At 60.2% G+C, this 223,695-nt stretch carries 226 protein-coding genes, 5 tRNA genes, 1 pseudogene and 1 riboswitch (1 of these 233 only partly in view); of the genes and pseudogenes, 97 read left to right on the plus strand and 135 right to left on the minus strand.

What is annotated here, in order from left to right; genetic code table 11:
- On the minus strand, positions 1-708 hold a 708-nt coding region (locus AC1DUP_RS06930; protein ID WP_477832282.1), incomplete at its 3' end, for a flagellin N-terminal helical domain-containing protein.
- Between the two features lie 402 nt (positions 709-1,110).
- On the opposite strand from AC1DUP_RS06930, the gene AC1DUP_RS06935 reads away from it, so the two are divergent.
- Positions 1,111-3,033: an O-linked N-acetylglucosamine transferase, SPINDLY family protein gene (locus AC1DUP_RS06935; RefSeq protein WP_477832283.1), complete on the plus strand. Its 1,923-nt coding sequence runs from the start codon at positions 1,111-1,113 to the stop codon at positions 3,031-3,033.
- A gap of 107 nt (positions 3,034-3,140) precedes the next feature.
- On the opposite strand, the gene fliP is transcribed toward AC1DUP_RS06935, so the two are convergent.
- The 13 genes from fliP to flgF form a co-directional block, all read right to left on the minus strand.
- Complete coding sequence (gene fliP, locus AC1DUP_RS06940; RefSeq protein WP_477832284.1) at positions 3,141-3,878, minus strand: flagellar type III secretion system pore protein FliP; 738 nt, start codon at positions 3,876-3,878, stop codon at positions 3,141-3,143.
- Positions 3,875-4,381 (minus strand): flagellar basal body-associated FliL family protein, encoded by a 507-nt coding sequence (locus AC1DUP_RS06945; RefSeq protein ID WP_113298570.1) that lies wholly within the window; start codon positions 4,379-4,381, stop codon positions 3,875-3,877. Before AC1DUP_RS06945 ends, fliP begins: the two co-directional genes overlap by 4 nt.
- Before the next feature lie 12 nt (positions 4,382-4,393).
- Entirely contained in the window at positions 4,394-5,107 is a 714-nt protein-coding gene (flgH, locus tag AC1DUP_RS06950; protein WP_113298569.1) for a flagellar basal body L-ring protein FlgH, read from the minus strand.
- Positions 5,104-5,643, minus strand: coding sequence for a MotE family protein (locus AC1DUP_RS06955; protein ID WP_113306930.1), 540 nt, complete (start codon positions 5,641-5,643; stop codon positions 5,104-5,106). The genes flgH and AC1DUP_RS06955 overlap by 4 nt, the downstream gene beginning before the upstream one ends.
- Positions 5,640-6,761 (minus strand): flagellar basal body P-ring protein FlgI, encoded by a 1,122-nt coding sequence (locus AC1DUP_RS06960; RefSeq protein WP_477832285.1) that lies wholly within the window; start codon positions 6,759-6,761, stop codon positions 5,640-5,642. Before AC1DUP_RS06960 ends, AC1DUP_RS06955 begins: the two co-directional genes overlap by 4 nt.
- Positions 6,758-7,240: a flagellar basal body P-ring formation chaperone FlgA gene (gene flgA, locus AC1DUP_RS06965; protein WP_113298566.1), complete on the minus strand. Its 483-nt coding sequence runs from the start codon at positions 7,238-7,240 to the stop codon at positions 6,758-6,760. The genes AC1DUP_RS06960 and flgA overlap by 4 nt, the downstream gene beginning before the upstream one ends.
- 16 nt (positions 7,241-7,256) lie before the next feature.
- A complete protein-coding gene (gene flgG / locus AC1DUP_RS06970) occupies positions 7,257-8,045 on the minus strand; it encodes a flagellar basal-body rod protein FlgG (protein ID WP_113298565.1) in 789 nt (262 codons plus the stop codon).
- A gap of 19 nt (positions 8,046-8,064) precedes the next feature.
- On the minus strand, positions 8,065-8,406 hold the full coding sequence (gene fliE, locus AC1DUP_RS06975; protein ID WP_113298564.1) for a flagellar hook-basal body complex protein FliE: 342 nt from the start codon (positions 8,404-8,406) through the stop codon (positions 8,065-8,067).
- Positions 8,406-8,825, minus strand: coding sequence for a flagellar basal body rod protein FlgC (flgC, locus tag AC1DUP_RS06980; protein ID WP_113012948.1), 420 nt, complete (start codon positions 8,823-8,825; stop codon positions 8,406-8,408). The genes fliE and flgC overlap by 1 nt, the downstream gene beginning before the upstream one ends.
- Before the next feature lie 4 nt (positions 8,826-8,829).
- Positions 8,830-9,222 carry a flagellar basal body rod protein FlgB gene (gene flgB, locus AC1DUP_RS06985; protein WP_113298563.1) on the minus strand — a complete coding sequence of 131 codons (393 nt, stop codon included), beginning with the start codon at positions 9,220-9,222 and terminating at the stop codon, positions 8,830-8,832.
- A gap of 270 nt (positions 9,223-9,492) precedes the next feature.
- A complete protein-coding gene (locus AC1DUP_RS06990; RefSeq protein WP_113509197.1) occupies positions 9,493-10,035 on the minus strand; it encodes a flagellar protein in 543 nt (180 codons plus the stop codon).
- A 2-nt stretch (positions 10,036-10,037) separates the two neighbouring features.
- Positions 10,038-11,438 (minus strand): flagellar protein export ATPase FliI, encoded by a 1,401-nt coding sequence (gene fliI / locus AC1DUP_RS06995; protein WP_113298561.1) that lies wholly within the window; start codon positions 11,436-11,438, stop codon positions 10,038-10,040.
- 15 nt (positions 11,439-11,453) lie between these two features.
- A complete protein-coding gene (gene flgF, locus AC1DUP_RS07000; protein ID WP_113298560.1) occupies positions 11,454-12,188 on the minus strand; it encodes a flagellar basal-body rod protein FlgF in 735 nt (244 codons plus the stop codon).
- Between the two features lie 249 nt (positions 12,189-12,437).
- Between flgF and motA the strand changes: the two genes are divergently transcribed.
- From motA to AC1DUP_RS07030, 6 genes are all read left to right on the plus strand, one after another.
- The gene (gene motA / locus AC1DUP_RS07005) at positions 12,438-13,310 is read left to right on the plus strand and encodes a flagellar motor stator protein MotA (protein WP_113298621.1); all 873 of its coding nucleotides are present in this window, start codon (positions 12,438-12,440) and stop codon (positions 13,308-13,310) included.
- Positions 13,311-14,258, plus strand: a complete 948-nt coding sequence (locus AC1DUP_RS07010; protein WP_113298559.1) for a flagellar motor switch protein FliM — start codon at positions 13,311-13,313, stop codon at positions 14,256-14,258.
- Positions 14,259-14,324: 66 nt separating this feature from the next.
- Entirely contained in the window at positions 14,325-14,951 is a 627-nt protein-coding gene (fliN, locus tag AC1DUP_RS07015) for a flagellar motor switch protein FliN (protein WP_113298558.1), read from the plus strand.
- Positions 14,952-14,979: 28 nt separating this feature from the next.
- The gene (fliG, locus tag AC1DUP_RS07020) at positions 14,980-16,017 is read left to right on the plus strand and encodes a flagellar motor switch protein FliG (protein WP_113298557.1); all 1,038 of its coding nucleotides are present in this window, start codon (positions 14,980-14,982) and stop codon (positions 16,015-16,017) included.
- A gap of 131 nt (positions 16,018-16,148) precedes the next feature.
- Positions 16,149-17,228, plus strand: a complete 1,080-nt coding sequence (gene flhB / locus AC1DUP_RS07025) for a flagellar biosynthesis protein FlhB (protein WP_113298556.1) — start codon at positions 16,149-16,151, stop codon at positions 17,226-17,228.
- Between the two features lie 5 nt (positions 17,229-17,233).
- Positions 17,234-17,674: a hypothetical protein gene (locus tag AC1DUP_RS07030; protein ID WP_113298555.1), complete on the plus strand. Its 441-nt coding sequence runs from the start codon at positions 17,234-17,236 to the stop codon at positions 17,672-17,674.
- Between the two features lie 160 nt (positions 17,675-17,834).
- Here AC1DUP_RS07030 and visR read toward each other — a convergent pair whose 3' ends face one another.
- From visR to AC1DUP_RS07095, 13 genes are all read right to left on the minus strand, one after another.
- A complete protein-coding gene (visR, locus tag AC1DUP_RS07035) occupies positions 17,835-18,581 on the minus strand; it encodes a transcriptional regulator VisR (RefSeq protein ID WP_477832286.1) in 747 nt (248 codons plus the stop codon).
- An 8-nt stretch (positions 18,582-18,589) separates the two neighbouring features.
- Positions 18,590-19,336, minus strand: a complete 747-nt coding sequence (gene visN / locus AC1DUP_RS07040; protein WP_113298553.1) for a transcriptional regulator VisN — start codon at positions 19,334-19,336, stop codon at positions 18,590-18,592.
- 602 nt (positions 19,337-19,938) lie between these two features.
- Positions 19,939-21,636 (minus strand): flagellar basal-body MS-ring/collar protein FliF, encoded by a 1,698-nt coding sequence (gene fliF / locus AC1DUP_RS07045; RefSeq protein ID WP_115035699.1) that lies wholly within the window; start codon positions 21,634-21,636, stop codon positions 19,939-19,941.
- Positions 21,637-21,750: 114 nt separating this feature from the next.
- Positions 21,751-22,140 carry a chemotaxis protein CheT gene (gene cheT / locus AC1DUP_RS07050; protein ID WP_113298551.1) on the minus strand — a complete coding sequence of 130 codons (390 nt, stop codon included), beginning with the start codon at positions 22,138-22,140 and terminating at the stop codon, positions 21,751-21,753.
- A gap of 16 nt (positions 22,141-22,156) precedes the next feature.
- Positions 22,157-22,711: a chemoreceptor glutamine deamidase CheD gene (gene cheD, locus AC1DUP_RS07055; protein WP_113298550.1), complete on the minus strand. Its 555-nt coding sequence runs from the start codon at positions 22,709-22,711 to the stop codon at positions 22,157-22,159.
- Positions 22,708-23,097 carry a response regulator gene (locus AC1DUP_RS07060; RefSeq protein WP_113298549.1) on the minus strand — a complete coding sequence of 130 codons (390 nt, stop codon included), beginning with the start codon at positions 23,095-23,097 and terminating at the stop codon, positions 22,708-22,710. Before AC1DUP_RS07060 ends, cheD begins: the two co-directional genes overlap by 4 nt.
- Positions 23,097-24,146 carry a protein-glutamate O-methylesterase CheB gene (cheB, locus tag AC1DUP_RS07065; RefSeq protein ID WP_113298548.1) on the minus strand — a complete coding sequence of 350 codons (1,050 nt, stop codon included), beginning with the start codon at positions 24,144-24,146 and terminating at the stop codon, positions 23,097-23,099. Before cheB ends, AC1DUP_RS07060 begins: the two co-directional genes overlap by 1 nt.
- Positions 24,143-25,051 (minus strand): protein-glutamate O-methyltransferase CheR, encoded by a 909-nt coding sequence (cheR, locus tag AC1DUP_RS07070; protein ID WP_113298547.1) that lies wholly within the window; start codon positions 25,049-25,051, stop codon positions 24,143-24,145. Before cheR ends, cheB begins: the two co-directional genes overlap by 4 nt.
- Positions 25,048-25,515 (minus strand): chemotaxis protein CheW, encoded by a 468-nt coding sequence (locus AC1DUP_RS07075; RefSeq protein ID WP_113298546.1) that lies wholly within the window; start codon positions 25,513-25,515, stop codon positions 25,048-25,050. The genes cheR and AC1DUP_RS07075 overlap by 4 nt, the downstream gene beginning before the upstream one ends.
- Positions 25,516-25,521: 6 nt before the next feature.
- Complete coding sequence (locus AC1DUP_RS07080; RefSeq protein WP_113298545.1) at positions 25,522-27,822, minus strand: chemotaxis protein CheA; 2,301 nt, start codon at positions 27,820-27,822, stop codon at positions 25,522-25,524.
- An 18-nt stretch (positions 27,823-27,840) separates the two neighbouring features.
- The gene (gene cheY1, locus AC1DUP_RS07085) at positions 27,841-28,206 is read right to left on the minus strand and encodes a chemotaxis response regulator CheY1 (RefSeq protein WP_003570362.1); all 366 of its coding nucleotides are present in this window, start codon (positions 28,204-28,206) and stop codon (positions 27,841-27,843) included.
- Positions 28,203-28,499, minus strand: a complete 297-nt coding sequence (locus AC1DUP_RS07090) for an STAS domain-containing protein (RefSeq protein WP_113298544.1) — start codon at positions 28,497-28,499, stop codon at positions 28,203-28,205. Before AC1DUP_RS07090 ends, cheY1 begins: the two co-directional genes overlap by 4 nt.
- Positions 28,500-28,562: 63 nt before the next feature.
- Positions 28,563-30,191: a globin-coupled sensor protein gene (locus AC1DUP_RS07095; protein ID WP_113306939.1), complete on the minus strand. Its 1,629-nt coding sequence runs from the start codon at positions 30,189-30,191 to the stop codon at positions 28,563-28,565.
- Positions 30,192-30,844: 653 nt separating this feature from the next.
- Here AC1DUP_RS07095 and AC1DUP_RS07100 point away from each other — a divergent pair.
- Positions 30,845-32,269, plus strand: a complete 1,425-nt coding sequence (locus AC1DUP_RS07100) for an ArnT family glycosyltransferase (protein WP_477832287.1) — start codon at positions 30,845-30,847, stop codon at positions 32,267-32,269.
- Between the two features lie 6 nt (positions 32,270-32,275).
- Here the strand turns inward: AC1DUP_RS07100 and AC1DUP_RS07105 are convergent, their stop codons facing one another.
- The gene (locus tag AC1DUP_RS07105) at positions 32,276-32,581 is read right to left on the minus strand and encodes a helix-turn-helix domain-containing protein (protein ID WP_113298541.1); all 306 of its coding nucleotides are present in this window, start codon (positions 32,579-32,581) and stop codon (positions 32,276-32,278) included.
- A gap of 34 nt (positions 32,582-32,615) precedes the next feature.
- Between AC1DUP_RS07105 and ybaL the strand changes: the two genes are divergently transcribed.
- The 4 genes from ybaL to AC1DUP_RS07125 all read left to right on the plus strand — a co-directional run bounded on the left by ybaL (position 32,616) and on the right by AC1DUP_RS07125 (position 38,321).
- A complete protein-coding gene (ybaL, locus tag AC1DUP_RS07110; RefSeq protein WP_477832288.1) occupies positions 32,616-34,436 on the plus strand; it encodes a YbaL family putative K(+) efflux transporter in 1,821 nt (606 codons plus the stop codon).
- Positions 34,437-34,490: 54 nt separating this feature from the next.
- On the plus strand, positions 34,491-34,871 hold the full coding sequence (locus AC1DUP_RS07115) for a hypothetical protein (protein WP_115035704.1): 381 nt from the start codon (positions 34,491-34,493) through the stop codon (positions 34,869-34,871).
- 84 nt (positions 34,872-34,955) lie between these two features.
- The gene (gene secD, locus AC1DUP_RS07120; RefSeq protein WP_113298538.1) at positions 34,956-37,508 is read left to right on the plus strand and encodes a protein translocase subunit SecD; all 2,553 of its coding nucleotides are present in this window, start codon (positions 34,956-34,958) and stop codon (positions 37,506-37,508) included.
- 96 nt (positions 37,509-37,604) lie between these two features.
- Positions 37,605-38,321 carry a sensor histidine kinase gene (locus AC1DUP_RS07125; RefSeq protein WP_477832289.1) on the plus strand — a complete coding sequence of 239 codons (717 nt, stop codon included), beginning with the start codon at positions 37,605-37,607 and terminating at the stop codon, positions 38,319-38,321.
- Between the two features lie 3 nt (positions 38,322-38,324).
- On the opposite strand, the gene AC1DUP_RS07130 is transcribed toward AC1DUP_RS07125, so the two are convergent.
- The 3 genes from AC1DUP_RS07130 to AC1DUP_RS07140 all read right to left on the minus strand — a co-directional run bounded on the left by AC1DUP_RS07130 (position 38,325) and on the right by AC1DUP_RS07140 (position 40,324).
- The gene (locus AC1DUP_RS07130; protein ID WP_113298536.1) at positions 38,325-38,762 is read right to left on the minus strand and encodes a response regulator; all 438 of its coding nucleotides are present in this window, start codon (positions 38,760-38,762) and stop codon (positions 38,325-38,327) included.
- Between the two features lie 30 nt (positions 38,763-38,792).
- Positions 38,793-39,497, minus strand: a complete 705-nt coding sequence (locus tag AC1DUP_RS07135; RefSeq protein ID WP_113298535.1) for a helix-turn-helix transcriptional regulator — start codon at positions 39,495-39,497, stop codon at positions 38,793-38,795.
- A 455-nt stretch (positions 39,498-39,952) separates the two neighbouring features.
- On the minus strand, positions 39,953-40,324 hold the full coding sequence (locus AC1DUP_RS07140; RefSeq protein ID WP_477832290.1) for a response regulator: 372 nt from the start codon (positions 40,322-40,324) through the stop codon (positions 39,953-39,955).
- A gap of 204 nt (positions 40,325-40,528) precedes the next feature.
- Between AC1DUP_RS07140 and AC1DUP_RS07145 the strand changes: the two genes are divergently transcribed.
- Genes AC1DUP_RS07145 through AC1DUP_RS07160 form a run of 4 tightly spaced genes read left to right on the plus strand, consistent with a single transcriptional unit; the run spans position 40,529 to position 46,344 of the window.
- Positions 40,529-42,670 carry a sensor histidine kinase gene (locus AC1DUP_RS07145; RefSeq protein WP_477832291.1) on the plus strand — a complete coding sequence of 714 codons (2,142 nt, stop codon included), beginning with the start codon at positions 40,529-40,531 and terminating at the stop codon, positions 42,668-42,670.
- Positions 42,657-43,082 carry a response regulator gene (locus AC1DUP_RS07150; RefSeq protein ID WP_113298533.1) on the plus strand — a complete coding sequence of 142 codons (426 nt, stop codon included), beginning with the start codon at positions 42,657-42,659 and terminating at the stop codon, positions 43,080-43,082. Before AC1DUP_RS07145 ends, AC1DUP_RS07150 begins: the two co-directional genes overlap by 14 nt.
- A 3-nt stretch (positions 43,083-43,085) precedes the next feature.
- The gene (locus AC1DUP_RS07155; RefSeq protein ID WP_477832292.1) at positions 43,086-44,681 is read left to right on the plus strand and encodes a response regulator; all 1,596 of its coding nucleotides are present in this window, start codon (positions 43,086-43,088) and stop codon (positions 44,679-44,681) included.
- A 25-nt stretch (positions 44,682-44,706) separates the two neighbouring features.
- Positions 44,707-46,344 carry a VOC family protein gene (locus tag AC1DUP_RS07160; protein WP_477832293.1) on the plus strand — a complete coding sequence of 546 codons (1,638 nt, stop codon included), beginning with the start codon at positions 44,707-44,709 and terminating at the stop codon, positions 46,342-46,344.
- Position 46,345: 1 nt separating this feature from the next.
- Here the strand turns inward: AC1DUP_RS07160 and AC1DUP_RS07165 are convergent, their stop codons facing one another.
- The 4 genes from AC1DUP_RS07165 to AC1DUP_RS07180 all read right to left on the minus strand — a co-directional run bounded on the left by AC1DUP_RS07165 (position 46,346) and on the right by AC1DUP_RS07180 (position 51,099).
- Positions 46,346-48,043 (minus strand): hypothetical protein, encoded by a 1,698-nt coding sequence (locus tag AC1DUP_RS07165; protein WP_477832294.1) that lies wholly within the window; start codon positions 48,041-48,043, stop codon positions 46,346-46,348.
- Between the two features lie 65 nt (positions 48,044-48,108).
- Positions 48,109-49,002, minus strand: coding sequence for a DMT family transporter (locus AC1DUP_RS07170; RefSeq protein WP_477832295.1), 894 nt, complete (start codon positions 49,000-49,002; stop codon positions 48,109-48,111).
- A 120-nt stretch (positions 49,003-49,122) separates the two neighbouring features.
- Complete coding sequence (locus AC1DUP_RS07175) at positions 49,123-50,574, minus strand: FAD/NAD(P)-binding protein (RefSeq protein ID WP_477832296.1); 1,452 nt, start codon at positions 50,572-50,574, stop codon at positions 49,123-49,125.
- A 96-nt stretch (positions 50,575-50,670) separates the two neighbouring features.
- Positions 50,671-51,099: an OsmC family protein gene (locus tag AC1DUP_RS07180; RefSeq protein ID WP_113306951.1), complete on the minus strand. Its 429-nt coding sequence runs from the start codon at positions 51,097-51,099 to the stop codon at positions 50,671-50,673.
- A gap of 156 nt (positions 51,100-51,255) precedes the next feature.
- Here AC1DUP_RS07180 and AC1DUP_RS07185 point away from each other — a divergent pair, with 156 nt between their 5' ends.
- The 4 genes from AC1DUP_RS07185 to ligD are packed head-to-tail and all read left to right on the plus strand — an operon-like array spanning position 51,256 to position 55,151.
- Positions 51,256-51,522, plus strand: coding sequence for a hypothetical protein (locus tag AC1DUP_RS07185; protein WP_477832297.1), 267 nt, complete (start codon positions 51,256-51,258; stop codon positions 51,520-51,522).
- A gap of 15 nt (positions 51,523-51,537) precedes the next feature.
- Positions 51,538-51,771: a DUF2188 domain-containing protein gene (locus AC1DUP_RS07190; RefSeq protein ID WP_113298526.1), complete on the plus strand. Its 234-nt coding sequence runs from the start codon at positions 51,538-51,540 to the stop codon at positions 51,769-51,771.
- Positions 51,772-51,783: 12 nt separating this feature from the next.
- On the plus strand, positions 51,784-52,626 hold the full coding sequence (ku, locus tag AC1DUP_RS07195; RefSeq protein WP_477832298.1) for a non-homologous end joining protein Ku: 843 nt from the start codon (positions 51,784-51,786) through the stop codon (positions 52,624-52,626).
- Positions 52,627-52,628: 2 nt separating this feature from the next.
- Positions 52,629-55,151: a DNA ligase D gene (ligD, locus tag AC1DUP_RS07200; RefSeq protein ID WP_477832299.1), complete on the plus strand. Its 2,523-nt coding sequence runs from the start codon at positions 52,629-52,631 to the stop codon at positions 55,149-55,151.
- Between the two features lie 168 nt (positions 55,152-55,319).
- On the opposite strand, the gene ku (AC1DUP_RS07205) is transcribed toward ligD, so the two are convergent.
- The gene (gene ku / locus AC1DUP_RS07205; protein ID WP_477832300.1) at positions 55,320-56,126 is read right to left on the minus strand and encodes a non-homologous end joining protein Ku; all 807 of its coding nucleotides are present in this window, start codon (positions 56,124-56,126) and stop codon (positions 55,320-55,322) included.
- A 599-nt stretch (positions 56,127-56,725) separates the two neighbouring features.
- Between ku (AC1DUP_RS07205) and AC1DUP_RS07210 the strand changes: the two genes are divergently transcribed.
- Together AC1DUP_RS07210 and AC1DUP_RS07215 are read left to right on the plus strand one after the other, a co-directional pair.
- Positions 56,726-56,881: a class I SAM-dependent methyltransferase gene (locus tag AC1DUP_RS07210; RefSeq protein WP_477832563.1), complete on the plus strand. Its 156-nt coding sequence runs from the start codon at positions 56,726-56,728 to the stop codon at positions 56,879-56,881.
- A complete protein-coding gene (locus tag AC1DUP_RS07215) occupies positions 56,857-57,204 on the plus strand; it encodes a hypothetical protein (protein ID WP_477832301.1) in 348 nt (115 codons plus the stop codon). The genes AC1DUP_RS07210 and AC1DUP_RS07215 overlap by 25 nt, the downstream gene beginning before the upstream one ends.
- Positions 57,205-57,624: 420 nt before the next feature.
- Here the strand turns inward: AC1DUP_RS07215 and AC1DUP_RS07220 are convergent.
- The 10 genes from AC1DUP_RS07220 to AC1DUP_RS07265 all read right to left on the minus strand — a co-directional run bounded on the left by AC1DUP_RS07220 (position 57,625) and on the right by AC1DUP_RS07265 (position 63,792).
- Positions 57,625-57,700: transfer RNA gene (locus tag AC1DUP_RS07220), tRNA-Phe, on the minus strand.
- Between the two features lie 277 nt (positions 57,701-57,977).
- Positions 57,978-58,190, minus strand: a complete 213-nt coding sequence (yacG, locus tag AC1DUP_RS07225; RefSeq protein ID WP_477832302.1) for a DNA gyrase inhibitor YacG — start codon at positions 58,188-58,190, stop codon at positions 57,978-57,980.
- A gap of 121 nt (positions 58,191-58,311) precedes the next feature.
- Complete coding sequence (locus tag AC1DUP_RS07230) at positions 58,312-58,932, minus strand: Maf-like protein (RefSeq protein ID WP_007821131.1); 621 nt, start codon at positions 58,930-58,932, stop codon at positions 58,312-58,314.
- A gap of 57 nt (positions 58,933-58,989) precedes the next feature.
- On the minus strand, positions 58,990-59,208 hold the full coding sequence (infA, locus tag AC1DUP_RS07235) for a translation initiation factor IF-1 (RefSeq protein WP_003545338.1): 219 nt from the start codon (positions 59,206-59,208) through the stop codon (positions 58,990-58,992).
- A 119-nt stretch (positions 59,209-59,327) separates the two neighbouring features.
- Positions 59,328-59,813 carry an arsenate-mycothiol transferase ArsC gene (locus tag AC1DUP_RS07240; RefSeq protein ID WP_477832303.1) on the minus strand — a complete coding sequence of 162 codons (486 nt, stop codon included), beginning with the start codon at positions 59,811-59,813 and terminating at the stop codon, positions 59,328-59,330.
- Complete coding sequence (locus tag AC1DUP_RS07245; RefSeq protein WP_477832304.1) at positions 59,810-60,283, minus strand: UPF0262 family protein; 474 nt, start codon at positions 60,281-60,283, stop codon at positions 59,810-59,812. Before AC1DUP_RS07245 ends, AC1DUP_RS07240 begins: the two co-directional genes overlap by 4 nt.
- Positions 60,284-60,287: 4 nt before the next feature.
- Positions 60,288-61,586, minus strand: coding sequence for a histidinol dehydrogenase (gene hisD / locus AC1DUP_RS07250; RefSeq protein WP_477832305.1), 1,299 nt, complete (start codon positions 61,584-61,586; stop codon positions 60,288-60,290).
- 35 nt (positions 61,587-61,621) lie between these two features.
- Entirely contained in the window at positions 61,622-62,059 is a 438-nt protein-coding gene (locus AC1DUP_RS07255; RefSeq protein WP_113298512.1) for a DUF2948 family protein, read from the minus strand.
- 114 nt (positions 62,060-62,173) lie between these two features.
- Entirely contained in the window at positions 62,174-63,466 is a 1,293-nt protein-coding gene (gene murA / locus AC1DUP_RS07260; protein ID WP_113298511.1) for a UDP-N-acetylglucosamine 1-carboxyvinyltransferase, read from the minus strand.
- 116 nt (positions 63,467-63,582) lie between these two features.
- Positions 63,583-63,792, minus strand: a complete 210-nt coding sequence (locus AC1DUP_RS07265; protein WP_113298510.1) for a hypothetical protein — start codon at positions 63,790-63,792, stop codon at positions 63,583-63,585.
- Between the two features lie 154 nt (positions 63,793-63,946).
- Between AC1DUP_RS07265 and AC1DUP_RS07270 the strand changes: the two genes are divergently transcribed.
- Both AC1DUP_RS07270 and AC1DUP_RS07275 read left to right on the plus strand, forming a co-directional pair.
- Positions 63,947-64,021: transfer RNA gene (locus tag AC1DUP_RS07270), tRNA-Thr, on the plus strand.
- Between the two features lie 152 nt (positions 64,022-64,173).
- Positions 64,174-64,416 carry a DUF982 domain-containing protein gene (locus AC1DUP_RS07275; protein WP_113306960.1) on the plus strand — a complete coding sequence of 81 codons (243 nt, stop codon included), beginning with the start codon at positions 64,174-64,176 and terminating at the stop codon, positions 64,414-64,416.
- Positions 64,417-64,651: 235 nt separating this feature from the next.
- Here AC1DUP_RS07275 and AC1DUP_RS07280 read toward each other — a convergent pair whose 3' ends face one another.
- Positions 64,652-64,915 (minus strand): hypothetical protein, encoded by a 264-nt coding sequence (locus AC1DUP_RS07280; protein ID WP_477832306.1) that lies wholly within the window; start codon positions 64,913-64,915, stop codon positions 64,652-64,654.
- Between the two features lie 84 nt (positions 64,916-64,999).
- Entirely contained in the window at positions 65,000-65,263 is a 264-nt protein-coding gene (locus tag AC1DUP_RS07285; RefSeq protein ID WP_113298507.1) for a BON domain-containing protein, read from the minus strand.
- A gap of 155 nt (positions 65,264-65,418) precedes the next feature.
- Between AC1DUP_RS07285 and AC1DUP_RS07290 the strand changes: the two genes are divergently transcribed.
- On the plus strand, positions 65,419-65,682 hold the full coding sequence (locus tag AC1DUP_RS07290; protein ID WP_113298618.1) for a hypothetical protein: 264 nt from the start codon (positions 65,419-65,421) through the stop codon (positions 65,680-65,682).
- Between the two features lie 210 nt (positions 65,683-65,892).
- Complete coding sequence (locus tag AC1DUP_RS07295; RefSeq protein WP_477832307.1) at positions 65,893-67,953, plus strand: ATP-dependent helicase; 2,061 nt, start codon at positions 65,893-65,895, stop codon at positions 67,951-67,953.
- 22 nt (positions 67,954-67,975) lie between these two features.
- Here the strand turns inward: AC1DUP_RS07295 and AC1DUP_RS07300 are convergent, their stop codons facing one another.
- The 3 genes from AC1DUP_RS07300 to galE form a co-directional block, all read right to left on the minus strand.
- A complete protein-coding gene (locus AC1DUP_RS07300) occupies positions 67,976-69,037 on the minus strand; it encodes an enoyl-CoA hydratase/isomerase family protein (RefSeq protein WP_477832308.1) in 1,062 nt (353 codons plus the stop codon).
- Positions 69,038-69,104: 67 nt separating this feature from the next.
- Complete coding sequence (locus tag AC1DUP_RS07305) at positions 69,105-71,060, minus strand: putative bifunctional diguanylate cyclase/phosphodiesterase (protein ID WP_477832309.1); 1,956 nt, start codon at positions 71,058-71,060, stop codon at positions 69,105-69,107.
- A 108-nt stretch (positions 71,061-71,168) separates the two neighbouring features.
- Positions 71,169-72,203 (minus strand): UDP-glucose 4-epimerase GalE, encoded by a 1,035-nt coding sequence (galE, locus tag AC1DUP_RS07310; protein WP_113307076.1) that lies wholly within the window; start codon positions 72,201-72,203, stop codon positions 71,169-71,171.
- A 474-nt stretch (positions 72,204-72,677) separates the two neighbouring features.
- Between galE and AC1DUP_RS07315 the strand changes: the two genes are divergently transcribed.
- A complete protein-coding gene (locus tag AC1DUP_RS07315; RefSeq protein ID WP_113306967.1) occupies positions 72,678-73,358 on the plus strand; it encodes a Type 1 glutamine amidotransferase-like domain-containing protein in 681 nt (226 codons plus the stop codon).
- On the opposite strand, the gene AC1DUP_RS07320 is transcribed toward AC1DUP_RS07315, so the two are convergent.
- Together AC1DUP_RS07320 and mscL are read right to left on the minus strand one after the other, a co-directional pair.
- Positions 73,355-74,521 carry a pyridoxal phosphate-dependent aminotransferase gene (locus AC1DUP_RS07320; protein ID WP_113306968.1) on the minus strand — a complete coding sequence of 389 codons (1,167 nt, stop codon included), beginning with the start codon at positions 74,519-74,521 and terminating at the stop codon, positions 73,355-73,357. The genes AC1DUP_RS07315 and AC1DUP_RS07320 overlap by 4 nt on opposite strands.
- 121 nt (positions 74,522-74,642) lie before the next feature.
- Positions 74,643-75,080, minus strand: coding sequence for a large conductance mechanosensitive channel protein MscL (gene mscL / locus AC1DUP_RS07325; protein WP_113306969.1), 438 nt, complete (start codon positions 75,078-75,080; stop codon positions 74,643-74,645).
- A gap of 219 nt (positions 75,081-75,299) precedes the next feature.
- On the opposite strand from mscL, the gene AC1DUP_RS07330 reads away from it, so the two are divergent.
- Positions 75,300-78,800 (plus strand): PAS domain-containing hybrid sensor histidine kinase/response regulator, encoded by a 3,501-nt coding sequence (locus AC1DUP_RS07330; RefSeq protein ID WP_113306970.1) that lies wholly within the window; start codon positions 75,300-75,302, stop codon positions 78,798-78,800.
- Between the two features lie 3 nt (positions 78,801-78,803).
- Here the strand turns inward: AC1DUP_RS07330 and AC1DUP_RS07335 are convergent, their stop codons facing one another.
- Positions 78,804-79,367, minus strand: coding sequence for a TetR/AcrR family transcriptional regulator (locus AC1DUP_RS07335; RefSeq protein ID WP_113298499.1), 564 nt, complete (start codon positions 79,365-79,367; stop codon positions 78,804-78,806).
- Between the two features lie 238 nt (positions 79,368-79,605).
- Here AC1DUP_RS07335 and AC1DUP_RS07340 point away from each other — a divergent pair, with 238 nt between their 5' ends.
- A complete protein-coding gene (locus tag AC1DUP_RS07340) occupies positions 79,606-80,793 on the plus strand; it encodes an MFS transporter (protein WP_113306971.1) in 1,188 nt (395 codons plus the stop codon).
- A gap of 18 nt (positions 80,794-80,811) precedes the next feature.
- Here the strand turns inward: AC1DUP_RS07340 and AC1DUP_RS07345 are convergent, their stop codons facing one another.
- Positions 80,812-81,834 carry an LLM class flavin-dependent oxidoreductase gene (locus AC1DUP_RS07345; RefSeq protein ID WP_113298615.1) on the minus strand — a complete coding sequence of 341 codons (1,023 nt, stop codon included), beginning with the start codon at positions 81,832-81,834 and terminating at the stop codon, positions 80,812-80,814.
- 258 nt (positions 81,835-82,092) lie between these two features.
- Between AC1DUP_RS07345 and AC1DUP_RS07350 the strand changes: the two genes are divergently transcribed.
- Positions 82,093-82,404, plus strand: coding sequence for a metalloregulator ArsR/SmtB family transcription factor (locus AC1DUP_RS07350; RefSeq protein ID WP_113306972.1), 312 nt, complete (start codon positions 82,093-82,095; stop codon positions 82,402-82,404).
- A gap of 215 nt (positions 82,405-82,619) precedes the next feature.
- Here the strand turns inward: AC1DUP_RS07350 and AC1DUP_RS07355 are convergent, their stop codons facing one another.
- From AC1DUP_RS07355 to AC1DUP_RS07375, 5 genes are all read right to left on the minus strand, one after another.
- Positions 82,620-83,090: an SRPBCC family protein gene (locus AC1DUP_RS07355; protein ID WP_113307077.1), complete on the minus strand. Its 471-nt coding sequence runs from the start codon at positions 83,088-83,090 to the stop codon at positions 82,620-82,622.
- Between the two features lie 8 nt (positions 83,091-83,098).
- A complete protein-coding gene (locus tag AC1DUP_RS07360; protein WP_113298496.1) occupies positions 83,099-83,446 on the minus strand; it encodes a metalloregulator ArsR/SmtB family transcription factor in 348 nt (115 codons plus the stop codon).
- A gap of 154 nt (positions 83,447-83,600) precedes the next feature.
- Positions 83,601-85,814, minus strand: a complete 2,214-nt coding sequence (locus AC1DUP_RS07365; protein ID WP_113306974.1) for a 3-hydroxyacyl-CoA dehydrogenase NAD-binding domain-containing protein — start codon at positions 85,812-85,814, stop codon at positions 83,601-83,603.
- 12 nt (positions 85,815-85,826) lie between these two features.
- Positions 85,827-87,035: an acetyl-CoA C-acetyltransferase gene (locus AC1DUP_RS07370; protein ID WP_113306975.1), complete on the minus strand. Its 1,209-nt coding sequence runs from the start codon at positions 87,033-87,035 to the stop codon at positions 85,827-85,829.
- Between the two features lie 138 nt (positions 87,036-87,173).
- On the minus strand, positions 87,174-88,967 hold the full coding sequence (locus tag AC1DUP_RS07375; protein ID WP_113306976.1) for an acyl-CoA dehydrogenase C-terminal domain-containing protein: 1,794 nt from the start codon (positions 88,965-88,967) through the stop codon (positions 87,174-87,176).
- A gap of 221 nt (positions 88,968-89,188) precedes the next feature.
- Between AC1DUP_RS07375 and AC1DUP_RS07380 the strand changes: the two genes are divergently transcribed.
- The 8 genes from AC1DUP_RS07380 (at position 89,189) to AC1DUP_RS07415 (ending at position 98,332) form a co-directional block, all read left to right on the plus strand.
- Positions 89,189-89,578 carry a hypothetical protein gene (locus AC1DUP_RS07380; RefSeq protein WP_113298492.1) on the plus strand — a complete coding sequence of 130 codons (390 nt, stop codon included), beginning with the start codon at positions 89,189-89,191 and terminating at the stop codon, positions 89,576-89,578.
- 78 nt (positions 89,579-89,656) lie between these two features.
- Entirely contained in the window at positions 89,657-90,340 is a 684-nt protein-coding gene (locus AC1DUP_RS07385; protein ID WP_115035726.1) for a DNA-3-methyladenine glycosylase I, read from the plus strand.
- A gap of 76 nt (positions 90,341-90,416) precedes the next feature.
- Complete coding sequence (locus AC1DUP_RS07390) at positions 90,417-91,118, plus strand: SDR family NAD(P)-dependent oxidoreductase (RefSeq protein ID WP_113306978.1); 702 nt, start codon at positions 90,417-90,419, stop codon at positions 91,116-91,118.
- A gap of 87 nt (positions 91,119-91,205) precedes the next feature.
- Positions 91,206-91,571, plus strand: a complete 366-nt coding sequence (locus AC1DUP_RS07395; RefSeq protein WP_113298489.1) for a VOC family protein — start codon at positions 91,206-91,208, stop codon at positions 91,569-91,571.
- A gap of 285 nt (positions 91,572-91,856) precedes the next feature.
- Positions 91,857-95,609, plus strand: a complete 3,753-nt coding sequence (locus tag AC1DUP_RS07400; RefSeq protein WP_477832310.1) for a peptidoglycan-binding protein — start codon at positions 91,857-91,859, stop codon at positions 95,607-95,609.
- 212 nt (positions 95,610-95,821) lie between these two features.
- The gene (locus tag AC1DUP_RS07405) at positions 95,822-96,745 is read left to right on the plus strand and encodes a sulfite exporter TauE/SafE family protein (RefSeq protein ID WP_113298487.1); all 924 of its coding nucleotides are present in this window, start codon (positions 95,822-95,824) and stop codon (positions 96,743-96,745) included.
- Positions 96,745-97,545: a TIGR02186 family protein gene (locus AC1DUP_RS07410; RefSeq protein WP_113298486.1), complete on the plus strand. Its 801-nt coding sequence runs from the start codon at positions 96,745-96,747 to the stop codon at positions 97,543-97,545. The genes AC1DUP_RS07405 and AC1DUP_RS07410 overlap by 1 nt, the downstream gene beginning before the upstream one ends.
- Positions 97,546-97,771: 226 nt before the next feature.
- The gene (locus AC1DUP_RS07415; protein ID WP_477832311.1) at positions 97,772-98,332 is read left to right on the plus strand and encodes a dihydrofolate reductase family protein; all 561 of its coding nucleotides are present in this window, start codon (positions 97,772-97,774) and stop codon (positions 98,330-98,332) included.
- On the opposite strand, the gene AC1DUP_RS07420 is transcribed toward AC1DUP_RS07415, so the two are convergent.
- Entirely contained in the window at positions 98,333-98,914 is a 582-nt protein-coding gene (locus AC1DUP_RS07420; RefSeq protein WP_477832312.1) for a TetR/AcrR family transcriptional regulator, read from the minus strand. It lies immediately after the preceding gene.
- An 86-nt stretch (positions 98,915-99,000) separates the two neighbouring features.
- Here AC1DUP_RS07420 and AC1DUP_RS07425 point away from each other — a divergent pair, with 86 nt between their 5' ends.
- Both AC1DUP_RS07425 and AC1DUP_RS07430 read left to right on the plus strand, forming a co-directional pair.
- Positions 99,001-99,945 carry an alpha/beta hydrolase family protein gene (locus AC1DUP_RS07425; RefSeq protein ID WP_477832313.1) on the plus strand — a complete coding sequence of 315 codons (945 nt, stop codon included), beginning with the start codon at positions 99,001-99,003 and terminating at the stop codon, positions 99,943-99,945.
- Positions 99,946-100,002: 57 nt separating this feature from the next.
- A complete protein-coding gene (locus AC1DUP_RS07430) occupies positions 100,003-100,584 on the plus strand; it encodes a transglycosylase SLT domain-containing protein (RefSeq protein ID WP_115035732.1) in 582 nt (193 codons plus the stop codon).
- A gap of 35 nt (positions 100,585-100,619) precedes the next feature.
- Here AC1DUP_RS07430 and pdeM read toward each other — a convergent pair whose 3' ends face one another.
- Positions 100,620-101,357: a ligase-associated DNA damage response endonuclease PdeM gene (pdeM, locus tag AC1DUP_RS07435; protein WP_477832314.1), complete on the minus strand. Its 738-nt coding sequence runs from the start codon at positions 101,355-101,357 to the stop codon at positions 100,620-100,622.
- Between the two features lie 8 nt (positions 101,358-101,365).
- Positions 101,366-103,876, minus strand: a complete 2,511-nt coding sequence (locus AC1DUP_RS07440) for a ligase-associated DNA damage response DEXH box helicase (protein ID WP_477832315.1) — start codon at positions 103,874-103,876, stop codon at positions 101,366-101,368.
- A 96-nt stretch (positions 103,877-103,972) separates the two neighbouring features.
- On the opposite strand from AC1DUP_RS07440, the gene AC1DUP_RS07445 reads away from it, so the two are divergent.
- On the plus strand, positions 103,973-104,473 hold the full coding sequence (locus AC1DUP_RS07445; RefSeq protein ID WP_113298479.1) for an RrF2 family transcriptional regulator: 501 nt from the start codon (positions 103,973-103,975) through the stop codon (positions 104,471-104,473).
- 34 nt (positions 104,474-104,507) lie between these two features.
- Positions 104,508-104,969 (plus strand): carboxymuconolactone decarboxylase family protein, encoded by a 462-nt coding sequence (locus AC1DUP_RS07450; RefSeq protein WP_113298478.1) that lies wholly within the window; start codon positions 104,508-104,510, stop codon positions 104,967-104,969.
- A 66-nt stretch (positions 104,970-105,035) separates the two neighbouring features.
- Here the strand turns inward: AC1DUP_RS07450 and AC1DUP_RS07455 are convergent, their stop codons facing one another.
- From AC1DUP_RS07455 to AC1DUP_RS07465, 3 genes are all read right to left on the minus strand, one after another.
- A complete protein-coding gene (locus AC1DUP_RS07455; protein WP_162747144.1) occupies positions 105,036-105,206 on the minus strand; it encodes a hypothetical protein in 171 nt (56 codons plus the stop codon).
- Positions 105,207-105,333: 127 nt separating this feature from the next.
- On the minus strand, positions 105,334-105,969 hold the full coding sequence (locus AC1DUP_RS07460; protein ID WP_477832316.1) for a YitT family protein: 636 nt from the start codon (positions 105,967-105,969) through the stop codon (positions 105,334-105,336).
- Between the two features lie 197 nt (positions 105,970-106,166).
- A complete protein-coding gene (locus AC1DUP_RS07465) occupies positions 106,167-107,099 on the minus strand; it encodes a class I SAM-dependent DNA methyltransferase (protein ID WP_477832564.1) in 933 nt (310 codons plus the stop codon).
- Between the two features lie 140 nt (positions 107,100-107,239).
- Between AC1DUP_RS07465 and AC1DUP_RS07470 the strand changes: the two genes are divergently transcribed.
- The 3 genes from AC1DUP_RS07470 to AC1DUP_RS07480 are packed head-to-tail and all read left to right on the plus strand — an operon-like array spanning position 107,240 to position 109,384.
- On the plus strand, positions 107,240-107,506 hold the full coding sequence (locus AC1DUP_RS07470; protein WP_113298476.1) for a DUF6460 domain-containing protein: 267 nt from the start codon (positions 107,240-107,242) through the stop codon (positions 107,504-107,506).
- Between the two features lies 1 nt (position 107,507).
- A complete protein-coding gene (locus AC1DUP_RS07475; protein WP_477832317.1) occupies positions 107,508-108,005 on the plus strand; it encodes a CAP domain-containing protein in 498 nt (165 codons plus the stop codon).
- 32 nt (positions 108,006-108,037) lie between these two features.
- Positions 108,038-109,384, plus strand: coding sequence for an MATE family efflux transporter (locus tag AC1DUP_RS07480; protein ID WP_477832318.1), 1,347 nt, complete (start codon positions 108,038-108,040; stop codon positions 109,382-109,384).
- Here AC1DUP_RS07480 and AC1DUP_RS07485 read toward each other — a convergent pair.
- Complete coding sequence (locus AC1DUP_RS07485) at positions 109,360-110,448, minus strand: quinone-dependent dihydroorotate dehydrogenase (protein WP_113506964.1); 1,089 nt, start codon at positions 110,446-110,448, stop codon at positions 109,360-109,362. The genes AC1DUP_RS07480 and AC1DUP_RS07485 overlap by 25 nt on opposite strands.
- Complete coding sequence (locus AC1DUP_RS07490) at positions 110,445-110,798, minus strand: DUF952 domain-containing protein (protein ID WP_113298472.1); 354 nt, start codon at positions 110,796-110,798, stop codon at positions 110,445-110,447. Before AC1DUP_RS07490 ends, AC1DUP_RS07485 begins: the two co-directional genes overlap by 4 nt.
- Before the next feature lie 113 nt (positions 110,799-110,911).
- On the opposite strand from AC1DUP_RS07490, the gene AC1DUP_RS07495 reads away from it, so the two are divergent.
- The 5 genes from AC1DUP_RS07495 (at position 110,912) to AC1DUP_RS07515 (ending at position 114,125) form a co-directional block, all read left to right on the plus strand.
- Positions 110,912-111,310, plus strand: a complete 399-nt coding sequence (locus tag AC1DUP_RS07495) for a hypothetical protein (protein ID WP_113298471.1) — start codon at positions 110,912-110,914, stop codon at positions 111,308-111,310.
- Between the two features lie 89 nt (positions 111,311-111,399).
- Positions 111,400-112,047 (plus strand): response regulator transcription factor, encoded by a 648-nt coding sequence (locus tag AC1DUP_RS07500; protein ID WP_113306987.1) that lies wholly within the window; start codon positions 111,400-111,402, stop codon positions 112,045-112,047.
- Between the two features lie 171 nt (positions 112,048-112,218).
- A complete protein-coding gene (locus tag AC1DUP_RS07505) occupies positions 112,219-112,887 on the plus strand; it encodes a S24 family peptidase (protein ID WP_113298469.1) in 669 nt (222 codons plus the stop codon).
- Positions 112,888-112,898: 11 nt separating this feature from the next.
- The gene (locus AC1DUP_RS07510; RefSeq protein ID WP_477832319.1) at positions 112,899-113,663 is read left to right on the plus strand and encodes a thermonuclease family protein; all 765 of its coding nucleotides are present in this window, start codon (positions 112,899-112,901) and stop codon (positions 113,661-113,663) included.
- Between the two features lie 48 nt (positions 113,664-113,711).
- Complete coding sequence (locus AC1DUP_RS07515; protein ID WP_113298467.1) at positions 113,712-114,125, plus strand: tellurite resistance TerB family protein; 414 nt, start codon at positions 113,712-113,714, stop codon at positions 114,123-114,125.
- 118 nt (positions 114,126-114,243) lie between these two features.
- Here AC1DUP_RS07515 and AC1DUP_RS07520 read toward each other — a convergent pair whose 3' ends face one another.
- The gene (locus tag AC1DUP_RS07520; RefSeq protein ID WP_113306989.1) at positions 114,244-115,119 is read right to left on the minus strand and encodes a transporter substrate-binding domain-containing protein; all 876 of its coding nucleotides are present in this window, start codon (positions 115,117-115,119) and stop codon (positions 114,244-114,246) included.
- A 450-nt stretch (positions 115,120-115,569) separates the two neighbouring features.
- On the opposite strand from AC1DUP_RS07520, the gene AC1DUP_RS07525 reads away from it, so the two are divergent.
- Positions 115,570-117,561, plus strand: coding sequence for a methyl-accepting chemotaxis protein (locus tag AC1DUP_RS07525; RefSeq protein ID WP_477832320.1), 1,992 nt, complete (start codon positions 115,570-115,572; stop codon positions 117,559-117,561).
- Positions 117,562-117,623: 62 nt separating this feature from the next.
- Here the strand turns inward: AC1DUP_RS07525 and AC1DUP_RS07530 are convergent, their stop codons facing one another.
- The gene (locus AC1DUP_RS07530; protein WP_477832321.1) at positions 117,624-118,007 is read right to left on the minus strand and encodes a VOC family protein; all 384 of its coding nucleotides are present in this window, start codon (positions 118,005-118,007) and stop codon (positions 117,624-117,626) included.
- Between AC1DUP_RS07530 and AC1DUP_RS07535 the strand changes: the two genes are divergently transcribed.
- Both AC1DUP_RS07535 and AC1DUP_RS07540 read left to right on the plus strand, forming a co-directional pair.
- Positions 118,006-118,323, plus strand: a complete 318-nt coding sequence (locus tag AC1DUP_RS07535; RefSeq protein WP_477832322.1) for a hypothetical protein — start codon at positions 118,006-118,008, stop codon at positions 118,321-118,323. The two genes, AC1DUP_RS07530 and AC1DUP_RS07535, sit on opposite strands and share 2 nt — an antisense overlap.
- Positions 118,324-118,379: 56 nt before the next feature.
- Positions 118,380-118,661 carry a hypothetical protein gene (locus AC1DUP_RS07540; RefSeq protein ID WP_113306993.1) on the plus strand — a complete coding sequence of 94 codons (282 nt, stop codon included), beginning with the start codon at positions 118,380-118,382 and terminating at the stop codon, positions 118,659-118,661.
- Between the two features lie 10 nt (positions 118,662-118,671).
- Here the strand turns inward: AC1DUP_RS07540 and AC1DUP_RS07545 are convergent.
- Positions 118,672-118,745, minus strand: a tRNA-Gly gene (locus AC1DUP_RS07545).
- A gap of 60 nt (positions 118,746-118,805) precedes the next feature.
- Positions 118,806-119,900 (minus strand): 2'-deoxycytidine 5'-triphosphate deaminase, encoded by a 1,095-nt coding sequence (locus AC1DUP_RS07550; protein ID WP_477832323.1) that lies wholly within the window; start codon positions 119,898-119,900, stop codon positions 118,806-118,808.
- A gap of 73 nt (positions 119,901-119,973) precedes the next feature.
- Positions 119,974-120,052: riboswitch (SAM riboswitch) on the plus strand.
- A gap of 46 nt (positions 120,053-120,098) precedes the next feature.
- Here AC1DUP_RS07550 and AC1DUP_RS07555 point away from each other — a divergent pair.
- Together AC1DUP_RS07555 and apaG are read left to right on the plus strand one after the other, a co-directional pair.
- Positions 120,099-121,283: an O-succinylhomoserine sulfhydrylase gene (locus tag AC1DUP_RS07555; protein WP_477832324.1), complete on the plus strand. Its 1,185-nt coding sequence runs from the start codon at positions 120,099-120,101 to the stop codon at positions 121,281-121,283.
- 242 nt (positions 121,284-121,525) lie between these two features.
- Positions 121,526-121,918: a Co2+/Mg2+ efflux protein ApaG gene (gene apaG / locus AC1DUP_RS07560; protein ID WP_113298460.1), complete on the plus strand. Its 393-nt coding sequence runs from the start codon at positions 121,526-121,528 to the stop codon at positions 121,916-121,918.
- Positions 121,919-121,985: 67 nt separating this feature from the next.
- Here the strand turns inward: apaG and AC1DUP_RS07565 are convergent, their stop codons facing one another.
- The 4 genes from AC1DUP_RS07565 to AC1DUP_RS07580 form a co-directional block, all read right to left on the minus strand.
- Positions 121,986-122,576, minus strand: coding sequence for a hypothetical protein (locus AC1DUP_RS07565; RefSeq protein ID WP_477832565.1), 591 nt, complete (start codon positions 122,574-122,576; stop codon positions 121,986-121,988).
- A 130-nt stretch (positions 122,577-122,706) separates the two neighbouring features.
- On the minus strand, positions 122,707-123,702 hold the full coding sequence (locus AC1DUP_RS07570; protein ID WP_113298459.1) for an Hsp33 family molecular chaperone: 996 nt from the start codon (positions 123,700-123,702) through the stop codon (positions 122,707-122,709).
- A gap of 91 nt (positions 123,703-123,793) precedes the next feature.
- Positions 123,794-124,711, minus strand: a complete 918-nt coding sequence (gene argF / locus AC1DUP_RS07575; protein WP_113298458.1) for an ornithine carbamoyltransferase — start codon at positions 124,709-124,711, stop codon at positions 123,794-123,796.
- A gap of 45 nt (positions 124,712-124,756) precedes the next feature.
- Positions 124,757-125,956, minus strand: coding sequence for an acetylornithine transaminase (locus tag AC1DUP_RS07580; RefSeq protein ID WP_477832325.1), 1,200 nt, complete (start codon positions 125,954-125,956; stop codon positions 124,757-124,759).
- A 426-nt stretch (positions 125,957-126,382) separates the two neighbouring features.
- Here AC1DUP_RS07580 and AC1DUP_RS07585 point away from each other — a divergent pair, with 426 nt between their 5' ends.
- Entirely contained in the window at positions 126,383-126,919 is a 537-nt protein-coding gene (locus AC1DUP_RS07585; RefSeq protein ID WP_113298456.1) for a GcrA family cell cycle regulator, read from the plus strand.
- A gap of 25 nt (positions 126,920-126,944) precedes the next feature.
- Positions 126,945-127,175 carry a hypothetical protein gene (locus tag AC1DUP_RS07590; RefSeq protein WP_477832569.1) on the plus strand — a complete coding sequence of 77 codons (231 nt, stop codon included), beginning with the start codon at positions 126,945-126,947 and terminating at the stop codon, positions 127,173-127,175.
- Positions 127,176-127,265: 90 nt separating this feature from the next.
- Here the strand turns inward: AC1DUP_RS07590 and AC1DUP_RS07595 are convergent, their stop codons facing one another.
- Both AC1DUP_RS07595 and AC1DUP_RS07600 read right to left on the minus strand, forming a co-directional pair.
- Positions 127,266-127,448 (minus strand): hypothetical protein, encoded by a 183-nt coding sequence (locus AC1DUP_RS07595; RefSeq protein WP_477832326.1) that lies wholly within the window; start codon positions 127,446-127,448, stop codon positions 127,266-127,268.
- Positions 127,449-127,677: 229 nt separating this feature from the next.
- Positions 127,678-128,496: an alpha/beta fold hydrolase gene (locus tag AC1DUP_RS07600; RefSeq protein WP_477832327.1), complete on the minus strand. Its 819-nt coding sequence runs from the start codon at positions 128,494-128,496 to the stop codon at positions 127,678-127,680.
- Positions 128,497-128,875: 379 nt separating this feature from the next.
- Here AC1DUP_RS07600 and AC1DUP_RS07605 point away from each other — a divergent pair, with 379 nt between their 5' ends.
- Complete coding sequence (locus AC1DUP_RS07605) at positions 128,876-129,799, plus strand: LysR family transcriptional regulator (RefSeq protein ID WP_477832328.1); 924 nt, start codon at positions 128,876-128,878, stop codon at positions 129,797-129,799.
- Between the two features lie 280 nt (positions 129,800-130,079).
- Here the strand turns inward: AC1DUP_RS07605 and phoB are convergent, their stop codons facing one another.
- The 7 genes from phoB to phoR all read right to left on the minus strand — a co-directional run bounded on the left by phoB (position 130,080) and on the right by phoR (position 137,903).
- Complete coding sequence (gene phoB / locus AC1DUP_RS07610) at positions 130,080-130,763, minus strand: phosphate regulon transcriptional regulator PhoB (protein WP_003570612.1); 684 nt, start codon at positions 130,761-130,763, stop codon at positions 130,080-130,082.
- Between the two features lie 131 nt (positions 130,764-130,894).
- Positions 130,895-131,608 carry a phosphate signaling complex protein PhoU gene (gene phoU, locus AC1DUP_RS07615; protein WP_113298453.1) on the minus strand — a complete coding sequence of 238 codons (714 nt, stop codon included), beginning with the start codon at positions 131,606-131,608 and terminating at the stop codon, positions 130,895-130,897.
- Between the two features lie 43 nt (positions 131,609-131,651).
- Positions 131,652-132,467 carry a phosphate ABC transporter ATP-binding protein PstB gene (gene pstB / locus AC1DUP_RS07620; RefSeq protein WP_037101137.1) on the minus strand — a complete coding sequence of 272 codons (816 nt, stop codon included), beginning with the start codon at positions 132,465-132,467 and terminating at the stop codon, positions 131,652-131,654.
- A 14-nt stretch (positions 132,468-132,481) separates the two neighbouring features.
- Positions 132,482-133,804, minus strand: a complete 1,323-nt coding sequence (gene pstA / locus AC1DUP_RS07625) for a phosphate ABC transporter permease PstA (protein ID WP_113298452.1) — start codon at positions 133,802-133,804, stop codon at positions 132,482-132,484.
- Positions 133,801-135,282 carry a phosphate ABC transporter permease subunit PstC gene (gene pstC / locus AC1DUP_RS07630; RefSeq protein WP_113298451.1) on the minus strand — a complete coding sequence of 494 codons (1,482 nt, stop codon included), beginning with the start codon at positions 135,280-135,282 and terminating at the stop codon, positions 133,801-133,803. Before pstC ends, pstA begins: the two co-directional genes overlap by 4 nt.
- A 164-nt stretch (positions 135,283-135,446) precedes the next feature.
- On the minus strand, positions 135,447-136,481 hold the full coding sequence (locus tag AC1DUP_RS07635) for a substrate-binding domain-containing protein (RefSeq protein ID WP_477832329.1): 1,035 nt from the start codon (positions 136,479-136,481) through the stop codon (positions 135,447-135,449).
- 198 nt (positions 136,482-136,679) lie between these two features.
- The gene (phoR, locus tag AC1DUP_RS07640) at positions 136,680-137,903 is read right to left on the minus strand and encodes a phosphate regulon sensor histidine kinase PhoR (RefSeq protein ID WP_477832566.1); all 1,224 of its coding nucleotides are present in this window, start codon (positions 137,901-137,903) and stop codon (positions 136,680-136,682) included.
- Between the two features lie 245 nt (positions 137,904-138,148).
- Here phoR and ppk2 point away from each other — a divergent pair, with 245 nt between their 5' ends.
- On the plus strand, positions 138,149-139,030 hold the full coding sequence (gene ppk2, locus AC1DUP_RS07645) for a polyphosphate kinase 2 (protein ID WP_477832330.1): 882 nt from the start codon (positions 138,149-138,151) through the stop codon (positions 139,028-139,030).
- 130 nt (positions 139,031-139,160) lie between these two features.
- On the opposite strand, the gene AC1DUP_RS07650 is transcribed toward ppk2, so the two are convergent.
- Positions 139,161-140,399 (minus strand): regulator, encoded by a 1,239-nt coding sequence (locus AC1DUP_RS07650; protein ID WP_113335075.1) that lies wholly within the window; start codon positions 140,397-140,399, stop codon positions 139,161-139,163.
- Between the two features lie 329 nt (positions 140,400-140,728).
- Here AC1DUP_RS07650 and AC1DUP_RS07655 point away from each other — a divergent pair, with 329 nt between their 5' ends.
- Positions 140,729-141,688 (plus strand): NAD(P)H-dependent flavin oxidoreductase, encoded by a 960-nt coding sequence (locus tag AC1DUP_RS07655; RefSeq protein WP_477832331.1) that lies wholly within the window; start codon positions 140,729-140,731, stop codon positions 141,686-141,688.
- Positions 141,689-141,812: 124 nt separating this feature from the next.
- A tRNA-Thr gene (locus AC1DUP_RS07660) sits at positions 141,813-141,888 on the plus strand.
- A gap of 183 nt (positions 141,889-142,071) precedes the next feature.
- On the opposite strand, the gene AC1DUP_RS07665 is transcribed toward AC1DUP_RS07660, so the two are convergent.
- The 3 genes from AC1DUP_RS07665 to AC1DUP_RS07675 all read right to left on the minus strand — a co-directional run bounded on the left by AC1DUP_RS07665 (position 142,072) and on the right by AC1DUP_RS07675 (position 144,372).
- Complete coding sequence (locus AC1DUP_RS07665) at positions 142,072-142,245, minus strand: hypothetical protein (protein ID WP_477832332.1); 174 nt, start codon at positions 142,243-142,245, stop codon at positions 142,072-142,074.
- Positions 142,246-143,165: 920 nt separating this feature from the next.
- Positions 143,166-143,492, minus strand: a complete 327-nt coding sequence (locus AC1DUP_RS07670) for a hypothetical protein (RefSeq protein ID WP_477832333.1) — start codon at positions 143,490-143,492, stop codon at positions 143,166-143,168.
- 79 nt (positions 143,493-143,571) lie between these two features.
- A complete protein-coding gene (locus AC1DUP_RS07675; RefSeq protein WP_477832334.1) occupies positions 143,572-144,372 on the minus strand; it encodes a VapE domain-containing protein in 801 nt (266 codons plus the stop codon).
- Between the two features lie 476 nt (positions 144,373-144,848).
- Here AC1DUP_RS07675 and AC1DUP_RS07680 point away from each other — a divergent pair, with 476 nt between their 5' ends.
- On the plus strand, positions 144,849-145,592 hold the full coding sequence (locus tag AC1DUP_RS07680; protein ID WP_477832335.1) for a hypothetical protein: 744 nt from the start codon (positions 144,849-144,851) through the stop codon (positions 145,590-145,592).
- Between the two features lie 431 nt (positions 145,593-146,023).
- On the opposite strand, the gene AC1DUP_RS07685 is transcribed toward AC1DUP_RS07680, so the two are convergent.
- Complete coding sequence (locus AC1DUP_RS07685; protein ID WP_477832336.1) at positions 146,024-146,821, minus strand: VapE domain-containing protein; 798 nt, start codon at positions 146,819-146,821, stop codon at positions 146,024-146,026.
- A 24-nt stretch (positions 146,822-146,845) separates the two neighbouring features.
- On the minus strand, positions 146,846-147,349 hold the full coding sequence (locus tag AC1DUP_RS07690) for a hypothetical protein (protein WP_477832337.1): 504 nt from the start codon (positions 147,347-147,349) through the stop codon (positions 146,846-146,848).
- Between the two features lie 77 nt (positions 147,350-147,426).
- Here AC1DUP_RS07690 and AC1DUP_RS07695 point away from each other — a divergent pair, with 77 nt between their 5' ends.
- On the plus strand, positions 147,427-147,585 hold the full coding sequence (locus AC1DUP_RS07695) for a hypothetical protein (protein ID WP_477832338.1): 159 nt from the start codon (positions 147,427-147,429) through the stop codon (positions 147,583-147,585).
- 75 nt (positions 147,586-147,660) lie between these two features.
- Here the strand turns inward: AC1DUP_RS07695 and AC1DUP_RS07700 are convergent, their stop codons facing one another.
- Together AC1DUP_RS07700 and AC1DUP_RS07705 are read right to left on the minus strand one after the other, a co-directional pair.
- Complete coding sequence (locus AC1DUP_RS07700) at positions 147,661-148,374, minus strand: hypothetical protein (RefSeq protein WP_477832339.1); 714 nt, start codon at positions 148,372-148,374, stop codon at positions 147,661-147,663.
- A gap of 166 nt (positions 148,375-148,540) precedes the next feature.
- The gene (locus AC1DUP_RS07705; protein WP_477832340.1) at positions 148,541-149,383 is read right to left on the minus strand and encodes a glycosyl transferase; all 843 of its coding nucleotides are present in this window, start codon (positions 149,381-149,383) and stop codon (positions 148,541-148,543) included.
- A gap of 381 nt (positions 149,384-149,764) precedes the next feature.
- On the opposite strand from AC1DUP_RS07705, the gene AC1DUP_RS07710 reads away from it, so the two are divergent.
- Positions 149,765-151,258: an MDR family MFS transporter gene (locus tag AC1DUP_RS07710; protein WP_113307010.1), complete on the plus strand. Its 1,494-nt coding sequence runs from the start codon at positions 149,765-149,767 to the stop codon at positions 151,256-151,258.
- A gap of 32 nt (positions 151,259-151,290) precedes the next feature.
- Here the strand turns inward: AC1DUP_RS07710 and AC1DUP_RS07715 are convergent.
- Positions 151,291-151,413: pseudogene (locus AC1DUP_RS07715) on the minus strand (endonuclease domain-containing protein); the annotation flags it as partial.
- A 49-nt stretch (positions 151,414-151,462) separates the two neighbouring features.
- Entirely contained in the window at positions 151,463-152,362 is a 900-nt protein-coding gene (locus AC1DUP_RS07720) for a GntR family transcriptional regulator (RefSeq protein ID WP_477832341.1), read from the minus strand.
- 251 nt (positions 152,363-152,613) lie between these two features.
- Here AC1DUP_RS07720 and AC1DUP_RS07725 point away from each other — a divergent pair, with 251 nt between their 5' ends.
- The 7 genes from AC1DUP_RS07725 to AC1DUP_RS07755 all read left to right on the plus strand — a co-directional run bounded on the left by AC1DUP_RS07725 (position 152,614) and on the right by AC1DUP_RS07755 (position 160,578).
- Positions 152,614-154,116: a UxaA family hydrolase gene (locus tag AC1DUP_RS07725; protein ID WP_477832342.1), complete on the plus strand. Its 1,503-nt coding sequence runs from the start codon at positions 152,614-152,616 to the stop codon at positions 154,114-154,116.
- Positions 154,117-154,157: 41 nt separating this feature from the next.
- The gene (locus tag AC1DUP_RS07730; RefSeq protein ID WP_477832343.1) at positions 154,158-155,177 is read left to right on the plus strand and encodes an aldo/keto reductase; all 1,020 of its coding nucleotides are present in this window, start codon (positions 154,158-154,160) and stop codon (positions 155,175-155,177) included.
- 9 nt (positions 155,178-155,186) lie between these two features.
- On the plus strand, positions 155,187-155,633 hold the full coding sequence (locus AC1DUP_RS07735; RefSeq protein WP_113298437.1) for an RbsD/FucU domain-containing protein: 447 nt from the start codon (positions 155,187-155,189) through the stop codon (positions 155,631-155,633).
- A 211-nt stretch (positions 155,634-155,844) separates the two neighbouring features.
- Positions 155,845-156,834: a substrate-binding domain-containing protein gene (locus AC1DUP_RS07740; protein WP_477832344.1), complete on the plus strand. Its 990-nt coding sequence runs from the start codon at positions 155,845-155,847 to the stop codon at positions 156,832-156,834.
- Between the two features lie 103 nt (positions 156,835-156,937).
- The gene (locus tag AC1DUP_RS07745) at positions 156,938-158,491 is read left to right on the plus strand and encodes a sugar ABC transporter ATP-binding protein (RefSeq protein ID WP_477832345.1); all 1,554 of its coding nucleotides are present in this window, start codon (positions 156,938-156,940) and stop codon (positions 158,489-158,491) included.
- Between the two features lie 27 nt (positions 158,492-158,518).
- Positions 158,519-159,493 (plus strand): ABC transporter permease, encoded by a 975-nt coding sequence (locus tag AC1DUP_RS07750; RefSeq protein ID WP_113298434.1) that lies wholly within the window; start codon positions 158,519-158,521, stop codon positions 159,491-159,493.
- A gap of 65 nt (positions 159,494-159,558) precedes the next feature.
- Positions 159,559-160,578, plus strand: a complete 1,020-nt coding sequence (locus AC1DUP_RS07755; RefSeq protein ID WP_477832346.1) for a zinc-binding alcohol dehydrogenase family protein — start codon at positions 159,559-159,561, stop codon at positions 160,576-160,578.
- Here AC1DUP_RS07755 and AC1DUP_RS07760 read toward each other — a convergent pair.
- Together AC1DUP_RS07760 and AC1DUP_RS07765 are read right to left on the minus strand one after the other, a co-directional pair.
- Positions 160,575-161,297: a copper homeostasis protein CutC gene (locus tag AC1DUP_RS07760; protein WP_477832347.1), complete on the minus strand. Its 723-nt coding sequence runs from the start codon at positions 161,295-161,297 to the stop codon at positions 160,575-160,577. The genes AC1DUP_RS07755 and AC1DUP_RS07760 overlap by 4 nt on opposite strands.
- A 381-nt stretch (positions 161,298-161,678) precedes the next feature.
- Positions 161,679-162,626, minus strand: coding sequence for a LysR family transcriptional regulator (locus AC1DUP_RS07765; RefSeq protein ID WP_477832348.1), 948 nt, complete (start codon positions 162,624-162,626; stop codon positions 161,679-161,681).
- Positions 162,627-162,745: 119 nt separating this feature from the next.
- Between AC1DUP_RS07765 and AC1DUP_RS07770 the strand changes: the two genes are divergently transcribed.
- Both AC1DUP_RS07770 and AC1DUP_RS07775 read left to right on the plus strand, forming a co-directional pair.
- Positions 162,746-163,168 carry a DoxX family protein gene (locus tag AC1DUP_RS07770; RefSeq protein WP_477832349.1) on the plus strand — a complete coding sequence of 141 codons (423 nt, stop codon included), beginning with the start codon at positions 162,746-162,748 and terminating at the stop codon, positions 163,166-163,168.
- A gap of 44 nt (positions 163,169-163,212) precedes the next feature.
- Positions 163,213-164,085 carry an NmrA family NAD(P)-binding protein gene (locus AC1DUP_RS07775; protein ID WP_477832350.1) on the plus strand — a complete coding sequence of 291 codons (873 nt, stop codon included), beginning with the start codon at positions 163,213-163,215 and terminating at the stop codon, positions 164,083-164,085.
- Between the two features lie 77 nt (positions 164,086-164,162).
- Here the strand turns inward: AC1DUP_RS07775 and AC1DUP_RS07780 are convergent, their stop codons facing one another.
- Complete coding sequence (locus AC1DUP_RS07780) at positions 164,163-165,377, minus strand: LysR family transcriptional regulator (RefSeq protein ID WP_477832351.1); 1,215 nt, start codon at positions 165,375-165,377, stop codon at positions 164,163-164,165.
- A 430-nt stretch (positions 165,378-165,807) separates the two neighbouring features.
- Here AC1DUP_RS07780 and osmF point away from each other — a divergent pair, with 430 nt between their 5' ends.
- The 6 genes from osmF to AC1DUP_RS07810 are packed head-to-tail and all read left to right on the plus strand — an operon-like array spanning position 165,808 to position 172,536.
- Positions 165,808-166,716, plus strand: coding sequence for a glycine betaine ABC transporter substrate-binding protein OsmF (gene osmF, locus AC1DUP_RS07785; protein ID WP_115035769.1), 909 nt, complete (start codon positions 165,808-165,810; stop codon positions 166,714-166,716).
- Between the two features lie 57 nt (positions 166,717-166,773).
- Positions 166,774-167,940 carry an ABC transporter permease gene (locus AC1DUP_RS07790; protein ID WP_477832352.1) on the plus strand — a complete coding sequence of 389 codons (1,167 nt, stop codon included), beginning with the start codon at positions 166,774-166,776 and terminating at the stop codon, positions 167,938-167,940.
- The gene (locus tag AC1DUP_RS07795) at positions 167,937-168,881 is read left to right on the plus strand and encodes an ABC transporter ATP-binding protein (RefSeq protein WP_477832353.1); all 945 of its coding nucleotides are present in this window, start codon (positions 167,937-167,939) and stop codon (positions 168,879-168,881) included. The genes AC1DUP_RS07790 and AC1DUP_RS07795 overlap by 4 nt, the downstream gene beginning before the upstream one ends.
- A complete protein-coding gene (locus AC1DUP_RS07800; protein WP_477832354.1) occupies positions 168,878-169,627 on the plus strand; it encodes an ABC transporter permease in 750 nt (249 codons plus the stop codon). The genes AC1DUP_RS07795 and AC1DUP_RS07800 overlap by 4 nt, the downstream gene beginning before the upstream one ends.
- A 47-nt stretch (positions 169,628-169,674) precedes the next feature.
- On the plus strand, positions 169,675-170,070 hold the full coding sequence (locus tag AC1DUP_RS07805; protein ID WP_477832355.1) for a VOC family protein: 396 nt from the start codon (positions 169,675-169,677) through the stop codon (positions 170,068-170,070).
- Positions 170,071-170,085: 15 nt separating this feature from the next.
- The gene (locus AC1DUP_RS07810; protein WP_477832356.1) at positions 170,086-172,536 is read left to right on the plus strand and encodes a glycoside hydrolase family 2 protein; all 2,451 of its coding nucleotides are present in this window, start codon (positions 170,086-170,088) and stop codon (positions 172,534-172,536) included.
- Between the two features lie 50 nt (positions 172,537-172,586).
- On the opposite strand, the gene AC1DUP_RS07815 is transcribed toward AC1DUP_RS07810, so the two are convergent.
- The gene (locus AC1DUP_RS07815; protein WP_113298421.1) at positions 172,587-172,979 is read right to left on the minus strand and encodes a PRC-barrel domain-containing protein; all 393 of its coding nucleotides are present in this window, start codon (positions 172,977-172,979) and stop codon (positions 172,587-172,589) included.
- A gap of 250 nt (positions 172,980-173,229) precedes the next feature.
- Between AC1DUP_RS07815 and AC1DUP_RS07820 the strand changes: the two genes are divergently transcribed.
- The 3 genes from AC1DUP_RS07820 (at position 173,230) to AC1DUP_RS07830 (ending at position 177,619) form a co-directional block, all read left to right on the plus strand.
- Positions 173,230-174,930, plus strand: coding sequence for a long-chain fatty acid--CoA ligase (locus AC1DUP_RS07820; RefSeq protein WP_113307024.1), 1,701 nt, complete (start codon positions 173,230-173,232; stop codon positions 174,928-174,930).
- Positions 174,931-175,070: 140 nt separating this feature from the next.
- On the plus strand, positions 175,071-176,696 hold the full coding sequence (gene pgi / locus AC1DUP_RS07825; protein WP_113307025.1) for a glucose-6-phosphate isomerase: 1,626 nt from the start codon (positions 175,071-175,073) through the stop codon (positions 176,694-176,696).
- A 119-nt stretch (positions 176,697-176,815) separates the two neighbouring features.
- Positions 176,816-177,619, plus strand: coding sequence for an alpha/beta fold hydrolase (locus AC1DUP_RS07830; RefSeq protein WP_113307026.1), 804 nt, complete (start codon positions 176,816-176,818; stop codon positions 177,617-177,619).
- A gap of 3 nt (positions 177,620-177,622) precedes the next feature.
- Here AC1DUP_RS07830 and AC1DUP_RS07835 read toward each other — a convergent pair whose 3' ends face one another.
- The 3 genes from AC1DUP_RS07835 to AC1DUP_RS07845 form a co-directional block, all read right to left on the minus strand.
- Positions 177,623-178,549, minus strand: a complete 927-nt coding sequence (locus tag AC1DUP_RS07835) for a carbohydrate kinase family protein (RefSeq protein WP_113307027.1) — start codon at positions 178,547-178,549, stop codon at positions 177,623-177,625.
- 62 nt (positions 178,550-178,611) lie between these two features.
- Positions 178,612-179,307, minus strand: a complete 696-nt coding sequence (locus tag AC1DUP_RS07840; protein WP_113307028.1) for an orotate phosphoribosyltransferase — start codon at positions 179,305-179,307, stop codon at positions 178,612-178,614.
- A 75-nt stretch (positions 179,308-179,382) separates the two neighbouring features.
- Entirely contained in the window at positions 179,383-180,036 is a 654-nt protein-coding gene (locus AC1DUP_RS07845; protein WP_113307029.1) for a TetR/AcrR family transcriptional regulator, read from the minus strand.
- Positions 180,037-180,135: 99 nt separating this feature from the next.
- On the opposite strand from AC1DUP_RS07845, the gene AC1DUP_RS07850 reads away from it, so the two are divergent.
- The gene (locus tag AC1DUP_RS07850) at positions 180,136-180,960 is read left to right on the plus strand and encodes an NmrA family NAD(P)-binding protein (protein ID WP_113307030.1); all 825 of its coding nucleotides are present in this window, start codon (positions 180,136-180,138) and stop codon (positions 180,958-180,960) included.
- Between the two features lie 2 nt (positions 180,961-180,962).
- Positions 180,963-181,445, plus strand: a complete 483-nt coding sequence (locus tag AC1DUP_RS07855; protein WP_113307081.1) for an anthrone oxygenase family protein — start codon at positions 180,963-180,965, stop codon at positions 181,443-181,445.
- A 60-nt stretch (positions 181,446-181,505) separates the two neighbouring features.
- Here AC1DUP_RS07855 and AC1DUP_RS07860 read toward each other — a convergent pair whose 3' ends face one another.
- The 7 genes from AC1DUP_RS07860 to AC1DUP_RS07890 all read right to left on the minus strand — a co-directional run bounded on the left by AC1DUP_RS07860 (position 181,506) and on the right by AC1DUP_RS07890 (position 188,345).
- Complete coding sequence (locus tag AC1DUP_RS07860; RefSeq protein WP_113307031.1) at positions 181,506-182,042, minus strand: bleomycin resistance protein; 537 nt, start codon at positions 182,040-182,042, stop codon at positions 181,506-181,508.
- A 186-nt stretch (positions 182,043-182,228) separates the two neighbouring features.
- Entirely contained in the window at positions 182,229-183,407 is a 1,179-nt protein-coding gene (locus AC1DUP_RS07865; RefSeq protein ID WP_477832357.1) for a GGDEF domain-containing protein, read from the minus strand.
- Between the two features lie 178 nt (positions 183,408-183,585).
- Positions 183,586-184,626: a dihydroorotase gene (gene pyrC / locus AC1DUP_RS07870; protein WP_113307032.1), complete on the minus strand. Its 1,041-nt coding sequence runs from the start codon at positions 184,624-184,626 to the stop codon at positions 183,586-183,588.
- A gap of 64 nt (positions 184,627-184,690) precedes the next feature.
- The gene (locus AC1DUP_RS07875) at positions 184,691-185,323 is read right to left on the minus strand and encodes a nucleoside triphosphate hydrolase (protein WP_113298408.1); all 633 of its coding nucleotides are present in this window, start codon (positions 185,321-185,323) and stop codon (positions 184,691-184,693) included.
- Positions 185,320-186,102, minus strand: a complete 783-nt coding sequence (locus AC1DUP_RS07880; protein WP_113298407.1) for a sugar ABC transporter ATP-binding protein — start codon at positions 186,100-186,102, stop codon at positions 185,320-185,322. The genes AC1DUP_RS07875 and AC1DUP_RS07880 overlap by 4 nt, the downstream gene beginning before the upstream one ends.
- Before the next feature lie 2 nt (positions 186,103-186,104).
- Entirely contained in the window at positions 186,105-187,169 is a 1,065-nt protein-coding gene (locus AC1DUP_RS07885; RefSeq protein ID WP_113307033.1) for an ABC transporter permease, read from the minus strand.
- A 156-nt stretch (positions 187,170-187,325) separates the two neighbouring features.
- Positions 187,326-188,345 carry a sugar ABC transporter substrate-binding protein gene (locus AC1DUP_RS07890; RefSeq protein ID WP_113298405.1) on the minus strand — a complete coding sequence of 340 codons (1,020 nt, stop codon included), beginning with the start codon at positions 188,343-188,345 and terminating at the stop codon, positions 187,326-187,328.
- A gap of 235 nt (positions 188,346-188,580) precedes the next feature.
- Between AC1DUP_RS07890 and AC1DUP_RS07895 the strand changes: the two genes are divergently transcribed.
- Together AC1DUP_RS07895 and AC1DUP_RS07900 are read left to right on the plus strand one after the other, a co-directional pair.
- Positions 188,581-189,828 (plus strand): ROK family transcriptional regulator, encoded by a 1,248-nt coding sequence (locus AC1DUP_RS07895; RefSeq protein WP_113298404.1) that lies wholly within the window; start codon positions 188,581-188,583, stop codon positions 189,826-189,828.
- Entirely contained in the window at positions 189,812-190,288 is a 477-nt protein-coding gene (locus tag AC1DUP_RS07900; protein WP_477832358.1) for an RbsD/FucU family protein, read from the plus strand. Before AC1DUP_RS07895 ends, AC1DUP_RS07900 begins: the two co-directional genes overlap by 17 nt.
- A gap of 9 nt (positions 190,289-190,297) precedes the next feature.
- On the opposite strand, the gene AC1DUP_RS07905 is transcribed toward AC1DUP_RS07900, so the two are convergent.
- The 14 genes from AC1DUP_RS07905 to AC1DUP_RS07970 form a co-directional block, all read right to left on the minus strand.
- Entirely contained in the window at positions 190,298-191,335 is a 1,038-nt protein-coding gene (locus AC1DUP_RS07905) for a 4-hydroxyproline epimerase (RefSeq protein WP_113307034.1), read from the minus strand.
- An 87-nt stretch (positions 191,336-191,422) separates the two neighbouring features.
- Positions 191,423-192,673 carry an NAD(P)/FAD-dependent oxidoreductase gene (locus AC1DUP_RS07910; protein WP_477832359.1) on the minus strand — a complete coding sequence of 417 codons (1,251 nt, stop codon included), beginning with the start codon at positions 192,671-192,673 and terminating at the stop codon, positions 191,423-191,425.
- Between the two features lie 77 nt (positions 192,674-192,750).
- On the minus strand, positions 192,751-194,028 hold the full coding sequence (locus AC1DUP_RS07915) for an alpha/beta hydrolase (protein WP_477832360.1): 1,278 nt from the start codon (positions 194,026-194,028) through the stop codon (positions 192,751-192,753).
- Between the two features lie 623 nt (positions 194,029-194,651).
- Positions 194,652-195,533: an aldo/keto reductase gene (locus AC1DUP_RS07920; RefSeq protein WP_113298398.1), complete on the minus strand. Its 882-nt coding sequence runs from the start codon at positions 195,531-195,533 to the stop codon at positions 194,652-194,654.
- Between the two features lie 26 nt (positions 195,534-195,559).
- Complete coding sequence (locus tag AC1DUP_RS07925) at positions 195,560-196,192, minus strand: SDR family NAD(P)-dependent oxidoreductase (RefSeq protein WP_477832361.1); 633 nt, start codon at positions 196,190-196,192, stop codon at positions 195,560-195,562.
- A gap of 32 nt (positions 196,193-196,224) precedes the next feature.
- On the minus strand, positions 196,225-196,875 hold the full coding sequence (locus tag AC1DUP_RS07930; protein ID WP_477832362.1) for a TetR family transcriptional regulator: 651 nt from the start codon (positions 196,873-196,875) through the stop codon (positions 196,225-196,227).
- A 16-nt stretch (positions 196,876-196,891) separates the two neighbouring features.
- The gene (locus AC1DUP_RS07935) at positions 196,892-197,551 is read right to left on the minus strand and encodes a class I SAM-dependent methyltransferase (RefSeq protein ID WP_477832363.1); all 660 of its coding nucleotides are present in this window, start codon (positions 197,549-197,551) and stop codon (positions 196,892-196,894) included.
- Between the two features lie 2 nt (positions 197,552-197,553).
- Positions 197,554-197,925 (minus strand): hypothetical protein, encoded by a 372-nt coding sequence (locus tag AC1DUP_RS07940; RefSeq protein WP_477832364.1) that lies wholly within the window; start codon positions 197,923-197,925, stop codon positions 197,554-197,556.
- 68 nt (positions 197,926-197,993) lie between these two features.
- A complete protein-coding gene (locus AC1DUP_RS07945; RefSeq protein WP_113307041.1) occupies positions 197,994-198,269 on the minus strand; it encodes a hypothetical protein in 276 nt (91 codons plus the stop codon).
- Positions 198,270-198,423: 154 nt separating this feature from the next.
- Positions 198,424-198,795: a cell surface protein gene (locus AC1DUP_RS07950; RefSeq protein WP_113298394.1), complete on the minus strand. Its 372-nt coding sequence runs from the start codon at positions 198,793-198,795 to the stop codon at positions 198,424-198,426.
- A gap of 198 nt (positions 198,796-198,993) precedes the next feature.
- Entirely contained in the window at positions 198,994-199,308 is a 315-nt protein-coding gene (locus AC1DUP_RS07955) for a hypothetical protein (RefSeq protein ID WP_113298393.1), read from the minus strand.
- A gap of 426 nt (positions 199,309-199,734) precedes the next feature.
- A tRNA-Arg gene (locus AC1DUP_RS07960) sits at positions 199,735-199,811 on the minus strand.
- A gap of 123 nt (positions 199,812-199,934) precedes the next feature.
- Positions 199,935-201,455: an ATP-binding protein gene (locus AC1DUP_RS07965; RefSeq protein ID WP_477832365.1), complete on the minus strand. Its 1,521-nt coding sequence runs from the start codon at positions 201,453-201,455 to the stop codon at positions 199,935-199,937.
- Positions 201,456-201,608: 153 nt separating this feature from the next.
- Positions 201,609-203,600: a methyl-accepting chemotaxis protein gene (locus AC1DUP_RS07970; RefSeq protein ID WP_477832366.1), complete on the minus strand. Its 1,992-nt coding sequence runs from the start codon at positions 203,598-203,600 to the stop codon at positions 201,609-201,611.
- 453 nt (positions 203,601-204,053) lie between these two features.
- Between AC1DUP_RS07970 and rpmH the strand changes: the two genes are divergently transcribed.
- From rpmH to yihA, 4 genes are all read left to right on the plus strand, one after another.
- Positions 204,054-204,188, plus strand: coding sequence for a 50S ribosomal protein L34 (gene rpmH / locus AC1DUP_RS07975; protein ID WP_016552555.1), 135 nt, complete (start codon positions 204,054-204,056; stop codon positions 204,186-204,188).
- A 22-nt stretch (positions 204,189-204,210) separates the two neighbouring features.
- Entirely contained in the window at positions 204,211-204,609 is a 399-nt protein-coding gene (gene rnpA / locus AC1DUP_RS07980) for a ribonuclease P protein component (protein ID WP_113298390.1), read from the plus strand.
- Entirely contained in the window at positions 204,609-206,402 is a 1,794-nt protein-coding gene (gene yidC / locus AC1DUP_RS07985; protein WP_113307055.1) for a membrane protein insertase YidC, read from the plus strand. The genes rnpA and yidC overlap by 1 nt, the downstream gene beginning before the upstream one ends.
- Before the next feature lie 129 nt (positions 206,403-206,531).
- On the plus strand, positions 206,532-207,185 hold the full coding sequence (gene yihA, locus AC1DUP_RS07990) for a ribosome biogenesis GTP-binding protein YihA/YsxC (protein WP_113507459.1): 654 nt from the start codon (positions 206,532-206,534) through the stop codon (positions 207,183-207,185).
- Positions 207,186-207,334: 149 nt separating this feature from the next.
- Here yihA and AC1DUP_RS07995 read toward each other — a convergent pair whose 3' ends face one another.
- The 3 genes from AC1DUP_RS07995 to AC1DUP_RS08005 all read right to left on the minus strand — a co-directional run bounded on the left by AC1DUP_RS07995 (position 207,335) and on the right by AC1DUP_RS08005 (position 209,256).
- On the minus strand, positions 207,335-207,892 hold the full coding sequence (locus tag AC1DUP_RS07995) for a fasciclin domain-containing protein (protein WP_113307057.1): 558 nt from the start codon (positions 207,890-207,892) through the stop codon (positions 207,335-207,337).
- A gap of 111 nt (positions 207,893-208,003) precedes the next feature.
- A complete protein-coding gene (locus AC1DUP_RS08000; RefSeq protein WP_477832367.1) occupies positions 208,004-208,723 on the minus strand; it encodes an anti-sigma factor in 720 nt (239 codons plus the stop codon).
- Positions 208,720-209,256 carry a sigma-70 family RNA polymerase sigma factor gene (locus AC1DUP_RS08005; protein ID WP_477832368.1) on the minus strand — a complete coding sequence of 179 codons (537 nt, stop codon included), beginning with the start codon at positions 209,254-209,256 and terminating at the stop codon, positions 208,720-208,722. The genes AC1DUP_RS08000 and AC1DUP_RS08005 overlap by 4 nt, the downstream gene beginning before the upstream one ends.
- A gap of 156 nt (positions 209,257-209,412) precedes the next feature.
- Between AC1DUP_RS08005 and argB the strand changes: the two genes are divergently transcribed.
- Complete coding sequence (gene argB / locus AC1DUP_RS08010; protein ID WP_113307059.1) at positions 209,413-210,300, plus strand: acetylglutamate kinase; 888 nt, start codon at positions 209,413-209,415, stop codon at positions 210,298-210,300.
- Positions 210,301-210,333: 33 nt separating this feature from the next.
- Here the strand turns inward: argB and AC1DUP_RS08015 are convergent, their stop codons facing one another.
- Positions 210,334-211,179 (minus strand): oxidoreductase, encoded by an 846-nt coding sequence (locus AC1DUP_RS08015; RefSeq protein ID WP_477832369.1) that lies wholly within the window; start codon positions 211,177-211,179, stop codon positions 210,334-210,336.
- 120 nt (positions 211,180-211,299) lie between these two features.
- Here AC1DUP_RS08015 and AC1DUP_RS08020 point away from each other — a divergent pair, with 120 nt between their 5' ends.
- Positions 211,300-212,217, plus strand: a complete 918-nt coding sequence (locus AC1DUP_RS08020) for a LysR family transcriptional regulator (protein ID WP_477832370.1) — start codon at positions 211,300-211,302, stop codon at positions 212,215-212,217.
- Here the strand turns inward: AC1DUP_RS08020 and AC1DUP_RS08025 are convergent.
- The 3 genes from AC1DUP_RS08025 to bchE are packed head-to-tail and all read right to left on the minus strand — an operon-like array spanning position 212,202 to position 215,630.
- On the minus strand, positions 212,202-212,972 hold the full coding sequence (locus tag AC1DUP_RS08025; protein ID WP_477832371.1) for an isocitrate lyase/PEP mutase family protein: 771 nt from the start codon (positions 212,970-212,972) through the stop codon (positions 212,202-212,204). The two genes, AC1DUP_RS08020 and AC1DUP_RS08025, sit on opposite strands and share 16 nt — an antisense overlap.
- A complete protein-coding gene (locus AC1DUP_RS08030; protein ID WP_477832372.1) occupies positions 212,969-214,045 on the minus strand; it encodes a bifunctional transcriptional activator/DNA repair enzyme AdaA in 1,077 nt (358 codons plus the stop codon). Before AC1DUP_RS08030 ends, AC1DUP_RS08025 begins: the two co-directional genes overlap by 4 nt.
- 55 nt (positions 214,046-214,100) lie before the next feature.
- The gene (gene bchE, locus AC1DUP_RS08035) at positions 214,101-215,630 is read right to left on the minus strand and encodes a magnesium-protoporphyrin IX monomethyl ester anaerobic oxidative cyclase (RefSeq protein WP_477832373.1); all 1,530 of its coding nucleotides are present in this window, start codon (positions 215,628-215,630) and stop codon (positions 214,101-214,103) included.
- A gap of 186 nt (positions 215,631-215,816) precedes the next feature.
- On the opposite strand from bchE, the gene AC1DUP_RS08040 reads away from it, so the two are divergent.
- On the plus strand, positions 215,817-216,524 hold the full coding sequence (locus AC1DUP_RS08040) for a pyrimidine 5'-nucleotidase (protein ID WP_477832374.1): 708 nt from the start codon (positions 215,817-215,819) through the stop codon (positions 216,522-216,524).
- A 102-nt stretch (positions 216,525-216,626) separates the two neighbouring features.
- Positions 216,627-217,250, plus strand: a complete 624-nt coding sequence (locus tag AC1DUP_RS08045; RefSeq protein WP_477832375.1) for an EF-hand domain-containing protein — start codon at positions 216,627-216,629, stop codon at positions 217,248-217,250.
- Positions 217,251-217,349: 99 nt separating this feature from the next.
- On the opposite strand, the gene AC1DUP_RS08050 is transcribed toward AC1DUP_RS08045, so the two are convergent.
- Positions 217,350-218,225: an LOG family protein gene (locus tag AC1DUP_RS08050; protein ID WP_113298377.1), complete on the minus strand. Its 876-nt coding sequence runs from the start codon at positions 218,223-218,225 to the stop codon at positions 217,350-217,352.
- A 195-nt stretch (positions 218,226-218,420) separates the two neighbouring features.
- On the opposite strand from AC1DUP_RS08050, the gene dapD reads away from it, so the two are divergent.
- From dapD to AC1DUP_RS08065, 3 genes are all read left to right on the plus strand, one after another.
- Positions 218,421-219,278, plus strand: coding sequence for a 2,3,4,5-tetrahydropyridine-2,6-dicarboxylate N-succinyltransferase (gene dapD / locus AC1DUP_RS08055; protein ID WP_477832376.1), 858 nt, complete (start codon positions 218,421-218,423; stop codon positions 219,276-219,278).
- Positions 219,279-219,381: 103 nt separating this feature from the next.
- Positions 219,382-220,575, plus strand: coding sequence for a succinyl-diaminopimelate desuccinylase (dapE, locus tag AC1DUP_RS08060; protein ID WP_477832377.1), 1,194 nt, complete (start codon positions 219,382-219,384; stop codon positions 220,573-220,575).
- Positions 220,562-221,158 carry a hypothetical protein gene (locus AC1DUP_RS08065; protein ID WP_113298374.1) on the plus strand — a complete coding sequence of 199 codons (597 nt, stop codon included), beginning with the start codon at positions 220,562-220,564 and terminating at the stop codon, positions 221,156-221,158. The genes dapE and AC1DUP_RS08065 overlap by 14 nt, the downstream gene beginning before the upstream one ends.
- Here the strand turns inward: AC1DUP_RS08065 and arsC are convergent, their stop codons facing one another.
- From arsC to def, 4 genes are all read right to left on the minus strand, one after another.
- The gene (arsC, locus tag AC1DUP_RS08070; protein WP_477832378.1) at positions 221,159-221,563 is read right to left on the minus strand and encodes an arsenate reductase (glutaredoxin); all 405 of its coding nucleotides are present in this window, start codon (positions 221,561-221,563) and stop codon (positions 221,159-221,161) included.
- Positions 221,541-222,347 carry a tRNA pseudouridine(38-40) synthase TruA gene (gene truA / locus AC1DUP_RS08075; protein ID WP_115035802.1) on the minus strand — a complete coding sequence of 269 codons (807 nt, stop codon included), beginning with the start codon at positions 222,345-222,347 and terminating at the stop codon, positions 221,541-221,543. The genes arsC and truA overlap by 23 nt, the downstream gene beginning before the upstream one ends.
- Entirely contained in the window at positions 222,347-223,282 is a 936-nt protein-coding gene (gene fmt, locus AC1DUP_RS08080) for a methionyl-tRNA formyltransferase (protein ID WP_477832379.1), read from the minus strand. The genes truA and fmt overlap by 1 nt, the downstream gene beginning before the upstream one ends.
- A 94-nt stretch (positions 223,283-223,376) precedes the next feature.
- A protein-coding gene (gene def / locus AC1DUP_RS08085; RefSeq protein ID WP_113298605.1) for a peptide deformylase crosses the window boundary here: on the minus strand, positions 223,377-223,695 show its 3' portion. Its footprint extends 197 nt past the window's final position; 319 of the gene's 516 nt are visible here — the last part of the coding sequence; the start codon falls outside the window, past its right edge; it ends in the stop codon at positions 223,377-223,379.

A 223,695-nucleotide genomic window follows, 5' to 3' on the forward strand; every position in this document is an offset into this window, starting at 1 on the left:
GATCGAACCGAGCTTTGCACCGGCAGAGGTCATCGCCTTCAGAGCGTTTTCGACGTTGGTCAGAGCGAGACCGAGTTCGGCCTGACCGAAGGACGTGATGTCGAGCGAGTAGACCGAGCCGATCGTACCGCTGGTCGTGCCGAGGATGCCCGAGGTGGTTTCGATCGCACCGGTCGTGGTCATGCCGAACAGAACGTTGCCGTTCGATGCGGTGGACAGGGCRTAGTCGGTCATCTTGACGGAAACGCCGTTCGAACCRTCGCGAACGAAGGAGGAAACGACGCTCTTGGTGCTGGTGGCACCGGCAACCCAGTTTTCACCGGAGAAGGAAGCCGACTGAGCGATGCTCACCAGCTGGTCCTGCAGCTGGTCGATTTCTTCCTGGACCTTCTTCTTGTCGACGCCGTTTTCAGTTGCGGCAACAAGCTTGGCCTTGATTTCGCCGACGACGTCGATGGCGCTGTCCATGGCGGTGTAGGCAGTGTCAACCTTTGCAGCACCGAGGCCGAGAGCGTCGGAAACGGCACCGAGAGCCTTGTTGTCCGAACGCATGGTCGTTGCGATCGACCAGTAGGCAGCGTTGTCGGAAGCCTTGCCGACGCGGTAGCCCGTGGAAACGTGGTTCTGCGTGCTGTTGAGGCCCTGGTTGACGTTACGCAGCGTCTGGAGAGCTGCCTGGGCGGAATTGTTCGTGTTAATGCTCGTCATAAGTGTGTCCCCTAGAAAACTAGATACAAAAAAGGAGGACATACCGGACTATAAATACCGGCGATGACGGACCAGCTTCATGCCACTCGGTGCCTTTGTTTCTTGGCCCAAACCCGTCATGTCCAGGGCAATCTCGCAGCCAATACTTGCCAACTTCTTAAAAGCGGAGCTCCCGGCCAAGCCGCTTCAATTGCATGGTTAATGTTGGTTGAATCAATCTTCGAAATCGCAGCTTTCGCGGAAAGCGGGCATTCGTCCGCACCGGTTTCAAGCAAGCTTCGAATGCCAATGTGGCAGAAGCCGGGATAGTATCGTCGGGCAACCTGCATTCTGCGGGAGGGCCTGATTGCGCGTCCCGTCGGTCACATTTCATGCCGGAACATTTCCTTACGGAGTTAGGTTTTGAACAGCAAAGTTTCGTTCTCGGCGGCATCCCGAGATTATCAGGCAGGCCGCTACACACAGTCCCTGGCGACGCTCAACCAGCTCATCGATACACAGAAGGACGCCAAAACCTACGCTCTCCTGGCCAAGAACCTGCTGCAACTGGGCTTCAAGACCGATGCTGCCAGATCCTACTGCCTGGCGGCCGATTGCGCCGGACAGGGTTCGCTCGAATATCTGAAGACTGCCGCGAAGATCCACCTTGAGGCCGGCAACGAGGACGAAGCGCTTCTGATCGCCATGCGCAACCTTTCCAAGGCGCAGGAAGATCCGGAACTCGCCTTCACCATCGCCTCGGTTTATCTTGGCAGGCAGCAGCGGGATCTGCTGCGCCCCTTCAAGAAGGTGCTGTCCGAGAGCCAGAATCCGGAGCATTCGCGCCTTGCCGCGCAGTTGCTCAACGACGACCTCATGGACGAGACGAACCAGACGCTCGCCCGCAATCTCTTCCGTCGCTATCCGAACAATCTTGCTTTCCGGTTCCTTTATCTCGTCTGCCTGCGCGAATTCAACGAGTTCAGCGAAATCAGCAAGCATCAGGCTTTCATCGACGCCGCCCTGGTCAAGAACGACATCGATGTGCTCAAGAAGGACAACCCGTTCTATCATCTGCACTGGTGCGGCAACGAAGATTATAACCGCCATGCCGCTATCGGCACGAAACCACTCGATCCCGCCCGCGTGGCTTACCGGCGCGGCCTGCCCCATACATGGTCGGACAAGATCCGCATCGGCTACATGTCCTCGGACTTCTGGGACAAGCACGCGACGATGAAGCTGCTGCAGCGCGTCCTTGAGCTTCACGATCGCAACCGCTTCGAAATCACGCTCTTCGACCACACGCTGGCGGAGCACAAGCTGAACAACAACACGACCGACCGCAGCCGTTGGGGCAAGGTCATAGACATCTACGGCCTATCGGACGAGGCGATCTTCAAAACCGTCCGTATGGAAAATATCGACATCATGGTCGATCTGAAGGGTCATACTTCCGGCAGCCGTGCCGTTTCCTTCAACCTGCCGCTGGCGCCGATCCAAGTCGCCTGGCTGGGCTTTCCCGGCAGCACGCTCAATGTCGACCTCGACTACGTCATCGGCGATCACTCGGTGCTGCCTGACGTCGCCAAGCCCTTCTACCACGAGAAATTCCTGCGCATGCCGGAGAGCTACCAGCCGAACGATCCGGCGAACCGGCCGCAACCGCAGCCGGTCACGCGCGAGCAGCTGGGCCTGCCGGAAGATGCCTTCATCTTCGCATCCTTCAACGGTAACCGTAAGATCACCGCTGAAGTCGTCGACAGCTGGTGCAGGATTCTCAAGCGCGCGCCGAACAGCGTGCTCTGGCTGATGGCGAATACCGCGCGCAACCAGGCAAATCTGCTGGACCGCTTCCAGGCCGGCGGCATCTCGCCCAAGCGGATCATCTTCTGCCCGCGCGCGCACTACGAACAGCATATCAGCCGTCAGCAGGCGGCCGACCTCGGCATCGATACCTTCCCTGTCAACGGACACACCACCACTTCGGAACAGCTCTGGGGCGGTCTTCCCGTTCTAACCGTGAAGGGCACCAACTTCGCATCACGCGTCAGCGAAAGCCTGCTGAGAGCGATCGATCTGCCGGAACTCGTTGCCGAGGACATCAAGGCCTATGAGGACCTCGCCGTCGAGCTTGCGCTCAACCCCGAGCGCGTCACCGCATACAAGGAGCATCTGCGGGAGAAGCGCTATATCGCGCCCCTCTTCGATGCCGAACGCTTCTGCCACCATCTCGAACATGCCTATGAGCTGATGACCGAGCGGGCCAAGCAGGGCCTCGGCCCCGACCATATCGACGTTCCGGCACTGCCGCCGCGCACCGAGCCCTTTGGTTCGAACAGCTGAGGCCGGCTTGGGCGCATCCAGCAACACAAAACCCGCCGGATCGCTCCGGCGGGTTTTGTGTTTGTGAGAGGACAGAAAATGCGAGACGGCGGGCTCGCCTTTGCCCGTCAGCTGAAAGAGCGCACGAGACTGCCGACCAGAAGGTTCCAGCCGTCGATCAACACGAAGAAAAGGATCTTGAACGGCAGAGAGATCGATGTCGGCGGCAGCATCATCATGCCCATGGCCATGGTGATCGTCGCAACGATCAGGTCGATGACGAGGAAGGGCAGGACGATGAGGAAGCCGATTTCGAAACCGCGCCGGATCTCCGAGATCATGAAGGCGGGAAGAAGGATGCGGTAGTCGATCGGCTCGGTCGTCCGGATATTCTGGCCGCGCTCGCGGGCAAGATCGGCAAAGAGCGCCAGATCCTTGTCGCGGGTATTGGCAGACATGAAGGTGCGGAACGGCTCGGCAATGCGCTGAACTGCCGTCGCCTCGTCGACCTGGTTGGCGAGCAGTGGCTGAACGCCGTCCTGCCAAGCCTTATCGAAGGTCGGCGACATGACGTAGAAGGTCATGAACAGCGAAAGCGAGAGAAGGATCATGTTCGATGGGGTCGAAGAGAGGCCCATGCCCGAACGCAGGATCGAAAAGGCGATGATGAAGCGCGGGAAGCTCGTCACCATGATGAGGATGCCCGGCGCGACCGAAAGCACGGTCAGGAGGCCGAATGTCCTGATGATCCAGGCGGCGGCGGAGCCGTCGACCGGAATGTTCAATAGATCAGTCGGCAGCTGCTGGGCCACTGCCAGTTCCGGCACCGCCATCATGGCGGCAAGGAAAACTACGAGTCGAATCATTCGATGACAAAGGTCCTGAACATGACCTTCGATACGCGCCCTTGAGAGCGAAGGTCAACACGTTCCTGGATGTCATCCTTGAGATATTGAAAGCCGCGCGGCCCTTCGATCTGCTGAAGGGAAATGGTCCTGACGTAAGCGAGGATATCCTGGTGAATATCCTCGGCGACCTTGACATCCGGCGGTCCGTTGAACATCAGCGCCACCTCGAGTCGGATCCAGTTTTCCGAGGGATAAGCGAGGTTCGACGTGACCGGGTCGAGCAGCACGATGTTATTGGCTTCGTTAGCGATTTTCGGAAGACCGCCCTCGGCCTTCTTCTTGGCCTCGGCCTCCTTGGCCTGCTCGGCCTCCGCGGCGCTGCGGATGTTCGGGGCCACCATGTTGCCGACCGCCCAGCCGCCGCCGGCGCCGACGAGCGTCAGCACGGCAAGGCCGATGATCGTCATCACCATGCCGCCCGACTTCTTTTTCTTGCCTTCGCCTGTTTCGTTGTCTGCCATCTTGGTTCAGCCTCAGAGTGGCGAGAAAAGATCGACAGCCTGCTGGCCGCGCGGCGGCTGCTGCACTTCCATCAGGCGGCCGCGGCCACCGTAGGAGATGCGGGCTTCGGCGATCTTGTCGTAGGAGATCTGGTTGTCGGCATTGACGTCCTGCGGACGCACGATACCGGCGACGTTGAGGATGCGCAGCTCCTGGTTCAGGCGAACTTCCTGCGAACCGCTGATGACCAGGTTGCCGTTTTCGAGAATGCCGGTGACAACAGCGGCAACCAGAAGGTTGAGCTTGTCGGTGCGCTCGATCTTACCCTTGCCGTCGGTGCTCGTGTCGGAGCCGTAAGTCAGGTCCGTCTTGGACTGTGGCGTCCAGCCGAAGACCTGGGCGTTGACATCCCAGTTCATGCCGCTCGAATTCTTGCGGCTGCGGTTGGTCTCATTGTCGAAGGATCCCTTGTCGTTGATCTGGATATCAACCGTCAGAATGTCGCCGACGTTCAGGGCGCGCGCATCCTTGAAGAGCGCAGCCTGTGAATCGCTCCACAGCGAATAGCCCTGGGCGACAGCGCGCGGCTGCTTCGGATAGAGCGCCATCTGCGGCGTTTGGCCGTAGGCGAGACCGCTGCCGATCGGGCTCATGGCAGGCGCGCGGCCGATCTCGTTGACTGCCGTGGACTGGCAGCCCGCAAGGAGGGCAACGGCGGCGACCACAGCCGGTAAACGCTTATTCATGAAGGATCCTTCGAGGTATTGGGATCAGACGCACTTGCGATGATGCCGGCGATACTGGCAGCCTTGGTGGAGTCCATTTCGTTCAGGATCAGGCTGGACTGGCGCGGTCCGAGCCGCATGATGACGGCGGCCGCCAGTTCGGGCCTGACGTCCTGCAACTGCAGGGCTGCCGCATCCGGCTTCATCTTCTTGTAGATATCCGTCAAGCCGGCCTCAGCCTGCTTGAGGAAATCATCACGCCGCTTCAGCCAATCCTGATATTCGGCCTTGCGCTTGTCCATCTCGGCAATGCGACCGTCGATATCGGCGCGCAACTTCTCGAGCTCCTGCTTCTGCAGGAGATAGCGCTGATCGCGCGCGGGATCGGCAATATTCGTGCAGAACTGCTTGACCTCGTCCGTCGAGGTGATGTCGCCGAGCGGCGCCACTTCCTGGGCGAAGGCGCCGGGAATGGTAAGCAGCACCAAGCCTGCGGCCGGCAAAGCCAGCCGGCGCAACAATTCGACGATCGGGTTCTCGTTCTTGATCTTGATCATTGCAGCACAAGCTCCGCTTGCAGGGCGCCTGCAGATTTGATGCCCTGGAGAATGGCGATGATGCCATCCGGTTTGACGCCGATGTTGTTGAGACCGGCAACGAGGGTGCGAAGGTCAGGACCGTCGATGATCGCGACCCGCCCGCCCGTTTTCTGTGCCTGGATATCCGTCTGCGGCTGGACAGCCGTCTCACCGCGCGAGAAGGGCTCCGGCTGGATGATCTGTGGCGTTTCGGTGACCTGCACGGTCAATGTGCCGTAGCTGACGGCAACCGGCGAGACGCGAACATCCGAGCCGATGACGATCGTGCCGGTACGTTCGTTGATGACGACCTTGGCCGGCGTGTCGGTTTCGACCACGAGGTTTTCGATATCGGCCATAAGGCGTGTCAGATCGGCCTCGCGCGGCTTCTCGATGACGACTTCCTGCGAATCCTTGGCTTCCGCGACCGGACCGCCGAAGCGGGCCTTGGCGTAGCCGTTGACGATATCAGCAATGCGGATTGCGGTGGAGAAGTCCGGGTTGCGGAGCTGCAGGACGAGGTTGACCGAATCCTTGAAGCGGGACGGCAGCTCGCGCTCGATGATGGCGCCACCCGGCACACGGCCGGCCGTCGTCACACCCTCGGTCACGGTCGCGGCCTGTCCCTGAGCCTGAAAGCCGGTGACGATGGCGGCGCCCTGGGCGACGGCATAGATCTGGCCGTCGGCGCCTGACAGCGAGGTCATGACAAGCGTGCCGCCGCGCAGCGACGTCGCATCGCCGAGCGAGCTGACCGTCACGTCGATGCGGCTGCCGGGACTGGCGAAGGGCGGCAGGTTGGCGGTGACCATGACGGCGGCCGTATTCTTGGCGTTCGACTGGCCGCCCTGCGTGGAGATGCCGAGGTTCTGCAGCATCGCGCGCATGGACTGCTCGGTGAAGGGCGAAGCACGGAAACCATCGCCGGTTCCCTGCAGGCCGACAATAAGGCCATAGCCGATGAGCTGGTTGTCGCGGCCGGCCTGAAGCGAGGCAATGTCCTTGATGCGGGATGTCAGCGCCCATGCAGGCGTGACATCGGTCAGGCTCATCGCCAGAACCGCAACCAGGCTCAGAATGCGAAAGAAGAACTTCATTTTGCCCTCACATGGACCGTACCGTCGGCGAGCACGGTGCCGCTGACGATGATGCCGGAATCCATATTGCGTGCACGGATCATCTGGCCGGTCGCACCATCTTCGAGAGGCGAGCCGGCAGCGGAAATGGTCATCTGGCCAAGCTGGAATACCAGGCGGATATTGGAACCGCGCGTGACCGTATAAGGCTCGCGCAGGGCGGAGACCGAAATCGTCCGGCCCGGCAGGAGCGTGCGCTTGGAAACAAGCCCTTCGACCTGGGAGACCGATTTTGCATAGTCTCCACTGAGGTTAGGATTGGTGACCTCGACCTCCTGAAGCTGGCCGCTCGAAATCGTGTCGCCGGGGTAGATGATCGTCGTCGGGACGACGGCATAACCCATGCCGGCATCCGCTGCTGCCGGCATGAACATGCCGGCGATTGCGATTGTGGCCGCAGCCACCCATCCCTGGACGTGTCCTGCCCGGCGAAACGTCATGTTCGGCCCTTCCCTCTTACTTCAGGTTCTTGCTGACGATGGATGCCATTTCATCAGCGGTCGTGATCACCTTGGAATTCATTTCATAAGCGCGCTGGGCCGATATCAGCTCGGTGATTTCCTTGACCGGATCGACGTTCGAGGATTCCAGGTAACCCTGCTTGAGATAGCCCATATTGTCTTCGTCGGGATTGCTGATGACAGCTTCGCCGGAGGCCGGCGTTTCCTGGAAGAGGTTGTCGCCGATCGGCTGCAAGCCGGCTTCGTTGACGAAGTCGGCGAGCGTAAGCTGGCCGAGAGTGGTCGGAGTCGTCTGACCGGGCAGCTTGGCGGTGATTTCGCCGGAGCGGCTGATCGTCAGCTCGGTGGAGCCCTGCGGAATAGTGACGCCGGGGATGACTTCATAGCCGTCGATGTTGACGAGCTGGCCCTGGTCGTTCTTGTTGAGCGCACCGGCGCGGCTATAAAGCGTCGTGCCATCCGTCGACTGGATTTGGAAGAAGCCCTTGCCGACGATTGCGACGTCGAGGTCGTTGCCGGTCTGGGTCAATTCGCCCTGCAGATGCAGGTTGCGCACCGCCGAGGTCTGGACGCCGAGACCGATATTGGCGCCTTCGGGAACGACAGCCTGGTTGGCGCGGTTGGCGACACCCTTGGCACGTTCAGTCTGGTAGAGAAGATCGGTGAACTCGGCGCGGGCGCGCTTGAAACCGGTCGTATTGATGTTCGCGATGTTGTTCGCGATGACTTCCAGGTTGGTCTGTTGGGCATCCATGCCCGTTGCTGCGATGGCGAGCGCTCTCATGTGTTCGTCCTCAAATCAGTTACATCTGCATCTTGGTGACTTCGAGGAAGGCCGAGACGACCTTGTCGCGAATGGCAATTGCAGTCTGGAGGGTCTGCTCCGCCTGCAGCATGGAATCGACGACTTCGCGCGTGGAAGCCGTGCCTTTGATGCCGGCAAAGGACATGTTTTCCGCGCCCTTCAGGCTGCTGACGGCTTCGGTCGCCATGTTGCCCATGACGGAGGCGAAGCTCACGCCGCCGGATGCACCGGCCGCAGCAGATGAGGTTGCGGTCGAAGAGGAGGCGGAGTTTTCGGTATCGACGGCGCCCAGGGCGCGGGTCATCGAAAGATTGCTTACATTCTGTACGCTGCTGATCATTACTGTCCGCTCTTCAGGAGATCGATCGTCGATGAAATGAGGTCGCGAGTCTGCTTGATCGTCTGCAGATTGGCGTCATACGAGCGGTTGGCTTCGCGCATGTCGGCCATCTCGATCAGGATGTTGACGTTTGGCATCTTGACGATGCCCTTCTCGTCCGCAGCCGGATTGCTCGGGTCGTATTCCTTGGTGAAATCGCCTTCGTCGGTACCGATCTTCTTGACGTTGACGGTCTCGACGCCGCTGGTGCGGTCAAGCTGCTGGCCGAAGGTGATCGTCTTGCGGCGATAGGGGTCGGCGCCTGGCGTATCGCCGGTCGAACGGGCGTTGGCGATGTTTTCCGAGACGATACGCAGACGTGTCGACTGCGATTCGAGCCCGGAGCCTGCGATTTTCATTGCTGCTGAGAGCGGATCCATGAGCCTATTTCCTTAGCGTCATCAACATCATTCGATGAAAGGAACTGACCAGCGAGGTGTTCAGGTCGTACTGACGCTTGATCTCGCCGGACTTGGAGAGTTCTTCGGCCACACCGACGGTGTTGCCGGATTCCTGAACGCCGATTTCCTGGTCGAGCGCGGCATCCTTCACGTCGATGTCGCTGCCGGTGCTGAAATTGTTGCCGCTCAGATGCATCGGATTGGTACGTGCCATGGTCACGTCCGACTGATCGAGCACCGCCTGAAAAGGCGTTACGTCCTTCGCACGGAACTTCGGCGTGTTTGCATTCGCGATGTTGCCGGCAACAACCTCCTGACGAATCGTCAGCCATTCCGCCTGCTTTGAAGCCAAGTCGAAAAGTTGAATCGGTTGCATGAGAACTCTCCGTTTTTACTACGCCGAACCTAGGGCGGTAATCTTGCGTGGGACTTACGGTAAATGCAGGCTTTACAAGCCATTCTTCGAGATTACTTGCAGACACCGGCCAACCGCCGCCCGGCCGTTCTCCGACAGGACCTCGCAGCGATTCGTCTTTTTGCCTGAACTGAAGCGCGTCGCGATCCCCAGGATCGTCTGCCGCGCCTCAGGCTTTGTTTTCGCATGCTGGTATCGCAAAAACCGCCGCACACTTTTGCGCGGCATGCTTCAGTTGTTCTGGTAGATTTCACCCTTGGAGGTGACGATCACCCATTTGCCATCGCGCTGTTCCAATGTGGCAAGGCGGCTTTCGTCAGGCAGGATCGAGCCGACGCGCACGACATACATTCCCGAGGGATCTTCAATGAGCGCTCGGCCGTTGGCCACGTGCAGCAAACGGAAAGAGCCTTTGCCGGGGAAAGGCTGATCTTCCATCGAGGCGTCGCCGTCGCGCTCCTTGCCGAGTTCGGAAACGGTTGCCGTCGTCATATTGTCGATCGGTGGGACTTTCTTACCTTCATCCTTCTTGTTGACCATGGCGAGCGGTGAAACGCTGAAGACGTTGCGTGCCGGCCAGTCCGGCAATTCACGCGAGGCATTGCTATCGGCGACGCTGATGCCAAACTTGTCCTCGTTGAAGAAGACGTACCAGGGGAAGAAGGCGGAAGCGCCGGCAAGTGCCAGACCCAAGAAGGTCAGCGCGCGATCGAGCAGCACTGCCTTGTTACGCTCTTTCAGCGCCGCGATCCGTTCGTCTTCGAAATCGGCCATGATCAGGCCCTCCTTTGAATAGGCGCACTCGGAGTCGGTACGCCGGCGGCGGCCTTGAGAGCACCGGCAAGATCGGCGAAGGCATCAAGCGATTCGCGGTCTCCCGGAGACTGTTTCAGGACGTCATAGATGATCGGCACCTGCTTGACCGCCATGTCGAGATCGGGATCGGCGCCCGGACGGTAGCCGCCGATAAGGCGCAGGTCGCGCGTTTCCTCGAAGCGGTGGATCAGAACCTTGAGGCGGGAAACCAGCTTCTCCTGATCCGGAGTCCAGGCCTTGCGGGCAAGACGCGAGATGGATGCGAGCGGATCGATCGGTGGATAGCGCCCCTCCTCCGCCAGGCTTCGCTGGAGAACGATATGACCGTCCAGAATACCGCGCGTGGAGTCGGCGATCGGGTCGTTATGATTGTCGCCATCGACGAGGATGGAGATGATTGCGGTGATGGTGCCGGCGCCTTCCTGACCGGGACCGGCGCGTTCCAGAAGACGCGGCAGCTCCGTGAAGACGGAAGCCGGATAGCCGCGGGCGATCGGCGGCTCGCCGGAAGCGGTCGCCACTTCGCGGATCGCGTGGGCAAAACGCGTAACACTATCGATGATGAAGAGAACGTTTTCGCCCTTGTCGCGAAAGTGCTCGGCGATCGTCACGGCTGTCAGCGGCGCCATCTTGCGCAGCATCGGGCTCTCATCGCTGGTGGCAACGACGGCGATCGCCTTCTTCATATCGCTGCCGAGCGTATCCTCGATGAATTCACGGACTTCGCGACCGCGTTCGCCGACCAGCGCGATTACCACCTTGTCGAAGGCGTCGGCGCGGGCCAGCATCGACAGCAGCGTCGACTTGCCGACGCCCGAGCCGGCGAAAATGCCGAGACGCTGACCGAGGCAGAGCGGCGAGAAGATATCGATCGCGCGCACGCCGGTCTTGAAGCCGTTTTCGACGCGCTGACGCGTCATCGAAGGCGGCGCGGTGTTCGAGATCGAACGGCGGTCCAGGCTTTCGGTGATCGGGCCGAGACCGTCGATCGGCTCGCAGAGGGAATTGATGGTGCGGCCGCACCAGCTATCTGACGGAGAGATGCGGAAAGCACCCTTGCGAATGACGACGTCGTGGATGCCGATCGGCTCGCCCGGTTCGATAGGGCAGACATAGATCAGATCCGGCTCCACCTTGACCACTTCGCCGAGATGGATGCCCGTCGCGGATTTATGCGCCACGAACTCGCCGAGGCGTACATGCCGGGAAAGGCCGCGGACGGTATAATGGCCGGCGGCGATCGTGTGCACCCGACCGCCATGTGTCACCGAGAATTCCGGCGAGGCGTAGCGTTTTGCAAGCTCGCCGAGATGTGTGAGCTTCGGCGAGAGCGCGTCCTCAGTCAACAGGGTGGTGTTCATGCTTCACACCCTGCCTTAACGGCTGCCGCCCAGCGTCTGGACCGCTTCCTTGAAGGAGTCTTCGCTATCGCGCATCAGCGACGAGACGCTGTCGAACGCCCTGTTGACCTCGATGAGCTGCGTCATCTCGTGCATCGCATTGACGTTGGAATTTTCAAGATAGCCCTGCTCCACACCGACGTTGAAGCGGTCGACGACAGCGCGCGGCTGCTCGGTCGTCATGATGCCGCTGTTTTCGTAGCGCAGGTAACCCTTGTCGATATCTGCTTCGAAGAGGCCGAGTGAACCGACCTGCCGGTCATTCTGATAAATGATGCCATCCGTGCCGACTTTCGGTTCGCCGCCGCCAGTGTTGAGTACGATCGGCGCACCGCCTGCATCGAGAACCGGATAGCCGCGGGTGGAAACCAGCTCGCCGGTGTCACGGATCGTGAAGCGGCCGTCCCTCGTCAGAACGCGGCCGGCCGGCGTGTCGAGAGAGAACCAGGCATTGCCCTTGATGGCGAAGTCGAGCATGTTGCCGGTGTGCTGCATTTCGCCATGACTGGTGTCCAAGTAGTCGTTGCCCTGAGAGACGAAGGCGACCTTGGTGTTCGTCTTGTTCTCGTTGTTCGCCAACATTTCATCGAACTTTACCTCGGTGCCGCGAAAACCAGTCGTGTTCACGTTGGCCATGTTGTCGGCGATCGTCGTCAGGCGTTTTTCGAGGGCCATCTGCGACGACAGGGAAACGTAAAGACCGGATTGCATGTCGGTAAGCTCCACATTGGCGATAAACGGGACGAAACACCGGGCTCCTTTTAGTTCGGCCACGGGTTCCGCTGAGCGGCATCTCAGACATGGGCGCGCATAGGCCCACTCGTCACGTTCAATATGAAGGTAAATCCTTGTGCGAAGCTGGTAGCGCAAATGAATGCGCAAAAGCCGCGTTCATCAGCCTCACGCAAGGCACAAACCCTATCCGTCGCAAAGAAAAGCAACGTTCAGATTGGGCTGACGATGAATATTATTATCGGATTTGTAGTTGTCTGCGGCTGTATCATCGGTAGCTTCATGGCGATGGGCGGCGAAATCGATGCTCTTTTTCAGCCCTTCGAATTCGTGATCATCGGCGGCGCCGGTCTCGGCAGCTTCATCATGGCCAACCCCATGAAGGTGGTGAAGGACTCCGGCAAGGCGCTCGGCGAGGCCTTCAAGCATTCCGTTCCCAAGGAACGCAACTACCTCGACACGCTTGGTGTCCTTTATTCGCTGATGCGCGACCTGCGTACGAAGTCGCGCAACGAAATCGAAGCGCATATCGACAACCCGGCCGAATCGACGATCTTCCAGCAGGCACCGACGGTTCTGAAGAACAAGGAACTGACGGCCTTCATCTGCGACTACGTGCGCCTGATCATCATCGGCAACGCCCGCTCTCACGAGATCGAGGCGCTGATGGACGAAGAAATCAACACCATCCTTCATGACAAGCTGAAGCCTTACCACGCAATCCAGACAATGGGCGACGCGTTCCCGGCCATCGGCATCGTCGCGGCGGTTCTCGGCGTCATCAAGGCCATGGCGCATATCAACGACTCGCCGGAAGTGCTCGGCCACCTCATCGGTTCGGCACTCGTCGGCACATTCCTCGGAATTCTGCTTTCCTACTGCGTCTGCTCCCCGATCGTTTCCCAGATCAAGATCGTCCGCTCAAAGCAGCACCGCCTCTACGTCGTCGTCAAGCAGACCCTGCTTGCCTACATGAACGGCTCGGTGCCGCAGGTCGCCCTCGAATACGGCCGCAAGACGATCTCAGCGTATGAACGCCCGTCGATCGACGCAGTGGAGCAGGAAATGATGAACCCAGGTGGCGAAAACAAGGCAGCTTAAATGACTATGAGCAATGCTTCGCATGACAACCAGACAATGGATCCTGTCCTTCTTGCCAAATTGACCGGCGGTCTTGGCGACAAGGGCAGGGTTGCCAAGCTCTGCAGTTCCTTCGGCGATATCTACAGCGAATTCCTTCCCGACATCCTGAAGAGCGAAACCGGCCTCGATGTGACAGTCGGCTATCTCGGCTGCGAGATAGGCTACAAGAATCATCTGATCGACGATCTCAGCACCAATATGACGCTCGTCGATGCGACGCTGCGCAACTGGTCCCAGAACATCACGATCGGCTGCGGCAACGGTTTCGTCATTACCCTGATGGAACATCTGCTTGGCGCTACCGCCGAAACGATCGAGGAGCCGGCCGACCGGCTTCTCTCCATTATCGAGCTCGATCTCGCCGTCATGGTGTTCGACAAGATTTCCAAGGTGCTGCGTTCGGCCGTCAACGCGCCGGGCGGCTTCGAGCCCAGCCTGTCGGCTCCCTTCGCTCTTGACGCACGCATCCGTCCGCCGGAAGACCGTCCGGATGAATTCGCGGCTGCGATCAACATGTCGATCACGCTTGCCGGCATCACGTCCGAATTCAGCCTGATCGTCCCCCAAGCGGCGCTGCTCAAGACCAAGGTTTCGGCCCCGAAGGCTAAGAAGCAGCCGAGCAAGTCGCCGGAGTGGACGGAGCAGATCGGCGACCAGGTTCGCCGGTCGCAGGTGACGCTCGAAGCGAAGATCCGCCTGCAGGATCTGACGCTGCGGACGATTTCCAAACTGATGGCCGGCGACGTCATTCCCTTCCGCGACAGCGGCGACGTGCGCGTCGAAGTCAGCGCCAACAGCCGAGAATTGTATGTGTGCGAGTTCGGGCGTTCAGGCGACAACTACATGGTGCGAGTGAAAGACACCATGAATTCGGATGATGAGTTGATCCGGCACTTAATGAATTAATCGGTTCTCTCGCTTTCAGCGCCGCAAAGGCAGTTTGAGGCAAGTTTCAACTGGAATAGTGATTTCATGGCTACGAAGAAGACACAGCAGAATAGTGACCTCTCCCTGGACATGCCGGGCAGTGAAGCCGATCTGGATCAGGCTATCGACGATCTGCGCGGCGTGCTGAAGAAAGATGCGGATAGCGACCTTCCGCAGTTCGGCGACGACCTGCAGAACGATGCTTTCGCAGCAGGTACGGACCTCTCGCCTTTCGGCGGCGATGCCGGCGAAACCTCGTTCGGCGGCGCCGATTTCGCAGGCAGCGATTTCGGGGGCGGCGACTTCGGCGGCAATGCCGCAGACATGGGTGCAGCAGGCTCTCCCAGCCTTGGCGCCGCACCGAGCTTCGGCGGCAACTCCTTCCAGTCCGCTCCGGCACCGCTCGGCAGCGCACTGAATTCGAACTTCGACCTGATCATGGATATTCCTATCGATGTCCAGATCGTGCTCGGGACGAGCCGTATGCAGGTTTCCGGCCTGATGAACCTCACCGAGGGTGCTACTATCGCGCTCGACAAGAAGATCGGCGAGCCGGTCGAAATAATGGTGAACGGCCGCAGGATTGCGCGCGGTGAGATTACGGTCCTTGATAATGACGACACCCGATTCGGTGTAAAACTGATAGAAGTTTTGAGCACGAAAAAAGCCTGATCCCTGTGCGGGACGGAGAGGTTAGACCATGATGGACTTTGACGATTTCGGCGGCGCACTTGCCGGGAAACCGTTGACCCAGGCTGAAAAGGCGGCGGCAGTTCTTCTCGCTATGGGGAAGGGGGTCGCCGGCCGACTGCTGAAATATTTCACGCAGGCCGAGTTGCAGACCATCATCGGATCTGCCCAGGCTCTTCGCGCCATCCCGCCGGACGAGCTTCTTCAGCTCGTCGGCGAATTCGAGGATCTCTTCACCGAAGGCGCCGGTCTGATGGACAACGCCAAGGCGATCGAGGCCATCCTCGAGGAGGGGCTGACGCCTGACGAAGTCGACAGCCTGCTCGGCCGCCGTACCGCCTTCCAGGCCTACGAAACCTCAATCTGGGATCGCCTCGCTGAGGCGGAGCCTACTTTCGTCGCTCAGTTCCTGCTGCGCGAACATCCGCAGACCGTCGCTTATATCCTGTCCATGATGCCTTCGTCCTTTGGCGCAAAGGTGCTGCTGCAGCTTCCCGACAACCGCCGCGCCGACATCATGAACCGCACGGTCAATATGAAGGGCGTCAGCCCGAAGGCTGCGCAGATCATCGAAAACCAGGTGATGACGCTGCTCGCCGAGGTCGACGCGGAACGCAACGCATCCGGCTCGACGAAGGTCGCCGACCTGATGAACGAAATGGACAAGCCGCAGGTCGACACGCTGCTTACCTCGCTCGAATCGATCAGCCGCGAAGCGGTCAACAAGGTTCGTCCGAAGATCTTCCTCTTCGAAGACCTCATGTTCATGCCGCAGCGCAGCCGCGTCATGCTACTCAACGATATTTCGGCCGACGTTCTCACCGTTGCACTGCGCGGCGCATCGGCCGAAATCCGCGAATCGGTGCTTTCCGCCATCAGTCCGCGCCAGCGCCGCATGATCGAATCGGATCTGCAGAGCGGCATGGCCGGCGTCAATCCGCGCGAGATCGCGATCGCCCGGCGCGCTGTCGCACAGGAAGCGATTCGCCTGGCCAATGCCGGCCAGATCGAGCTCAAGGACAAAGAGGGCGGCCCAGCAGCGGCCTAAACGATCGCAGCTGTTGACAAAACCGCTCGCTAGCAAGGCGGCGGTTGATCGCCGGCACGCACAAGACTACCGTTCATGGAAACAGGCCGCACATCAGCAGCGGCCTTTTTCTTTGACGGAGGGCCGCGCACTTGGCCGATGAAGACAAGGACAGCAAAACAGAAGACCCGACCGCGAAAAAGCGGTCTGATGCTGCCGAAAAAGGTAATACCCCCCACTCGCGTGAAATCTCGATCTTTGCGACGATTCTGGCGACCTTCATCTATCTCGTCTTCTTCCTTCCCGACGCAACGTCACACATGGCCGAGACCCTGCGTGACATCTTCGAGCAGCCAGATCAGTGGAAGATCGAGACAGGGCCTGACGTCCTCTCGCTCTTTGCGAAGCTCGGTTGGGCCGTGGCTGCGCTTCTGGCCCCTGCCTTCATCATGTTCATGGCGTTCGGTATCGCCTCATCCGTCTTTCAGAACCTGCCGACGCCGGTTCTCGAACGCATTCGTCCGCAGGCCTCGCGTATTTCACCGATCAAGGGATGGTCGCGGCTCTTCAGCCTTCCGGGCCTCGTCGAATTCGGTAAATCACTGTTCAAGGTGGTCGTCGTCGGGGTGATTCTCTTCTTCGTTCTCAGAAGCGAATATTTCGGCTCGATCGATGCAATGTTCTCCGATCCGCAGACGATCATGGTTCGCATGATGACAGCGATGCGCAAGATCATCATCGTCATGCTCATCGCCACCGCCGCTGTCGCCATCGCTGACATCTTCTGGACGCGATATCATTGGTTCACCGAACTGAAGATGACGAAGCACGAGGTGAAGGAAGAAAACAAACAGTCGCAGGGCGATCCCTTCGTCAAGAGCAGGCAACGCTCTGTCATGCGTGACCGCGCCCGCCGGCGCATGATCGCCGGTGTCCAGCGCGCCACCCTCGTCATCGCCAACCCGACGCACTATGCCGTCGCGTTGCGTTATGTACGCGAGGAAAACGACGCGCCGATCGTCCTTGCCAAGGGGCAGGACCTTATTGCGTTGAAAATCAGAGAGATCGCCGAGGAGAACAACATCCCCGTCTTCGAGGATCCGCCTCTCGCACGCTCCATGTTTGCGCAAGTCTCGGTGGATAGTGTCATACCGTCAGTCTTCTATAAGGCCGTCGCGGAACTCATTCACCGGGTTTACGCCGCGGAGGCCAAGAACAAACGGGTAAGATAAGTCGAATGAAAAAATGCCCCTACTCTGCCCAGCGTGAAAAAATCCTTGCAGAAGCGATCAGCCCGGTCGCAACCGAGCTCAGGCTTCTGGACGCATCCGATCTCATTTCTCTGCTGCGTTTCGAGTATTACGGCAATCTCGCCGACCTCGTCGCTTCCGCGGCGGAACTGTTTTTCCATCCCGGCACTGTCAACTTCGGCCTGGGTGGAAATTATACGCTGGAATGGGGCGGCAAGCCCGAAGTTGTGCTCGATCTCGAAATCAAGCCGCGCGGCGTGACCGTCTACGCGCAACTGACGATGGCCGAAGACCATGCCGGCATCGAGATCAATCATATTTCCTTCCAGAACGCTTCGGTCGATCCGGATGAGAACACGGCTTTTCTGCAAAGGAGCCTGTACGAAGCGCGCTATATCGTCGCGAAGCCGCAGGCGCTGGCCGGCTAGGGCATTTTCCACTTCAGAATATCAGGCCCGGCCCGAAAGGTGCCGGGCTTTGCCTTTCTTAGAGCATTTCCGCATTTCTTCCAATCGCGGAAATTTTCTAACTCCTTGTTTTCACGCAATTCCGGAGCCAAGATCGCTGCAGCTGTTTGCTGGAACGGCCCTAGCTGATATAGCCCAAGCGTATCGCCTTGGCGATCGCCTGGATGCGGTTGACCGAATCAAGCTTGATCGTTGCCGAGCCGAGATAGGCGTTCACCGTGTGGACGGACAGGCCGAGCTTGTCGGCGATTTCTTCGCTGATGCGGCCGTCGCCGGCAAGCTGAAGACAGGCGATCTCGCGTTCGCTCAGTGCTTCTGTCGCCGCCGCACGCCGCTCATCGAGGGACAGCAGGTCCATCATGACATTGCAGCAGCGGCCGTGCAGCTCGATGATTGTGTCGCTCGACGGATCGATATCATCGCCGGTGAAGAGCACGAAGCCGTTGCCTATAGCGCCGAGACGCACCGGAAAGGCAAGACCGGAGAAAGGCACCATGCCGTCTTTCAGTCTCACCATGAAGGGAGAGAAGTCGGTAGGGCCCGGGGCTGCGTGATCGTGGCTACCGGCCCAGAACACAGGCAGCAGCGAGCGATCGATATGGTCGAGCAAAGCTTCGCCATGGGCATCGACGAAACCTTTGCCGAGGCCGGGATTCGAGGGACCCCAGTTCTCCAGCTCGCAGATCAGCCGCTGCTTTGCCGGCACGCCGGAGCCGCTGACGCGAAAAACGGCGAAAGCCTGCGCATCCGCGAGCTTCTGCATGGCGATCAGGCGCGGGAAAAGGTCAGACCGGCTGGAAATCCTGTTCACACGGACCATGCGCATCTGGTCCGTATTGCTTATCGCCCTGCCTGGTTGATGCCCCATAATTCCCCTCAAACGAGATTGTTGCGAACGGCGAAGGCTATCGCCTCGGAACGCGTCTTCGTTGCAGTCTTACGCATCACGCTGGTGATATAGTTATTGATGGTATTCCGGGAGATGCCGAGGATCATGGCGATCTCGTCGCTTGTCTTGCCCTCCGCAATCCAGAAGAGGCATTCCAGCTCGCGGTCCGTCAGCTCAAAATCGCGATCGACCTTCGTGCCCCCGCACCGAAGGAAGCTTGCGATATAACCTGCAAGGAGGCCTACGTCCCGGAGACGTTCCGGCGAAAGAACGACGCCTTCCCTGAACAGGAACATCAGCACCAAGCGAGAGCGGCCGACATTGAAGGTCAGGGAGCAATATTGCCGGCTCGCGCCAGGCGGCACTTCCGCACCCTCAGGCAGAAGCGCAAAGCCTGGCTGCAGTACCTGCATGCACTTGTCGAATTCCGTCGAGCGCGCATAACCGGCAACCAGGTCATTGGCGACCTCCTTCACCAGATCGAAGGGCCAGTCGGACGAAACGATAAAGTCGAGACCGCTTTCCTGGATGAGGTCACAGCGCGCCATAAGATAGTGCATGGCGCCGACATACTCGGTCAGCGCCCGCAAACCGGCCTGCAACTTACCGGTTTCGGCAATGACGCGAAGGCGATCGATCAGTTCGTCGCGTGGCTGAAGATCCGGCACATTGGCGCCAATGAAGTTCGCCATATGCTTCTCGCCTTTATTCGCCTGAAATATATCCATATCCATTGGCAATGACCCGCGGCTGAGAAACTGTCGATTCTCGCAATGAAGTTCTGTTTTTGTGAAAGGGATTCAAACACATGCCCCACGCGAATCCCACTTCGAATCACTTGAGGGTAAGCCAACCAACGCAAATCACCATCTCCGACTTCTGGGGATTTACTTTTGCGACCTTCCATGCGGTGATTCGATCACCACTCCGCTCTCGCGAAGATGTATGAAACTAGGATGATTCTGGTATTGGCCGCAACGTTCCTCGCCTTATACGCGAGTGAAGCCGAGCGGAATTATCAGTCTGAATGGCGTAATTATCACAGTTCCGGCCAGAGACGCGCGGCACAGAATGCCTTGGCGGAAGCAAATTTCAAACGCACAAAAGCAACGAACTATTGTTCCAGTGGAGAAATACTTACACCGCCCGTCTTATGCAGGGCTTGAGCCTCATGCGAACGGCGCCATCCCGTTGTCCTGCGATCTCTACGTTCGAATTCTCTGCAGCAGAGTAGTCGACCGTTTAAAAACCGGTTACGAGTGGCGGTAACGGTCTTGTTACCGCGCAATGGATCCTCGGATGAAAAAGAAAAAAGGCCGGTTCCCCGGCCTTTTCATTATGCTGCTTCGTCGATGGCCCATTTCCTGAGGATCTTCGCAGCGCGTTCCTCGTTGATCTCCACCATGCGAGCGAGCTTGCGTTCCGGACCTTCCTTGACGCGGCGGTTGAAGTTGCCGTCGTCGTCGCCGAGACTGAGCAGATCCTCGGTGCTGTCGAAGCCGAAGTCGGAGCCGAAGCCATCCATGAGCGCCCCGCCCGAGGACGCGCCTGCCGGTGCGAAGTCCGGCAGTTCCAGGCCAGCCGATTCCGGAGTGGCGTCGCCGAGCATTGCGGAGGAGGACGAGCCCGAGCCGTTGACGGTGCGGATGAGGGGACGCACGCCCAGCCAGACGACCACGAAGGCGACAGCGACGAAGGCAAGAGAGTTGATGATGCCGGCGAGGTTGCGGCTCAGCACATCCATGACATGAACGCCGCCGTTCGCGTCGTCGAGAAGCTGGTTCTCGAGGAAGTCCATTGCGGTCACGGTGACCACGTCGCCGCGGTTCGTATCGAGGCCGGCAGCCGAGGCGACGATATTCTTCATCTCTGCGAGATAGGCGTCGATCTTGGCCTGGTCTGCCGGTTCGCCCACCATCTTGCCGATGCGGCCCTTGTTGACGACGACGGCGACCGAGAGTTTTTCGACCCGGTAGCTGTTGCGCGTCGTGGCTGTCGTCTTGCTGTTGATTTCGTAATTGGTCTGCTCTTCGCGCTTGTCGGACTTGTCCTCCGACTGCGGACCACTGGCGCCGCCTGCGTCGGGTGCAGCCTGCGGAATGTTCTGCTCGACCGTCGTCGCGTTGTCGGACTGATGCTGCTGGGACTGCTGGTTTTCCTTCGTCGAGCGAACAGAGCGCTCGACCTTGGATTCCGGATCGTAGGTGGTTTCCTGGATCTGCTGGGCGTCAGTGTTGAGATTGGCCGTTACGCTGGAGCGGAAGTTGTCCATGCCGAGGAAGGGGGCGAGCGCCTTGTCGATGTTCGATTCGACTTCCTGCTGAACGTTCTGGACGATGTTAAGCGAGCGGTTCAGCGTGCCGTTGCCGGCTTCATCGCCGGAAGCAAGAAGCTGGCCGGCAGAATCGAGGATCGTCACGTCATTGACATCGAGCCCCGGCACGGCCGAGGCGACGAGGTGACGGATTGACGTGGCAGCGTTTCGCCCTGTCGTAGCGCTGGCGCGAATCATGACGGAAGCCGTCGGCTTCTGTTCGGCCTTACGGAAGTTGCCGACCTCGGGCATGACGATGTGAACGCGTGCGGCGGTGATGCCTGAGATCGACTGAATGGTTCGGCCGATTTCACCTTCGAGAGCGCGTACACGGGTCACTTCCTGCATGAAGGAGGTGAGGCCGAGCGATCCGACATTGTCGAAGAGTTCGTAACCGGCGTTGGCGCTGTTCGGCAGGCCGCGCTCGGCAAGCAACAGGCGGGCTTTGCCCGTCATGCCGGCCGGTACGGTGATGCTGGAGCCGTCCGTTCCGACCTGAAAATCGATGTTGCTTTCGGCAAGCGCCATGCTGATCTGGTTGAGATCTGGCTTCTCCAGGCCGACATAAAGCGTTTCCTGGGCCGGTTTGTTGACGAAAATTGCCGCGGCCAGGATGATTGCGATGGAAGCGGCGCCGACCCCACCAAGGATCATCAAACGCGTCCGCCCAAGGGAACCAAAGTTCTTAAAAATCTGAACTAATTGATTTAACAGATTCATTCTGTTCTCGCACGATCCGTCAAAGACAAAGCAGGCTTATTGCCTCATTTGACGAATAGACGCCGAAACTTGTGCGAGCGTTTCGTTCAGCGCATGCCGGAATGAATTACAATCTCAGAAGAAATCGAAATCGCCGGCTGCTTTGCTGAGTGGCTGGGAGTGACCGTGACGGGTACCGCCGCCGAGGGCTTTCTGCATTTCGGCAAGCTTGACGAGGCTCAGCGCAGTGGCGACGTCGATCGACCAGTTCTGCGGAATTTCACCGGTGATGGTATCGATGAATTCGGCCAGACCGCGCGATTTCTGCACGGCAAGATCGATGCCCTGCATCACTTTCATGCTGTCGGGAGAGCTCAGGATTTCCGTGCCGCCCAATTCGATCAGCTGGGGCTCGATCCGCTCGATCAGGTAGGCAACGTCGTGAAGCTCGGAGACAATCCGCATCAATACGTCGCTCAGCGCCTCGACCGGCGATGGCGGCTCGATGATCGGTGTAAAACTCATATAAAAATCCTCGCCATCAAAAAAATTCGATACTGGTCTCGGCGGGCTTCTGCGGAGCAGCTGGGCGCTGCTCGAGAGCGACGGTTTTCTGCGTTTCGGCGCCGGTCAGGGGGTATTGCCGGGCCCGGCCGGAGACCGGCCAATATTCGATCTTGCGTCCGTGCTCACCGCCGGTGCTGGAGCTGACCACCGGAATGCCTTCATCACGAAGGAACTGCATGGCGAAGGCGGCGTTCTGTTCGCCGACATTGGAAAATGTCGAGATCGTCTTCGCGCCTCCGAATATCTTGGCCTCCAGCCGGTCGCGCCGGGCGCCCTTTTTCAGGAGGCCGTTGATCAGCAGTTCCATGAGATGCACGCCGTAGCGCGTGGCATCGCCGCCAGTCATCGGGGTGTTGCCTGTCCCCGGCAGCAGGAAGTGGTTCATGCCGCCGACACCAGCGACCGGATCTCTCAGGCAGGCTGCCACGCACGAGCCCAGGATAGTCGAAAGCACCGCATCCGGGTCGCTCAGGACTTTATATTCACCCTGAATGATGTGCACGCGGCGAACCGCACCCTCGGTGATCATTTCAGGGCTCCAAACACGGCTTCGATAGCCGCTTTCATCTTTTCGATGGTGAAGGGCTTTGCCAGAACGTTGTTTGCACCGAGCTGGGCAGCTTTCGTCACCAGCGCACGGTCGCCCTGTGCGGTGAGGATGATGAAGGCAGCCTTCTTGGTGTTCGGGTTGGCCCGAACGGCCTGGAGGAAGCCGATGCCATCCATCTTCGGCATGTTGAAGTCCGAGATCACGAGATGGTGGGGCTGTTCCGCCATGATCTTCATGCCCTGCTCGCCATCGCCGGCAGAGGTGATCTGCTTGAAGCCGAGCTGGGTCAGCGCGTCGCTGAGCAGCAGGCGGCTGGTAACCTGATCATCAACGATCAGAACTTTGATTTTCTCCGCGATCGACATTATTCGGTCCCTTCCTTTCGGGCGGCTGTCATTTTCAATATTTCTTCGCCGATAGCAGCAAGCGGGAGCTGCTGTTCAACTGCGCCAAGTTCGTAGGCAACCCTTGGCATTCCGTAAACAACACAGGTTTTTTCGTTCTGGCCGAGCGTTCTGGCCCCTGCATGTCGCATTTTTAACAACCCGGCGGCCCCATCGCGGCCCATGCCGGTAAGGATCACGCCGACGGCATTGCGTCCGGCGAGCTCGGCAACCGAATCGAAGAGCACATCGACCGACGGGCGATGGCCGTTGACCGGCCCCCGCTCGACCAGCCGGCAGCAGGGCGCCGAGACGTTGGAGACCTGCAGATGACGCTCGCCGCCAGGCGCAAGATAGACCTTGCCGATCTCGAGACGGGCGCCGTCAGTTGCTTCTTCCACGACAGGCGCGCAGAGGCGATTCAACCGCTCGGCAAAGCTCTTGGTGAAAGTCGGCGGCATATGCTGGGTAATGACGGTCGGCGGGCAATTCGCCGGGAATTTCTGCAGCACGGCGATCAGGGCTTCTACGCCACCGGTCGAAGAGCCGATCGCCACGATCTTGCGACCAACGCGGAAGTCGGCGACTGCGGGCGGCGGCGTGATGGCGGCAGGCTTTGCCGGCTGGGTGAAGTTGCGCTGCGTGCGGGCAGCAGCCTTTACCTTCTCGACGAGGTCTCCGAAGGGGCGCGGCTCGCCCGGCTGCGGCTTGCCGACGCAATCGAAAGCACCGATTTCGAGGGCCGCGAGTGTTGCCTCGGCGCCGCGATGCGTCATGGTCGAGACCATGATCACAGGCATGGGCCGCAGGCGCATGATCTTTTCGAGAAAGTCGAGGCCGTTCATGTTCGGCATCTCGATATCCAGGGTGAGGACATCGGGGTTCAGCCGCTTGATCGCCTCGCGCGCCTCCAGGGCGTCGCCGGCCTGGCCTATGACGCTGACTTCGGGATCCGAACTCAAGACGGCTGTGATCAGGCCGCGCATGGTCGGCGAGTCGTCAACAACGAGAACTCTTGCAGGAGCACTCATGCCTTCCTCCCGATACCCTTGCTCGTATAGCGATAGGTGGTGATTCCGATATTGTCGAAGACGTTCTTGGCCTCGCCCGAGACGCGTTCGGAATGGCCGATATAGAGATGGCCGCCCTCCGGCAGCAGGCCAGCAAAGCGCTGCCAGATCTTCATCTGCGTCGGCTCGTCGAAGTAGATGACGACATTGCGACAGAAGATGACGTCGAACTTGCCCTTGAACGGCCACTGGGCCATCAGGTTCAACTCGTTGTAAGTGATGAGGCGCTTCACGCGGTCGTCGACCTGAAACTTGCGGCGCCCCTGCATCTCGACCTCGGTAAACCATTGCTTACGCATGGCAGGCGAGACGGTTTCCAGCGCATTTTCGTCGTAGGCGCCGGCTCGGGCGATCGCGAGGATCTTGGGGTCGATGTCGGTCGCTAGAATCTTGAAGTCGTAATCGGCAACGTTCGGCATCATTGACAGAACGGTCAGCGCGATCGAATAGGGCTCCTGCCCGTCCGAGGAGGCAGCCGACCAGATACGGACACGGCCGCCGGCGCGCGCCCGGTTCAGAAGATCGGGCAACACATGGTCGCGCAAGTGTTCGAAGTGATGGTTTTCGCGGAAGAAGCGTGTGAAGTTCGTCGTCAGGTGCGACAACATTTCGCGCCGGGCGGCAGCGCCTGCCGGCGAGGCGACAAGCTCGCAATATTCGCGAAATCCTGAAAGGCCAAGGTTGCGGATATGCTTCGACAAACGAGAGTAGACCAGCGAGGCCTTCGTCTCGTTGAGATAGATTCCGGCATCCGCATAGATCATCGCGGCGATTTCCGAGAGGTCGCGGCGTGTCAGCGGGTATTCCCCACTCGCCAGGACCTCGTCGGTTGACTGCCTCTGATCTTTTACGCCCAGTACATTCATGCGGCTTCGCTTTCGGTCTCGGGGAACAGAGCTTCGAGTTCGATCAGGCAGATCATTCGCTTATCGATGGCGAGAATGCCCCGGGCGAATTGGCGTACGAGGTCGGAGGAGACCTCGGGCGTCGGCTGGATGTTGTCTTCAGTCACCGTCAGAATGTCGGAAACCGCCTCGACCAGAAGACCCACCACTTTGCGGCGGACCTGGGCCACGATGATGACATGGCGGGCGGTCGCATCGGTCGGCCTCATGCCGAGCCGGGCCGACAGGTCGACAATCGGCATCACCGCACCACGCAGGTTGATGACCCCCATCACATAGGACGGCGACTGCGGCATCGCGGTTGCCGGGGTCCAGCCCCGGATCTCGCGCACCGCCATGATGTTCACGCAGAATTCCTGATCGCCGATGCGGAATGCGATGAGCTCGCGTCCGCCGAGGGTCAGATTTTTTGCCGTGTGCGACATCGCCCCTTATCCTACCGCCGCCAGCGACATTTCCGCCTTGAGGGACTGACCGCGCGAGGCGCCCACGACCGCATCCACGTCAAGGATGAGTGCCACGCGGCCATCACCGAGGATGGTCGCGGCGGCGATGCCCGGAACGTGGGTGTAGTTCGCTTCAAGGCTCTTGATGACAACCTGACGCTGCCCCTGGATCGCATCGACCATGAGCGCGCGCTGACCGCCGCCTTCGGATTCGACGAGAAGGGCGACACCTTCGACCGGGTTTGCCTGGGTGGCGCGGAAGTTCAGGATGCGACCGACATCGACCAACGGGCAGAAGCTGTTGCGGATCGAGATCAGGCGATGGCTCGCACCGAAGGAGTGGATCGCGGCGGCTTCCGGCTGCAGCGTTTCGACGATTGCCGTCAACGGCACGACCAGCGTCTGGCCGGCGACCGTGACCACCATACCGTCGAGAACGGCGAGCGTCAGCGGCAGGCTCATCGTGAAGACCGAACCATGGCCCGGCTTCGAGGTGATGTTGATGCGACCACCGAGCGCCTGGATGGAGCGCTTGACGACATCCATGCCGACGCCGCGGCCGGAGATGTCGGAGATCTTGTCGGCCGTGGAGAAGCCCGGCAGGAAGATCAGGTTGTCGATTTCTTCGTCCGACAGGTTGGCGTCGGCCGGGATGAGATCGTTCTGGATCGCCTTCTGGCGGACCTTTTCACGGTTGATGCCGGCGCCGTCGTCGGCAAGCTCGATCAGGATGCGACCCGAGCGATGCTTCGCAGTCAGGCGGACCGTGCCTTCGGTATTCTTGCCGGCAGCGGCGCGCTTTTCCGGCGTCTCGATACCGTGGTCGACGGCGTTACGGATCATGTGCGTCAGCGGCTCGGCCAGCTTGTCGATGACCGTCTTGTCCACCTCGGTGTTTTCACCTTCGGTGATCAGGCGGATCGACTTGCCGGTCATGTCGGCGATTTCGCGGACGATACGCGACATGCGCTGGAAGACCGGCTTCACGGGTTGGGCGCGGATCGCCATGACCGAGTCCTGGATCTCACGGGTGAGCTGCTGCAGCTCTTCGAGACCCATATTGATCGACGAGGTGCCGGTCGTGTCGTTTTCGATGACGCTCTGAGAGAGCATCGCCTGGTTGATGACAAGCTCACCGACGAGGTTGATCAGGCGGTCGACACGATCGAGATCGACGCGGATCGTCTGGCCGGCGCCGGCGGCTGCATTGTTCTGCGCTGCGGCACTTGCCGCCGCGGCAGCAGCGGCTGCGGCCGATTCCTTCTTTTCGACGCGAGCAGCAGCGGCAGCCATCTGCGTGACGTTGCTCGCCGTTTCAGCGGCGGCGACGGCAGCGGCAGTATCATCATCCCTGCCCTCTGAAACAGAAGGCACTTCGGCAGCACCGTTGTCGTCGAGGATGGATAGATCGAACGGAACCGGGACCATCGGCAGTTCATCGTTGGTCTCGCCGGCCTTGGTTTCCTCGGCGGGCTTCACCGTAAGCTCGCAATCCCATTCGGCGAATTCGAAGACGGAACGGATCGCGTCTTCACCCTTGTCCGTCCTGATCGTGATATTCCAGAAGAAGTAGGCGCCTTCCGGATCGAGCTCGTCGAGGCTCGGCAGGGCGTCGGTGTTGCAGTAGATGCTCATCTCGCCGAGACGGGAGAGATCACGCAGCAGAAGGGTGGCGTCGTTGCCCTTCGAATAGAGTTCGAAGCGCGGCTTGAAGGTGATTTCATAGGCCGGCAGATCGATGGGCTTCTCCTCGCCGCCGAAATCGTCGAAGGAGAAGGGAACCGGCTGGAAGCCGCTGTCGTCGGTCGGCTTGGGAGCCGGGGCTGCGGCAACCGGAGCGGGAGCGGCTTTCGGGGCCGGCTTGCGCGCGGGAGCCTCTGACACTGCCGAGGGAGACGGCAGTTCACCGTTGGCGAGCGCTTCCAGTTCCTTGACCAGGCCGCGGCTTCTGCTTTCATCGACGCTGCCGCCGTCGCGGGCAGCATTGGTCAGGTCGGCGAGCACGTCGGCCGACTTCAGCATGACCTTCAGGACGTCCTGGGTAGGCTCGAGCTTGTTGGAACGAACGCAATCAAGTGTGGTCTCAAAGACGTGGGCGAAAGCGACGAGGTCATCCAGGCCAAAGGCGCCGGCACCGCCCTTGATCGAATGCACCGCACGGAACACCGCATTGACGGTTTCCGGGTCGCGATCGCCATCATTCATTTTCAGGAGACCGGATTCCAGTTCGGCGAGCTGTTCCTCGCATTCCTGGAAAAAGATCTCTTTGATTTCGTTCATATCCATAGGAGCAAATCCTGGGCTTTAAGCGGTTACACGCTCGATGGCATCGATCAGCTTGGCGGGGTCGAAGGGCTTGACGATCCAGCCGGTGGCACCAGCCTGGCGGGCGCGGTTCTTCTTTTCCGCATCGCTTTCGGTCGTCAGCACCAGGATCGGAATCGCACGGTACTTCTCGTTGCGACGGACACCTTCAATGAAGCCGAAGCCATCGAGGCGCGGCATGTTGATGTCGGTGACGATGACGTCGGGATTGGATTCTTCGAGAACCTCGAGGCCTTCAACGCCGTCTTCAGCCTGGATCGTCTCGAAGCCAGCATTGTTCAGCGTTACGAGAAGCATGTTTCGGATGGTGCGGGAATCGTCCACCGTCAGTACTTTTTTCTTCATTGCCGGATCTCCTTGGCAAGCAGGTGGTCGATATTGACGCCAACCAACTGCATGGTTTTCGTGAATGCGTCGGACACCTTCGCGAAGGTGAGCGACTGCTTGTCCTGGTCCCAGGTCCTCTCGGCGGCCATCAAAACCTGAGCGCAAAGAGCGCCGAGGCGTTCGACTGCGGAAGCATCGATTGCCAGAGGGTTGCCTCGCATGGAGAGAAGCTTGTCGCGCAACGCGGAAGCCTCATTGAGATCAAGAACCGCTGGCAATTCCAACGTCTTGGCACTCTTCTTTGCTGCCATCAGTTTTTCCTTGTCCCCTTGTCCCCGACCCGTGAAAGCGAGCCGACGTCATAATCCGATAGGTTAGTAAACATTCCGCCCACCTCCGGCACTTGCGAGAGGCTGGGGCATGCTGAAATCGTCATTTTCGTAATCGTCTTCGACCGCTTCCGGACGTGCTGCGATTGCAACCGGCCGGCTGGCGGCAACACGCACCTGATGAGGCCGGGTTGCGTAGGCATTTTCCCGCGCGACGCGGAATTCGCGGATCGTCTGGCCAAGTTCCAGAATGACCGTGTGGAGATGATCGGCGCCCTCGGCCGAACGCTCCGCAAAGCCGGCATTGTCGGCCACTTCGCTGCCGAGACCCTTGACGTCTACGGTCACGGCTTCGAGACCAGCTGCGTGTTCGCCCGTCTCACCTGCGATGCCGGCGATCGCGGCGTTGATGTCGGTCACCTGGCGGACGATGCTGGCAATTGAATCCTGCGTGCGGCCGACCATCTGGACGCCGGCATCCACCTGCGTCTTGGTGGTGGTCACCAGCGTCTTGATCTCACGGGCAGCTTCGGCGGAGCGCTGGGCGAGCGCTCGTACTTCCTGCGCCACGACTGCAAAGCCGCGGCCGGATTCGCCGGCGCGGGCAGCTTCGATGCCGGCGTTCAAAGCGAGCAGGTTCGTCTGGAAGGCAATCTCGTCGATCGCGCCGATAATCTGGCCGATCTTCTCGGCAGACTGTTCGATATCGGCCATGGCGCTGATGGCGCGGCCGACGACCTCGCCGCTTTCCTCGACGGCCGCACGCGTCGCGGCTGCAGCCTGTTCGGCGGCGCGGCTTTCGGCGGCACCCTCGCGGACCCGCTCGGCGATGCCGGCAAGGGCAGCGGCGGAAAGCTGCAGCCGTCCGGCATGACCGGAAGCATTGCCGGCAAAGCTGCGGGATGCGCCGGCGAGCGATTGCGTTGCGGCTTCCGCCTTCGCATTGCGTTCGGCGATCGCTGCAAATTCCGTCTGGAGGTTGTCGAGTGCTGCGTTCAGCGCGGCGGCAATGTCGGCGTGAGCGCCATCGACCGGTGCGCGCTGCGTCAGGTCGCGGGCCGACAGGCCTTCAATGACATCGCTGAAGATGCGGGCGACGTCCGCCTCGCCTTCGGCACGCTGATCGGCGAGCTCCCGTTGCTGGGTGGAGCGCAGTGCGTTGAAGCGCAGCGAGACGGCGATTTCCGTATCGACCATGACGATGCGGATGATCGCTGTCATCAGGTCCGTGATCTCACGGGCGCGGCGTTTGGCCGAAGGCAGTACCGGACGGCCGGCAAGCTCGTCGGCCAGACCGGAAATCACGTGTTCCAGCATGACGCCGTGGCCCGCCACGTGCCAGCGGGGATCAAGGCCGATCTTCATTTCGGTATCAGAGAGAACCTTGACGCGCTCTGCATAGAGGCTGTCGAAACGCGCATCCGTCAGCACATCCCAGTGCGAGGATTGCAGGTCGTGCAGGCGCTCGATCTGGCGTTCGCTTTCGAAATTGCTGGCTGCGTCCGGGAAGGACTGGAAGCGATGGAAGAGATCGCGCAGGCCGGCCTTCAGATAGGCTTCGAGAGCGGGCCTGTTGCGGCGGACCATCTCACACTGGTCGGGATCGAGCCCGGCAAAGCGCAGGCGGTCGCGCAGGCTGCCTGCCTGTGCTCCACGAGCCTGATCTGATGGCATATCCTGCCTCAACGCCTGTCCCCAACCAATTTCCGGGCGAACCCGGCCAAAAACTTTCGCAGCTTCCGATGAATGCCATACGCGGAGACGGTCTTCGCCACCGGTCGCAACCGGGGGGCTGAAGCCTCCTGCTCAGCAATTCTGTTTCGGAGCTGCCTGAAGAAGATGGATACCGGATCAACCCGGTACGGCGGTACGGCGTCATGCCTGGTGGGAACGAGTGCATCTTCCCATTCCGACGTGTAACCCAATGTTTATGGTTAATTCCTTGCTTGAAGGTTAATAACCCATTCCTGCCGGCAGCTTTTGAAACAATTAGGCAGACTTCACATAGTAAATACTGGCGGGGAGTTGCATCGCTGCTACAAGGCACACGCAAGCTTTATGTTATAGACCCGTTTTATAGAGCCTGACATGATGTCAACAAGGAAAGAGAAATGATAGTTCTCGGAATGGGTTCCTGCCTGATCGCAATCACGATCGCCGCAGCCGTTGCCCTCCTCGATGTGATCGCGGCGCACCGCGGCAACCGCACGCTTCGCGTCTTCTAAGAGGCCACCGCGCCCAAAGTCTCCCCTTTACCTTTCCCGTTGGCAGCCCGGCACCGTTGGTGTATCGACACGCGCTCCTGTGTCAGCGGAAGTCAGTAATTCATGTCAGCTCGGACCAGCCTCTTCATCATTCTGGCGTTTACGATCTTCCGCATCGTGACACTGCATTTCGATAGGACGGATCTGTTCGTCGACGAGGCGCAATACTGGTTCTGGTCGCAGAATCTCGATTTTGGCTACTATTCCAAGCCGCCGATGATCGCATGGGTGCTCAGGATCTTCACCGAGCTTGCGGGCTCCAGCGACATCTATTGGCTGCGACTTCCCGGCCCCCTCTTCCATATGGCCACCGCGCTATTACTGATGAAAACGGCGAAGCGCTTCATCGGGCCCGAGATCGAAGGCTGGGTCGGCGCGACTTACATAACGCTGCCGGCCGTTGCCCTTTCCTCCGTGTTCTTTTCCACCGACGTCGTCCTGCTCTTCTTTATCGCGGTTGCGTTGTTTGCCTATTTCGAACTGACGCAACGCCGTTCGGTCGGGCTGGCGCTTCTCATGGGGTTGGGTGTCGGGCTTGCCTTCCTGTCGAAATATGCAGTGCTTTTCCTTGTCCCGGGTGGAGCGATCGCGCTGCTGTTCATTCCGGCTGCGCGGATTTCGGTGCGCGATTTCATTATCGCCGTCGTCACTTCGGCGGTTATCGCTTTCCCGAACCTCTGGTGGAACCTTCAGAACAACAATACGACAGTGCGCCACACGCAGGATATCGCCCACTGGAGCGATCTCGGCATCAATCTTCGCGGCGGGCTGGAGTTCTTTTCCGCGCAGTTCGGCGTCGTCGGCCCGATCGTCTTCTTCGCTATGCTCTGGGCCGTCTGGAACATGATCCGCGGCCACAGCGAGCCGCGTGAGAAGATACTCGTCTGGCTCTCGATCCCGGTGGTGCTGCTCATTACGCTGCAGGCGACCGTCGCCAAAGCCTATGCCAACTGGGGCGTCACAGCCTATGTGGCGGGCATCATATTGGCGGTCTGGCTGCTTCACCGCCTGTGGCCGAAGGGTCTCAAAACATCGCTCTGGATCAATGGCGTCACCTGCCTTCTCTTCCCCTTCGCAACGATCTTCTCGCATCAGCTGGTTCTGCCCAACGGCAAGGAAGTCATGCAGCGTTACCTCGGCCGGGCAGAAGTGAGCAGCGCGGCTGCCGATCTTGCGGCACAAGCCGGCGCCGGCATCATCGTCACCGATAACAGGGACATGGTCGCCGATCTCTTCCATACACTGCGCGATACACCCTACAAGATCTATGCCCGTCCGCCCGCCGACCTGCCTGACAGCTATTACGAACAGGAATTCGCCTTACCGGCCGATACCGGCGGGCAGGTTCTGTTCCTAACAGTCAAACCGCTGAGCTGCGCCGACGAAACGCCGGAAATGCTGAAAAGCTGGCAGCCAGAAAAAGGCAACTACAAGGGCGATACGATCTACGTCTACAAGGTCGGCGCGGCCTGCTTGATGCAGCCATAAAGCCGTTCAGTTCACGGGGTCGGGCAGGCAGAGGCCGGTTCCACCGCCTTCCAATTCGACAAATCTCACGCCGCCCTCCTCGAAGGCGAGGCGCAGCTGCGCTTCCGTCGCACGATGGATTTCGTGATGCCGGCCTTCATAATCCCGGATCGTGCTGCGGGAGACGGCCGCCTTCTCGGCGAGATCCGTCTGGGTCCAATCGAGCAGCCCACGAGCCGCGCGGCACAAAGCCGGCGTCAGAATTGTCTCTTTTGCGCCTTGACCCATAATCCTAAACCACCCATATTGGTCAATATAGATCATATATGTCATATTCTGAACGGGATTTCCAGATCGGGAGAGAGCGATGCCACACGATACGCCTTTGATTTCGACGATCGTCGGGGGGCTCGTGCTGGCGTTTATCCTCGGTGCGATAGCCAATCGCCTGCGCCTGCCGCCACTTGTCGGATATCTTGTCGCAGGCGTTCTCGTCGGTCCGCATACGCCGGGTTTCGTTGCAGATCAGAGCCTTGCGCCTGAGCTTGCAGAAATCGGCGTCATCCTGCTGATGTTCGGCGTCGGCCTGCATTTCTCCCTGAAGGATCTGCTTTCAGTGCGCGGCATTGCGGTGCCGGGCGCGGTCGTGCAGATCGGCTTTGCCACGCTGCTCGGCTGGGGTCTCGGCGCTTTCATGGGATGGCCGACCGGCGGCAGCCTTGTCTTCGGTCTCGCGCTCTCCGTCGCGTCCACCGTGGTGCTGCTGAAAGCCCTGCAGGAACGGCGTCTCGTCGAGACCGAGCGGGGACGCATCGCGGTGGGCTGGCTCATTGTCGAAGACCTCGCCATGGTACTTGCGCTGGTACTCATCCCGGCAGCTGCGAGCATCACCGGCGATGGTCATGGCCCTGTCGAACCGCTTTCGGCAGGCCTCAACCGGCTTTTCGGCCTCGATCTTGGCGTCGGCGGAATCATCGCCATGACGCTGGTCAAGGTGGCGCTGTTCGTCGCCCTCATGCTCGTCTTCGGCCGCAAGCTCATCCCCTGGACCATGCACCGCATCGCTCATACCGGCTCGCGCGAACTCTTCCGCCTCGGCGTGCTGGCGATCGCGCTCGGCGTTGCCTTCGGCGCGTCCAAGCTTTTCGGCGTGTCGCTGGCGCTGGGCGCCTTCTTTGCCGGCATGGTTCTCGCCGAGAGCGAACTCAGCCATCGCGCCGCCCAGGAAAGCTTGCCGCTTCGCGATGCCTTCGCCGTACTTTTCTTCGTCTCTGTCGGCATGCTTTTCGATCCGAACATCCTGATCGAGCGGCCGTTGCCTGTGCTTGCGACCGTCTTTATCATCGTGATCGGCAAGTCGGTCGCCGCCTTCCTGATCGTGCTCCTTTTCAGAAAACCAATGAGTACGGCGCTGACAATCTCGGCGAGCCTCGGGCAGATCGGCGAATTCTCCTTCATTCTCGCTGCCCTCGGCGTCGATCTCGGCCTGCTGCCGGAAGAAGGCCGCGACCTGATCCTTGCCGGGGCGATCATCTCAATCATCATCAATCCGCTGCTGTTCTTCCTCTGCGACCGTGCACGGCCTTTCCTGGAAAGCCCGAAGCGTGACGAGCCGGCCACCGAGGCTGTGCCGGCCACTGAGCCTTCGCCCGCACCGGAAGCGGCTGAGGCAGACAGTGACGACGTCCGTCCGACAATGCTGAACCGCCATGCGATCCTCGTCGGCTACGGCCGCGTCGGCAGCATCGTCGGCCAGAACCTCAAATCTTCGGGCACGCCCTTCCTCGTCATCGAGGATTCGGACAAGCGCATTGCCGAACTGCGAAGCCAGGGCATCGAGGTCCTTTCCGGCAATGCCGTCAGCCGCGAAACGCTGGATCTTGCCAATATCGCCGGCGCCCGCAGTCTTGTTATCGCCATTCCAAACGCCTTCGAGGCCTGCAGTATCGCCGAGCAAGGCCGCACCATCAATCCGTCGATCCTGATCGTTGCACGCGCCCATTCCGACGCCGAGGTGGATGAACTGCAGCAATATGGCGCCGATACCGTGATCATGGGAGAACGGGAAATTGCGCTTGGCATGGTTGACCGGCTCGCCCAAGTGCATCATGACAGTGCACCCTATGAAGACGGGCTTGCGACTGGTACAATCGCGCCCACGGTGGAGCCCCCGCCGGAAAAAGAATGAGAGATTGCCGCACCTTTGAGCCGATTTGGGAGTGAAATCGCCGAGACAGGGGAGATGGAGCTGGATCAGCGCCGTCTGGCAAGTCGTATTGCCGCCTCCGTCGTCGTTGCGATTGTCGCCTATCTCGGCCTGCTCTTCGGCGGCAATATCATTATCGGCCCGTCCGCGGCGGCAAACAGCCTTTCTTCCTCCAGCAGGGATTCGCAGCAGACGCAAGTTACGGCGCGCGACGCCATTCGTGGCCTGCTGATCAGTGATCGCAAGGTTTCACCGAAACAATCGCTCCAGGATGCCGGCCCGGCGGCCTTTGCCGTTGTTCCTGCACTGCAATTTGCCGACTGGCGCGCCGCTACGCCGGCGCCTGAATTCGAAGCCCCGCTCCGCCCCGCGGCAACCTGGGCTCATCAGCCCCGCGCACCGCCGCAGGCTGCCTGAATTACGCGCCTACGGGCACTTCTGATCCATAGACATGCCGCAGCGCGGTTGCGCCGGCCCAAGCATTATCCAAGGACTTAAAACATGCGCAATTCACCATGGCTGGTGTTCACCTATACGGTGATCATCGTGCTCGGTCTGTTGATCGCCCTGCCGAACGCGCTGCCCCCGAGCGTCTTGCAGCGTGTGCCCTCCTGGCTGCCGCACAGTCAGGTTTCCCTCGGTCTCGACCTTCGCGGCGGTTCGCACCTCGTTCTCGAGGTCGATGAGGCCGACCTGACCAAGGAGCGCCTGAACTCGATGCTGCAGGATGCACGTCGTGTGCTGCGCGAAAAGAACATCCAGCCGAAGTCGGTCGTGCGCAACAACAACAACATCGTTGTTTCGCTTGCCGACCCGTCGCAGAGCGACGCAGCCGTCACAGAGCTTCGCACACTCGGCAATGTGATCGCCAGCGGTATCAGCGCCGGCCAGTCCGACCTTGCCGTTACGGCCAACGGCGGCAACATCACCATCGGCTTCTCGCCGGCCGGTATCTCCACCAATGTGGACAATGCAGTCCAGCAGAGCCTTGAAGTCATCCGCCAGCGCGTCGACCAGGTCGGCGTTGCCGAGCCGACGATCCAGCGCATCGGCGCCAACCGCATTCTCGTACAGCTTCCGGGTGCGCAGGATCCCTCCCGCCTTCGCGAACTTCTCGGCTCCACCGCCAAGATGTCCTTCCACATGCTCGCCCCGAACGGCCAGGCCGGCCCGGGCGTGACGATCATGAAGGATGATGAGGGCAACTCCTATCCGGTTCTCGACCGCGTCGAGATTTCCGGCGACCGCCTCTCGGATGCCCGCGTCAGCTTCGACCAGAGCCAGCAGCCGGTCGTCACCTTCCGCTTCGACAGCGCAGGCGCCACCCGCTTTGCCGATATCACCCGCCAGAATGTCGGCAATCCCTTCGCGATCGTCCTCGATGACAAAGTGCTGAGCGCGCCTGTCATCCGCGAACCGATCACCGGCGGTTCGGGCCAGATTTCCGGCAATTTCTCGACCGACACGGCAAATACGCTGGCCGCCATGCTGCGCGCCGGCGCCCTGCCCGCCAAGCTGACCGTCATCGAAGAGCGCACCGTCGGCGCCGACCTCGGCGCGGATGCGATCCGCATGGGTCTTTATGCCGGCATCGTGGGCTTCGCACTCGTCGCCGCCTTCATCTTCGTGCTCTACGGTACGTGGGGTATTCTGGCGAACACCGCGCTTCTCATCCACACGATCCTGACCTTCTCGGCACTGACGCTTGTCGGCGCGACACTGACGCTGCCCGGCATCGCCGGCGTCGTGCTCGGCATCGGCCTTGCGGTCGACGCGAACGTCTTGATCAACGAGCGCATCCGTGAAGAAACGCGCAAGGGCAAGAGCGCCTTTGCGGCCATCGACACCGGCTTCCGCCGCGCCTATTCGACCATCATCGATGGCAACATGACGGCACTGATCGCCGCCGCCGTCCTCTTCTGGTTCGGCTCCGGCCCTGTTCGCGGCTTTGCCGTGACCATGGCGCTCGGCCTGATCATCTCGATGTTCACCTCGGTCGCCTTCGTGCGCGTCACGATGATCGAGATCACCCGCCGCCGGAAGATGAAGGTGCTGAACATCAAGCCGCTGTTCCCCTTCTTCAGCCCCTACGACAAGCATATCCAGTTCATGAAGGCGCGCTTCTTTGGCGTAAGCGTCTCCGCGCTGCTGTCGATCGCCTCGATCGCCCTCTTCGTCTATCCGGGCCTCAACTACGGCGTCGACTTCCGTGGCGGTATCCAGATGTCGGTGAAGACGCAGGACGCTGCCGATCTCGGCCGCTTCCGCGAGGAACTGAACGGCCTCGGCCTCGGCGAAGTCGCCCTGCAGTCCTTCGGCGACAACAACACCATGCTGGTGCGTGCGCAGAGGCAGGAAGGTGGCGAAGAGGCACAGACCGCTGCCGTCACCAAGCTCAAGGCCGAGATCGTCAAGATCGACCCGTCGGCGACCGTCACCGGCACCGACGTCATCGGTCCGAAGGTCAGCGGCGAACTCGCCTGGGCAGGTATCCTGTCCGTCGTGATCGCCAGCCTCGCGATGCTGTTCTACATCTGGTACCGTTTCGAATGGCCCTTCGCCGTCGGCGCAATCGTCACCCTTGTGCTCGACGTGACCAAGGTCATCGGCTTCTTCGCGCTGACGGGTCTCGACTTCAACCTGACGGCAATTGCGGCGATCCTGACGCTGGTCGGCTACTCGGTGAACGACAAGGTCGTCGTCTACGACCGCATGCGTGAAAACATGCGCCTCTACAAGTCGATGCCGCTACGCGAGATCATCGACAAGTCGATCAACGAGACGCTGGCACGAAGCCTCTACACCAATGCGACGGCCTTCCTCTCGCTCCTGCCGATGGCGATCTGGGGCGGCAGCGCCGTTGAAAGCTTCGCCATTCCGATGGCCTTCGGCATTCTCGTCGCCGCTGCATCGTCGGTCTTCATCGCAGCGCCGATCCTGCTCTTCCTCGGCGACTGGCGCCGCCGCCATGCCAAGGCAGTCGCGGCTTCCAACGATGCAGCCGTGGAAATCATTCCGCCGGACGCAGGCCAGCCGCGCAAGACGGCAGGCTAAAACGTCGACATTTAACGTGGACTTGAAGAGGGCGCCGGTTGCACAGCCGGTGCCCTCTTTCTATGTTCGGTTCAAAGAGATCGGGAGCACCGCCACATGTCTTCCAGCCCGACGGCGAAAAAGCCGGAAACCGGTTCCACTGGGAATCAGGAGGAGCGTATCAAACGCTTCCTCGCGATCGCCTCGCACGACCTGCAATCGCCGCTTCGCCATATCGCCATGTATGCGGAAATGCTGCTCGACGATCTGGAACCGACGCTGGACAGCGAGCAGCTGCAGAGCCTCAAGACGATCATGGACAAGGCCCAGACGGCACAGCGGCTCACCAAGGCGTTGATGAGCCTTGCTGGAACGCCTCCCCAGATCACCATCGGCGACGCGCATCTCACCGACATTGCGCGGGATGCCTGGAAACAGGTGCTCGATGAATTTCCTGCCAGCGGCGCGACACTCGATGCGGACAATCTACCCATTATCCGCAGTGATGCCGCACTTCTGGCCATTGTTCTGAAGCACCTCTTCGCCAATGCCCTGACTTATCAGGGCGCTCCAACACCGCATGTCACAGTGACGGCCGCAAGGGAAAGTGCGGACTGGCGCATCATCGTGGCCGACAATGGCTGCGGCATTGAGCCGGCCTATCAGGAGAAGATCTTCGACGCCTTCTGGAAGCTGCCGAAAGCCGGCAGCGTACCCGGACCGGGACTGGGTCTGACGACCACCCGCGAACTACTCGGCGCGCTTGGCGGTGATATCAGGCTCGAACATTCCGACGAGAACGGCAGCCGATTTGCGATCCGCCTGCCAGCCTGAGAGTCAGATGCTGTAATCGTCCTTCCAGAAATCCGGCACGTCATAAGTCACGTATTCACGGATGATGTGCTGCAGGGTTTGCACGTCGATCTCATCCTTGCCGATACGGAAATCGACGCCGTAATCGGGGAATTCCTGGAAATAATTGCCTGATATATCGGTCGAGATGACGCCGATCGGGCCGGTGTAACCGATGCCCCTGAGTTCGGGCACCGTCTCGCGAAAATCCGCATTCGGCAGCAGGCGGTTGTCGAGAAGAATGAGATCGAAGCGGGCAGCCTTCACCTTGTCCAGCGCATCGCCTATCGATTGGGAATATTCGACATCGACACGCGGTTCGGAGAGATCGGCGATCTTTTTCTTGAGCGAACGAAATTCGATGAACTCGTCATCGACGAACAATACCTTCACTGCATTCCTGCGCGTTGCTTCCGCACTCATCGTTTCATCTTCCCCCGACATGAAACCGGCTCACGAAACCAGACCGTTTCGCATCGCAATCGCCACCATATGAACGCGGTTGACGGCATCGAGTTTGCGGACTGCGGACGTAATATGCGAATTGACCGTGTGCTCCGAAAGGCCAAGGATAATGGCGATCTCCGCGGAGGTCTTGCCTTCACTCGTCCATTTTACGATTTCGGTTTCGCGCTGCGTGAGGCGACCCGACATTTCCTGCGTCAGGATTTCCTCATACAGCTTGTCGAAGATGCGCATGGCATCGAGCAGAATATCCGCCACCTCGCCCTGGTCCGGCTCCTGACGCTGGCCGCTGAGCACCAGGCAGTAACGCCGCCCCTCCGGCGTGAACAGCGGAATGAAAAGGAATGTGTTGCCGCTGAATTCATTAAAGACGAGGTCTGACGGATAGCCTTCTATCGCCGTACTCTTTCCATGCACCGGCGTCGTCAAAAACTGCGCCGTCCGCGCTTTGGCTGTTCCCAGCGCCTCCTTGAGTGTCTTGACAAAGAGGCTCATGCGCCTTTCAGCGACATTGGTGATGAGAACCTCGCGTTCGCCGAAAGGAGCTGCTGCTTCCGAGATGCGCGCCAGGGTAAAATTGTCGAAATTGTAATGCTGCGCGGCCGCCTTCAGCAGGCGAAAAAAATCCGTGCGGTTGATAGCCCGGCTAAGTTCCGGACCGGCATGAAAGGGAACTGCGGCAGCACTGGTCATTCCCACTCTTCTTCCTCCCCCAATTCTCATTCCGCCGATCCCGAAATCTTGGGATATACGTCTTAAACGCGAACAGCTACAAAAAGTGCGAGACAGTTGATGATCGATAGCGAAACGGGGACTTTCGATATCGCAGGCGGAAACATCTCAACTACAGGTGATGCACAGGACAGTTTACTCGAATAGTAGCTCTTACCTAGGTATCCCAATCTCTCCGCATTCAACATCCATGAATGCGGAAGACAGTGCCAGAAGTAAGCGCGGGAGAGTCGGTCGGCCCATCAGCTAAGGGGTTGGCTGGCGTTCGTGGCGGCGAACACGGATCGGTCGGCTCTCTCAGCGCTTTTGTTTTTCTTCTCTTCGGTTGCATCTTGAAATGCACCGCCAGGCTTGTCAATTGTGCATTACTTCATGCACCCGGCACTTTGCGCACAGTCTCGCTGCATTTTCCACAATCACAGGTTGCTGATGATGCCAGCAAGATCCAGTGGTTTCTCAAGGTAGAAATCGGCACCGGCAGCAAGCGCCCGTTCACGGTCCTCGACCGCGTCCGAACCACTGCAGACGCCGAGCCGCATGGCGGAAAAGCGGTCGTCCCGCCGCAGTCGCGCGATCAGTTCGCTGCCGCTGTCGAGCGGCATGTAGAGATCGGCGATCAGTATATCCGGCACACCTTCGCCTTCTTCCAGGCGCTTCTCAAGCGCCTCGAATGCAGCCGGTGCGGTGGAAAAGCAGAATAGATCAACGTGCACCTGCTGTTTCTTTCGGATATATTCGAGATAGAAGAGGTCATCCCGGCTATCATCGATGTAAAACAAGGTCGGCATCTGGCGCCACAATCCGGATATTGTTTCTGATGTCCTGCACTGTCCTTCACTGGGACAGTAACGCCACTTCACTAAAATTCGATATCAACCTTCACGGATTTGCTGTCGAAAAAGCATGTTTTGCGCAACAATCTGCCTATTGAGTATTCGGCGATTTCGGAAAAGATGGCTCGCAAACAAGGATATGGCGAAGAGGTGGTGTAGGTGCGGGATGCCGCTGTAGCGGGACGGAACGGGTCGGAAAGCGTACGTTATCGCGCGGTCGCGCTCGTCGTCGGCTGCCTGCTGGTCTTGCTCGGCCTGACGGCGCTGACCGGGTGGCTGCTCGAAGTGGGGGTGATCATCTCGATCGTGCCTGGCTTTCCGTCCATGGCATTCAATACCGCCATCTGTTTCGTGCTGTCGGGTATCGGACTGGCCACGTCGATGGAGACAGGCAGGCGCTACCAAATAGTGCCTGTCATGACGTGCAGCCTTGCCACCCTGCTTTCCGCGATCCGCCTGATGGAGATCATCACGCTCGGCCGCACGATACATAATGTCGATGTGTTCCTGACGCAGTTTTTCATTTCTCCAACCTTTGCCGAGCAGATCGGCGGCGGCATGGGGCCGAATACGGCACTGATCTTCCTGATATCAAATCTTTCCATTCTTTTTGCCCTCTATGGGAGGCAGTCGCGCGGTCAGCTCGTACAGGAACTCACCAGCTATATCGCGATCACGCTCGGCATGATCGCTCTTGCCGGATACATCACCGATGCCGAACAAGGATATCGCTGGGGTCCCTATGCCGCCATGGCCCTGCCTACGGCTATCGGCCTGGTGGCTTTCGGCTGCGGGCTTCTCGCCAGATCCTGGTGGATGTTGCCGACCAACAGGGCACAGATCCCCCTCTGGATACCGGCAACGATCTGCTTTACCGGCATCATCGTCGATCTCTATACACCGCTCGGCGTGGCAAACGGTATTCTCTATGTCCCACTCGTGCTGACAGCGCTCTGGTTCGGCAATCGTAACGCGCCGATCTTCTTCGCTTTCGTCTGTACAGTGCTGATCCTGCTCGGCTTTTTCGCCGTCACCCATTCTGAGAACGAATACTGGCGGGAAGCCGCCAACCGCTCGATCACGGCAGCGACGCTCTGGCTGGTTGCCATTTTCGTCTTCTATTTCATGCGTAACAGCCAGCATCTGGAAACCGAGCGCATCCGCTTCAGCGCGCTGGTCCGCAATACGCCTGACGCCGTGATCGCCATCGACGAGGTGGGGCGGATCATGAGCTTCAATCCGGCCGCCGAGACCATGTTCGGCTACACACCAAAGGAAGCGACCGGCAACAACATCAAGATACTGATGCCGGAACCCTATCATTCCGAACATGACGCCTATCTCGGCAATTACCGGCGCACCGGCGAGGAACGCATCATCGGCACGACGCGCATGGTCTCCGGCCGGCGCAAGAACGGCGTGGTCTTCCCGATCGACCTCTCGGTCAGCGTTGTCATCACCGGCTCGAGCAAGACCTTCGTCGGCGTCGTGCGCGATATCAGCGAGCGCGTGCGCCAGGAAGAGCGGATGAAGACGACGCTTTCCCAACTCGAGGAATATACGGCCGATCTCGAGCGCTCCAACCACGATCTCGACGAGTTCGCCTATATCGCCTCGCACGATCTCAAGGAACCGCTGCGCGGCCTGCACAATCATTCGCGTTTCCTGCTGGAAGATTATGAAGACAAGCTCGACGAAGACGGCGTGCGCCGGCTCAACCGGCTGGTTCGCCTTAGCCAGCGCATGGAAAAGCTCGTCAACGATCTCCTCTATTTTTCGCGAATCGGTCGCCAGCAGCTCGCCGTCAAGCGCACCGACATCGGTTCGATCGTCCGCGACGTCGTTGCCACCATGGAGCTATTTCTGGAGGAGCGGCATGCGAAGGTCGTCATCGACGGTGTACTGCCGGAGGTCGTCTGCGATGCACCGCGCCTGACCGAGGTGTTCCGCAACCTCTTCACCAATGCCATCAAATATAACGACAAGCCCGTGCCTCTCGTCAGCGTCGGCTACCTGGAACGCTATGTCGGCAAGGACGGGACGCTGGCCCGCCACGTCTTCTACGTGAAGGACAACGGCAAGGGCATACCCCAAGAATTCCACGAGGATATTTTCCGCATTTTCAAACGGCTTGAAAAATCGCAAGATTCCGAGGATGGCACCGGCGCAGGGCTCACCTTTGTGCGCAAGATCATTGGGCGTCACAATGGTGAGGTATGGCTGGAGTCAGAAGTCGGCATCGGCACGACATTTTATTTTACCTTGGGAAGGAAGCGCGAGGGCCAGAATGCAGCAGCGTGACATGCAACCGATCCTCATCGTCGAGGACAGCGAGGACGATTTCGAAGCGACGATGCGCGCCTTCAAGCGTACCAATCTGCGCAATCCGATCCGCTGGGCTGCCTCCGGGCAGGAGGCTCTCGATGTGCTCGCCACGATGGCGCCGAAGCCTGGCCTCATCCTGCTAGACCTCAACATGCCGGGCCTCGACGGGCGCAAGACGCTGGAGGCAATCAAGTCCAACGCACACTGGCGCAAGATCCCTGTCGTGATCCTTACGACATCGGACGACGAACGCGACATCGAGGGTTGCTATGCGCTCGGCGCCAATACCTATGTACAGAAGCCGGTCGATCTCGACGGGCTGTTCGCCGCCATCCAGCGGCTCAAGGAATACTGGTTCGAAATCGCAATCCTGCCTTTAGAGGGCTGACGTTTGGCGGAAGACTGCAGCGTTCTCATCATCGACGACAACATAGACGACCGGGAAGTCTATCGCCGCATGCTGGCGCGCGTCCCCGGCACGAACTATACGGTCATCGAGGCCGAGAGCGGTGAGGAGGGCATTGCCCTCAACAGCCAGAGGCGCCCTCAGTGCATATTGCTCGACTATTCGCTTCCCGGCCGTGACGGCCTCGGCGTGCTCTCGGAAATCCTCGCCCACGATGCTGCCGCCAATGTCGTGATGCTGACCGGCCAAGGCAGCGAGACCGTTGCCGTCGAGGTCATGAAGGGCGGCGCGCGTGATTATCTCACCAAGGATGCGCTGTCGCCCGAGACCCTGCATCGCTGCATCCAGAACGCGCTCATGCATGGTGCGCTGGAGGCGAAGCTGGAGCAGAAACGGCAATCGCTGGAGATATTCACCCGCGCCATGGCGCATGATCTCAAGGAGCCGCTGCGGACGATCAAATCCTTCAGCCGCATCCTTCACGGTTCGGCCGAACTGCCGACTGAGGACCGCGAGCTTCTCGATTATATCCTGAGCGCTGCCGATCATATGGAAGACCTGATCGTGAAGGTTTCGGGCTTCACACGTCTGGAGGTTTCGAGCGGGCTTGAGCTCAAGCCGGTTTCGCTGTCGGCCGTACTCGACCAGGTGGAGCACAATTTGCATCAGCAGATCGAGAGCCGACAGGCAGTCGTCGTTCGTGGTGCATTGCCTGAGGTGATGGGCGACGCGACGCTGCTGATCCAGCTTTTGCAGAACCTCGTGTCCAATGCGATTCGCTATTGTGAGGATACCGTTCCGGAAGTGCGCATTTCGGCCATGGCAGACAAGGGCATATGCCGCCTGACGGTCGGCGACAACGGGCCGGGCATCGCCCCTGATCACCGTGAGCTGATTTTCCAACCCTTCAAGCGTCTCGTCGGCCGCGGCATCGAAGGCACGGGGCTTGGGCTTGCGATCTGCCGGCGCATCGTGCAACTGCATAGCGGCTCGATCTGGTGCGAGGCGAAGACCGGCAGGGGCGCGACCTTCCTGCTCGAAGTGCCGCTCGCGGAGATCTCAGGCGAACAGCCGGTCGCCAGCGGACAGCCGCAGACGGCAAAAGCAGCCGACCATACGAACGAAAGCAGCGGCCGGCTCGCCGAAGTGCTGCTGGTGGAAGACAGCCCGGCCGATATCCAGCTTCTGAAGATCAAGCTGATGCGGCGCGAGAAGGTGAGCTTCAACCTGCATGTGGCCACCAACGGCCGCGAGGCAATGCAACTTCTGGAGCAGCGTGCCGGCATTCCCGACCAGCCGCAGATCGACCTGATGCTGCTCGACATCAACATGCCGATCATGGATGGTTTCGAAGTGCTGAACGCGCTTTCTGCCGATCAGCGGCTGAGCCGGATTCCGGTCTGTATTCTCAGCACGTCAAGCGACGAAAGCGACATGCAACGGGCAAAAGACCTCGGCGCGCTCGCCTATATGGTGAAGCCGCCAACGCTGCAACAACTCGAAGAAGCATTGGAGGACGTCGACACGCTGGAACTCCTGCCGCGTGGTGACGCACTTGTGCTTTTTGCGGAACAAAATTAGAGAAAAGGCCATTGGCAACGGTATGATGCTAGCAACGACCCTCATACTCACGCTCCTAGCCTCGCCTTTTCAATTCGGGCTTTCCTCTATGGCTTCAGGCATACACCATATCACGCTAATCACCCGCAAGGTGCAGGCGAATGTGGATTTCTACGCCGGATTCCTCGGCATGCGGCTGGTCAAGCAGACCGCCGGCTTCGAGGATGCGACGCAGCTTCATCTCTTTTATGGCGATGCGGAGGGCACTCCGGGCTCACTCGTCACCTTCCTCGTCTGGGAAGACGGAGCACCCGGCCGCGCCGGCTACGGCCAGATCAACGAAATGTCACTGGCGATCGATCCGACCAGTATCGGCTACTGGCTGACGCGTGCCATGCGCTTCGGCCTCCGCTCGGAAGGCCCCGCGGATGAATTCGGCGAACCGGTGCTGCGGTTGAAGGACCCGGATAATGTCATCGTCAAGCTTGCCGGCGCCAGGGATCTGAAATCGCCGGCCGCCTGGGATGGCGGCGATGTGCCGGTCGAGCATGCCGTACAGCGCGTGCGCGGTGCAACCATGCTGACCGAAAAGCCGGCGGAGAGCCGTCATTTCATCGAAAGCCATTTCGGCTACAGCTTCCAGGCAAATCGCGGCACGATCGACCGCCTCGTCTCGCAGTCGGGAGACATTATCGACGTGCGCGATGCGCGTGGCTTCTGGTCCGGCGCACCGGGTACCGGCACAGTCGATCATGTGGCCTTCCGCGCAGATGACGACGCAGCCGTGCTGGCCGTTCACAAGGCGCTCGAAAAGGAAGACGCCTCGGCGACCAACCTGCACGATCGCAAATACTTCCGCTCACTCTATGCCCGCGAGCCCGGCGGCACACTTATAGAGCTCGCCACCAACAAGCCGGGCATGCTGGTGGATGAGCCAAAAGCCACACTTGGAACCAAGCTCTTCATCCCGCCGAAGGATTCGATCACCAATCTGACCGACCTGAAAGTCATGCTCCCGCAATTTTCCATGCCGGGCCAGCCGCGCATCAATTATCGCGATCTGCCCTTCGTCCATCGTTTCTATACACCGCCCGATCCGGACGGCAGCGTCTTCGTACTGCTGCACGGCTCCGGCGGCAACGAGACGACGCTGATGCCGCTGCTGAACAAGGTCGCACCACGCGCCACCCTTCTCGGCGTGCGTGGGCGCGCGACCGAGGAAGGCTTCCCGCGCTGGTACAAGCGCATCACACCCTTCTCCTTCGACCAGGACGACATCAAGAACGAAGCCGAAGCGTTCGCTGCCTTCATCGAAGGCGCGGTCAAATCCTATGGCCTCGATCCAAAGAAGGTCGTCTATGTCGGCTATTCCAACGGTGCGAACCTTTTGAATTCGCTGCTCTACCTGCACCCGAACCTGGTGCACAAGGCCGTGCTGCTACGCTCCATGCCGGTACTCACCACCTATCCGCATGCAGACCTGAAGGGCACGGACCTGCTTGTCATCAGCGGCAAGATGGATGCCTACGGCAAATATGCGAACGAACTGGAAGGACGGCTGAAATCATCAGGCGCGACCGTCGATTCCGGCGTCATTTCCGGCGGCCATGACCTCGGTGACGCCGACGTGCCGATCATTCAGAAATGGCTGCTACAGGAAAATAAACTACAGGCAACCCAATAGCCTACCAGTGGAAGCTATCAGGGCATGACGGCGGGACGGCATCCGGCAGCGTTGTTGTATTCCTATCGATGGCATAGAGTCTTGCAAAGCCTGCGTTTTTTACAAGATCGATGCCTCCCGGCATCGTGTCGCCGACATTCTGATCGATCATGTCGGCGTTGACGACCAGGATGAAATCGAACTTGCTGCGCCAATCGACAAGATAGGGCGTGAAGCTGGCGGCCTGCGCCATCAGGCCGGGACAGGACAGCACACCGGTCGAAAAGAGATTTCCTTCCGGCACCGATTTCTCCGACCAGGCGGGAAGCACGGCGAGCGGTTGCTTACCCTGCGCGCTGAAGAGGGTCGGGACAAAGGCATGCGCCAGCGGGACGGCCATCGTCGGCAGGTGCCGGAACGTATCCTCACTGAATGCAAAATGCCGCTGATCGAGTTTCATCTCGGCAAAGGCCGGATCGTGCTGCAGCGGCAGAATCGCGGCACCGGCGGGAACGGCTTCCAGTACCTTCTCGACGCTCGCAACATCGGCCTGCCCCCGCCACCAGTTGAAACCGATCCACATGGTCCGGCCGAAGACGACGATATTCAGGACAAGGAACAGGATCACGGCCTGTCGCCGGCTGACCTTTTGAAAGGGGCAGATCATACTCATGCCAACAAGGGCGGCCATGATGGGAAAGCGCCAGCTTATCCATCCCGTGCCGAGGGCATGCCTCGGCGAGAGGATGGACAGGGCGAGCAGCCCTGCCGCAGTGACGACCAGGCCAGCGTGGATGCGCAGATTTTTTGCGGCAAGCGCCCTGCTGCAGACCAGCAGGATCGGCACAAGGAAAATCGCGTCGACAAACGCAGCATAGGTCCAGATAGCCGAGAGCAGATTAGAGATCAGCAGCATCGGGCTGTCGTTCCAGACCGCCAGGATGTCGCCAACCTGGCTACCGGGAAGATCGGCAGCGGTCAGCGACAGGGCGGCCGGAGGCAGCAGGCAGGCAATCATTGCCGCCACGAGCCTGCCGGCAAGGCGCAGGACCACCGAACGCGATTTGAAGACATCGAAGCGCCAGGAAAATTCCAGTCCACAGACGATCGCCAGAAAGAAGCCCACGGAAAATATATGAACGACGGTGAGCAGCAGCGAGACTGCCACCCGCCACAGGAAGAGCCTGACCGCGGAACCGGATTGCAGACGGTGATCCAGCGTTGCAAACAGCAATGCGAGGCCAAGGCCGATCTGGAAATTGATAAAACCGCCGATCAGCGTGGCGCACCAGGCGAGATACAGCATGCCGATCTGCCAGTAATAGCTGCCGCCGAACAGCCGTCGATGCAACGTGATGGCGCCGAGCGGCGGCAGGACGATCGCCAGAAACAGCAGGATGCGGGCGAGCAGGGAGACACCGATGAAAGGACCGATGAAGCGCGCGAGCAGATCAATGCCGACATTGGTGAAGGTGCGGTTCCACTCGATCGCGTAGATTTCGGGGAATGGCGCTTCCTTTATGCCGCCGGCAAGCAGCCACATGCGGGCATAGTGGTTCGCATAATCGAGCAGCGGCGGAAACTTGAAGAGGGCAACAAGGATGGCGACAAGGGCCATGAAGGCCACCAATGGCGCGGTCGAAGCCTGGCGCACAGCGACTTCCTGCGGCTTTTCCGTATCGTGAACGTCAGCTAAAAATACCTGATCAAGGTTCGCCATGGCCGATCCTGTCCGAACTCCGGGACAGGTCTAGCAGCCAATGGTCAAGCTTCCTTTAAGCGGGATTAGCCGCGCCTTGCGACCATGATGCCCGCCAGAACGATCAGGCCGCCCAAGGCCTGCATTGCTGTGATCGACTCGTTGAGCAGAGCCCAGGCGAGAATGGCCGCCACAACCGGCTGGAGAAGCAGCGTCAGCGAGGAGAAGGCGGCCGGCAGATAGGCAAGCGCGTAGGCGATCGCCACTTGCCCGCCTGCATGGCTGATGAAGGCAAGGCCGAAGACGATCGACCAGCCATAAAGGCTGGCCGGCAGCATGTGGCCTTCGAAGAAGAAGGCGAGCGGGAAGACGCCGACTGCGGCAGAGGCTGTGCTCCACAGCATGATACGGATCGTATCGAAACGGCTGCGAAGAGCGCCGATCGCCAGGATATAGCAGGCGTAGAAGACGGCGGCGATCATGGCGACGCCATCACCGCGCAGGTCACCATTGCCGAAGGCGGCAGGCCCGCCCTTCAGCACGACCACGCCGGCCAATGCCAGCACGAGGCCGAGCACGAAGACGCGCGTAACCTTCGCGCCGAAGAACAGGAAACCGATGGCGGTCACGAAAACCGGCGCAAGGTTTGCGAGCAATGTCGCATTGGCGACCGAGGTCATGGTGATCGACAGATGCCAGGCCGAGAGATCCAGCGCCAGCACGGCGCCCGGCAGGATCAGCAAGCCGTAATCGGCAAGGCTCTTCGGCTTGGGGCCGGTATCCTTGCGCAGAAGCGAAAAGATGAAGATCGGAATCAATGCCAGCGCCACACGCCAGAAGGCCGTCGCCATCGGCCCGACTTCGGACAGCCGCACGAAGATCGGCGATCCGCCGATCGCGGCGCCGCCAAGAATGAGGGCGATCAGCGGAAGACGGCTGGTGGATGGATTTTCGGAAACGGGGGAAGCGGCCTGCGACATGATCTCGATGCTCTCTGTGCGGCTGTGTTGAATAAGCCGCGCCTGTCGTCGCGGACTAGCAGAAGTCGCGCAGGGATGACAGTCACAGAACGACAGATCGATAGGGGACAGAGCCGCGAACTATCTCGCGGCTGCGGCTTTCAGTTTCTCGGCGATCTCGCGGGCAACGAAAACTGTATGTTCCGTTATCTGCGGCAATCCCATCAGTTCCCCGAACGTGCCGCGTGCAAGCGGGCCTGAAATAAGCAGCGACGAGACCACCCTGCCCTCTGGTCCCAGAGCCTCGGAGCGCTCACTGCAGGCAAGCCCGAGGCCAGTCGGATCAAGTGCGAGATAGCCCTCCCGCGCGAGTTCGCTGAGCCAGGGCTGCGTCTGCAAAATGCCGCCATGTGCCGGACCGGTCGTGACGATGACAGCATCGAACATTCGTTCCAATTTTCCGCGTGCATGCCGCGGCTGGAGGGTGACGTGGATCGCCTCGCCCTCTACCTTCGCATCGGCAATGGATGCCGCGAGGATTTCCAGCCTGCCGGCTTCGATTGCACCGTCGAGCACCGCCTCCACCTGCGGCGCGATGCGGAAACGGTGAACATCCCAGTAAGGCCGCAGATGCCGGACGATCCGCCGCCGCTCGGCAACCGGTAAACTGCGCCAGAGATCGTGACCCTGGCCACGCACCTGATCGATCACGGCATGCCAGCTCTGGCCACGCTCGGCCGCCTGGCGGATCGTCTGCCGGATAAGACGCAGCAACGCGACGGCTGACAATGCCGGCTCGGAGATGAAATCACCGAGAGCCTCCTGCGGAACTGCGGCATGGCCGCGCGAACGAAGGCCGCGGCGAGAGATTGCGGTAACGAAGCCGTCGTGGCCGTTTCGCGCAAGGGAGGCAATCACGTCTGCCGCGGTCAGCCCGTTGCCGATGACGAGAACCCTGTCATGCGGCCGCACGACTTCGAGCGCACCCGATTTGGTGGTGTCGGCAACGAAGCGCGGGTGTTCCCCAAGAATAGCCGCGAGCCTGCCCGGCGCCACCGGCGGCGGATGGCTGGTGGCGATGGCGACGATATCGGCCTCCGTCAGCCCGCCCTTGTCATCGAGGATCGCCCAGCCACTACCCCGGCGGTGGATGCCGGTCACGGTCGCCCGGCGATGGCTGATGGCGCCAGACTTCAGGAAAGGCTGGAGGAGCGAGCCAACGTAATCGCCGAATACGCGCCGGCGCGGGAAAAGCTGGCCGTTCTCGCGCGCGGCTTCGGGATCGTCGCGCACGGCATTGTTCGCCTCGATCCAGCGCTGGAACTCTTCCAGATCATCCGGCTGCAGGCTCATCTTGGCGGCCGGCACATTGATGCGGTGCGCCGGATCGGCAGTGTCATAGGCAAGGCCACGGCCCAGCATGGGACGCGGCTCGAAGACCACGATCTCGGCTGCATCGTCGCCAGCCAGCTTCAGCAGATGGTAGGCGACACCCGCCCCGGAAACGCCGCCGCCGATGATGGCGACGAGCGGCCGCCGGGATTTCTGTTCGGTCGAAGCTTGTGTCTGGAACTGCATCTCAGCCGGCATCATTTCAATCGATGCCGGAGCATAAGTTGAGGGCGAAGACCACGCAATGCTCCGGTCCTATAGTCTATGATTTTTATGCAGAAACCTGTGGTGACCCGATCAGCCGGAGATCGTGGTTGCGAACTCCGGAGTGCCCCTGATGGTGTTGCTGACCGTGCAGATCTCGTCTTCGGCCATGTGGGCGATCTTGCGGCGCGTTTCCTCGTCGATATCGCCTTTGATGGAGAAGGCGATGTTGAACTTCGCGACGCGCGACAGCCCTTCCGCCGCCTTCTCGCCGGTCACATCAGCGGTGATCTCGGTGATCTTGTCGAGGATGCCGAGCTGGCTTGCCGCCATGCGGGCGCTCAGCACGAGACATGCCGAAAGCGAGGAATAGAGCAGATCGAGCGGATTGAAGCCCGGCTGCGACGGGCTGGTAACGATATCGATCTCGCCGCCGGTGACCGACGTGACATGCGGGAAACCGGTTCGGCCGAGAACGGCGCTTGCACCAGTGGGACGGGGACGCGCCTTGAGATCGGCCATTTTGAAATCCTCTGTCGAATAGAGCTTTCAAATAGTGTCTTAGCCGTAAACCCGCAATGCGGCGATTTTGATTTTCGATGCGCCGTTCAGCGGAACCTTTCCACCTGTCAGCGGTTTTTTCCCCTGAACAACCTCATGAAGAGGCAGGATTTTCCCATGCCTGGCATCCGCAAGATCGACCGCAAACACAGCAGCATGGATGCGCGCGACCGACTGATCGTTGCGCTCTATGCCCAGCTCAAGGCCGAACGGGAAACCCGCGAGACGCTGGAATGGGTAATCCGCAATGGCGCGGTGTCCAAGGAAGTCCTGCAGGCGATCGCCGCCGATCCGGTTCCGGTCGTCACAAGCGAGGATATCGCATCTGTTGAAAAGATCATCGCGCTTGACGAGCGGCGCAGTCGCTCGCGTGGCAACGGCTGACAAGGAGGAAAGCACATGGCCGACATCACCTATCAGATCGTCCCTCACGACAATGGCTGGGCCTACAAGCTCGGTGATACATTGTCTGAACCCTATGCCACTGCAGAACAGGCGATGGATCGCGCAAGAGACGTAGCCGCGCGCCAGAAAATCGGCGACGGCGATGCGCTCCTCGCCTATCCGGCGCCGGATGGAAGCGGCTGGAAATTCCAGCCAATCGAAACCGACAAAAGCAACAGCAGGCTCTGAACGGAGGAAGCGATGACGGGACGCGCGAGCTGGAAGGGCCATCTGAAGGTGGGCGACCTCGCTTGCGCCGTCGGTCTTTATACGGCTGTTTCCTCTTCCGACCGTGTCTCTTTCAACATCGTCAACCGCAGGACTGGCCATCGCGTCGAGCGGCAGTTCGTCGATAGCGAAACCGGCAAACCGGTGGAGCGCGACGACCAGGTCAAGGGCTACAGGATGGAGAGCGGCGACTACATCGTCATCGAAGGCGACGAGATTGCCGAGATCATGCCCGAAAGCGACAAGGTGCTGAATGTGCAAGGTTTCATTCCCTGCGATGGGATCGACAAGCTCTATTTCGACCGCCCCTACTATCTGGCGCCAGTCGACGAGCATGATGCGGAAGCCCTCGCATTGATTGCCAGGGGCATGCTTGACGGCAAGGTGGCAGCCCTTGCCGAAGCCGTGCTCTTCCGCCGCAACCGGACGCTGCTCATCCGCGCCCATGACGACCACATCATCGCGACCATGCTGAATTTCGACTATGAGGTGCGCTCTGCAAGCTCCATTTTCAAAGACATTCCCGATATCAAGTTCGACAAGGAAATGCTGGAACTTGCCGGCCATATCATCGGCACCAAACAAGGCAGTTTCGACCCGAGCGAGTATCACGACCGCTACGAATCCGCGCTCGTCGAACTGGTGAAAGCCAAGATCGAAGGTCGCGCGCCGCCGAAGCGCAAGCGCGAGCCGGAGCGCAAGGTGGTCGATCTCATGGAGGCGCTGCGCCAAAGTGCGAAGATGGGCGGCAAGGCGCCGGCGAAGAAGCCTGCCGCACGCAAGACCTCCGATAGAAGCAGCAGAAAGGCCGGCTGACCATGGCTCTCGAAACCTATCAGGCCAAACGCGACTTCAAGATCACATCGGAGCCGCGCGGCCGGAAAGGCCGGGCGACAGGCAACAGTTTCGTCATCCAGAAGCACGACGCCACCCGCCTGCATTATGATTTCCGTCTTGAGATGGATGGCGTGCTGAAAAGCTGGGCCGTCACCAAGGGCCCGAGCCTCAACCCCGAGGACAAGCGGCTTGCAGTGCATGTCGAGGATCATCCCCTCACCTACGGCGATTTCGAAGGCATCATTCCAAAAGGCCAGTATGGCGGCGGCACGGTCATCGTCTGGGATCGCGGCGTCTGGACTCCAACAGGCGATCCGCGCAAAGCCTACAAGAAAGGCCACTTGGAATTCGAACTCGACGGCGAGAAGCTGAAGGGGCGCTGGCATCTCGTGCGCATGCATGGCAAGGCCGGCGAAAAACGCGAAAATTGGCTGCTCATCAAGGGTGAGGACGAGGAAGCCCGCAATGAGGGCGAGGCCGATATCCTCGAAGAGCGTCCCGAATCCGCCAAGACCGGTCGGCAACTCGAAGAGGTGGCGGAAAATCCTGATGCCACCTGGCACTCCAGACCAGAAGGCGGCAAGGCCGTTGCCGCAAAAGCCGGGACTCCGGTGAGGAAGGCAAAGTCTCCTGCCCCGAAAGAGCAGAATTGGCCGAAGGGCGCGAAAAAAGCTGATATGCCCGACTTCATCGAGCCGGCACTCGCCAAGCTGAAGCCCAAGCCACCGGCCGGTGAACGCTGGATCCACGAGATCAAGTTCGACGGTTACCGGCTGCAGGTGAAGATCGAGGATGGGCGGGTGACGATGCTCACACGCGGCGGTCTTGACTGGACGGAAAAATTCGGCCGGAACATTGTCGATGCCTTCGCTTCCTTGCCGACTGAAACGGCCGTCATCGATGGTGAACTGGTGGTGGAGCGCGATACCGGCGCATCAGATTTCTCCGCCCTGCAACACGATCTCAGTGAAGGCCGCTACGACCGCTTCGTCTTCTATGCTTTCGACCTCCTCTATCTCGATGGATACAGCCTGCTCGACGTAGGCCTTCTCGAGCGCAAACATCTTCTTGAGAAGCTCATTCCCGAAAATAGCGGCAAACTGCGCTACAGCGCGCACTTCAACGAGAACGGTGGCCTGGTTTTGAACCATGCCTGCCGGCTCAGTCTCGAAGGCGTCGTCTCCAAGCAGCGCGACAGCAACTACGTCTCAGGCCGCAAGGGTGAATGGATCAAGTCAAAATGCTCGCAGCGGCAGGAATTCGTCATCGGTGGCTATGTGCCCTCGACCGCCATGAAGAATGCCATCGGCTCGCTTGCCATGGGTTATTACGAAGACGGCGCGCTGAAGCATGTCGGCCGCGTCGGCACCGGTTATACGGTTGCGACGGCGCAGATGCTTTACGAACGCCTGTCGGCGATCGGGCTGAAGCAGAATTCCTTCGACGACAAGCTGAGCGCCGAAGAGCGGCGCGGCCTGCATTACGTCAAGCCGCAACTCGTCGCCGAAGTGGAGTTCCGCGCATGGTCGGCGGATGGTAACCTGCGCCACGCGGCCTTCCGCGGACTGCGGGAGGACAAGCCGGCAAAGGACGTTGTGCGCGAGATGGAAAAGACGACCGCGAAAAACCTGCCGAAATCAGCCGTGACGCTGACCCATCCCGATCGCATCTACTGGCCGGACGAGGGCGTCACCAAGGAAGGTCTCGCCAATTATTATGCACAGGTCTGGCGCTTCATGGCGCCCTATGTCGTCAACCGGCCGCTTGCCCTGCTGCGCCTGCCCGACGGCATTTCCGGCCATCAGCGTTTCTTTCAGAAACATGCATGGAAAGGCATGAACGAACATATCGACGAGATCACCGACCCCAAGGACAAGGGGGGAGAGAAGCTGCTGCGCGTCACCGATTTCGACGGCGTCGTGGCCCTGGTGCAATCCGCCGTGCTGGAAATCCATCCATGGGGTACGACAACCGACAATTGGGAAAAACCCGACATGATCACCATGGACCTTGATCCCGGCGAGGATGTGCCATGGGAGAATGTGATAGCGGCGGCTTACGAGTTGAAGGAGCGCCTCGAGGGCGAAGGTCTTGCGGCCTTCGTCAAGACATCGGGTGGCAAGGGCCTGCATGTGGTGACGCCGCTGGAGCCGAAGGCCGGCTGGGACCAGGTGAAGGGTTTTGCCAAATGGCTTGCGGACAGCATGTCGAAGGATGATCCCGACCGCTACCTTGCAACCGCCACCAAGGCAAAGCGCAACGGCAAGATCTTCATCGACTACCTCAGGAACGGGCGCGGCAATACCGCGGTGGCCGCCTATTCCGCCCGAGCGCGCCCGGGTGCTGCGGTCTCCATGCCGCTGGAATGGAGCGAGCTGACAGCCGAGATCGGTCCTGCTTATTTCACCGTCGACAATACGCCGGCGCGGCTCGATGCGCTTCCAAAGGATCCGTGGGACGGATTCTTCGCCGCGGCCAAACCGTTACAGACGCGGAAGCGATAGGGCTCCGCTCTAAACTGTCCATTCACCGAAAGCCCCATCCCCACGAGCGGGGCTAAATCTTCATGCAGCCTTCCCATCAAAATAGTTGTGGCGCTCGGTGCCCGATGAGCGCTGAAGATCTGCCAAAGTTACCCTTGGGACGGGCTGAGAGGGGATTCTTGCAGGAGATTACCGCGACTTGCCGCGCCCACCTTCCGCGGCCAGACTCTTCTTCAATGCATCCATGATGTTGATGACATTGCCTGTCGATTTGACGGGCGCAGGCTTGCAGGCCGGGGCTGCCTTTTTGAAGCTTTTCTCCTTGCCGCGGATCAGCGTTTTCAGCCGTTTCTGGATAGGGTCCTGCACCATCGAAGGGCTCCACTCCTTCGTCTCCTCCTTCACCAGTCGCTTCATCAAAGCCATCAGTTCGCCATCGACCTTCGCCTTCATGTGGAGTTCTGCCGCCGGTTCGCGCACTTCGTCGCCATAGCGCAGCGTCCAGAGAATGATGCCGTTGCCCTGCGGCTCCAGGAGAACGGCGCGCTCTCGCCGGTACAGTACCAGCCGGGCGATGCCGACGACATCACTGGCCTTCATCGCCTCGCGGATCACACAGAAAGCTTCTATACCGACCTTGTCTTCCGGCGCTAAAAAATGCGGCTTGTCGTACCAGATCCAATCGATCGACCCGCGCGGCACGAAGGTGTCAATATCGATGGTACGGGTGCTTTCCAGTCCCACTTCCTCGATCTCTTCATCCTCAAGCAAGACATAATCATCCTCGCCACGCGGATAGCCCTTCACCTGATCCTTCTCGGCGACGGGCTTGTGCGTGACGCTATCGACATAGCGGCTTTCGACACGGTTCTTCGTTGCGCGGTTCAGGACATGAAACCGCACCTTGCTCGACTCCGTCGTCGCCGGCGTCAGCGAAACCGACGCGGTAACAAGCGAGAGCTTCAGATAACCTTTCCAGAATGTTTGACGGGCCATTCGCCATAAACGGCGATGGCGGCGGGAGGTTCCGCCTGGTGATGCTTGCCGAAGCGGAATCCGAGCTCGGCACCCGGATTTCAACGGGATGTGATGGCTGGAGGCAAAACGAGAAAAGGACTGGCCGACCGTCGTCCCGTAGCCCTGATACCGTTATTTTTACGCCGAAGCGGCAGGGCCGGTTACGCCGAGTACATGCCTAGTTAAAACGTCGTAGAAAAGCAATTTGGACAGTGAGCAATGCAACCAATGCCTGATATGCCCGCACCAATAGTCGAGGCTCCAAGAGCGACGCACATGTGAAACAGTTACAGAACTCACGTCACGTCTGTCTGTGAGTTGGGTTTCGCCTACAGGGAATTTTGCCCCGAATCTCCCCTGGTCTTTGTATGGAGGTTGATGTGCGCGCTGCGATATACGACGCGATTAGACGGCGAACACCGCCGGGAATGCGGCAGATGATCAAGGGACAAAATTGGATCATGCCACTCGTGGCAAAGACGTTTGGCAGCGGTATATATTCAAAGCCTTACTATGATTAAGTTGAGAGGGACGAAGCCAACAGCGTTAAGGCAATAAGCGAGTGGATCGTAAAAGAGATAGATCCAAAAAGCGTGGTGGACGTAGGCTGTGGCCCCGGGCACCTGATGGAGGCTCTGAATAAAAGAGGCGTGAAAGTTCTTGGGTTAGACTATTCTGCTGCAGCAAAAAATATCTGCTTCGAAAGGGCTTGTCGTTCGAAACCTTCGATCTGACAGTTCCGGCAGCAACCATTCCAGGTTCGCCTTGGGATCTGGCAGTATGTTGCGAAGTGGCGGAACATCTTGAGCCGCGCCACGCGGATGTCTTTGTCTCCAAGCTCGCCAGCGCCAGCAACTCGATATTCTTAACGGCCGCCGTTGTGGGGCAGGGCGGCCTTAACCATGTCAACGAGCAGCCAAATTCCTATTGGATAGAGAAGTTCGCAAAACACGGCTTCGCTTTCGATGAAGCCCTTACAAACCTCGCGAGAAAAAGCTTCTCGGGGCGAGGTGTCGTTCACTATCTGGCAAAACCGATGCTGTTCCGCAAAACCTAAGGCGAGCACGGTTTGCGTACTACTCTTAACTTCTCATAGTGTTCCTCGGCCGGCCGAGACGCCTCACGCACCATATCCGCCCACCCGTTTGTTGCGGTATGATCGGCTGCCGCACCCAAGGGCAAAGCCACCGTTCCATCCCACGTCGTTCAGTTCGAGGTAGTGGTGTCGAGTTGGGCGTCAGAGGATGGCGTCACCGCCTGGGCCCGTGAAGTCCTGATGACCTTCGACTGGCCCATCTCTCCCGCTATTCGTATGGCGGCTTGTATATATCAGCCATAGCATGCGCCGTCCCAAACGAGTCAGATCGCCAACCAGTTGGAATCACTGTGCAGGACGCGGGTGAGTCGTCAAAAGGTCGATACAAAACATATGAGAGAATCTATAAAACCGGAAAATCAATGCTTTCCGGGAATTGAATGGTGCCCAGGACCGGAATCGAACCAGTGACACGCGGATTTTCAATCCGCTGCTCTACCAACTGAGCTACCTGGGCTAACCTGCTTCACAAAAACATTCCGTTTTCGAATGTCGGGGCCTTGGTGCGCCCCGGAAGCGAGCGGGGTTATAGCATCTTGTTCGCCCATGGCAAGCATCAAATGATAGTTTTTCGACGGTCCCGGAGATTTTGGCGATTTGCGAGGAAAAATAAGGGCTTCGCGGTGGAAAACTGTCGAGCACTTCCGTTTTTCTTCGAATCCGGGAAATGCTCTACCTCATTGTTTTCGCGCAATTCCGGACGCAAAACCGCTGCACACTTTTGCTGAATTGATCTAGCTTTCCTCGTCGGGATAATCCGCCTTCGTCTCGTCGTCCGCCACAGGAATCGCGTAGGAACCCGTCAACCAGCGCGACAGATCGACTTCGCGACAGCGATTGGAGCAGAAGGGATAGTGTTCGCGGTTCGACGGTTTGCCGCATTCCGGACAGGGACGCGTCTTGCGCAGCGGCTCGACGTTGCCGCCAGTCTTCATTTCATCAGACATGGTTTCCTCCTACAGCATCGACCCGAAAATCGGACCGATTTTCGGAAAGCCCGATGCGTAGATTAAAAAGGTGGAGCGTCCTTTGTGCGTCCAAATGGACGCACGGAGCTCTAGCAGGAGATCAGCCCTCGGGCCAACGGCTGTGGACATCAAAGCCCTCGCCGGTCAGAAGCAGAATGGTCTCATAAAGCGGCAGTCCCACGACATTGGTGTAGGAACCCACCATTTTCTGCACGAAGGTGCCTGCCAGCCCCTGGATGCCATAAGCGCCGGCCTTGCCCCGCCATTGGCCCGAGGCAATGTAGTTTTCGATCTCGAAACTCGACAGGCGCTTGAAACGCACCTTGGTCTCGACGATCTTCTGGCGCACTTTTCGGTCGGGCGTGATCAGGCAGATGCCAGTATAGACCACGTGGTTGCGCCCGGAGAGCAGGTGCAGCGAGTTCGACGCCTCATCGGCGAATTCGGCCTTGCCCAGAATACGGCGACCGACGGCGACGACCGTATCGGCGGACAGGATATAGCTGCCCTTCCAGGTGATGTCGCCCTTGATGGCCGCAAGTGCAGCTTCCGCCTTTTCGCCCGATAGGCGACGGGCGAGCGAGCGCGGATGCTCCGACTTCTTCGGCGCCTCATCGATATCCATCGGCATCAGACGCGAAGGCTCGATGCCGGCCTGATTGAGCAGATCGACGCGGCGGGGCGAGCCCGAGGCCAGAATGAGCTTGTATTTCAGCGCCATGGAACCTCGACCATCGGCAGGCGGGAGCGGAAGCTTATCGAGCTAGGCAGACCAAGCTTACTTGAAGCGGTAGGTGATGCGGCCCTTCGTCAGGTCGTAGGGCGTCATTTCCACAAGCACCTTGTCGCCGGCGAGAACACGGATGCGGTTCTTGCGCATGCGGCCAGCAGTGTGAGCAATGATCTCATGCTCGTTTTCAAGCTTCACGCGGAATGTCGCATTCGGCAGAAGTTCGGTCACGATACCCGGGAATTCGAGGACTTCTTCTTTCGGCATATAAGGGTTTTCTTCCTGTGTGTTGGGCAAAAGGCGCACGGCGCCTCAAAATTTGCGCGGAAACTACACAATCAACGGGGATTTGTGAACCTCGTAGATCGGGCTTTCTATCTTTTGTTTCATGCCGATTGCGCGGCGATGCCATTTCTCTTGAGTAGCCGGCTCTCGATAAGGCCGGCGAGGTGATCACGAACCTCGCGATAGCTATCCAATATCTGCTCGCGTGTGCCGGTCGCAACGGTCGGATCCATGGTCGGCCAGTAGATGACATCAACGGCGCTGGAGCGCGTCAGCTCGAGGGCGGCGTGATGGGCCGGCGGCGAGAGCGTGATGATAAGGTCGAAATAATCGTCTTCGAGCTCTTCCAGCGTCTGCGGCTGGCGGCGGCCGAGCGAAAGGCCGATTTCCTCCAGCACCACATCGACGAACGGATCGCGTTCGCCGGCGCGAACACCGGCAGACCGTATGTAGGTATTGGCCGGCAGAATACTACGGGCGATCACTTCCGCCATCCGCGAGCGGATGACATTCAGGCCGCACATGAAGAGAATGGCGCCGGGCCGCTTCCCATCCTCGGTTTCGACGTGCGGCTCCATCGCCGTCATCCGCGCCAGTAGAGCACGCAGACCAGCGTGAAGAGGCGGCGGGCGGTGTCGAAATCGACGTCGATCTTGCCGGAGAGCCGGTCCTTGAGGGTCTGCGAGCCCTCGTTATGAATACCGCGCCGCCCCATGTCGATCGCCTCGATGCGACTCGGCGAGGCGGAACGGATCGCCTCGTAGTAGCTCTCGCAGATCATGAAATAATCCTTCACGATCCGCCGGAACGGCGTCAGCGACAGGATGTGCGTGGCAACATCCTCACCCTTTTCCGTGGTGATGGAAAACACCAGCTTGGAATCGACCAGCGAGATATTGAGCCGATAAGGCCCGCCGGAATGGCCTGATGGCGTGAAGGAATTTTCCTCGATCAGATCGAAGATCGCCACCGCCCGTTCATGCTCGACATCAGGCGTCGAACGGCCAATCGAATCGTCAAGGACAACGTCGCAGAGCCGAAAGTTGTCCCTGCCCATCCCCTCACCTTTCGAGGTTCAGGCGGATCGCAACCGATCGCGCATGTGCATCGAGGCCTTCGGAAACGGCAAGTGCAATCGCAGCCGGCCCGAGATCACGAAGCTGCTGCGGCCCGAGCCGCAGGATCGAGGTGCGCTTGACGAAATCGAGAACCGAAAGGCCGGATGAAAAGCGAGCGGACCGCGCCGTCGGCAACACATGGTTGGAGCCGCCAACATAATCGCCGATGACTTCAGGTGTATGTGCGCCGATGAAGATCGCGCCGGCATTGCGGATCCTGTCCACGAAGAAATCGGGATTGACGACGGCGAGTTCGAGATGTTCGGCGGCGATACGGTTTGCGAGCGGAATTGCATCCTTCAGATCGGACACGAGAATGATCGCGCCGAAATCTCGCCAGCTGGCCGCCGCGATTTCCGCACGGTTCAGCATCTTCAACTGGCGTTCGACGGCGGCTTCGACCGACTTGCCGAATTCCTCGTCGTCGGTGATCAGGATCGCCTGCGAGCTCTCGTCATGCTCGGCCTGCGCCAAGAGATCGGCGGCGATCCAGTCCGGGTTGTTGTCCCTGTCTGCGATGACAAGCACTTCCGAAGGGCCGGCAATCATGTCGATACCGACAGTGCCAAAGACATGGCGCTTGGCGGCGGCCACATAGGCATTGCCGGGGCCGGTGATCTTGGCAACCGGCGCGATGGTCGCGGTACCGTAGGCAAGCGCGGCAATCGCCTGCGCGCCGCCGACGCGGTAGATCTCGCTGACGCCCGCAAGCTTGGCCGCCGCCAGCACCGCCGGATTGACCGAACCGCCCGTTGCCGGCACGGCGATAACGATACGCTCGACACCGGCGACCTTCGCCGGGACGGCATTCATCAGCACCGAACTCGGATAGCTTGCCGTGCCACCGGGTACATAAAGACCAACGGCTTCGATCGCCGTCCAACGCGAGCCGAGACCGACGCCCATATCGTCCTCGTAGATATCGTCCTTCGGAAGTTGGCGACGGTGATGCGATTCGATGCGGAGGGCTGCGACTTTCAGCGCGCCCAGCACTTCCGAGGGGACGACCTCGACGGCGTTGTCGATCTCTTTTTCGCTGACGCGCATCGGCACGACGGCGTAGTCGATGCTATCGAACTTCTTCGAATATTCTGCGAGAGCGACGTCGCCGCGGCTACGCACATCATCGATGATGGCGCGTACCACCGCGTTGACGTCTTCGGAGACCTCCCGTTTGGTGGTCAGAAAGGCCGCGAAGCGCTGTTCGAAACCGTTGGATGCCTGATTGAGCCAGATTGCCAAGGCCGGAATTCCTTCTTTGCTCGAAACTGTTGCGCTCAGGTGCCGGGATGGCGCGGCTTGGAAACTGTTTCCCAGGCGCCGCCGACATCGGCAAGCTGCACTTCTATGCATTCGACATCGAGAACGATGGAAGCCGTGCCTGACAGGGAAAGTTCGAGCGTGCCTTCCGGTCCTTCGCCCTTCTGCTCGAAACGCAGGGCGAGCAACGACAGTACGTCATCACGCCGCGCGCGGTCGATGCCGATCGAGCGAACGGAAAGCACACGCTTGAAAACGAGAGCAGCGCGGCGGCGTTCGAAGCCCTTGCGCTTGCGCGCCGCCTCTTCCCAGACGAAACGGTTGGTGGCGATCGCGAACTGCTTGTCGCGCGGCGACCAGTCGATGTCGGCCACCTTAAAGACGCTGTCCTGCATATGCGCAGAAATGACCGCAAGGTCTTCGACATCGAGCGCAACAAGCTTCAGGTCCGTCATCCAGCCTCTATCCCATGTCCTTACCGCCGCGCCTGCGGCGATCTGTCAGACAACGGAGATAAGGCGCTCGGACCAAATACGCAACCGGGATAAAGGGCGCATATGCGCCCTTTCTTACTCGCTGATGCGTTCGACGATGGCGCCGCAGCGGGTCAGCTTTTCTTCGAGCCGTTCAAAGCCGCGATCGAGATGGTAGACGCGGGAAACCGTCGTCTCGCCTTCGGCGGCAAGGCCGGCGATGACGAGGGAAACGGAAGCGCGAAGATCGGTCGCCATAACAGGCGCGCCCTTCAGCCGCTGGACACCTTCGATCTTGGCCGTCTGGCCAGACAATGAGATCTTCGCGCCGAGGCGGGCGAGTTCCTGCACATGCATGAAGCGGTTTTCGAAGATGGTCTCCGTGACATGCGAGATGCCGGAAGAGCGCGTCATCAGCGCCATGAACTGCGCCTGCAGGTCGGTCGGGAAGCCCGGGAAGGGATCGGTGACGATATCGACCGGGCTGATGCCCGCGCCGTTGCGCTTGACGCGCATGCCGTTGTTGGTCGCCGAGATTTCCGCGCCGGCGCGGCGCAGCGTTTCCAGCGCCGTATCGAGCAAGGCCACATCGGTGTTCTCAAGCACGACATCGCCGCCGGCCATGGCGACCGCCATGGCGTAGGTGCCGGTCTCGATACGATCGGGCAGAACGCGATGGCGCGCGCCCGACAGCGAGGTGACGCCCTCGATCGTGATTGTCGAGGTGCCGGCGCCGGAGACCTTCGCACCCATGGCGTTCAGGCAATTGGCGAGATCAACCACCTCGGGCTCGCGGGCAGCATTGCCGATCACGGTCGTGCCGCGAGCAAGCGTCGCCGCCATCATCATGACATGCGTTGCGCCGACCGAAACCTTCGGGAAGGTATAGCGCGTACCGATGAGGCCACCCTGCGGCGCACGGGCGTTGATATAGCCGCCGTCGATTTCCATCGTCGCACCAAGCGCGGTCAGGCCTTCGATGAAGAGGTCGACCGGGCGCGTGCCGATGGCGCAGCCGCCCGGCAGCGAAACGCGGCAATAGCCTTCGCGCGCCAGAAGCGGGCCGATGACCCAGAAGGAAGCGCGCATCTTCGAAACCAGCTCGTAGGGAGCGGTCGTATCGACGATGGTGCGGCAGGTGAAATGGATCGTGCGGGCATAGGAATCTTCCTGACGCTCGCGGCGGCCGTTGACGGCAACGTCGACGCCATGATTGCCAAGGATGCGCATCAGCAATTCGACATCTGCAAGGTGCGGAACGTTTTCCAGCGTCAGCGTATCGCTCGTCAGCAGCGAGGCGATCATCAGCGGCAGCGCGGCATTCTTGGCGCCGGAAATCGGAATGATGCCGTTAAGCTCATTACCGCCGACAATTCTGATACGATCCATGTGCACTTACGGGCGAGGCCCGCCTTTCCTCAAAAGTTTTGCCTGTGGGGGCCAGGCAAGAAGTGGGGGTGTTTAGAGCAAATCCCCCGACGCTTCAATTCGTCGCGCAAGCAACATTACGATTCGTCCATTTTTGCGGCGGGCATTTTCGCGGCGGGCAGCCCATTCGCCTCGTCCGCCTCGCCGGATCGGCGCGCGCGCACCTGCTGTTTGCGTCGCGAAAGATTTTCTCTCAGCTTTTCGGCCGCCCGCTCGCGGCGCAATGCCGCTTGTGCTTCCATGGCCGCTTTCCGGCTCTGCCGGGCCTTTTCAGTCTCTTCGTTCATGCCCCAGAATTAACCGAATTCGCGCCAATCCAAAAGTGGGCGGGACGTTATTCCCAGAGAAGTTGGAATTTGCGGCTTGCACTCCTGCCGAAGCTGTGGCAATAGCCGCCCCGTTCACGCGAATTGAGCGTTTCCGCTTCACGCGTCTGGTCCTGCTGCCGTAGCTCAGTGGTAGAGCACACCCTTGGTAAGGGTGAGGTCGGTGGTTCAATCCCACTCGGCAGCACCAGTTTCTCCTCCGAAGTCATTATGCACCGTGCCAATCGGTCGCCATTGCTGTCGGCGAAAATCTCGTTAGAATATTAGCATTCTGGAGTCTTCGCAGAGGGAACTCGAAGGCTTCATTCAATGTTTCTATCGAGACATGCTGGAGGAGCATCGATGGCGACTGAACGATGGAATGGTCCGATCAAGGTAGGTTTCGATGATGCGGGAGCACGCACGGTTAACGGACCGTTCGATGCCTTGGCCTGCCTTACCGAGCTCTGGCCTGCCGCACGCGGATTGAAATATCTGAAGGCACGTAGCGCCTGCCGCGCCGCGCTTGATGGCCGCAAGACCGTCGAGGAAGCGCGCGCCGAGTTCATGGCGGCGGCCGAGGAAGCAAAGCTTAAAGTGCATTAAGCTTTCGGCGGCGATACCGGACAGTAAAAGCCGGATCCGTTCCGAAACGGAGCAATGCTTAATTTTCACTTAACCCTGCATGGAGCTCGTGCGGGGCTTTGTCTCAAAAGGCATTGCGCCGTTCATCCGTTCATCAATAAAACGACGCCAGCCATCATGATGATGGTTAGAGGCTCGTCACCCTCTACGGGAGACTACAGACGAGCCTCGTCTGACAGGAATTTCAAATATACCATCAGCAGTCAGAAGTATTGTCATCACCGACTTGAATATAGCCGACACCGATGATTGTGCCATCTGCCGTGCGGATGAAGGACGGCAGATAGTGCGGTGCAGACGGCTCGCAGAGCGAGGCCTTGGTATATTCGTTCAGCGCTATTTCGTCCTTCGGCAAGGCCGAATAATTCGTATCTGTTTCAAGGGAAGCATAAGCGGACCCGGCAAAGGCGCCGCATCCGAGAAGAAGGACCGCGGTCCAGAGGCGTATCAGCGTTTGCATTGTTGTCTCCAGCATTGAAATCCAGCATTTCAACACACGAGACGGGGAGTTGGTTCCTTGAGAATACCTGTGGGAAGACGTGATTTATCTGAGCAGCATGCGGCAATGCACATAACCGCTTCCGACGATATCCTCGGCAATCGCCAGTGCCCGCTCACTATCGCCCTTCCTGCGCACGAAACCTTCGAGAATGACGTAGGAGCCGAGGGTCGAGACGACAATTTCGGCCGCATCGAGGTCGGCTGCGGCATGCAGGGCGCTTTCCACGGACGCGCGCGTAGCAGCCGCGTTGTGGCCTTGCATGCAGGCTTCCTCGTGGATTAACGAGCTTTGAAAGCGCAGTACCATGATCGTTCCTGACATTGGCTAATACAGACTTAACGCTGTAAGACGACGTTTGTTGCCAGCCGCTGCTGGCTGGAAGCAAAGTTGAGAGTATGGTGGCGCCTGGATCTTGATGGTCTTGCAGCCCCTATGTGCGATTGCGGCTGGAGGAGACGATGATGAAAGCTCTGTTGCCGGCCCTTTTTGCCGCCGCCCTTCTGGCGGGTTGTTCGGCTGCTGACGCGCCGGCGCTGGAGCCTATTCCCGGCAGCATCACCTATGGCGGCCAACCGCGCACGAAGCTGACGAAATCGCCGATCGGCAGTGTCGTCCATAACGACTTCTACGATCAGCAGGGCCAGCACGTTTACGAAACCTACATACTCCAGCCCGACCGCAGCCTGAAGCTGGTGCGGCGCCAGATCGTGCCGGATTTTCCGTAGTAGCGCCGTGCGTCCATTTGGACGCATAAAGGACCCTCTACCTCTATTGGTCGATGCATCTGGCTTTCCGAAAACGAACTCGATTTTCGGGCCGATGGTGTCGTGAATGGTAGCCCGTGCCTGCTTGACAGGAGCGGCAATCAAGAACATTCAAGGAACGTCTAACACTCGCGCTGGTGATTCTCCGGCGAGAGCCAACCGGACCGCTGGATGTATCTCGAAAAGCTCAACCCCCAGCAGCGTTTGGCCGTCGAGCACGGCACGCTCATCGAAGGCGGCCATATTGCGGGGCCGCTGCTTATCATTGCCGGCGCCGGCTCCGGCAAGACGAATACGCTTGCCCATCGCGTAGCACATCTGATCCTCAAGGGTGCTGATCCGCGCCGCATCTTGCTGATGACCTTTTCCCGTCGGGCGGCTGCCGAAATGGGCCGGCGCGTCGAGCGCATCTGCGGCGAGGTCCTCGGCAAGAATTCCGGCGTGATGGCAGATGCGCTGGCCTGGAGTGGCACGTTTCACGGCATAGGCGCACGACTGCTGCGCGATTATGCCGAGCAGATCGGCCTCGACCCGGCCTTCTCCATCCATGACCGGGAAGACAGTGCCGACCTGATGAACCTCGTGCGCCACGAGCTCGGCTTCTCCAAGACGGAAAGCCGGTTTCCGACCAAGGGCACCTGCCTTGCCATCTATTCCCGCGCGGTAAACTCGGAAGCGGAACTGCCGTTGGTGCTGCGCGATGCCTTTCCCTGGTGCGCGACCTCGGAAAAGCAGCTTCGCGAGCTGTTTGCCTGCTATGTCGAGGCAAAGCAGAGCCAGAACGTGCTCGATTATGACGACCTGCTGCTCTACTGGGCGCAGATGGTGGCCGAACCGCTTATATCAGAGGATATCGGCAGCCGCTTCGACCATGTGCTGGTCGACGAATATCAGGACACCAACAGGCTGCAATCCTCGATCCTGCTTGCCCTCAAGCCAACCGGGCATGGGCTGACCGTCGTCGGTGACGATGCGCAGTCGATCTATTCCTTCCGCGCGGCCACAGTGCGCAACATTCTCGATTTTCCGGCGTCGTTCAGCCCGGCCGCCAATATCGTCACGCTCGACCGCAACTACCGCTCGACCCAGCCGATCCTTGCCGCCGCCAACGCGGTGATCGACCTTGCTTCCGAGCGTTTCACCAAGAACCTCTGGACGGAGCGGGAATCGCCGGAGCGGCCGCGGCTGGTGACGGTGCGCGACGAGAATGATCAGGCGCGCTACGTGGCCGACAAGATTCTCGACCATCGCGAAGAGGGCGTAAAGCTGAAGAGCCAGGCCGTGCTCTTCCGCGCCTCGCACCATAGCGGCGCTCTGGAAGTGGAGCTCACCCGCCGCAACATTCCCTTCGTGAAGTTCGGGGGGCTGAAATTCCTCGACAGCGCGCATGTGAAGGACATGCTGGCGACACTGCGCTTTGCCCAGAACCCGCGTGACCGGGTGGCGGGCTTCCGGCTGATGCAGATCCTGCCGGGGGTCGGGCCTTCCACGGCGCAGAAGGTGCTGGACCATATGGCAGAAGACCCGAGCCCGGTGACTGCGCTCGCCACCATGCCTGCGCCGCCGCGCTCGGGCGACGACTGGACCTCGTTCGTGTCCACCATGCAGGAACTGAAAACCGGTAAGGCCGGCTGGCCTGCCGAGATCGAACTGGTGCGGAAATGGTATGAGCCGCATCTTGAACGGCTGCATGAGGATGCGAGCGCCCGGCTTGCCGATCTCGTGCAGCTCGAGCAGATCGCCGGCGGTTATGCTTCGCGCGAGCGCTTCCTGACGGAACTGACGCTCGATCCGCCCGACGCAACCTCGGATCAGGCGGGCGTGCCGCTGCTCGACGAGGACTATCTCATCCTCTCGACCATCCATTCGGCCAAGGGACAGGAATGGACCAAGGTCTTCATGCTGAACGTCATCGATGGTTGCATCCCCTCTGATCTCGCTGTCGGCACGACGGCAGAAATAGAGGAAGAGCGGCGGCTGCTCTATGTGGCGATGACACGCGCCAAGGACAGCCTCGATCTCGTCGTGCCGCAGCGCTTCTTCACCTATGGGCAGAACTCGCAGGGCGACCGGCACGTCTATGCATCACGCAGCCGCTTCATTCCCGCGACGCTGCTGCAATTCTTCGAGGTCTGCGGCTGGCCGCAGGCCAAAGCGGAGACGGCGGCGGCCCAGCAGGCGCGGCAGGTGCGCATCGATGTCGGTGCACGCATGCGCGGCATGTGGCGGTAGAGCCTCTCCTGACCAGATGGCGCTAAAGCGCGAGCGGTGGCTTGGCGGGTTCGAAGAAACGGCCGATCATTTCATCGTTGACCAGGGCGATTGTCGGCGGCGACCATTTCGGATTACGGTCCTTGTCGATAACAGCCGCACGGACGCCTTCGTAGAAATCCGCACCATGCAGGATCTGCATGCAGGCGCCGAGCTCACGGGCCAGGCATTCGCCGAGCGTACGGCTCTGGCGGCCGGCTCTCAGCAGCCGCAAGGTGAGCTTGAGGCTGGTCGGCGAACGTGTGAGCATCACGCGACGGGTTTCGGCTGCGAACTCGCCCTCTTCCTGAGCGAGGGCCAACGCGATGTCCTCGACACGGCTGAAGCGGAAGGCGCGGTCGATCATCGCGGCATTGGCCTGCAGCCTGCCTTCGCCCGGCTGATCCGATAGATTGCGCAGCGCCGCGTCGATATCGTCCGGCGAGCTTCCCACAGGCAGATCCGAGAGACGCTGGACTGCCTCTTCCAGACGCGAGAAGGGCATGTAGAAATCAGCAAGTCCAGCATGGATGGCATCTGCGCCATTGATATCCAGCCCCGTCAGGGCCATCCATGTACCGCTTTCGCCCGGCATGTGAGGCAGCAACCAAGTGGCACCGACATCGGGAAAATAGCCGATGCCCGTTTCCGGCATGGCAAGGCGGGTGCGCTCCGTGACGATACGGTGGCGACCGTGGCTGGAAAGCCCGACGCCGCCGCCCATGGTGATGCCATCCATTAACGCCACATAGGGCTTCGGATAATTGGCGATACGGTGATTGAGGCGAAATTCCTCGCGCCAGAACGTTTCCGCCAGGCCGTCGCCGGCGCGCCCGCTTAGGTGAATGGCGCGGATATCGCCGCCGGCGCAGAAGCCGCGTTCGCCCTCGCCCATCACGACGACGCTCGCCACGGATTGGTCGCCGGCGAAATCATCAAGTGCGGCGGCAATTGCACGCACCATCGGGATGGTCAGGCTGTTCAGCGCCTTTGGGCGGTTCAGCCGGATAAGACCTGCCGTACCACGTCGTTCAACGATGACTTCGTTCTGATTGCTTTTGTCCATGGTCCACCTCGCTCCTGCCCTAGGAATAGACGGGGTTGGGCCGGGGTTCCAGTGGCTGGCTGATCAATCAGGCCGAGAGGGACTGCGAAACGGCGACATCGCACCGCATCGCGTAGTCGATCGCCAGCTCCAGCGGCAGCGGCCGGGAGAAATAATAGCCCTGCGCCAGCCGCACGCCGAGGCCTTTCAGCGCCTCGGCCACTTCCTCGCTTTCGACACCTTCCGCCACCGACGCAATGCCAAGGTTCTGGCAGAGACTGGCGACGGAGCGGGTGATGTTCATGCAACGCGCGTCGCGATCGAAATTCATGACGAAGGCCTTATCGATCTTCAGCTTGTCGAAGGCGAGGCGGTGGATGTGGCTCAAACTCGAATAGCCGGTACCGAAATCGTCGAGCGCGATCGAGCTGCCGGCAGCACGCAGCACGCCGATCACCTGATCGGCTGTGTCGAAGTCCGAGAGAAGTGCCGTCTCGGTGATCTCGAACTCGATGCGCTTCGGATCGACACCTGCGCGCGTGATCATGGCGAGCAGGGCCATCGAGGTTTCGTGGTCGCAGATATCGCGAGCCGACAGGTTGAAGGACACGCGCAGATGGGCCGGCATGATCTTCAGCGCGTCGAGCGCCTGGCCGAAGAGGATGCGTGTCATGCGGCCGATGACGGCGGTACGTTCGGCAGCCGGAATAAAGGCATCCGGACTGATGCGGCCGAAGCGGGCGCTATCCCAACGCGCAAGCGCCTCAAAGCCGACAACGCGGCCGCTGCGCAACTCCATGATCGGCTGATATTCGAGCTTCAACTCCTTGGCGAAATTGTCAGCCTGCAGCTCCAGCTCGATCAGGTAGCGTTGCGTCAGGATCTTTTCGTGTTCCGGCGAGAAGAATTCCACACCGCCGGTACGCTTGCTCTTGACCTGATAGAGCGCGAAATCCGCCTTCTCGTAGAGATCTTCGGCCGTGTATTCGCCCGCGTCAGGATAGACGATGCCGCAGGAGCCGGAAACGCGCACCGAACCGTCCGGAATGTCGAAGGGCTCACGGACGGCCGCACATAGCGCCAGGCCGAGGTCGGAGACGGCCCTGAGCGTCATATCGGAGGGGAAGATGATGCCGAATTCATCGCCGCCAAGGCGCGAGACGATGCCCTGATCACCTAACAGCGCGACGAAGCGGCGCGCCGTTTCCTTCAATACAAGGTCGCCGGCCGAATGGCCGAAGACATCATTGACCGGCTTGAAGCCATCGAGATCGATGATGCCGATGACAGGCGGCGAAGACGGATGCTCCAGCAGCATCTTTTCGAGCGACAGGAAGAAGCTGCGGCGGTTGGCGAGACCGGTCAACTGGTCCTGCAGCGCATTGCGGCTGTTGACGAGGTTCAGTTCTTCGGCTTCTGCCTGCTTCTCCTTCAGCTCCTCGGCAAGCCGCACCAGATGGGTGAAATTCTGGAAGTAGCTGTTGATGACGCGCAGGAACGGCAGCACGAGAAACAAGCCGCTGACCGCCGTGGCCACGAAAACCGGATTGCCGGAAAAGAGGAAGGTCACGACCATGGCAGTGAAGGTGATGACCGTGGTGATCGCCGCGGCGAGCGGCAGATGCATCAGACAGAAGACGCAGGAGATACCGGTTACGACGAGGAAATAGGCGATCTGGCCCTGCTGTGAGGCATCGCCGTACTGATAGAGCGCGACGGCCCAGCCGCCGAAGCCGATCGTCAGGATCGTGGCGCCTACCTGGGTCACCTTCATCAGCCGTAACGCACGCTCCGGCGTGACGTTTTCCTTGCCACAGATCTCCCACCAGCACAGGCGGAAGACGCAGACGATGCTGAGGCCGACGGGAATGTAGAGCGAAAGCCAAAGAGGCGCCGACTTGATGTGGGTGATGGCCACTGCCAGCGCGTTGATGACAAGAAGAACGTACAGAATCGGAATCTGCGATGACAGAGCTTTGAACTGCGCCACCAGAAACTTCGGATTATCTTTTTGCAGCCGCAATGAGGCTATGAAGTTCTTCATGATCCCTTTTCCCTTGGCTAAAGCGAGCCAGAGAAAGTTTGACTATTCCTTATTCACGTAACGTCAGCCACCCACATCTACGCCGGATGGTAAATGTTCGGTTGCAGCTCAGAAGGAGGCTGCAGCCAGCGCGCGATGAATGCTGTGCAGATCGTCGACACTCTTGTTCATCAGGAAGAGTTCCCAGTCGAGCGAGCTGCGCACGATGGTTTCCAGCGAGTCGTGTTTCGGCGCCCAGTCCAGGACGCGGCGGGCAAGCGTCGCATCGGCGACGACGCTTGCCGCATCGCCCGGTCGGCGCGGCGCCATGTTGATCTTGAAGGAGTGACCGTTCAAGCGGGTGACCATGTTCAACACATCGAGCACGGAATAGCCGCTGCCATAGCCGCAGTTGGCGACAAGTGGCCCCCTACCCTGGCGCAGATGCTGGAGCGCCTTCAAATGCGCCGCTGTCAAATCGCTCACATGGATGTAGTCGCGTACGCCGGTGCCGTCATGGGTCGGGTAATCGAAGCCATAGACGGCGATGCTATCGCGCTTTCCGAGTGCGGCCTCACAGGCGACCTTGATGAGATGGGTCGCGCCTGAGGTCGACTGGCCGGTGCGCAGCTGCGGATCGGCGCCTGCGACGTTGAAGTAACGCAACGCCACATAGCCGAAGTCATAGGCGGCGGCGGCGTCACGCAGCATCATTTCAGTCATCAGCTTCGACTGGCCGTAGGGATTTTCCGGATTGAGCGGCGCCGTTTCCTTTACCGGAGCAGAGCTCTTCTGCTGGCCGTAGACCGCGGCCGTCGAGGAGAAGACGAAGTTGCGGATGCCGGCCTTGATGGCGGCGCTCAGCAGCACGCGCGTCTTGCCCGAGTTATTGTCGTAATAGGAGAGCGGATCGGCCACCGATACAGGAACGACGGCAGAGCCGGCGAAATGGATGATCGCCTCGATATCGTTTTCGATGAAGATCTTCTTCAAAATGTCGGGATCGGCGACATCGCCGAGATAGAAGCGCGCGGCCGGCGCCACGGCCCAACGAAAACCGGTAGAAAGCCGGTCGAGCACGACGACATCTTCACCGGCATCGAGCAGCGTCCACACCATGTGGCTGCCGATATATCCAGCCCCACCTGTTACCAGAACCGCCATGTCTGCATTCCCTGTTTTATCTTTTTTCGGGAGCATCAGAACGGCTTTTTCCTTTCCGATTTTGTTATCAAACGGCCTCGGAAAGCCTTTGCGGCCGGTATGTTTGGGGACGTGGTTAGAGCCGGATTTCAGCTATTTCTACAATTTTATCGAACAGCCGTTTTCGGGACAAAATCGCCTTTGCCACCCCCTTTTCCGGGCGCGTTGACAACCTGCGTGCAGCGCGTCAGATTAGAGCCATGAACAACTTCGCGTTCCAGGCTATGACGATGGGCATGACGACCACCCTTTGCGGTGGGGGCGTCGGCTTGTGACCTGAAACTGTTCACTTCACCCGATCCAACCCCGCCGGACACGCGCGGGGTTTTTTGTTTCTGCCCCGATGTCCGCCTCATGCAAAGGACTTCTCGTGGTACAGGACCTTCACTCAATGTCGGCTCGTGACCTGCTTCTCCAAAACGGGGAGCGGCATCGATGAGGCTCTACCTGTCATCCTATCGGCTCGGCGCAAGTGCCGCCCGGCTGAAGAAACTCCTCAAGGGCGGAAGGCGCGCGGCCGTCATCCAGAATGCGCTGGACTTCGTTCCGGCCGAGGCGCGGCTCGCCTATGAGGCCAATATCTACGATCCCAAGGCAGATCTTGCCGATTGGGGGATCGAGCCGGAAGAACTCGACCTGCGGCACTATTTCGGACAGCCGCATGCATTGGAAAAGGCGCTTGCTCGCTTCGACTTCGTCTGGGCTGTCGGCGGCAATGCTTTTCTCCTGCGGCGGGCCATGCGGCAGAGCGGCTTTGATCGCATCATAGCGGAATTGCTGCGCAAGGATGCACTCGTCTATGGCGGCTTCAGCGCTGGAGCAGTCGTTGCGGCACCCTCGCTTGATGGTATCGACATCATGGATGATCCGCAGCAGCTCGCGCCTGATTATGACGAGGCGATCCTGTGGGACGGGCTTGGACTCGTCGATTTCTCCATCGTCCCCCACTATCGCTCGGCCCATGATGAGGCCGAAGCTGCCGAAAAGACCGTCAACTTCCTTGAAGAAGCCGGCACGCCCTTTCAGCCGCTGAGAGACGGCGAAGTCATCATCGTTGAGGGTCGGAATGTGACGCTGCTACCGGTGCTACCGGAAGCGCTACGCCGTTCCGCCTAGAGCTTCAGGATATAGTCGCAGAGCCGCTCGGCCGCGACTATCACCTGAGCCGGATCGCGCAGGAAGCAGGCGCGCAGGAAAAGCTCACCGCCCGGTCCGAAGGCCGTACCGGGTGCAAGCCCGACGCCGGTCTTGTCGACAATGTCGATCGCAGTCTTCCGGCTGTCGGTCACGCCGTCGATCTTGAGGAAGGCATAGAGCGCGCCATCGGGTTTCAGCGTCTGGACGCGGTTGGTGGCAATCAGCGCATCGCAGAGGATATCGCGGGAGCGGGTTGCCTTGTCGATATTCGACTGCACGAAGGCGTCTCCTTCGTTGAGCGCCGCGACCGCGCCTTTCTGCATGAACTGTGCGACGCCCGAGGTCGAATACTGGATCAGGTTTTCCAGCACCTGCCCGGTTTCCGGCGGCGCGACGATCCAGCCGACGCGCCAACCGGTCATGGACCAGTTCTTGGAGAAGGAATTGACGAAGATGATCTTGTCGCCGGGCTCCATGACGTCGAGGAAGGACGGCGCGCGGCCGCCAGCATAGAAATAACGCGCATAGATCTCATCGGCCATGATCCAGAGATCATGCTTGCGCGCCAGTGCCAGGATATCGGCCAGATCCTTCTTCGTCGCGGTCCAGCCGGTCGGGTTCGACGGGGTGTTGACGAAGAGGCCATGGGTCTTCGGGGTGATGGCCGCCTCGATACGGTTGAGATCGACCGCCCAGGTGCCACCTTCGAACTGCAGCTCGACCCCGATGGAGCGGGCGCCGGCGATCTCAAGCGCTGCGGCAATGTTCGGCCAGGCGGGCGTCAGATAGACAAGTTCATCGCCGGGTGAGGTTATTGCCTGGACGGCGATCTGGATCGCCTGCATGCCCGAACCGGTCACATAGAAATGCTCAACCGGAAGACGGATGCCGAAATGTCTGGCGTAATAATCGGAGAGCGCCTGGCGCAGCTCGGGGATGCCGCGCTGCCAAGTATAAAAGGTTTCGCCGGCGGCGAGCGACTGCATGGCGGCCTGATTGATGAAATCGGGCGTGGGAAGATCGCCTTCGCCAACCCAGAGCGGCAGAAGGCCTTCACGGCCACGGGCGTAATTGACGACTTCGACGATCCCGCTTTCTGGCGCTGCGACGGCGCGCGGGCTGAGGCTGCTTACAATCGACATGCATATCTCCAGTTCACGCCTTCATAACGGATTTGCGGGCGCAAATCCTATGACAATGCGTGATGGCATATCGATTTTCGTGATGGATGAGCCCGCCGGAATGGACGGGCCCCAATTCGGATCAAACCGTCGGACGCTTGGCGAGAAGATCGCGGATTTCGGTCAGAAGCTGGACGTCGGCCGTCGGTGCGGGCAGCTCTGCCGGTGCTTCCTTTTCCTTGCGTTCGACCTGCTCGCGCAGCTTGTTCACGCCCTTGACCATCAGGAAGATGATCCAAGCGAGTATCAGGAAATTGATGAGGACTGTAATGAAACTACCGTAGGCGAAAACGGCACCCTGCGCGCGGGCTGCGGTAAGGGCTGGCGCATTGACATCCTTCGACAGTGGAATGAAGTAGTTGGAGAAGTCGAAACCGCCGAAAACCGCCCCGACGATCGGCATGATGATATCGTCGACCAGCGACTTGACGATGCCGCCGAAGGCGCCGCCGATGATAACACCGACTGCGAGATCCATGACATTGCCGCGGGCGATGAAAGCTTTGAACTCATTGAGCATCCGATCTGTCTCCCCTTGATGCATTTTCAAAGACATGCCGTTGTTTTCATTAGCTACACCTTCATCTCAATTAATCAATCGGCAATTGGAAATATTCGGACACTGCCCCCATCCACGTAGAACTTAAGACCAAGGCCGCGGGAATTTTCAAACCTGCTGAATTGCCCTAATCTCGGACTGTTCCGGGAGGACGGCGGATTGTCCGTCGGCGGAGGGTCAATGCTTCCAGGCTGGGTCATATTTGCGTTTGCCTTGGGTTATCTTCTGCTGCTTTTCGCGGTAGCAAGCTACGGCGACCGACGGAGCCGGAAGTTCGGCGTGCCGGAAGGCGGCCGGCCCGTGGTCTATGCACTCAGCCTGGCGATCTACTGCACCTCCTGGACCTATTTCGGCGGCGTCGGTCTTGCAGCCCATAACGGGCTGGAATTCGCCGGCATCTATATCGGGCCGATCCTCGTCTTCACACTCGGCATGCCGCTGCTCAAGCGAATCATCGAACTTGCAAAGGCCGAGAAGCTGACCTCCGTCGCCGATTTCATTGCCGCACGCTACGGCAAGAATTCCACTGTTGCGACCATCGTGGCGCTGATCTGCCTGATCGGCACCATTCCCTATATCGCACTGCAGCTGAAATCCATTTCGGCGACGGTCACGGCCATGGTCAATCCGTCCGACTATGGCATCGGCAGCGGCAACCTCTATTTCCTCGACCTGCCGCTGATCGTCACCCTGGTGCTGACCTGTTTCGCCATCATGTTCGGTACCCGCCATACGGATGCAACCGAACATCAGGACGGGCTGATCCTCGCGGTATCGATGGAATCAGTGGTGAAGCTCGTCGCCTTCCTGACGGCTGGCGTCTGCGTCATCTGGTTCCTGTTCGACGGGCCAAGCGACCTGTGGCAGAAGGGTTCGGAGAACGCCCTGGTCACCGCCGCTCTCGACTATCAGACCCCGCTCAGCCGCTGGATCACGCTGACGCTGCTCTCTGCCTTCGCCATCATCATGCTGCCGCGCCAGTTCCATGTGACCGTCGTCGAAAACCGCACGGCCAAGCAGCTTCGGCTCGCCGGCTTTCTCTTCCCGCTCTATCTGATCGTCATCAATCTCTTCGTGCTGCCGGTTGCGATCGGCGGGCTGCTCGTCTTCGGCGGCAACGGCAATGCCGATCTTTATGTTCTTACCCTGCCACTTGCAGGGCAAATGCCGGTTGTCTCGCTGATCACTTTCATCGGCGGCTTTTCGGCGGCGACCGCCATGGTGATCGTCGATTCCGTGGCGCTTTCCATCATGGTGTCGAACGACATCGTCATGCCGTTCTTCCTGCGCCGGAAGCTCGCGGGTCTTGCGAGCCAGCGTGACGACTTCGCAAAGAGCCTGCTCAATATCCGCCGCAGCGCGATCTTCGCCGTGCTGCTGCTGGGTTATGCCTATTACCGCTCGACGGACAGCACGGCAGGGCTTGCTTCGATCGGCCTGCTCTCCTTTGCTGCCATCGCGCAGATTGCACCCGCCCTCTTCGGCGGCATGATCTGGCGGCGGGCGAATGCGCGCGGCGCCATCCTCGGCCTATCGTCCGGCATTATCATCTGGGTCTACCTGCTGTTTCTGCCTTCGCTCGGCGGCCCGGATTATTCCTATGTGGCAAGCAGTTTCCTCGGCTTCATCTTTCCCGGCACGACGCTCTTCACGGGGCCGGATGCCGATGCGCTTGTGAATGCGACAGCGATGAGCCTGCTCGTCAACACTGCCGCCTTCATCGTCGGATCGCTGACGCGCAACGCCAAACCGCTGGAACGCATCCAGGCCGGCATCTTCGTGAAGCGGCATTCGCGCTCGCAATTTGCGACCCGCGGCTGGAAGACCCGCATCAGCGTCGGCGATCTCAAGACGGCCATCGCCCGCTACCTCGGCGAGGAGCGCATGCAGCGTTCGCTTGCGACCTACGAGCAGACGTCCGGGCGCAAGCTGGAGGACGACCAGCCGGCCGACATGGCGCTCATCCATTTCACCGAGCAGCTTCTCGGCAGCGCCATCGGATCCTCCTCGGCGCGGCTGGTGCTGTCTCTGATCCTGCAGAAGATCGAGGATGCGTCCTCGGATACGGCCTGGCTGCTCGATCAGGCGAGCGAAGCGCTGCAATATAATCAGGACATGCTGCAGACCGCGCTTTCGCAGATGGACCAGGGCATCGCGGTCTTCGACAGTTCCAACCGCCTGACGATCTGGAACCGGCGTTTCCGGCAATTGCTGGACCTGCCGGAAAATGCCGGCCAGGTCGGTTTTCCACTGTCGGAGATCGTCAATATCCTCAGTCAGCGTGGCGATATCGCGCCCGGCGACCAGTCACAGGCCGTGCGGCACTTCCTGACACTCGACAAGCCCTTCTCGCTGGTGCTCGGCGGCGGCGAGCACATCATCGAAGTGCGCTCCAACGCCATGCCGGACAAGGGTATCGTCGCGACCTTTACCGACATCACCCAGCGTGTGACCGCCGACCGGGCGTTGAAGCAGGCAAACGAGACGCTGGAACAACGTGTCGTGGAGCGAACCGCGGAGCTTACCCGCGTCAACCGGGAACTTGGCGAGGCGCGGGCTGCGGCGGACGAAGCCAATATCGGCAAGACCCGCTTCTTTGCCGCTGCCGGCCACGACATTCTGCAGCCACTCAATGCCGCCCGGCTTTATTCCTCCGCACTTGTCGAGCGTATGGCGCAATCGGAAAACAGCCCGATCGTGCGCAATATCGATTCCGCGCTGGAATCGGTCGAGAGCATTCTCGGCGCCGTGCTCGATATTTCACGGCTCGATACCGGCGCCATGCGGCCGCGGCTGGCATCCGTGCCACTCGCCGATCTGCTCAAGCGGATCGAAACCGACTTTGCGCCGGTCGCCCGGGAGAAGAAACTGAAGCTCAAGGTTATGCCGACCTCGCTGCGGGTGCGCTCCGACCCGAACCTGCTGCGGCGACTGGTGCAGAATCTTGTCTCCAACGCGATCAAATATACGGTTAGTGGCAAGGTGCTGGTCGGGGTAAGGCGACGTGGCAATCAAGTGATGATCCAGGTGATGGATTCCGGCATCGGCATTCCGCCTTCGAAATTCCGGACTGTGTTCAAGGAATTCGCGCGGCTGGATGAAGGCGCCAAGACCGCGTCGGGCCTCGGGCTCGGCCTCTCCATCGTCGACCGTATCGCCCGTGTGCTCAATCATAAGGTCGAGCTTCACTCGACGCATGGCAAAGGCACGGAATTCCGCATCCTCATGCCGCTCGATGTTTCGAAGAGCGCGGAAGCCGCAGCAGCCGTGCTTCCCGTCGACCGCACGACCGAACCGCTGAAGGGATTGCGCATCCTCTGTATCGACAACGAACCGAAGATCCTCGAAGGCATGCGGCTTCTGATCGACGGATGGGGTTGCGATACGCAAGTGGTGGATTCGCTTTCGGCTGTCCAGGCGCTTTCGATGCGGCGGCCACCCGATCTTGTCATCGCCGACTATCATCTTGCCGACGGGACCGGCGTGGCGGCGATCCTGCACCTGCGGCAGCATTTCGACATCGATATTCCGGCCCTGCTCGTTACCGCCGACCGGACACCGGAAGTGCGGGCCGAGGCGGAAAAGCATGGCATTGCCGTTCAGCACAAGCCGGTCCGCCCGGCCGCATTGCGCGCCTATATCACGCAGATTTCCGGCTTGAAGCGCGCTGCCGCCGAGTGAAGTTCAGGCCGCCTTGCGGCGGTCGAAGACGTGGCCGACAAGCTCCCGCACGTGAGCGGCAGTCGGGACATCGCCGAACAGGATGCGGTACATAATGGGGGCGACCACGCGATCCATCACCGCATCGACATCGGGGAAGGCCTCGCCCCTCTCCTCTGCCCGCCCGGCGATCGTCTCGATCTGCTGGCGCGTGAAGTTGCAGCATTTATTGGCATTATCGCAGGTTTGGGCTGCGAGCACGTCACGGACATATTCACGACCGGGGCCGGAGGACATTTCCTCCGCATATTGCTCGGCCCAGGCTTCCAGATCGTCGGCAGCATTGCCAGTATCGACCGGCTCCATGTCCGGACGCAGACGCTCGACGGCAACGTCGGCCAGCAATTCCTGCAGATCGCCCCAGCGGCGGTAGATGGTGGAGGGCGTGACACCGGCGTGCGTCGCAATCAGCGGAACGGTGATCTCCGCGCGGCTCATCTCTTCCAGCAGTTGGCGGACTGCCGCATGCACCGAGGCCTGGACGCGGGCGCTTCTGCCGCCCGGACGGATATTCTCTTTCACTGCCATCACGAACCCAACTTTCTCCGCCCTGAACCGTGCGGCGATCTTTCGGATTCGCCTACCACGCTTCAGGTCCTTTTTACGTATGTCGTTGTCCCAAAACCACTGCACAGTTTTGCGCGACATGCTTCAGCGCCAACAGTTCAGAAACTTTCATCGATCCATTAACGCAACTTATTTGCCTTTAGGCGCCGCCTCATCTAGATAAAGCTAACGCAATGATTTAGCTTTAAGGGACTTATAGATGGTCGCCGCTCCCGAATCCATCAAGAATTCGTCACCGATGGGCTTCCATGCTCTGACGCTTGCCTTCTTCTTCGGCGCATCGGCAGCGCCGACGCCGCTCTATCGGATCTATCAGGAAGCCTTTGCCGTCTCTCCCGTCCTCATCACCGTCATCTTCGCAGTATACGCCTTCGCGCTGCTTGGAGCATTGCTGATTGCCGGCTCAATCTCGGATCATCTCGGGCGGCGACCGGTGATCTTCGGCGCACTGCTCCTCGAAATCCTTGCCATGGCGCTGTTTTCCATCGCCAGCGGGCCGGAATGGCTGATCGCGGCACGCATCGTCCAGGGTATCGCCACTGGTATAGCCGGTGCTTCGCTCGGCGCCGCCCTGGTCGATATCAACAGGACCAAAGGGCAGATCGTCAACTCGATCGCGCCGCTCTCCGGCATGGCTATCGGAGCAATCGGTACCAGCGCGCTGATCCAGTATGGGCCGGAGCCGCTGCATCTCGTCTATGCCCTGCTGCTTGCCGCCTTTGTGGTGCAGGCCATTGCGCTGTGGTTGACGCGGGAGACGGGCGGCACGCGGCCTGGCTTCCTCGGATCGTTGAAGCCCAGCATTTCCATTCCGCAACGGGTCAAGCGGCCGCTGTCGATGATCACGCCAATCAATATTGCCAACTGGACGCTCGGCGGCTTTTACCTGTCGCTCGTGCCTTCGCTGGTCGCCTCCACCACAGGCAGCCGTGCACCGCTGACGGGCGGGGCGGTCGTTGCTGCGCTGATGCTGTCAGGCGCAATTGCCGTCTTCCTGCGCCGCAGCCGCAGCCCGAAGGCCAATCTCGCCTTCGGCGTGAGCGCACAGACGCTCGGCATTCTGACAGTCGTGGCGGGTGTGCATCTCGCCAACGTGCCGCTGCTGCTGATCGGGACGGTTTTCACTGGCGCCGGTTTCGGCACCAACTTCCTCGGCTCCATCGGGACGATCATGCCGCTTGCCAAGCCTGAAGAACGGGCCGGACTGCTGTCTGCCTTCTACATCCAGAGCTATCTCGCCTTCAGCCTGCCGGCGATCCTTGCCGGCTTCCTCGTCAAATCGATCGGCTATGGCGCAACGACGGATATCTACGCCACGGCCATCGTTCTTGTCAGCATTGCCGGGCTGATGGTGGTGCGGAACACCAGAGAAACGGCGACGGCATGACGCCGTCGCGCAATGTCATCACCGCCAGCCGAGCGCAGGGGCGATATATTTCAGGATCGATTCGATGACGTGGGCATTGTATTCCACGCCGAGCTGGTTGGGCACGGTGAGCAGCAGCGTATCGGCCTCGGCAATCGCCTCGTCCTTCTTCAGTTCCTCGATGAGGGCATCGGGCTCGGCGGCGTAGGAACGGCCGAAGATTGCCCTGGTGTTTTCATCTATGAAGCCGATCTTGTCCTGCCCCTCATTACCGTAGCCGAAATAGCTGCGGTCGCGATCGTTCACCAGCGCGAAGATGCTGCGGCTGACGGAAACGCGCGGTTCGCGCTGATGACCGGCCTCTTTCCAGGCCTCGCGGTAGGCGCGGATCTGGTTGGCCTGCTGGATATGGAAGGCCTCGCCTGTCTCATCGTCCTTCAGCGTCGAGCTCTGGAGATTCATGCCGAGCTTGGCGGCCCAGACAGCCGTGGCGTTGGAGCCGGCACCCCACCAGATGCGGTCGCGCAGCCCTTCGGAATGCGGCTCGAGGCGCAACAGGCCGGGCGGATTGGGGAACATCGGGCGCGGATTGGGCTCGGCAAAACCTTCGCCGCGCAGCACTTCGAGGAAAACCTCGGCATGGCGGCGGCCCATATCGGCATCGCTCTGGCCTTCCGGCGGGTTGTAGCCGAAATAGCGCCAGCCTTCGATGACCTGTTCCGGCGAGCCACGGCTGATACCGAGCTGCAGACGTCCCCGGGAAATCAGGTCGGCCGCACCGGCATCTTCCGCCATATAGAGAGGGTTCTCGTAGCGCATGTCGATAACCGCTGTCCCGATCTCGATACGGCTCGTCCTGGCGCCGACAGCCGCGAGCAGCGGGTATGGCGAGGCAAGCTGACGGGCGAAGTGGTGAACGCGGAAATAGGCGCCGTCGGCGCCCAGCTCTTCTGCCGCGACAGCAAGGTCAATCGACTGCAACAACGTATCGCCGGCCGAGCGGGTTTGGGATTGCGGCGAGGGCGTCCAGTGCCCGAACGAGAGAAAACCGATCTTTTTCATGATTCCATCGCTTAAACTGAAATGTGCCGTGGGACGTTTCTTTGCATGATTCCGGATACGCATATAGGCGCTATGCGAGAGATTTGTGAGCCGCAATGCCCGATGAAATATGAATGCGACAGGGGCGCCTGCTCGAAAGAGCGGCCTATCCGGAAGCGTTTAGAAGGCAGAGAGGGAAAATTACGCCTTTCTGCCATATTAAGATAATTCTTTATTAGTTATGTGAAATTACCGTTTATCAATTGCGAAGGGAAACTCATGAATATCGACATTTATGAAAAGAAAGCCGAACTGTTGCTGGTCATGGCGAATGCCCATCGGTTGAGGATGCTGCAAACGCTCACCGAGCGTGAGGTTGCGGTCAACGACCTCGCCGACATTATCGGGATCAGTCAATCGGCTCTCTCCCAGCACCTTGCGAAACTCCGCACCAAGGACCTCGTCAAGACACGGCGTGATGCCCAGACGATTTACTATTCGGTCAAATCCGACAAGGTCCATGTGATCCTGCAGATGCTCAGCCAGATGTTTGACGAAGGTCAGATGAAAGATTTTCGCCTCGCCGTTTAGCGACTCTGGGCAGAACGTTCAGCGTGCATCGCATCCGCCTCCACCCTGCCTGCCGTGTGAACCGGTCACGGAAATGGTGACTTCGAGTGCTCCGCCTGCCGACCTGAAAGAAGACTAATCGGGTATGACGATTGTATCGGGCTTTGCGGACTTCTCGTCCTTGCCACAGCCGGCACCGTCTTTGCCTATCCTGCGGCTGTCACCTGCTCTTCCTGCTATGCCTCCACGAGCTTCGACAACTGTTCGGCAACCGTGCCCCAGCCGTCATGGAAGCCCAATTCCTCATGCGTGTTGCGGGTGTCCTTGTCCTTATGCATGACGAGGGCGTTGTAAGCGGTGCCTTCGGGATGGTCGGCGAAGGTGATGATGGCGGTCATGAAGGGTGTCGGCGCGGGGCGCCAGCCGCCGAGGAGCGCATTGGTGAAGACGATGCGGCGACCATCCTGAACATCCAGATAGCAGGCACTGAGATGCGGCTGGAAGGGACCGCCATCCTCGCTCATCTCGGTGACGAGGGCACCGCCGGGTTTGGCTTCCATGGTGGCGACGCGGCAGAGCGCCGGCGCGGGGATCCACCATTTTTCGAATTTTGCAGGCGTGGTCCAGGCACTCCAGACAGCCGCCGGCGGGGCCTTGATGATGCGCGAAATAGTGAGGTCGAGATCGGGGTTCGCATTTGCGTGCATTGGGATGTTCATCGGGATTTCTCCTCCTTCGATTGCGTGGCGGTGACGAAAGCTTCCAACCTGTCCGTGCGGGCTTCCCAGATGGCGCGCTGGGCCGAGAGCCAGCCATCGACCAGGGCAAAACGCTTCTTCTCCAGCGTGCAGGTTCGAACGCGGCCCTGCTTCCTCGTTTCGACAAGACCGGTCTCTTCCAACAGGCGGATGTGCTTCATGAAGGACGGCAGAGCCATGTCAAAGGGCTTTGCGAGGTCGCTGATACTGGCCGGTCCGGTGCCCAGCCGGCCGATGACGGCGCGGCGCGTGGGATCGGCTAGCGCCAGGAAGATGCTGTCGAGTTGATGTGAATAGTAATCCATAAGGCTAAGTATCACGACATGATAGTTAGCGCAATGGCTAAGTGTTTTCGATTGCTTGTCCGCGCCTGCAGCAGGAATGCTCGCTCAAGCATAACCACAGATCGAAGGGATGTGAGGGCGGCAGCAGCTCTTAAGAGCCGCGCCGCCTCGCCATTTATGCAGCCTTGTCAGTGGCCGGATAGGGATCGAAGCGGCCGTAGAAGGTCTCGCCCTTGGCGGCCATGTCCTTCAGCAACGGCGTCGGCTTGAAATGGTCGCCATAGGTAGATGCCAGCTTCTCGGCGAGATCAACAAAGGTCTTTACGCCCATGCCGTCGATATGGCTTAGCGCACCGCCCGTGTAGGGCGCAAAGCCGAAGCCCAGGATCGAGCCGACGTCGGCTTCACGTGGATCGGTGACGATACCCTCTTCCATGGTACGGGCTGCCTCGAGCGCGATCGTCACCAGGAAGCGCTGCTTCAGGGTGTTGACGTCGATTTCGTCGGCCGGCTTCTGTGGATAGAGCGTTTTCAGCTCGGGCCAGAGGAACTTCTTGGCGGGCTTTGCCGGGTATTCGTAGAAACCCTTGCCGTTCTTGCGGCCGCGGCGGTCGAGTTCATCGACCAGCTTGTTGATGAGGGCGAGATGGCGTTCGTCGACGGCATCAGGGCCGAGATCAGCGACCGTCGCCTTGAGGATTTTCTGAGACAGGTCAATCGCCACCTCGTCGTTCAGCGAGAGAGGGCCAACCGGCATGCCCGCCATCTTGGCGGCGTTCTCGATCATCGCCGGTGGCACGCCTTCGATCAGCATGTCATAGGCTTCGTGAATGTAGCGGAAGACGCAGCGGTTGACGAAGAAGCCCCTGACATCGTTGACAACGATCGGCGTCTTCTTGATCGCCGCGACATAGTCCAACGCCACGGCGAGCGCCCGGTCGCCGGTGTTTTTGCCAAGGATGACCTCGGTCAGCATCATCTTCTCTACCGGCGAGAAGAAGTGCACGCCGATGAACTGCTCGGGACGCTTCGAATTTTCCGAGAGACCCGTAATCGGCAGAGTGGAGGTGTTGGAGGCGAAGACGGTCGTTTCCGGAATGACGGCTTCCACCTGCTCGATGACCGCCTTCTTGACGGCGCGATCCTCGAAGACCGCCTCGATAACGAGGTCGGCATCCTTCAGATCGGCGTAGTCGGCTGATGGTGTGAGGCGGGAAAGAAGCGCGGCACCCTCCTCTTGCGTAAGACGACCCTTACCGATGGAATCCTTGACGAGGCTCTCGCCAACGCCTTTACCCTTGGTGGCGGCCTCCATATCGCGGTCGATAAGCACAACCTCGAAGCCGGCGGCGGCCGTGACATAGGCGATCGAAGCGCCCATGAAGCCCGCGCCGACGACGCCGACCTTCTTCAGCTCCGTCTTCGGAATGCCAGCCGGGCGGCGGGCGCCCTTGCCAAGCTCCTGCATGGAGATGAAGAGCGAGCGGATCATCGAGAAGGCCTCGGTGGTCTGCAGCACCTGCGTGAAATAGCGCTGCTCGATCTTCAGCGCCGTATCGAAGGGAACTTGCAGGCCTTCATAGACGCATTTCAGGATGGCGAGCGCGCCCGGATAATTGCCTGAGGTTTCGCGGCGGAGGATCGCGGGTGCTGCCGGCCAGAGCTGGGCTGCGGCTGGCGTCCAGATGCCGCCGCCCGGAACCTTGAAACCCTTTTCGTCCCAAGGGGCGACGGGCTTGAGCCCATCCTTGATCATCTGCTTTGCGGCGGGGATCAGCTGATCCGGATCGACGACTTGATGGACGAGGTTCATGGCCTTGGCGCGTGAAGCGTTCAGCGACTGGCCAGTCGTCATCATCTGCAAGGCGGACTGCGCATCGGTGAGACGCGAGATACGCTGCGTGCCGCCGGCACCCGGGAAAATGCCGACCTTGACTTCCGGCAGGGCGATCTTGACGCTTTTCGCGTTGGAGGCGACGCGGCCATGGCAGGCGAGCGACATTTCCAGCGCGCCGCCCATGCAGGTGCCGTTAATGGCGGAGACCCAGGGCTTGCCGCAGGTTTCCAGCTTGCGGAAGAGGCCGGTCATGCGGCCGACGAGATCGAATAGTTTCTGTGCCGCACTGTCAGGGTTCGCAGCCTTCTCCTGCTGATAGAAGCTGAACATGGCCTTGATCATCGATAGATCAGCGCCGCCGGAGAAGGAGGACTTGCCCGAGGTGATGACGACGCCCTTGACGGCGCTGTCGGCGACGGTCGCATCGATGATAGCGTCGAGCTCGCTCATCACCTCTTCGGTGAAGACGTTCATCGACTTTCCGGGCATGTCCCAGGTGACCAATGCAATACCATCCGCATCGGTCTCGACGGTGAAGTTGGTGTAGCTCATCGTCTCTCTCCCTTAGACGCGTTCGATGACGGTGGCCGTGCCCATGCCGGCGCCGATGCAGAGGGTGACCAATGCGGTATTGAGATCGCGGCGCTCCAGCTCGTCCAGCACGGTGCCGAGGATCATGGCGCCGGTTGCACCGAGCGGATGGCCCATGGCGATGGCGCCACCATTGACGTTGATCTGGTCGTGCGGGATGTCGAAGGCCTGCATGTAGCGCAGCACGACGGCGGCGAAAGCTTCGTTGAGTTCGAATAGGTCGATATCGGCAAGCGTCATGCCCGATCGCTTCAAGAGCTTTTCGGTCACGTCGACCGGACCGGTCAACATCAGGGCCGGGTCGGAGCCGATATTGGCGAAAGCCTTGATGCGGGCGCGAGGCTTCATGCCCATGCTCTGCCCGCCAGCTTTCGAGCCGAGGAGGACAGCCGCGGCACCGTCGACGATGCCGGAGGAATTGCCGGCGTGGTGGACGTAGTTGACGCGCTCGACTTCCGGATGGGCCTGGATGGCAACGGCTTCGAAGCCACCCATTTCGCCGGGCATCTGGAAGGAGGGATTGAGGGAGGCGAGCGCCTGCATATCGGTGCCGGGGCGCATGTGCTCGTCATGGGCAAGGATGGTCAGTCCGTTCTGGTCCTTGACCGGGATCACGGAATTCTTGAACCAGCCCTTTTCCCAGGCGTTCGCCGCACGTTTCTGGCTTTCGACAGCATAGGCGTCGACGTCGTCGCGGGAAAATCCATATTTGGTGGCGATGAGATCGGCCGAGACGCCCTGCGGCATGAAATAGGCCGGGAAGTTCACCGAAGGGTCCATGAACCAGGCGCCGCCGGACATGCCGAGGCCGACGCGGGACATGCTTTCCACGCCACCAGCGATGACGATGTCATCGGCACCCTGCGCGATCTTGCCGGCGCCGAAATTCACGGCATCGAGGCCGGAGGCGCAGAAGCGGGAGATCTGCATGCCGGGCGCCCTGATCGAGTAACCAGCCTCGAACGCCGCAGCCTTGGGGATGACGGCGCCGGCATCCATGACCGGATCGACGCAGCCCATGATGATGTCATCGACCGTTTCCGTAGCCAGCCCGTTGCGGTCGCGGATTGCCTCCAGCGTCTTTGCCGCGAGGCGTACGGAGGGCACTTCATGCAGCGCGCCGTCCTTCTTGCCGCGGCCGCGGGGTGTTCGGACGTGATCGTAAATGAAAACCTCGGTCATTGTCTCATCTCCCTGGCGGCGCGAACGCGCCGGTGAATTTCGGTCGTCCGGCGGGCTGGAACCGGAGAAAGCTGCGCCTGCGGCCCCTCATCCGGCCCTTTGGGCCACCTTCTCCCCACCGGGGAGAAGGGGAAGCAATCAGAACGCGTCGGCGGCCAGTTCCATCATCGTGTCGGCGCCGGTTTCGATGCGGGCCTTGCGCAATGCGGTTTCCGGCATTACGCGCTCCATGAAGAATTTCGCCGTGATCAGCTTGTTCTTCAGATAGTCCTCCCTGGCGTCGCCGGCGGCAAGACGTTCGTTGGCGGCTTTGGCCATGCGCGCCCACATATAGCCGAGAACGACAAGGCCGAAGAGGTGCATGTAATCGGTCGAGCCGGCGCCGGCATTGTCGGGCTTGGCCATGGCATTCTGCATGAACCACATGGTCGCGCCCTGCACATCGTTCAAGCCCTTCTTCAGGTGCTTTGTGAAGAAACCGAGTTGCTCGTCACTACGATTTTCCTCGCAGAAATCGCCGATCTCCTTGAAGAGCGCCATCGCGGCGCGGCCGCCGTTCAGCGCCAGCTTGCGGCCGACGAGATCGAGCGCCTGGATGCCGTTCGCTCCTTCATAGATCATGGCGATGCGGGCATCGCGCACATACTGGCTCATGCCCTGTTCTTCGATATAGCCGTGGCCGCCGAAGACCTGCTGGGCCATGACGGCGTGATCGAAGCCCTTGTCAGTCATCACGCCCTTGAGGATCGGCGTGACAAGGCCGAGAATGTCATCGGCCGTCTCACGCTCCTTCTCATCGCTGGCGCGGTGGGCAATATCGGATTTCAACGCAGTCCAGAGCAGGAAGGCGCGGCCGGCCTCGTTAAAGGCGCGGATGGTCATCAGCGCGCGGCGGATATCCGGATGGACGATGATCGGATCGGCCTTCTTGTCCGGCGCCTTCACGCCTGACAGCGAGCGGCCCTGGATGCGATCGCGGGCATAGCTGGCGGCGTTCTGATAGGCGATCTCGGAAATGGCAATGCCCTGCAGGCCGACCATCAGACGGGCCTCGTTCATCATCACGAACATGGCGTTGAGGCCGCGGTTCTCCGCACCGATCAGGAAGCCCGTCGCCTCGTCGTAATTCATGACGCAGGTGGCGTTGGCGTGGATACCCATCTTGTGTTCGATCGCGCCGCAGGAAACGCCGTTGCGGGCACCGAGACTGCCGTCTTCATTGACGAGGAGTTTCGGAACGATGAAGAGCGAGATGCCCTTGGTGCCCTCAGGCGCGCCTTCGATGCGGGCCAGCACCAAGTGGACGATGTTGTCGGCCAAGTCATGTTCGCCGGCGGAGATGAAGATCTTCTGGCCCGATATCCTGTAGCTGCCATCAGTCTGCGGCACGGCCTTGGTGCGCAGCATGCCGAGATCGGTGCCGCAATGCGGCTCGGTGAGGTTCATGGTACCGGACCAGCTGCCGTCCACCATCTTCGGCAGGTAGGTGCTTTTCTGCTCGTCAGTGCCATGGACGAGGATGGCGGCGATGGCGCCTTGCGTCAGGCCCGGATACATCATCAGCGACATGTTGGCGGCCGAGGTATACTCGCCGACGGCAGCATGCAGCGTATAGGGCAGGCCCTGACCGCCGAATTCCTCCGGTACGGCAAGGCCGATCCAGCCACCTTCGCGATAGGCCTGGTAGGCTTGCTTGAAGCCTTTCGGCGTCGACACCGTGGCGTCTTCGTGACGTGCGCAACCTTCCTGGTCACCGGAATAGTTCAGCGGAAAAAGAACTTCCTCGGCCACCTTCGCCGCCTCGCCCAGAATGGCCTCCACCATATCAGGCGTGGCATCGGCAAAACCCGGGAGATTGTTGTAGCGCTCGAGACCCAGCACATCGTTGAGCACGAAGAGCGTGTCGTTCACCGGGGCCTTGTAGATTGGCATCGTTCGAATTCCTCCAATTCGGCAACCGGATCGCTCCGGCCTTGGGACTCTCTTACAAAATATTGACGTTTCCGTAAACGTCAAATTCTGCGTGTGCGCGATTTTGTGAAGTGGGCGAAGGCAGGCGCTTCAAACAGAATCCTCTCGCCCCCGTTTTCTTCTCCGGCTAAGCGCGCTACATTTATCCAAACCGGCAGAAGCAGCTTGGGAGGAGCTATTTCATGAGAAGAACGTGGCCTGCGGAGTTCAATTCCATTTTCGATGCGGCGGAGGAAGTGACCATCGAGCCCGTGACGGTCGAACCGGTCAACGGCGAAAGACTGGTTGCGCATGAGGAGCCGCCGGCTCCGCGCAAGGCGCTGAGAGTGCGCATCCCCATGGAAACTTATGAACGCATCTGGCCGCTTGCCGAAATGCGTTTCCGGCCGGCAGAAGGGCCTTATGCCGGCAAGGCAGTGACGCTGATCGTCACCAATCCGCACTATCACCCCTGGCATCCTGCCGATGGCGGCTGCGAAGAGAAGGTGAGCGACAGCGGACGGCAGTACAAGACCGATTATCTGGTCGTGCACTTCCTGCTGGATGAGGTTCGCGAAACCGTAGAGGCCTGAGCGTCCATCGCATGGCTTGAAGATAAGGCAGCTCCCGGAATAGGCTTGCGCCAGTAAGGTCCATTCGGGAGCGAAGCCTTGAGCGATTTCGATATCATCCGCCAGCGTGCCGAGCAGCGAAAAGGCGGCGCCGATGCGCTGAAGGCGCTTCTGCCGGCGATGCCGGATCGGGATGCGTTACGCGCTTTGCCTGATGACCGCATTCTTTCGCAGATGACGCGTCGCATCTTCTACAGCGGCTTCGTGCACAAGGTCATCGACAATAAATGGCCGGGCTTCGAAGAGGCTTTCGACGGCTTCGATCCCGCTGCCCTCAACATCGCTCCCGACGAATACTGGCATGATCTGACGAGCGACAACCGTATCGTCAAGAACGGCGCGAAGATCATGTCGGTGCGCGCCAATGCAGCCTTCGTGCGCGAACTGGCGAAAGAGACAGAAAGCGCCGGCGCCTTCTTTGCGGACTGGCCACGCGAGGACCATATCGGCCTGCTTGACATGCTCAGCAAGCGCGGCAACCGGCTGGGCGGAGCCACCGGGCAATATTTCCTGCGCGGCATCGGCCGCGACGGGTTCATCATGACATCAGATGTGCTCGCCTGCCTGCGGGACGCGGGCATTCCGCTTTCGGCATCCGGAACCGGCAAGAAGGACCAGCAACTGATCCAGCAGACATTCAACCGCTGGGCCAAGGAAACGGGGCTGCCGCTCGCCTATCTCTCGCGCATCTGCGGGCTTTCGATCGACGCTCCAGAAAAGTGAAATATTTCCGGCCGGCTGTTTTTTGGAGGCGCGCGACTGCCTACCTCTCCGGAAGGTTCATCCGAAGGAGAAGATCATGGCCGAATTTCCCTATCGTAGCGCGCTGATCGTCGGCGCCGGTTCCGGCATCAGCGGTTCGCTCGCCCGCAAGCTTTCAGAGCGCGGCGTGAAGGTCAGTCTTGCCGCTCGCAATATCGGCAAGCTCGGGCCGCTGCTCGACGAAACAGGCGCCAAGGCTTTTGCCACGGACGCTTCGCAGCCAGCTGCCATTTCGGCACTATTCGAGCGCGTGGATGCGGAAATCGGCGCACCTGACGTCGTGGTCTATAATGCCAGCGGCAGGGTACGCGGGCCGATCGCCGAACTCGATCCCGAAGAGGTGGAAAAGGCGATCGCCACCAGCGCCTTCGGCGGCTTCCTCGTCACCCAGCAGGCGGCGAAACGCATGATCCCGCAGAAGCGCGGCGCGATCCTGCTGACAGGGGCAACGGCCAGCATCAAGGGATTTGCGCAATCGGCGCCCTTTGCCATGGGAAAATTCGCGCTGCGCGGACTGGCGCAAAGTGCTGCCCGCGAACTCGGGCCTCTTGGTATCCATGTGGCGCATTTCATTATCGACGGCGGCGTGCGATCCGAGGCCCGACCCGATCGGGAAGACAGGCCTGACGGTATGCTTTCGCCCGATGCGATCGCGCAGTCCTATATCGACGTTCTGCTGCAGCACCGCAGCGCCTGGTCGCAAGAGGTGGAACTGCGGCCCTGGACGGAGAGCTTCTGATCCGGCGGCGTCGCGCGGCATAACTGCTTTCCTGAAGGTGCGGAAACCGATAAGATTGGGACGGCTTCGACAGCTTGGGAGGGGATGATGCTGCGCCTGGACCATGTGACAATCGAAACGCGCGATGCGCCTGTCATGATTGGCTTCTTCGAAAGCATTCTCGGTGTGAAGGAAGGCTACCGGCCGCCCTTCCCTACACGCGGCCACTGGCTCTATCTGGATGACAAGCCGGTCATCCATCTGAGCCTTACTTCACGCGCAGCTGATTTTCCGCCCGGCATATTCAACCATGTGGCTTTCAGTCTTTTCGAATTCGAACCGGCGCTCGCCCGCATCAAGGCGAGCGGCTATCGCTACGAATATCTCGATATTCCCGATACCGACCTCGGACAGGTCTTCATCTACGGACCTGAAGGGGTGAAGATCGAGCTGCAGTATAAGCGGCCGATCTGAAGATTTCCGGGCTCCGAATTGGCCCGAAACCGGCAAAAGTTAAAAAATTCTCATCCGGGTTAACGAGTTCTTTACCACGTTTCGTAAAAGGTGCGCGGTGAGCATTGGCGATCTGCATTCCTTTTCTTTGTCTCGCGTTTCAGGAGTGCCGCTAACAATCTGTCCAGCTTGAGGAAAGTCTAATTAACTATTTCCTCATGGATGGTGCTCTCCGGCGCGTGCCCTGGTGCGCTTCGGGAAAGGCAATGATCGGGCCCTGACCGGGCAATCGAAGCGAGCAAGAACATGAACGGATCGCGATCACATTCTTCCCGGCATTCCGACAGGACCTCGCTCGATGCGTTGAACCGCACTATCGAGGGTTTGGAAGCGCGGATCGAGGGACTGATGGGCAGCGGGCGCGAACAGCGGCCGCGCAGCCCGACGCCCGAACGCGATCTTTATCCCAATTCCCCCGCACCGCGCCCGGCCGATCCGCTTGCGGAAATCCGCCAGCGCCAGCGTGCGCTCGACGCTACCAGAGAGAACCGCGAGCGGGCCTATACGCGCGAAGCGGCGCCAGCCTATCTCCGGGAACCGGCCCCTGCCCCGCAGCGTGCTTCGGCGCCGCAGCCGGCAACCCCTGTTTACCGCGCATCCGACGACACGATGACGGAAATCGCCCAAGCGCTCGTCAACCTGCGGCAAGACCTGAAGCGCGATATTTCCGAAGGCGTGACACGCGAAATGAATTCGCTGCGCAGCGAGCTGCGCGAGATCAAGACCAGTGCTCAGGGCCAGTATTTCGCCGACGACATCCGCGCCGACATGGGCCGCCTGTCGCAGAGCATTGCGCAGCTCACCACCCGCTCGACCGGGCCGGAAGCCACCGGCCTGCGCACCGAATTCGAAGAGCTGCGCTCGCTGATGGACGGGCTGGCGCGCGAGGATTCGCTGCGCCACATAGAGCAGCGCTGGGACAATGTGGAAGGCCGCTTGGCCGATCTCGATACGGCCGGGCTCCAGGAAGAGCTGGTTTCGCTCGCCTACCGGCTCGATGATATCAAGCGGCATCTCGGCGACATGGGCGAAAGCCCGGCCGTGCGCGCACTCGAAGACAAGCTCATCACGATTGCGTCGGCCGTCGAGCAGTTCGGCAACATGATCCAGCCGCACGACCGGATCATGTCCGAGCAATTCGCGGCCATGGATACGCGGCTCGACGAGATCAGCCGCGCGATTGCCGCCGGCGGGCGCGTGGCGGCCGGTACCGACCCGGCGCTGATGCAGCGGCTGGAAAGCCGCCTCTCCGCACTCGGCGAACAGATCGAGCTGATGGGCCGGGCCGCCATGAGCCGCCCCAACCCCGCCGACGAGATGGCGGGCCGCCTGGAGGCGCTGACGGCGCGGGTGGAAGACCTTGCCAATACCGAAGCGACCTCTCGGCTCGACGAGCGGCTGGAGCAGCTTTCCTACCTGCTCGAACGCACGCACAAGACTGCGCCGCAACAGGACCTGACCGGCGCGCTCTCCGATATCTCCCGCAAGATCGATGCGCTGGAAAACGGCTCGGTCAATGACGCGCTTGCAAAGCGGCTCGACTATCTCGCACGCCGTATCGACGAGATGGAAATCCGCCCTGCCCCGGCGGTGGAAATCGACGACAGCGCCTTCCGCCGTCTCGAAGGGCGGCTCAGCGACATCGCCGCACGGCTGGAGGAAAGCACGGCGGCCGCGCCGACCGATGCGCGCGCCTTGAAGAACCTCGAAGATCAGATCGCCAATCTCTCCGAGCTGCTGAGCACGCCGCGAGAAAACGCCGAGGCATCGGTCGATCTGGACCGCCGCATGGGCGCGATCGAAGACTATATCGCGACCAACGACGAATATATCATCGAGGCCGCACGGCAGGCGGCGGAAGCTGTGGTCGATGCCTATTCCCGTAACGGCGGGGTACAGGGAACCGCACCCGCGGCCGCCGATATGTCGGCGCTTGTCGCGCTGGCCGAAGACCTGCGGCATCTGGAAGATTTGAGCCGCAACGGTGAAGAGCGTACCCACAAGACTTTCCAGGCCCTGCACGAGACGCTGGTGCACATCGCCGACCGACTGGACAGCATGGAAGACAGGGTACGCCCTGCCAGGATGCAGGCTGACGATGTAGATTTCGACGTCGATCCTTATGCGTTGGTCGATGCAGGCAGGGAGCCAGCCAAGGCTGCGGTGATGCAGGCGCCCAAGGCCTCGCCGGTGCTGCGTACGGCTGATATTGCTGAAGAGGCGCCAAGCCGCACGCCGGAACCGGCATTGGCCGACAGCACGAGTGCGATCGCCATCGAAGCCACCAGCCAGTCGGAAAAGTTGGCCGTGCCCGCCAAGGGCAGTCTGCTTGCAAGCCTCGGCCGCAAGCTGATACCTGTCCGCAAGACGGAAATAAAAACCACAGAGCGCACCGTCATCGATCCTGCGCCGTCCATCGATCCCATCGATGTGGTGCCGGCCGAAGCGGCAAACGAGCTGCTGGAACCGGGCTCCGGTGCACCCGACGTGAAGAGGATCCTGGAGCGCGTACGCGCCAGCCAGAACGCCCAGCGCGGCAAGCCTGCCACGGAGAACGACCGGGCAGACTATATTGCCGCCGCGCGCCGCGCCGCGCAGGCCGCCGCCATGGAAATCGACAGCGGCGCAAAGCCGGCGACGCGTGCCGAACGCCGCGCCGCAAAGCCGGAGAAAGCCGGCAAGGGTGGCGCCTTCGCGCGCTTCCGCCGGCCGATCCTGCTGGCAGTCGGCGCCGTGCTGCTTGCCATCATGGCCTTCCCGCTCGCCCGCACGCTGACGACGGGCGAAAAGGCCCCGCCGCCGGCTGAAGTCTCGGCACTGACCGGCGCTACCGAAACGCCGCAGGCCAATATTGTGGCACCAGTACCGGTTGCCCCGGAAGCCACGGCACCGGAAACGGCTGCCCAATCGCAGGCTATGGTACTGGAGACAACGCCCCCCGAGGCGGCCGCTCCCGCAGAGCCGCAGGCGACAACGCCCGATCATCTGACCGATGCCACGCCGCTTGATGGCGAGGGAGCCGAGGGCTTCGGCCAGGCACCGGCGCAGGAGTCTGCAGCTTTCGTTCCGAACGCGCCCACTGTCCCGGCGATGGCACCGGCAGCTCCTGCTGCTGCATCCATCATCGTTCCCGACGCGGTTCAGCCGCAGCCGCTTGCCGATGCGGCGCGCAACGGCGATGCGCTGGCGCTCTTCGAGATCGGCGCGCGTTATACCGAAGGCCGTAACGGGCTCGCCGCCGACCAGAAGCAGGCAGCGAGCTGGTACCAGCTTTCGGCCGACAAGGGCTTTGCACCGGCGCAATACCGTCTCGGCAGCATGTACGAGAAGGGCAACAGCGTCGACCGCGACGTGCAGAAGGCCAAGGGCCTCTATGAGCAGGCCGCGGCCCAAGGCAATGCCAGCGCCATGCACAATCTCGCCGTGCTCTATGCTTCCGGTGCGCTCGGCCAGCAGGACTATTCGACGGCAGCATCCTGGTTCCAGAAGGCCGCCGATCTCGGCATCACTGACAGCCAGTTCAATCTGGCCATCCTGTGTGCCCGCGGCAACGGCGTTCCGGCGGATCTGGAAGAATCTTACAAATGGTTCGCGATCGCCGCCAAGGCCGGCGACAAGGACGCCGCCCAGAAGCGCGATGAAGTGGCCAATGCCATGAAGCCGGACCAGCTTGAACGCGCCCGCGCCAAGGCCGACCTCTGGAAGCCGCAGCCGCTCGACAACAAGGCGAACGGCATCGAGATCCCCGATGCATGGGCAAGCGGCGCTGCGCCGAAGACGGCAACCATCGACATGAAAAAGGCGATCCGCAACATCCAGGCGATCCTCAACAACAACGGCTTCGACGCAGGAGCACCCGACGGCGAGATGGGCGCCAAGACGGTGACCGCCATCAAGAACTTCCAGAAGTCGATCGGCCAGGAACCGACCGGCAAGATCAACGACGATACGGTGAAGGCGCTTCTGGAGCGTAACAAACCGGGCGCCAAGGCCATATAAGCACTAAACCATTACGCTTTCCGGCTTTTAAAGCCGGCTGTCACAAAACCTGAAAAAAGCCGGATTATGCGGGACATATCGGGGCCCGCATCCGGCTGATCGCGTTTTTTCCTTCGAAAGCCTCTGGCAACGATTTCACAGTAGGATGCGCCATTCGAACGGAAACGTGAGACAGGCCGCCGCGGCGGGCGCGGCGATAATCGAGGTCGGCTGTGACAATCTATCTGCCAATCGCAGAATTGTCGGTGAACATCTTCATCATTCTCGGCATGGGGGCAGCCGTCGGCTTCCTGTCCGGCATGTTCGGCGTCGGCGGCGGCTTCCTGATCACCCCTCTTCTGATCTTTTACAACATCCCGCCGGTCGTCGCCGTCGCAACCGGCGCCAACCAGGTGGTCGCCTCCTCGATCTCGGGCGCAATCACGCATTTCAGGCGTGGCACGCTGGATATGAAGCTCGGCTCGGTGCTTCTCGTCGGCGGCCTATCCGGCGCGACACTCGGTATCTGGATCTTTTCGCTGCTGCGCGCCATCGGTCAGCTCGACCTCTTCATCTCGCTTCTTTACGTCGTCTTCCTTGGTACCGTCGGCGGGCTGATGCTGTGGGAGAGCGTCAATGCCATGCGCCGCGCCGCCCGCAACGAGGCGCCGGCTCCGCGCCGTCCCGGCCACCAGCACTGGGTACACAAGCTGCCGCTCAAGGTTCGGTTCAAGAAATCGAAGATTTATCTGTCCGTCATCCCGATCGTGGCGCTGGGATTTTCGATCGGCATCCTCACCTCGGTCATGGGTGTTGGCGGCGGCTTCATCATGGTGCCGGCGATGATCTACCTGTTGCGCATCCCGACCAATGTGGTCGTCGGAACTTCGCTCTTCCAGATCATCTTCGTGACCGCCTATACGACGATCGTGCAGGCAGCGACCAACTATTCGGTCGATATCGTACTCGCCTTCTTCCTGATGCTCGCAGGCGTCATCGGCGCGCAATATGGCGTGCGCGTCGGCCAGCGGCTGCGCGGCGAACAGTTGCGCGCGCTACTCGGTCTCCTGGTTCTCGCGGTCGGCCTGCGCCTTGCCGTCGCGCTGGTCGTGACGCCCGAAGATATCTATTCGGTGGTCATGGGAGCAGGAAACTGATGCTTTGGCGCGTTCTTGCCCTGCTGTTCGCACTTTTGCCGCCATCACTGGCGGCGGCGCAGATGCTGCCCGGGCAGGGAACGCAGTCCGAGCGGGAGGGGCTGGAAATCGGCACCTCCACCAGCGAAATCGCCATCACCTCCGATTTTCGCGGCGCGGACCTGACGATTTTCGGTGCGGTGACGAATACCGACGACCTGCTGCTCGCCATCGGCCAGTATGACGTTATCGTGGTTCTGGAAGGTCCGCGTGAAGACGCCACGGTGCGCAGGAAAGAGCGGGTCTTCGGTATCTGGATCAATGCTTCGTCCATGACCTTCGCCGATGTGCCGCATTCCTATTCGATGTCGAGCTCGCGTTCCATCGACGACATAACGACGCCACTCGACCTGACCGGCGAGGGTATCGGTATCGACCATATTCCGCTGCGGCCGATCGATTTTGCCGGCAACTTCAACAGTCTCAACGAATTCCGCACCGCCTTTCGTCGCTTGCAGCAGGGGGGCGGACTGTACGAGCGCGATCCGAGCGGCGTGCGCTTCGTCTCCTCCAATCTCTTCAAGGCAAGCCTGCGGCTGCCGGCGAATATTCCAAACGGCGTGCACACAGTGCGTGCCTACCTGTTCAAGAGCGGGAAGTTCGTGACGCAGAAATCGCAGCCGCTGCGCGTCATCAAGACGGGTATCGAGCAGACCATCACCGATGCTGCCCATGAGCAGCCCATCCTCTACGGCTGCCTTTCGGTGCTGCTGGCAGTGCTGACGGGATGGGGCGCCAGCCTGATCTTCCGCAAGGACTGATCGGGCGCATTCCGCCCTCTCGCGACCACTTTCAGCCAGACTTCAATCAAATATCCGGGCGCGTGATCGACCGAACGACGGGAGCTTTTCCCGATGCCTTGTGCTGCCAAAGCTGCACACCCCTGCATCTCCCGCCCGAGACCGCTTGCAATTCACTATCGGTCAGGCTAAAACCAGTTGTCTTAAGCAACTGGTTTTTAAACTAGCACAGTCGATGGAGGATGAAATGAGAAAGCTTATCGTCTGGAACCTGATGACGCTGGATGGCTATTTCGAAGGATCGAAGCCCTGGGATATCGACTTCCACAATCTGGCATGGGGACCGGAGCTTGAAAAATATGCCGAGCAGTTCGGCGAGGAAGGCGATCTGCTGGTCTTCGGCCGCAAGACCTATGAGGGCATGGCCGCCTACTGGCCGAGCGCGGAGAGCGAAGACAAAATCAAGGCTTACATGAACGACATCGCCAAGATCGCCGTTTCGCGGACCATGGAGAAGGCGGACTGGAACAATACGCGCGTCGTCAGCGATCCCGTGCCTGAACTGAAGCGGCTGAAGGATATGGGCGGCAAAACGATCTTCATCTTCGGCAGCGCCGAGCTTGCCGATACCCTGTTGAAGGCGGGGCTGGTGGATGAAATCCGGATCTGCCTCGTTCCCGTCATCCTCGGCGGCGGCAACCCGCACTTCAAGCCCGCTGAAGCCCAGCAGCCGTTGAAACTGCTCGACTCCTCGGTGACGAAAAGCGGCGCGGTGATCCTGCGCTACGAACCGGTCAGGGCAGCCTGATCATTTGCCCGCGCTGGCTGCAGCCACCAGGGCAGCAGCCGCCTCCCCTGCAGTTTCCATATAGGTGGGGTCGCGATGCAGGAGCACCGCGGCAAAAGAACCGTCGAGCAGCAAAACGATCTGGCGAGCGAGTTTTGACGGCTCGGACGAATGTTGCTCCTCGAAGAGAGAAGCCAGCCATTCCTCGACATTTTTCTTATGTGCGGCACCGACCTTGATGGCGGGATGGCCAGGCATGTTCGCAAGCTCGGCCGATGTTCTCAGATAACCGCAGCCCTTCCATTTCGGATGCCGGGCCGAGCGGGCCAGGTTTTCGAAAATCCCCTTTATCTTCGCAGGCAGATCCCCCTTCGTCTCCGCGAACCACCGTCGATAGACAGCGAGGTTGGGCTGGTCGCGGGTCTCGAGATAGGCAGCGATCAGTTCATCCTTGCTGTCGAAATGATAGTAGAGGGTACGCTTCGTGACAGCCGCCTTCTCGGCCACGGCATCGACGCTGACTGCCCTTATCCCCTCACTGTAGAAGAGCTTTGCGGCAGCGGCGACAATGCGTTCGCGCGTATCGGATCCTGATCTCGCCATTCACCCAATGTATACCGACTAGTGAGTGTCATCAATGCACGTATCTGCCTATCGTACCCGCTGAAGCGTCGCACAGGAGATCATGCATGCCGGACGGCAAGCGGAGGCAAAACAAGCTTGCACGAAAAGCGGAATCCGTCTCGATACGGTGCCGCGACGGCGTCGAACTTCATGGCCATTTCTGGCGTGGCGCCGACAATGGCGGCAATGGCAGCGTCATCATCAATCCGGCAACCGGCGTTGCGGCAAGCTATTACCACTATTATGCGCGTTTTCTCGCCGAGCATGGCTTCGACGTGCTGACCTATGACTATCGCGGCATCGGCCTCTCGCGCCCGGAACGCTTGCGTGGCTGCCGCTATCGCTGGCGGGACTGGGGCGAGCAGGACTTCGACGCGGCGCTGCTTTTCATGGAAGCTATGCGGTCCGGCCGCGAGCTTCTCGTTGTAGGACACAGCATCGGCGGTTTCCTGCCGGGTATTTCTGCCCATGCAGACCGCATCACGCGCATGCTGGCGGTCGGCGCACAATATGGCCACTGGCGGGACTATGCTCGAACGCATCGATGGCGGCTGTTCCTGAAATGGCACGTAGCCATGCCCGCAGCGACCCTGCTGTTCGGCTATTTTCCGGGACGGCGCTTCGGCTGGCTGGAGGATCTGCCGAAGGGTGTGGCACTCGACTGGGCGCTCCAGCGGACATGGATCGAACGTCATTCACCAGCGACAGAAGAGGCCGGCGCGGCGCGGACCTTTGAGAATTTTCATGCACCCATCCTCAGCGTCACTGCCTCGGACGACGAGATTGCGACTGTCCAAGCCATTCGCCGCGGTCTTTCCCATTATCGCAACGCCAAGGTGGAGGAAGTGCTGCTGACGCCCGATGAGCTCGGATTTCCGAGGATCGGGCATTTCGATCTTTTTCACGCGCGCCACGCCGCCGGTTTCTGGCTCGACACACTTCTCTGGCTGCGGAACGGGACCAATCCCTGGCCTGCAAAAAGGCCACCGGAACATCTCGTATTCGCGTAAAAACCGCTCTTTAACGTTTACGAGTTAGTAATCTCTCGGAAACGAGAGGTTTGTATCATGCGTACTCGTACCGTGCTTGCGGCTGTTGGGCTGGCCTTGCTTGCTGGTTGCGCGACCGCACCCCGCCAGACGAGAAATATCTGCGCCGTCTTCGACCAGAAGGATGGCCTCTTCACCAGCTGGCAGGGTGCTGCGGAGCGTGCAGAGAAGAAATACGGCGTGCCGGTGCCGATCCTGATGGCGACCATGTATGTCGAGTCCGGCTTCCAGCCCTATGCGCGGCCGCCGCGCACGAAACTCTTCGGCTTCATTCCCTGGACACGGCCTTCGACGGCCTACGGCTATTCGCAGGCGCTGAACGGGACCTGGGACCACTATCAGTCCGCCACCGGCAACTGGGCCGCGACGCGTACCAACTTCGCCGACGCGATCGATTTCATCGGCTGGTACCACTACAGCAACAGCCAGGCGACTGGCATTCCTGCGAACGACGCCTACAATCTCTACCTCGCCTATTATTCCGGCCCGACCGGCTACAAGCGCGGCGACTGGCGCAACAATGGACAGCTGCAGCAGACGGCAGGGAAATTCGCAAAGATGGCGGGGAGCTATCAGCAGCAGTTGCAGGAATGTAATTGAGCCCCTTCCCTTCTCCAGCGAGAAGGGAGTGCGTGTCAGCCGCGCAAATTGCCGTAGCGGACCGAGTAGATCCGGTCGCGGCCGAGCAGATGGGCAATCAGCGAAGCCTTGTCGAAAAGGCCCGTCATTGCCTTGTGGCCGAGATCCAGCCCACCGCTCATGACGCCGAAGGCGGGCATCAACAGACGGGCGCCATCGGTGGCGAAGCAGGGACGGCGAACGGATTTTTCACGGCGGCGGACCGTGGCCGCCGGGTGCAGATGGCCGGCGATCTCGCCTTGCTGCAGGCCGTCGCGCGGCTCATGGCGGAAGGTCAGGCCGGCATAATAAAGCTCGTCGGAGCAGGTACCCGGCAGGTTGATCGTGCCATCGGGATCGTGGTTGCCATTGATCCAGATCCATTCGCGGCCGCGGGCCATTTCGACGATCAGCGTGCGGAAGGCATCCGGCAGATGCTCGGAGCCGACACGGTCGTGGAAATTGTCGCCGAGCGAAATGACGAGCTTCGGATCGTAGCGGGAGATGACGGCGGCGAGCACGGTGAGTGTCGCCAGCGTATCATAGGGCGGCAGCATCATGCCGCGGCGGGCAAAGGCCGCGCCTTTTTCCAGATGCAGGTCGGAGACGACGAGAATGCCGGCGTCGGGCAGATAGAGCGCGCCCAGGGGATCGCAGACGGCGGCAACGCCGTGAACGGCGGTTTCGACGCCCGGTATTGCGGCAAGCCCGATCATGTCGCGCGCGAGCGCAAGGCGGTTCATCACGTCAGTCATTCCAGTTCTTACGCCATCGCCTCGGCGATCAAATCGTCGGCAGCTTCGGCAAGCAGTGCGTCATGAGCCTGGCCCGGCACCGATTCCCTGCCGATTTCCAGCATGACCGGCACCGCGAGCGGCGAAATATGGTCCAGCGCCCGATGGGTGATATGGCCCCTGATTCGCTTCAGCATATCGCCAAGGCGGGAAATATCCAAAAGTCCTGATCCCGCGTCCTCACGCGTTGCCTGCAGCAGGATGTGGTCGGGCTCGTGGGTTCTCAGCACATCGTAGATCAGGTCGGCCGAGACGGTGATCTGCCGGCCGGTCTTTTCCTTGCCCGGATGGCGCCGCTCGATCAATCCGGCAATCACGGCGCAATTACGGAAGGTGCGCTTCAATAGGAAGGATTCATTCAACCAGGATTCCAGATCGTCGCCCAGCATGTCCTCATCGAAGAGATCGGGAAGGCTGAGGCGGCCATTGGCTACCATCAGGCCGAGATCCTCCAGCCCCCAGATGCCGAGGGAATAATCCGTGGCGACGAAACCGAGAGGTTTTGCGCCTGCCCGATCCAGCCTGCGGGTGAGAAGCATGCCGAGCGTCTGGTGGGCGAGCCGCCCCTCGAACGGATAGATGACCATGTAACCGCGGCTGCCGCGCGGAAAGGTCTCAATCAGCAGCTCGTCATGCTTCGGCAGCATGGACTTTTCCTCCTGCAGGGAGAGCCAGTCGCGCACCTGATCCGGCAGGCGATGCCAGCGGTCCGGATCATCCAGCATCGAGCGGACCTGATCGGCGAGATAGGTCGAGAGCGGAAACTTGCCGCCGTTATAGGACGGGATTTTCGGATCGAAGGAATAGGCCGGACTGACCAGCGCCTCGCTCTCCCTGATACCCTCAAAACGCAGGACCTTGCCGGAGAAGATGAAGGTGTCGCCCGGCGCGAGCTGTTCGAGGAAATATTCCTCGACCTTGCCAAGCACGGCACCAGGGCGACCGAGCTTGCCGCCTTCGCCGCGTTTGGCCATGCGGATATTCAGCATCGGGGCCTCGACGATAGTGCCGAGGTTCAGGCGATATTGCTGCGCGACCTGCGGGTTGGAGACGCGCCAGCGACCTTCCTTCGTCTTGCGGATGCGGGCATAGCGTTCATATGTGCGCAGGGCATAACCGCCGGTCGCGACGAAATCGACGACGCGCTCGAAGGTTTCCCACGGAAGATCGGCATAGGGCGAGGCGCTGGTGATCTCGTCATAAAGCTCCAGCATATCGAAAGGTTCGGCGCAGGCCATGCCGAGCACGTGCTGGGCGAGCACATCGAGCCCGCCACGGCCGACCGGGGGCGTATCCTGCGCACCGATATAATTCGCATCGAGTGCGGCCTGGCATTCCATGACTTCGAAACGGTTGGCGGGAACGAGGATGGCCTTCGACGGCTCGTCCATGCGGTGGTTGGCACGACCGATGCGCTGGGCAAGACGGGAGGCACCTTTCGGCGCACCGACATGGATGACGAGATCAACATCGCCCCAGTCGATGCCGAGGTCGAGCGTTGAAGTAGCAACGACGGCGCGCAGCCGATTGGCGGCCATGGCCGCCTCGACCTTGCGGCGCTGGGCGACATCGAGTGAGCCGTGATGAAGGGCGATCGGCAGGTTTTCTTCGTTGACCGTCCAGAGCTCCTGAAAGAGCATTTCAGCCTGCGAGCGGGTGTTGACGAAGAGCAGCGTCGTCTGGTGGTCGATCAGTTGCCGATAGACATCGGGGATCGCGTATTTGGCGGAATGGCCGGCCCAGGGGATGCGCTCTTCGGTATCGAGGATGGAGATATTTGGCTTGGCGCCGCCTTCGACAAGCACGACGCCGGCGTGGTTTTCACTGTCCTCCTGCTGCGCCACCAGCCATTTCTGCAAATCCATCGGCTCGGCAACGGTGGCTGAAAGGCCAATGGTCTGCAGATCAGGTGCAAGCCTGCGCAAGCGGGCGAGGCCGAGCGAGAGCATATGGCCGCGCTTGGACGTGACCAACGAATGCAACTCGTCGAAAATGACGTATTTCAAGTCCTTGAAAAAGCGCTCGGCCTCGCGGTTTGCCAACAACAGGGCGACCTGTTCCGGCGTCGTCAGCAGGATATCAGGTGGATCGAGCTTCTGGCGCTGGCGCTTTGCGGCCGGGGTATCGCCGGTGCGGTTCTCGACCGAAATCGGCAGCCCCATCTCGGTGACGGGCTTCATGAGGTTGCGCTCAATATCGACGGCGAGCGCCTTCAGCGGCGAAACATAGAGTGTGTGAATGCCGGCGAATGCCGAGCCCGGCGGGATCTTGCCACGTCGCGTGAGGTCGGTCAGCGACGGCAGAAAGCCGGCCAATGTCTTGCCGGCGCCGGTCGGGGCAATCAGCAGCGTGCTCTCGCCGGCCTCGGCGCGAGCAAGGAGCTCGAGCTGGTGGGCTCGCGGGCGCCAGCCCTTTTCCGCAAACCAGCGGAGAAAGGGTGCGGGCAAGGCAAGGCTGGTTTCGGCATCGATCTGATCCACGGGGCAAATGTAGTTCAAATGCGGGCGAATAAAAGCGGTGTTGACTCCTCGGCATAATCATGGATAAATAATATCTACGATTAGAGGAGATCAGCTGTGAAGCTTGGTGACGGTGTCGAACAAAGCATTCATTGTGCGGCGGTACTATCAGGGCTTGCAGAAGGCAGCGTGCTATCGGCCGCGGCCCTCGCCGAATTCCACGGCGTGTCGACGAGCTATCTGCTGAAGCATCTGCAGGCGCTTTCGGGGGCCGGCATTCTGGTGACGGTTCCAGGGCCGAAAGGTGGTTACCGGCTGGCGAAGGCGGCAGAGGACATATCGCTGCTCGATATCGTGCTTGCGGTTGAAGGTCCGGCGCCGGCCTTCCGCTGTTCGGAGATCCGTCAGCGCGGGCCGAACCCGCTGCCGCAGCGCTATTTCACCAAGCCCTGCCAGGTTACGGCGGCAATGCTCAGGGCCGAGCGCGCCTATCGCGCGGAACTTGCGAACACCAGCATCGCCGACATCCTGACCGAACTTTCCGCAGACGATGACGGCGGCATCGCCGCCAGAGGCTGCGCCTTCATGGAAATCCACGAGAGAAAGACGGCTCGCTGAGCCACAAACCCAACCCAACCCAAGGAGAATACCCATGCAAACACGTTTCAACTTCGGCAAGGCCGCTCCCGATGCCTACAAGGCCGTTGTCGCCCTGGAACAGTACGTCCAGACCTCCGGCCTGGAGCGTCGATTCATCCACCTGATCAAGCTTCGCGCCTCGCAGATCAACGGCTGTGCCTACTGCGTCGACATGCATGTGAAGGAAGCACGTCACGACGGACTTTCCGAGCAGTGGATCAACTTGATGTGCGTATGGCGCGAATCGCCGGTTTACGACGCACGCGAGCGCGCCCTGCTCGGCTGGGTCGATGCGGTCACGAAGATTGCCGAGACCGGCGCACCGGATGCCGACTACGAGGCACTGAAGGCGCATTTTTCCGAAGAGGAAATGACCAAGATCACGGTGGCGATCGGCGCGATCAATATCTGGAACCGGCTGGCCGTCGGCTTCCGCAGCCAGCATCCGATCGATGCGTCACAGAAGGCAGCCTGATACTTTTTTGCTGATAAGGGGCTTTGTCCCGGTGACCGACCCGAGAGATCGGGTCGGTTGAATATTTCATCGTCTGTGGCGCGTATCGGACCTCACGGCAACGGCTTCAGGCAATCTGCCCGAGAGATCGATGCTGTTGAATATGTCGCGAACGACCTTGGCGATATGCTCTGCGGAAGAGCCTTTGGCGTATTCTTCCTGCATGCGGCGTCTGACAAGCTTTTCCAACTCTGACATAGCTCACCTCATCACATCCGGCGCGAGAGGAAGTGTCGCGCCGGGGCCGATCACAGGCAAGTTACGTTTTGTTTATAATGGCTTACCGATTTGTAAGGTTGAGTCTTTGCGGGTCGACAGGAAAACACTAGAGAGCGATGTAGCGATCGGCCCGGTGATTGATTGCCACGAACAGGTTGAGGACGACGGCGCCGAGCACGGAATAGAAGACGACCGGCGGCGTGGTGACGAAGAAGGCGGCGGCCAGCACGCACATATCGATGGCCAGTTGCACAAGGCCGGCGCGGATACCGAAACGCTCCTGCATATAGATGCCGAGAATGCCGACGCCGCCGAGGCTGGCGCGATGGCGATAGAGCGCAAGAAGGCCGAAACCCAGCAGCAGGCCGCCGAGAAGTGCTGCCCAGGCTGGGTGAATGGTGGCGATTTCCATGACCTTCGGCTGCAGACTGGTCAATGCGGAGGTGAGGCCGATCGCGATGAAGGTCTTGATCGTGAAAGCCATGCCGAGACGCTTCCAAGAGAGGTAAAAGAACGGCAGGTTGAGCAGGAAGAAAGCGAAGCCGAAGTTCACGCCGAAGGCATAATGCAGCAGGAAGGCAATGCCGGCGGTGCTGCCGGTGAGAAGACCGGCGCTGGCGAGGACGTAAAGTCCGAGCGCGGAGACGAGGCTGCCGGAGAAGACGCCCTGCACATCCTCCACCGGCGTGTGGCGCGTCGCCGTGGTGTTCCAGAACCCAAGGGCACTGATGAGCTGGCTCATGTCGCGATCTCCGATAGCGGCTGCTCCGGGCTGGCCGGAGGAAGAGGAAATGTCTGGATGGATGCGGCGCGTGCTGCGCCCCGGGGAGCGCGTCGCTTTCTCACTGAATAGCCCGAGTTATCAGGCCTTCTGAAGTTGCGCGCAAGCGAAATACGTAAGCAATGCTGACCTATTTCAAAATCGCAAGAAATATGCGCTCAGGCGGTCTTGCGCGTAAGGAACAGAATGCCGGAAACCGGCTTGCCGCCATCTTTGCGAATGACGGTTTTGACCGTCTCGAGGATTTCGAGCCGATGGGCCGAGGCAAGCGCTTCGACATAAGCTTGCGCATGCGCATAGCGCAGCGACGGCGCCAGATGAAAACCGTTTGCCTCGCCGCCATCCTCGACGGAAAAGGCGAAGTCGGCGCCGGGAGCCAAGAGCTCATCGAGGATCGCGAAGACGCTTTCCAGATTGCCGAGATACATCAGCACATCGGCGGCGGTTACGAGGTCGGCGCGGTGCCGCCCACCGTCAGCAAAAAGACCTGATGCTTCGGGCTCCAGCGACAGATCGGCCTGGGCGAGATGGTCGTAGACGTGCTTTTCGGCAGCCTTCGCCAGCATGTTTTGCGAGAGATCGAAGCCTTCGAGATGGGTGACATCAGCGCGGATTTCGGGGCCGAGCAGGCCCGTGCCGCAGCCGAGGTCGACAGCAAGCTGATACTGCCGACCGGTCGAGGCAACCAAAGCGGCAAGCTTCTGCGGCACGGAATAATCGAGCTTCTCCACCAGGGAGGTTTCGAAACGATCGGCATAGTCATCGAAGAGGCGCTCGACATAGCGGCTCGGCGGCTGCGCCGGTGTATCGGCATCGCCGAGCAAAGCGAGTTTCAAGCTTGCGCCAAAGATATCCTCTGGGTCGAGATCCAGCGTCCGGCGATAGGCTGCGACGGCAGCATCCGCCCTGCCCGCCTTTTCGCTGTAGGTGGCTAGACGATACCAGCCGGCAGCCCAGGACGGTACCAGTTCCAGCGCCTGCTCCATCAGCTCGGCCGCCGCGTCCGGTTCGCCGCCCTCGTCGAGCATCTTCGCATAGTCGGCGCGGCGATCGGCGATGACGTCGCCGGAGGAAAGCTGGCTTGGCTGCATGATCGGACCCTTTGGCTGGCGGCATTTGGCGGCGGCCACAAAAAAACTCAAGTCCTATTTCAGAGGCGGTGCTGTCTTAGAGGAAAAGGCTTGCAGGCGAATCGCCGCAACCGTATCTCAAGACAAACAGGAGATGGCGCATGTCCGATCAGGTGAACAGGTTCCTCGGCGATTCCATTGGCCGCACGATCATCAAGCTTCTGGTGGTGTCGCTGATCGTCGGCTTCGTCATGGCCATCTTCGGGCTGACACCCTGGGAACTCATCTACAACTTCCGTGATTTCGTGATCCATCTATGGCGACAGGGCTTCTCTGCGCTTGGCCGCGTCGGCGACTATCTGCTTCTCGGCGCCACCATCGTCATCCCGATCTTCATCATCATCCGTCTTTTCAGCTATCGCAAATAACATGAGCTCAATCATCCTTTCGCGCCGCAGCCTGCTGCAGCTTTCCGGCCTCGCACTGGCAGCCGGCATCGCCGGCTGCACGACGACACCCAAGCTTGCAAGCACGCCCTCCAATGCCTCCGACGAGACCGCCTCGGCGCTGCCGCTCGTCAACCAGCTTCGGGCCAGGAACGGCCTGCCGCCGCTCAGCGTCGATCCGCATGCGAGCACGGCCGCGATCTTCCAGGCCAAGCGCATGGCAAGTGCGGGCAAGATGAAGCATCTGATGGGCATGACCGACAGTTTCGGCGCCCGCGTGAAGGCAAGCGGCGTCAACCTGCCGGCCGCCGAAAACATCGCTTCGGGCCAGCAGAGCGTCGATGCGGTCGTCACCGCCTGGATCAATTCTCCCCACCATCTGGAAAATATGCTGGGGCGCTATAGTGGTATCGGCGTCGCCGTTGCACATAATGCGTCTTCCAGGAACCTGCCCTATTGGGCCATGGTGCTTTCCAACTGAGGCGATTCCGCCTCTCTCCCCACGAGGCGGATATGGATACCGGCAGAAGCAGAAACACATTGGCATTCGACGTGACGCACCGGCTGGTGCTGGCGATCGCTATTCCGATGACGCTCGGCTTCATGACCACGCCGCTGCTTGGCATCACCAATACAGCCGTCGTCGGCCATATGGGCGACCCGGAAGCGCTGGCAGGCCTTGCGATTGGCGCCATGCTGTTCGACCTCATCATGGGAAGCTTCAATTTCCTGCGCGCTTCCACGACGGGACTGACTGCGCAGGCGCTCGGGCGGCGCGACGCGCATGAGCAGCAAGCGGTTTTCTGGCGGGCGATCGTCTCGGCGCTGGGCTGTGGTCTTGCGCTTCTCGTCCTGTCACCGCTGCTGATTGTTGTCGGGCTGAAGCTGATGGGGGCAGAAGGTAGGATCGCGGAGGCGACCAGCACCTATTTCTCCATCCGCATTCTCGCCGCGCCGGCAACCCTTGCCAACTACGCACTCCTCGGCTTCGTGCTCGGCCGCGGACAGGGCCGAACCGGGCTTCTGCTGCAGGCGCTGATCAACGGCATCAACATCCTGCTTTCCATCTACCTCGGCCTATCGCTCGACTGGGGCGTTTCGGGCGTCGCCTGGGGCACGATGGCGGGTGAAACGGCGGGCGCGCTTGCCGGTCTTTTCATCGTGCTACGCGGTTTCAATGGGGCGGACCGGCCAGGCCGGACGGAAATCTTTTCGAGAAACAGGCTGGCCGAGCTTTTTGCGCTGAACCGCGACATCCTGATCCGCACTTTCGTGCTGATCGGCTCCTTCGCGATCATGACCCGCATCGGCACGAGCTTCGGCGCTATTACATTGGCAGCCAATGCGGTGCTGATGAACTTCTTCCTGCTGTCGGGCTATTATCTCGACGGTCTCGCCAATGCTGCCGAGCAGATCACCGGCCGGGCGATCGGCGCGCAATACCGACCGGCCTTCGACCGCGGACTGAAGCTCACGATCTTCTGGTCCTTCGGACTGGCGGCGATCATTTCCGGCTTTTTCTATTTTGCCGGTCCTTATCTCATTTCCGTGCTGACCAGTTCCCCGGAGGTGCAGGCGGCGGCCGAGACTTATCTGCCCTGGGCAGCGGTGACGGGACTGACGGGTGCGCTCGCCTTCCTGATGGACGGTGTCTTCATCGGCGCAACATGGTCCGTGGACATGCGCAACCGGATGCTGATGTCCTTTGCGGGCTATCTCGCCATGCTCGCCATCTTCGTGCCGATGTTCGGCAATCACGGCCTGTGGCTGGCGATGAACGCTTTCCTGCTGCTTCGTGGTTTCTTCCTGGCGGTGCTGGTCAAGCCGCGGGCCGCTCAGACTTTCCGCGCGGCCCAGTAATCGACACGGCTGTCCCTGAGATCCCGGATCGAAGCCGCCTTTTCACGGTCGAGCAGTTTCGACAGGTCGCGCACGATCGTGCCCGGAAGGCCCGGGCCTTCATAGATCATGCAGGAATAGAGCTGCACGAGATCCGCCCCCGCCCTGATTTTTTCCAGCGCAGTTTCAGCCGAAGATACGCCGCCGACACCGATGATCGGCAGGGCCGGGCCGACGCGCTTGCGCATTCTCGCAAGCACCGCCGTCGACTTCTCGAACAGCGGCGCGCCGGAGAGGCCGCCAGCCTCCCTGGCCTGTCGCTGATCCTTCAGCCCGTCCCGGGAGAGGGTCGTATTGGAAACGATCAGACCGTCCAGCGCATGCGAGAGGGCCTCGGCGGCGATGTCGTCCATGCCTTCCTCGGTAAGATCGGGGGCGATCTTCAGGAAGACGGGAATTTTGCGGCCGGCCTTCTCAGCCTCATCGTCGCGAGCAGCCAAGACAGAAGACAGAAGGGCGGCGAGGCTTTCGCGCGCCTGCAGGTCACGCAGGCCCGGCGTGTTGGGCGAGGAAATATTGGCGGTGAAATAGCGAGCGACCGAATAGAAGCGGCGGATGCCGGCGACATAATCGGCGATGCGATCCTCGCTATCCTTGTTGGCGCCGATATTGACGCCAACGATGCCCGTATGGCCGATCTTCGAGAGCCGCTGGAAGGCCGCTTCATGGCCTTCATTGTTGAAGCCGAGGCGGTTGATCACCGCGTCATCCTCCACCAGGCGGAAGATGCGCGGGCGGGGATTGCCTGACTGCGGCTTCGGCGTGACCGTGCCGATCTCGGTAAAGCCGAAGCCGAGCTTCAGCAATGCTTCCGGCACTTCGGCATTCTTGTCATAACCCGCGGCCATGCCGAGCGGATTGGGGAAGTCGATATTGGCAACGGTCTGGTGCAGGCGCGGGTCCGACGCGATACGGCAGGCGGGCACCACGCCAGCTTTGAGCGCCGCAATCGACATGCCATGCGCTGTTTCGGGATCGAAGAGGAAGAGGCCACGGCGGGCAATGCGCTTGAAAGGATCGATCACGGGGCGAGCTCCGGAAAAATGTGGAGGCCGGCATCATCGAGCGACAAGGCCGCTTCCCAGAGCACGGCCGAGAGCGGTAGATCGGCATAGAGATGCGGGAAGAGCGCACCGCCGCGCGAGGCTTCGAAGACCAATTTGTCACCGAAGCTACGGCCATCGACGGCAACGAGCAGGAGGCCCGTCTGGCCGGCAAAATAGAGGGCTGCCGTCTGCTTGACCTGCTCCGAAGTCGAGAAATGGATGAAGCCATCCTTCTGATCGATGCCGGCGCCATGAAAAATGCCGGTTTGTCTGGCTTCCTGCCAGAGCGCCTCCGGCACGATCTTGTAAAGGGTCGGTGTCGCGGTCATGATGATCCCAGTGGCTGGCCTTTGTGAGGACGGCTTTGCCTCAAAGAGGCGGCGATGTCCACGCCTGCGGACTCAAAAACGGGCTGGTACCACGCTTTGCGGAGGATGAGACGATGAAGGCATTTGCAATTACGCTTGCCGCCGGTCTTCTGCCGCTTGCGGCTTTTGCCGCGGAGCCCGATGCGACGCGCTTCCAGCTTGAACGCAGCGGCGACCATTTCGTGCGCCTCGACCGGCAGACGGGCGCGATGTCGCTCTGCACCGAAAAGGACGGGGCGCTCGTCTGCCGTATGGCGGCCGATGAACGCGCCGCCTACGAGGATGAACTCGACCGGCTTTCCGACCGTGTCAGTGCCCTGGAGAAGAATACAGCCGGGCGGCCCGCCCTGCCGACAGATGCGGAAGTGGACCGCTCGATCGGCATCATGGAGCGGATGATGCGCAGTTTCATGGGTATAGTGCGGGAATTCCGGGCCGAAGACGAGGCCAATCCTCTTCCGCAGCGGAGTTGATCCGGTTATATTCGTATAAGTGGAGAGTCATGTTCGTGCGGGGAGCCGGACGGAACTGGCGGGATCGAGCTCTTGGGAGGGAGTTTTCGATGCAGGAACAGACCATCATCATTGCCGACGACCATCCGCTGTTTCGCGACGCGCTGCGGCAGGCGGTGATCGGCATGGAAGGCCGGCAGGCAATCGTCGAGGCCGGGGATTTTGCCGCGGCAAGGACGGCTGCGACGGCACATCCGGATGCGGACCTGATGCTGCTCGATCTTGCGATGCCAGGGGTGAGCGGTTTTTCCGGCCTGATGGCGCTGCGCTCCGAATTCGTCAGCCTGCCGATCGTCATCATCTCGGCCACCGATGACACCACGACAATCCGCCGGGCGCTGGAGCTCGGCGCTTCCGGTTTCATTTCCAAATCCTCAGGTATCGAGGATATCCGCCGTGGCATCCAGACGGTGCTGGCGGGTGATATCGCCACGCCGGAGAGCTATCGCGACGGACAGGAACAGGATCCCGATGTCGCCGACCTCATCCATCGCCTGCACACGCTGACACCGCAACAGAGCCGGGTGCTGACCATGCTTGGCGAAGGGCTGCTCAACAAGCAGATCGCCTATGAACTCGGGGTTTCCGAGGCGACGATCAAGGCGCATGTCTCGGCGATCCTCTTAAAGCTCAACGTCGACAGCCGCACGCAGGCGGTGATCCAGCTCGGCAAGATCAACATGGCGATGGTCGCCTAAAACCTGATGCGCAGATTTAAAGAGTCAGGGCGTCCCTTGTGCGTCCGAATGGACGCATGGCACTCTCACGAGACAGGATTTTATTCCTCATTTTCACTTTACTCGGGGAGATGCCTCGGCTAATCTGCCGGTGATAGAAAGCGGCCGGACGGACCGCGGGACCGGACGCATATGCTGTCACACGACCAGATCTGGGGAGCGATCGACGGGCTTGCCGAACGGCATGACCTGACGCCGTCGGGTCTTGCGCGGCGGGCAGGGCTCGATCCGACCTCCTTCAACAAATCCAAGCGACTTTCGGCGGACGGACGCCTGCGCTGGCCATCGACTGAATCCATCGCCAAGGTGCTGGAGGCGACGGGGGCGAGCATGGAGCAATTCATGGGCTTCATGCGGCCGGCGGGGGCAGCGGCCGCCAACCTGCCGGACGGTATTTTTGCGTCGCAGGGAAACTCCATTCCCCTGCTCGGCTTTGCGCAGGCAGGTGCCGGCGGCTTTTTCGACGATGGCGGCTTTCCGGCAGGCCAGGGCTGGGACGTGGTGGAATTTCCGGCAGGCCCCTCGCAGAAGGCGGGGGTCTATGCGCTGGAAGTGCAGGGCGAGAGCATGATGCCGCTCTATCGCGACGGCGATGTGCTGATCGTGGAGCCCGGTGCGCAGGTGCGCCGCAACGACCGCGTCGTCGTCAAGACGCGCGAGGGCGAGGTCATGGCCAAGGTGCTGCTGCGCCAGAGCCCGCGTTCCATCGAACTGCTGTCGCTCAACCCCGAACATCCCAACCGGACGATCGAGCTTTCCGACGTCGAATGGATCGCCCGGATCATATGGGCCAGCCAATAGGAAAATAATCCATGCGCCCTGCAGCCTTCATCACAGGTATCGCGGGGATGGCGATGGTGGTCGGCCTGCTGCTGGCAGGGCAAGCGCGGCTCGATGGCGGCGATGGATCGGTATCTGACACGGATGCCAGCGGCGCGGTCACAAAACTGCCAGATGCGAATGCCGATATGGCAAAACCGCCTGCAACGCTTACGGATGAAGATGCAGCGCTGATTGCCCGGGCAACGGAGCCTGCAGCATCAGAGCCGGCAGGGGCCACCTCCCCGCCTCCCTCCGAAGATGCAACAGCGGATGAAACGGCGCAGAATGCTCCGGTAGCGACCGAGACGCCGTCGGCCACGCCCGAGGGAAAAGACAGCGTGGAGCTGTTGCGGCCGACGGTGGAGAATGCCGGTGTCCTCTCCTTCGGCAAACGCAGGCTGCAGATTGTCGGCGTCATTGCGACGCCCGCGGACAAGAGCTGCGGATCGGAGGGAAAGGAATGGCCGTGCGGCATGATGGCAAAGACGGCGCTGCGGCTTTTCCTGCGCAACCGCACGATCGATTGCGACCTGCCTTCCGATGCATGGCAGGATATGGCGAGGACTGCCTGCCGGCTGGGACAGCAGGATATCGGCACGTGGCTGGTGGAAAACGGCTGGGCTGAGGCGCAACCGGGTTCGCCGCTTGCCGCTGCCGGCCAAAAGGCAAAACAAGCGAAGAAAGGCATCCACGGCGAGGATCCGCGCCGCAGGCCGGCGGCAGCGCCCCGGCCTGAACCGGCCAATCCCTTGTAATGGCGACTGCCAATTCCTAATCTCCGCTCATCGAAGAGGGAATCAGACATGAACAAGCCGCTTTCAGCCCACGACGCCCTGATCTATGTGATGGTCATGGCATCTGCCGTCGACAGCACCATGAACGATCGGGAAATGGAAAGGATCGGCCAGCTCATCGGCTTCCTGCCGGTATTCCGCGATTTCGACGACGACAATCTGATTTCCGTCGCCCGCGACTGCGCCTCGCTGCTGGCCGGCCCGGAAGGGCTGGATGTGGTTCTGGAGACGGTGCGCGACACGCTGCCCGCCCGGCTCTACGACACGGCCTATGCGCTGGCAGTCGAAGTCGCCGCCGCCGACCTTTCCGTGAAAGCTGAAGAATTGCGGCTACTCAGCCTGCTGCGCGACCGTCTCAGCCTCGACAAGCTGACCTGTGCCGCCATCGAGCGCAGCGCGATCGCCCGCTTCCGCAAGGGGTAAACCTCTCTGCTTTTTTAACGCATTTCCGGAGGCAAACCGCTGCACAGTTTTTGCTGGAATTGCTTTTTTCACCGCAATTCCGGACGCAAAACCGCTGCACACTTTTGCTGGAATTGCTCTAATACAGCCCGTAAGGGAAATAGCGCAGATAGATTTCCTCCAGGCGGCCATTGCGCGAGAGCGTTGCCAGCGCGTGGTCGATCGCCGCCGTCAGCACGCTGTCGTTCTGGCGCAGCATGATCGTCATGCCCTCGCCCAGGAAATGCTCTGATGTGTAGGGTCCGTCGAACAGGGAACAGCACTTGTCCGAAGCGGGCGAAGCGACCCAGAAGGAAAGCTGCAGCGCATCGGCAAAGGCAGCATCGACCTTGCGTTCCTTCAAGGCTGTCAGCAGTGCCTCCTTGTTGTCGAAGGGCTGCGCCTTGATGGCGGGGAAGAAGGCCGCCAGCATGGCCTCATGCACGGTGCCCTTGACGACGCCGACCGGATGGCCTGCGAGGCCGGCAGCCGTCGTTCCGGTCACGGAGACGGCCGTGTTGCGGACGAAGCGGGCCGGCAGCATCAGATAGGGGCGGGAGAAGAGGAACTCGCGGCGCAGCTCGGGCGTGACGGCAAGTCCGGCGATGACGGCATCACCCTGCGAGCCGGCGAGCGCCTTCTGCAGGTCGGCAAAGGGCAGCGCCTGAATCTGGCACTTGTCGGCAATCTCCAGTTCGCCGCAGATCTCGCGGGCGAGATCGACGTTGAAGCCGGAGAGCTTGCCGTTCTGGTCGCTGAAATTGAAGGGCGGGAAGTCCACCGAAGTCAGGAAGCGCAGGCGCACGAGCGAGGAAAGGTCGGGCTTTGCCAGGCGTTCACGGGAATCGAACAGCAGCGGCACGGATGGTCCTGCCTGCTGCGCAAAAACGGAAAAAGCCGAAAGCAGTGCAACCGAAAACAGGCAAAGGATAAAAATCCCTCTTGGAGCCGGAAACGCCGGTTTAGATTGCACCATATGACCTGCCTCAAGTTAAGCGCCGCGCCTGCCGCCCGGCAGAGATGTAACAGAATCATACCCATCGGGGAATATGGCCCGGCAGGTAGCAAACTGCGCTTCGGTGGAATCAGAACGACGCGTCGGCCTTCAAAGCACGGTCTTTCGTGGAGTTCGACGCCATGCCAGCCACACAAAAATTCGCAAAAATTGCATTTTTGAACGCTTAAGCACAAATAATAACCACGCCTCTGGAATTTACGGGCACTCCCCGAGCCCGTTAGCGCGGAATTAAGCAATATCCCGTCTTATTTGTCGCGACGACATCGACCTCGCCGGCCGATCGCATGATGCGCATGTCGAACCTCTCAAGGTATCCCCCGCCAGCGCAATACCGAAGAATCGTTCTACAACAAATGATTTCAAAAGCACCGGGTTCGCAACACACCCGGCTAATCGGGTGACATTTCCATGCTGAAACATCTGAAAATCCGCACAAAAATCATCTCGGTCGTGGCGCTCCTGGGGCTGATCACGATGGCCGGAATGATCTATGTCATCTCCGAGTTCCGCCGAGCGGACGCGGCCTACAGCGCCTTCATCGACCATGAGGCGCTGGCCTCGATGCAGAGCGCGCGCGCCAGCGCATCGGTCGTCGCCTCGGTGCTGCAGGTCAGTCTGCTGGCCGAAATGAAGCCCGATACGCCGGCATTCCAATCAGCGCTCGCGACACCGAGCAAGTTGCCGCAGGCACGCGACCGCATGACGCAGGCGCTGGCGCTTGTGCCCAGCCGCAAGGCGGCGGTCGATGAAATCCAGGCCGGCATCGATGAAATCGAAGCTCTGGCGAACAAGATCGTCGAGCAGAGCAAGGCCAAGGACAGCGCCGGCGCGCTGGCGAATGTCGCCCTGATCAATGCCAAGCTCAACGCGCTGACGCCGAAGATGATCGCCAACAACGATGCGATGATGGCGATGCTCAACGACGGCGGCGACGCGCTTTCGGCTTCCGTCAACGACAGTATCAACCTCTGTTTCGCGCTGATCGGCCTTGCCGTCGTCGGCGCCGTCGGTCTCAGCGTCGTCGTCGCCCAGATCGGTATCACCACCCCCATGGCGAAGCTGCGTGACCGCATGACGCAGCTTGCCGCAGGCGATACCGGCAGCGAGATCAGCGGTCTCGACCGCGGCGACGAAGTCGGCCAGATGGCGAAGGCCGTCTCGATCTTCCGCGACAACGCGGTCGAGCGTATTGCCCTCGAAGCACGCGCTGAAGCCGACCGCAGCGTCAGCGACAACGAGCGCCGCGATCGCGAGGCGCAGATTACCCGCGAGGCATCCGAACTCGAACGCGCCGTCTCAGCACTCGGCGATGGCCTGCGCCGCCTTGCCGCCGGCGACCTGGCCTCGAATATCAACGAACCCTTCGTCGCGCATCTCGATGCGCTGCGCCAGGACTTCAACAACTCGGTCGAGAAGCTCAACGAGACCATGCACACGGTCGGCTCCAATGCCCGGGCGATCGGCGCCGGCGCCAACGAGATCCGTTCGTCTGCCGACGAGCTTTCGAAGCGCACCGAGCAGCAGGCCGCTTCCGTCGAAGAAACGGCAGCAGCCCTCGAAGAGATCACCATAACGGTGAAGGACGCGGCAAAGCGTGCAGAAGAGGCAAGCCAGCTCGTCGCCCGCACCCGCCTTGGTGCCGAGAAGTCCGGCGACATCGTCCGCAAGGCGGTCGCTGCCATGCATCAGATCGAGCAGTCCTCCGTCGAGATCGGCAATATTATCGGCGTCATCGACGATATCGCCTTCCAGACGAACCTGCTGGCGCTGAACGCCGGTGTCGAAGCCGCGCGTGCCGGTGAAGCCGGCAAGGGCTTTGCGGTCGTCGCACAGGAAGTCCGAGAACTCGCCCAGCGCTCTGCAAACGCCGCCAAGGAAATCAAGGCACTGATCAACACATCCGGCACGCATGTGCAGACCGGCGTCTCACTGGTCGGCGAAACGGGCAAGGCGCTCGATGCGATCGTCCACGAGGTGCAGGAAATCAACCAGCACGTCCATGCGATCGCCGAAGCTGCCCGCGAGCAGTCGACCGGCCTGCAGGAGATCAATACCGCCGTCAACACCATGGACCAGAGCACGCAGCAGAATGCGGCGATGGTCGAGGAATCCACCGCGGCAAGCCACGGCCTTGCAACGGAAGCGACGGCACTCAACAACCTGCTCGGCCAGTTCCGCCTGACCGGCACCGGCGGATTCGTTGCAAGCGCGCCGATCCCGACCGCGCCGCGCGCCGCCGCACGACCGGCCGCGAGAACCCCGGTGCGTGTTGCCGAAAGCACGGCACGCCCGAAGGCTTCGCCGGCCCGCGCCCTCGGCCAGAAGATCGCCAACGCCTTCGGCAAGAATAGCGCGGCCGCCCCTTCCAGCAGCCAGGAGGCCGACTGGACGGAATTCTGAGCTGAAAACCTGCTTGAATGTGAATGGGCGGCTTCGGCCGCCCATTTTCGTTTCAGGCCTTTTCAGGCTTGTGGGCGCCAGCCGACCTCGACGAGCACGTTGCCGGGCGCCGTGCAATAGAACAGCCAGCCACCGCGGATGGCAGCGGGTGGTCCGGAAACGGCAGCACCATCCGCCGCCAGGCGAAGATGGAGATGATCGACATCCGATCTTTCAGCGAGGATAAAGCCGATATGATAGGTCTGCCGTTGCAGCTCGACCTGATCGGCACCGCCGAATTTCGGCAACGGACGACTGAGAACGATCTCTGTGCCCTGCTCGTCGTAGAGGATCGCCCGCCCGATCCGTTCGTTCATCTCCCGCAATTCCAGACTGAAATAACGCAGGAAGAAATCGGCCGCAGCGGCGATATCGGGCACGTAGAAATCAAGATGGTTCAAACGCATGACTGTCTCCTTCGAAAATGAAATCCCGGAGGAGTGCGTTTTTAACGCTCCGCATGCCGCCGGGACCCCGCATTCGCATGCGGGCCACGTCGCGGGTTCTCGTGTGAAACACGGAGCAGAGCTTCCGATGATGGAAGGGACCGGGCTTACCTCATCCGATCCTGCCTTTTTCGACATTGCCGCTCTAGCAGATCGCGCCACGAGCGGCAATCAGATCGGTCGAGCAGATCAGTCGAGCGACTTCGGAAAAGCAGTAGACCATGGTCGCAACGCCCTTCTCGAAGGGTTGAAGACGTGTGCGCCGTTTGTATCGTGAGCTTTTCGCAATTTGCGGTACAATGACACCGTGCTGCGGAAAGAAAGGCTTCCAATATGAAACTGATCGCACTTGGCCTCATCGGCGCGCTGGCGCTCGCCGGCTGCACGACCGTCGAATATACGGGTCCCGGCATCGAGCCCATTCCCGGCAGCATCACCTATAACGGCCAGCCGCGCACGAAACTGACAAAGTCGCCTGTCGGCTCGACCTTCCCGCACGATTTCATCGACCAGTACGGCCGGCAGGTCGAGGAGACCTATATCATCCGTCCGGACCGCACGTTGGCGATCGCGCATCGCCGATACAGGCCGATCAACATTTTCGGAAGAGATTGAAAGGGGAAGCTGGAGCGGGTGAAGGGAATCGAACCCTCGTATTCAGCTTGGGAAGCTGCTGCTCTACCATTGAGCTACACCCGCCTGATGACTTGAGACTTCCAACAGATGGCCGCCGCTGTCAAGTCGCGGCATCACCGCAGATCAGATGCGGAAATGTTTCGAAAGCTTAAGGCCCTGGGCCTGGTAGTTGGAGCCGAGGCCTGAGCCATAGAGGCTCGCCGGTTGCTCCTGCATGTGTTCGTAAATCAGGCGGCCGACGATCTGGCCGTCTTCGAGGATGAAGGGCACTTCGTGGCTGCGCACTTCCAGCACCGCGCGGCTGCCGCGCCCGCCGGCCGGCGCATGGCCGAAGCCCGGATCGAAGAAGCCGGCATAATGGACGCGGAATTCGCCGACGAGCGGGTCGAAGGGCGTCATTTCCGCCGCGTAATGCGGGGGGACGTGAACGGCCTCACGCGAGACGAGAATGTAGAACTCATCAGGATCGAGGATCAGTTCGTTGCGGCCTCGGCTGTAGAGCGGCTCCCAGAAATCGAAGATATCGTGCTGGGCCTTCTTGTCGACATCGACGACGGCCGTGTGGTGTTTGCCGCGGTAACCGATCAGGCTCTCCTCGTCGCCCGCCAGATCGATCGACAGTGCAATGCCGCCGCCGGATACGTTCGGTTGCTTGGCAGCCACCAGCGTTTCCGTTTCGTGCAGCTTCAGGAGCTCCGGTTCGCTGAGCACAGCATGACCCACACGGAAACGGATCTGCGACAGGCGCGAACCGCGGCGCACGACGATCGGGAAAGTACGCGGGCTGATTTCGAGATAGAGCGGACCGGAATAGCCTGATGGGATCTTGTCGAATTCCTGCGCGTAATCGGTGATGACGCGGGTAAAGATATCGAGACGGCCGGTCGAGCTCTTGGGATTGGCAGAGGCAGACATATCGGCTGGCAGATCGAGACGCTCCATCAGCGGTACGATGTAGACGCAGCCGGTTTCCAGCACCGCGCCTTCGCCGAGATCAATGACATGCAGGCTCAGCCGATCGAGCTTGTCTGCGACAAGGTGAGAAGGGCCGGGCATGAAGCTGGCGCGCACCCGGAAAGCCTTGGCGCCCAGCCGCAGATCCAGGCTCGCAGGCTGGATCTGATCACGATCAAGCTCCCGTTCGCTTTGAAGACGCCCCGTTTCAAACAGCGCGGAAATCGCGCGGTCGGCCAGAATTCCAGTTTCGCGAGCCATCATGCTCCATCCATAATTTGCCGCCGACAAAACCAAAGTCGGGGAATTGACGCAAGCGCAGAACGGCAGTATTGCAATTTTATCCCGTGGTGATTTGGCCGGTCGGCTTGCAGCCACGTTAAATAAGTGGCTAAAAAGACCGGGTTGAAAACCGGTCTGCTTTTGCGGCCGGTTTTTTTGTTGTTTGAAAGTGGTGATGGCATGAGCAAGACCTGGCGCCCGGCAACCCAACTCGTCCACGGCGGAACGCTCCGCTCCCAGTATGGCGAGACATCCGAGGCAATCTATCTCACGCAGGGTTTCGTCTACGATACGTCGGAAGCAGCCGAGGCGCGCTTCAAGGGCGAGACCGAAGGTTTCATCTACGCGCGCTACGGCAGCCCCACCAATGACATGTTCGAAAAGCGCATGTGCATGCTGGAAGGCGCGGAAGATGCCCGCGCTACGGCTTCCGGCATGGCCGCCGTCACCGCCGCCATTCTCTGCCAGTTGAAGGCCGGCGACCACATCGTCGCCGCCCGCGCCCTCTTCGGTTCCTGCCGCTGGGTGGTCGAGACCCTGGCGCCGAAATATGGCATCGACTGCACGCTGGTCGATGGCCGCTACCTGGAGAACTGGGAAAAGGCCATCACGCCGAAGACCAAGGTGTTCTTCCTGGAAAGCCCGACCAATCCGACGCTGGAAGTGGTCGATATTGCCGGTGTCTCCAAGCTCGCCAACCAGATCGGCGCCAAGGTCGTCGTCGACAACGTCTTTGCGACGCCGCTCTTCCAGAAGCCGCTGGAACTCGGCGCCCATATCGTCGTCTATTCCGCGACCAAGCATATCGACGGCCAGGGCCGCTGCCTCGGCGGCGTGGTGCTTTCCGACAAGGAATGGATCGACGAGAACCTGCACGACTATTTCCGTCATACCGGCCCGGCCATGTCGCCCTTCAATGCCTGGACGCTGCTGAAAGGCATCGAGACGCTGCCGCTGCGCGTCAAGCAGCAGACGCAGAATGCGGCAAAGATCGCCGATTTCCTGGCCGAACAGGGCAAGGTCGCCAAGGTCATCTATCCCGGCCGCAAGGACCATCCGCAGGCCGATATCATCGCCAAGCAGATGACCGGCGGCTCGACACTGGTCTGCTTCGAGCTGAAGGGTGGCAAGGAAGCGGCATTCGCGCTGCAGAACGCGCTCGATATCGTCAAGATCTCCAACAATCTCGGCGATTCCAAGAGCCTGATCACCCATCCGGCGACGACGACGCACAAGAACCTGACGGACGAGGCCCGCGCCGAACTCGGCATTTCGCCGGGCACGGTGCGCTTCTCGGCCGGCATCGAAGACACCGACGATCTCATCGAGGATTTCGCCCGCGCACTGGAAACGGTTTCGGCCTGACCCGTCGATTCAAGGGATAGAGCGTTCCTTTGTGCGTCCGAAAGGACGCAGGGCGCTCCTGGCACGGCCGCGGAATACCACCGTGGCCGTGGCATTTGCCTTGAAATTAACACTGAGAGTTAGGCTTAATGAACAAAAGGCGGCCCGACCGAGGGCGGCGGGGCCACGTTCACTGTTCCGTTTCTTGACGCATGAGGACTGTTATAAGATACGGGTAACGTATATTGACTAAGGTGTAAGGCATGTATCGCGCCCTCACACGAGACATCGAAGTGGTTGTCGAACCGTTCTATCTGGAGGAGCAATCCGATCCGGACGACGATCGCTATGTCTGGGGTTATCGCGTCGTCATCGCCAACAACTCCGGCATAGCTGTACGTCTCGTCAACCGCTACTGGAATATTACCGACCAGAACGGGCAGATCGACGAGGTCAGCGGCCCCGGCGTCGTTGGCGAGCAGCCGCGTCTGCAACCTGGCGATACCTATGAATATTCATCGGGCTGTCCGCTGGATACGCCATCCGGCCTGATGTTCGGCCATTACCAGATGGAGACGGACGAAGGCGAGCTGTTCGATGTCGACATCCCCGCCTTCTCGCTCGATTCACCCGGCCTGCTCAGGGTGCTCAACTGATGCGTAACTTCGAACCGAGTGCTCGCGGATGTGCGGCAATGCTGAAGTCTTCAATCGGCAATTTCTATTAAAGCTCAAACGGATCCGATGCGGTCTGAGCATCCGGCTTTGCCTCAAACGGATCTTTTGATTGCGGCTGTGCCGGCTGTTGGGCCACTGCAGCGTTGACAGCCTTTTGACAGACGAGCATCTCATCGGTCGCTTTGACGGAGTTTTTTAGACTGAGGGCAACTATCCGCTTGCCGTTAAAATCGACACGAAAACTCAACTTGCGAGCGAACTCGCCAATCAAGCCAGTATCCTTAAAATTAATCCACAATGCCTTAGTGCCGTCAAGATCTACGGCGCTTGCGTCGGCAGTCCATTTGGAGCGGTCCAGGTAGAATTCGATCGGATATTGCTTGCCTTCTTCCAATGATTTCCAATTTGCATTGGCCATCAGGATATAAAAGGGATTATCCTTTTCGATGAAATTGAAGCCGACACGAAAAACTGTACCGTCTTCAAAGGAAGTCATGACAAAGCAGGCGTTGCCCAAACTTTTGTCGACAGCCACACTCCAGCCACCAACTTCTTTCCACAGAACAGTCTTGTCGTCGGCAAAGCTAATTCGCGGCACTGCAGCTAAGAGCGCAAGTACCAAACACAAAAACTTCATTGGCACCCACCCCGCTTCCATAGCCTGAACCAATGAAACACAATAGGCACACAGTGACTACCAAAAGTCGAGTCACTGCGCTGCGCTATCGCTTAGTTCTATTGCTCGCCTGTTCTTATACTCAGGAAGACTAAGTAAGCTGAGACGCAACCTCATGCACCGGAAAGCGGTAGGTCGTTGAGCAGAACTCGCAGGTCACGGCGATCTCACCGTTTTCCTGGCTTGCCTCTACTTCCTCGGCGCTGAAACCCTTCAGCACGCCGCCGATCTTTTCCCGCGAACAGCTGCAGCGATCGAAGACGGCACGCGGTTCGTAAACGCGCACGCCGCGCTCATGGAAGAGGCGGAACAGCAGGCGCTCGGTGCCAACAAGGGGATCGGTGAGTTCATCTGCATCCACGGTTTCGACGAGCGAGCGGGCTTCCGCCCAGGCATCGTCCTCAAGATGGCCGCGTTCGCCTGTGTCGCCGTCGCCGCCATGAAGATCGGTCTGGCGCATGCGCTCCGGCGCTTCCGGCAGGAACTGGGCAACGAGGCCCCCTGCCCGCCAGCGGTGACGCGGCTTGCCATCGTTATCACGGTCGAAGAGCTCCGCAGCAGCAAGGCGCACCCGCGTCGGGATCTGCTCCGACTGGCGGAAATAGACGCCGGCGATGTCTTCCAGCGAGGTACCGTCCAATGCGACGATGCCCTGATAAGGCTGGCTGAACTTGCCCTGGTCGATGGTGAAGGCGAGCACGCCCTTGCCGAGAAGCTGTTCCGGCTCGGTTTCACCAGATGCGATCGCCTGATCGAGCAGGGCCTGATCGAAGCGGGCATAGGCACGGACATTTTCCGGCGTCGAGAAATCGGCGACCAGCAGATCGACGGGGCCGTCGCTCTTGGTCTGGACGGTGAACTTGCCGTCGAACTTCAGCGAGGTGCCGAGCAGCACCGTGAGCACCACCACTTCAGCCAGAAGGCGGGCGACGGGGGTGGGATAATGATGGCGTTCGAGGATTGAATCCAGCATCGGGCCGAGCTGGACGGCGCGACCGCGCACATCAAGCCCTTCCACCTGGAAAGGGACGACATGATCATCGCCGGCGAAATCGAACTCGCCGAGAGCGGCTGCAGCTTCTGCCATGGCTTACACTCCTGTTCTATGGGAGCAGCAGGCTAGCGTGCCGGCCGCTCGCGCAGCCGCGAGCTTGGGACTCGCGGCATCCGATTATGGTTCAGATCGCGCCCAGGCACCAAGCAAGAATCGACTTCTGCGCATGAAGACGGTTTTCCGCCTCATCGAAGACCACGGACTGCGGACCATCGATCACCTCATCCGTCACCTCCTCGCCGCGATGGGCGGGAAGGCAATGCATGAACAACGCATCTTTGCCGGCCTGCGCCATCAATTGCGCGTTGACCTGATAAGGCTGGAAGACATTGTGACCGCGAGCCCGATGTTCCTGATTCATGGAGACCCAGGTATCGGTCACCACGCAATCGACGCCGGCGACCGCACGGTCAGCATCATGGTAAAGCATGATTTCGGCGCCCTCATTGCGGGCCCAGTTCAAATAGTGATCCTTCGGCTCGGAACCAAGGGGTACGGCCATGTTCATGCGGTAGCCGAAGCGGGCAGCTCCTTCCACCAGCGAATGCAGCACGTTGTTGCCGTCGCCCGTCCAGGCGATCGTCTTGCCCTTGATCGGGCCGCGATGCTCTTCGAAGGTCATGACGTCAGCCATGATCTGGCAGGGATGGGTATCGTCCGTCAGCGCGTTGATGACAGGCACGGTGGCGTGCTCGGCGAGTTCCAGCATACGGTTATGGTCGGTTGTACGGATCATGATCGCGTCGACATAACGCGACAGCACCTTGGCGGTGTCGCCGATCGTCTCGGCGCGGCCGAGCTGCATTTCGGTTCCCGACAGGAACAGCGTCTCGCCGCCGAGTTGGCGCATGCCGACATCGAAGGAGACGCGGGTTCGGGTAGACGGCTTCTCGAAGATCATGGCCAGCATCTTGCCGGCGAGCGGCTTGTCGGCCGTGCCTGCCTTGAAAGCCTGCTTTCGCAGCTTGGCGTCATCCATGATGGTTCTGAGGTCGGATGTGGTGACGGCGGAGAGATCGAGGAAGTGTTTGGGGGAAGCCATTGTTCGTTACCTGCTACGCCCGCCAGCGGGCGGGGCATTGTCCTATCAAGCGGTCTTCTTGACCTTGGCGGCACGGATATTTTCGGCAGCGCGTTCGAGGCGGGAAATCCCCTCGCGCGCCTCTTCCGCGGTTACGACCAGCGGCGGCAGCAGACGGATGACATTGTCGCCTGCCGGGATCGCCAGAAGGTGGGCTGCGCGGATTTCCTTCAGAAGCTCCGCCGAAGGGATGGCAGCCTTGATGCCGAGCATCAGGCCTTCGCCTCTGATATCCTCGATGACATCGGGATAACGATCCTTGAGCGAGGCGAGGCCCTGACGGAAGACGAGGGTGATATCGCGCACATGCTGCAGGAAGCCATCGGCCAGGATGATATCCAGCACCGCACTGCCGACAGCCATGGCCAGCGGGTTGCCGCCATAGGTGGAGCCGTGCGTGCCGGCCTTCATGCCGGAAGCAGCTTCTGCCGTTGCGAGGCAGGCCCCGAGCGGAAAGCCGCCGCCGATGCCCTTGGCGACTGCCATGATGTCAGGCGTTATACCCGACCATTCATAGGCGAAGAGCCTGCCGGTACGGCCGACGCCGGTCTGGACCTCGTCGAGGATCAGCAGCAGGCCATGCTCGTCGCAAAGCTGGCGAAGCGCCTTCATGAATTCCGGGGTCGCCGGGCGGACACCGCCCTCGCCCTGCACCGGCTCGATGAGGATGCCGGCCGTATTATCGGTGATTGCCGCACGGACGGCCTCGATATCGCCGAAAGGCACCTGATCGAAGCCGGGAGCCTTGGGGCCGAAACCTTCGAGGTATTTCTCCTGACCGCCGGCGGCGATGGTCGCCAGCGTGCGGCCGTGGAAGGCGCCTTCGAAAGTGATGATGTGAAAGCGCTCGGGATGCCCCTTGGAGAACTGGTAACGGCGCGCAGTCTTGATGGCGCATTCGAGAGCCTCGGCGCCGGAATTGGTGAAAAACACCTTGTCTGCGAAAGTGGCATCCGTCAGGCGCTTGGCAAGCTTCTCCTGCCCCGGCACTTCATAGATATTGGAGAGATGCCAGACCTTGTCGGCCTGATCCTTGAGGGCGGCCACAACCTGCGGATTGCCATGCCCCACGGATGTGACGGCAACGCCCGCGCCGAAATCCAGATATCGCTCGCCAGTTTCGGTGATCAGCCACACGCCTTCGCCTCGCTCGAACCGCAGCGGGGCACGAGAATAGGTATCATAAAGCGGCGAGGCTTCAGCCATGGCGCAATCTCCTGGTCAGGCTCTGAAACAATGGACTCCGGCTAAGAAAACCAGGCCCGAAAAATTAAAAATGCCGCCTTGCGGCGGCTTCTCAGGCACTATTTCCTTTTCGCAGTGCGATGTCAACAAAACTGAGGATTTAGCGCATGCGTCAAGCGCCTAATGGGCTTTTCAGGTCTATCAACAGCTAATGTTGCAGAAATGACTCGCCGGGGAAGCAAGTTGGGGAAAACCCCGAATTCGGATTCATCGGATTCCTGCGACTCTTGTCACAGAGTCAGGCTCACACTAGGTTAAAGTTCAATTACTAGACTGCATGCGGCGGAACTAGTCACCAAAATTGATCAGGCGTTTCTTGCTTCGGAGGCTTTCGGGGCAACGGTGAGGGATTCTGCCATCACCAACGCGAAAGGCGGAGACAGGGCAATGAACTGGACAGACGAGCGTGTCGAGAAGCTCAAGAAGCTTTGGTCGGAAGGGCTGAGCGCCAGCCAGATCGCTGCGCAGCTTGGCGGAGTGAGTAGAAACGCTGTTATCGGCAAGGTTCACCGGCTCAGTCTTCCCGGCCGCGCCAAGGCCGGCGGCACGGCGACCGCTGCGCGCGCACCGAAGCGCAATACGTCGGCTCCGCGGGCCCCGAACTACGCATCTCGCCTCGCCACCACCCGCACCGTGACCCGCCAGCAGGGCGCAACGATGCTGAAGGAAGAGATCGAGATCGAAACGGTCGAGGAAATGGAATATGTGCCGGCCAAGAATGTGGTCGTGCCGATCTCCCGCCGCCTTGGCCTGACGGAACTGACCGAGCGCACCTGCAAGTGGCCGGTCGGCGATCCGCTGAAGGACGACTTCTATTTCTGCGGCTGCGACTCCACGGATTCCTCGCCTTATTGCAACTATCACCAGCGCCTCGCCTACCAGCCGGTCAGCGAGCGCCGCAGGGCAGCCGTCCGGGCAGCCTGACAAGCGCCTGCAAAAAGCAGCATCCATGGCCCCTCCTAGCGAAAGCGTGGAGGGGCTATTTTTTTGGCTTTATCGCCTGAGGCTGAACCACCTGCCTGGCGAACGATGGCGCCGCCTTGATCGCAAGAACGCAGTTTCGCCGGCCATGACGCTGGGGCGGAACGGGGCGATCATTGCCTCGCTGATCAAGACGTGCAAGCTCAGCGCCGTCGTCAACGACCACAGGCCGACGCGGAGCGGTGAACTCTTGCCGTAGAATTACTAGGCAGGGCAATAAGTGCTTAAATCCTTCTGTTGGCTCTAAGCGGACATACCAAAGAGTTTTCTCAGGGGCAGCTTCGCGCCATCATTTCAGCCGTTCAGACACAATCGTCAGCGTCCCAGAAGCTGCCATCGAGCTGAGCGCCATAAAGTTCAAAGACGACAGCAACGCCAACCTGAAATTACCTAAAGGCCGGAAGCCGAAAAACGAGCCTATATTGAGCACTTCGGAAGCTGGCGGTGCTCCTGACATTAAATCGACGGACATCCCCCGCTCTTATTTCCAGATGTCGAAGCCGAGATGCCGAGCCATTTCGGCCGGTGGAGTAATCGGCCACCGCAACGAAAAATTTAAGCGCGACAAGTCGCATCTTTCGCTTCTCACCAAGCAAAGCAAATTGCCACTGTCGGAAGCACCCTCCGGGAACGCTCCCCGTACCAGGCACCAACAGGTGTCACCCGGCACTGCCGGGTGACAGAACGTCCCGTCGATGTCGTCAAGACCTGATGAACGAGAGCAGGTCGGGGTTGAGGACATCCGCATGCGTGGTCAGCATGCCATGGGGGTAGCCCGGATAGGTCTTCAGCGATCCGTTCTTAAGCAAGTTGACCGCACGCGGCACGGAACTTGCGAAGGGGACGACTTGATCGGCCTCGCCATGCATCACCAGCACCGGCACGGTGATCTTCTTGAGGTCTTCGGTATAATCTTCCAGCCAAGAGTCGACAGTCGCGTAGTGAGCCAGGGCACCACCGGCCATGCCCTGGCGCCACCAGTTCGCAATGATTGCCTCCGAAGGCTTGGCCCCATCGAGGTTGTAGCCGTAGAACGGATTCTCAGGGACGAAACGGTAGAACTCCGCCCGGTTGCCCAGCATGCCTGCCCGGATCGCTTCGAACCACTCCGGCGGTTGACCGGACGGATTTTCCGCGCTCCGGTACATGTTCGGCGTCAGCGAAGCGACCAGCACCGCCTTCGCGACGCGCTCCTGGTGGCGAGCGACATAGCGAGCCACCTCACCGCCACCTGTCGAGTGCCCGATATGGATCGCGTCGCGCAGGTTGAGATGGTCGGTCAGCGCCGCGAGGTCGGCAACCCAGTGATCCATGTCGTTGCCGGTGCCGGGCTGGTCGGACCGGCCGTGGCCGCGCCGGTCGTGGGCGATCACCCTGTAGCCGTGATGAAGGAAGAACATCATCTGGGCGTCCCAGTCATCCGCTGTCAGCGGCCAGCCGTGGCTGAAAACGATCGGCTGGCCTGTGCCCCAGTCTTTGTAGAAGATGTTTACGCCGTCTTTAGTCGTGATTGTAGGCATCGCGTCGCTCCATCTGCGCTGTTAAACATTCATTCGAAGATAATAAATCACTAAATAAAGCCATTCATCCACGCGCTATTGCAATAGCCGACGCAAGATTGCCACGCATGCCTCAACTTTCGAGGCCTAGGCACATGATCCGACACAAGAATTGGTCAGTCTCACATAATGTAGGTCAGCGCCGATGATTGCAGGTCACGACAGGTAGGCTTTTAGACATTTAGCTTTCCTTCTCTGACTGGACACAGTTCACTGCGAAATACTTCCGGTGAGGCGTTCGACTATGTCCCTAGATTGCGGCGTTAATTAAATCCCCCTTTTATCAAGGACAAATACCTTGTACGTTCGAGCTATGCCTTAAAGGCATAGCGAGGACGCGATGGAACTCAGGCATTTGCGTTATTTTATTGCTGTTGCGGAAGAGGGAAGCTTACTGACCGCAGCCGAGCGGCGGCTACACACTTCCCAGCCCTCACTCAGCAGGCAAATTCGCGATCTGGAAACCGAAGTCGGTGTAAAACTGCTGGAACGGCAGCCGCGCGGCGTGACGCTCACTGCCGCCGGTAAAGTGTTTCTTGATCACGCGCGGCTGGCGTTGTTGCAAGTCGAGGCGGCTGCGGAAGGGGCCCGGCGGGCAGAACAGCCGCAAAAGCAGTCGTTCACTATCGGTTTTCTCGCAGGGCAAGAGGTCGTGTGGCTACCCCACGCACTGCGCATTATTCGTGAGGAAGCGCCGGAGGTTGAAATCATATTGTCCAGTCAGTCTTCCCCGGACCTTGCTCTGGCGCTGATGCGAGGCAAGCTGGACGTCGCTTTCCTTCGCCCCGAGACGCAGAGTGTTGGTGTGTCGTTCAAGTTTTTAGCCAAGGAGCCACTGATCGCCGTGCTGCCGGCTGACCATCGCTTGACGTCGCAGAAAAAGATCCGGCCACAGGATCTTGCCCGCGAAACTTACGTCAGTTCGGCTAGAATTTCTCCGGTATTGCAATCCCTGATCCAGGAGTACGCGTCGAACGTTGGGATCACACTCAAGGCAGAGTACGAAGGTGAAGGCCTGCCATCAGCAATGTCGCTCGTCGTGTCTACAGGTGGAATAACGCTTATTCCGCTTTATGCGCAAAATATGCTGACGCCAAATGTCGTTGCTAGAGCACTTGAGGGTGTGCCTCCGACAATTGATCTCACCTTAGGATACAACGATTCAAATTCCTCACCTTTGCTCCGCCGATTTTTGTCTCGTTCTGATGAATTAGTCGCCAACGTACAAAATCAGAGCATCATCCGATATGCTGAAGTTCCATAGCAGAGCTCACGCTCATCTTGGTGACGGCTTCGATTGGCTAACGCCAGCAAGCCGACAGTCCCCTTCCGGCCCCAAATCAGTCGATGCTCAAGGCTCAGAGAATGTTCGCAATCGGCGCATAGCAGATGTCCCCGTCATCGCTTGAGCCCTCGCGATGCAAGGGGCATGTCGGTCAAGGTGTCAGCAAGGCAACGCCTACTCTTAAAAAGCCCACCCGAACAAACAAACGGGCCGCCCGGGAAAACCCGAGCGACCCGTTCGTGACCTCCGATCACTCGGATCAGGCTTCCATGGAATATCCCGCGCCGCGGACGGTGCGGATGACATCCTGCATGTTGGAGAAATTCAGCGCCTTGCGCAGGCGGCCGACATGGACGTCGACGGTGCGTTCATCCACGTAGATATCGTGACCCCAGACGCCATCGAGAAGCTGCGAGCGGGAGAAGACCCTGCCCGGCGACGACATCAGGAATTCCAAGAGGCGGAATTCGGTCGGGCCGAGGCGGACTTCGCGGCTCTTGCGATGGACGCGATGGGTTTCGCGATCGAGCTCGATATCACCACATTTCAAAACGGTGGAGAGAACCTCCGGACGGGCGCGTCGCAGCATCGCCTTGACGCGGGCAACGAGTTCCGGCGTGGAGAAGGGCTTGACGACATAGTCATCCGCGCCGGTCGAGAGACCGCGAACGCGCTCGCTCTCTTCGCCGCGTGCCGTCAGCATGATGATCGGCAGACGCTCGGTTTCCGGCCGCATGCGCAGCCGGCGGCAGAGCTCGATGCCGGAAACGCCCGGCAGCATCCAGTCAAGGATGAGCAGGTCCGGGGTGCGCTCCTGAAGCCGGATTTCGGCCTCGTCGCCACGGAGGATCGTATCCACCTCGAAACCTTCAGCCTCGAGATTGTAGCGGAGAAGCACGCTGAGTGCCTCTTCATCTTCAACAACTGCAACTCTTGGGATCATGCGTGTCAGTCTCCTAATGCATGATCCTTAAACCGGGGGTGATTTAAGCAAGGGACCATGCAGGAACTCGGAATTGGCTGCGACCCTTGCGCGCCCCAGCGCGGGGCGCGCACGCAATCGGCAGGTCCGGATTACTCCGTCACCGCACCAACGGTATTGGAGCTGTCGTCCTTCGGACGTTCGCCCTCCGGCTGGGCGCCGGTTGCCATGTAGTAGATCGTCTCGGCGATGTTGGTTGCATGGTCGCCGATGCGCTCGATGTTCTTGGCGCAGAAGAGAAGATGCGTGCAGCTCGTGATGTTGCGCGGATCTTCCATCATGTAGGTCAGGAGTTCGCGGAACAGCGAAGTGTACATCGCGTCGATCTCGTCGTCGCGTTCGCGGATCGCATTCGCCTTGTCAGCTGAACGATTGGTGTAGACGTCGAGCACTTCCTTGAGCTGGACGAGCGCCAGTTCGGAGAGATGCTCGAGGCCGCGGGCGAGCTTGCGCGGAACGCCGGTGCTCTGCACCGCGATGACGCGCTTTGCCGTGTTCTTGCCGAGATCGCCGACGCGCTCGAGGTCGGCGGCGATGCGGATCGAACCCATGATCTCGCGAAGGTCGGAGGCCATCGGCTGGCGACGGGCGATCGTGACGATCGCCTTGTCGTTGATCTCGCGCTCGGCGTGATCGAGGATCACATCGTCGGAAATGACCTTCTGAGCAAGCGCGGTATCGCCGTTGACGAGCGCGCGGACAGCGTCGCCGCCCATCTGTTCGGCAAGGCCACCCATCTCGGAAATGCGCCGGGACAGGAATTTCAGATCGTCATCGTAAGCAGAGAAAATATGTGTTGATGCCATGGGGCTTTGTCCTCGAAATCGGGAAGGCTTCACATCGCCAAAATCAGCCGAAGCGACCCATGATGTAGTCCTGGGTACGCGGATCGTCCGGGTTGGTGAACATCTTGTCGGTATCGTTCTCCTCGACCAGGTTGCCGAGGTGGAACATGGCCGTGCGCTGCGATACGCGAGCGGCCTGCTGCATGGAATGCGTCACGATGACGATCGTGTAGTTTTCACGCAGCTCGTGGATCAGCTCTTCGACCTTGGCAGTTGCGATCGGGTCGAGCGCCGAGCAGGGCTCGTCCATCAGGATGACTTCCGGGCTGACGGCAACGGCGCGTGCGATGCACAGACGCTGCTGCTGACCGCCGGAAAGGCCGGTGCCGGATTCATGCACGCGGTCCTTGACCTCGTTCCAGAGGCCGGCGCGCTGCAGGCTGGTCTCGACGATCTGGTCGAGGTCGGCCTTGGACTTGGCAAGGCCATGGATGCGCGGGCCGTAAGAAACGTTTTCATAGATCGTCTTCGGGAACGGGTTCGGCTTCTGGAAGACCATGCCGACGCGGGCGCGAAGTTCGACGACGTCGATGTCGGGATCGTAGATGTCGTCGCTATCGAGCGTGATCTTGCCGGTGACGCGGCAGCCGTCGATCGTGTCGTTCATGCGGTTCAGCGATCGCAGGAAGGTGGACTTGCCGCAGCCCGAGGGGCCGATCAGGGCGGTCACGGTGTTTTCGCGGACGTTCAGATTGACATCGAAAAGCGCACGCTTCTCGCCGTAATAAACGGAGACATCCTGACCGATCATCTTATACGGGACGTTGCTCATTTTCTGGTCCAGCGCCTTCTCGACTGCGGCTTCCGTCAACATGTTCATGATCTTTACTCCGTTTACCAGCGGCGCTCAAAGCGACGACGCAAGAGGATAGCTCCGAGGTTCATGACGATCAGGAACAGGAGCAGGACGATGATGGCACCCGAGGTTCTTTCCACGAAGGCGCGCTCGGCTTCATTGGCCCACATGTAGACCTGAACCGGAAGTGCCGTGGAAGGATCGAGCGGGCTGGACGGCGCCTGGGCGACGAAGGCGACCATGCCGATCAGCAGCAGCGGCGCGGTTTCGCCGAGTGCGTGGGCAAGGCCGATGATCGTGCCGGTCAGGATGCCGGGCATGGCAAGCGGCAGCACATGGTGGAACACCATCTGCATCTTGGAAGCACCGAGGCCGAGGGCGGCCGAGCGGATCGACGGCGGCACGGCGCGCAGTGCTGCGCGGGTGGCGATGATGATCGTCGGCAGCGTCATCAGGGTCAGCACCAGACCACCGACCAGCGGTGCCGAACGCGGCAGGCCGGCGAAGTTGATGAAGACCGACAGGCCGAGCAGACCGTAGACGATGGACGGCACGGCAGCGAGGTTGTTGATATTGACCTCGATCAGGTCCGTCAGCCTGTTCTTCGGTGCGAATTCCTCGAGATAGATCGAGGCGGCGACACCGATCGGCAGCGCAAGCACGAGGACGATCAGCATCAGGTAGAGCGAGCCGATGAGGGCGACGCCGAGACCTGCAGCTTCCGGACGGCTGGAATTGCCGTTGACGAAGAGGCCGGTGTTGAAGACCTTGTGAAGCGAACCGCTTGCCTTCAGCTGGTTCATCCAGCCGACCTGCTTGTCGTTCACCTTACGGTTCTTCTCATCGACCGAGAGGTCGATCTGGCCCTTGTTGGCGCTGTCGACATTGGCATCAGCCAGGATCGTGACATTGACGGTCTTGCCGATGATCGAGGGGTCGGCAACGACCATGTCGCGCAACTGGATCGGCGCACCCTTGGACAACATGTTGGATGCATCGCGCACGTCGGGACGGCTCGACGCGTTGATGCCGAGCTGCTTGACGATCGCGTCACGCAGGAGAACCGGGTAGCTGGCGGCGATGAGAACCGAAGGATCGGTCGCACGCTTGTTATCCGGATCGATGGTCTTTTCGGTAAACTCGATCGGCAGCGTGATCGCCGTCTGCTGGAACGCGGTATAGCCGTTGCTGATGACGGTCCACAGCAGGATAAACAGGAAGATCAGGCCGAAGGAGATCGCGGCGATACCATAGGCCTGGAAGCGGCGCTCAGCAGCGTAACGGCGCTTGATGCCGATGTCGCGGCGCGCAGGCGCCTTGGAGACCGTGACGCCGGCGACGGGGGAAACAATATTCGTCATTCGTACTGCTCCCGGTATTTGCGCACGATATAGAGCGCGTAGATATTGAGGCAAAGCGTGATGAAGAACAGCGTGATGCCAAGCGCGAAGGCAACCAGCGTCTGCGGCGAAGTGAACTCAAGGTCACCCGTCAGCTGGTTGACGATCTTGACGGTCACGGTCGTCATCGGCTCGAAGGGGTTGATCTGGATACGGGCGGCGACACCGGCCGCGAGAACCACGATCATGGTTTCGCCGATAGCGCGGGACGCCGTCATCAGCAATGCGCCGACGATGCCCGGAAGGGCGGCCGGCAGGACCACCTTCTTGATGGTTTCGGAGCGCGTGGCACCGAGGCCGAGGGAGCCGTCGCGCAGCGAGCGCGGCACGGCGGTGATGATGTCATCCGACAGCGAGGAAACGTAAGGGATCAGCATGATGCCCATGACGATGCCCGCGGTGATGACGCTCTGTGCCTGGATGAAATTGGTATAGCTGCCGGAGAGCAGACCGCTGACCTGCGCAGAGAAATCGCGCAGGAACGGACCGACCGTGACGAGGGCGAAGAAGCCGTAGACGATGGTCGGGATGCCGGCCAGCACTTCGAGAAGCGGCTTGGCAATCGAACGTACCCGCGAAGAGGCGTATTCGGCCATGTAGATGGCGGCAAAGAGACCGACCGGCACGGCGACGAGCATGGCGACGAGGCCGATATAGAGCGTGCCGAGCAGCAGCGGGATAAGGCCGAACTGGCCGAAGGAGGAGCTGCCGGCACCGGCAAAGCGCGGATCCCAGACCGTTCCGAAGAAGAAGTCGGCGAAGGGAACGACGGCAAAGAAGCGGGCCGCTTCCGACAGCATCGAGAATACGATGCCGATCGTCGTCAGAATGGCGATGGAGGACGCGACGAGAAGCGACCAGAGCATGACCCGTTCAACGCGATTGCGAGCGCGGAAGCGCGGAGCAACGGCGCGAAGGGCGTAGAAGGCGCCTGCGACGGAGATAAGCAACACGATCGCCGTCATAATGATACGGCTCGTCATGCTTTCGGCGTTCAGGGTCTTTGCGGCGTCGATCATGTAGGGCTGCGGCTCGCCAGCGAGCGGAACGCCCTTTTCATTGAGCCTTGCCTGCAGACCGGCAGGATTGCCGGAGAGGGAGGAGACCTCATCCGAAGTCAGCATGTTCATGCCGCGGGCGACCGTGGCGATCATGCTGTAGGCGAGATCCTGCTGGACGGCCGGCTGCGCCTTCACATCATCGGGAAAACCACCGCGAACGGAGGAAGAGACGATGCCCGGGCTTACGGCAAGCCAGACGAACAGAACGATCAGGGAAGGCAGAACAGCCCAGATCGCGGCATAGGAGCCATGATAGGCCGACCGCGAGTGCATGGCGGACGACCTGCCGCCTGATAGAGCCGTGGCGCGGCTGCGCGCGGCCACATAGGCAACGGCGCCGATAATCACCAGGCACAAGAGTATGATGGATGTGCTCATTCGTTACGTCCCCAGGCCCACAGCCCCCAAAGAGCCCGGCAGCTCCAGGAGCATGCCATCGGCTTCAATATCATGGAGAAGAAGTTCATTCCGCACGGCCCTTGCGGGCCGGGCGGACAGGCGATGCCGGCGCAACACCCCCGAGTGGCGCGCCGGCAAAGTCATTACATGGTCTTGCCAGCCTCTACGTCCTTGCGGATCGCATCGCGCTCTGCATCGGGAGCAGCAACGAGACCGTATTCGACGAGCGGGCTGTCAGGGCCGATCATCTGGTCGGATACGAAGAAGTTGACATATTCCTTCAGGCCGGGAACGGCGCCCAGATGTGCCTTCTTGACGTAGAAGAACAGCGGGCGGGAAACCGGGTACGTGCCGTTAGCGATCGTTTCCGTGGACGGAACGATGCCGCTCATGGAAGCAACCTTGAGCTTGTCGGCATTGTTTTCGTAGAAGGAGAGGCCGAATACGCCAACGCCGGTCTTGTTGGCAGCGATGCGTGCCAGCGTTTCCGGATAGTCGCCGTCGATATCGACTGCAACGCCGTCCTTGCGAACTGCGACGCAGGCCTTGGCCTGGGCAGCCTTCTCGGTGATTTCCTTGGCGATGACTTCCTGAGCGCCAGCAGCCTTGCAGCCGGCAGCGAGAACGTTCAGTTCGAAGACTTCGCGGGTGCCGTGCTTTTCGCCAGGAATGTAGGCAGCGATATCAACAGCCGGAAGCTTCGGGTTGACTTCCGACCACTTCTTGTAGGGGTTGGCGACGAGCTTGCCGTCAACAACAACCTGGGCAGCGAGGGCCTTGTAGATGTCCTGCGGAACGTAGGCAACGTCCGGGTTGGAAGCGTCGGTTGCGAAGACGATGCCGTCATAACCGATCTTGACTTCCTGGATGTCCGATACGCCGGCAGCCTTGCAGGCTTCCGCTTCGTTCTTGTTGATCGGACGCGATGCATTGGCAACGTCGATCGTGTCTTCACCGACGCCCTTGCAGAATTCCTTCAGACCAGCGCCCGTGCCGCCGGATTCGACGACCGGCGTCTTGAAGTTGGTGAAGGTTTCGCCGAAAGACTCGGCGACGATCTTTGCGTAAGGCAGGACGGTGGACGAACCAGCAACCTGAATCTGGTCGCGAGCAACGGCAACGCCAGCGAAAGCGGCGGTTGCAGCAAGCGCGGCAACAGTAAGTTTAAAGGTGTTCATTTGAATCTCCCGGCATTTGGGCTTGTGTGAGTGCGGCCTCAAAGAGGCCCTCGCATTGCCTTTTTTCATCGGCAGGACTCTCTTAGCGCCTTAAGCACCGTCCTTTTATGTCAGATCGATGAAACATTTATGACAGAATAATCCATTGATTTTAAATGCAGAAATATGGCGTCGATAAATTGTGTGCGACATATGGAGTCAGAAACGCACGGTAAACTCCGTTCCCTTGCCCACCTCCGATTTAACGATCAGCCGTGCACGATGGCGCGTCAGAATATGTTTGACAATGGCAAGCCCGAGGCCCGTGCCCTTCTTCGAGCGGCTGTCTTCGATGCTGACGCGATAGAAACGCTCCGTCAGGCGCGGCACATGTTCGGCCGGGATGCCGGGGCCTCTGTCGACGACGCTGACCTCCACCGGCTGGCCGGACCCGTTCTTCAGCCAGACATCGACAGTCTCGCCTTCCTGGCCGTATTTGCAGGCATTTTCCATCAGGTTTTCGAAGACCTGAACGAGTTCGTCGCGGTCTCCCAGGACCTCAACCTTGCCCTCCGGCAGGTGCAGATTGATCGAGACGCCGACATCCGTGGCAAGCGGCACGAGCGAATCCCTGACATGGCCGAGAAGCGGCACGAGATCCACCTTCTCGTCGGGGGCGATGTGCGACTTGAGCTCAAGCCTGGACAGAGACAGGAGATCGTCGACGAGCCTGCTCATGCGCGTCGTCTGGTCGAACATGATGCCGAGGAAACGTGCCTGTGCCTTCGGATCGTTCTTGGCCGGGCCCTGAATCGTCTCGATGAAGCCGCGCAGCGAGGCAAGCGGCGTGCGCAGCTCATGGCTGGCATTGGCGACGAAATCCGTGCGCATGCGATCGATGCGGCGTAATTCGGAAATATCGCGGAAGGAGAGGATGTAATAACGTTCGTTGCGGCCGTCGTCGTCCTTGAATTCGACAGGCGCGCTGCGAACGATATAGACGCGCTCCGAAGGCAGCCGCTCGGAATGCTCGATCTGGTTCGGGGCGTTGGTGGCGATGGTTTCGCGCACCATATCCAAGACGCCAGGCGAACGCAGCCGCGCCGATATGTGAGAGCCGAGCGCCACCTCGCCGAAGGCCTTTTCGGCCGCGCGGTTCTGAAACAGCACCGAGGCATCTTCCGAGAGCACCATGACAGGGATATCGAGGCCGGCCAGTGTGGCGGAGACCTCCGGCAGGCGACTCGGAAGCACTTCGGGCTCGGGTTCGGCCGGCTCGACGACATCGGGTTTGATGACCGGCGCCTCGTTGAAAAGCGAGGCGAAGATCATCACCAGAAGCAGGCAGAGCACGATCCATTTGTTCATGCCGGCGGCAAGCGCCACCAGCGCGCTCAGCAGCGTCGCCAGCAAAACCGGGCGCTCGCGCCGGATGCGCGCCAACAGGCTTCTCGTCCACGGCATTTCTTCTTCCAAGGCGCCCCTCACGGCATCGATTCGTTTCTCTTTATATTCAAACTCTGCCTGATAGCCGCATTTCATGACAGAAGTTTTCCGTTTCTGAAACTTGCGCGAAAAGCCGCAGCGCGCGACACCGAATTGCGCTTTGCTGACGCAGCGGATTTGATTTTCAATGATAAATATGTTCGCCTGCTGAAAAACGAAATCAGCAAGCGCAGGAGAAGACGATGGCCGAAGACGTCGAAAGCAGGGTCGTGGAGCTGGAGATCAGGGGCAAGAAGCGCGCCTTCGATATCGACGATCCCGTGCTGCCCGACTGGGTGGATGAGCATGCGCTGGAATCCGGCGATTATCCCTACAAGAAGAAGCTGAAGGACGACGAATACGTCGAAGAGCTGGAGAAGCTGCAGATCGAGCTCGTGAAGGTGCAGTTCTGGCTGCAGGCGACGGGCAAGCGGGTGATGGCGCTCTTCGAAGGGCGCGACGCGGCCGGCAAGGGCGGCGCGATCCAGGCGTCCTCGGCCCACATGAACCCGCGCCTTGCCCGCGTCGTGGCGCTTGCCAAGCCAACCGACCGGGAACAGGGCCAATGGTACTTCCAGCGCTATATCGCGCAGTTTCCGACATCGGGCGAATTCGTGCTCTTCGATCGCTCCTGGTACAACCGCGCCGGCGTGGAGCCGGTCATGGGCTTCTGCACGCCGAAACAATACGAGGATTTCCTGAACCAGGCGCCGCAGGTCGAGAAGGTCATCGCCCACGAAGGCATATTCTTCTTCAAATTCTATCTGGATATCGGCCGCGAGATGCAGATCAAGCGGTTCCACGACCGGCGGCACGACCCGCTCGCCGTCTGGAAGCTTTCCTCGATGGATATAGCCGCATTGACCAAATGGGGCGACTATAGCGAGAAGCGCGACCGGATGCTGAAGGAGACCCACACGGAATTTGCGCCCTGGACCGTGATCCACGCCAATGACAAGCACCGGGCGAGGCTCAACCTCATCCGCCACATGCTGAAGACCATGGATTATGACGGCAAGGACAAGGACGCGATCGGCTCACTCGACGACAAGATCATCGGCGCGGGTCCCGGCTTCCTGAAATAGACGTCCCTGCAGCATCGGCCTGAAAATCGAAATCGATTTTCGGAAAGCCTGATGCGTAGATTAAAAGAGGCAGAGCGTCCTTTGTGCGTCCGAATGGACGCACAAAGGACGCTCTGGCAAACCGGGCCGCTTACTGGCCGGGCAGTATCCGCACGGCAAAGAGATTGATGCCGCGAGCCTTGCCGTCCACATCGCTGTTGATCATCAGCCGGCCCGCAGAATTCGGCGCCAGCGAGCGGTCGAAGCGGACCTGCAGCAGCGCGTCCGATTTTTCACGCGTGACGTTGAAACGATGGCGGGCGCAATTGCCGAGCGACTGGAACTCGCACTCGACGGTGATCTGGGTCGGCTCGTCCGTGGTGGACTGCAGGGTCAGCGCGATGGTCGAGGACTTGCCGGCGAGCTGCTGCAGGACATTGGCGGGAACGTTGATGGAGACATTGCCATCCGTATTGCCGCTCTGGGAGGTCAGGCGGACGGCCGGGCCTTCGGTTTCGGTGACATTTTCCACGCGGGCGCGCGGGCCGCTCTCGATCTTGTCGGCAGGCTTGAAGACCTCGATCCAGTCTGCCGAGAAGCCGTTCTGCGGATCGATCGTGAGCGGTTCATCGACGTGCGGGGTGCTGTTATCGGCACTATCCTCACCATCGAAATCCTCGGGCTGCGTGCTGGCGGGCGGGTTGGCGACGCTGGTGTCGCGCTGGGCCGCCGTCAGGAGAAGGCCTGATGTATAGGCCCACCAGCCACCCATGCCGATGAAGGCGAGCAGCACGCACCAGACAAGCAGGCGCGAGAAGAACTTGCGTGGCCTGCGGCGGACAGCGGCCCGCTCGGGGCGGAAATCCATGCCGCCGCGCTTGCCCGACGTTGCGCGCATCTCTCCACGCGTCTCTCCGCCCGGTGCCGCTCCCAGCTGATCGGCGCTGCTGGCGTGAACGCCATCCAGGCTCGCATCGTCCACATGCCCGGCGGCATCGTGGCCGCGTGTTTCACCTGTAACGGCCAGGCTGTCATCTTCTTCCGCATGATAAGGGGGCTCTTCGACATGATAGGGCGCCTCTTCCACACGATAGGCGGGCTCTTCCACGTGACGCGGGGGCTCAGGCATCTCTACAACGGGCGGGACCGGAACTTCCGGAGGCCCCTGGCGCGGGTGAAGGCGGGTGCGCTCTTCGCTCTCGATGGTGTGGATCGTCGTTTCGAGACGGTGGCGGTGATGGGCCACGACGTCGGCATCGGTGATATCCTGCTTGCGCAGGCCGGCTTCCAGCGCCTGGCGAGCGGACTGATAGATGCGTGCACGAACTTCCGCGCTATTGCGGTCGGAATTATCGAGCGCAGTTCTGATAGCCGTTTCTAGTCCGCTCACATCAGGCCCTTCACGTTTCGTGCCGGCATCGACCTCAAAAGATTGAATGCCTGTCAAAATTCGGTAGCGTCAAGTGCGGCAAACCGCAAGCCTTGCAGCCTTTTGCGAGCGCATCGGCGGGGGATAAGGACGCCGCGCAGCGCTTCGAAGCCCTGTTTTCAGCATGTCGTTGTCGCAAACCGCCGCACAGTTTTGCGCGACATGCATTAGATATTCCGAAAGTGGACAGGATTACGGAAAAGAAAGCTAGCTCCCGCCGTACTCTTTTCCTCGGGCGCCAGCTCTGATAATCAATTGACGTTTTCGTAAACGTCAAAAATGGTGGAAGCATGGCCCTGCCCCCGATCCTCAAGGACAACCTGAGACTGCCGGTCATCGGCTCCCCGCTCTTCATCATTTCCCATCCGGCACTGACACTGGCGCAATGCAAGGCGGGCGTGATCGGCGCCTTTCCCGCACTCAACGCGCGGCCGGAAAGCCAGCTCGACGAATGGCTGGCGATGATCACCGAAGATCTTGCCAACCACAATGCCAGGCATCCCGAACGGCCGGCAGCGCCCTTCGCAGTCAACCAGATCGTCCATATGTCGAACAAGCGGCTGGAGCACGATCTGATGCTCTGCGTGAAATATAAAGTGCCTGTCGTCATTTCCTCGCTCGGCGCCGTGCCGGAAGTGAATGCGGCGGTGCATTCCTATGGCGGCATCGTGCTGCACGACATCATCAACAACCGCCATGCCAATTCGGCGATCCGCAAGGGCGCAGACGGACTGATTGCCGTCGCGGCAGGTGCGGGCGGACATGCGGGCACGCTCTCCCCCTTCGCACTGGTGCAGGAAATCCGTCAATGGTTTGACGGCCCGCTGCTGCTCGCCGGCTCGATTGCGACCGGCGGCGCTATCCTCGCCGCCCAGGCCATGGGCGCCGACATGGCCTATATCGGCACCCCCTTCATCGCGACGGAGGAGGCCCGCGCCTCCGATGCCTACAAACAGGCGATCGTCGAAGGTGTCGCTGCCGATATCGTCTACTCGAACTATTTCACCGGCGTGCACGGCAACTACCTGAAACCCTCCATCCGCGCGGCCGGCCTCGACCCCGATGACCTGCCTGACGCCGATCCCTCGAAGATGGATTTCGAACAGGCAACCGGCGGCGCCAAGGCCTGGAAGGACATCTGGGGCAGCGGCCAGGGCATCGGCGCGATCAAGGCCGTGGAACCGGTCGCGACGCTGGTCGACCGAATGGAAGCGGAATATCAGGCCGCCCGCACCCGGCTGGCGCTCTGAACTACGGGGCTTGCCACAGGCTTCAGCTTTTTTGCCCGAGGGCATAAGAGGGTGCTTGAAATCTTCGGACAATGGCTGTATCAGCCCCATGCAAATCGCGGGCCTATGCTTCGCCCGCCGGATTGCCGCTTTAGCTCAGTCGGTAGAGCACATCATTCGTAATGATGGGGTCAGGTGTTCGAGTCACCTAAGCGGCACCATTTTCCTTAGTGAATTCAATGCATTGACCCTTAGAGGTTTTTCGAATTTACGGAGCACGTATCCGTTTTTCGCGCCGTGCGACCGCATTGCTACCTCCAGGCAGGCGTCTGGCTAGGCCAAGTCATCCTACATAACGGCGCCAATTAGGTGTCGAGCATGTCCCATTCTTCGCCAGGCACCCATCAAAGGGCGGCAAGTTTACCGTTGACCATGCCCCATTCAAAATCGGTCCACGGTCCCAAATTCTCCAATCCGACTTCTTCTTCCGTGCGCTTAGCCGCCGCCAACGCTCCTCTCCAAACTTCGTCCCTGATGACCTCCGGATGAATATCCAGAGAGGTTTCTGAATTCGGCACTGGTGATGATCTTTATCTCGCCGGATTCAACGCCACTCCTAAGTAGAAGATGCTCGGCAGCGAGGATCTCGGATAGGCGGCGAGGCTCTATAGCGAAATTAAGCTCGAATTCGCGCTCGTCCCTGAGATCCGCATCTACTTCCTTGAGACAGTCAACGATGGATATCCAGAACGCGGCCGGCGAGGGAGATAAAGAAGTTTCCGGTGTTTGTTCCGAATATTCGTCCCGCCCAAAGTTTCCCTATCGGCATCCGCTCCTCCGCAACCGTGATTCGAAGAATACGATAGAAAAATACAACCCATTAGAGTGCGCTCAATCCAAGCGCCGGCGCACGAACGCGACCTCATTTCCGCAAATACCCAAGTAATCGCGTCAAGGCGTCCACAACTTCGACCAGTTGAAAGTCCTGGTGTTTGCCGCTCGAGGCAAAGTCTACCGGCACTTTTAAGCACAGTGGCAGTTACAGTCGGTGGACCACGCGGGGGATACACGCCCCGTTTGACCCTTCAATCGCTTCCGCTGCGCGGTCCCACCTTTCCTCAGAAAAGCTTGCCCGCTTCGGCGGGATAAAAAGGGGCTCGTCACTCGATACAAAGACGAGCCCCTTTTTATTCGCCAGAGGAACGTCCGTTTTCAAAAACGCTCCCGCTTAAACTCACAAGGGCATCGAAATCAGAGCATAGGTATCGTTACAGAGAGGATGGCAACGAGCGATGCGACGAGAACGGATGTCTCGATCATAAAAACGACTATCTGCCTCGTAGACATTTCAGGAAAAAACGATTTCATGATTTTACCCTTACTAAAATATTATTCTAATAGTCGCCACAGTATCATCAAATTGCACGAATAGTTTTTTATTTTCGAATTTTCTAAAGTTTTTGCATCTCGCGGTTCGCGACGTCGAATCTCACTCGCTTTATCGGTTGGGATGTGAGGTAGTGCATGTGCTCGATGGCAACCCAGTCCACCCCATGGTCGGCTCCTCGTCTCCGCCGTCCTCGTCGTCACAATCGTCGAGCTCCAAATCTTCAACGCACTCGTTGCCGCTGCATCTGGCCGCGTTGCCAAGCGATGGCTCGTCATCGGCATTGTCTTCAAGGTCCGGGTTGCCGTCGGCCAGACCCAGCAACGCAATCAGTTCCTCTATCAATGCCTCAAGTGCGGTGCGGCGCAATTCTGTCAGGCGGACGAGTGGTGCCGGCCCAATGAAAGGCGCGGCAGGGGTATGAATAGGAGCTTCCATCAAGCCTGCTCCTTGGTGAGTTGAAGCATGGAAGCCATAAGGCGGACGAGCTGACCGAGCGGTGAGCTGTCCTCGGAAACTAGTGCTGTGAGTTCAGCGGACCTTCCGGAATGCGCTCGCGAAGGATTTCCAGCCACGGCCCGAAGTCCGACGATTCACGCGCAGCGCTCGCCGCTGCATTCCACAATGCCGGATCATCGAGCCACAAGTTCTCATCAGGCTCCCTGTACACGGCTTCTGCCCATAGCTGATCGCGCACAGCCGCAATCCCCGAGGGATCGGCAGCCGTAGCCCGGACTATCCAGAAGCGGCGGTTGCCCGTCGTGTCGGTCAGGTAGCGGCTTTCGTTCGTCGTGCCGAACAGGATGAATTGCCTCGGCCGGTTGGTCGTATAGCGGTCATAGGAGAGCCGTGCGCTGTCGGCCATCGTCGTGATGAACGACTTGACGCGGTTGGTATCTCGCCGGCTCATGCCGTCGAGTTCCGGCATTTCCAGGATCCAGCGGCCGGCGGTTTTCTCGATGGTCACTTTCGGGTCGGCGCCGATTTCGAGCTGATCGGTGAACCAGGCGCTGTTATCGCAGAGCGCGAGGATCGCCGAGGATTTGCCGATGCCCTGGGGACCCTCGACGACAAGCATGGCGTCGAATTTGCAACCCGGCTGCAGGGCGCGGCGGACGGCGGCACAGAGGATCTTGCGGCCGAACGCCCGGTTCAATGGCGTGTCGTCGGCTCCGAAATAATCGATAAGCCAGGTATCGATACGCGGCTGACGATCCCATTCGAGCCGCGCGAGATAATCACGCACCGGATGATAGGCCCACCGCTCGCCGATCAGCGCCACGGCGTCGGCGACCTCATATGCCAGCCATCGTCTCAACTCAAAGCGTCGCGTAAAAGGGCATAGCTGGCTTTGGCATCGTCATAAATCTGGTCCCCAATATACACGAAGGGACGCTCCTTCACGTATCGAGCAGGATGAACAAGATTGCGGTTCAGCCTAATCAGTGACGCCAATCCCGGCAGGGAGTATGCCAACTCACCTCGCTCCATGTTGCCGAGCCAGCCAGCCTCCGCAGCACTTTTGCTTTTTCGGTTAGGTATTCCAACCCTGCTTGGGCGTCAGAAGGTATGTGTGGTTCGCTCATGGGCGGCTAGATGAGATGGGATTGAAATGATCTTGTCAACCTTAAGCTAGGTACTGGAAATCCGAAATCATTGCGTGATATCTCTTCCGAAGTTCGAAATCGCGTAAACAAATCTCGTCAAAGAAACATGACCGCCTGATCCATGTCGGCACCTTCGAGACCATTGTTGGTCCTTCGCTTAATTCTGCTCTGCGGCTGGTGCGCTTTGATGGCGGGGATCTTTCTATGGTCAGTCCACCCGATCGCTTACGACAGCTGGGACATCATCACCGTCCTTGCGGGTTTGTTGTGGTGTTCAGGTCCGCTTATTGCTTTTGCCGTTTCGGCCGGTGCACTTATCCTGGATCAACCTGCTTCTCGTTTAATGAAGCAAGCTGTCGCTGTGCACTTCGGGGTGAGTCTGGTTGTTGGTCTGGCCGTATTGGTGACGCATCGGGGTAATCCCGTCATCGGACTATTTTTATTGCTGGCTGCGCTGGTCGATCTGCCGATCCTTGCACTTGCCCCAGGCCGGATCGATAGCCCGAGGGCGGCCAAACTGCTGCACATAATAGTGCTGTCATCGGTTGCTGGACCTATTGCTGGCCTATTTCTTTGGTCCGCCCTCAACATCGAGATTGTGGAGTGGCGTGCACTCGCGGTCGCCGGTTCAGATCCCTATTGCGTGCAGGTGCCCGAGGATAATCTCGGGCGATACAAGGCAGTCACCCAACAGACTGAATTGACGGGTTTGAGGATGCAAACACCGTTTACTAACGGCGGTGGTTCCACCGACTACCAGTTCGCGTTTCATGCAGTGCTCGTGGTCAGCAAGGATAATAGGGACCGGTTCTACAACTGGTCATATTTCGCCCAGAGCTTCGTCCCCGTTTCCGACGGCTCGATAAACGGACTCGGTCTTCGCGCTGATTGCGAGCCGGTCGTTGCTTTCTTTCACAAGTTTAATCGTTAGCGGTTGCCGTAGAATTGTAATGCCCGCGAATTGGCCAGGCCTGCGCCGTCCGATTTGAGGACAACGACCTCACCACGCTCCGCGCGATCCTGTCGCGGCGGAGGTGGAGGAGGTTAAACCTCATTTTTCAAGAGTAGCCGGAAACACCCTGTATTTCGCGCTGCACAGGCCGGCAAACCCCACTTCCGACACCTTTCAGCAAACAACCTCCGCCACCTCCTCCAGTAGAAAATAACGATTTCAAACCAATCGCTTAGCCAGGCGGAGGTTACTTCCTCCATAACTTCCTCCACTGCTATGAACCTCCTCCAAAACCTGCCTTCACTGGCGGAGGTTCCACGCCTGGCGGAGGTTGCCTGGCGGAAGTTCGCCATTCGTCGGGAAACAAAAAACCCGGCTCGATGGCCGGGTTGTCAGGGTGTCGGTGTGCTTCAGAAAGTCGAACCGTATTCATATGCCGGCGCATACCTGTCAGGGCTCCATTCCCGGGCCTCGTCCGGATCGCCGCGAACATAGGCCGTCTTTCTCTCGCCGTCGCGAAAACGAATGCCCTTATCCTTCTTCTCAAACCCGAGGCCGACCATCGCCGCGCGCATATGGGCATGATGAAGCTTCGTCAGTTTGTTGATAGTTTCCGGCCCATCGAAGCCGACCAGCTTCCAGACATCAGTGGCCTTGATCTTCAGTGGTCCTTCCGGAATGCGCTCGCGAAGGATTTCCAGCCACGGCCCGAAGTCCGACGATTCACGCGCAGCGCTCGCCGCTGCATTCCACAATGCCGGATCATCGAGCCACAGGTTTTCACCCGCCTCCCTGTACACGGCTTCCGCCCAGAGCTGATCGCGCACGGCCGCAATGCCAGCGGGATCAGCGACTGTCGCGCGGACGATCCAGAAGCGGCGGTTGCCCGTCGTGTCGGTCAGGTAGCGGCTTTCGTTCGTCGTGCCGAACAGGATGAATTGCCTCGGCCGGTTGGTCGTATAGCGGTCATAGGAGAGCCGGGCGCTGTCGACCATCGTCGTGATGAACGACTTGACGCGGTTGGTATCTCGCCGGCTCATGCCGTCGAGTTCCGGCATTTCCAGGATCCAGCGGCCGGCGGTTTTCTCGATGGTCACTTTCGGGTCGGCGCCGATTTCGAGCTGATCGGTGAACCATGCGCTGTTATCGCAGAGAGCGAGGATCGCCGAGGACTTGCCGATGCCCTGGGGACCCTCGACGACAAGCATGGCGTCGAATTAACGATCCGGCCGTCATTGCCGCTGCAGATCGATGCGGCTTGTCACCACGGATCGGCCCGACGCGAGGTCGCGATCAACAGTCTGCAGGCGAAGCCCGTTCTGCCCGACCTTTTCGATCATCAAGTTTGCTTTTCGGTCGCCATTGGTGATGTGAGCCCAGGTGACATTGAAGTTGAGAGCATCGCCTTTCCGGCTGCCGACAAGCATGGAAGGCTGGCCCGATGGCCCCGTGTAGTTGCCGGTGTAGCGTTGACCGGCCGCCTTTACATTTGCCGAAAAGGTTCTCGTGACGATGGCGAGAGCGCGACAGCTGCCATTCATGGACACTGCGGAAGCACTCGCGTTGGATTTCAGATTGCAGGAGACATTGACCTTCGTGCCGCCGATCTTGGTCAGGACCATTCCGCCTCCATCCCAGTCGCCTGCCAGCGAGTTCAGAAAGTCGGTGTCGGCCGCATTCGCGTTGGCAGACAGGCATGAAAGCGAGAGCAATGTTGCGATCAGATGAGGACGCATGAGAGCACCCAACGTTTCCCTGGGCGGACAACATTCGGCGTGGGAAATTGTTCCGTTAGAGTCACTCGTGCCAGTGATTGGCAACCCAAGGTATCGACACGATCTATGACTGGGCCGACGGTATCGACAAAATCGTCGTCGGCTCGTCCGTCACGCTCGTGAACCTCTACAACTCCGGCGCCTCGGCACTCCTGGAGTTCGACGCGATCGATGGCTCCGATCTGCTTTTTGCATAAACGGAACTGAACGAAATCGGCCCAGATCGACGTTCGATCTGGGCCTCTTCGCAGGTATCGGAATTGTAGCCGGCCTCAAAAGCCAAACGCATCCCGCCACTTGTCGTTCCAAGCTGCAAAGTCGTTCGAGGCTTTGCCAAAATTGCTGTTGTTCAGCATTGCGGATGCCATTTTCAACTCATCCGTATTGCTACCATCCGATCTGCTGATGATCATCCCCGCCTCGATCAGTGAGGATTGGGCCGTCTTCAATCCCGCCATAAGGGTATTACTGGTGCTGTTTCCATTCTTGTCTTCTATGTTCGAGATGATCTTGCCACCGTTTCCAAGCTTGAAGCCGATCACAAATTCGCCGTCGCCGAACTTGGATCTGTTGTCCCGGATCAGGCGCTGAATGGCGTTGGCCATCGCATTGTCATCGCTGATGCCGGGATTCTTCGCCTTTTCGGCTTTGACCAGCGAGGCAAATTTGTCCCCATCGTCATCGATGAGCTTCTTGATGACGTCGGTAACACCGGCATCGCTGGTTTTGAAATTGTCCGAATCCAGGAAATCGAGCGCGCTCGACACAATCCCGTCGTTGCTCTCTTTGACGTCGAGCAGCGCGCTGTTGATTGTCGATGAGGCCTGGGTCTTTACGGCGCTCGTTTGGCTGGAAATGCCGTTAGCGATAGCTGCGATAGTGTCGGCAGCCGATTTCCCGGCTTGCTGTTTGGTGGGAAGCAACGATGCGTTCGTCTGCTGCAGGATGAGCAGCGCCGCATTGTTCGCTGAAGAGATAGCGGTCATCTTCGTTCCTCTGGTACCGGAACTCCCTCCATCGGAATTCGCGGCACGGAAGAGCTTGGGGCATCATGCCTGAGCAACCCAGATACGAGATATTACTTGTCACAACTTTGAATTTTGCGCGTTAACAAAACGCTTATTCCACGTGCTAAATCCTGAACTTGCGTTCTTACTCATGCCAATGATCGGCAACCCAAGGTGTCGGCAGGATATAGTGGCGCAGGTAGCGGAAGGGTTGCTTGCCGCCGCGTTTGCTGGCGTCGAAGACGCCCTTGATGTGCTCGATCCGCGTTTCGGCGCGGCCTTTCGGGCCGAATTTCCCTTCGATGGCGTTCTGCGGGTGGAAGCCGCGCGGGAAGAGGACGACGCGGGCGCTGGATGGCAGGCGCGGGGCGAGGAAGTAGTTCAGCGGAAAGGCCCAGTGGCAGTCCTGCCGGAAATGCAAAACCCAGCTGCGCGGGAAGAATTTTACGCCGCCGGGCGCATTGCGGGTGACGAAACGCTGCTCGTACTGATATTCATCGGCCACTTTCTGCGGGTTGGCCCTGAACTTTTCCTGCAGCGGCAGGAGCTTGCCGACCGGAAAGCGAAAGAGCGAGCTCTGGCCGAGCCTTTCGAAAGGCGTTGTCTGGTTGCGGGCCATGACTACGTCGTCAGGCCCTCCGACCTCGAAAAAGTCATCGAGGGAGGCGACGATAACAAGGTCGAGGTCCAGATAGAGGACCGGCCCATCAAGGCTTCCGAGCTTCGGTCCCCAGAGCCTCGCCTTCGGCCAGATGCCCCTCGTATTGACGGGCATTTCGACATCCAAAGGCGGCAGATCCTCGCACAGGATGGCGGGATGGAGAGTGTCGCGGCAGTCGGTGAAGCACGTAAAGGTAAAGGGCGGCGTGATGTTGCGCGCCACCATCGCATACAGGCGGTTGATGAAAGTCGGCCCGTATCTCGTACCCCAATTGATGCAGATTACCTGTTTAACGCCGCCGCTCGCAGCCAAAACATGCGCCATCATATCTCGCCATTTCCGTGCCCGGATCCGAAACCCTTCGCATCCGCGATGGAGCGGTTCACAGGCCTGCATCAGGTTACAATTGGGAATAACCTGGCGGAAATGCAATCCTGACATCCAAGAGCCCCGGCAGCCTGCCGGATCTCCTTTTCCGGCGGCTACCCACCGGAACTTCCTTCGCTAAGTGCCTTGTATTTTAAATTTGCGAGCGCCGGAAGCGGTTTAAGCGTCGACGTCGAAGAAAGCATATCACTTGCGCTTTACCTGCTATCGGCAGGAGCATAAAAGACTGCCGACACCCCGCGTTGCCCCACCAACCGACAATGGCCCCACCAGCCGACAGTGGTTTTCCCGTATCGCGGAGAAAGTCCCGAAAGGTTCATCATGTCCGCACCATCGAAGCAATCCAAACGCACGCTCGTGGTTGCGACGATCATGCTCGCGACCTTCATGGTGGCGATCGAGGCCACGATCGTGGCGACCGCCATGCCGCACATCGTCGGCCAGCTCGGCGGCTTTTCCTATTACAGCTGGGTCTTTTCCGCCTTCCTGCTGGCACAGTCGACGACGACTGTCATCTACGGCAAGCTTTCCGACATTTTCGGCCGCAAGCCGGTGCTGATCGGCGGCATCCTCATTTTCCTCGTCGGTTCGCTCTTTTGCGGGCTTGCCTGGTCGATGGCTTCGCTCATCGTCTTTCGCCTGGTGCAGGGCCTTGGCGCCGGTGCGATCCAGCCGGTGACGATGACCATCATCGGCGACCTGTTCAAGCTGGAGGAGCGCGGCAAGGTGCAGGGCGTGATGGCGACCGTCTGGGCGACCTCGGCAGTCGTCGGGCCGCTTGCCGGCGGCATCATCGTCGATACGATCTCCTGGGCCTGGATCTTCTGGATCAACCTGCCGATCGGCATCTTCTCCATCATCGCCTTCACGATCTTCCTGAAGGAAGACGTGGCGCATAAGGATGCCAAGATCGACTATCTCGGCGCCATCCTGTTTTCGATTTCCATCACAGCACTGCTGACGATCCTGACGGAAACGAATGCACCGGCCTGGGTCCTTCTCTCGCTTGCCGCCGTCTTCGTCGTGACCGGCATCCTGTTCGTGATGCAGGAGAAGCGCACGCCGGAGCCGATCATTTCCATCGCGCTCTGGAGCCGGCGGCTCGTGGCGACCAGCAATGCCTGCATGCTGCTGGCCGGCATGGCGCTGATCGGCCTTTCGACGATCCTGCCGATGTATGTACAGGGCGTGCTCGGCCGCTCGCCGATCGTTGCCGGTTTCACGCTCACCATGCTGGTGGTCGGCTGGCCGATGTCGGTGATGCTATCAGGCCGTCTCTTCAAGGCGTTCGGCATCCGCAATACTCTGCGGGTCGGCAGCTTCATGTTTCCCTTCGGCGCCTGTTTCCTGCTTTTCTTGACGCCTGAAAGCCATCCGGCCGTCGCCGGCGCCGGCTCGTTCTTCATGGGCTTCGGCATGGGGCTCATCAACCTGACCAGCATCGCGCTGGTGCAGGACAGCGTGGAATGGTCGATGCGCGGCAGCGCCACGGCCTCGATCATCTTTGCCCGCAGCCTCGGCAATACGCTGGGCGCCACGGTGCTCGGCGCAATCCTCAATGCCGGCATCAATCACTATGCGACGGGAGACGCGGCGGCCGGCCTGCATAATGTGCTGAACGAACCGACCGGCCTTTCCGAACTCGCCGGTGATCCGGCTGTGCGCGGCATCTTCGATGCGGCGCTGCACTGGAGCTTCTGGGGTGTCGTCGTCGTGGCAGTGCTGACCTTTGCGACCACCTGGCTTATTCCGATCGGGCGGGGCGTGAAGACGGGTGGTGCGGGGAGTGCTGCGAGCGAAGCGGCCTCGCATTAGAGATAGGCTGATCGGTTGGGGTTGGTGGGTGTGGCCCCCTCATCCGCCCTTCGGGCACCTTCTCCCCCAGGGGAGAAGGGGATGCCGCGACGCCTCGATTCCCCCTTCGCCCCATCGGGGAGAAGGTGCCCGAAGGGCGGATGAGGGGGCCGCACGGCACCTCCGTCATGATCATCTTTTTAGATGCACGACGCCCCGCTTCGCTCAGGCGCCTTCCGTGACGCTCTGCGGGATGGACTGCAGCAGCGTCTGGCGGGCCGAGCGAAGATGGATGCGACAGGTCGCATCGATCCTTCCCTGATCGCGGGCTTCGAGCGCTGCGATATAATCGAGATGTTCGTAGATCGCGCGTTCGTTGCGTTGACGGGCGGCCGCCTTGTTCCATTGATAGTGATAATGGAAGATGATGGCGATCGCGTCGTAGAAATCGGCGATGAAGCGGTTCTTCGAGGCGCGGTGGATCAGCAGGTGAAAGCGCTCGTCAAGGGCTGAGAATTCCTTGAAGCGGTTGTTGATATCGGAGAGTACGAAAGCGTGCTCCTCCTTGATCGCCGCAAGATCGGCCCAGGCCTGATGCTCGGCGGGAAGCTTGCCAAACTCGGCCGCCGAATGCAGCTCGAACATTTCGCGCACATCGGCAAGTTCCAGCGCGAATTCGCGCGTGAAGCCCTTCAGCGTCCAGTGGCTGTTCGGCCGCTTCTCGATCAGCCCGAAGCGCGAGAAGCGGATGAGGAATTCGCGCACGCTGGTCGTGCCTGTGCCGATCTCGCGAGCAAGCTCCAGTTCGTTGATCTGCATGCCGGGTGCGGCTTCATCCGAAAGAATGCGCTGCATGAAGCTGCGTTCGATGATGTCATGCAGCGAATCCGTCTCTTCCGACGGGAAAAAATCGCGGTCAACAGGCTGGCGCAGCACGATCTTCTGGCGCTTGTTCCAGCGGATGATGCCTTCCTCGCTGAGGCGGGTCAGAATGGCGCGCGCCGTACTGCGGCTGACGCCGAGCTGGGCAGCGATTTCCGGCTCGGAAGGCAGCGCCGTATCCATGCGCAATGCTGCCGCATATCGATTATACGCTTCCTTGAAGACCGTATTCTGCCTTGCCATCAGACCCTGCTTTCCGCCCGAGCGACACGGCGATGATACCCGCCGCCAACAACGGGCATAGCCGGACCAGGAGCCCCTTCAAGCGACCTTTATCTTAGTTTTTGGTCGCCTGCGGCTGTTTGCCTCCCTCGTCCACAGGATCAAATTCCCGTTGACTTGAAAATGTTTATTGTAGATAAAAAACAAAATCAATGCGCATTCGTTGATGCAGCAGGCGCCGATGTAGCGAGCGTTTCGTCAGGGAGAAGAGATTGGACAGACAGCCTTGGATCATCCTGTCGACCGGTGACAATGTCGCGGTCGCAACGGCACAAATCGCTGAGGGATCTGATGTTGCGGGTGTGGTAACCCGGCAGAAGATCGACCCCGGCCACAAGGTCGCCATAGCGGACATTCCGCAGGGCATGCCGGTGGTCAAATACGGCCAGGCGATCGGCCGCACGACGGCGGATGTAAAAGCCGGCGACCACGTTCACAGCCACAATCTGCATTTCGAAAACGACCGTCTTGCCGCAACGGCCAACTCCGCTCCCGAAGAAGCGAGCGCTGACGACAAAACGCGCACCTTCATGGGTTACCGCCGGGCCGACGGGCGGGCGGCGACGCGCAACTATATCGGCATCATCGCCAGCGTGAACTGTTCCACCACGGTCTGCCGGGCGATCGCCGACGAGGCCAACCGCACCATTCTGCCGCATTATGACGGCATCGACGGCTTCGTGCCGATCGTTCACGACCAGGGCTGCGGCATGAGCTCGACCGGCGACGGCATGAACGTGCTGCACCGCACGCTTGCCGGTTATACGCGCCATGTGAATTTCGGCGGCGTGCTGATGATCGGCCTCGGTTGCGAGGTCAACCAGCTGACGCTTTACGGCCAGAGCGGTGCCGGCGCCTCCAAGCGGCATTTCAATATCCAGGATGCCGGCGGCTCCCGCCGCGCGGTCGAGCGCGCCATGGGTGTGCTGCGCGAGATCGCCGCCGATGTCGGCCGCGAAAAGCGTGTTCCGATGTCGGTCAGTGAGATCATCATCGGCCTGCAGTGTGGCGGCTCCGACGGTTTTTCAGGGATTTCCGCCAATCCGGCGCTCGGTGTTGCCGCTGACCTGCTGGCGGCAGCCGGCGGCACGGCGATCCTTTCGGAAACCTCCGAAATCTACGGTGCGGAACATCTGCTGCGCAGCCGCGCCGTCAGCGACGATGTCGCCAGGAAGCTCGATGAGAAGATCGTCTGGTGGGAGGCCTATGTCGCCCTGCACGGCGCCTCGCTCGACAACAATCCGTCGCCCGGCAACAAGCGCGGCGGCCTGACGACCATTCTCGAAAAGTCGCTCGGCGCCGTCGCCAAGGGCGGACGCTCGCCGCTGACCGCCGTCTATGGTTATGCCGAACGCGTCACCGCACCCGGTCTCGTCTTCATGGATACGCCCGGCTACGATCCTGTGTCTGCCACCGGCCAGGTTGCCGGCGGCGCGAACATGATCGCATTCACGACCGGCCGCGGCAGCTGCTTCGGCTGTCGTCCCGCGCCTTCGCTGAAGCTCGCCAGCAATTCGGCGCTCTTCACCTCGATGGAAGAGGACATGGATATCGATTGCGGCACGATCGTTACGGGCGATGCGACGATCAGCGGCAAGGGCCGCGAGATCTTCGATCTGATCGTCGACACGGCCTCCGGCCAGAAAACAAAAAGTGAAATCTTCGGTTATGGCGATAACGAATTTGTTCCGTGGCATCTCGGTGCCACACTCTAAATAATCCCTATAAAAATTTCGGGTCTTCACAAGGAGGAATGATGAAGACGAGGAGGATCGGCAAGACGGCGCTGGAGGTCACCGAAATCAGTTTCGGTGCGGCAGCGCTGGGCGGCCTTTATCGCGCCTGCCCGCGCGAGCAGGCGATGGAAACGCTTGATACGGCGTGGAACCATGGCATCCGCTATTACGACGTGGCGCCATGGTATGGCCTTGGCCTCGGCGAACGGCATGTCGGCGATTTTCTGCGCGGCAAGCCGGAAAACGATTATGTGCTGTCGACGAAGGTCGGTCGCCTCTTGCGCCCGGTACCGACGGGCACCGTTCCCGACTATAGCTATGTCGATCCGCTCTCCTTCGATGCCGATTACGACTATTCCTATGACGGCATCATGCGGTCGGTCGATTTCAGCTATGCGCGCCTTGGCCTCAACCGCATCGACATCCTCTACGTCCACGACATCGGCGCCTATACGCACGGTGCCGCCAGGAATGCCGTGTATCTGAAGAGTTTTCTCGACAGCGGTATCAAGGCGCTGGAACAGCTGAAGTCCTCAGGCGCGATCAAGGCGTTCGGCCTCGGCGTCAACGAAGTGCCCGTCTGCCTCGACGTGATGCGCAACGCCGATATCGACGCCATTCTGATGGCCGGCCGCTACACGCTGCTCGACCGGTCGGCCGTTGCCGAGCTCATCCCGCTTTGCCGGGAGAAGGGCACGTCGCTGGTCGTCGGCGGTGTCTTCAATTCCGGCATTCTCGCAACCGGCCCGGTGCCGGGCTCGCATTTCGACTACATGCCGGCGTCCGAAGAGGTGCTGGGCAAGGTGGGCGCGATGGAAGAGGTGGCCAAGCGCCACGGCCTGCCGCTTGCCGCCCCTGCCCTGCAGTTCCCGTTGCGCGATCCGGTCGTCTCCTCGGTGCTGATCGGCACGGCGAAGCCTTCGAGCCTCGTGCGCAATATGGAAAATTTCGAACCACGGCTTCCCGACGATATCTATCCCGAGTTCGAGCCCCATACGCTGGTGGCTGCGCCGCTCGGTGAAGAAGCTGTCCGCGTCTGAGGAGACACCATGCTTAAAGGTATTCATCCGCTTCTTGGCCCCGATCTGCTCTATGCGCTGAAGAGCATGGGGCATGGCGACGATATCGTCATCGCCGACGCCAATTTCCCATCGAGCAGCATGGGCCCCGACGTCATCCGGGCCGATGGCGTCAGCGCGACAGCCATGGCCGAGGCGATCCTCATGCATATGCCTCTCGATACGTTCGTGCCGCAATCGGCATGGCGGATGGAGGTGGTTGGCGACCCCAAGGCGGTGCCGGAGGTTTGCGCCGAATTCCAGGAGATCGTCACCCGTCGCGCCGGCGATTTTTCCATCGCCTCCGTCGAACGCTTCGCCTTCTACGAGATGGCACGCAAGGCTGCCTATATCGTCGCGACCACCGAGTTCCGGCTCTACGGCAACCTGATTTTGAAGAAGGGCGTGGTGCATCCTCACGAGGTGCAATTCGACTGAAGACCTTATTTTAGGTCCTTATGTATTTGAAATGAAAACAATTGCTTGGCAGACAATTTAGCGGGCAAAAAAGCGAAATCGGCACACTTGCAATTTGCTTTCGCCTCGGCTAGCTTCACATCGTAAATGTTTTTTATCGATAAAAATCGTCCGCCTGCGTTCAGCGGTCCGGTTTCATTGGAGGAGAACGCACCCTGAGAGGAGAACCCTTATGAGCATCGTGAAATCCATTCTGTCTCGCCGCGCCTTTACGGCACTTGCAGGCGCCGCTGTCATTGCAACGGCGATGCCGGCCACGTCCTTTGCGGCCGAGGTGACGATCCCGATCATCGTCAAGGACACGACGTCCTTCTACTGGCAGATCGTTCTGGCAGGCGCCCGCAAGGCCGGCAAGGATCTCGGCGTCAACGTGCCGGAGCTCGGCGCTCAGGCCGAATCCGACATCAACGGCCAGATCAGCATTCTCGAGAACGCCGTTGCCGGCAAGCCGGCTGCCGTCGTCATCTCCCCGACCGAGTTCAAGGCGCTCGGCAAGCCGATCGATGAAGCCGCCAAGTCGGTTCCGATCATCGGCATCGACTCTGGTGCGGACTCCAAGGCATTCAAGTCGTTCCTGACGACCGACAACGTCCAGGGCGGCCGTATCGCTGCTGACGGTCTCGCCGCCGCCATCAAGGGCGCCACCGGCAAGGAAGAGGGCGAAGTCGTCATCCTGACCAACCTTCCCGGCGTCGGCTCGCTGGAACAGCGCCGCGAAGGCTTCCTGGATCAGGTCAAGACCAAGCATCCCGGCCTGAAGGTGATTGCCGACAAGTACGGCGACGGCCAGGCAACGACCGGCCTCAACATGATGACCGACCTGATCACGGCCAACCCGAACCTCGTCGGCGTCTTCGCCTCGAACCTCATCATGGCGCAGGGCGTGGGCCAGGCGATCGCCGAAAACAAGCTCGGCGACAAGATCAAGGTCATCGGCTTCGACAGCGACGACAAGACGGTCGGCTTCCTCAAGGACGGTGCGATCGCCGGCCTCGTCGTTCAGGACCCCTATCGCATGGGTTATGACGGCGTGAAGACCGCTCTTGCCGTCTCCAAGGGCGAGAAGGTCGAGCAGAACGTCGACACCGGTGCCAACCTCGTCACCAAGGCGAATATGGCCGATCCGAAGATCGACGCGCTCCTGAACCCGAAGATCAAGTAAATGACAGGTGGGCCGCGCCGGCTTCAAAAGCCGGCGCGGCCTTTCTCATCCATGGTATTGTTCATCAGGGATGGAGCAGACGTGACAAGAGGAGGAGAGGTCCATGGTCGGACTGGAAGAGATCAGTCATCGCCACGATGACAGCGCGACGCTGAAAGAAGCCAATCGAATTCCCGCCGGATCGCCTATCCTCGAACTGAAAGGCCTGCAGAAGAATTACGGTCACGTGCAGGCGCTGAAGCCTGCGACGCTGACCTTCCTTGCAGGCGAAATCCACGCCATCGTCGGCGAAAACGGCGCCGGCAAATCCACCCTTATCAAATTGCTCACCGGCGTCATCACGCGCACGGCCGGCGAAGTGCTGTGGTGCGGCCATCCTGTGGGGCTGTCGACGCCGAACGAGGCGATCGCCCGCGGCATCAACGCCGTCCACCAGGAAGTCGTGCTCTGCCGGCACCTGAGCGTTGCGGCCAATCTCTTCCTCGGCGACGAGGTCAACCGCTTCGGCATCATGCGCAAGAAGCAGATGGAGAAGATGGCGCAGGCCGTTCTCGACGATCTCGGCTTCGGCCTGCCTGCCGGTGCGCTGCTGAGTTCGCTGACGATCGGTCAGCAGCAGCTCGTCGCCACCGCGCGCGCGGCCATGCGCGGCACGCAGTTCCTGATCTTCGACGAGCCGACCGCCTATCTCACCCGCCAGGAATCCGCACAGCTCTTCAAGCTGATCCGCCGCCTGCAGGGCGAAGGCGTCACCATCGTCTATATCAGCCACCGCATGGAGGAAGTTTTCGAGCTTGCCGACCGTGTCTCGGTGCTGCGCGACGGCACGCATGTCGGCACGCGCCTCATCGGCGAAACCAATGACGCCGAGCTGATCGCGCTGATGATCAATCGCTCGATCGAGCAGATCTACCATAAGGAAGAGATTCCGATCGGCGAGACGATCCTCGACGTCAGAGGTCTTACCGGCCCGGGCTTCGAAGACGTGTCGCTGAGCGTCAAGGCAGGACAGATCGTCGGGCTCTATGGCCTGATCGGCGCCGGGCGCAGCGAATTTGCGCTCGGGCTCTACGGGCGCCAGCCGACAAGTGCGGGCGATATCCACTGGATGGGCAAGCGCGTCGATATCAGGAACGAACGGACTGCGATGGAGCTCGGCATTGCGCTGGCGCCAGAAAGCCGGCGCGACCAGGGGCTCTGCCTCAACCTGCCGATCGGCCTCAACATCAACCTGCCGGTGTTCGGACGCCTCAGCCAGGGCCCGGTCATCAATCACTCGCGCGAATCGACGAATGCCGACAAGCAGATCCGCGATCTCAGCATCAAGACGCCGAGCCGGCGCGTTCCGGCCTCGAGCATGTCTGGCGGCAACCAGCAGAAGATCGTCATCGGCAAGTGGCTGAGCCACGGCGCCCGGCTTTTCATTTTCGACGAGCCGACCGTCGGCGTCGACGTCGGCACCAAGGCGGAAATCTACCGGCTCTTCGCCAAGCTTCTGAAGGAGGGGGCAGGCATCATCCTGATCTCTTCCTACCTGCCTGAGGTCTACGAACTGGCTGACCGGCTGCACGTCTTCCGCAGCGGCAAGCTCGTTGCAAGCCATGATTTCCACGCGGCGACGCATGAAGAAGTGCTCAGCGAAGCGATCGGCGTCTGAGCCAGAAGAATAAGAGGGAGAAAATTCATGACTGTCACCCCCACCGAAATCGTCGCGCCGCCGCCGCGCCGGAAGATGAACATCCTGTTCGGCCTGACGCTGATCGGCTTGCTGATCTTCCTCTGGGTCGTGCTCGGCTTCTCTACGGCCAGCTTCTGGACGCCGCTCAATATCTCCAACCTGTTGCGCCAAGGCTCGATGACGGCGATCCTGGCGCTCGGCCAGACCTTCGTCATCATCACCGCTGGCATCGACCTTTCTGTCGGCGCAATCGTCGGCTTCTGCACTGTTATCATCGCCTGGCTCTTACAGGCGGGCGTCCCGCTCTGGGCGGCGATCCTGCTGACGCTGGCAATCGGCGTCGCGATCGGCTCTTTCCATGGCTTCGGCATCGTGCATATGGGCCTGCCCCCCTTCATCATCACGCTGGCGACCCTGACGTCGCTGCGCGGCATCGGCCTGCTGATCACCAACGGCTCGACGATCAGCATCACCGACGAGGGTTTCAGCAACTTCGCCCGCGCCGATTTCCTTGGCGTGCCAAGCCTGTTCTGGATGGTCATCCTGGTGGCGATCCCCTCCTTCGTCTTCCTGCATCTGAGCCGCTGGGGCCGCTATCTCTTCGCGGTCGGTTCGAATGCGGAAGCCGCGCGCCTTTCCGGCGTCAACGTAAAGGGGATGATTTACCTGGCCTATATCCTGTCGGCTTCGTTTGCGGCCTTCGTCGGCGTGCTGCTCGCCTCGCGTATCGCGATCGGCAACGCCACGCAGGCCGACGGCTGGGAACTGCAGGCGATCGCCTCTTCGGTCATCGGCGGCACGTCGCTCTTCGGTGCGGTCGGTTCCGTGCATGGTCCGCTGATCGGCGCGTTCATTCTGGCGACCATCAACAACGGCGCCAACCTGTTGAACGTCAACTCGTTCTGGCAGCGCATCATCACCGGCCTGCTGATCATCGTCATCGTCTACTTCGACCAGCTTCGCCGGCGCCGGACAGGCTGAGCGAAACGAGAAACGAAGCCGGCCCAAAGGCCGGCTTTCTTCATTTCAGCCATGCGAGAACCATCATGAAAGCAGTGCTCTGCCGCGAACCCGGCGTCCTCGATCTCGTCGAGCGTCCCTCTCCCGAAAGGCCTGTTACCGGCTGGGTACGGCTTGCCGTCAGCCATGTCGGCATCTGCGGCACGGACTATCATATTTTCGAAGGCAAGCACCCCTTTCTCGAATATCCGCGCGTCATGGGTCATGAAATATCCGCGACCGTGCTGGAGGCCGGCGATGGGGTAGCGATGGCGGTCGGTACGCCCGTTATCGTCAACCCTTACCTCTCTTGCGGAAGCTGTGTTGCGTGCCGCCAGGGCAAGCCGAATTGCTGCACCAACATCAAGGTTCTCGGCGTGCATACGGACGGCGCCTTCTGCGAGGAGATCGTGGTCCCGGCGGGTAATCTCTATGCCGCCAAGGGCCTCAGCCTGGAGGCCGCGGCGACCACCGAATTCCTGGCGATCGGAGCGCATGCCGTGCGCCGGTCCATGGCATCAGCCGGTTCCCGCTCGCTCGTTATCGGCGCAGGCCCGATCGGCCTCGGCGCGGCAATCTTTTCGCGCATCGCCGGTCATGAGGTGACGCTGCTCGATACGAGCGCTGAACGGTTGCAGATGGCATCGGAGCGCTTCGGTTTCACATCCGGCATCGTCGCCAGTGACGGCACCCTCGATGCCGTGAAGGCCAAGACGGATGGCGACGGTTTCGATGTCGTCTTCGATGCGACGGGTTACGGGCCGTCGATGCAGAAAGCCTTCAGCTTCGTCGCTCACGGCGGCGCGCTGGTGCTGGTCAGCGTCGTGAAGGACGATATCCTCTTTTCCGATCCGGAATTCCACAAGCGCGAAATGATGGTCATCGGCAGCCGCAACGCAACGCGCGTCGACTTCGAGCATGTCGCCGATTCAATCGCCAAGGGGCTCGTGCCGGTCGACAAATTGATCACGCACCGCACGACGCTTGCCGATGCGCCACGCGATCTTGCCCGTTGGGCGCATGAAAAGAGCGGCCTCATCAAGGCCGTGATCAAGGTTGCGGACTAAGCGGCGTCGATTGCCGCACGCATCTGCCTGACGACATCTACATCCGTCCGGTTCGATGTCGGCACATCGAAGCCGAAGGCGACGGCGCGCGGATCGGCGCTGGCAACGGCAGAGCTGCAGGAGCCATGAACCTCGTGCGCACCCGTTGCCCGCAGGATCTCGACGACATTGGCCGGGCGCACGCCGCTGCCCGGCATGATGGAGATACGGCCGGCGGCCCTGGCGGAAATGCGTTTCAGCGTTTCGAGCCCGTCCATCGCCTTCGGTACGCAGCCGGAGGTAAGGATGCGCTCGCAGCCGAGTTCGACTGCCTGTTCGAGCGCCGCATCCGGATCGGGCACGAGATCGAAGGCGCGGTGCAGCGTCGAGCCGAGGCCGGCAGCGTGGGCCTTGAGGCGATGGATAAGCGGCATGTCGAGCGTGCCGTCCAGTCGGTTGGCGCCGATGACGACGCCGGCGAGGCCTGCGGCCCTGACGGCATCGATATCGGCAAGCATCGCCTTTTCATCCGTCGCATCGAAGATGAAGGGGCCGGCGTGCGGGCGGATCATTGCATAGACGGGGATCGGCGCTTCGGCGGCAATTCGCATCAGGCTCGGCAGCGGGGTCAGCCCGCCAAGCTCCAGAGCCGAGCAGAGCTCGATACGCCCAGCACCGCCCTCGATTGCGGCCGCCAGGCCCTGAGCGCTATCGACGCATACTTCCAGCAAGACCGTCATATTCGAATCCCTCTCGTTCCGCCACCATTCTAGCGTAGTATAGCGTGCCGAGGGTGGCTGGATCGTAAAATCGGCGTTCTCTATGCGCTTGCTGACGGACGGTTTCGGCAGCAATGCGCCTCATCCTCGCCGTTCCCGGGCAAAATGTGCCGTCCCGCAAGCGGCCATTCGTTCCGATTACTCATTTGCTGCCTTACGGAGATCGACGTGCGGCCCCGGATATGTCCGAACCTGATACGGAATGGTTCTGTTGCATTGGCACGGCGCTGGGGAGACAGAAGGCTGAAAAGTTTGAGGATATCTCATGTCGGACTTCAAAAGTCGCCGGTTTCAGTGTTGCATTCTGTTGGACCGCCGGGCCGCCGACCGGCAGACATAACTTCAGAATGTTGATTTCGAGGGCGGATGAAGATGTTCGCCTCGCGATTCCAGATACGGCGTCAGCACATCTTCGATCCAAGTCATGAATGCGCGGACTCGGCGCGACAGATTGCGCCGATGTGCTACGACGAGGGACACGGCGATCGCCCGGCGACGAAAATCGGGGAGAATTTCCACCAGCGCTCCACTCTTTAAGTATTGGCCAATCCCCAAGAGTGGCGCCTGAATCAGGCCAAGGCCGGCGAGGGCAGCGGCATCGTAGGTCTGCGCGCTGTTGACGTGTAGCGCACCTGGCAACTGGAGCGTCGCGTAGCTGTCGCCGTCAGGATATTCCCATCCATAGGGTTTTGCGCCCAGAATCGTCGAAAAATGAATTGTCCGATGTTCCTGACTCTGGAGATCTTCTAGCGATCGAGGGACGCCATAGCGCGCCAGATAGGCGGGACTGGCAGCGTTGACCATGCGCAACAGGCCCAGTGGGCGGGCAATCAGCGTTTCGTCCCTTATGGGTCCAAGTCGCAATACACAGTCGAACCCCTCTTGAACCAGATCGACTTGCCGATCCGTACTCGACACCTCCAACTCCAACTCGGGGTGAGTCGCCATGAAATCCGGCAAGGCCGGCACGATCGTTGTGCGCGCCACCTCGGTCGGAAGATCGACCCGTAAACGCCCGCGAAGTGCCACGCGATCGCCTGCGAACATCGAGTGAAGGTCATCGACTTCAGCAAGCAGGTCGCGGGCACGGGCATGAAATGCGCGTCCGTCCTCCGTCAACTGCACGCTGCGCGTCGTCCGGTGCAGGAGCCTGACACCGACATCTTCTTCCAGCTTCCGGACCGCCGTTGAGGCCCTTCCCTTTTGAATGGCCAGGCTATCGGCTGCGTGGGTGAAGCTCCCCATTTCCGCTACCGTTACGAAAATGAGGATGGGTTCGAGATTCTGCATTTTCGTGCCTTGGTATTGTTCGCCACAGAGAGAACAGTGAGTTTATTTCCTCGGTGTTTATCATACGTGAGAGACACAGTAACTTCCGAATATTGGATCCCCCCATCGGAGAATGACAAATGTCCGAAACTGTGGACTTACATCAGGTGCCTGAAACTATGACCTCGCATCGCGCGCTATGGGCCGGCCGGACAATGAGCGCGATTGTCGCTATCGCTCTGGTGGCAGACGGCACTATTCAGCTTTTCGCGCCGGCACAGATCGCGAGCATGTTGCAGGAAACTGGGTTCGCGATGGACCTGACCCGTGTCGTGGGTCCGATCATACTCGTCTGCGCCATCCTATACGCCATCCCGGCCACCGCCGTCCTCGGCGCGATCCTGGTGACGGGCTTTCTGGGAGGCGCCATCTGCGCCCATGTCCGCATCGGTGAGTTGGGGTCGCCGCCGGAACTCATTTCCCTGCTTCTGGGCGCGATGACATGGGGCGGCCTCTACCTGCGCGATCCCCATATCCGGGCCATTCTGCCGCTCATCCGTTGAACAAACAGGACAGTGCTCTGTCCTTCAAGATCAGGAGAAAATGTATGTTTTTAGTAATGGGAATCACGGGAAAAGTGGGCGGCCCAGCGGCAAAACATCTGTTGGCGCACGGCAGGGAGGTACGTGCGCTGGTCCGCAATCGCGAGAAGGCGGCTAACTGGGCGAACCAGGGCGTGGAACTGGTAGACGGCGATTGGAATGATTCGGCAGCCATCGAGCAAGCGCTCAAAGGCGTCGAGGGCGCGTTTGTCATGTTGCCGGCTGTCTGGGCGCCCTCGCCCGATTACAAAGAAGCAAAGGGCGTGATTGCAAACTATGTCGAGGCGCTCACCAAGGCAGCGCCGCCGCGAGTGGTTGCGCTTTCGTCGATGGGTGCGAACAGGACCAGCGGGCTCGGGATGATCACGGCCTTGTCGCTTCTGGAGCAAGGTTTTCGCGATCTGACATCCCCAATCGCATTTGTGCGCGCAGGCGGATTTTTCGAAAATTTTCTTTACGGCTTGCGCGTCGCCCAAGGTGGAATGCTACCGGTCTACTACAATCCGACAAACCGGAAATCGACCATGGTCGCGACGAACGACATCGGCGCGGAGGTCGCAACCCTTTTGACCGGGCCAGCTTGGCCAGGGCATCGCGTCATCGAGCTTGGTTCGATGGTCAGCGCGGATGAAGTCGCAGAGCAATTGGGTGAAGTCCTGAATCTCGACGTGAAAGCCTTTGCGGTTCCGCGTGCGGGGTGGGCGGAAGCGTTCGAGCAGTTCGGCATCCCGAAGGGCCACACCGGGCCCGCCGAAGAAATGTTTGAGGCCGTGAACGCAGGATGGATGGACCTCGGAGCCGAGGATACGGAGCACGTAGCGGGTACGACGTCCGCACGAGAAGTATTCGAGACCGCACAGAACGCCGCCAAGGCATAAGTCTCGCCACTGGGCTGAGGTAGCTACTGCGTAGACATAGTGCCCATCTTCATCGTTCCCGGCCCGCCGCAGCCTGTTTAAGCCAAGGCGACGTCTTGCGCGACAGGTGCCGGGACAATTTTTGCCGCGGTCGCGATCAGCAGGTCGCAAGCGTCAGCCGCGGCTTTCCGGTGATTGAAGGCCACGTGATAGGACATGGGCATCGGCTCGGCGAGTTCGACGATGCGCACCCGGTCGGCGATCGGCATGGCGCTGACGCGGCCGAGAAAGGAGACGTAGCCGTGATTGGCGACGAGATCGACGATGACGGGCAGTGAATCCGCAGCGGTAATATCGCGGTCGCGCAAACGACGATGCAGGGTGCGGTCGTAGCCGAAGGTCATGGCGGCATGGCCGATGCCGGTGCGCGGGCTCGGCGTGCAGATCGGATGACTGGCGACAAGGTCGGCCGCCGTCGCTTCCATGCTGTCGGGCGGGGCGATGGCCACCATATCCGTGCGCAGCAATTCGCGATGACGAAAGCTTTCGAGGCCGAAGACGGAATCGAGGATCGCGACATCGATGCGCCCGGATTTCAGCGCTTCACGCAGATCATCGGCGGTCATCGAGACCAGCGACAGGGCATTCTTGTTGCGGCCGGCATTCCATTGCGCAACGAGTGCGCCGAGGCAGCGAGCAACCCAGCTTTCCGATCCGGTGGGAATGATGGAGCCGATGCGCAGCGAGCGGGCCGTGCGCTGATAACGCTCATCGGCAGACGATTTCAGTTCGTTCCAGGCGAGACTGATCGTGGAAAACAGCGTGTAGGCATGCCTGCCTTCTTCCGTAAGCGCCGACCCCTGCGCCTGGCGCTCGAAGAGGCGGCAGCCAAAGAATTTCTCAAGATTGGCAATCTGCAATGACAGCTGCGGCTGACCAAGGCGAAGGCGGCGTGCGGCGCGATTGATGCTACCCTGATCCGCAACCTCCAGGTAGCGCTCCATCGTAGCCGGCTTTACGGGGATGCGGGCAGCCCATTGTCCATAAGCCTCCGGGTCATTGTGGCCAAGCATTTCGCCGAGCTGCGCCGTTGCATCGAGGATCGGCGCCAATCCCTCCTGCACCCTGCCGCCGGCAAGCAGAATGACCAGTTCTCCCGAAGAACGTTCAACGAGTTTCAGGGCAAGCTCCGTTTCCAGATTATCGACGGCGGACGATACGGTCGAGACGGAGAGGTTGAAGCGACGGGCAGTCTCGCGCATGGAGCCTGATGACAGGACCTGGCTTGCGATGAAAAGAGCGCCGAGATGCATGGCCTTCTCCGGAAGCTACTGAAAAGGCGGAGGATATGACGTGTTCGTGAAAAAAGATATCCCTGTCCACAGAGGTGCGGGCTATCGTTCAACCAATCAAGAAATCCGGGCGGCGGCAGAACCGATCAAAAGCACCGGAACACCGTGGAAACACGCAAGGGGATAAAAACAAATCGCGCCGGCCGTGGAAAAGGGAATGCAATTCCGCGCAACGGTCTGCATTCGCCGCCATAATCGCGCCGCGAGAGCGAATACTGGAGGGGCTGCTTCGATTTTCGGGCATCGATTTTTCGGGCATGCACACTATTTCCATGACGCACGTATTTCCGGCATGATGGCCCGAGCTGACCATGCCGGCTGGTTTTATGCGCGCAGGCTTCGCGTTCGGGGCTTTCGCGACGTTTAACGGTGTTCAACCAAGGGGATAATCATGCTTAGGAAATTCGCACTTGCCGTCACGCTTTCCGCCTTTGCGGCCGGCGCGGCGCACGCCGCAGACGTCGTCGTTTCGTCGAAGATCGACACCGAAGGCACGCTGCTCGGCAACGTCATCGTGCTCGCGCTGGAAGCCAACGGCATCAAGACGAAGGACCGCATCGCACTTGGCGCAACCCCGGTCGTGCGCAAGGCGATCACTGCGGGCGAAATCGATATCTATCCGGAATATACCGGCAATGCCGGCTTTTTCTTCAACAAGGCCGATGACGCAGCCTGGAAGAACCTCGAACAGGGCTACCAAGCAGCCAAGAAGCTCGATTACGATGCCAACAAGATCGTCTGGCTGACGCCTTCACCTGCCAACAACACCTGGGCGCTTGCCGTGCGCAGCGACGTCGCCGGTCCGAATAACCTCAAGACCATGTCCGATTTCGGCAAGTGGGTTTCGGGTGGCGGTGCCGCCAAGCTCGCAGCCTCCGCCGAATTCGTAAACTCCGCGGGCGCCCTGCCTGCCTTCCAGACGACTTACGGCTTCACCCTGAAGCCGGATCAGGAAGTCGTGCTTTCGGGTGGCGATACGGCGGCAACGATCAAGGCTGCGGCTGACCAGACCAACGGCGTCAACACCGCCATGGTCTACGGCACCGATGGCGCGATCGAAGCTGCCGAACTGACGGTTCTCGAAGACGACAAGAGCGTGCAGCAGGTCTATGCACCGACCCCGATCATCCGCGAAGCCGTGCTGCAGGCGAACCCGAAGATCCAGGAAATCCTCACTCCGATCTTCCAGAGCCTGACAGCTGACGAGTTGCGCAAGCTCAATGCCAAGATCCAGGTCGACGGCGAGCCGGCGAAGTCCGTAGCCGAAGCCTATCTGAAGGAAAAAGGCTTCCTGAAGTAATTGCCTGCTGCCCCGCCCGGCATTCGGGCGGGGCACTTTCCGGACAGGGTAGGATCGATGGAAGAAACCTTAGCGGTCCGCAAGCTGGACCGGCTCGGCGTGGTACTGGTAGCAGGCGGCATTGTGGCGACGGCCCTTCTGCCTTTCATCTATGTGAAGGCGAACCGTATCGCCGCCGGCAAGCCGATGCTGCTGACACAGCTTCTTTCGCAGCCCTCCGTCATCATCCTGCTGGTCCTGCTGATTGCCACCGCCTTGGCAACGCTTTTCCTGCGCAACGCTTTCATTCGCCTGGGACTTGGCACGCTCTGCCTTGCCGCACTGATTGTTGCAATCGGCCTCGTGGCCACGGCCTCAACACCATCGGGCAGCACGGTGGCACGCATGACGCCCGGCGGCAGCTTCTGGGTGCTGCTCGGCATCATCGGCCTCGTCATCTCCGACGCGCTGGTGAAGATAAAACTGACACCCTGGATGCGTGTTGCGTCACTCGTCGCCTACACCGCTTTGCTGGCGATCTGCCTCTCGTCCGGCCTGCTCGACAGCCTGTCGATCCTCCGGGAATTTTCGACCCGGGCCGACCAGTTCTGGACCGAAGCCGTCTCTCACCTGCTCCTGGCGCTCGGTTCGCTCGCAATCGCCATCATTCTCGGGCTGCCGCTCGGCATCCTCTGTTTCTGGGTGCCCAGACTGCGTGCGATCGTGCTGCGGATACTGAGCCTCATTCAGACCATCCCGAGCCTGGCACTTTTCGGCCTCCTGATGCTGCCGCTCGGTTACCTTGCCGCAAACGTGCCGCTTGCGGCCGATATCGGCATTCGCGGCATCGGCACGGCACCGGCGCTGATTGCGCTCGTGCTCTATTCGCTGCTGCCGATCGTCGCCAATACGGTTGTCGGTCTCGAAGGCGTCGATCCCTCGGTGCGTGATGCCGCCGCCGGCATGGGGCTGACGCGCCGGCAGATCTTGACCGGCATCGACCTGCCGCTTGCCTTCCCGGTCATCCTCACCGGCATCCGCATTGTGCTCGTTCAGGCGATCGGCATGGTGACGATCGCCGCGCTGATCGGCGGCGGCGGCTTCGGCATCTTCATCTTCCAGGGGCTTGGCCAGACGGCCATGGACCTCGTCCTGCTCGGCGCCGTGCCGACCGTTTTCTTCGCCTTCTCCTCGGCCGTCATCCTCGACGCGGTCATCGAAAGCATCCAGGGGCCAGCCACATGAGCACGATCGAGATCAGGAACGTCACCAAGCGCTACGGCTTGGCAACCGTCGTCGACAATGTCTCCATGAGCGTCGAGAAGGGCTCTATCACTGTCATCGTCGGCACATCGGGCTCCGGCAAATCGACGCTGATGCGGATGATCAACCGGCTGGTGCCGATCACCGAGGGACAGATCTTCGTCGACGGACAAAACATCATGGATGTGCCGGCGACCGAGCTTCGCCGCAAGATCGGCTATGCCATCCAGGGCCACGGTCTTTTTCCGCACCGGACAGTGGCTCAGAACATTGCCACTGTGCCGCGGCTTCTCGGCTGGGACGCAGCCCGCACCGACAGCCGAGTGACGGAACTGCTCGGCCTCTTCAATCTCGACCCGGCGACATTCGCGGAGAAATATCCGCATCAACTGTCGGGCGGCCAGCAGCAACGTGTCGGCGTTGCCCGCGCACTGGCGGCCGAGCCGGAACTTCTGTTGATGGACGAGCCCTTCGGCGCGCTCGATCCCGTCATCCGCGGCAAGGCGCAGGACGATCTGCTGGCGATCCAGAAACAGTTCGGCACGACGGTTGTTCTCGTCACGCATGACATGGACGAGGCCTTCCATCTCGGCAATCAGATTGCCGTCATGAGCGAGGGCAAGCTGCTGCAATGCTCGACGCCGGAAAAGATCCTGACGGAGCCGGCCGATCCCTTCGTGCAGCAATTGACCGGCACTTCCGACCGGGCACTGAAGCTGATGTCGCTCACGCCGCTGAAGGACAGCATGGAGCCCGCCAAGTCCGGCCTGCCCTATTCGCTGGCACAGTCGCTCAATCTGCGCGATGCGCTGGCCGAAATGATCTGGCAGGGCGTGGACGAAGCTGCCGTGCAGGACGCGAACAAGGCGGCGGTGGGTTCGATTTCGATGAACCGGCTCATCGAACTGGGCCGCAAGGCATGAAATTTATTATCGCCAATCTCTTTCGCGCGCTGGCATTGGTGCTGCTTCTCATCCTGATCTTCAGGACCGAGTGGCTCTCCTTCATGCTGGTGCCGCTCACCAACAACAATGCTCCACCGGTCTATATACAGAATAGCCTCGCTTCGCTGGCGCTCGGCCATCTGGAACTCGTTCTCATCTCCATCATCGGCAGCGCGGTACTGGCCGTACTCGGCGGCATCTTCGTCACGCGGCCGAGCGGCGCAGATTTCCTGCCGCTGTCGCGCGCCATTGCCAATGCCGGCCAGACATTTCCGCCCGTCGCGGTCCTGGCGCTTGCCGTACCCGCCACCGGTTTCGGTGCTGCGCCGACGCTGATTGCGCTCTTTCTCTATGGCCTGCTGCCGATCTTCGAAAATACCGTCGCAGGCCTGAAGCAGGTGTCGCCGCAGGTGCTGGACGCCGCCGACGGCATGGGCATGAGCGGGATGCAGCGTCTCTTCCAGGTCGAACTGCCGCTCGCATTGCCGCTGATCCTCGAAGGGCTGAAGGTCGCGACGGTCATCAATATCGGCACGGCGACGATCGGCTCGACGGTCGCGGCAAAGGGCCTCGGCGAGGTCATCATCGCCGGCCTGATCTCCGACAATACCGCCTTCATCCTGCAGGGCGGGTTGATCGTCGGGCTGATGGCGGTGCTGATCTATGATGTCGTCGGAATGCTCGAAGGCGCGATCACGCGCAGAATGGGCTTGCGTCCGGCTTGAGAGGACGGCTACCAAGGCAGCGGTAGAGTGAGCGATGGGAGACCGCCTTGGCCAAGATGATCCATTCCATGATCCGCGTTCTGGACGAGACGCGCTCGGTCGATTTCTATAGCAAGGTCTTCGGGCTTGAGGTCGCCGACCGCGTCGATTTCGAAACTTTCACGCTGATCTACATGAGCAATGATGAGACCGGCTTCGAGCTGGAACTGACGGTCAACAAGGGCCGCATCGAGCCCTACAATCTCGGCGACGGCTACGGCCATCTCGCCATTTCCGTCCAGGAAGTGCAGGTCGAGCACAAGCGGCTGACGGATCTCGGCCTCAATCCCGGCAAGCTCGTGGAACTCAACCGCGACGGCAAGCTGTTCGGGCTGTTCTTCTTCATCACCGATCCTGACGGCTACAAGATCGAAGTGATGCAGCGCCACGGCCGTTTTCAATAGGACATAAGAGCTGACATGATCGAGAAGAGAGACTTCGATAACGGCTGGACGCTTTCCTGTAACGATACAGGAAGAGCTAATCTGCCGGCGTCCATACCTGCAACCGTGCCCGGCTGCGTGCACCTGGATCTTCTCGCCGCCAGACTGATCCCCGATCCCTACCTCGATATCAACGAGATCACCAACGACTGGATCGGCAAGACGGATTGGATCTATCGGCTAAGCTTCGAGGCCGCGCCCGATGACGGCAGGATACAGGAGCTCGTCTTCGAGGGCATGGACACGATCGCGACGATCCGCCTGAACGGCGAGGAGATCGGCCGCACCTTCAACATGCACCGCACCTACCGTTTCGATGTTTCGTCACTGCTGCGGAAGGGCGATAACGAACTCAGCGTCACCTTCCACTCCGCCTATGCCTATGGCGTCGAGATGGAGCAGCACTACGGCTACCGCCCAAACAATTATCCGGGGCCGGGCAACCTGATGCGGAAGATGGCCTGCAATTTCGGCTGGGACTGGGGTCCGACGCTGGTGACCGCAGGGCTCTGGAAGCCGGTCCGGCTGGAGAGCTGGGATCGGGTGCGGCTTGCCGCTACAAGGGTTTCGGCGACGCTTGCGGGCGGCGATGGTCTGGTCAAGGTGCATGCGCAGCTGGCGAAACATGGCGAGACGACGCCCGCTGCGCTCGTTGCCGAGATCGGCGGCGTGACGCAAACGATCGCGGTCGAAGCGGATGCGGAGGAAGTTTCCTTCGAGGTTCGCGTCCCCTCGCCGCAGCTCTGGTGGCCGCATCATCTCGGTGCGCAGCCGCTTTATCCGCTGGAGATCCGGCTGCAGGACGAGAGCGGGAACATCCTCGATCGCTATTCGAAGCAGATCGGCTTCCGGTCGCTGCGCCTCGACACATCCCCGGATGAACACGGTTCGGCCTTCACCTTCGTTATCAACGAGGTGCCGATCTTTGCCTGCGGCGCCAATTGGATACCGGATGACTGTTTTCCCTCGCGCGTGACGGCCGAGCGCTATGCAGCGCGCATCGACGAGGCGAAGGCTGCCAATATCAACCTGCTGCGTGTGTGGGGCGGCGGTATCTTCGAGCGGGACGAATTCTACGAGACCTGCGACCGGGCCGGCATGCTCGTCTGGCAGGATTTCCTCTTTGCCTGCGCCTCCTATCCAGAGGAAGAGCCGCTGCGCAGCGAGGTGATCGCCGAGGTGCGGGACAATGTCGTGCGGCTGATGCCGCATGCATCTCTGATCATCTGGAACGGTAACAACGAGAATATCTGGGGTTTCGACGAATGGGGCTGGCGGCCGATCATCAAGGACGGCGTCAGCTGGGGCCTCGGCTACTATCTCGATGTGCTGCCGGCGCTTTGTGCCGAACTCGATCCTGACCGGCCCTATTATCCGGGCAGCCCCTATTCCGGTTCCATGGAGATCGAGCCGAATGACGACGCGCATGGCTGCAAGCATATCTGGGATGTCTGGAACGACGTCGGCTACGAGGTCTATCGCAACTATATTCCGCGCTTCTGCTCCGAGTTCGGCTGGCAGGCGCCGCCGGCCTGGGCGACGCTTCAGGAAAGTGTGCATGACGAACCGCTGACGCCGGAATCGCACGGCGTTTTCCACCATCAGAAGGCGACGCAGGGCAATGACAAGCTGATCAAGGGTCTTGCCGGGCATCTGCCTGTGCCGCAGGGCATGGACGACTGGCATTTTGCAACGCAGCTCAATCAGGCACGCGCCATCCGCTTCGCGGTCGAGCACATGCGTTCGCATCGTGACATCTGCAAGGGCGCTGTCGTCTGGCAGTTCAATGACTGCTGGCCGGTCACCTCCTGGGCAGCGCTCGATTCCGCCGGGCGGCGCAAGCCGCTCTGGTATGCGATGCAGCAGGCTTTTCATCCACGCCTGCTAACGATCCAGCCGCGCGACGGCGGCCTTTCGGCTATTGCTGTCAACGAGCAGACGCTGTTCTGGCGCTCGAAGATCAGTGGCAAGCGGATGCGGCTTGATGGGACGGTGCTGGCGGAATTCGAATTCTGGCGGCTGCTCTGCGATCGTTTCGAGGCGAAGGAATTTCCCCTGCCGGAGGATATCGCAACATCAGGTTCGGCGGATGAGGAAGTCATCGTCGTCCAGATGCTGGATAAACGCGCCTTCCATTATTTCGTCGAGGATATCGACCTGAAACTTCCTTCACCGGAACTCGCCATATCCCTGACGAGATCGGCCGATGGCTGGGATGTCGCAGTGACTGCGCGGAGCTTTCTGAAGGATCTCTGCCTGATGGCGGATCGGCTCGATCCCGCGGCTGTAGTGGATTCGATGCTGGTGACGCTGATGCCCGGTGAAAGCCATGTCTTCCGCGTCATGACCGAGAAACATCTGTCGATCGAGGACATCGCGGTCGGACCGATACTGCGCTGCGCCAATGATCTCGTGAGCAAAAACTGAAAGGCCCCGCTCTCGCGGGGCCTCCATCCGGCTCGTCCTCGCAGACGACGTTACATCCAGTAGGGCGGCACGCCATAATAATCGTAAACGCGGCGGCCATTATCGTTGTACCAGGTGTCGTCGTCATCCGCGTAGCTCGGCGCGCCTTCGATCTGTTCCTTGGTGAGATCAATGCGGTAACCGTCCAACTGGGTGTCGTAGCTCAGCTTCGCCCATGGCAGCGGATAGTGCTCGTGGCCGATGCCGAGGAAGCCACCGAAACTCAGGACCGCGTAAGCCACGCGGCCATCCTGCTTCCCGAGGATGAGGCGCTCGATGGAACCGATGTGCTTGCCATCGGCGCCATAGACGCGGGTGCCTTCAACGCGGTCGCTGGCGATCAACGTCGGCGTATCCTTCACATTCGGGTCACGGCGGGTGGCGTCAGTATCCTGATTGAGCATTGTGCACCTCCTTTGATCGTTTCGTCGTGGGTTTATCCACCCCAATAAAACGTGACCTATGCTTCAAAGTTCCCCATCGCCTCATGTTCATATGCCGCCTTCGCGATATTGACGTTTACGTCAAGGTTATTGTAGCCTCAATCCGCTTGAACCGCTCAAGCAATGGCATAAGCTGCCGTGACGGAGGATGGAGGATCTTCCGATCGACCGGTGTCATCCGGTTTTGGCAGCCGAATGGGAGAGAGAGACAATGAACAGTATTTCCGTCCACCCTGGTGGTGCGAAATCGGAAAAACCATGGCTTGCCACCTATCCGGACATCATTCCGGCCCAGATTCCCCCACTGGAATTTACATCGCTGCCGGATCTTCTGGAAAAGAGCTGCGCGCGTTTTGCCGACCGGAAAGCCTTTTCCAGCATGGGCAGGTCGATGAGTTATCGCGAGCTCGAAAGCCAGACCCGCAAGGTGGCCGCCTGGCTGCAGGGCGCCGGCCTGCAGAAGGGCGATCGGGTCGCCGTGATGATGCCGAACGTGCTGCAGAACCCCGTCGCGGTCTATGGCATCCTGCGCGCCGGTCTCGTCGTCGTAAACGTCAACCCGCTCTATACGCCGCGCGAACTCGAGCACCAGCTCAACGATTCCGGTGCCAAGGCGATCTTCGTTCTGGAAAACTTCGCGCGCACCGTCGAACAGGTCATCAACAAGACCGACCTGCGCCATGTCGTCGTCAGCTCGCTCGGCGAAATGCTCGGCCCCAAGGGACATATCGTCAACTTCATCGTCCGCCGGGTGAAGAAGCTGGTCCCGTCCTGGTCCATTCCGCAGCATAAGAGCTTCCGGCAGGTGCTGTCCGAAGGTGCGGGCAAGACGCTCGCGCCTGTTGCGCTCACCGGCAGCGACATCGCCTTCCTGCAATATACGGGCGGGACGACCGGCATTGCCAAGGGGGCAGTGCTGACGCATCAGAACCTGCTTGCCAACAAGATGCAGCTGCAGCTCTGGCTGAAATCCGCCTTCGACAAGAAGAAGCAGCCTGAAGTCCTGAACTTCCTCTGCGCGCTGCCGCTCTACCATATCTTCGCGCTGACGGTGAATTCGCTGATGGGCATGTCGCTCGGCGCCCGTAATGTGCTGATCGCCAATCCGCGCGACATTCCGGGGTTGGTGCAGGAATTCCAGAAGTCCGATATCCACATTTTCCCCGGCCTGAATACGCTGTTCAACGCGCTGCTCAACAATGCCGACTTCGCCAAGCTCGATTTCTCCTCGCTCGTCATGTCGCTCGGCGGCGGCATGGCCGTGCAGCGGCCGGTAGCGGAACGCTGGCTGAAGGTGACGGGCTCGCATATTACCGAAGGTTACGGTCTCTCCGAGACATCGCCGGTGGCGACCGCCAACCGTTTCGATTCCCCCGAATTCACGGGCTCGATCGGCCTTCCCATTCCCTCGACGGAACTCGACATCCGCGACGAGGACGGCAATTCGCTGCCGCTTGGCGAGATCGGCGAGATCTGCATCCGCGGCCCGCAGGTCATGGCCGGTTACTGGAACAAGCCCGACGAGACGGCGCGGGTGATGACGCCGGATGGCTATTTCCGCAGCGGCGACATGGGCTTCATGGACGAGCGCGGCTACACCAAGATCGTCGACCGCAAGAAGGACATGATCCTCGTCTCCGGCTTCAACGTCTATCCGAACGAGATCGAGGAAGTGGCCGCCATGCATCCCGGCATCCTGGAGGCGGCAGCGATCGGCGTGCCGGACGGGCATTCCGGCGAGGCGGTGAAGCTCTTCATCGTTCGCAAGGACCCAGGTCTCACCGAAGCCGATGTGAAGGCCCATTGCGCGGCCAATCTCACCAATTACAAGCGGCCGCGCTTCATCGAATTCCGCACCGAGCTGCCGAAGAGCCCGGTCGGCAAGATCCTGCGCAAGGACCTGCGCGGCTGAATTTGACGGTCTCATGAAATTGAGGGCCATCCGCTTGTCGCGGGTGGCTTTTTTCATATTTCGTCAGATGGCTGAACTTGATTTGACTGCCGGAAAGAGAATAGTTTCCGCAACCCTCTCCGCCTCCAAAGGAGTCTCCCATGACTGCCATCGTCGAACAACTGAAGAGCACCGCAGCAGCCACCAAGGCCACCGATCTGCGCGCCGCATTCGCTGATGATCCGCAGCGCTTCTCGCGCTTTTCCGCATCGCTTGACGACCTGCTGATGGATTTTTCCAAGACGGCCGTCAACGACGAGATCCTGAAGCTTCTGGTGAAGCTCGCCGAAGAAGGCGGTGTTGCAGAGAAGCGCGATGAGATGTTCTCCGGCAAGGCGATCAATTTTACCGAAAATCGCGCCGTGCTGCATACGGCGCTGCGCAACCGCTCCAACACACCCGTTCTGGTGGACGGCAAGGATGTCATGCCTGACGTCAACGCCGTGCTCGCCGCCATGGGCAAGTTTGCCGATGGTGTCCGCTCGGGTGCGCTGAAGGGTGCGACCGGCAAGAAGATCACCGATGTCATCAATATCGGCATCGGCGGTTCGGATCTCGGCCCTGTCATGGCGACGCTGGCGCTTGCACCGTTCCATGATGGCCCCCGCGCCCATTTCGTCTCCAACATCGACGGCGCCCATATTGCCGACATCCTGAAGCTGGTTGAGCCGGAAACGACGCTCTTCATCGTCGCCTCCAAGACCTTCACGACCGTCGAAACGATGACCAATGCGCAGACGGCGCGTAAGTTCATCGCCGGCGCGCTCGGCGAGGCGGCCGTTCAGCATCACTTCGCCGCCGTTTCGACGGCGCTTGAGAAGGTTTCCGCCTTCGGCATCGAAAGCGAACGCGTCTTCGGTTTCTGGGACTGGGTCGGCGGTCGGTATTCGATCTGGTCGGCAATCGGCCTGCCGCTGATGATCGCTGTCGGCCCCGAAAATTTCGGCAAGTTCCTCGATGGCGCACATGCCATCGACAATCATTTCCGCAAGGCGCCGATTGCCGAGAACCTGCCTGTCCTGCTCGGCCTCATCGGCTTCTACCACCGGAATGTTCTGGGCTACCCGACACGCGCCATCTTGCCCTATGACCAGCGCCTGTCCCGCTTCCCTGCCTATCTGCAGCAGCTCGACATGGAATCGAACGGCAAGGGCGTCACCATCGACGGCACGCCGGTCGAAGGCAATTCCGGCCCGGTCGTCTGGGGCGAGCCCGGCACCAATGGCCAACACGCCTTCTACCAGCTCATCCACCAGGGCACGAGCATCATCCCGGCCGAATTCATGATCGCCGCCAACGGCTTCGAGCCTGAGCTGCGCCATCAGCACCAGCTGCTGATGTCGAACGTTCTCGCCCAGTCGGAAGCCCTCATGAAGGGCCGCACCTTCGATGAGGCCAAGAAGCAGCTGACCGACAAGGGCATGGAAGACAAGCAGGCCGATTTCATCGCGCCCCACCGCGTCTTCAACGGCAACCGCCCGTCGATCACCTTCGTCTATGACAAGCTGACGCCCTACGCGCTCGGCCGCCTGATCGCGCTCTACGAGCACCGCGTTTTCGTCGAAGGCGTGCTCTTCCGCATCAACTCCTTCGACCAGTGGGGCGTCGAGCTCGGCAAGGAGCTGGCGACCGGCCTGCTGCCCGTCGTCGAAGGCAAGGAAAGCGCTGCCGGTCACGACTCCTCGACGCAGGGTCTTGTCGCTGCGCTGGCAAAGCTCGCCAAGTAATCCTGGCGATCTCGCTGCTATCGAAGCCCATCCGTCACACGGGTGGGCTTTTTTTGTTTGACCCTGTCGAATTGCAGGGCATCTCGTCGTCTATAGAGAGAATGACAGAGGAGGAGCTGATGACTGCAACGGATAACGAGCTGGTGAAATTCGAGGCCGAGGGGGCACAGCCATTGCCGGCCTCGAACGAGCAGGGCTTCGTTGATAACAAAGGTGCCCGCGTCTGGTATGCGAGTTACGGCGCCGGTCCCGCTGTCATCCTTCTGCATGGCGGGCTCGGCAATAGCGGCAATTGGGGCTATCAGGTTCCTGCGCTTGTCGATGCCGGCCATCGGGTCGTGGTGATCGACAGCCGCGGTCATGGCCGCAGCACGCGTGACGAGCGTCCCTACACCTATCACCTGATGGCTTCGGACGTGCTTGCGGTCATGGATCATACCGGAATCGAAGAAGCGGCCTTCATCGGCTGGAGCGATGGCGCCTGTACGTCCTTGATCCTGGCCGACCAGCAGCCGGACCGGGTCTGCGGCGTATTTTTCTTCGCCTGCAACATGGACTCCACCGGCACTAAGGAATTCAAGGCGACGCCGGTCATCGACCGTTGCTTCAGCCGTCACAGGAAGGATTATCAGGCCCTATCGGCGACACCTGACCAGTTCGAAGCTTTCGTCGGCGACGTCTCGAAAATGATGGCGACGGAGCCGAATTATTCGGCCGAGCAGCTGACAGGCATCAAGGTGCCGGTCTCCATCGTGCTCGGTGAGCATGACGAATTCATCAAGCCCGAGCATGCCGACTATCTGGCAAGGACGATCCCGGATGCGGAATTCGTGCTGCTGCCCGGTGTCAGCCATTTCGCCCCGCTGCAGCAGCCGGACCTCTTCAATCGCGAGGTCCGTGCTTTTCTCGACCGGATCGCTTAAGGCTCAGAGGCCGATCTCTTTCGCCCAGGGCGGATTGGCGCCGGCGCGGGAGACGGTCACCGCGGCCGCCTTGGCGCCAAGAGCCAGGGCGTTGCGCAGGGCCTGCTCATCAAGATTGGCGACCTGCGCCTTGGTCAGCAGGTTGTCCTTCTTCAGCGAGGCGAGAATGCCGGCATCGAAAGTGTCGCCGGCGCCGACCGTGTCGACGACAGTCACACGCTCGCTCGGTACGGTGACCTTACGCGCGTTGGTGTAGCCGGTGGCACCTTCGGCGCCCTTGGTGATGACGACGAGCTTGGCGCCGTGGTTCAGCCAGTGGGCGGCAAGCGCATCATGGTCGCCTTCCAGGCCGAACCATTCGAGATCCTCGTCGGAGAATTTGACGATGTCGGACTTGGCGGCCATGCGCTTGATGCGGGCCATATGCGCCGGCTTATCCTTGATGAAACCGGGGCGGATGTTCGGGTCGAGAGAGATGACGCGCGTAGCGGCTTCGCGGTCGAGAAGCGCCTCATAGGTTTCGCCGCAGGGGCTCGGGATGAGGCTGATCGCGCCGAAATGCAGGGCTTCGCAGTCATCGCCGAGATCGGGCAGGTCATCTGACGTGATCATGCGGCCAGCCGTGCCCTCGTCGTAGAAGGCATAAGTCGCCTGGCCGTTGACGAGCTTGACGAAGGCGATGGTCGAAGGGCGCGGGGTGATGGCGCAAGGGCTGTAATCGACATTGCTTGCCTTCAGCGTATCCAGCAGGATCTCGCCCATCATGTCATCGGCAATGCCGGTGAAGAAGGCCGTGGGTATGCCGAGGCGCCCGAGCGCAATCGCGGTATTGAAGATCGCGCCGCCGGCATAGGGCGCAAAGCCCCTTTCGCCAAGGGTCGTGTCCCTCGGCAGCATGTCGATCAGGGCTTCGCCGCAGCACAAAATCATCGAATTCCTCCCAACAGGACTTGCGCGTTCTTCAATCGATTAAGCGAGCTTTTGTCAAAAGGCTAGAGCGAAAGCTCACTCACGCCACCATTCCTCGCCGACCAGGCGAGCGGCGCATCGAGGAAGGCCTCGACTTCGTGCAGCGTCTTGTCATCGAAAAGCTTCTGCTGCCTGGCGATTGCCAGAACCTCCCGCCATGTGGCGATATAATGGAGCTGAACCTTGCCATTGGCAAAGCGCTGATGTGCCTCGGGGAAGATTCCGTAGAAGAAGAGCGCGATGCCGTGATCGACGATACCGCCGGCGGATCTGATGGCATCGATGAAGGTGAACATGCTGCCGCCCGCGGTCGTCAGATCCTCGATAACGAGGACGCGGGCGCCGTCCTTCATGTCGCCTTCGATCTGCGCATTGCGGCCATGGCCCTTCGGCTTTTTGCGGACATAGATCATCGGCAGGCCGAGGCGATCGGCAAGCAGGGCTGCGAAGGGAATGCCTGCGGTCTCGCCGCCGGCGATGCAATCGAACTGCTCAAAACCGGCATCGCGCAGGAGGGTGCTGGCGGCAAAATCCATCACCGTGGAGCGGACGCGCGGGAAGGAGAGAAGCTTGCGGCAGTCGATATAAACGGGGCTCATGATGCCGGAGGCATATTTGTAGGGCGTCTCGGGGCTGAAGTGCACCGCCTTGATCTCCCAGAGCATCTTTGCCAGCAGCTCTGCCATGACGGCGCGGTCGGGAAATGTGGTCTGGATCATGCGGCTTACTCCTTCGGCTGACGTTCCAGCGGCAATAGCAGCAAGAGCGGCCGGTTTCCAGATGGAAGAGGGCCGTCAGCCGAGCAGGCGGCCGATATCCGCAACCTGCATCTTCTTGAAGAGCGCGATCGCCTGCGCGCCCTCTTTCTCATCCAGCGAAACGGCATAACGGACCGCGGCCGCAAGAAGCTGCATCGTCAGCCGGGCGATGGCCAGAAGCTCCGTCTCGGTCCGCTCCGGCCATAGCTGTTTTAGCACTGAAAGCAGGGCCTGCGCGTGGAATTCCATATCTTCGGCATCGACTTCCTGGAGGAGCTTATCCGTGTGGGTCGCGTGCCAGATATCGCGCATCACAGGCTCGCGGCGAAAGAAGGCATAATATTCATCGGCGATGACGCAGAGAGCCGTCCGCAGATTGTCGGCGTCCGTCACCTTGGCCAGTTCGTCGGCTACGCATTGTCGGCCCTGCTCGTTGAAGCGCTCGGCTAGCGTGCGGATGATCGAGGTCTTGTCCGGGAAATACTGATAGAGGGCGCCGAAGGAAAGCTCAGCTTTTTCAACGATCTCGCTCATCTTCAGAGCATCACTGCCTTTCTTTTCGATGAGCTCGGAGGCGACTGTCAGGATTTTTTCGAAGCGCTCGCGGCCACGCTGCTGGCTCGGGATGCGGCGTGGCTGACCGGTCGACTCCTGCTGGCGCCTGCGCCGTGCGATCACTTCTTCTGCCATCTTCCACTTCCTTCGACTGTTGACAAAGAAAATAAGAGAGTTTATCTCATTTTGCAAATGAGAGAGTCTCTCTTATTTTGATCGAAGAGGAGTTTCGATATGCAGAATTCCGAAATCGTTCTGATCGGCGGATCGGGCAAAACCGGTGGCCGCATTGCCGACAGGCTGGAAAAGCTGGGACTTAACGTGCGCAAGGCGTCCCGTTCCACGATACCGGCCTTCGACTGGGAGGATCGCGCGAGTTGGCGCAATGCGCTCACGGGAGCAACGAGCGCCTATGTCGCCTTCCAGCCGGACCTTGCCGTCTCATGGGCGGCAGAGGCCATCGAAGCCCTTTCAAAGCTCGCAGGGGAATGCGGGTTGCAGCATATCGTGCTGCTTTCCGGCCGGGGCGAAGAGGGTGCGCAAAAGAGCGAGGAAGCTCTCAAAACATCCGGGATCGGCTACACGATCCTGCGCGCCTCCTGGTTCAACCAGAATTTCAGCGAAGGCGCTTTTCTGGAACCATTGCTTTCCGGCAAGCTGCAGCTTCCCGTCGGCAATATCAGGGAGCCCTTCATCGATGCCGGCGACATCGCCGATGCGGCGGTGGCAGCCTTGACTGATATCAGGCATCGCAACAAGATCTATGAGCTGACCGGCCCTCGCGCCCTGACCTTCCGCGAAGCCGTGGCCGAAATCGCCGCCGCTTCGGGCCGGTCGATCGAGTATGAACAGGTCCCGATGACGGATTTTAAGGAGGGTCTCGCCGCCGCGGGAATGCCGGAGCCGGTCATCGCGCTACTGGAAGAGCTCTTCGGCGAGGTGCTCGACGGGCGCAATTCGCAGGTTATGAGTGGCGTATCAGACATTCTCGGCCGCCCGGCGAGCGATTTCAGCCAATATGCGCGGGAGACCGCAGCAATCGGACTATGGAGCGCCTGACCATGCAGATCGTTCTCGTCATTTCCCTTGTCGCTGCGGCCATTGGCAGCGGTCTTGTCGCCGGCATCTTCTTCGCCTTCTCGACCTTCATCATGACCGCCTTCGCGCGCATTCCGCCCGAGCAAGGCATCGCAGCGATGAATTCCATCAACATGACCATCGTGCGCTCGCCCTTCATGCTGCTTTTCGTGCCGACCGCGATCCTCTGCATCGTGATCGCGGTATTGGCCTTCGCGAACTGGCGCGGCGGCGCATCGTCACTGATGCTGGCCGGCGTGTCGCTCTATATCGCCGCATCCTTCCTCTCCACCATCGTCTTCAACGTGCCGATGAACGATGCATTGGGAAAGGTGAGCGGCAACGGGCCGGAAGCGGTGCAGCTCTGGACGACCTATCTCAAAGATTGGACATGGTGGAACCATGTGCGTACGATTGCCTCGCTGCTGGCTTCCATCGCATTTGTCCGGGCGCTGATGCTCATCTGAAAAGGGCGGAGGGAATGACACTCCGCCCCTTCGTTGCTTCCCGCATTTGCGGGAATTGCGCTAGTTCTGCTGGCAGAAGGTGATGCGGTTGCTGAAGGGGTCGATGACGGCCATCTCCAGGCCCCAGGGCGCTTCCTCGATGCCCGGTTTCATGTAGCGGTAGTTCCTCGCGGCAAGCTCGGCCTGATAGGCGCCGATATCCTTCACACGCACGAAAGCCCGAGCGCCGGGGCTTGCATCGCCCGAATGTTCGCTCAAGTGCAGTTGCATGTTCTCGCGCGAGACCTGGCAATAAAGCGGAAAATTCTCACCGAAGCGATGTTCCCAATCCAGAGTGAAGCCGAGGAAGCCGCAATAGAATTCCATGGCCTTCTCGACCGAGAAAATGCGGAAGATCGGCACCGGCGGTTCTATGCCGATCGGAGATCGGGCGCCTTCGGTCTCATCCAGTTTAGCAGAGAGAATGTTCCACTGGTCGAAGCCGAATTGTTTGGCGACAATCTCCAGCGTTTCGCTGTGGGTAAGGGAAATATCGCGGTCGGCAAGCGCCTGCCGCAGGGTTTTTGCCATAAGCTTGGCATCGCGAAAATCGCGCATGTATCCATCCTTCCGTTGGCGGCAAACAGGAAGATCAGTGCCCGCGTCTGCTGACCCGTTCGCCATCGTTTGCCAGGAGCAAGGATGTGAAGGTGGATTTGGATGCATTCACCATAATGCTTGCGCATCGCGGGGCGGCTGGCTGCATCCGGCCGACGATCAGCTTACGAAAGGTCGGCAGACGGATCAAGAGGCAGAGCGCACGACGCCTGACGGCACCGAATGCAGATGGCTGGCAAGTTCGACACGATTTCGGCCGGCGCCTTTTGCGACATAGAGCGCCTTATCCGCCTCGCCCAGCATGGCGTCGAAATCCAGTGGCTTGGACCGGCCAGGGGCGACGCCGGCACTGACGGTGCAATTGAGAACCTCGTCTTCGATATAGATGTCGCGGTCCTCGAAGGCCTTGCGGATACGCTCGGCGGCAAGCTCGGCGCGGCCGGGCATGATCTCCTTCAGCACGAGAGCGAATTCCTCGCCACCAAGGCGGGCGGCCGTATCGCCGCTACGGCAATTGGCCGAAAGTTCGCCGGCAAAGACCTTCAGGACGTGATCGCCGGCTGCATGGCCGTAACGGTCGTTCACCGATTTGAAATGGTCGATGTCGAAGACGATGACCGCGGTCGAAACGCCCATGGTGCGGGTACCGTGCTGGTCGAACAGAGCGCGGCGGTTCAGCAGGCCGGTCAGCGGGTCGGTGATCGCGTCGATGCGGTGACGGGCGGCAAGCCGCCACTGATGCAGCGCCAGCGACAGGGCGCCGATGCCGGTCATGCCGGCAATGCACATGGCAAGGCTCAGATCTTCCGCCCAATTGCTGGGCGCGGCTCCGAGCACCAGCTTGCCATCCCAGATCAATACAGCGGCGCAGAGCACGAAGGAAATCGCCGTCAATGTGTAGAGGGCGGTAATGCCTGAGATCGGCGCAGGTGCTTCGGCACGGCCTAACCAATATTGCCGGGCAGTCGTGAAGAGCAGGAAGGCGATGGCGAGGTTATCAGCCATGAAAGCAAGGCCATCCAGCCCGGCGATCATCGGCGGAACGGCAGTCGCCATGGCGACGATTGAGCGGACGGCGATGCCGAAAAGCGGAATCCGGCCAGTGCGGAACTGATAGCCGGCGCCCCAGATGGTCGCAAACCCCGCATGAAACAACATGAAATTGCCAGCACCAAGCATGCGTCCGGGCTGTTCCACATAGAAGGCGTAGGCAAAAATGCCGGCAACGACGAGAACGAGGCCGAATGTGCAGGTGAGAAGAAATGTCTCGGCCCGGCGCGCGATCCAGCTCCCCATGAGCGTCACGGCAAGGCAGGTTGCTGAAACGCCAAGCGCCAGCAGAAGTGAATTGTAGTCAAGCATCATGCTTTTAGATCTCCGCGGCTCCTGCCGCGCCGATAACGTTCTAAAATCTATCTCGTCACTGCTGACTAATGTCTTATGCATTCCGTTAAAAAATCATGGATTGCGCGGGCCGAATGTTACAAATTCAACATTCTGCAGCAATCATAAGAAGAAATATTCAAGCACACACGTCTTTTTTTCAGGCCCTGACCTGCCAATGCAGTGGGAACATGGGATCGAAGACGGTAACCGGCCCGGCGCCGGTTTCAATTCTGGCGGGGAAGGTCACGGGCTCAGCCTGCCGCTCCAGCGTGACGCGTTCCTCGTTGGGCGCTAGCCCATACCAGGCAGGGCCATTCAGGGAGGCAAAGGCCTCCAGCCTGTCGAGCGCGCCATCCTGCTCGAACACATGGGCAAGGCAGCTCATCGTGTTGATCGAGGTATAGATCCCCGCGCAGCCGCAGGCGCATTCCTTGAGTGGGTCGACATGCGGGGCAGAATCCGTGCCGAGGAAGAACCTGGTGTCACCGCTCGTCGCAGCAGCCCGGAGAGCCAGCCTGTGGTTCTCGCGCTTGGCGACGGGCAGGCAGTAATAATGCGGACGAATGCCGCCGACGAGGATGGCATTACGGTTGATGATCAGGTGATGGGTGGTGATGGAACCGGCGAGATTAGCCTTGGCCGACTTGATGTAATCGATCCCGTCAGCGGTGGTGACATGCTCCATCGTCACCTTCAGTTCCGGCAGGCGCTTGCGCAGCGGGTCCAGCACCGTCTCGATGAAGACTGCTTCACGATCGAAGATATCGACATCAGGCGTCGTCACCTCGCCATGGACGCAGAGCGGCAGGCCGATCTTGGCCATGCGTTCCAGCACAGGCATCGCCTTTTCCATATCGCGCACGCCGCCATGCGAATTCGTCGTGGCGCCGGCGGGATAGAGTTTCACGGCGGTGATGAGGCCGCTCTTCTTGCCTTCCTCGACGTCATCAGCGCTCGTATGTTCGGTCAGATAGAGCGTCATCAGCGGCTGAAAGCGATGACCGGCAGGAAGCGCCTTCATGATGCGGTCGCGATAGGCTGCCGCATCCGTTGTCGTGACAACCGGCGGCACCAGGTTCGGCATGATGATCGCGCGCGCGAAGATGCGGCTCGTATCACCAATCACGCCTTCCAGCATGGCGCCGTCGCGCAGATGCAGATGCCAGTCGTCAGGACGGCGGATGGTGAGCGATTGCATGGAAGCCTCCGAAGCGATGCGGGTTTCGCCTCGATAGCATCAAGACCGGTCCGGAAACAACTGTTCAGGCCAGCGCGATTTCCAATGTCATATCGGCAGGACGGCGATTTTCGAGGATCAGGCGGCCGTTCGGCAGGTCGTTGCCGTAGACTTTGGCGCTCGCTTCTTCCTCAGTCAGCTTATAGCCGCGCCAGCGATCCCAGAGACGCTCCTCCAGAACCTCCATGGGCGGGGCGAGCATGATCGTGTAATCGAAGATGCCGTCGAGCTCGGCCCATTTGCCCTCGGTAAAAAGCAGATAGTTGCCTTCGATGATGATGAAGCGATCGTTGGGATCGATCGGCCGGGCCGAGGCGATGGCAAGCTCGCGCGAGCGGTCGAAGACGGGAACGAGGACTTCCTGATCGGCGGGGCGCACGGCTTTGACGATATCGAGGAAGCCGCGCACGTCGAAGGTTTCCGGAATGCCCTTGCGGGCCAGCAGACCACGCTCGATGAGAACGGCGTTGTCCATATGGAAGCCATCCATGGGAAGCACCGAGGCACTCTCGCCCTTGGCCTTCAGGCCGTTTGCCACATTGTCGGCCATGGTGGATTTGCCAGCGCCGGGCGGACCGGCGATGGCAATGAGGAAACGTCTGGAATCGCCGGCGCGGCTCAGCACCTCGCCGACAATGTCGTCAATCCGGGCACTCATGCGGCAACGGGCTCCGCAGGGACTGCCTTGGCGCCGGTCATGAAGGCGACGGCATCGGACATCGTGTATTCCTTGGGATCGATGACCGTCAAGCGGCGCCCGAGGCGATGGATATGGATACGGTCGGCGACTTCGAAGACATGCGGCATGTTGTGCGAGATGAGCACGATCGGAATGCCGCGGGCACGCACATCGAGAATGAGCTCCAGCACGCGGCGACTTTCTTTCACGCCGAGGGCGGCAGTCGGCTCATCCATGATGATGACTTTTGAACCGAAAGCGGCGGCGCGGGCAACGGCAACGCCCTGGCGCTGACCGCCGGAGAGCGTTTCCACCGCCTGATTGATATTCTGGATGGTCATCAGGCCGAGCTCGGAAAGCTTGTTGCGCGCCTGCTTTTCCATCGCCGGCCGGTCCAGCATGCGGAAAAAGGAGCCGAGCATGCCCGGTTTGCGAATCTCGCGGCCGAGGAACATGTTGTCGGCGATCGACAGCGCCGGCGAAAGGGCGAGGTTCTGGTAGACGGTCTCGATGCCGGCGTCGCGCGCTTCCATCGGCGATCTGAACTGCACCTGCCGGCCTTCCAGGGTGATCACCCCATCATCGGGGGTGACCGCGCCCGATATCGCCTTGATGAGCGAGGACTTGCCGGCGCCGTTATCGCCGATGACGGCAAGGATTTCGCCCGGATAGAGATCGAAATCGGCATTGTCGAGCGCGGTAACGCGTCCATAACGCTTGACGAGGCCCCGTGCAGTGAGAATGGGTTCGACAGCCATGATTATACCGAAACCTTTCTGATCCACTGATCGATAGCAACGGCGGCGATAATCAGCACGCCAGTCAAAAGAACCTTCCATTGCGGGTCGGCGCCGAGCATGTTGAGGCCCATCGACACGACGCCGACGATCATCGCGCCGAAGAGCGTGCCGAGAATGGAGCCGCGGCCGCCGAACAGCGAAATGCCGCCAATCACCGTCGCGGTGATCGCCTGGAGGTTAAAGTCCGTGACGGCCGAAGACGGCGAGATCGAGCCATTGCGGCCGATCGAGACCCAGGCGGCCAAGGCGGCAATGACGCCTGATATGGCGTAAACGGTCAGCAGCACCTTCTTGGTCTGGATGCCGGAGAGCTTGGCCGCCTCCGGATCGTCGCCAACGGCATAGACATGCCGGCCCCATGCGGTGTGATTTAGTACATACCAGAGCAGCACGACGAGCAGCACCATGGCGATGACGCCGAGTGTGAGCACGGCGCTGCCGAGCTTGAAGCTTATGGCGAAAAGATGAAGCAGTGGCGCCTGTTCGTCGACGTCGGTGTCGCGGATCGTCTCATTGGCGGAATAGATGAAATTCGTCGCCATGACGATATTCCAGGTGCCGAGCGTGACGATGAAGGGCGGCAGCTTCATATAGGCGATGAGGAAGCCGTTCAGCAATCCGCAGAGCCCGCCGACGACAAGCCCGGCGACCACTGCGATCGGTGTCGGTATGCCGTAGGTGATGGCGACATTGCCCATGATGACGGCCGAGATGACCATGATGACGCCGATCGAAAGATCGATGCCGGCGGTCAGGATGACCAGCGTCTGGGCCGCTCCGAGAATGCCGACGATAGCGATCTGCTGCAGGATCAGCGTCAGCGTATAGGACGAGAAGAAACGTCCGCCGATCGCTATTCCGAAGATCACGATTGCCAGCACCAGCACGATCAACGGCACGGCAGCCGGCGTCGAGTGCAGAAAATGCTGCGCGCGCTTGATCAGCGAGACGTTCTCGTGCTCGAACGAGGCAACACTCTTGTCGCTGTCGTCGAGGACGCGTTCAAATTCCTGTGTTCCGGTCATTGTTCCTCCTTCGCATCCGCGCGCCGAACCCACGCGGAAGCCGTCGCCGATATCCTTCCGGTCTTTGCTGAGCCGGTTTGGCGGGCGGCGACGTATCGTCCGCCCAAAAAGGCCGGGGATCAAGCCCCGGCCATTCTGATGTCAATCAGGCAGGGCTCAGCCCCAGCACTTGTCCGTGCCTTCCTTGGTGTCGATCGACTTGACGCCGGAGACCGGCTTGTCGGTGACGAGCGAAACGCCGGTATCGAAGAAGGACTTGCCTTCGGTCGGCTTCGGCTTTTCACCGCTATCGGCGAACTTCTTGATCGCCTCGACGCCGAGTGCCGCCATCATCAGCGGATATTGCTGCGAGGTGGCGCCGATAACGCCTTCCTTGACCGACTTCACACCCGGGCAACCGCCATCGACCGATACGATCAGTACGTTCTTTTCCATGCCGACGGCCTTCAGCGCCTGATAGGCACCGACGGCAGCCGGTTCATTGATCGTGTGGATGACGTTGATACCAGGATCCTTCTGGAGGAGGTTTTCCATAGCCTTGCGGCCGCCTTCCTCATTGCCGTTGGTCACGTCATGGCCGACGACGCGCGGATCATCCTCATCGCCGATCTTGTTCGGGTCCTTCGGATCGATGCCGAAGCCCATCATGAAGCCCTGGTCGCGCAGGACGTCGACGGTCGGCTGCGACGGCGTCAGGTCGAGGAAGCCGACCTTGGCGTCCTTTACCTTGTCCCCAAGCGTTTCCTTGGCCCACTGGCCGATCAGCTTGCCGGCGAGCAGGTTGTCGGTGGCGAAAGTGGCGTCGGCAGCATCGGCCGGCTCAAGCGGCGTGTCGAGCGCGATGACGAGCAGGCCAGCATCGCGAGCCTTCTTGACCGACGACACGATGCCCTTGGTGTCCGAAGCGGCGATCAGAATACCCTTTGCACCATCGGCGATGCAGCTTTCGATCGCTGCGACCTGGCTTTCGCTGTCACCGTCGATCTTGCCGGCGTAGGACTTCAGCGTGACGCCGAGTTCCTTGGCCTTGGCCGTCGCACCTTCCTTCATCTTGACGAAGAAGGGGTTGGTGTCGGTCTTGGTGATCAGGCATGCAGAAACATCTGCCGCCATTGCCGGAGCGGAAAAGGCGACGCCAAGCGCGAGTGCGCCGAAAGCGAGAACTGATTTCTTCATGAACTCCTCCCAGAGATTGGCCGGCCCGCCCCCAGGCGGCACCGGAATTCATGCACGACGAGACTTGCGGAATGCGGCATCAGCCTTCTCCCCAAAGCCGTCCCGTGCCGTTGACGATGGCAATTAAGAGCGAAAGAAAACCGCTTGTCAATAAATAAATCCAATTGAATTATTAATTCGATGTGGCATGCTGACATGAAATCAGGCATAGGCCGTTAATCGGGAGGAGTGGCCAATGTCGTCCATGGATGGTCCGGATTACATGCCGGTCCCACCGCCAATTCTTAATCCGTCGGGAGGTGCGAACCAGATCAGGGTGCGCGCCTATAACGAACGGCTCGTGCTGTCGCTGGTGCGCCTCTACGGCGCCCTGTCGAAGGCCGATATCGCACGCCGCAGCGGGCTTTCGGCTCAAACCGTCTCCGTCATCATGCGGGTGCTGGAGAAGGAAGGGCTGCTTTCGCGTGGCGAGCCCATCCGCGGTCGCGTCGGCCAACCATCCATACCCATGCGGCTCAATCCGGATGCCGTCTATTCCTTCGGCGTGAAGATCGGCCGGCGCAGCGCAGACCTCGTGCTGATGGATTTCGTCGGCAGGATCCGGCTGCAACTGCACAGGATCTATGCCTATCCCCTGCCCGATGAGATCCTGTCCTTCGTGACCCATGGGATCAGGGAGCTGGAGGGCAAGCTGAGCGAGCGCGAGCGCAGCCGCATTGCCGGCCTCGGCATCGCGGCCCCCTTCGAACTCTGGAATTGGGCCGACGAAGTGGGCGCGCCCGAGGGCACGATGGAGGTCTGGCGCGATTTCGACCTGCAGTCGGAAATCGCCACGCAGGTATCCTACCAGGTCTTCCTGCAGAACGACGCGACCAGCGCCTGCGGTGCGGAACTGGTCTTCGGCATTGGCCCGTCCTATCCGGATTTCGTCTATTTCTTTATCGGCTCCTTCATCGGCGGCGGGATCGTGCTGAATTCGGCAATCTTTTCGGGCAAGACGGGAACGGCAGGCGCCATCGGTCCGCTGCCGGTGCGCGGCAAGAACGGCGAGACAATGCAGCTTCTGGAGATCGCCTCGATCTTCGTCTTGGAAAACATGCTGCGCGAGCGGGGCATCGACCCGCAGCCGCTCTGGTATTCGGCCGACGACTGGATAGATTTCGGCGAACCGATGGAAGCCTGGATCCAGGATACTGCCAAGGCACTGGCGCAGGCGATTGTCGCCGCAGCCTCGATCATCGACTTCAGCGCCGCCGTCATCGATGGCGGTTTCCCGGACTGGGTGCGCCGGCGCATCGTACAGGCGACGATCTACGAAGCCGAAAAGCTCGACCTGCAGGGCGTCGTCATGCCCGATATCGTCGAAGGCGTGGTCGGCGCGCATGCCCGCGCCATCGGCGGCGCCAGCCTGCCGATCTTCGCGCGTTATCTCACCGATCAGAATGTGCTTTTCAAGGAGATCGACAATGCTGAAAGGGCTTGACCCACTGCTGAGCCCGGACCTGCTGGCGACATTGCGCGGCATGGGTCACGGCGACGAAATTGCTATCGTCGATGGCAACTATCCGGGCATCGAGCATGCGCGACGGCTGATCCGGCTCGACGGGCATCATCTCATTCCGGTTCTTGATGCCGTTTTGAGCGTGCTGCCGATCGACGACTTTGTGAATGAGGCCATCTTCCGCTCAACCGTGAAGACCGAACGCGACAAGCTCGATCCGATCCATGAGGAAATGATTGCCTGCTGCGCTAGGCATGAGCCGGATCGCGAGGTCGTCCCTCTCGTCGGGCAGGATTTCTACGGTCGGGTGCGCGCGGCCCATGCGGTCATCCAGACCGGCGAGCCAAGGCTTTATGCCAATATCATCCTGCGCAAGGGTGTGATCTATCCCTCGGCCATTGACGAACTTGCCAAGGCCGAAGTCGATCCCTTCGTCTACTGAAGTCGGCGATCAGATTTCGCCCGCCGAGGGACCCCAGACATCCGTCAGCGCAAAGCCGCCCGGATGCGGGTCGAAGGGGTCAAGTGCAACCTGCGACAGGCCGAAGGTGAAACCGCGGCCAGTGATCGTCGGAATGACGGCGGGCTTGCCGGCCACTTCCGTCAGTCCCTGCAGGCCAACCTCGAATTCTGAGCCGATGATCGACTTCGACTTGAAGACATCGCCAATCTTGGCCTTCCCGCGCGCGTAGAGGGTGGCGAGATTGGCCGAGTTGCCTGTGCCGCAGGGCGAGCGGTCGGCTCTGCCCGGCCACATGGTGGTGCAGGTGCGAACCGTGCCGTCTGCCTCCAGATCGCGGAACATGACATAGGCCACGCCCGAGATTGCCGGGATTTCCGGATGCACGACGTGGATATTGCGGTTGATGAGGTCCTTGAGGATCATGCCGGCCTGCACAAGTGCTGCGGCGTTGGCCTTCTCGATCGTCAAATTGATCTGCCCGACATCGACCAGCGCGTAAAAGATGCCGCCATAGCAGATGTCGGCCTTGATCTTTCCCCAATGCGGCGTTTCGATCTCGACATCCAGCTCGTGGACGAAGGACGGCACCATGGTGAGTTTCACCTTCTCGCAGCGGCCGTCGCGGCAGGTGGCCGTCGCCTTGACCAGGCCGGCCGCGGTTTCCAGCGTCACGACGGTTTCCGGTTCCTTCATCTCGACGATGCCGGCTTCCAGGAGGGCGGTCGTGACACAGATGGAGTTCGAGCCGGAGCTCGCATGCGCCTGATCGGGCTGCAGGATGATGAAGGCGGCATCCGCATCCGGATGTTTCGGCGGCAGGAGCAGGTTGACCGAGCCGATCGGCGCGCCGCGCGGCTCAAGGCAGAGGAAGCGGCGAAGCTCCTGGCCCTTCGGATCGGTATTCAGCCAGTGAAGCTGGGCGGCGACCGTTTCGCCGGGGATCTTCGGCACGCCGCCGATCGCGACCTTGCCGATTTCACCTTCAGCATGAACATCCAGAAGCTGGATCGTACGCTTCCATCTCATCTTTCAAACTCCAAATCGGACGTGACGCGTGATGCCGCCATCGACGCGGATATTTTTCCCGGTGACGAAGGCGCCGGCACGACAGCCCTAGTACCTGTTGATGCGGAATGGCTTGATATCAACTGATGTTTTGACACCGGCCACCATATCCGCGATCAGCCGCGCTGTCGTTGCCGAATAGGTCAGACCGAGATGGCCGTGGCCGGTCGCATAGAAGACACCAGGTATTTTCGAAGAGGGCGAGATGATCGGGATCGTATCCGGCAGCGCCGGACGATGGCCCATCCATTCGCTGGTGTCCTGAACCTGGAGATCGGGCAGGATACGCTGCGCATGGCGAACCAGCGCTCGCGGACGCCGGAAATCGGGCGCGGCCGTCAGCCCGGCCAGCTCGACGTTGCCGCCAACGCGGATGCCGCCGGCCGTCGGCGTGACCATGAAGGCGCGATGCGGCCAGATCACCGAATAGCGCATGGAAATGCCGGGCCGCATGATCTGCGTATGGTAGCCGCGCTCGGTTTCGAGCGGGATCGGCTCGCCAAGGGCAGCCGCAAGGAAGCGCGTATGGACACCGGCCGCGAGGATGACCTTATCGGCTTCGATGCGATTACCATTTTCGAGAAGGACGACTGTCTTGCCATCGCCCTTGCGCTCCACGGCCTTGACTTGCCCGGAAACGAAGCTTGCGCCTGCAGCCTTTGCGGCGTCAGTGAGCTTCACGACAAGCTTGTAGGGATCGCGGATCGACTTGTTGTCCGGCAACAGCACGGCCTTGGCGATTTTCGGCGAAAGGGTCGGCTCGTAATACTGGATCGCACCGTTACTCAGCACCTCGAATTCCATGCCATAGCGCCGCATCAATTCGAGGTGGCCGCGATCCGCATCGAATTCGGCCTCGGTTTCGTAGATCGCCAGGCAGCCTTCCTCGGTCATCAGCTCGGGAGCGCCAATGGCATCGAGCATGGCGCTGATATCACCGAGAGCAATTTTGGAGAGACTCATGCCCGCATCCTCGATCTCTCTCAGGCGCGAGGGGCGGCCGGCAGCGAGGAAACGCAGGAACCATGGCAGGATTTTCGGCGCATAGGACGGCCGCAACCAGACCGGGCCTTCCGGATCGATCAGCCAGCGCGGCAGTTTCTTCCAGGTTGAAGGACCGGAGCCGGCTGCGAAGTCGAGCGCGATGCTCGCCATATTGCCGTAGGAGGTTCCCCTGCCCGGCTCGCCCTTGTCGATTAAAGTGACCTGATAACGGCGCCGCTGCAGCTCGAAAGCAATCGAAGCGCCGACCACACCGGCGCCGACGACAGCCACCGTCTTATTGATTTCATTCGCCATGTCTTACCCACCGCACGGCAGAGTCGAGTGCCGTTCGAGGTGTGATATATCACAACGAGGCGAATGCATATGGTTTTTTACTGAGCGGTTTCCGGCACCCCGGCGCCGACACTATCGCCCACGGAACCCACAGTATTGTTCATCGACTGGCCGAGACGGCGCACCTGAGCATCGTAGTTGCGGCGGGTGCGGGGATCGAAGATGGCAATCGGTGTGCTGACGGCAAGGCTGACCGCACTGCCAGCCGTCTGGGCCGCGCCGATAGCAACGGCGCCAACCGCCTCGCCGAGGCCCACTTCGGAATCCGTAATTGTCTGGCCGGCAATCAGCCGATCGCCGATGAGCTTCACCACTTCCGGGCTTTCGGCAAATTTGCCGTGGTTCAAGCGATCGCCGGTCTTGAGCTTGGTGAGATCGAGCACGGTGATGCCCGCTGCTTCCAGTTTGCTGCGATAGGGTTCGGCGGAGGGATCGATCTGGCCGAGGCGATCGACATTGCCCGAGATGCGGCGGGAGAGCGCCAGCGCCCGGTCGTCCTGCGAGACGAAGATGGTGAAATGCGGCTTGTCCTTGCCGAGGCTCTGGAACTGTCGGCCGAACACATCGACATCGAGATCCGGCGAGGCAAGAATGACATTGTTGATCTTCGAGGCAACGTGTCCGTCGCGGATCGCCATCTGGCGAAGAGCCTCTACCGTCAGCCACGTGCCCATGGAGTGGGCCATGACTGTGATATCGGTCACCGCCGGATTGTTGGCCGTGCGCCGCAGCAACTCTTCCAGCGCATCGCGCGAATAGTTGGTGCTTTCCTTGTCGTAGTTATAGTCGAAAATGCTGGCGCGCGAGGGCCAGGTGAAAACGACGGGCGCAACATCGGCATGCGAATCATGGACGATCTGCGCGAATCGATAGACCGCATCCTCATAGCGATTGTTGAAGCCATGGACGAAGATGAGGACCCGCTTGCTTTTTGGCATATGCGTCCTCAGCCAGCCCTCTCCCGCTTTCTCCCCATCCAGCGGATCGACCGCGACGGTGACGAAATCCTTGAGAGGATTGGCGGGCAGACGACGAGGCCATTGCACTTGCCCGGCCTTGCGATTGGCTTCCGGTGGAATGGAGACATCGACGGCATCGACCCTCAGCCCGGTGCCGCGCTCGCCGGAGAAGAGCACGGCCGGATTTTCATCGGCAGCGCGCGTTGTCGCCACCAGCAGATCGACTCGCGACGTACCCGGTGGAACCGGGCCGGCCGCCTGCATGACACCGATCGGCCGCCCGCAGGAAGCGAGGCCGACGCACAGGACAAGTAGGGTTGCAAGGGCTTTGCGAGAAACGCCGCATCTGCCGATCATGACTTCTCCGCAGGTTCAGGCGTCATCGCGCCAAGCCACCGACATGCGCTTGCCGCGCGCCTCCAGATAGTCCGAGGCCAGGGACGGAGTCAATTTTACGAAGGTTTGGGAAAAATGATCCGGAATAGAAAAGAGCCCGACGCGGGAGGAGGTGCATCGGGCTCTTGATCCTGACTGACAACTGGGAGGAGGAGTGTTGTCAGTCCGATGAAGGAGCGCTGGGAGGAGGAGTGCGCTGCCTTCGAGATCATTAATACCCAATTCATTTGATGGAGAATAGCGAAATTACCGCAATGCAGCAATGCATTGGGCGCAATGCTTGCCTCGCCGGCATCATGTGCGCGCCTCATTTTGCGGCACCTTTGATCAGATGGTCAAATTATTTCGCAAATTGTGCCCGCATATGAAATCCACACAGATTTGGTCGCAAAATGTGGGAGCCATGTCTCGCGACAGACCGGCTGACATACTTCCCGAGCCCTGCCTCCATTATTCGGGCCACCCGGACGTGCTGCCAACGCTGCGCGCCCTTTCTCGACGTCACGCGGGAAATGACGGCGCGGCGCGAAACGAAAACGGCCGCGGCTGAAACCGCGGCCGTTCCATGCGTGATTTCATGCTTATCAGGCGGCCTTGAAGAGCTTCTTGCCTTCTGCGTCGAGCGCAGTGAACTCTTCGTCCGACAGCGTGATGTCAACGGCAGCGACGTTTTCTTCCAGGTGCTTGACCTTGGACGTGCCGGGGATCGGCAGCATGACAGGGCTGCGCTTCAGCACCCAGTCCAGCGCGATCTGGCTCGGGGCCGCATTATGCTTCTTGGCGATCGTATCGAGCAGCGAGCCTGGCTTTGCAAGATCGCCGGCCGCCAGCGGATACCAGGGGATGAAGCCGATATTGTGCTTGGCGCAATAGTCGAGCACATCCTCGCTGGTGCGGTCGACGAGGTTGTAGCGGTTCTGGACCGTAGCAACCTTGAAGACCTTGGAGGCTGCTTCGATATCGGCGACCGAGACTTCGCTCAAGCCCGCATGGCGGATGAGGCCGGAATCGAGCAGCGACTTGATCGTGTCGAACTGTTCCTTGGCCGGAACCTTCGGATCGATACGGTGAAGCTGCCAGAGATCGATCTGCTCGACACCGAGATTGCGCAGGCTCTTGTGCACCTGCTGGATCAGATATTCCGGACGGCCGAGCGGCAGCCAGATATTGGGACCGTGGCGCGTCAGACCGCCCTTGGTGGCGACGACGAGGCCTTTCTTGTAGGGATGGAGCGCTTCCTTGATCAGCCATTCGGAAACGTCAGGACCATAGGAATCAGCCGTATCGATGAAGTTGACGCCGAGTTCCGGCAAACGCTTCAGCGTACGGATCGATTCATCGTGGTCGGCAGGATTGCCCCAGATGCCATCGCCGGTAATGCGCATGGCCCCGAAGCCGAGGCGATTGACTTCCAGATCGCCACCGATCTTGAAGGTACCGGATTTCGCTGCATTGTAATCGCTCATCGTCTTTTCCTCTCTTGGTCAATAAATCACTCAAAATCGGTGGAGCTGGAGACCTGCTCCCGGGCGTCGAATTCGGTCTTGAGATAGCCGAGCTTCTCACGAACGAGGCTGATCGCGTCACCCCCAAGCAACAGATGGGCTGGCGGATTGTCGGATGCAATGAGCCTCAGCATCGCGGCAGCGGCCTTTTTCGGATCGCCCGGCTGGTTGCCGTTGCGTTCGAGGCGGCGCTGGCGCCGCGGCTCAAAGACCTCATCACAATCGGCGAGCGAGCGCTCAGCACGCATCATCGAGCGGCCGGCCCAATCGGTGCGGAAGCCACCGGGTTCGATGCCGGTCACGTGAATGCCAACGCTCTTGATCTCGCTGCCGAGGCTTTCGCAAATGCCCTCAAGGGCGAACTTGCTGCCATGATGGAAAGCGATGCCCGACATGGTGATGATCCCGCCCATCGAGGTGATATTGTGGATATGGTCGCTGCGGCGCTTGCGCATATAGGGCAGGACCGACTGCATGACAGCCACCGGACCGAAAATGTTGACCTCAAACTGATGCAACTCTTCCATCGTCGATTTCTCGACGAGGTCTTTATGGCCATATCCGGCGAAGCTGCGCGCCTCATCGACTTCCTGCGAGAGGACCGATCGGAAGCGCCGCAACAGAATGAGTGATCGTCCAGGCGCGGAATTACCTAGAGCCGGGATTTTGCTTCTTCACCGAATTCGGCCAGCATCTTCCAGAGCTCACCAAAGATCTCGCGTGCGAAGGCTTCCATCGAGAGGCTTTCGGTCGAAGTACCCGCCACGCGCTGCTGCCAGAGCTCCCCGCCGACGCGCAGCGCGCCGATGACAACAGCCGAAAGCAAGCGCATGTGCGCGCATGCATGCTGATCGCGGCCGCTGCGAGCGATCAGCGCCTCGGTCAGCTTCTGCTCCAGCTTGGCATATTTGAGCTGATCACGGGCCTTGAGGGTTGGGGTGCAATGGATCAGTTCGCTGAGCGCAAGAGCACGCTCGTCAGCCGAGGCGGTTACAGTGACGATAAGGGCTTCCTCGACGGCCTTGACGGGGGATTCGCCAGCCGGACGTGCGGCAATCGCCGCCATTAAGCGATCAGCGAAGGAATCCTGCCAGGCGAAGACGACTTCTTCCTTCGACGGGAAATAATCGAAGAAACTACGCTTCGAGACATCAGCTGCCTCGGTGATCTCCTCGATGGTGGTCGCGTCGAAGCCGCGCTCCATGAAAAGGGTCATCGCTGCCTGCTCGATGCGCTCGCGGGTCTGGCGACGCTTGCGCTCACGCCTGCCCTCGACGGCTTCAGGCTGTTTCTTCTCGGTCATTTCCATCAGCGGTCATTCAGTCGTCCGCTTCAGCGGCGATCTCCATATCCACTCCGCTGCTACGAAATTTGAAACGCTCACGCGAGAGCTCAAGCGGCCTGCGGCGTGAAATCCGATAGACGGAGGCTGGCGGCAGGTTTCTAACCGTGCCGCCGATACGCGTCGCCTTCAGGCCCAGACGGTCGAGGATCGGACGCGGCACGGGACAACGCGGCCCATAGGTAAACTGATAAAAGGCGCCGCCGGCCCGCATATAGACGAAGGCCCCGGCAAGGATCGAGGCGATCTTGCGCGGCGACATGGAAAGAAGCGGCAGACCGCTGACGACGGCACCGACGGGTTCACCCTCGAAAATATTGGCCTGTGCCAGATGGCCGGCGTCCATCTGCAGGATACGCGCATCGGGGAAGCGCTTCTGGAGCGACCCGATGAACTCGGGACCGTATTCGATGAGCGTCAGGTCGCACTCACTGATGCCGCGCGCAAGCAGCGCGCGGGTAAAGACACCGGTACCCGGGCCGAGCTCGATGATCGGACCATCCAGAGCAGCGATCTCGCTGGTCATGATGCGCGCGAGCGAGTCACCGGAGGGCGCGATGGCGGCGACCCTCAGCGGGTTGCTCAGCCACGAACGGAAAAAATGCATGAAATCGGAGAATGCACTGTTTGCGATCATGATTATCCCACCCGTCTGAAATGCGATTGACTATCGATGTGACGATCTCCTGCAGCATGGCAATTCAAAGGCAGCCCCGTCAATCCATGGTTTTCGCGCATGCCTGTTTCCAACAACATTTCGTGTATTTTTATATCTAATGCATTTTTGCAATTAGTGCAATAAATCTGATGGGCACCGTTGCCCATTCCGGTTAAGCGCGAACAGTCAGCCTGCGTACGGGGCTGAGCTGGCAGAAGCGTGTCGGCAAATTGATCGTCCGCATAGCGCAGGACAAAACGGTCTGGTGAAAGCTGTGGCAGGTCTGCGAAGATCTGACCGGCCTTTCCTCTGCCACCGCGACCGAGGCTTTCCTGGAACGAAAAGGCAGCCATGAAGGCTGCCCTCTTTCGCGGCAGGGACGTCAGTCCCATTCCCCTCCGCCTTATGCCTTCAGACTGCCTTAGTAGTTGCAACCCGAGCTGCTGGTCGGATTGAAGCGCAGGCCGCAAGCCATGTTGAGCGTCTTCTTCGGGCTGTACTGGTAAGGCGCGGAGCTTCGGGATGCGCCGTTGACCGAACCGGTCGTGCGGGGCTCGTTGCGAGCGTTGGTGTTCTTGTGCTGCTTTACGATCTGCTGCTGTTGAGCCGAAGCTGCGTTGGCAGATGCGAAAGCCGAAACGCTGATGATTGCGCCTAAGGCCACAGCCACGAGACCATTCTTCAATACGTTGATCATTTCATCTCTCCTTGGGAGGATTGTTGGAGTTTACGCCAAGGAGCTAGGAAGCGAAATTGTCATATTCTACTGCGCTGCAACAGCGATCACGGATACGTGAGATTCGGCAGTGCGCAAGAAAAAGGCGGCTTTTCGCCGCCTTTTCTTTGCCGGCTCAATAGCCGTTATCACAAGGCATGCTGCCGGGGCCGATCGATCCACTAAATTCAGGGTTGCACATAGTCTTAGGTTCGGGGCGGTTCTCGGGTTTGGGGACAATCGAGCCCGTGGTGCCGGCTTCGACGCCGAACGCAGCAAGCGGATACCAGAAGCCATCTGAATGACGGCGGGTCCCGGGGCGTTCCGTAGCGGAGCCACGATAGCCATGCCAATAAGCGGCATGTGCTTTATATTGCACCATTTCCACGTTCGATGGGACGGGGATCTGGGTCTGCTGAACGGGCGCCGCCAGCGCTGTAACGGTAGACGAGAGGGCGAGAAGAGCGCTGAGCGCAAAGGCGGACGGAGCCATATTGAGCATTTTCATGAGAAACCCTCCTTCTGGGTTTGCCTATGAAAAATGCGTTCGATACGGGCGAAGTTCCACCATCACACGCAGCTTCCTAAACTCGTGATTGCAGGCGATCCGGCGTGACTGAAAGACACAAAAAATCAAAATTGCGATTTGCAAAGCCGCGCGAGCAGTCACCTGCGGCAATTCATCGGGTGCGTGAATTCACTGTTCTCAATTGGCATACAAAGGACGGTAGCCTTGGCTTGCGACGCAGGAGCGGTATTGCCGATGGGCGGCGCCGCTCGCATTGGTTTCCCGTTCCACGGCATCGCGGTGGCCGGTCATCTGCGCACGCAGGTCATACTGCTTGTTCGCCTCGTCGTACATGGCGTTGGCATCGGACATACAAAGGGCGTGAGTGACACCAGGCGGATTGACGGGCGAAGCGACCGGCACGAGCACCGGCGCATTGGCACGGTCAATACAGCCGGCAAGGGCCGCCATCATCATGACGAGACCTACTACACCACCGATTCTCGTCTTCATCCAACCCTCCGGCCGCTTTGCCTGAAACAATCCATCGCTTCCGCAGATAGACGCCGAAGGTTGCGCGAAGCTAGGCATGAGAGTGCGGTGCCCACGTATTGTGGCGTACACCAGATCTCGAGGCCGGCCTGAGAATGATGTTCGGCCGCAGTCCATCTGCACCGGAGCTCCAAGATGACAGTTGTTCAGGAGAAGAGCCTTCGACCGCGGTCGCCGCCATCGCGTTTGCACCGGGCTATCTGACATCGTCAATACGGTGTGACAGGAATCAGGCAGGCGCTGTTGGCGCCGGTAGCCGACCAGCTCGCGACAACCGGCTATGTCAGCCCCAGGGGCGGCGACAAGGATCAACGATGACACTTCTATCGCCGGCTTCCAATGAGAAGAAGCTGACGTCAGGTTTCGTTCAGAGGTAATTGGAAGAAATGGCGCACCCGAAGAGATTCGAACTCCTGACCCCCAGATTCGTAGTCTGGTGCTCTATCCAGCTGAGCTACGGGTGCGTCTGCAGTGGCGGCCGAGCCGCTTGCGTGGGCGGTTCTCTAAAGGGTCTTTTCGGGCAATGCAAGAGCAATTCGAAAAAAATCGCGACTTTGGTTCGGCAAGGCTCCCTTGCGGAAATTGCATCACTTTTCGGCGTGCGACCGGCTGCGGTAATCTTCCAGTGAAACAGGGCGATCCGGAATTTCGATGCGGAACTGCGTGCCGACCGAAGGCTTTTCCACAAGCGCGATGGTGCCGCCATGGGCCAGCACCAGCTCACGAGCAATGGTGAGGCCGAGCCCGGTGCCGCCGGAGCGTGCCGAGCCGCGGAAGGCCGCAAACAGGTTCTGGCGCGCTTTCAGCGGCATGCCGGGGCCTGTATCGTCCACCGTGATACTGACGACGCTGCCGACGCGCTGGGCGGCGACCGTGATGCGCCTGACGATCACAGCCCCCTCCTCACCCGGCGAGGTCAGCGCCTGCAGGGCGTTGCGGCAGAGATTGTGGATGATGCGGAACAATTGCTCGCTATCGGCATCCACTTCGAGATCCAACCCCATCTGCTCGATGAACTCGAYGCTGCTTTGTGGTTCGATGGCGAGGATGTCCTTCACCTCCTGCACCAGCTCATAAAGGCGGATGCGGCGGCGGCGTGGTGCCGATTCGGTTGCCTTGCCGTAGGAAAGGACTTCGGTCGTGTAGCCGACGGCGCGATCGATGGTGCGCAGCAGCTTCGGCGCGAAGCTCTTCACCATGGGATCGTCGACATCGACAAGGCGGTCGGACATGAGCTGGGCGGATGCCAGGATGTTGCGCATGTCGTGGTTGATCTTGGAGACCGCCAGCCCGAGTGCCGCGAGGTTTCTCTGCTGCTTCAGCGTCTTCTGCAGTTCGAGCTGCATGGAGGTGAGGTTGCGGCCGGCAACGGCCAGTTCGTCACGGCCGCCATCGCCGACATAGACACGCTGCGGATTTTCGGGATCGGAGGCGAATTGCTGCATGCTGCCCGTCAATCTGCGAATCGGGCGAATGAGAATGCGGTTGATGGCAAAGAAGATCAGTGTCGCGGTAAAGAGCGAGATCAGGACCGACAATAGCAGCACGTTGCGGGCGTACACGAACATTGCCTTGCGCAATGGCCGGTCCTTCATGACCACTTCGACGCCGGTATTGGTCTCGCCCACCGCGCCATAGACGCGGATCATGCGGTTGCCGCCGAAGATCATCGTGTCCAGCGCATCGCGCATCGCAGTCAATGGCGGGATATCGCTCAGATCGTAGGATTCATCGACCGAAGTCGGCATATCGCTCATGGCAAGCAGGCGGGAAGTGCCGTCCTTGCGCAGCACAATCGCCTTGGTGCCGGTCGCCTCCAGCGTCTCCTTCTGCAGCGCGCGCGGCAGTTCCACCGGCTGCAGGCCGTCGATGACGATTGCCGCGGCCGCGGCCGTATTCAGCCGGTCCTCGAGCCAGCGCACGCGCATGCTCGCAATCGAAGGAAAGAAGATCAGGATCTCTGCCAGCATAATGAAGAAAACGGTGAGCCAGAGCAGCTTGCCGGAAAGGCGGCTGAACATGCCGGCGCGCGGATAAGAACCCTTGGCAGCCTCACCGGCCGCGATGTTTTCCGCTTTGGAAGTCTCGCCCTGGTCTTGAACCGGCATCTCATCTTGTCCGTGCGGCGAAAGGCCGCCATCAGCATGAGCTCTTATATTAGACCAGAACGGTCCGCTTTCAAATCTTTGCGAGCAGCGGCAAGTCGTCACAAACGAAAGCGCCGCCCACAGGCGGCGCTCCGATAGCGTTCAGGACTATGATCAGAACTCTTCCCAGCTCTGCTCCGCAGCGGCGGTATTGCCGCCGAAGGCACGCGCAACGCGGGCGACCGCGCGGCGCGCGGGTGAGGCGACCGGCTGGTGATGCTGCTGGCGGGCGACCGCCACCTGTGCATCATTCGAGACCTTGAAGCGGGAGATGAGGCGCACGAGGCCGTCGGCTTCGGCTGACAGCTTGTGGGTCGCAGCCGAGGTTTCCTCGACCATCGCGGCGTTCTGCTGGGTAACCTGGTCCATCTGGTTGACGGCGGTATTGACTTCCTTGAGGCCGGTCGACTGCTCCTTTGCCGCAGTCGCGATCGAATGGATGTGATCGTTGATGGCGATGACCCGCGTCTCGATCTCGGAGAGCGCTTCGCCCGTCGCCTGAACCAGCTTGACGCCGACCTGCACCTCATCGCCGGACTTGGTGATGAGCGCCTTGATGTCCTTGGCAGCCGTTGCCGAGCGCTGCGCAAGTTCGCGCACTTCCTGGGCCACGACAGCGAAGCCCTTACCGGCTTCACCGGCGCGGGCGGCCTCGACGCCGGCATTCAACGCAAGCAGGTTGGTCTGGAAGGCGATCTCATCGATGACGTTGATGATCTGGCTGATTTCGCGGGAGGCCTGTTCGATACGGCCCATGGCATCGACAGCGTTGCGAACCACGACGCCGGAGCGGCCGGCATTGTCCTTCGCCTCGGAGACCATGATGGTCGCTTCCTGGGCGCGTTCGGTCGAATTCTGAACGACAGCAGTGATTTCATCGAGAGCAGCGGAGGTTTCCTCAAGTGCTGCAGCCTGCTGTTCCGTGCGCTTGGAAAGATCGTCGCTGGCGTTCCTGAGTTCGTTGGTATTGCCGTTGATCGCTTCGGTTGTCTCGCGCACCTCGCGCATGGTCGACTGCAGCGTCACGAACGTGTTGTTGACGTTTTTCTGCAGTTCGGCAAAGGCACCCTGGAACTCGCCGCGCATGCTCTGCGTCAGGTCACCGTCAGCAAGGCTTGCAATGACGCGGCGGGTTTCGTCGACGCCGGCATCAACGCTCGACAGCAGCCGATTGATATTGCCGGCGAACTGGTTGAGGCTCTCGTCCTCATAATCCTTGCTGATACGGTGGCTGAAATCGCCGGCGGCTGCGGCCGCGACGACGACCGACATGCTGGACTGAAGGTCGTCGCTCTTTGCACGCATCGCCGCTTCCTGGGCGTTCATGCGCTGGATGACGAGACCGTTTTCCTTGAAGATGGCGACGGCAGCTGCCATCTCGCCGATTTCGTCCTTGCGACCAGCGAAGGGCACTTCCGCCTGGAAATTGCCGTCCGCGACGTCCTTGATCGCCTGCGTCACCTTCTTGATAGGCCGGCTCAGGTGGCTGGTGCCGATGTAAATGCCCATGCCAACGCCGACTGCGATGCCGATGCCGGTGATGCTCAGCACCAGCATCAGGATCCAGCTGCGGAAATCCTCGATCTGATCGTTGACGGCCGTCAGTTCGGCCTTGTCGGTGTTGACGATCGCGTCGATCTCGCCCTGGAAGGCCTTGCGGTTGGCGCGGTTGGCGTCGTTGTTGCCCTGTTCGTTGGCCGCCTGCGGGCTCACCTGCGTGCCGAGGCGAGCCGTCTCGGTGCGGAAGGTTCGGAACTCCTTGGCACGGTCCACAAGCTTGGTGAAGGAATCCTTCTGGCTGTCAGGCACAAGCGGCGTCCAACCGGCGATGACCTTGTCGATCTCATCCAGATCGGTCATCAGGCCCTTGGCAAAGGCGGGTGTCTGTTCGAGGCTCTTTGCAGCATAGATGCCGCGCGATTCCATGACGACGGCGGTGACGAAGCGGTTGAGGCGTTCGCCGGCATAGGCACGGGCCGCAGCATGCTCATAAGCCGTCAGGTTCGCGTTGTACTCGTGCATCGCCGACAGCGCAGTGGCACCGATCAACAGCGCAACGCCACCCATGACGGACACAAGAAGATTGATTTTGCCGCGAATTTTCAACGAACGCTCCTCGCTTCACACAATGCCCGGAAAGCAAATTCCCAGCCGATGCACTGAAAGATCGGGTAAATTCGTTAATGTTGTATTTCGAATATTAACAATAACAGCTACAAGAAATTACCTATATTTACTGTGATGCACGATATGCCCCGTCAAGATTCGAGCATCTTCGAGGAATAAAAGCTCTGGCTGCAAGCTTGCTGAAGCCTTGGGACGAAATATACAACCATATCGTGAACGGTCGTATTCGTTAACACCGGAGTGCGAAATCTTACTATCCCGCCGGGCCGCGGGAGCGAATCGGCCTGTCATAATTGACTTCGGCAGGCTTCATCCGTATAAGCCGCCGCACGTCCGGTCATTTCAGGTCTTCATGACCTCGCCCGTTCGAAAAACCACGCTCCTTGCATTATGCAAATTCAAGAAGGGCCGCACTCCGCGGTGTTAAAATAAATGAAGCGTACCTATCAGCCCTCGAAGCTTGTTCGCAAGCGCCGCCACGGTTTCCGTGCGCGTATGGCCACTAAGGGCGGCCGCAAGGTCATCGTTGCTCGCCGCGCACGCGGCCGCAAGCGTCTTTCGGCCTAAGGCCGGAATTGCCCGATAGAACATGACGGGCGAATTGAAGACCAATGAAGACAAAAAGACTGCCGGGCGGCTCAAGAGCCGCCCGCAGTTTCTTGCAGTCCGCGAAGGCGAAAAGCGCCGCGGCAGTCTCTTCCTTCTCGAGGTGCTGAACCGCAAGGAAGAAAGCGAAGCCCGCGTCGGCTTCACAGTCACCAAAAAACATGGCAACTCGGTCGAAAGAAACCGCATGCGGCGGCGCCTTAAAGAGGCGGTGCGGCTTCATGCAGGGTTTGCAATGCAGCCCGGACACGACTATGTGGTTGTCGCCCGCAGGGACGTATTGACGGCGTCCTTCGATGAACTGGCCGCGGAACTGAAAGCCCGCGTGGAAACCAGGCCGAAACACAGGCGCCCAAAAGACGAGCGCCCCAGGAACGTATGATGCAAAACAACCGCAATTACTTCATTGCGATCGCTCTCTCGGTGCTGATCGTCCTTGGCTGGCAATTCCTCTATATGAACCCTCGCATCGAGGCTCAGCGCAAGGCTCAGGAAGCCCAGAAGGCACAGCAGCAGACCGAGCAGACGCAACAGCCTGCCGCCGGCGGTCAAAGCGCGCAGCCGAACGGCGCAGCTCCCACCGGTCAGGCCACAGCGACGGCTACCCGCGAGGAAGCACTTGCAAAGTCGCCGCGCGTCATAATCGACACGGCTGCCCTCTCCGGCTCCATCAACCTCGCCGGTGCGCGCCTCGACGACCTGAGGCTGAAGGGCTATCACGAGACCGTCGATGACTCGAGCCCGATCATCACGCTCTTCTCGCCGGCTGAAACCAAGGACGGCTATTTCACCGAGTTCGGCTATATCGGCACTGACGCGACAGGCGCCGTTCCCGGCGCGTCTACCGTCTGGACCGCGCCTGAGGGTGCAAAGCTCACCGAAAAGACGCCGGTGACGCTGACCTATACCAACGACAAGGGCCTGACCTTTAGCCGGACGATTTCCGTCGACGACCGCTACATGTTCACCGTCGTCGACAAGATCACCAATAGCGGCGACGCCGCCGTATCCTTGTCCAATTATGGCCGCGTGACGCGCTACAACAAGCCGACGACGCCTTCGGTCTACGTGCTGCATGAGGGCTTCCTCGGCGTGCTCGGCGCAGGCAGCGGCATTTCCGAGAGCAAGTACACGGCGATCGAAAAGGAAAACCAGTCCAACCCGCAGGTCACTGGCGGCTGGATCGGCATTACCGACAAGTATTGGGCTGCGGCTCTCATCCCGAGCCAGACCGTTCCCTTCGATTCCCGCTTCTCGCATTTCACGGACGGTCAGCCGCGCTATCAGGCCGATTTCAAGGGTGAGGGCCTGTCGATCGCTCCCGGAGCGACGGTCGACGTCAAGAACCTCGTCTTTGCCGGCGCCAAGGAAGTGCCTGTCGTCGATGAATATGAAGCGAAATATTCCATCCCGAATTTCGATCGCCTGATCGACTGGGGCTGGTTCTGGTTCCTCACGCAGCCGATGTTCAAGCTGATGGACTTCTTCTTCCGCTACTTCGGCAATTTCGGCGTGGCGATCCTCTGCACGACCATCGTCGTCAAGGCGCTGTTCTTCCCGCTCGCCAGCAAGCAGTACGCTTCGATGGCGAACATGAAGCGCATGCAGCCGAAGATGGAAGAGCTGAAGGCAAAATTCGGCGACGACCGCATGGGCCTGCAGCAGGCGACGATGCAGCTCTACAAGGAAGAGAAGATCAATCCGATCGCCGGCTGCTGGCCGGTAGCACTGCAGATCCCGATCTTCTTCTCGCTCTACAAGGTGATCTACATCACCATCGAGATGCGCCATGCGCCGTTCTTCGGCTGGATCAAGGACCTTTCGGCACCCGATCCGACGACGATCGTCAACCTCTTCGGCCTGCTGCCCTTCGAAGCACCGGCCTTGCTGCATCTCGGCGTCTGGCCGCTGATCATGGGTGTCACCATGTTCGTGCAGATGCGCATGAACCCGACGCCACCCGACCCGACGCAAGCAATGATCTTCAACTGGATGCCGCTGGTGTTCATGTTCATGCTGGCAAGCTTCCCGGCCGGCCTCGTTATCTACTGGGCCTGGAACAATACGCTCTCGGTGCTGCAGCAGTCGGTGATCATGAGGCGTCACGGCGTGAAGATCGAGCTCTTCGACAATCTGAAGGGCCTGTTCAAGCGAAAACCGGCGCCATCGAAATAGTCGAAAAGCCCCGCTTCGGCGGGGCTTTTTGTTTCGGGCCACCCGATCACCTTGTGGGCTGAACCTTGACAATCCGCCTTAAAAACACGAAGCCGGTTTCATTCCGAACCCGGAGATTGCAGAATTAGCATGCCTGAAACCGCAAAGCCGCTCTTCGGCCACCCCTGGATCTTCATTCGCGGCGTTCCTTCCATGAAGTTCCTTCCGCCGGAAGGACCGCTGGAGGTGGCATTTGCCGGCCGCTCGAATGTCGGCAAATCGTCGCTGATCAATGCGCTGGTCGGCCAGAAGGGCCTGGCACGTACCTCCAACACGCCCGGCCGTACGCAGGAGCTCAACTACTTCGTTCCGGATGGATATTCGGGCGAAGCCGGCGACCTGCCGCCGATGGCGCTGGTCGATATGCCGGGCTATGGCTATGCGCAGGCACCGAAGGAACAGGTGGATAACTGGACGAAGCTCGTCTTCGACTATCTGCGCGGCCGCTCTACGCTGAAGCGCGTCTACGTGCTGATCGACAGCCGCCACGGCATCAAGAAGAATGACGACGATGTCCTGACGCTACTCGACAAGGCGGCCGTCTCCTACCAGGTCGTGCTGACCAAGACGGACAAGATCAAGGCGCCTTCCGTGCCGAAGCTGCTCGCAGAAACGGCAGAGAAAATCCGCAAGCGCCCGGCCGCCTATCCGGCCGTGCTTTCCACCTCTTCGGAAAAAAGCGAAGGGCTGGACGAGCTGCGCCAGGCGATCGCCGAAACGGTCGGTGTCGCCAACTGGAAATAAAAGAGGCGCCCCGAAGGACGCCTCCTGCCTCTGCCGATACTTGAAGCGTGTCGCGATCTTTCAGATTCGCTTGCCACGCTTTAAGTCTTTGTTTTTCGCATGTCGTTATCGCAAAACCGCCGCACGCTTTTGCGCGACATGCTTTAAGTTTACATCTTCGGCAGCAGCACCTTGTCGACGACGTGGATGACGCCGTTCGACTGCTTGACGTCGGCGATGGTGACGTGGGCAACGCCGCCGTTTTCATCCGTTAGCGTGATCTTGCCCATGCTTTCCTTTGCCTTGAGCACGCAACCGCCGACCGTCTTGATGTCGTGCTCGCCGCCATCGTCCTTGATCATCTTGGCGACGGTCTTTGACATGGCGTCAGCGGCAACGACGTGGCAGGTCAGGATCTTGACCAGCTTGTTCTTGTTTTCAGGTTTCAGCAGCGTTTCGACAGTGCCCTTCGGCAGGGCAGCGAATGCCTCGTTGGTCGGCGCGAAGACGGTAAAGGGACCCTTGCCTTCCAGAGTGCTGACGAGGCCGGCAGCCTTGACGGCTGCGACCAGGGTCGTGTGATCCTTGGAATTGACGGCGTTCTCGACGATGTTCTTGTTTTCGAACATGGCGGCACCGCCGACCGTCGGGTTCTTTGCCTGGGCGGCAAATGCAATTGCGGAAAAAGCGGCGGCGAGAACGGTTGCGCGCAAGGCGGACTTCAACATGATTTTCTCCTCTGCACCCGGTCGCAGCCGCTGGCTTTATGCCCTGCGCCGCCCGGATATCAGCAACTACGGAAGGCGCTGCAGAAGAGTTTCAGGAAACTGATTTTTGTTTTAAGGCCTGTGGATCGCACCGCTGGCGACGACGGGGCCGGTCGGCTGATGTGTGGGCGAGCCGCCAAATGACTCCAAGCTGACGGCCAGCGTCGCGCCATCGGAAATCTGGCTGCGCATATCCATCGGGATCACCAGTTCACCATTCATGCCGGGCTGGAAAATACCAAGGGAACGAGGCGTGCCGCCGCCAGGCATAAACCAGAGTTCGAGAGATTTCTCCTCCGGTTTGCCGGCCGCAACAGGCACAATCTTCAATCGGCCATTCTGAATATCGTAAGAGGCCGTCAGGTTGACCTGGTTGTTCTGTCCCGAGAGGTCCGCCACCAGCGGTGCCGATGCCGGAGGCTGGGGCACGAGACCCGAGGCGAAGGCGATGACGCCCAAGGTGACCGCAAGCGAGGCAAAAGTCAGCGAGCGCCAGAAAACGGCGGAATTCCAGAGTCCGTGTGAAAAGCGCGGTGGATTTTCTGCATCGGCAAAAAGGCGCGCCTCGATCTGCTTGAAGGTCTCGCGGCTCGGTGTGGCCGTGCCATATTCATCGTTGAAGCTGGAAAGATTGACCTCCCAGCGGCTGACGATGGCAGCAAACGGCCGGTCGCGGCGCATGCGCTCCTCGACGATCCTGCGGTCCTGAAGGGAGAGGACGCCCAGCACATATTCGCCGGCGAGAACCTCATCCCGGGAGCGGTCTCCCTTGCTTTTGTCGGGCGATGTCATCGTTCCATGCACTCTCTCAGTTTCAGCAGGCTGCGTCTTAGCCATGTCCGCACAGTATTCAGCGGGACACCAAACTGATCGGCCAGTTCCTGATAGCTCAGCCCTTCGACATAAGCCCGTTTCACCGCGACCGCACGATCAGCTTCCAACTCTTCCATGCAGGTGTCAATCCGCCTTCCTTCATCCTTAATCACGACTTGTGCTTCAGGATCGGGACCAGTATCGGCAATGCCGAGCACACTATCGATTTCGTCAGCTATGGGCTTGCGCGCTCTCAGCATGTCGATTGCCTGATTGCGGGCAATAGCCGCAAGCCAGGCAGCAGATGTCGCCGATCCTGCTGTGAAGGCACCGGCACGTTGCCATATCTTCACATAGACTTCCTGCAACACCTCCTCGGCTTCCGGCCTGCTATCCAGGATACGCAGGCAGATGGCGAAAAGTTTCGGGCTGGTCTGATTATAGAGCGCGGTGAAGGCCTTTCGGTCCCCGAGCGCGATGCGGCCAATCATTTCTGCAAAGTCGCCTGTCATGCCGCCCTCGATTGAACGATTTCCGGTTCAGTGGTTTCAATATGAACTGGCAAGTTCCCAGGTCGGCCTTAGATACGAAAAACTATTGCGTGCCGGATTATTCCCTCTGTCAAAAACTTGAGATAAAAGGCCGCGATCAATTGCGCGGGGTTCCCCATGAACGAGTCCGAAAGCGAAATGCAGGCACGTCTTCTTGCCCAGGCGCTGCCCTTCATGCAGCGTTATGAAAACAAGACGATCGTCGTGAAATACGGCGGCCACGCGATGGGCAATCCCGAGCTCGGCAAGGCCTTTGCCAGCGATATCGCACTTTTGAAGCAGTCCGGTGTCAATCCGATCGTCGTGCATGGCGGCGGCCCGCAGATCGGCGCGATGCTGACGAAGATGGGCATCGAGTCGAAGTTCGAAGGCGGCCTGCGCGTCACCGACCAGAAGACGGTCGAGATCGTCGAAATGGTGCTCGCCGGCTCGATCAACAAGGAAATCGTCGCGCTGATCAACCAGACCGGCGAATGGGCGATCGGCCTTTGTGGCAAGGACGGCAACATGGTCTTCGCCGAAAAGGCCCGCAAGACCGTCAAGGACCCCGATTCCAACATCGAACGTGTGCTCGATCTCGGCTTTGTCGGTGAAGTGGTGGAAGTCGACCGTACGCTGCTCGACCTCCTTGCCCGCTCCGAGATGATCCCGGTCATCGCTCCGGTTGCTCCGGGCCGCGACGGCGCGACCTACAACATCAATGCCGACACCTTTGCCGGCGCCATCGCCGGTGCGCTGAACGCCACCCGCTTATTGTTCCTGACAGATGTGCCTGGTGTGCTCGACAAACAGGGCCAGCTCATCAAGGAGCTGTCGGTGGCCGAAGCCAATGCGCTGATTGCCGATGGCACGATCTCCGGCGGCATGATCCCGAAGGTCGAAACCTGCATCGAGGCCATCAAGGCCGGCGTGCAGGGCGTTGTCATCCTGAACGGCAAGACCGCCCATTCCGTGCTGCTCGAAATCTTCACCGAGCACGGCGTCGGCACGCTGATCGTTCCCTGATCGAAAAAGGCGCCCTCTCGGGGCGCCTTTTTCCTATGCTTCGGCAAAACTCGTCGAGAGCGTCAGATCTTCCCAGGCATCGATTTCGGAGCTCAGGTTCCTGAGCTTGTCGCGGACAAGTGCAAGCGCGTCGGCGCCGAGCAGCAGATGGACTGGCGGGTTTTCAGCCTCCACCAATGCCATGACCGCTGCAGCCGCCTTGCGGGGATCGCCCGTCTGCTTGCCGCTCTTTTCCTCACGTGCCTGGCGAATAGGATCAAAGAGCGCATCGTAATCGGCGATGCTCCTGTCGGTACGAACCATCGAGCGCCCTGCCCAGTCGGTGCGGAACGAGCCGGGAGCTACCGCCGTGACGGCAATGCCGAAATCCTTCACTTCCTTCGCCAAAACCTCGCTCATGCCTTCCAGAGCAAATTTACTGCCGCAGTAATAAGCGATGCCTGGCATGGTGACGAAACCGCCCATCGATGTGATGTTGATGATATGGCCCGACCGCCGCTCGCGCATGAACGGCAGGACGGCCTTCATCATTCCGACGGCGCCGAAGACATTGACCTCGAATTGCCGACGCATTTCATCGATCGGCGATTCCTCCAATGTGCCCTCATGCCCATAGCCGGCATTGTTGATAAGAACATCTATCGGACCGATTGACCTCTCGATATCGGCAACGGCCGGCTCGATTGTCTCGATATCGGCGACGTCGAGATGGACGGCTGCGGCACGACCTGGCGCCAGGTTTTCAAACATGGCCGCCGCTTCATCATTCCGTACCGTTCCCACCACGCGGTGGCCCTTTTCCAGTGCGGCCTCAGCAAAGGCGCGGCCAAAGCCCGAGCTGACACCGGTGATCAGGAACCGCTTTTCAATTGAACTCATGGTGAACTCCTGTCCTGCTGCAAGCGCCACGCACAATGTGGCGCACACCGTCATTTGGCAGCGCAGGAGAGATAGTTCCAATATATTGCACAGACGAATGTGATATCTTAAAAGTATTGCATGGAGCTTCGCCATCTTCGTTATTTCATCGCGGTCGCTGAAGAATTGAATTTTACGCGCGCCGCGCGGAAGGTCGGCATCGGCCAGCCGCCACTCAGCAATCAGATACGCGATCTTGAAAACGAGATTGGTGCATCACTTTTCCGTCGCCTGTCGAATGGCGCGGAACTGACGGCAGCAGGCAAGGTTTTCCTGCCGGAAGCGCGCGCAATATTGCTGCAAGCCGAACAGGCCAAGCAATCCGCTATGCGTGCGGCGCGCGGCGAGCGCGGACGGCTGCGGATAGGCTTCACCAGCTCGGCAGTTTTCAATCCGATCGTACCCACCGTGGTCAATGCCTTTCGCGAGAAATACTCAGCCGTCGAACTCGATCTGGAGGAAGCACCCACTGCGCGATTGCTGGAGCTGCTGGATGCGGAAGAACTCGACGCCGTCTTTGTCCGCCCGGGGAGCGATGACCGCCTGCAGGCCCGATGTCACCTGCTCGCCGAAGAACCCATGGTCATTATCCTGCCATCAGGACATCCCCGATCGGAGGCGCAGACCTTGCGCCTTGATGAACTGACTGGAGAAATCTTTGTCCTCTTTCCGCGCGAGGCAGGTGCCGGCTTTTTCGACGATATCATCGCCGCGTGCCGGCGGGCGGGCTTTGAACCGCAGCTCGGACAATCGGCACCGCAGATCACCTCGATTGCCAGCCTGATCGCCGTCGGTCTCGGCGTCTCGATCGTGCCGGCAGACATGGTGAAGATCAATATTCCCGGTGTTCGCTACGTCGCAATTTCAGGCGAAGCGCCAACAGCACGGCTGACGCTCGCCACCCGCCGCGACGAGCGCTCTCCTATTGTCCGCAATTTCCTGGCTCAGGCCATCGGCATAATGCAGAGCTTCGCCAATAACGGTCAGTTGGCCGAATAGATCGCGGCCGCCGCTTCCTTCAGTTTTTCCATCATGGCCCGGTAAGGCCCCGGGCCATAGCTGATGCGTGAGACGCCGAGCCTTGCCAGCGCTGCCGGATCGGGTGCGCCCGTCTTCATCATGATATTGATCGGCAGCGTGGAGGCGGCGCAGATCTTCTCGATCAGCGCCGGTTCGATCAGGCCCGGCACGAAGAAGCCGCTGGCGCCTGCCGCCGCATAGGCCTTGCCGCGCTCGATCGCTGCGTCGACCAGACCAGCATGCCTGGAGCCATCGCCCTCCTGGAGGAAGAGGTCCGTACGAGCGTTGATGAAGAAATCGATGCCCCGTGCCTCGGCCATCTCTCTGATGGCGCGGATGCGCGCTGCCTGCGCCTCGATGGGATGAAGGCCGGCCTCGCCGACGCGCTGGTCCTCGAGATTGATACCCACGGCACCTGCCTCAATGAGCTTTGCGACATTGGCCGCGGCACCGGCGGGTTCCGTGGAATATCCGCCTTCGAAATCGACCGAGAGCGGCAGGTCGTTGACGGCCGTGATCGAGCGCGCCGTCTCGATCAGCGCATCCATCGGCAGTTTCTGGCCGTCGCCATAACCTTGGGCGGCGGCGACCGACCAGCTTCCGGTCGCAAGCGCTTTTGCGCCGGCCTCCGTCACAGCCTTGGCGGTTCCTGCATCCCAGATATTGTACAGAATGACGGGCTTGCCCTTGCGGTGCAGCGTGCCGAAAAGCTCGGCTTTTTCAGTCTGGTTCATGCTGTCTTCTCCAGGTCGGGTGCTTGTCCATTGATCTTTTCTTCATGCCGTAGCAGCCATTGCTTGCGCCAGAGTCCGCCGCCATAGCCCGTCAACGATCCGTCCGCACCGAGGATGCGGTGACAAGGTACGATGATGGCAAGCTGGTTTGCGCCATTGGCGCGGCCGACGGCACGCACCACCTCCGGCCGTTCCATCTCCCGCGCCAGATCGCCATAGGCGCGCGTCTGGCCGGCGGGAATTTCGATGAGTTTCGCCCAGACATGTTTTTCGAAGGGTGTGCCGCCGAGTGCCCGCGGCGTCTTGAAGGTGGTGAGCCTGCCTTCGAAATAGTCCCTGACCTCCGCCTCGATCTGGTCGATTGCCGGCGTGCGGCCAATCGCGACCGAGGAGCGAACACGCTTCTGCAGCGCTTCGAGTTCGGTCGGCAGTGCCTTGCGGTCGTGAAATTCGAGGAGATGCAGGTGCGTTCGGTCGGCCACGGCGACCATCGGCCCGAGCGGCGTGTCGAACCAGTCGGCAAAGAGCAGTTCGCGGTTCTGCGAGAGCACCGGCGCCTTGCCGACAAGGCGTTGGAAAGCCGCCCGGAAGCCACTCGGGGACTCATACCCCGCATCGAGCTGCGCATCAATGACACGCGCACCATCGGCGAGCTGCCGCGCTGCCTCACCCAGCCGGCGATAGCGAACGATATCGTGGAAGGTCATGCCGAGCGCTCGCTTGAAAGCGCGGCGCACCGTCGATGGATCATATCCTCGGCGCACAAGCTCATCTTCCGTCCAGCGCACCTCCGGTTCGCTGTCGAGCCGCGCCAGCAGTTCATCAACGATCGGTTCCCTGCCCGGATGCTCCAGCGGCCTGCAGCGCTGGCAGGGGCGGAAGCCGGAATGCATGCAGGCGGCGATCGTATCGAAGAAGATGGTGTTTTCCCGCTTCGGCTTGCGCGCCGGACAGGTCAGACGGCAGAAGATGCCTGTCGTCTTGACGCAGACATAGGCTTGGCCCTCATAATCGGCGCTGCGCGCGATCAGGGCATCGTAGAGCGTGTCGTCATCGGGGCGTTCGAAAAGCATGTCCGCTTTCTAACACCCTCCGCCTGCGCCGTCCGCCGAAAATCGGGCGTCTATTTTATTCCGCAGCGTCGAGGCTCTTCACATTCCGCTGCGGGCGCAGCATGGATTCCTCCTCCGCATCCTGTGGCGCGCCCCAGAAATTCTCAAGAGTCGGGCCATCCTTGAGATGACGGCGGCGAAAGAAGAATTCGACGATCTCGTGAAACCAGACACGGCGGCCCATCTGCGTGTACCAGCGCATGGAATGGCGCTGTTCCGGATCGCGATGAAAGAGGATGCGCAGCAGCGCCTTCGGCCGCGCCTGGACAGCGACCTCGATCAGCTTGACGCAGGCGGTCAGCACGAGCGGATTCAGGTGCCGCATCTTCAGGACCTGATGCTTGTAGTCCCATTTACGGATATCGGTCTCGATCACCTGCCGTTCTCGGGCGATACGGAAGAAGGGCGTCCAGCGATGCGGCGTCACATAGAGCGCCTGGATCTGGTCTGGATCATAGGAGAGAAGTTGGCGGAAACCGCGCCAGAGATCGCTCAGCCTCTCCTCTTCGAAACCGACAACCCAGGTCGCCATGGAGAGGATATCGTGCTGGCGCAGGAGGCGGATCGCCTCGCGATCGGTTGTCTTGGCTCCGCCCTTCTTGATCAGGGCCAGAGTTGCCTCGTCGGTGTTTTCCATGCCGAGCAGCCAGCGCACGACGCCTGCCTTACGGTAGAGGTGCAGGATATCGGCATCCCGAACGATATCATCTGCCCGTGTCGAACCGACGATCTGCACGGGCACATTCTCGGCGATCATCGCTTCGAGGAAAGCCAGCCAGGCTTTTCGCGAGGATGTCGGGTTCTCGTCGGCGAGGTTGATGAGTTCGACACCCTCTTCGCGATGGAGCCTTGCGATCTCGCGAGCGAAAAGCTCCGGCGAGCGGTGACGCCAACGGGTCCAGAAGCCTCGCTGACCACAATAATTGCAGAGATGCGGGCAGCCGCGGGAAAACTGCATGACGACGGCGCGTTTGCCGCCCCAGTAGCTGTAGTTCCGATGGTCGATCAGCTCCCAGCCGACGCGGTAGGAATCAAGATCGGCGATCGCCTGCGATGGCTGTGTTGCCAGCACCTCGCCGTGGCCATCGCGAAAGGCGATTCCGGGGATGGTCGCGAGCGGACGGTTCGCCGCCAGGGCATCGGCTAGGCGCCGCATCGTTTCCTCGCCCTCGCCGCGCACGACGATATCGAATGCCCCGGTCTCGGCGAGCACCTCTCGCCAGTGATAGGTGGGAAACACGCCGCCATAGATGATGGAGATTTTGGGATCGCCGCGCTTGATAGCTTCTGCGATAACGCGGGCAGTGGGATGGGCCGACGTCGAGCCGGAATGGCCGATCAGCACAAGATCCGGACTCCCGCCCACGACCCGGCTGACGATGTCTGCAATCGTCAGCGGCCCGAATTCTGCATCGATGAGGCTGACGATATGACCATCGTCGATCAGCGGACCTGCAATAGAAAGAAGGCCGAGCGGTGGAAGATGATCATCGGGAATGCGGCTGCCGATCGCGGTATGCGGCGGATTTATCAGAATAATCTTCATGCGACTTCACCCTTGCGGGCCCCCTGTCTGACGCAAGCAGAGGTCATCAGCGATCGGTGGCGAAAGTCAGCCAAAATCTCTCAAAAGTTGTGAAAATCTGGCGGCATTTTTAGGGAATCTTGGGTGGGCCGGACCTGCAAGCAAAAGCCTTTGGTTTCCCGCCGCGGCCATGCCATAAGGGCGGCTATGACAAAGATCGACCGTACGCCTAGCAAGAACGATTTCGAGCATGTGACCGAATGGGTCTTCGACCTCGACAACACGCTCTATCCGCATCATGTCAATCTCTTCGCGCAGATCGACAAGAACATGACGGCCTATGTCTCGGCGCTTCTGCAAATGGGGCAGGAAGAGGCCCGCAAGCTGCAGAAGCAGTACTATTACGATCACGGCACGACGCTGCAGGGGCTGATGATCCATCACGGCGTCGATCCCAACGACTTCCTCGAAAAGGCGCATGCGATCGACTACACGGCGCTCACCCCGCAGCCGGAACTCGCCGAAGCCATCAAATCCCTGCCGGGGCGCAAGTTCATCTTCACAAATGGCAGCGTCCAGCATGCACAGGCGACGGCCGGCGCGCTCGGCATCCTCGACCATTTCGACGACATATTCGATATCGTCGCGGCCGACTATCTGCCGAAGCCGGCGCAGGCGACCTACGACAAATTCACGGCGCTGAAAAAGGTCGAGACCGGCAAGGCCGCAATGTTCGAGGACCTGCCGCGCAATCTCACCGTACCGAAGGCGCTCGGCATGCAGACCGTTCTGCTCGTCCCGCGCAATCTGGAAGAGACGGTCGTAGAATGGTGGGAGAAAACGAGCGGCGAGGATGATCACATCGATTTCGTCACCGACGATCTCGCTGATTTCCTGAAGAAGATTACCGGCTAGCTTACCAAAGTTTCATCCGTCTTACAGATGTTTAACTCGGCCGTGGCACTGTTCGGTCCTACCTTTCGTATCGAGGGACATCCTACGAAAGGACGCACTGATATGTACCGCAACAAGCTTATCCTGACGGCGCTTTCCTCTGTTCTTCTCCTCGGCGCAGCCGCCGGGTCCAGCTTCGCAGCCCCAGGCGACCAGGCCGATCATCCAGGCCACCATGGCAAAATGCAGCATAGCATGATGGGCGGTCCGCGTGGCGAGGCCTTCCGCGAAATCGCCTTCGTGCGCATGCTGAAGCAGTTCGATACCAACAAGGACGGACAGATTTCCAAACAGGAGGCGACCGATGGCATGGAGAAGATCTTTGCCGCTATTGACGCCAACCACGACGGCTCGCTGACCCCCGGCGAAATCCGCGAATACCGCCAGGCGCAGTTCAAGGCGCGCCGCGAAGCGGTTTCGGCCAAGCAGGGCAATGCGGATGAGAAAGCAGATCCGAAGACGGCCGACAACAATGGTCATGGCCGGCCCGATCACGACGGCCATCATGGAATGAACATGCGCATCATGGGCGCCTCGCTGATGATGCATCGCATCGATACCGATGAGAATGGCCAAATCAGCAAGCAGGAGGCGGAAACCGCCTTCAACAAGTTCTTCGATCGCATGGACCGCAACAAGGACGGCGTGATCTCGATTGATGACATGCCGGACCATCCCTTCCTCTAGGAGGAAATGACAGATCCTTTGCTAGGTATCGCGAGGGGTTTGCCCCTCACCCGAAACCCTCTTCCCGCCTTGCGGGGAGAGGGTTTTTCGTTGCGACCTTTAGAGATGACCCTCGCGGTGCTCGTAGAAATCCTGGACGATCTTCCAGGCTTCGTCAGCGGTATCGACGAAGCTGATCAGGTTCACGTCTTCAGGGGCGATCGTCCCGAATTCCGCAAGCGCCTCGAAGTTGATGATGCTGTGCCAGAATTTCGAACCGAAGAGCAGCAGCGGGATTCGCTCCATGCGACCGGTCTGGATCAGCGTCAGGCATTCGAAGAATTCGTCCAGCGTTCCGAAGCCGCCGGGGAAGACTGCGACTGCCTTGGCGCGCACCATGAAATGCATCTTGCGGATCGCGAAATAGTGGAAGTTGAAGCTGAGCTCGGGCGTCACATAGGCATTCGGCGCCTGCTCGTGCGGCAGCACGATGTTGAGGCCGATCGATGGGGCTCCCTCATCCGCCGCGCCGCGGTTTCCCGCTTCCATGACGCCGGGGCCACCGCCGGTGACCACGACATATTCGTGGAAATCGAAACCGGCCGCATAGCGCGAGCAGAGACGGGCGAATTTGCGGGCCTCGTCATAATAGACCGATGCCGCTTCGAGGTTAACACGCTGGGTCTCGTTGCGGGCAGCCCAGGCACTCTGGCCGGGTGCCGGAATGCGGGCGCCGCCGAACATGACGACAGTCGACTTGATGCCGCGCTCAGCCAGCATCATCTCGACTTTCAGAAGCTCGAGCTGCAGGCGGATCGGCCGCAGCTCCTCGCGGCAGAGGAAGTCCTCATCCACATAGGCAAGGCGATAGGCCGGCGAGAGCGTCTGCGGCGTCTTCGGAACCGCTTCCGCGCGCTGCCTGTCGGTCGAACTGCTCTTTAGCGGGTCCCAGACGCCATCCTTGCGCCGTGCACCGCCGTTTCTTGCCTTTGCCATGTCGAAATGCCTTTCAGTATCACCGGTCACGAGTGATCGGATATGTCGCTATAACGCCTTGAATCCAGATATGATCTTGTCCGAAAAATTATTCCATTTTACGGGCGCATGCTGTAGATCGGGTGACAGCCCGCCAACCGCAATTCCGGAGACTCTGCCGTCTCCACGATAAAGATCGAAGTTTAAGGAATTCCCATGAGCGCCATCGACCTCGCATCCCTCGAAAAGACCCTCGAAACCGCCTTCGACAATCGCGACAATGTGAACACGTCGACGAAGGGTGAAGTACGAGATGCGGTCGAGGCGGCTCTTAACCTGCTCGACGAAGGCAAGGCGCGCGTGGCCGAGCGCGGCGCCGACGGCGTCTGGAAAGTCAATCAGTGGCTTAAGAAGGCAGTGCTGCTGTCCTTCCGCCTCAACGACATGGAAGTCGTCAAGGGCGGTCCCGGCCAGTCGACCTGGTGGGACAAGGTTCCCTCGAAGTTCGAGGGCTGGGGCGAAAACCAGTTCCGCGCCGTCGGCTTCCGCGCCGTGCCGAATGCGGTCGTGCGCCGCTCGGCCTATATCGCTCCGAACGCCATCCTGATGCCGTCCTTCGTCAACCTCGGCGCCTATGTCGGCGAAGGCACGATGGTCGACACCTGGGCCACAGTCGGTTCCTGCGCGCAGATCGGCAAGCATGTACATCTCTCCGGCGGCGTCGGTATCGGCGGCGTTCTGGAGCCGATGCAGGCCGGCCCGACGATCATCGAGGACAATTGCTTCATCGGCGCCCGTTCGGAAGTCGTCGAAGGCTGCATCGTGCGTGAAGGCTCCGTGCTCGGCATGGGCGTCTTCATCGGCAAGTCGACCAAGATCGTCGACCGCGCTACCGGCGAAATCACCTATGGCGAAGTGCCGCCCTACTCCGTCGTCGTTGCAGGCTCGCTGCCATCGGACAAGACGATGGCAAACGGCCAGCAGGCTCCGAACCTCTACTGCGCCGTGATCGTCAAGCGCGTCGATGAGCGGACCCGCTCCAAGACAGGCATCAACGAACTGCTCAGAGATTGATGACAGCCCGACATTGATTCGGTAAACAATCGGCGTCTTTTTGGGCAAGGCGGGCTCGCGCCTTGCCACGCCTTTGCCATTCCCACCGGATAATTCGACCATCATGACCGCCACGAATCCTATTGCCAATCTTCAGACCTTGATCCGCTGCCCTTCCGTGACGCCGGCAGAGGGCGGAGCGCTTTCGGCGCTCGAAGCGATGCTCTCGCCCCTCGGCTTCAAGGTCGACCGGATGGTTTCGAAAGAGGCCGGCACGCCCGATGTCGAAAACCTCTATGCCCGCCTCGGCACCGAAGGTCCGCACCTGATGTTTGCGGGACATACCGATGTCGTGCCCGTCGGCGATGAAGCCGCCTGGACACATCCCCCCTTTGCCGCCGAGATCGCCGATGGCGAGCTTTTCGGTCGCGGCGCGGTTGACATGAAGGGCGGCATCGCCTGCTTTGCTGCCGCTGTCGCCCGCCATGTCGAAAAACACGGCGCACCGAAGGGCTGGATTTCCTTCCTGATCACCGGCGACGAAGAAGGCCCTTCGATCAATGGCACGATCAAGCTGCTGCAGTGGGCGACCGAACGCGGCGAGCGCTGGGACGCCTGCGTCGTCGGCGAGCCGACCAATCCGAACAAGCTTGGCGACATGATCAAGATCGGCCGGCGCGGCTCGCTGTCCGGCAAGATCGTCGTGCACGGCGTGCAGGGTCATGCGGCCTATCCGCATCTTGCCGACAATCCGGTGCGCGGCATGCTGCAACTCACCCAAGCGCTCATGGATCCGCCCTTCGATGCCGGCACGGATAATTTCCAGCCGTCCAATCTCGAAGTGACGACGGTCGATGTCGGCAATCCCGCGACCAACGTCATTCCGGCGAAGGCCTCGGCGAGTTTCAACATCCGTTTCAACGATACCTGGACGGCCGATACGCTGCGAGCCGAGATCATCCGGCGGCTCGACGCGGCAGCGGCGGACGGTGCATTGCGGCCAGGCCGCGAGCCGGTGAACTACGAGATCATCTGGGCAGACCGCCCGAGCCATGTCTTCCTGACGCGCAACAACGCGCTGATCGCCTCGCTGTCCTCGGCAGTGGAAAGCGTCACCGGTGCATCGCCGGCATTGTCGACGACGGGCGGCACGTCGGATGCCCGCTTCATCAAGGATTATTGCCCGGTCGTGGAATTCGGCCTCGTCGGCCAGACCATGCATATGGTCGACGAACGGGTCGCGGTTGCCGATCTGGAGACCCTGACGGCGATCTACGAGACTTTCATCGAACGATGGTTTGCGAATGCCGGGCTTTAGAGAGGTTCAATATTATCTCGCCGGCATCTGGTTGCTGATCAAGCTCGACCCGCGCGGTTTCCGCTTCCTCGACATATCGGATCGCGGCGTGAACCGCTCCTTCTGGGCGATCATCTGGTGCCTGCCGCCGACGGGCATTTCGTGGCTCTGGTGGCGCAATGCCTATCTCCGGTCCATGCCGCCGGAGGCCGACGTCGGCTTTCCCTTCTATTTTCGGCTTGGGCTCGTGGAGCTTGCGAACTGGTTCGTGCCGCTGGTTTTTGCCGGCCTGCTGCTGCTTGCTTTCCGCATGGGCGAGCGTTTCGCGCCTGTCGTCGTCGGCTTCAACTGGCTCAACGTGCCGCTCGCCTATATCAACGGGCTGCTACTGGCGCTCGTGTTCTTCCTGCCGGGCTCCGTCGGTGTCGTGTCGCTGCTGCTGCTCGTCTTCATGCTGGCGCAGGTCTTCGCGCTGGCGCGCGTCCTGAGGATGATCTGCCACGGCCATGCACTGATGGTCGGCGCTCTGACGCTGGTGCTCCTGGTCCCATCGATGCTGCTATCGGAATATCTGCAGAATTTCCTCGGCATCTATCCATCGTAGTCAGCGTGGTTTGACGACTTCACTATCTTCCTTGGTGACGGTGCCGATGTCCTGATTCGGCAGAATGCCCAGGACCGCTTCGGACGGTCGGCACAGCCGCACGCCCTTTTCCGTCACCCCGGTCGGCCGGTTGATGAGGATCGGATGCGCCATCATCGCGTTGAGCAGCTCTTCGTCGGTCAGAGCAGGATTATCCAGGCCAAGTTCGGCATAAGGCGTTCCGTTCTGACGAAGAAGATCGCGGACGGATATGCCCATCGTGGCGATCAGTTCGACAAGCCGTTCGCGTGTCGGCGGCGTCTTCAGATATTCGATGATCTCGGGCTTCTCGCCGGACTGGCGAATCATGGCCAGCGTGTTGCGCGACGTGCCGCAGGCCGGATTATGATAGATCGTCACCGTCATCGTTTTCATCCATCGGTTTGCGGCGATCGGTGATCACTTCGGGATAATCCACCTGCATGAAATAGAGCCCGTCGGGCGGCGCTACAGGGCCGCAGGCTTTTCGGTCGCGCGCGTCGAGTGCTGCCCGCACATCTTCAGGCGTCCATTTGCCTTCGCCCGCCAGCTTCAGCGTTCCGGCAAAGGAGCGGATCTGGTTATGCAGGAAGCTCTGGGCGGTGGCGCGAATTTCGACGAGCTCGCCATTGCGGGTCACGTCCAGCCTGTCGAGAGTGCGCACCGGGCTGTTGGCCTGACAGTGAGCCGAACGAAAGGTGGAAAAGTCATGATTGCCGACGAGTGTCTGGGCGGCAGCATGCATGACCTCATGATCCAGCGACTTCGGCACCCACCATGCCTTGCCCGCCTCCAGTGCGAGCGGTGCCCGGCGGGTGATGATACGATAGAGATAGTGCCGCCGAAGCGCCGAAAACCGGGCGTCGAAGAATTCGCTCGCTAGCTCGACGCTCAGGATCGCCACCTTCTCGCCGGCGAGCTTCAGATGGGCGTTCAACGCATTCTGCAGTTTGAAGGGGGACCATTCCTTCGAGAGATCGGCATGGACGACCTGACCCATGGCATGAACGCCTGAATCGGTGCGCCCTGCACCACGGATAGAAACGGTATCGCCGCTCGCCGAGAAGATCGCGGCTTCGATCGCGCCTTGCGCCGACGGTCCGTTGTCCTGTCGCTGCCAGCCGACATAGGGTCCGCCGTCATATTCGACGATCATGCGGTAACGTGGCATCAGGCGAGCCTCGTGCCCGCGGCAAGCGGCGCGCCGCGCAGGAAATCGGCGGCGGCGAGCGGTTTGCCGCCAGCCTTCTGGAGTTTGGTCAAGCGGATGGCGCCGGCGCCACAGGCGACCACAAGGTCATCCGTCAAAAGCTCACCGGCTGCGCCCTGACCCATATCAAGCTCGGAGCCCAGCACCTTGATACGCTCGGGCTTGCCGTTGCTTTCAAGTTCGAACCAGGCACCCGGGAAGGGTGCGAGGCCGCGGATGTGATTGTGAACTTCCTTGGCGTTGCGGCCGAAATCGATGCGCGTTTCCGCCTTGTCGATCTTGGCGGCATAGAGCACGCCTTCGGCAGGCTGCGGTGTGAGCGGCAGATCGTCCATCTCCAGCCTGACCATGGCTTCTGCCATGGCTTTGGCGCCGACATGCATCAGCCTGTCGTGCAATTCGCCTGCCGTCATATTGGCGCCGATCTCGACTTCGCGGGTCAGTGCCACGTCGCCTGTATCGAGGCCCTTGTCCATCTTCATGACCATCATGCCGGTTTTTGCGTCGCCCGCCATGATCGCCCGCTGGATGGGGGCCGCGCCACGCCAGCGCGGCAGCAGCGAGGCATGGCCGTTGTAGCAGCCGTAACGCGTGCCGGTCAGGATAGCTTCGGGCAGCAGCAGCCCGTAAGCGACGACGACGCCGACGTCGGCACCCAGCGCGCGGAAGCGCTCACGCTCTTCGGGATCTTTGAAATTGATTGGTGTGAAAACCGGCAGGCCGAGCAGTTCGGCCGCCTGGTGCACTGGCGATTTCTGAAGATCGAGCCCGCGCCGGCCGCCCGGCCGCGGCGGCTGGGTATAGACGGCAACGATCTGGTGGCCGGCGTCGACGAGCAGGCGCAGCGTCGGGACGGAGAAGTCGGGCGTTCCCATGAAAACAATACGAAGAGACATTCTATCTCGCCAATTGAGGATCAGCCGTCTTCAAACGGGTTTACGAGCTTGAGATCAAGCCCTTCGAAGCCTTGTATTCCCTCGCCTTGGCGGTTCAAAGCGCCTTAGACTTGGCGGACTTGGTGAACTTCTTGATCACCATCTCGCGCTTCAGCCTCGATATATGATCGATGAAAAGCACGCCATTCAAGTGATCGATCTCGTGCTGGAGGCAGGTCGCCAGAAGGCCGTCAGCCTCCACGCTCTGCTCCTTGCCTTCGCGGTCGAGATATTTGGCGGTAACCTTGGCGGGCCGTTCCACTTCAGCATAATAATCGGGAATGGAAAGGCAGCCTTCCTCATAGACGGAACGTTCGTCCGAGGAGCTGACGATCTCCGGATTGATGAAGACGAGCGGCTGTTTTTCCTCGCCT

The sequence above is a fragment of the Rhizobium sp. 01L419 genome (assembly GCF_056400025.1).

Excerpts from the sequence above, each read along its gene's own strand:
- AC1DUP_RS07460 (WP_477832316.1), bottom strand. The coding sequence starts at position 105,969 with ATGAGCCAGCTCATCAGTGCCCTTGGGTTCTGGAACACCACGGCGACG.
- cheR (WP_113298547.1), bottom strand. The coding sequence starts at position 25,051 with ATGAATGTACTGGGCGTAAAAGATCAGAGGCAGTCAACCGACGAGGTC.
- AC1DUP_RS07735 (WP_113298437.1), top strand. The coding sequence starts at position 155,187 with ATGCTTAAAGGTATTCATCCGCTTCTTGGCCCCGATCTGCTCTATGCG.
- AC1DUP_RS08015 (WP_477832369.1), bottom strand. The coding sequence starts at position 211,179 with ATGAGTTCAATTGAAAAGCGGTTCCTGATCACCGGTGTCAGCTCGGGC.
- AC1DUP_RS07190 (WP_113298526.1), top strand. The coding sequence starts at position 51,538 with ATGGCCGACATCACCTATCAGATCGTCCCTCACGACAATGGCTGGGCC.
- pstA (WP_113298452.1), bottom strand. The coding sequence starts at position 133,804 with ATGACGAATATTGTTTCCCCCGTCGCCGGCGTCACGGTCTCCAAGGCG.
- AC1DUP_RS07995 (WP_113307057.1), bottom strand. The coding sequence starts at position 207,892 with ATGTTGAAGTCCGCCTTGCGCGCAACCGTTCTCGCCGCCGCTTTTTCC.
- AC1DUP_RS07425 (WP_477832313.1), top strand. The coding sequence starts at position 99,001 with ATGCCGGACGGCAAGCGGAGGCAAAACAAGCTTGCACGAAAAGCGGAA.
- fmt (WP_477832379.1), bottom strand. The coding sequence starts at position 223,282 with ATGTCTCTTCGTATTGTTTTCATGGGAACGCCCGACTTCTCCGTCCCG.
- AC1DUP_RS07845 (WP_113307029.1), bottom strand. The coding sequence starts at position 180,036 with ATGGCAGAAGAAGTGATCGCACGGCGCAGGCGCCAGCAGGAGTCGACC.
- AC1DUP_RS07565 (WP_477832565.1), bottom strand. The coding sequence starts at position 122,576 with ATGAAGTTTTTGTGTTTGGTACTTGCGCTCTTAGCTGCAGTGCCGCGA.
- dapE (WP_477832377.1), top strand. The coding sequence starts at position 219,382 with ATGACCGCCACGAATCCTATTGCCAATCTTCAGACCTTGATCCGCTGC.
- AC1DUP_RS07710 (WP_113307010.1), top strand. The coding sequence starts at position 149,765 with ATGTCCGCACCATCGAAGCAATCCAAACGCACGCTCGTGGTTGCGACG.
- AC1DUP_RS07820 (WP_113307024.1), top strand. The coding sequence starts at position 173,230 with ATGAACAGTATTTCCGTCCACCCTGGTGGTGCGAAATCGGAAAAACCA.
- AC1DUP_RS07185 (WP_477832297.1), top strand. The coding sequence starts at position 51,256 with ATGCCTGGCATCCGCAAGATCGACCGCAAACACAGCAGCATGGATGCG.
- AC1DUP_RS07740 (WP_477832344.1), top strand. The coding sequence starts at position 155,845 with ATGAGCATCGTGAAATCCATTCTGTCTCGCCGCGCCTTTACGGCACTT.
- ybaL (WP_477832288.1), top strand. The coding sequence starts at position 32,616 with ATGCCACACGATACGCCTTTGATTTCGACGATCGTCGGGGGGCTCGTG.
- AC1DUP_RS07090 (WP_113298544.1), bottom strand. The coding sequence starts at position 28,499 with ATGGCAGCAAAGAAGAGTGCCAAGACGTTGGAATTGCCAGCGGTTCTT.
- AC1DUP_RS07860 (WP_113307031.1), bottom strand. The coding sequence starts at position 182,042 with ATGCGCGATTTTCGCGATGCCAAGCTTATGGCAAAAACCCTGCGGCAG.
- fliI (WP_113298561.1), bottom strand. The coding sequence starts at position 11,438 with ATGAACACCACCCTGTTGACTGAGGACGCGCTCTCGCCGAAGCTCACA.
- AC1DUP_RS07075 (WP_113298546.1), bottom strand. The coding sequence starts at position 25,515 with ATGTCGCACACGGCAAAAAATCTGACCCTCGGCGGACGCGAGCTCATC.
- AC1DUP_RS07810 (WP_477832356.1), top strand. The coding sequence starts at position 170,086 with ATGATCGAGAAGAGAGACTTCGATAACGGCTGGACGCTTTCCTGTAAC.
- AC1DUP_RS07855 (WP_113307081.1), top strand. The coding sequence starts at position 180,963 with ATGCAGATCGTTCTCGTCATTTCCCTTGTCGCTGCGGCCATTGGCAGC.
- AC1DUP_RS07470 (WP_113298476.1), top strand. The coding sequence starts at position 107,240 with ATGTCCGATCAGGTGAACAGGTTCCTCGGCGATTCCATTGGCCGCACG.
- AC1DUP_RS07635 (WP_477832329.1), bottom strand. The coding sequence starts at position 136,481 with ATGAACACCTTTAAACTTACTGTTGCCGCGCTTGCTGCAACCGCCGCT.
- AC1DUP_RS07655 (WP_477832331.1), top strand. The coding sequence starts at position 140,729 with ATGGCCCTGCCCCCGATCCTCAAGGACAACCTGAGACTGCCGGTCATC.
- AC1DUP_RS07790 (WP_477832352.1), top strand. The coding sequence starts at position 166,774 with ATGGAAGAAACCTTAGCGGTCCGCAAGCTGGACCGGCTCGGCGTGGTA.
- bchE (WP_477832373.1), bottom strand. The coding sequence starts at position 215,630 with ATGAAGATTATTCTGATAAATCCGCCGCATACCGCGATCGGCAGCCGC.
- AC1DUP_RS08020 (WP_477832370.1), top strand. The coding sequence starts at position 211,300 with ATGGAGCTTCGCCATCTTCGTTATTTCATCGCGGTCGCTGAAGAATTG.
- cheY1 (WP_003570362.1), bottom strand. The coding sequence starts at position 28,206 with ATGAAGAAAAAAGTACTGACGGTGGACGATTCCCGCACCATCCGAAAC.
- AC1DUP_RS07850 (WP_113307030.1), top strand. The coding sequence starts at position 180,136 with ATGCAGAATTCCGAAATCGTTCTGATCGGCGGATCGGGCAAAACCGGT.
- ligD (WP_477832299.1), top strand. The coding sequence starts at position 52,629 with ATGGCTCTCGAAACCTATCAGGCCAAACGCGACTTCAAGATCACATCG.
- pstB (WP_037101137.1), bottom strand. The coding sequence starts at position 132,467 with ATGAACATGTTGACGGAAGCCGCAGTCGAGAAGGCGCTGGACCAGAAA.
- AC1DUP_RS07330 (WP_113306970.1), top strand. The coding sequence starts at position 75,300 with ATGCTTCCAGGCTGGGTCATATTTGCGTTTGCCTTGGGTTATCTTCTG.
- AC1DUP_RS07945 (WP_113307041.1), bottom strand. The coding sequence starts at position 198,269 with ATGATCAACGTATTGAAGAATGGTCTCGTGGCTGTGGCCTTAGGCGCA.
- AC1DUP_RS07125 (WP_477832289.1), top strand. The coding sequence starts at position 37,605 with ATGTCTTCCAGCCCGACGGCGAAAAAGCCGGAAACCGGTTCCACTGGG.
- AC1DUP_RS07245 (WP_477832304.1), bottom strand. The coding sequence starts at position 60,283 with ATGGGCAGGGACAACTTTCGGCTCTGCGACGTTGTCCTTGACGATTCG.
- AC1DUP_RS07135 (WP_113298535.1), bottom strand. The coding sequence starts at position 39,497 with ATGACCAGTGCTGCCGCAGTTCCCTTTCATGCCGGTCCGGAACTTAGC.
- AC1DUP_RS07580 (WP_477832325.1), bottom strand. The coding sequence starts at position 125,956 with ATGGCTGAAGCCTCGCCGCTTTATGATACCTATTCTCGTGCCCCGCTG.
- AC1DUP_RS07350 (WP_113306972.1), top strand. The coding sequence starts at position 82,093 with ATGAATATCGACATTTATGAAAAGAAAGCCGAACTGTTGCTGGTCATG.
- AC1DUP_RS06945 (WP_113298570.1), bottom strand. The coding sequence starts at position 4,381 with ATGGCAGACAACGAAACAGGCGAAGGCAAGAAAAAGAAGTCGGGCGGC.
- AC1DUP_RS07930 (WP_477832362.1), bottom strand. The coding sequence starts at position 196,875 with ATGACCGAGAAGAAACAGCCTGAAGCCGTCGAGGGCAGGCGTGAGCGC.
- cheD (WP_113298550.1), bottom strand. The coding sequence starts at position 22,711 with ATGATCACCGAGGGTGCGGTTCGCCGCGTGCACATCATTCAGGGTGAA.
- pyrC (WP_113307032.1), bottom strand. The coding sequence starts at position 184,626 with ATGCAATCGCTCACCATCCGCCGTCCTGACGACTGGCATCTGCATCTG.
- AC1DUP_RS07940 (WP_477832364.1), bottom strand. The coding sequence starts at position 197,925 with ATGGCTGCCTTTTCGTTCCAGGAAAGCCTCGGTCGCGGTGGCAGAGGA.
- AC1DUP_RS07335 (WP_113298499.1), bottom strand. The coding sequence starts at position 79,367 with ATGGCAGTGAAAGAGAATATCCGTCCGGGCGGCAGAAGCGCCCGCGTC.
- AC1DUP_RS07585 (WP_113298456.1), top strand. The coding sequence starts at position 126,383 with ATGAACTGGACAGACGAGCGTGTCGAGAAGCTCAAGAAGCTTTGGTCG.
- fliE (WP_113298564.1), bottom strand. The coding sequence starts at position 8,406 with ATGATCAGCAGCGTACAGAATGTAAGCAATCTTTCGATGACCCGCGCC.
- AC1DUP_RS07900 (WP_477832358.1), top strand. The coding sequence starts at position 189,812 with ATGCTGAAAGGGCTTGACCCACTGCTGAGCCCGGACCTGCTGGCGACA.
- phoU (WP_113298453.1), bottom strand. The coding sequence starts at position 131,608 with ATGGCATCAACACATATTTTCTCTGCTTACGATGACGATCTGAAATTC.
- AC1DUP_RS07745 (WP_477832345.1), top strand. The coding sequence starts at position 156,938 with ATGGTCGGACTGGAAGAGATCAGTCATCGCCACGATGACAGCGCGACG.
- secD (WP_113298538.1), top strand. The coding sequence starts at position 34,956 with ATGCGCAATTCACCATGGCTGGTGTTCACCTATACGGTGATCATCGTG.
- AC1DUP_RS07430 (WP_115035732.1), top strand. The coding sequence starts at position 100,003 with ATGCGTACTCGTACCGTGCTTGCGGCTGTTGGGCTGGCCTTGCTTGCT.
- AC1DUP_RS07770 (WP_477832349.1), top strand. The coding sequence starts at position 162,746 with ATGTCCGAAACTGTGGACTTACATCAGGTGCCTGAAACTATGACCTCG.
- AC1DUP_RS07450 (WP_113298478.1), top strand. The coding sequence starts at position 104,508 with ATGCAAACACGTTTCAACTTCGGCAAGGCCGCTCCCGATGCCTACAAG.
- AC1DUP_RS07700 (WP_477832339.1), bottom strand. The coding sequence starts at position 148,374 with ATGACCGCTATCTCTTCAGCGAACAATGCGGCGCTGCTCATCCTGCAG.
- AC1DUP_RS07275 (WP_113306960.1), top strand. The coding sequence starts at position 64,174 with ATGGCGACTGAACGATGGAATGGTCCGATCAAGGTAGGTTTCGATGAT.
- AC1DUP_RS07365 (WP_113306974.1), bottom strand. The coding sequence starts at position 85,814 with ATGAGCTACACCAACTTCACCGTCGAGACCGATGCGGATGGTATTGCA.
- flgC (WP_113012948.1), bottom strand. The coding sequence starts at position 8,825 with ATGGATCCGCTCTCAGCAGCAATGAAAATCGCAGGCTCCGGGCTCGAA.
- pstC (WP_113298451.1), bottom strand. The coding sequence starts at position 135,282 with ATGAGCACATCCATCATACTCTTGTGCCTGGTGATTATCGGCGCCGTT.
- phoB (WP_003570612.1), bottom strand. The coding sequence starts at position 130,763 with ATGATCCCAAGAGTTGCAGTTGTTGAAGATGAAGAGGCACTCAGCGTG.
- AC1DUP_RS07600 (WP_477832327.1), bottom strand. The coding sequence starts at position 128,496 with ATGCCTACAATCACGACTAAAGACGGCGTAAACATCTTCTACAAAGAC.
- AC1DUP_RS07455 (WP_162747144.1), bottom strand. The coding sequence starts at position 105,206 with ATGTCAGAGTTGGAAAAGCTTGTCAGACGCCGCATGCAGGAAGAATAC.
- arsC (WP_477832378.1), bottom strand. The coding sequence starts at position 221,563 with ATGACGGTGACGATCTATCATAATCCGGCCTGCGGCACGTCGCGCAAC.
- AC1DUP_RS08005 (WP_477832368.1), bottom strand. The coding sequence starts at position 209,256 with ATGACAGGCGACTTTGCAGAAATGATTGGCCGCATCGCGCTCGGGGAC.
- AC1DUP_RS07880 (WP_113298407.1), bottom strand. The coding sequence starts at position 186,102 with ATGGCTGTCGAACCCATTCTCACTGCACGGGGCCTCGTCAAGCGTTAT.
- apaG (WP_113298460.1), top strand. The coding sequence starts at position 121,526 with ATGTATCGCGCCCTCACACGAGACATCGAAGTGGTTGTCGAACCGTTC.
- fliG (WP_113298557.1), top strand. The coding sequence starts at position 14,980 with ATGATGGACTTTGACGATTTCGGCGGCGCACTTGCCGGGAAACCGTTG.
- AC1DUP_RS07595 (WP_477832326.1), bottom strand. The coding sequence starts at position 127,448 with ATGTCCGTCGATTTAATGTCAGGAGCACCGCCAGCTTCCGAAGTGCTC.
- AC1DUP_RS07400 (WP_477832310.1), top strand. The coding sequence starts at position 91,857 with ATGAACGGATCGCGATCACATTCTTCCCGGCATTCCGACAGGACCTCG.
- AC1DUP_RS07180 (WP_113306951.1), bottom strand. The coding sequence starts at position 51,099 with ATGGCCGATCTCAAGGCGCGTCCCCGTCCCACTGGTGCAAGCGCCGTT.
- AC1DUP_RS07140 (WP_477832290.1), bottom strand. The coding sequence starts at position 40,324 with ATGCCGACCTTGTTTTACATCGATGATAGCCGGGATGACCTCTTCTAT.
- AC1DUP_RS07520 (WP_113306989.1), bottom strand. The coding sequence starts at position 115,119 with ATGGTGCAATCTAAACCGGCGTTTCCGGCTCCAAGAGGGATTTTTATC.
- flgA (WP_113298566.1), bottom strand. The coding sequence starts at position 7,240 with ATGACGTTTCGCCGGGCAGGACACGTCCAGGGATGGGTGGCTGCGGCC.
- flgB (WP_113298563.1), bottom strand. The coding sequence starts at position 9,222 with ATGCAACCGATTCAACTTTTCGACTTGGCTTCAAAGCAGGCGGAATGG.
- flgH (WP_113298569.1), bottom strand. The coding sequence starts at position 5,107 with ATGAATAAGCGTTTACCGGCTGTGGTCGCCGCCGTTGCCCTCCTTGCG.
- AC1DUP_RS07230 (WP_007821131.1), bottom strand. The coding sequence starts at position 58,932 with ATGGCGCTGAAATACAAGCTCATTCTGGCCTCGGGCTCGCCCCGCCGC.
- AC1DUP_RS07105 (WP_113298541.1), bottom strand. The coding sequence starts at position 32,581 with ATGACATATATGATCTATATTGACCAATATGGGTGGTTTAGGATTATG.
- AC1DUP_RS07525 (WP_477832320.1), top strand. The coding sequence starts at position 115,570 with ATGCTGAAACATCTGAAAATCCGCACAAAAATCATCTCGGTCGTGGCG.
- AC1DUP_RS07010 (WP_113298559.1), top strand. The coding sequence starts at position 13,311 with ATGACTATGAGCAATGCTTCGCATGACAACCAGACAATGGATCCTGTC.
- AC1DUP_RS07080 (WP_113298545.1), bottom strand. The coding sequence starts at position 27,822 with ATGGATATGAACGAAATCAAAGAGATCTTTTTCCAGGAATGCGAGGAA.
- AC1DUP_RS07590 (WP_477832569.1), top strand. The coding sequence starts at position 126,945 with ATGGCCCCTCCTAGCGAAAGCGTGGAGGGGCTATTTTTTTGGCTTTAT.
- AC1DUP_RS07920 (WP_113298398.1), bottom strand. The coding sequence starts at position 195,533 with ATGAGCGATTACAATGCAGCGAAATCCGGTACCTTCAAGATCGGTGGC.
- AC1DUP_RS07865 (WP_477832357.1), bottom strand. The coding sequence starts at position 183,407 with ATGATGCTTGACTACAATTCACTTCTGCTGGCGCTTGGCGTTTCAGCA.
- AC1DUP_RS07950 (WP_113298394.1), bottom strand. The coding sequence starts at position 198,795 with ATGAAAATGCTCAATATGGCTCCGTCCGCCTTTGCGCTCAGCGCTCTT.
- AC1DUP_RS07030 (WP_113298555.1), top strand. The coding sequence starts at position 17,234 with ATGAAAAAATGCCCCTACTCTGCCCAGCGTGAAAAAATCCTTGCAGAA.
- AC1DUP_RS07465 (WP_477832564.1), bottom strand. The coding sequence starts at position 107,099 with ATGCAGCCAAGCCAGCTTTCCTCCGGCGACGTCATCGCCGATCGCCGC.
- AC1DUP_RS07835 (WP_113307027.1), bottom strand. The coding sequence starts at position 178,549 with ATGATTTTGTGCTGCGGCGAAGCCCTGATCGACATGCTGCCGAGGGAC.
- mscL (WP_113306969.1), bottom strand. The coding sequence starts at position 75,080 with ATGCTCAATGAGTTCAAAGCTTTCATCGCCCGCGGCAATGTCATGGAT.
- AC1DUP_RS07775 (WP_477832350.1), top strand. The coding sequence starts at position 163,213 with ATGTTTTTAGTAATGGGAATCACGGGAAAAGTGGGCGGCCCAGCGGCA.
- AC1DUP_RS07910 (WP_477832359.1), bottom strand. The coding sequence starts at position 192,673 with ATGGCGAATGAAATCAATAAGACGGTGGCTGTCGTCGGCGCCGGTGTG.
- AC1DUP_RS07670 (WP_477832333.1), bottom strand. The coding sequence starts at position 143,492 with ATGGAAGCTCCTATTCATACCCCTGCCGCGCCTTTCATTGGGCCGGCA.
- pdeM (WP_477832314.1), bottom strand. The coding sequence starts at position 101,357 with ATGACTGACGTGATGAACCGCCTTGCGCTCGCGCGCGACATGATCGGG.
- AC1DUP_RS07355 (WP_113307077.1), bottom strand. The coding sequence starts at position 83,090 with ATGCACGCAAATGCGAACCCCGATCTCGACCTCACTATTTCGCGCATC.
- AC1DUP_RS07395 (WP_113298489.1), top strand. The coding sequence starts at position 91,206 with ATGCTGCGCCTGGACCATGTGACAATCGAAACGCGCGATGCGCCTGTC.
- flgF (WP_113298560.1), bottom strand. The coding sequence starts at position 12,188 with ATGCAATCCGGTCTTTACGTTTCCCTGTCGTCGCAGATGGCCCTCGAA.
- motA (WP_113298621.1), top strand. The coding sequence starts at position 12,438 with ATGAATATTATTATCGGATTTGTAGTTGTCTGCGGCTGTATCATCGGT.
- AC1DUP_RS07115 (WP_115035704.1), top strand. The coding sequence starts at position 34,491 with ATGGAGCTGGATCAGCGCCGTCTGGCAAGTCGTATTGCCGCCTCCGTC.
- AC1DUP_RS07815 (WP_113298421.1), bottom strand. The coding sequence starts at position 172,979 with ATGCTCAATCAGGATACTGACGCCACCCGCCGTGACCCGAATGTGAAG.
- AC1DUP_RS07915 (WP_477832360.1), bottom strand. The coding sequence starts at position 194,028 with ATGATCGGCAGATGCGGCGTTTCTCGCAAAGCCCTTGCAACCCTACTT.
- AC1DUP_RS07510 (WP_477832319.1), top strand. The coding sequence starts at position 112,899 with ATGCGCCCTGCAGCCTTCATCACAGGTATCGCGGGGATGGCGATGGTG.
- AC1DUP_RS07390 (WP_113306978.1), top strand. The coding sequence starts at position 90,417 with ATGGCCGAATTTCCCTATCGTAGCGCGCTGATCGTCGGCGCCGGTTCC.
- cheB (WP_113298548.1), bottom strand. The coding sequence starts at position 24,146 with ATGAGTGCTCCTGCAAGAGTTCTCGTTGTTGACGACTCGCCGACCATG.
- yidC (WP_113307055.1), top strand. The coding sequence starts at position 204,609 with ATGCAAAACAACCGCAATTACTTCATTGCGATCGCTCTCTCGGTGCTG.
- AC1DUP_RS07340 (WP_113306971.1), top strand. The coding sequence starts at position 79,606 with ATGGTCGCCGCTCCCGAATCCATCAAGAATTCGTCACCGATGGGCTTC.
- yacG (WP_477832302.1), bottom strand. The coding sequence starts at position 58,190 with ATGTCTGATGAAATGAAGACTGGCGGCAACGTCGAGCCGCTGCGCAAG.
- AC1DUP_RS07555 (WP_477832324.1), top strand. The coding sequence starts at position 120,099 with ATGAGCAAGACCTGGCGCCCGGCAACCCAACTCGTCCACGGCGGAACG.
- AC1DUP_RS07890 (WP_113298405.1), bottom strand. The coding sequence starts at position 188,345 with ATGAAGAAATCAGTTCTCGCTTTCGGCGCACTCGCGCTTGGCGTCGCC.
- osmF (WP_115035769.1), top strand. The coding sequence starts at position 165,808 with ATGCTTAGGAAATTCGCACTTGCCGTCACGCTTTCCGCCTTTGCGGCC.
- fliF (WP_115035699.1), bottom strand. The coding sequence starts at position 21,636 with ATGAATCTGTTAAATCAATTAGTTCAGATTTTTAAGAACTTTGGTTCC.
- AC1DUP_RS07570 (WP_113298459.1), bottom strand. The coding sequence starts at position 123,702 with ATGGCAGAAGCTGCAGCCGCTCTCGGCGAGTTCGATTTCGCCGGCGAT.
- cheT (WP_113298551.1), bottom strand. The coding sequence starts at position 22,140 with ATGAGTTTTACACCGATCATCGAGCCGCCATCGCCGGTCGAGGCGCTG.
- AC1DUP_RS07750 (WP_113298434.1), top strand. The coding sequence starts at position 158,519 with ATGACTGTCACCCCCACCGAAATCGTCGCGCCGCCGCCGCGCCGGAAG.
- yihA (WP_113507459.1), top strand. The coding sequence starts at position 206,532 with ATGCCTGAAACCGCAAAGCCGCTCTTCGGCCACCCCTGGATCTTCATT.
- AC1DUP_RS07375 (WP_113306976.1), bottom strand. The coding sequence starts at position 88,967 with ATGCCAATCTACAAGGCCCCGGTGAACGACACGCTCTTCGTGCTCAAC.
- AC1DUP_RS07495 (WP_113298471.1), top strand. The coding sequence starts at position 110,912 with ATGAAGGCATTTGCAATTACGCTTGCCGCCGGTCTTCTGCCGCTTGCG.
- AC1DUP_RS07685 (WP_477832336.1), bottom strand. The coding sequence starts at position 146,821 with ATGCTTGTCGTCGAGGGTCCCCAGGGCATCGGCAAGTCCTCGGCGATC.
- rnpA (WP_113298390.1), top strand. The coding sequence starts at position 204,211 with ATGACGGGCGAATTGAAGACCAATGAAGACAAAAAGACTGCCGGGCGG.
- AC1DUP_RS08030 (WP_477832372.1), bottom strand. The coding sequence starts at position 214,045 with ATGCTTTTCGAACGCCCCGATGACGACACGCTCTACGATGCCCTGATC.
- murA (WP_113298511.1), bottom strand. The coding sequence starts at position 63,466 with ATGGATCGTATCAGAATTGTCGGCGGTAATGAGCTTAACGGCATCATT.
- truA (WP_115035802.1), bottom strand. The coding sequence starts at position 222,347 with ATGCCACGTTACCGCATGATCGTCGAATATGACGGCGGACCCTATGTC.
- AC1DUP_RS07285 (WP_113298507.1), bottom strand. The coding sequence starts at position 65,263 with ATGGTACTGCGCTTTCAAAGCTCGTTAATCCACGAGGAAGCCTGCATG.
- flgG (WP_113298565.1), bottom strand. The coding sequence starts at position 8,045 with ATGAGAGCGCTCGCCATCGCAGCAACGGGCATGGATGCCCAACAGACC.
- AC1DUP_RS08045 (WP_477832375.1), top strand. The coding sequence starts at position 216,627 with ATGTACCGCAACAAGCTTATCCTGACGGCGCTTTCCTCTGTTCTTCTC.
- AC1DUP_RS08050 (WP_113298377.1), bottom strand. The coding sequence starts at position 218,225 with ATGGCAAAGGCAAGAAACGGCGGTGCACGGCGCAAGGATGGCGTCTGG.
- AC1DUP_RS07755 (WP_477832346.1), top strand. The coding sequence starts at position 159,559 with ATGAAAGCAGTGCTCTGCCGCGAACCCGGCGTCCTCGATCTCGTCGAG.
- ku (WP_477832298.1), top strand. The coding sequence starts at position 51,784 with ATGACGGGACGCGCGAGCTGGAAGGGCCATCTGAAGGTGGGCGACCTC.
- AC1DUP_RS07420 (WP_477832312.1), bottom strand. The coding sequence starts at position 98,914 with ATGGCGAGATCAGGATCCGATACGCGCGAACGCATTGTCGCCGCTGCC.
- infA (WP_003545338.1), bottom strand. The coding sequence starts at position 59,208 with ATGCCGAAAGAAGAAGTCCTCGAATTCCCGGGTATCGTGACCGAACTT.
- AC1DUP_RS07530 (WP_477832321.1), bottom strand. The coding sequence starts at position 118,007 with ATGCGTTTGAACCATCTTGATTTCTACGTGCCCGATATCGCCGCTGCG.
- AC1DUP_RS07780 (WP_477832351.1), bottom strand. The coding sequence starts at position 165,377 with ATGCATCTCGGCGCTCTTTTCATCGCAAGCCAGGTCCTGTCATCAGGC.
- AC1DUP_RS07095 (WP_113306939.1), bottom strand. The coding sequence starts at position 30,191 with ATGCCATCAGATCAGGCTCGTGGAGCACAGGCAGGCAGCCTGCGCGAC.
- ppk2 (WP_477832330.1), top strand. The coding sequence starts at position 138,149 with ATGGCCGAAGACGTCGAAAGCAGGGTCGTGGAGCTGGAGATCAGGGGC.
- fliP (WP_477832284.1), bottom strand. The coding sequence starts at position 3,878 with ATGATTCGACTCGTAGTTTTCCTTGCCGCCATGATGGCGGTGCCGGAA.
- AC1DUP_RS07605 (WP_477832328.1), top strand. The coding sequence starts at position 128,876 with ATGGAACTCAGGCATTTGCGTTATTTTATTGCTGTTGCGGAAGAGGGA.
- AC1DUP_RS07800 (WP_477832354.1), top strand. The coding sequence starts at position 168,878 with ATGAAATTTATTATCGCCAATCTCTTTCGCGCGCTGGCATTGGTGCTG.
- AC1DUP_RS07475 (WP_477832317.1), top strand. The coding sequence starts at position 107,508 with ATGAGCTCAATCATCCTTTCGCGCCGCAGCCTGCTGCAGCTTTCCGGC.
- argB (WP_113307059.1), top strand. The coding sequence starts at position 209,413 with ATGAACGAGTCCGAAAGCGAAATGCAGGCACGTCTTCTTGCCCAGGCG.
- rpmH (WP_016552555.1), top strand. The coding sequence starts at position 204,054 with ATGAAGCGTACCTATCAGCCCTCGAAGCTTGTTCGCAAGCGCCGCCAC.
- AC1DUP_RS06990 (WP_113509197.1), bottom strand. The coding sequence starts at position 10,035 with ATGGCCGATTTCGAAGACGAACGGATCGCGGCGCTGAAAGAGCGTAAC.
- AC1DUP_RS07410 (WP_113298486.1), top strand. The coding sequence starts at position 96,745 with ATGCTTTGGCGCGTTCTTGCCCTGCTGTTCGCACTTTTGCCGCCATCA.
- AC1DUP_RS07500 (WP_113306987.1), top strand. The coding sequence starts at position 111,400 with ATGCAGGAACAGACCATCATCATTGCCGACGACCATCCGCTGTTTCGC.
- AC1DUP_RS07765 (WP_477832348.1), bottom strand. The coding sequence starts at position 162,626 with ATGCAGAATCTCGAACCCATCCTCATTTTCGTAACGGTAGCGGAAATG.
- AC1DUP_RS07380 (WP_113298492.1), top strand. The coding sequence starts at position 89,189 with ATGAGAAGAACGTGGCCTGCGGAGTTCAATTCCATTTTCGATGCGGCG.
- AC1DUP_RS07840 (WP_113307028.1), bottom strand. The coding sequence starts at position 179,307 with ATGATCCAGACCACATTTCCCGACCGCGCCGTCATGGCAGAGCTGCTG.
- visR (WP_477832286.1), bottom strand. The coding sequence starts at position 18,581 with ATGGGGCATCAACCAGGCAGGGCGATAAGCAATACGGACCAGATGCGC.
- AC1DUP_RS07130 (WP_113298536.1), bottom strand. The coding sequence starts at position 38,762 with ATGAGTGCGGAAGCAACGCGCAGGAATGCAGTGAAGGTATTGTTCGTC.
- AC1DUP_RS07165 (WP_477832294.1), bottom strand. The coding sequence starts at position 48,043 with ATGGCGAACCTTGATCAGGTATTTTTAGCTGACGTTCACGATACGGAA.
- AC1DUP_RS07875 (WP_113298408.1), bottom strand. The coding sequence starts at position 185,323 with ATGAGTGCCCGGATTGACGACATTGTCGGCGAGGTGCTGAGCCGCGCC.
- AC1DUP_RS07290 (WP_113298618.1), top strand. The coding sequence starts at position 65,419 with ATGAAAGCTCTGTTGCCGGCCCTTTTTGCCGCCGCCCTTCTGGCGGGT.
- AC1DUP_RS07720 (WP_477832341.1), bottom strand. The coding sequence starts at position 152,362 with ATGGCAAGGCAGAATACGGTCTTCAAGGAAGCGTATAATCGATATGCG.
- AC1DUP_RS07955 (WP_113298393.1), bottom strand. The coding sequence starts at position 199,308 with ATGAAGACGAGAATCGGTGGTGTAGTAGGTCTCGTCATGATGATGGCG.
- AC1DUP_RS07100 (WP_477832287.1), top strand. The coding sequence starts at position 30,845 with ATGTCAGCTCGGACCAGCCTCTTCATCATTCTGGCGTTTACGATCTTC.
- AC1DUP_RS07760 (WP_477832347.1), bottom strand. The coding sequence starts at position 161,297 with ATGACGGTCTTGCTGGAAGTATGCGTCGATAGCGCTCAGGGCCTGGCG.
- AC1DUP_RS07060 (WP_113298549.1), bottom strand. The coding sequence starts at position 23,097 with ATGTCGATCGCGGAGAAAATCAAAGTTCTGATCGTTGATGATCAGGTT.
- AC1DUP_RS08065 (WP_113298374.1), top strand. The coding sequence starts at position 220,562 with ATGCCGGGCTTTAGAGAGGTTCAATATTATCTCGCCGGCATCTGGTTG.
- pgi (WP_113307025.1), top strand. The coding sequence starts at position 175,071 with ATGACTGCCATCGTCGAACAACTGAAGAGCACCGCAGCAGCCACCAAG.
- AC1DUP_RS07345 (WP_113298615.1), bottom strand. The coding sequence starts at position 81,834 with ATGAAAAAGATCGGTTTTCTCTCGTTCGGGCACTGGACGCCCTCGCCG.
- AC1DUP_RS07550 (WP_477832323.1), bottom strand. The coding sequence starts at position 119,900 with ATGATGGCTCGCGAAACTGGAATTCTGGCCGACCGCGCGATTTCCGCG.
- AC1DUP_RS07515 (WP_113298467.1), top strand. The coding sequence starts at position 113,712 with ATGAACAAGCCGCTTTCAGCCCACGACGCCCTGATCTATGTGATGGTC.
- AC1DUP_RS07150 (WP_113298533.1), top strand. The coding sequence starts at position 42,657 with ATGCAGCAGCGTGACATGCAACCGATCCTCATCGTCGAGGACAGCGAG.
- AC1DUP_RS07540 (WP_113306993.1), top strand. The coding sequence starts at position 118,380 with ATGAAACTGATCGCACTTGGCCTCATCGGCGCGCTGGCGCTCGCCGGC.
- AC1DUP_RS07280 (WP_477832306.1), bottom strand. The coding sequence starts at position 64,915 with ATGCAAACGCTGATACGCCTCTGGACCGCGGTCCTTCTTCTCGGATGC.
- AC1DUP_RS07705 (WP_477832340.1), bottom strand. The coding sequence starts at position 149,383 with ATGATGGCGCATGTTTTGGCTGCGAGCGGCGGCGTTAAACAGGTAATC.
- AC1DUP_RS07175 (WP_477832296.1), bottom strand. The coding sequence starts at position 50,574 with ATGATGCCGGCTGAGATGCAGTTCCAGACACAAGCTTCGACCGAACAG.
- AC1DUP_RS07170 (WP_477832295.1), bottom strand. The coding sequence starts at position 49,002 with ATGTCGCAGGCCGCTTCCCCCGTTTCCGAAAATCCATCCACCAGCCGT.
- AC1DUP_RS07830 (WP_113307026.1), top strand. The coding sequence starts at position 176,816 with ATGACTGCAACGGATAACGAGCTGGTGAAATTCGAGGCCGAGGGGGCA.
- AC1DUP_RS07360 (WP_113298496.1), bottom strand. The coding sequence starts at position 83,446 with ATGGATTACTATTCACATCAACTCGACAGCATCTTCCTGGCGCTAGCC.
- AC1DUP_RS07320 (WP_113306968.1), bottom strand. The coding sequence starts at position 74,521 with ATGTCGATTGTAAGCAGCCTCAGCCCGCGCGCCGTCGCAGCGCCAGAA.
- AC1DUP_RS07690 (WP_477832337.1), bottom strand. The coding sequence starts at position 147,349 with ATGCGTCCTCATCTGATCGCAACATTGCTCTCGCTTTCATGCCTGTCT.
- AC1DUP_RS06955 (WP_113306930.1), bottom strand. The coding sequence starts at position 5,643 with ATGATCAAGATCAAGAACGAGAACCCGATCGTCGAATTGTTGCGCCGG.
- AC1DUP_RS07370 (WP_113306975.1), bottom strand. The coding sequence starts at position 87,035 with ATGACCGAGGTTTTCATTTACGATCACGTCCGAACACCCCGCGGCCGC.
- ku (WP_477832300.1), bottom strand. The coding sequence starts at position 56,126 with ATGGCCCGTCAAACATTCTGGAAAGGTTATCTGAAGCTCTCGCTTGTT.
- AC1DUP_RS07730 (WP_477832343.1), top strand. The coding sequence starts at position 154,158 with ATGAAGACGAGGAGGATCGGCAAGACGGCGCTGGAGGTCACCGAAATC.
- AC1DUP_RS07415 (WP_477832311.1), top strand. The coding sequence starts at position 97,772 with ATGAGAAAGCTTATCGTCTGGAACCTGATGACGCTGGATGGCTATTTC.
- AC1DUP_RS07160 (WP_477832293.1), top strand. The coding sequence starts at position 44,707 with ATGCTAGCAACGACCCTCATACTCACGCTCCTAGCCTCGCCTTTTCAA.
- AC1DUP_RS07295 (WP_477832307.1), top strand. The coding sequence starts at position 65,893 with ATGTATCTCGAAAAGCTCAACCCCCAGCAGCGTTTGGCCGTCGAGCAC.
- AC1DUP_RS07305 (WP_477832309.1), bottom strand. The coding sequence starts at position 71,060 with ATGAAGAACTTCATAGCCTCATTGCGGCTGCAAAAAGATAATCCGAAG.
- AC1DUP_RS07315 (WP_113306967.1), top strand. The coding sequence starts at position 72,678 with ATGAGGCTCTACCTGTCATCCTATCGGCTCGGCGCAAGTGCCGCCCGG.
- AC1DUP_RS07480 (WP_477832318.1), top strand. The coding sequence starts at position 108,038 with ATGGATACCGGCAGAAGCAGAAACACATTGGCATTCGACGTGACGCAC.
- dapD (WP_477832376.1), top strand. The coding sequence starts at position 218,421 with ATGAGCGCCATCGACCTCGCATCCCTCGAAAAGACCCTCGAAACCGCC.
- AC1DUP_RS08025 (WP_477832371.1), bottom strand. The coding sequence starts at position 212,972 with ATGAACCAGACTGAAAAAGCCGAGCTTTTCGGCACGCTGCACCGCAAG.
- galE (WP_113307076.1), bottom strand. The coding sequence starts at position 72,203 with ATGGCGGTTCTGGTAACAGGTGGGGCTGGATATATCGGCAGCCACATG.
- AC1DUP_RS07885 (WP_113307033.1), bottom strand. The coding sequence starts at position 187,169 with ATGACCGGAACACAGGAATTTGAACGCGTCCTCGACGACAGCGACAAG.
- AC1DUP_RS07905 (WP_113307034.1), bottom strand. The coding sequence starts at position 191,335 with ATGAGATGGAAGCGTACGATCCAGCTTCTGGATGTTCATGCTGAAGGT.
- AC1DUP_RS06960 (WP_477832285.1), bottom strand. The coding sequence starts at position 6,761 with ATGAAGTTCTTCTTTCGCATTCTGAGCCTGGTTGCGGTTCTGGCGATG.
- fliN (WP_113298558.1), top strand. The coding sequence starts at position 14,325 with ATGGCTACGAAGAAGACACAGCAGAATAGTGACCTCTCCCTGGACATG.
- AC1DUP_RS08040 (WP_477832374.1), top strand. The coding sequence starts at position 215,817 with ATGACAAAGATCGACCGTACGCCTAGCAAGAACGATTTCGAGCATGTG.
- AC1DUP_RS07490 (WP_113298472.1), bottom strand. The coding sequence starts at position 110,798 with ATGACCGCGACACCGACCCTTTACAAGATCGTGCCGGAGGCGCTCTGG.
- AC1DUP_RS07505 (WP_113298469.1), top strand. The coding sequence starts at position 112,219 with ATGCTGTCACACGACCAGATCTGGGGAGCGATCGACGGGCTTGCCGAA.
- argF (WP_113298458.1), bottom strand. The coding sequence starts at position 124,711 with ATGGCTTCCCCCAAACACTTCCTCGATCTCTCCGCCGTCACCACATCC.
- AC1DUP_RS07300 (WP_477832308.1), bottom strand. The coding sequence starts at position 69,037 with ATGGACAAAAGCAATCAGAACGAAGTCATCGTTGAACGACGTGGTACG.
- AC1DUP_RS07680 (WP_477832335.1), top strand. The coding sequence starts at position 144,849 with ATGGCGGGGATCTTTCTATGGTCAGTCCACCCGATCGCTTACGACAGC.
- AC1DUP_RS07935 (WP_477832363.1), bottom strand. The coding sequence starts at position 197,551 with ATGATCGCAAACAGTGCATTCTCCGATTTCATGCATTTTTTCCGTTCG.
- AC1DUP_RS07255 (WP_113298512.1), bottom strand. The coding sequence starts at position 62,059 with ATGACGGACCTGAAGCTTGTTGCGCTCGATGTCGAAGACCTTGCGGTC.
- AC1DUP_RS07795 (WP_477832353.1), top strand. The coding sequence starts at position 167,937 with ATGAGCACGATCGAGATCAGGAACGTCACCAAGCGCTACGGCTTGGCA.
- visN (WP_113298553.1), bottom strand. The coding sequence starts at position 19,336 with ATGGATATGGATATATTTCAGGCGAATAAAGGCGAGAAGCATATGGCG.
- AC1DUP_RS07240 (WP_477832303.1), bottom strand. The coding sequence starts at position 59,813 with ATGACGGCGATGGAGCCGCACGTCGAAACCGAGGATGGGAAGCGGCCC.
- AC1DUP_RS07265 (WP_113298510.1), bottom strand. The coding sequence starts at position 63,792 with ATGAACGAAGAGACTGAAAAGGCCCGGCAGAGCCGGAAAGCGGCCATG.
- AC1DUP_RS07895 (WP_113298404.1), top strand. The coding sequence starts at position 188,581 with ATGTCGTCCATGGATGGTCCGGATTACATGCCGGTCCCACCGCCAATT.
- AC1DUP_RS08000 (WP_477832367.1), bottom strand. The coding sequence starts at position 208,723 with ATGACATCGCCCGACAAAAGCAAGGGAGACCGCTCCCGGGATGAGGTT.
- AC1DUP_RS07535 (WP_477832322.1), top strand. The coding sequence starts at position 118,006 with ATGACTGTCTCCTTCGAAAATGAAATCCCGGAGGAGTGCGTTTTTAAC.